At 57.7% G+C, this 192,445-nt stretch carries 197 protein-coding genes; 160 read left to right on the top strand and 37 right to left on the bottom strand.

What is annotated here, in order from left to right; all coding sequences use genetic code 11:
• Nucleotides 1-160 precede the first annotated feature (160 nt).
• Both Q7U39_05115 and Q7U39_05110 read left to right on the top strand, forming a co-directional pair.
• A complete protein-coding gene (locus Q7U39_05115) occupies nucleotides 161-310 on the top strand; it encodes a hypothetical protein (GenBank protein MDO9117318.1) in 150 nt (49 codons plus the stop codon).
• A 57-nt stretch (nucleotides 311-367) separates the two neighbouring features.
• A complete protein-coding gene (locus Q7U39_05110; GenBank protein ID MDO9117317.1) occupies nucleotides 368-760 on the top strand; it encodes a hypothetical protein in 393 nt (130 codons plus the stop codon).
• A gap of 63 nt (nucleotides 761-823) precedes the next feature.
• On the opposite strand, the gene Q7U39_05105 is transcribed toward Q7U39_05110, so the two are convergent.
• Nucleotides 824-1,915, bottom strand: coding sequence for a WD40 repeat domain-containing protein (locus Q7U39_05105; protein MDO9117316.1), 1,092 nt, complete (start codon nucleotides 1,913-1,915; stop codon nucleotides 824-826).
• A gap of 213 nt (nucleotides 1,916-2,128) precedes the next feature.
• On the opposite strand from Q7U39_05105, the gene Q7U39_05100 reads away from it, so the two are divergent.
• From Q7U39_05100 to Q7U39_05040, 13 genes are all read left to right on the top strand, one after another.
• A complete protein-coding gene (locus Q7U39_05100) occupies nucleotides 2,129-3,127 on the top strand; it encodes a hypothetical protein (protein ID MDO9117315.1) in 999 nt (332 codons plus the stop codon).
• 193 nt (nucleotides 3,128-3,320) lie between these two features.
• Nucleotides 3,321-3,863 carry a 4Fe-4S dicluster domain-containing protein gene (locus tag Q7U39_05095; GenBank protein ID MDO9117314.1) on the top strand — a complete coding sequence of 181 codons (543 nt, stop codon included), beginning with the start codon at nucleotides 3,321-3,323 and terminating at the stop codon, nucleotides 3,861-3,863.
• A 235-nt stretch (nucleotides 3,864-4,098) separates the two neighbouring features.
• Entirely contained in the window at nucleotides 4,099-5,073 is a 975-nt protein-coding gene (locus tag Q7U39_05090; GenBank protein MDO9117313.1) for a molecular chaperone TorD family protein, read from the top strand.
• 99 nt (nucleotides 5,074-5,172) lie between these two features.
• The gene (locus Q7U39_05085) at nucleotides 5,173-6,126 is read left to right on the top strand and encodes an ethylbenzene dehydrogenase-related protein (GenBank protein MDO9117312.1); all 954 of its coding nucleotides are present in this window, start codon (nucleotides 5,173-5,175) and stop codon (nucleotides 6,124-6,126) included.
• Between the two features lie 269 nt (nucleotides 6,127-6,395).
• Nucleotides 6,396-8,180 (top strand): radical SAM protein, encoded by a 1,785-nt coding sequence (locus Q7U39_05080; protein MDO9117311.1) that lies wholly within the window; start codon nucleotides 6,396-6,398, stop codon nucleotides 8,178-8,180.
• A 105-nt stretch (nucleotides 8,181-8,285) separates the two neighbouring features.
• Entirely contained in the window at nucleotides 8,286-9,389 is a 1,104-nt protein-coding gene (locus Q7U39_05075) for a hypothetical protein (GenBank protein ID MDO9117310.1), read from the top strand.
• A gap of 27 nt (nucleotides 9,390-9,416) precedes the next feature.
• A complete protein-coding gene (locus Q7U39_05070; protein ID MDO9117309.1) occupies nucleotides 9,417-10,229 on the top strand; it encodes a tetratricopeptide repeat protein in 813 nt (270 codons plus the stop codon).
• A 25-nt stretch (nucleotides 10,230-10,254) separates the two neighbouring features.
• Nucleotides 10,255-10,536, top strand: a complete 282-nt coding sequence (gene tatA, locus Q7U39_05065) for a twin-arginine translocase TatA/TatE family subunit (protein MDO9117308.1) — start codon at nucleotides 10,255-10,257, stop codon at nucleotides 10,534-10,536.
• A 39-nt stretch (nucleotides 10,537-10,575) separates the two neighbouring features.
• On the top strand, nucleotides 10,576-11,829 hold the full coding sequence (locus Q7U39_05060) for a hypothetical protein (GenBank protein MDO9117307.1): 1,254 nt from the start codon (nucleotides 10,576-10,578) through the stop codon (nucleotides 11,827-11,829).
• A 16-nt stretch (nucleotides 11,830-11,845) separates the two neighbouring features.
• Entirely contained in the window at nucleotides 11,846-12,757 is a 912-nt protein-coding gene (locus tag Q7U39_05055) for an ethylbenzene dehydrogenase-related protein (GenBank protein ID MDO9117306.1), read from the top strand.
• 31 nt (nucleotides 12,758-12,788) lie between these two features.
• Entirely contained in the window at nucleotides 12,789-13,286 is a 498-nt protein-coding gene (locus tag Q7U39_05050) for a PDZ domain-containing protein (GenBank protein ID MDO9117305.1), read from the top strand.
• 9 nt (nucleotides 13,287-13,295) lie between these two features.
• Nucleotides 13,296-14,591 carry a multiheme c-type cytochrome gene (locus tag Q7U39_05045; GenBank protein MDO9117304.1) on the top strand — a complete coding sequence of 432 codons (1,296 nt, stop codon included), beginning with the start codon at nucleotides 13,296-13,298 and terminating at the stop codon, nucleotides 14,589-14,591.
• A 26-nt stretch (nucleotides 14,592-14,617) separates the two neighbouring features.
• Nucleotides 14,618-15,859: a multiheme c-type cytochrome gene (locus Q7U39_05040; protein MDO9117303.1), complete on the top strand. Its 1,242-nt coding sequence runs from the start codon at nucleotides 14,618-14,620 to the stop codon at nucleotides 15,857-15,859.
• A gap of 96 nt (nucleotides 15,860-15,955) precedes the next feature.
• On the opposite strand, the gene Q7U39_05035 is transcribed toward Q7U39_05040, so the two are convergent.
• On the bottom strand, nucleotides 15,956-16,210 hold the full coding sequence (locus tag Q7U39_05035; GenBank protein MDO9117302.1) for a hypothetical protein: 255 nt from the start codon (nucleotides 16,208-16,210) through the stop codon (nucleotides 15,956-15,958).
• Between the two features lie 277 nt (nucleotides 16,211-16,487).
• On the opposite strand from Q7U39_05035, the gene Q7U39_05030 reads away from it, so the two are divergent.
• From Q7U39_05030 to Q7U39_05015, 4 genes are all read left to right on the top strand, one after another.
• Nucleotides 16,488-18,542, top strand: a complete 2,055-nt coding sequence (locus Q7U39_05030) for a sodium-translocating pyrophosphatase (protein MDO9117301.1) — start codon at nucleotides 16,488-16,490, stop codon at nucleotides 18,540-18,542.
• Nucleotides 18,543-18,716: 174 nt separating this feature from the next.
• Complete coding sequence (locus Q7U39_05025) at nucleotides 18,717-18,914, top strand: ubiquitin-like protein Pup (GenBank protein MDO9117300.1); 198 nt, start codon at nucleotides 18,717-18,719, stop codon at nucleotides 18,912-18,914.
• Nucleotides 18,915-19,115: 201 nt separating this feature from the next.
• On the top strand, nucleotides 19,116-20,813 hold the full coding sequence (recJ, locus tag Q7U39_05020; protein MDO9117299.1) for a single-stranded-DNA-specific exonuclease RecJ: 1,698 nt from the start codon (nucleotides 19,116-19,118) through the stop codon (nucleotides 20,811-20,813).
• Between the two features lie 7 nt (nucleotides 20,814-20,820).
• Complete coding sequence (locus Q7U39_05015; GenBank protein ID MDO9117298.1) at nucleotides 20,821-22,998, top strand: bifunctional (p)ppGpp synthetase/guanosine-3',5'-bis(diphosphate) 3'-pyrophosphohydrolase; 2,178 nt, start codon at nucleotides 20,821-20,823, stop codon at nucleotides 22,996-22,998.
• A 21-nt stretch (nucleotides 22,999-23,019) separates the two neighbouring features.
• Here the strand turns inward: Q7U39_05015 and Q7U39_05010 are convergent, their stop codons facing one another.
• Nucleotides 23,020-23,493, bottom strand: coding sequence for a DUF192 domain-containing protein (locus Q7U39_05010; protein ID MDO9117297.1), 474 nt, complete (start codon nucleotides 23,491-23,493; stop codon nucleotides 23,020-23,022).
• A gap of 156 nt (nucleotides 23,494-23,649) precedes the next feature.
• Here Q7U39_05010 and Q7U39_05005 point away from each other — a divergent pair, with 156 nt between their 5' ends.
• Complete coding sequence (locus tag Q7U39_05005) at nucleotides 23,650-23,835, top strand: hypothetical protein (protein ID MDO9117296.1); 186 nt, start codon at nucleotides 23,650-23,652, stop codon at nucleotides 23,833-23,835.
• Between the two features lie 53 nt (nucleotides 23,836-23,888).
• Nucleotides 23,889-24,518 carry an NAD(P)H-dependent oxidoreductase gene (locus tag Q7U39_05000; protein MDO9117295.1) on the top strand — a complete coding sequence of 210 codons (630 nt, stop codon included), beginning with the start codon at nucleotides 23,889-23,891 and terminating at the stop codon, nucleotides 24,516-24,518.
• A 129-nt stretch (nucleotides 24,519-24,647) separates the two neighbouring features.
• Here Q7U39_05000 and Q7U39_04995 read toward each other — a convergent pair whose 3' ends face one another.
• Both Q7U39_04995 and Q7U39_04990 read right to left on the bottom strand, forming a co-directional pair.
• On the bottom strand, nucleotides 24,648-24,854 hold the full coding sequence (locus tag Q7U39_04995; protein MDO9117294.1) for a (2Fe-2S)-binding protein: 207 nt from the start codon (nucleotides 24,852-24,854) through the stop codon (nucleotides 24,648-24,650).
• A 120-nt stretch (nucleotides 24,855-24,974) separates the two neighbouring features.
• The gene (locus tag Q7U39_04990) at nucleotides 24,975-26,789 is read right to left on the bottom strand and encodes a M3 family oligoendopeptidase (GenBank protein MDO9117293.1); all 1,815 of its coding nucleotides are present in this window, start codon (nucleotides 26,787-26,789) and stop codon (nucleotides 24,975-24,977) included.
• A gap of 152 nt (nucleotides 26,790-26,941) precedes the next feature.
• Between Q7U39_04990 and Q7U39_04985 the strand changes: the two genes are divergently transcribed.
• Together Q7U39_04985 and Q7U39_04980 are read left to right on the top strand one after the other, a co-directional pair.
• Nucleotides 26,942-27,271, top strand: coding sequence for a hypothetical protein (locus Q7U39_04985; GenBank protein ID MDO9117292.1), 330 nt, complete (start codon nucleotides 26,942-26,944; stop codon nucleotides 27,269-27,271).
• Between the two features lie 3 nt (nucleotides 27,272-27,274).
• Complete coding sequence (locus tag Q7U39_04980; GenBank protein ID MDO9117291.1) at nucleotides 27,275-28,120, top strand: hypothetical protein; 846 nt, start codon at nucleotides 27,275-27,277, stop codon at nucleotides 28,118-28,120.
• Between the two features lie 4 nt (nucleotides 28,121-28,124).
• On the opposite strand, the gene Q7U39_04975 is transcribed toward Q7U39_04980, so the two are convergent.
• Nucleotides 28,125-28,442, bottom strand: a complete 318-nt coding sequence (locus Q7U39_04975; GenBank protein MDO9117290.1) for a tetratricopeptide repeat protein — start codon at nucleotides 28,440-28,442, stop codon at nucleotides 28,125-28,127.
• Nucleotides 28,443-28,666: 224 nt separating this feature from the next.
• Here Q7U39_04975 and Q7U39_04970 point away from each other — a divergent pair, with 224 nt between their 5' ends.
• The 7 genes from Q7U39_04970 (at nucleotide 28,667) to Q7U39_04940 (ending at nucleotide 35,122) form a co-directional block, all read left to right on the top strand.
• A complete protein-coding gene (locus tag Q7U39_04970) occupies nucleotides 28,667-29,611 on the top strand; it encodes a histone deacetylase (protein MDO9117289.1) in 945 nt (314 codons plus the stop codon).
• Nucleotides 29,608-30,897 carry a multiheme c-type cytochrome gene (locus Q7U39_04965; GenBank protein ID MDO9117288.1) on the top strand — a complete coding sequence of 430 codons (1,290 nt, stop codon included), beginning with the start codon at nucleotides 29,608-29,610 and terminating at the stop codon, nucleotides 30,895-30,897. The genes Q7U39_04970 and Q7U39_04965 overlap by 4 nt, the downstream gene beginning before the upstream one ends.
• A 23-nt stretch (nucleotides 30,898-30,920) precedes the next feature.
• Nucleotides 30,921-31,799 carry a sulfurtransferase gene (locus Q7U39_04960; protein ID MDO9117287.1) on the top strand — a complete coding sequence of 293 codons (879 nt, stop codon included), beginning with the start codon at nucleotides 30,921-30,923 and terminating at the stop codon, nucleotides 31,797-31,799.
• A gap of 87 nt (nucleotides 31,800-31,886) precedes the next feature.
• Complete coding sequence (gene smbP / locus Q7U39_04955; GenBank protein ID MDO9117286.1) at nucleotides 31,887-32,234, top strand: small metal-binding protein SmbP; 348 nt, start codon at nucleotides 31,887-31,889, stop codon at nucleotides 32,232-32,234.
• A 106-nt stretch (nucleotides 32,235-32,340) separates the two neighbouring features.
• Nucleotides 32,341-33,132 (top strand): nitrilase-related carbon-nitrogen hydrolase, encoded by a 792-nt coding sequence (locus Q7U39_04950; GenBank protein ID MDO9117285.1) that lies wholly within the window; start codon nucleotides 32,341-32,343, stop codon nucleotides 33,130-33,132.
• Nucleotides 33,133-33,219: 87 nt separating this feature from the next.
• Nucleotides 33,220-33,780, top strand: a complete 561-nt coding sequence (locus Q7U39_04945) for a YqgE/AlgH family protein (protein ID MDO9117284.1) — start codon at nucleotides 33,220-33,222, stop codon at nucleotides 33,778-33,780.
• A gap of 151 nt (nucleotides 33,781-33,931) precedes the next feature.
• On the top strand, nucleotides 33,932-35,122 hold the full coding sequence (locus tag Q7U39_04940) for a CsgG/HfaB family protein (protein MDO9117283.1): 1,191 nt from the start codon (nucleotides 33,932-33,934) through the stop codon (nucleotides 35,120-35,122).
• Between the two features lie 5 nt (nucleotides 35,123-35,127).
• Here the strand turns inward: Q7U39_04940 and uvrA are convergent, their stop codons facing one another.
• Nucleotides 35,128-37,926, bottom strand: a complete 2,799-nt coding sequence (uvrA, locus tag Q7U39_04935; GenBank protein MDO9117282.1) for an excinuclease ABC subunit UvrA — start codon at nucleotides 37,924-37,926, stop codon at nucleotides 35,128-35,130.
• A gap of 112 nt (nucleotides 37,927-38,038) precedes the next feature.
• Between uvrA and Q7U39_04930 the strand changes: the two genes are divergently transcribed.
• The 3 genes from Q7U39_04930 to Q7U39_04920 all read left to right on the top strand — a co-directional run bounded on the left by Q7U39_04930 (nucleotide 38,039) and on the right by Q7U39_04920 (nucleotide 39,807).
• Entirely contained in the window at nucleotides 38,039-38,359 is a 321-nt protein-coding gene (locus Q7U39_04930) for a heavy metal-binding domain-containing protein (protein ID MDO9117281.1), read from the top strand.
• Nucleotides 38,360-38,369: 10 nt separating this feature from the next.
• A complete protein-coding gene (locus Q7U39_04925) occupies nucleotides 38,370-38,945 on the top strand; it encodes a hypothetical protein (protein MDO9117280.1) in 576 nt (191 codons plus the stop codon).
• Nucleotides 38,946-39,051: 106 nt separating this feature from the next.
• Entirely contained in the window at nucleotides 39,052-39,807 is a 756-nt protein-coding gene (locus Q7U39_04920; GenBank protein ID MDO9117279.1) for an arylamine N-acetyltransferase, read from the top strand.
• Nucleotides 39,808-39,819: 12 nt separating this feature from the next.
• On the opposite strand, the gene Q7U39_04915 is transcribed toward Q7U39_04920, so the two are convergent.
• The 3 genes from Q7U39_04915 to Q7U39_04905 are packed head-to-tail and all read right to left on the bottom strand — an operon-like array spanning nucleotide 39,820 to nucleotide 42,507.
• Nucleotides 39,820-40,158, bottom strand: coding sequence for a DUF3147 domain-containing protein (locus tag Q7U39_04915; GenBank protein MDO9117278.1), 339 nt, complete (start codon nucleotides 40,156-40,158; stop codon nucleotides 39,820-39,822).
• Nucleotides 40,159-40,215: 57 nt separating this feature from the next.
• Nucleotides 40,216-40,929 carry a CPBP family intramembrane metalloprotease gene (locus tag Q7U39_04910; protein MDO9117277.1) on the bottom strand — a complete coding sequence of 238 codons (714 nt, stop codon included), beginning with the start codon at nucleotides 40,927-40,929 and terminating at the stop codon, nucleotides 40,216-40,218.
• 6 nt (nucleotides 40,930-40,935) lie between these two features.
• Nucleotides 40,936-42,507, bottom strand: a complete 1,572-nt coding sequence (locus Q7U39_04905) for a TolC family protein (GenBank protein MDO9117276.1) — start codon at nucleotides 42,505-42,507, stop codon at nucleotides 40,936-40,938.
• 61 nt (nucleotides 42,508-42,568) lie between these two features.
• On the opposite strand from Q7U39_04905, the gene Q7U39_04900 reads away from it, so the two are divergent.
• Nucleotides 42,569-43,009, top strand: a complete 441-nt coding sequence (locus Q7U39_04900; GenBank protein MDO9117275.1) for a hypothetical protein — start codon at nucleotides 42,569-42,571, stop codon at nucleotides 43,007-43,009.
• A gap of 135 nt (nucleotides 43,010-43,144) precedes the next feature.
• Here Q7U39_04900 and Q7U39_04895 read toward each other — a convergent pair whose 3' ends face one another.
• Nucleotides 43,145-44,680 (bottom strand): M20/M25/M40 family metallo-hydrolase, encoded by a 1,536-nt coding sequence (locus tag Q7U39_04895; protein MDO9117274.1) that lies wholly within the window; start codon nucleotides 44,678-44,680, stop codon nucleotides 43,145-43,147.
• Nucleotides 44,681-44,780: 100 nt separating this feature from the next.
• Here Q7U39_04895 and Q7U39_04890 point away from each other — a divergent pair, with 100 nt between their 5' ends.
• The 5 genes from Q7U39_04890 to uvrB all read left to right on the top strand — a co-directional run bounded on the left by Q7U39_04890 (nucleotide 44,781) and on the right by uvrB (nucleotide 50,644).
• Complete coding sequence (locus Q7U39_04890; protein ID MDO9117273.1) at nucleotides 44,781-46,847, top strand: thioredoxin domain-containing protein; 2,067 nt, start codon at nucleotides 44,781-44,783, stop codon at nucleotides 46,845-46,847.
• 12 nt (nucleotides 46,848-46,859) lie between these two features.
• Nucleotides 46,860-47,123: a hypothetical protein gene (locus tag Q7U39_04885; protein MDO9117272.1), complete on the top strand. Its 264-nt coding sequence runs from the start codon at nucleotides 46,860-46,862 to the stop codon at nucleotides 47,121-47,123.
• Nucleotides 47,124-47,164: 41 nt separating this feature from the next.
• The gene (locus Q7U39_04880; protein ID MDO9117271.1) at nucleotides 47,165-47,941 is read left to right on the top strand and encodes a hypothetical protein; all 777 of its coding nucleotides are present in this window, start codon (nucleotides 47,165-47,167) and stop codon (nucleotides 47,939-47,941) included.
• 261 nt (nucleotides 47,942-48,202) lie between these two features.
• The gene (locus Q7U39_04875; protein ID MDO9117270.1) at nucleotides 48,203-48,520 is read left to right on the top strand and encodes an RNA-binding protein; all 318 of its coding nucleotides are present in this window, start codon (nucleotides 48,203-48,205) and stop codon (nucleotides 48,518-48,520) included.
• Nucleotides 48,521-48,646: 126 nt separating this feature from the next.
• Nucleotides 48,647-50,644: an excinuclease ABC subunit UvrB gene (gene uvrB, locus Q7U39_04870; GenBank protein MDO9117269.1), complete on the top strand. Its 1,998-nt coding sequence runs from the start codon at nucleotides 48,647-48,649 to the stop codon at nucleotides 50,642-50,644.
• Here the strand turns inward: uvrB and Q7U39_04865 are convergent.
• Nucleotides 50,641-50,901 carry a DUF4321 domain-containing protein gene (locus Q7U39_04865; GenBank protein MDO9117268.1) on the bottom strand — a complete coding sequence of 87 codons (261 nt, stop codon included), beginning with the start codon at nucleotides 50,899-50,901 and terminating at the stop codon, nucleotides 50,641-50,643. The genes uvrB and Q7U39_04865 overlap by 4 nt on opposite strands.
• A 212-nt stretch (nucleotides 50,902-51,113) precedes the next feature.
• Here Q7U39_04865 and ffh point away from each other — a divergent pair, with 212 nt between their 5' ends.
• The 11 genes from ffh (at nucleotide 51,114) to Q7U39_04810 (ending at nucleotide 59,836) form a co-directional block, all read left to right on the top strand.
• Nucleotides 51,114-52,460: a signal recognition particle protein gene (gene ffh / locus Q7U39_04860; GenBank protein MDO9117267.1), complete on the top strand. Its 1,347-nt coding sequence runs from the start codon at nucleotides 51,114-51,116 to the stop codon at nucleotides 52,458-52,460.
• Between the two features lie 50 nt (nucleotides 52,461-52,510).
• On the top strand, nucleotides 52,511-52,792 hold the full coding sequence (gene rpsP, locus Q7U39_04855) for a 30S ribosomal protein S16 (protein ID MDO9117266.1): 282 nt from the start codon (nucleotides 52,511-52,513) through the stop codon (nucleotides 52,790-52,792).
• A 5-nt stretch (nucleotides 52,793-52,797) separates the two neighbouring features.
• Complete coding sequence (gene rimM, locus Q7U39_04850) at nucleotides 52,798-53,319, top strand: ribosome maturation factor RimM (protein ID MDO9117265.1); 522 nt, start codon at nucleotides 52,798-52,800, stop codon at nucleotides 53,317-53,319.
• Between the two features lies 1 nt (nucleotide 53,320).
• The gene (gene trmD, locus Q7U39_04845) at nucleotides 53,321-54,088 is read left to right on the top strand and encodes a tRNA (guanosine(37)-N1)-methyltransferase TrmD (protein MDO9117264.1); all 768 of its coding nucleotides are present in this window, start codon (nucleotides 53,321-53,323) and stop codon (nucleotides 54,086-54,088) included.
• Nucleotides 54,089-54,109: 21 nt separating this feature from the next.
• The gene (gene rplS, locus Q7U39_04840; protein ID MDO9117263.1) at nucleotides 54,110-54,505 is read left to right on the top strand and encodes a 50S ribosomal protein L19; all 396 of its coding nucleotides are present in this window, start codon (nucleotides 54,110-54,112) and stop codon (nucleotides 54,503-54,505) included.
• Between the two features lie 75 nt (nucleotides 54,506-54,580).
• On the top strand, nucleotides 54,581-55,216 hold the full coding sequence (locus Q7U39_04835) for a ribonuclease HII (GenBank protein MDO9117262.1): 636 nt from the start codon (nucleotides 54,581-54,583) through the stop codon (nucleotides 55,214-55,216).
• A gap of 11 nt (nucleotides 55,217-55,227) precedes the next feature.
• Entirely contained in the window at nucleotides 55,228-55,611 is a 384-nt protein-coding gene (locus tag Q7U39_04830) for a YraN family protein (protein MDO9117261.1), read from the top strand.
• Between the two features lie 31 nt (nucleotides 55,612-55,642).
• Nucleotides 55,643-56,323 (top strand): cell division ATP-binding protein FtsE, encoded by a 681-nt coding sequence (gene ftsE, locus Q7U39_04825; protein ID MDO9117260.1) that lies wholly within the window; start codon nucleotides 55,643-55,645, stop codon nucleotides 56,321-56,323.
• A complete protein-coding gene (gene ftsX, locus Q7U39_04820) occupies nucleotides 56,320-57,219 on the top strand; it encodes a permease-like cell division protein FtsX (GenBank protein ID MDO9117259.1) in 900 nt (299 codons plus the stop codon). The genes ftsE and ftsX overlap by 4 nt, the downstream gene beginning before the upstream one ends.
• Nucleotides 57,216-58,403: a peptidoglycan DD-metalloendopeptidase family protein gene (locus tag Q7U39_04815; protein MDO9117258.1), complete on the top strand. Its 1,188-nt coding sequence runs from the start codon at nucleotides 57,216-57,218 to the stop codon at nucleotides 58,401-58,403. The genes ftsX and Q7U39_04815 overlap by 4 nt, the downstream gene beginning before the upstream one ends.
• Before the next feature lie 71 nt (nucleotides 58,404-58,474).
• Entirely contained in the window at nucleotides 58,475-59,836 is a 1,362-nt protein-coding gene (locus Q7U39_04810) for a S41 family peptidase (protein ID MDO9117257.1), read from the top strand.
• Here the strand turns inward: Q7U39_04810 and Q7U39_04805 are convergent.
• The gene (locus Q7U39_04805; protein ID MDO9117256.1) at nucleotides 59,833-60,303 is read right to left on the bottom strand and encodes a histidinol-phosphatase; all 471 of its coding nucleotides are present in this window, start codon (nucleotides 60,301-60,303) and stop codon (nucleotides 59,833-59,835) included. The two genes, Q7U39_04810 and Q7U39_04805, sit on opposite strands and share 4 nt — an antisense overlap.
• Before the next feature lie 111 nt (nucleotides 60,304-60,414).
• Here Q7U39_04805 and thiS point away from each other — a divergent pair, with 111 nt between their 5' ends.
• From thiS to Q7U39_04760, 9 genes are all read left to right on the top strand, one after another.
• Entirely contained in the window at nucleotides 60,415-60,663 is a 249-nt protein-coding gene (gene thiS / locus Q7U39_04800; protein ID MDO9117255.1) for a sulfur carrier protein ThiS, read from the top strand.
• The gene (locus Q7U39_04795; protein MDO9117254.1) at nucleotides 60,647-61,423 is read left to right on the top strand and encodes a thiazole synthase; all 777 of its coding nucleotides are present in this window, start codon (nucleotides 60,647-60,649) and stop codon (nucleotides 61,421-61,423) included. Before thiS ends, Q7U39_04795 begins: the two co-directional genes overlap by 17 nt.
• Nucleotides 61,424-61,518: 95 nt before the next feature.
• Nucleotides 61,519-62,184, top strand: coding sequence for a thiamine phosphate synthase (gene thiE, locus Q7U39_04790; protein ID MDO9117253.1), 666 nt, complete (start codon nucleotides 61,519-61,521; stop codon nucleotides 62,182-62,184).
• A gap of 100 nt (nucleotides 62,185-62,284) precedes the next feature.
• The gene (gene arc, locus Q7U39_04785) at nucleotides 62,285-64,054 is read left to right on the top strand and encodes a proteasome ATPase (GenBank protein ID MDO9117252.1); all 1,770 of its coding nucleotides are present in this window, start codon (nucleotides 62,285-62,287) and stop codon (nucleotides 64,052-64,054) included.
• Nucleotides 64,055-64,102: 48 nt separating this feature from the next.
• Nucleotides 64,103-65,569: a depupylase/deamidase Dop gene (gene dop / locus Q7U39_04780; protein ID MDO9117251.1), complete on the top strand. Its 1,467-nt coding sequence runs from the start codon at nucleotides 64,103-64,105 to the stop codon at nucleotides 65,567-65,569.
• A 27-nt stretch (nucleotides 65,570-65,596) separates the two neighbouring features.
• Nucleotides 65,597-66,421, top strand: coding sequence for a proteasome subunit beta (gene prcB / locus Q7U39_04775; GenBank protein ID MDO9117250.1), 825 nt, complete (start codon nucleotides 65,597-65,599; stop codon nucleotides 66,419-66,421).
• A 2-nt stretch (nucleotides 66,422-66,423) separates the two neighbouring features.
• Nucleotides 66,424-67,110 (top strand): proteasome subunit alpha, encoded by a 687-nt coding sequence (prcA, locus tag Q7U39_04770; protein ID MDO9117249.1) that lies wholly within the window; start codon nucleotides 66,424-66,426, stop codon nucleotides 67,108-67,110.
• 83 nt (nucleotides 67,111-67,193) lie between these two features.
• On the top strand, nucleotides 67,194-68,570 hold the full coding sequence (gene pafA / locus Q7U39_04765; GenBank protein ID MDO9117248.1) for a Pup--protein ligase: 1,377 nt from the start codon (nucleotides 67,194-67,196) through the stop codon (nucleotides 68,568-68,570).
• Nucleotides 68,567-69,562 (top strand): M23 family metallopeptidase, encoded by a 996-nt coding sequence (locus Q7U39_04760; protein MDO9117247.1) that lies wholly within the window; start codon nucleotides 68,567-68,569, stop codon nucleotides 69,560-69,562. Before pafA ends, Q7U39_04760 begins: the two co-directional genes overlap by 4 nt.
• A gap of 55 nt (nucleotides 69,563-69,617) precedes the next feature.
• On the opposite strand, the gene Q7U39_04755 is transcribed toward Q7U39_04760, so the two are convergent.
• Nucleotides 69,618-69,983 carry a hypothetical protein gene (locus tag Q7U39_04755; GenBank protein MDO9117246.1) on the bottom strand — a complete coding sequence of 122 codons (366 nt, stop codon included), beginning with the start codon at nucleotides 69,981-69,983 and terminating at the stop codon, nucleotides 69,618-69,620.
• Between the two features lie 251 nt (nucleotides 69,984-70,234).
• On the opposite strand from Q7U39_04755, the gene Q7U39_04750 reads away from it, so the two are divergent.
• Nucleotides 70,235-71,005, top strand: a complete 771-nt coding sequence (locus Q7U39_04750; GenBank protein MDO9117245.1) for a hypothetical protein — start codon at nucleotides 70,235-70,237, stop codon at nucleotides 71,003-71,005.
• 75 nt (nucleotides 71,006-71,080) lie between these two features.
• Here Q7U39_04750 and Q7U39_04745 read toward each other — a convergent pair whose 3' ends face one another.
• The 5 genes from Q7U39_04745 to galU all read right to left on the bottom strand — a co-directional run bounded on the left by Q7U39_04745 (nucleotide 71,081) and on the right by galU (nucleotide 77,548).
• On the bottom strand, nucleotides 71,081-72,502 hold the full coding sequence (locus Q7U39_04745; GenBank protein MDO9117244.1) for an HD domain-containing protein: 1,422 nt from the start codon (nucleotides 72,500-72,502) through the stop codon (nucleotides 71,081-71,083).
• Between the two features lie 14 nt (nucleotides 72,503-72,516).
• Nucleotides 72,517-72,990: a DUF2062 domain-containing protein gene (locus Q7U39_04740; protein MDO9117243.1), complete on the bottom strand. Its 474-nt coding sequence runs from the start codon at nucleotides 72,988-72,990 to the stop codon at nucleotides 72,517-72,519.
• Nucleotides 72,991-73,006: 16 nt separating this feature from the next.
• Entirely contained in the window at nucleotides 73,007-74,053 is a 1,047-nt protein-coding gene (gene thiL / locus Q7U39_04735; GenBank protein ID MDO9117242.1) for a thiamine-phosphate kinase, read from the bottom strand.
• A gap of 11 nt (nucleotides 74,054-74,064) precedes the next feature.
• Nucleotides 74,065-76,572, bottom strand: coding sequence for an endopeptidase La (gene lon / locus Q7U39_04730; protein MDO9117241.1), 2,508 nt, complete (start codon nucleotides 76,570-76,572; stop codon nucleotides 74,065-74,067).
• A gap of 79 nt (nucleotides 76,573-76,651) precedes the next feature.
• A complete protein-coding gene (gene galU / locus Q7U39_04725) occupies nucleotides 76,652-77,548 on the bottom strand; it encodes a UTP--glucose-1-phosphate uridylyltransferase GalU (protein MDO9117240.1) in 897 nt (298 codons plus the stop codon).
• 240 nt (nucleotides 77,549-77,788) lie between these two features.
• Here galU and bamA point away from each other — a divergent pair, with 240 nt between their 5' ends.
• The 69 genes from bamA to cysE all read left to right on the top strand — a co-directional run bounded on the left by bamA (nucleotide 77,789) and on the right by cysE (nucleotide 152,321).
• Nucleotides 77,789-80,200, top strand: coding sequence for an outer membrane protein assembly factor BamA (gene bamA / locus Q7U39_04720; protein ID MDO9117239.1), 2,412 nt, complete (start codon nucleotides 77,789-77,791; stop codon nucleotides 80,198-80,200).
• A 39-nt stretch (nucleotides 80,201-80,239) separates the two neighbouring features.
• The gene (locus Q7U39_04715; GenBank protein MDO9117238.1) at nucleotides 80,240-80,788 is read left to right on the top strand and encodes an OmpH family outer membrane protein; all 549 of its coding nucleotides are present in this window, start codon (nucleotides 80,240-80,242) and stop codon (nucleotides 80,786-80,788) included.
• A gap of 18 nt (nucleotides 80,789-80,806) precedes the next feature.
• On the top strand, nucleotides 80,807-81,349 hold the full coding sequence (locus tag Q7U39_04710; GenBank protein MDO9117237.1) for an OmpH family outer membrane protein: 543 nt from the start codon (nucleotides 80,807-80,809) through the stop codon (nucleotides 81,347-81,349).
• Between the two features lie 51 nt (nucleotides 81,350-81,400).
• Nucleotides 81,401-81,847 (top strand): 3-hydroxyacyl-ACP dehydratase FabZ, encoded by a 447-nt coding sequence (gene fabZ, locus Q7U39_04705; protein MDO9117236.1) that lies wholly within the window; start codon nucleotides 81,401-81,403, stop codon nucleotides 81,845-81,847.
• A gap of 24 nt (nucleotides 81,848-81,871) precedes the next feature.
• Nucleotides 81,872-82,687 (top strand): acyl-ACP--UDP-N-acetylglucosamine O-acyltransferase, encoded by an 816-nt coding sequence (lpxA, locus tag Q7U39_04700; GenBank protein ID MDO9117235.1) that lies wholly within the window; start codon nucleotides 81,872-81,874, stop codon nucleotides 82,685-82,687.
• Nucleotides 82,684-83,532 (top strand): UDP-2,3-diacylglucosamine diphosphatase LpxI, encoded by an 849-nt coding sequence (lpxI, locus tag Q7U39_04695; protein ID MDO9117234.1) that lies wholly within the window; start codon nucleotides 82,684-82,686, stop codon nucleotides 83,530-83,532. Before lpxA ends, lpxI begins: the two co-directional genes overlap by 4 nt.
• Nucleotides 83,529-84,518: a Gfo/Idh/MocA family oxidoreductase gene (locus tag Q7U39_04690; GenBank protein ID MDO9117233.1), complete on the top strand. Its 990-nt coding sequence runs from the start codon at nucleotides 83,529-83,531 to the stop codon at nucleotides 84,516-84,518. The genes lpxI and Q7U39_04690 overlap by 4 nt, the downstream gene beginning before the upstream one ends.
• Nucleotides 84,519-84,597: 79 nt before the next feature.
• Entirely contained in the window at nucleotides 84,598-85,731 is a 1,134-nt protein-coding gene (gene lpxB / locus Q7U39_04685; protein MDO9117232.1) for a lipid-A-disaccharide synthase, read from the top strand.
• A complete protein-coding gene (msbA, locus tag Q7U39_04680) occupies nucleotides 85,719-87,464 on the top strand; it encodes a lipid A export permease/ATP-binding protein MsbA (protein MDO9117231.1) in 1,746 nt (581 codons plus the stop codon). The genes lpxB and msbA overlap by 13 nt, the downstream gene beginning before the upstream one ends.
• A 136-nt stretch (nucleotides 87,465-87,600) precedes the next feature.
• On the top strand, nucleotides 87,601-88,251 hold the full coding sequence (locus Q7U39_04675; protein MDO9117230.1) for a lysophospholipid acyltransferase family protein: 651 nt from the start codon (nucleotides 87,601-87,603) through the stop codon (nucleotides 88,249-88,251).
• A gap of 48 nt (nucleotides 88,252-88,299) precedes the next feature.
• Nucleotides 88,300-89,640 (top strand): 3-deoxy-D-manno-octulosonic acid transferase, encoded by a 1,341-nt coding sequence (locus Q7U39_04670; GenBank protein MDO9117229.1) that lies wholly within the window; start codon nucleotides 88,300-88,302, stop codon nucleotides 89,638-89,640.
• 2 nt (nucleotides 89,641-89,642) lie between these two features.
• Nucleotides 89,643-90,734 carry a tetraacyldisaccharide 4'-kinase gene (lpxK, locus tag Q7U39_04665; GenBank protein MDO9117228.1) on the top strand — a complete coding sequence of 364 codons (1,092 nt, stop codon included), beginning with the start codon at nucleotides 89,643-89,645 and terminating at the stop codon, nucleotides 90,732-90,734.
• Nucleotides 90,727-92,460 (top strand): lipopolysaccharide heptosyltransferase II, encoded by a 1,734-nt coding sequence (gene waaF / locus Q7U39_04660; GenBank protein ID MDO9117227.1) that lies wholly within the window; start codon nucleotides 90,727-90,729, stop codon nucleotides 92,458-92,460. Before lpxK ends, waaF begins: the two co-directional genes overlap by 8 nt.
• Nucleotides 92,461-92,521: 61 nt before the next feature.
• The gene (locus Q7U39_04655; protein MDO9117226.1) at nucleotides 92,522-93,559 is read left to right on the top strand and encodes a glycosyltransferase family 9 protein; all 1,038 of its coding nucleotides are present in this window, start codon (nucleotides 92,522-92,524) and stop codon (nucleotides 93,557-93,559) included.
• On the top strand, nucleotides 93,556-94,575 hold the full coding sequence (locus Q7U39_04650) for a glycosyltransferase family 9 protein (protein MDO9117225.1): 1,020 nt from the start codon (nucleotides 93,556-93,558) through the stop codon (nucleotides 94,573-94,575). Before Q7U39_04655 ends, Q7U39_04650 begins: the two co-directional genes overlap by 4 nt.
• A 127-nt stretch (nucleotides 94,576-94,702) precedes the next feature.
• Entirely contained in the window at nucleotides 94,703-95,290 is a 588-nt protein-coding gene (locus Q7U39_04645; GenBank protein MDO9117224.1) for a winged helix-turn-helix transcriptional regulator, read from the top strand.
• A 56-nt stretch (nucleotides 95,291-95,346) separates the two neighbouring features.
• Nucleotides 95,347-95,853 (top strand): UpxY family transcription antiterminator, encoded by a 507-nt coding sequence (locus Q7U39_04640; protein ID MDO9117223.1) that lies wholly within the window; start codon nucleotides 95,347-95,349, stop codon nucleotides 95,851-95,853.
• Between the two features lie 107 nt (nucleotides 95,854-95,960).
• Nucleotides 95,961-96,887, top strand: a complete 927-nt coding sequence (locus Q7U39_04635) for an SDR family oxidoreductase (protein ID MDO9117222.1) — start codon at nucleotides 95,961-95,963, stop codon at nucleotides 96,885-96,887.
• Between the two features lie 10 nt (nucleotides 96,888-96,897).
• A complete protein-coding gene (gene pseB / locus Q7U39_04630) occupies nucleotides 96,898-97,896 on the top strand; it encodes a UDP-N-acetylglucosamine 4,6-dehydratase (inverting) (protein ID MDO9117221.1) in 999 nt (332 codons plus the stop codon).
• A gap of 2 nt (nucleotides 97,897-97,898) precedes the next feature.
• Nucleotides 97,899-99,077, top strand: a complete 1,179-nt coding sequence (gene pseC / locus Q7U39_04625) for a UDP-4-amino-4,6-dideoxy-N-acetyl-beta-L-altrosamine transaminase (GenBank protein MDO9117220.1) — start codon at nucleotides 97,899-97,901, stop codon at nucleotides 99,075-99,077.
• 202 nt (nucleotides 99,078-99,279) lie between these two features.
• Nucleotides 99,280-100,986, top strand: a complete 1,707-nt coding sequence (locus tag Q7U39_04620; GenBank protein MDO9117219.1) for an ABC transporter ATP-binding protein — start codon at nucleotides 99,280-99,282, stop codon at nucleotides 100,984-100,986.
• A 6-nt stretch (nucleotides 100,987-100,992) separates the two neighbouring features.
• Nucleotides 100,993-102,069 carry a CDP-glycerol glycerophosphotransferase family protein gene (locus Q7U39_04615; GenBank protein ID MDO9117218.1) on the top strand — a complete coding sequence of 359 codons (1,077 nt, stop codon included), beginning with the start codon at nucleotides 100,993-100,995 and terminating at the stop codon, nucleotides 102,067-102,069.
• Between the two features lie 13 nt (nucleotides 102,070-102,082).
• On the top strand, nucleotides 102,083-103,219 hold the full coding sequence (locus Q7U39_04610) for a radical SAM/SPASM domain-containing protein (protein MDO9117217.1): 1,137 nt from the start codon (nucleotides 102,083-102,085) through the stop codon (nucleotides 103,217-103,219).
• A gap of 325 nt (nucleotides 103,220-103,544) precedes the next feature.
• Nucleotides 103,545-104,432 carry an aldo/keto reductase gene (locus Q7U39_04605; GenBank protein ID MDO9117216.1) on the top strand — a complete coding sequence of 296 codons (888 nt, stop codon included), beginning with the start codon at nucleotides 103,545-103,547 and terminating at the stop codon, nucleotides 104,430-104,432.
• Nucleotides 104,433-104,832: 400 nt separating this feature from the next.
• Nucleotides 104,833-106,158 carry a glutamate-1-semialdehyde 2,1-aminomutase gene (locus Q7U39_04600; protein ID MDO9117215.1) on the top strand — a complete coding sequence of 442 codons (1,326 nt, stop codon included), beginning with the start codon at nucleotides 104,833-104,835 and terminating at the stop codon, nucleotides 106,156-106,158.
• Between the two features lie 10 nt (nucleotides 106,159-106,168).
• Complete coding sequence (pseI, locus tag Q7U39_04595; protein ID MDO9117214.1) at nucleotides 106,169-107,218, top strand: pseudaminic acid synthase; 1,050 nt, start codon at nucleotides 106,169-106,171, stop codon at nucleotides 107,216-107,218.
• A gap of 11 nt (nucleotides 107,219-107,229) precedes the next feature.
• Nucleotides 107,230-108,087 carry a hypothetical protein gene (locus tag Q7U39_04590; GenBank protein MDO9117213.1) on the top strand — a complete coding sequence of 286 codons (858 nt, stop codon included), beginning with the start codon at nucleotides 107,230-107,232 and terminating at the stop codon, nucleotides 108,085-108,087.
• Nucleotides 108,084-109,295: an ATP-grasp domain-containing protein gene (locus Q7U39_04585; protein ID MDO9117212.1), complete on the top strand. Its 1,212-nt coding sequence runs from the start codon at nucleotides 108,084-108,086 to the stop codon at nucleotides 109,293-109,295. The genes Q7U39_04590 and Q7U39_04585 overlap by 4 nt, the downstream gene beginning before the upstream one ends.
• A complete protein-coding gene (locus Q7U39_04580; GenBank protein ID MDO9117211.1) occupies nucleotides 109,292-110,062 on the top strand; it encodes an amidohydrolase family protein in 771 nt (256 codons plus the stop codon). Before Q7U39_04585 ends, Q7U39_04580 begins: the two co-directional genes overlap by 4 nt.
• On the top strand, nucleotides 110,059-110,682 hold the full coding sequence (locus Q7U39_04575) for a class I SAM-dependent methyltransferase (protein ID MDO9117210.1): 624 nt from the start codon (nucleotides 110,059-110,061) through the stop codon (nucleotides 110,680-110,682). Before Q7U39_04580 ends, Q7U39_04575 begins: the two co-directional genes overlap by 4 nt.
• A 31-nt stretch (nucleotides 110,683-110,713) precedes the next feature.
• Complete coding sequence (locus tag Q7U39_04570) at nucleotides 110,714-111,448, top strand: RraA family protein (protein ID MDO9117209.1); 735 nt, start codon at nucleotides 110,714-110,716, stop codon at nucleotides 111,446-111,448.
• Nucleotides 111,445-112,302: a phytanoyl-CoA dioxygenase family protein gene (locus Q7U39_04565; GenBank protein MDO9117208.1), complete on the top strand. Its 858-nt coding sequence runs from the start codon at nucleotides 111,445-111,447 to the stop codon at nucleotides 112,300-112,302. Before Q7U39_04570 ends, Q7U39_04565 begins: the two co-directional genes overlap by 4 nt.
• A gap of 48 nt (nucleotides 112,303-112,350) precedes the next feature.
• Nucleotides 112,351-113,268, top strand: a complete 918-nt coding sequence (locus tag Q7U39_04560) for a class I SAM-dependent methyltransferase (GenBank protein MDO9117207.1) — start codon at nucleotides 112,351-112,353, stop codon at nucleotides 113,266-113,268.
• Nucleotides 113,265-113,975 carry a hypothetical protein gene (locus Q7U39_04555; protein ID MDO9117206.1) on the top strand — a complete coding sequence of 237 codons (711 nt, stop codon included), beginning with the start codon at nucleotides 113,265-113,267 and terminating at the stop codon, nucleotides 113,973-113,975. Before Q7U39_04560 ends, Q7U39_04555 begins: the two co-directional genes overlap by 4 nt.
• A 4-nt stretch (nucleotides 113,976-113,979) precedes the next feature.
• Nucleotides 113,980-115,032 (top strand): hypothetical protein, encoded by a 1,053-nt coding sequence (locus tag Q7U39_04550; GenBank protein ID MDO9117205.1) that lies wholly within the window; start codon nucleotides 113,980-113,982, stop codon nucleotides 115,030-115,032.
• The gene (locus tag Q7U39_04545) at nucleotides 115,029-115,991 is read left to right on the top strand and encodes a putative PLP-dependent aminotransferase (protein MDO9117204.1); all 963 of its coding nucleotides are present in this window, start codon (nucleotides 115,029-115,031) and stop codon (nucleotides 115,989-115,991) included. Before Q7U39_04550 ends, Q7U39_04545 begins: the two co-directional genes overlap by 4 nt.
• A gap of 13 nt (nucleotides 115,992-116,004) precedes the next feature.
• Nucleotides 116,005-117,150: a GNAT family N-acetyltransferase gene (locus Q7U39_04540; GenBank protein MDO9117203.1), complete on the top strand. Its 1,146-nt coding sequence runs from the start codon at nucleotides 116,005-116,007 to the stop codon at nucleotides 117,148-117,150.
• Nucleotides 117,151-118,692: a polysaccharide biosynthesis PFTS motif protein gene (locus Q7U39_04535; protein MDO9117202.1), complete on the top strand. Its 1,542-nt coding sequence runs from the start codon at nucleotides 117,151-117,153 to the stop codon at nucleotides 118,690-118,692.
• 1,417 nt (nucleotides 118,693-120,109) lie between these two features.
• A complete protein-coding gene (locus tag Q7U39_04530) occupies nucleotides 120,110-121,075 on the top strand; it encodes a KpsF/GutQ family sugar-phosphate isomerase (GenBank protein ID MDO9117201.1) in 966 nt (321 codons plus the stop codon).
• Entirely contained in the window at nucleotides 121,072-122,913 is a 1,842-nt protein-coding gene (locus Q7U39_04525) for a hypothetical protein (GenBank protein MDO9117200.1), read from the top strand. Before Q7U39_04530 ends, Q7U39_04525 begins: the two co-directional genes overlap by 4 nt.
• Nucleotides 122,914-122,991: 78 nt before the next feature.
• Nucleotides 122,992-124,107, top strand: a complete 1,116-nt coding sequence (locus tag Q7U39_04520; GenBank protein MDO9117199.1) for a glycosyltransferase — start codon at nucleotides 122,992-122,994, stop codon at nucleotides 124,105-124,107.
• 9 nt (nucleotides 124,108-124,116) lie between these two features.
• Complete coding sequence (locus tag Q7U39_04515) at nucleotides 124,117-125,088, top strand: NAD-dependent epimerase/dehydratase family protein (protein ID MDO9117198.1); 972 nt, start codon at nucleotides 124,117-124,119, stop codon at nucleotides 125,086-125,088.
• Between the two features lie 248 nt (nucleotides 125,089-125,336).
• The gene (locus Q7U39_04510; GenBank protein MDO9117197.1) at nucleotides 125,337-125,915 is read left to right on the top strand and encodes a YdcF family protein; all 579 of its coding nucleotides are present in this window, start codon (nucleotides 125,337-125,339) and stop codon (nucleotides 125,913-125,915) included.
• 49 nt (nucleotides 125,916-125,964) lie between these two features.
• Nucleotides 125,965-127,143 carry a glycosyltransferase family 4 protein gene (locus Q7U39_04505; GenBank protein MDO9117196.1) on the top strand — a complete coding sequence of 393 codons (1,179 nt, stop codon included), beginning with the start codon at nucleotides 125,965-125,967 and terminating at the stop codon, nucleotides 127,141-127,143.
• A complete protein-coding gene (locus tag Q7U39_04500; protein ID MDO9117195.1) occupies nucleotides 127,140-127,766 on the top strand; it encodes a sugar transferase in 627 nt (208 codons plus the stop codon). Before Q7U39_04505 ends, Q7U39_04500 begins: the two co-directional genes overlap by 4 nt.
• Nucleotides 127,763-128,422: an acetyltransferase gene (locus tag Q7U39_04495; GenBank protein MDO9117194.1), complete on the top strand. Its 660-nt coding sequence runs from the start codon at nucleotides 127,763-127,765 to the stop codon at nucleotides 128,420-128,422. Before Q7U39_04500 ends, Q7U39_04495 begins: the two co-directional genes overlap by 4 nt.
• Nucleotides 128,412-129,557 carry a DegT/DnrJ/EryC1/StrS family aminotransferase gene (locus Q7U39_04490; protein ID MDO9117193.1) on the top strand — a complete coding sequence of 382 codons (1,146 nt, stop codon included), beginning with the start codon at nucleotides 128,412-128,414 and terminating at the stop codon, nucleotides 129,555-129,557. The genes Q7U39_04495 and Q7U39_04490 overlap by 11 nt, the downstream gene beginning before the upstream one ends.
• Before the next feature lie 101 nt (nucleotides 129,558-129,658).
• Entirely contained in the window at nucleotides 129,659-130,408 is a 750-nt protein-coding gene (locus Q7U39_04485) for a glycosyltransferase family 25 protein (GenBank protein ID MDO9117192.1), read from the top strand.
• Between the two features lie 38 nt (nucleotides 130,409-130,446).
• Nucleotides 130,447-131,685 (top strand): O-antigen ligase family protein, encoded by a 1,239-nt coding sequence (locus Q7U39_04480; GenBank protein MDO9117191.1) that lies wholly within the window; start codon nucleotides 130,447-130,449, stop codon nucleotides 131,683-131,685.
• Nucleotides 131,682-132,482 (top strand): glycosyltransferase family 2 protein, encoded by an 801-nt coding sequence (locus Q7U39_04475; protein ID MDO9117190.1) that lies wholly within the window; start codon nucleotides 131,682-131,684, stop codon nucleotides 132,480-132,482. Before Q7U39_04480 ends, Q7U39_04475 begins: the two co-directional genes overlap by 4 nt.
• The gene (locus Q7U39_04470) at nucleotides 132,479-133,300 is read left to right on the top strand and encodes a glycosyltransferase family 2 protein (GenBank protein ID MDO9117189.1); all 822 of its coding nucleotides are present in this window, start codon (nucleotides 132,479-132,481) and stop codon (nucleotides 133,298-133,300) included. Before Q7U39_04475 ends, Q7U39_04470 begins: the two co-directional genes overlap by 4 nt.
• Complete coding sequence (locus tag Q7U39_04465) at nucleotides 133,297-134,193, top strand: class I SAM-dependent methyltransferase (GenBank protein ID MDO9117188.1); 897 nt, start codon at nucleotides 133,297-133,299, stop codon at nucleotides 134,191-134,193. The genes Q7U39_04470 and Q7U39_04465 overlap by 4 nt, the downstream gene beginning before the upstream one ends.
• Nucleotides 134,194-134,202: 9 nt before the next feature.
• A complete protein-coding gene (locus tag Q7U39_04460) occupies nucleotides 134,203-135,399 on the top strand; it encodes a glycosyltransferase family 4 protein (protein MDO9117187.1) in 1,197 nt (398 codons plus the stop codon).
• Between the two features lie 17 nt (nucleotides 135,400-135,416).
• Complete coding sequence (locus tag Q7U39_04455; protein MDO9117186.1) at nucleotides 135,417-136,559, top strand: glycosyltransferase family 9 protein; 1,143 nt, start codon at nucleotides 135,417-135,419, stop codon at nucleotides 136,557-136,559.
• Nucleotides 136,560-136,580: 21 nt separating this feature from the next.
• A complete protein-coding gene (locus tag Q7U39_04450; protein MDO9117185.1) occupies nucleotides 136,581-138,473 on the top strand; it encodes a nucleoside-diphosphate sugar epimerase/dehydratase in 1,893 nt (630 codons plus the stop codon).
• A 140-nt stretch (nucleotides 138,474-138,613) separates the two neighbouring features.
• Nucleotides 138,614-139,348 (top strand): sugar phosphate nucleotidyltransferase, encoded by a 735-nt coding sequence (locus Q7U39_04445; GenBank protein ID MDO9117184.1) that lies wholly within the window; start codon nucleotides 138,614-138,616, stop codon nucleotides 139,346-139,348.
• Nucleotides 139,349-140,377 (top strand): dTDP-glucose 4,6-dehydratase, encoded by a 1,029-nt coding sequence (gene rfbB / locus Q7U39_04440; GenBank protein ID MDO9117183.1) that lies wholly within the window; start codon nucleotides 139,349-139,351, stop codon nucleotides 140,375-140,377. It abuts the gene before it with no gap.
• Nucleotides 140,365-141,216, top strand: a complete 852-nt coding sequence (gene rfbD / locus Q7U39_04435; protein MDO9117182.1) for a dTDP-4-dehydrorhamnose reductase — start codon at nucleotides 140,365-140,367, stop codon at nucleotides 141,214-141,216. Before rfbB ends, rfbD begins: the two co-directional genes overlap by 13 nt.
• A gap of 144 nt (nucleotides 141,217-141,360) precedes the next feature.
• Nucleotides 141,361-141,870: an HAD hydrolase family protein gene (locus Q7U39_04430; protein MDO9117181.1), complete on the top strand. Its 510-nt coding sequence runs from the start codon at nucleotides 141,361-141,363 to the stop codon at nucleotides 141,868-141,870.
• 31 nt (nucleotides 141,871-141,901) lie between these two features.
• On the top strand, nucleotides 141,902-143,356 hold the full coding sequence (locus Q7U39_04425; GenBank protein MDO9117180.1) for a mannose-1-phosphate guanylyltransferase/mannose-6-phosphate isomerase: 1,455 nt from the start codon (nucleotides 141,902-141,904) through the stop codon (nucleotides 143,354-143,356).
• A gap of 17 nt (nucleotides 143,357-143,373) precedes the next feature.
• Entirely contained in the window at nucleotides 143,374-144,774 is a 1,401-nt protein-coding gene (locus Q7U39_04420) for a phosphomannomutase/phosphoglucomutase (GenBank protein MDO9117179.1), read from the top strand.
• A 74-nt stretch (nucleotides 144,775-144,848) separates the two neighbouring features.
• Nucleotides 144,849-145,595: a DUF3108 domain-containing protein gene (locus tag Q7U39_04415; protein MDO9117178.1), complete on the top strand. Its 747-nt coding sequence runs from the start codon at nucleotides 144,849-144,851 to the stop codon at nucleotides 145,593-145,595.
• A gap of 53 nt (nucleotides 145,596-145,648) precedes the next feature.
• On the top strand, nucleotides 145,649-146,653 hold the full coding sequence (gene fbp / locus Q7U39_04410; GenBank protein MDO9117177.1) for a class 1 fructose-bisphosphatase: 1,005 nt from the start codon (nucleotides 145,649-145,651) through the stop codon (nucleotides 146,651-146,653).
• 38 nt (nucleotides 146,654-146,691) lie between these two features.
• Nucleotides 146,692-147,615, top strand: coding sequence for a class I fructose-bisphosphate aldolase (locus tag Q7U39_04405; protein MDO9117176.1), 924 nt, complete (start codon nucleotides 146,692-146,694; stop codon nucleotides 147,613-147,615).
• A 37-nt stretch (nucleotides 147,616-147,652) separates the two neighbouring features.
• Nucleotides 147,653-149,197 (top strand): DegQ family serine endoprotease, encoded by a 1,545-nt coding sequence (locus Q7U39_04400; protein ID MDO9117175.1) that lies wholly within the window; start codon nucleotides 147,653-147,655, stop codon nucleotides 149,195-149,197.
• 233 nt (nucleotides 149,198-149,430) lie between these two features.
• Entirely contained in the window at nucleotides 149,431-150,456 is a 1,026-nt protein-coding gene (locus Q7U39_04395; protein ID MDO9117174.1) for a TRAM domain-containing protein, read from the top strand.
• Nucleotides 150,449-151,165 carry a 2-C-methyl-D-erythritol 4-phosphate cytidylyltransferase gene (gene ispD, locus Q7U39_04390; GenBank protein ID MDO9117173.1) on the top strand — a complete coding sequence of 239 codons (717 nt, stop codon included), beginning with the start codon at nucleotides 150,449-150,451 and terminating at the stop codon, nucleotides 151,163-151,165. Before Q7U39_04395 ends, ispD begins: the two co-directional genes overlap by 8 nt.
• On the top strand, nucleotides 151,165-151,650 hold the full coding sequence (gene ispF / locus Q7U39_04385; GenBank protein ID MDO9117172.1) for a 2-C-methyl-D-erythritol 2,4-cyclodiphosphate synthase: 486 nt from the start codon (nucleotides 151,165-151,167) through the stop codon (nucleotides 151,648-151,650). Before ispD ends, ispF begins: the two co-directional genes overlap by 1 nt.
• 20 nt (nucleotides 151,651-151,670) lie before the next feature.
• Nucleotides 151,671-152,321 carry a serine O-acetyltransferase gene (cysE, locus tag Q7U39_04380; protein MDO9117171.1) on the top strand — a complete coding sequence of 217 codons (651 nt, stop codon included), beginning with the start codon at nucleotides 151,671-151,673 and terminating at the stop codon, nucleotides 152,319-152,321.
• 364 nt (nucleotides 152,322-152,685) lie between these two features.
• On the opposite strand, the gene Q7U39_04375 is transcribed toward cysE, so the two are convergent.
• From Q7U39_04375 to Q7U39_04365, 3 genes are all read right to left on the bottom strand, one after another.
• Nucleotides 152,686-152,997, bottom strand: a complete 312-nt coding sequence (locus Q7U39_04375; protein ID MDO9117170.1) for a PsiF family protein — start codon at nucleotides 152,995-152,997, stop codon at nucleotides 152,686-152,688.
• A gap of 89 nt (nucleotides 152,998-153,086) precedes the next feature.
• A complete protein-coding gene (truA, locus tag Q7U39_04370) occupies nucleotides 153,087-153,821 on the bottom strand; it encodes a tRNA pseudouridine(38-40) synthase TruA (GenBank protein MDO9117169.1) in 735 nt (244 codons plus the stop codon).
• A 28-nt stretch (nucleotides 153,822-153,849) separates the two neighbouring features.
• Entirely contained in the window at nucleotides 153,850-155,130 is a 1,281-nt protein-coding gene (locus Q7U39_04365; protein ID MDO9117168.1) for an N-acetylmuramoyl-L-alanine amidase, read from the bottom strand.
• 119 nt (nucleotides 155,131-155,249) lie between these two features.
• Between Q7U39_04365 and Q7U39_04360 the strand changes: the two genes are divergently transcribed.
• Nucleotides 155,250-155,765 (top strand): NYN domain-containing protein, encoded by a 516-nt coding sequence (locus tag Q7U39_04360; GenBank protein MDO9117167.1) that lies wholly within the window; start codon nucleotides 155,250-155,252, stop codon nucleotides 155,763-155,765.
• Here Q7U39_04360 and Q7U39_04355 read toward each other — a convergent pair.
• The gene (locus Q7U39_04355) at nucleotides 155,752-156,531 is read right to left on the bottom strand and encodes a TatD family hydrolase (GenBank protein MDO9117166.1); all 780 of its coding nucleotides are present in this window, start codon (nucleotides 156,529-156,531) and stop codon (nucleotides 155,752-155,754) included. The two genes, Q7U39_04360 and Q7U39_04355, sit on opposite strands and share 14 nt — an antisense overlap.
• Nucleotides 156,532-156,653: 122 nt before the next feature.
• On the opposite strand from Q7U39_04355, the gene Q7U39_04350 reads away from it, so the two are divergent.
• The 23 genes from Q7U39_04350 to Q7U39_04240 all read left to right on the top strand — a co-directional run bounded on the left by Q7U39_04350 (nucleotide 156,654) and on the right by Q7U39_04240 (nucleotide 174,016).
• On the top strand, nucleotides 156,654-157,070 hold the full coding sequence (locus Q7U39_04350) for a transcriptional repressor (protein MDO9117165.1): 417 nt from the start codon (nucleotides 156,654-156,656) through the stop codon (nucleotides 157,068-157,070).
• A 41-nt stretch (nucleotides 157,071-157,111) separates the two neighbouring features.
• Entirely contained in the window at nucleotides 157,112-157,366 is a 255-nt protein-coding gene (locus tag Q7U39_04345; GenBank protein MDO9117164.1) for a hypothetical protein, read from the top strand.
• Nucleotides 157,367-157,565: 199 nt separating this feature from the next.
• Nucleotides 157,566-158,537 carry a GTP-binding protein gene (locus Q7U39_04340; protein ID MDO9117163.1) on the top strand — a complete coding sequence of 324 codons (972 nt, stop codon included), beginning with the start codon at nucleotides 157,566-157,568 and terminating at the stop codon, nucleotides 158,535-158,537.
• Nucleotides 158,525-159,586, top strand: a complete 1,062-nt coding sequence (locus tag Q7U39_04335) for a WD40 repeat domain-containing protein (protein ID MDO9117162.1) — start codon at nucleotides 158,525-158,527, stop codon at nucleotides 159,584-159,586. Before Q7U39_04340 ends, Q7U39_04335 begins: the two co-directional genes overlap by 13 nt.
• A gap of 2 nt (nucleotides 159,587-159,588) precedes the next feature.
• On the top strand, nucleotides 159,589-159,867 hold the full coding sequence (locus tag Q7U39_04330; protein ID MDO9117161.1) for a hypothetical protein: 279 nt from the start codon (nucleotides 159,589-159,591) through the stop codon (nucleotides 159,865-159,867).
• On the top strand, nucleotides 159,857-160,882 hold the full coding sequence (locus tag Q7U39_04325; protein MDO9117160.1) for a GTP-binding protein: 1,026 nt from the start codon (nucleotides 159,857-159,859) through the stop codon (nucleotides 160,880-160,882). The genes Q7U39_04330 and Q7U39_04325 overlap by 11 nt, the downstream gene beginning before the upstream one ends.
• 48 nt (nucleotides 160,883-160,930) lie before the next feature.
• Nucleotides 160,931-161,284: a hypothetical protein gene (locus Q7U39_04320; protein MDO9117159.1), complete on the top strand. Its 354-nt coding sequence runs from the start codon at nucleotides 160,931-160,933 to the stop codon at nucleotides 161,282-161,284.
• Complete coding sequence (gene moaB, locus Q7U39_04315; GenBank protein MDO9117158.1) at nucleotides 161,281-161,823, top strand: molybdenum cofactor biosynthesis protein B; 543 nt, start codon at nucleotides 161,281-161,283, stop codon at nucleotides 161,821-161,823. Before Q7U39_04320 ends, moaB begins: the two co-directional genes overlap by 4 nt.
• Nucleotides 161,824-161,880: 57 nt before the next feature.
• Nucleotides 161,881-162,693, top strand: coding sequence for a ZIP family metal transporter (locus tag Q7U39_04310; protein ID MDO9117157.1), 813 nt, complete (start codon nucleotides 161,881-161,883; stop codon nucleotides 162,691-162,693).
• A 20-nt stretch (nucleotides 162,694-162,713) separates the two neighbouring features.
• Nucleotides 162,714-163,274, top strand: coding sequence for a hypothetical protein (locus Q7U39_04305; GenBank protein MDO9117156.1), 561 nt, complete (start codon nucleotides 162,714-162,716; stop codon nucleotides 163,272-163,274).
• Nucleotides 163,274-164,584: a dihydroorotase gene (locus Q7U39_04300; GenBank protein ID MDO9117155.1), complete on the top strand. Its 1,311-nt coding sequence runs from the start codon at nucleotides 163,274-163,276 to the stop codon at nucleotides 164,582-164,584. The genes Q7U39_04305 and Q7U39_04300 overlap by 1 nt, the downstream gene beginning before the upstream one ends.
• Nucleotides 164,574-164,783, top strand: a complete 210-nt coding sequence (locus Q7U39_04295) for a hypothetical protein (GenBank protein MDO9117154.1) — start codon at nucleotides 164,574-164,576, stop codon at nucleotides 164,781-164,783. Before Q7U39_04300 ends, Q7U39_04295 begins: the two co-directional genes overlap by 11 nt.
• A gap of 34 nt (nucleotides 164,784-164,817) precedes the next feature.
• On the top strand, nucleotides 164,818-165,123 hold the full coding sequence (gene rpsN / locus Q7U39_04290) for a 30S ribosomal protein S14 (GenBank protein ID MDO9117153.1): 306 nt from the start codon (nucleotides 164,818-164,820) through the stop codon (nucleotides 165,121-165,123).
• A 12-nt stretch (nucleotides 165,124-165,135) separates the two neighbouring features.
• Nucleotides 165,136-165,351 (top strand): 30S ribosomal protein S18, encoded by a 216-nt coding sequence (gene rpsR, locus Q7U39_04285; protein ID MDO9117152.1) that lies wholly within the window; start codon nucleotides 165,136-165,138, stop codon nucleotides 165,349-165,351.
• Nucleotides 165,352-165,425: 74 nt separating this feature from the next.
• Nucleotides 165,426-166,697 (top strand): GTP-binding protein, encoded by a 1,272-nt coding sequence (locus tag Q7U39_04280; protein ID MDO9117151.1) that lies wholly within the window; start codon nucleotides 165,426-165,428, stop codon nucleotides 166,695-166,697.
• Between the two features lie 16 nt (nucleotides 166,698-166,713).
• Nucleotides 166,714-167,997: a zinc metallochaperone GTPase ZigA gene (zigA, locus tag Q7U39_04275; protein ID MDO9117150.1), complete on the top strand. Its 1,284-nt coding sequence runs from the start codon at nucleotides 166,714-166,716 to the stop codon at nucleotides 167,995-167,997.
• Between the two features lie 42 nt (nucleotides 167,998-168,039).
• Nucleotides 168,040-168,276 carry a 50S ribosomal protein L28 gene (gene rpmB / locus Q7U39_04270; GenBank protein ID MDO9117149.1) on the top strand — a complete coding sequence of 79 codons (237 nt, stop codon included), beginning with the start codon at nucleotides 168,040-168,042 and terminating at the stop codon, nucleotides 168,274-168,276.
• A gap of 21 nt (nucleotides 168,277-168,297) precedes the next feature.
• The gene (gene rpmG, locus Q7U39_04265) at nucleotides 168,298-168,456 is read left to right on the top strand and encodes a 50S ribosomal protein L33 (protein ID MDO9117148.1); all 159 of its coding nucleotides are present in this window, start codon (nucleotides 168,298-168,300) and stop codon (nucleotides 168,454-168,456) included.
• 4 nt (nucleotides 168,457-168,460) lie between these two features.
• Nucleotides 168,461-168,775 (top strand): hypothetical protein, encoded by a 315-nt coding sequence (locus tag Q7U39_04260; GenBank protein ID MDO9117147.1) that lies wholly within the window; start codon nucleotides 168,461-168,463, stop codon nucleotides 168,773-168,775.
• Nucleotides 168,776-168,907: 132 nt separating this feature from the next.
• Nucleotides 168,908-171,139: a TonB-dependent receptor gene (locus tag Q7U39_04255; protein MDO9117146.1), complete on the top strand. Its 2,232-nt coding sequence runs from the start codon at nucleotides 168,908-168,910 to the stop codon at nucleotides 171,137-171,139.
• 3 nt (nucleotides 171,140-171,142) lie between these two features.
• Nucleotides 171,143-172,603 carry a hypothetical protein gene (locus tag Q7U39_04250; protein MDO9117145.1) on the top strand — a complete coding sequence of 487 codons (1,461 nt, stop codon included), beginning with the start codon at nucleotides 171,143-171,145 and terminating at the stop codon, nucleotides 172,601-172,603.
• Nucleotides 172,600-173,646: a TonB family protein gene (locus Q7U39_04245; GenBank protein MDO9117144.1), complete on the top strand. Its 1,047-nt coding sequence runs from the start codon at nucleotides 172,600-172,602 to the stop codon at nucleotides 173,644-173,646. Before Q7U39_04250 ends, Q7U39_04245 begins: the two co-directional genes overlap by 4 nt.
• A 25-nt stretch (nucleotides 173,647-173,671) precedes the next feature.
• Nucleotides 173,672-174,016, top strand: coding sequence for a zinc ribbon domain-containing protein (locus tag Q7U39_04240; protein MDO9117143.1), 345 nt, complete (start codon nucleotides 173,672-173,674; stop codon nucleotides 174,014-174,016).
• Nucleotides 174,017-174,041: 25 nt separating this feature from the next.
• On the opposite strand, the gene Q7U39_04235 is transcribed toward Q7U39_04240, so the two are convergent.
• Entirely contained in the window at nucleotides 174,042-175,100 is a 1,059-nt protein-coding gene (locus Q7U39_04235; GenBank protein ID MDO9117142.1) for a 3-deoxy-7-phosphoheptulonate synthase, read from the bottom strand.
• Between the two features lie 239 nt (nucleotides 175,101-175,339).
• Between Q7U39_04235 and Q7U39_04230 the strand changes: the two genes are divergently transcribed.
• From Q7U39_04230 to Q7U39_04215, 4 genes are all read left to right on the top strand, one after another.
• Nucleotides 175,340-175,672, top strand: coding sequence for a hypothetical protein (locus Q7U39_04230; protein ID MDO9117141.1), 333 nt, complete (start codon nucleotides 175,340-175,342; stop codon nucleotides 175,670-175,672).
• Between the two features lie 90 nt (nucleotides 175,673-175,762).
• A complete protein-coding gene (locus Q7U39_04225; protein MDO9117140.1) occupies nucleotides 175,763-178,174 on the top strand; it encodes a TonB-dependent receptor in 2,412 nt (803 codons plus the stop codon).
• Between the two features lie 330 nt (nucleotides 178,175-178,504).
• Nucleotides 178,505-178,933 carry a hypothetical protein gene (locus Q7U39_04220; protein ID MDO9117139.1) on the top strand — a complete coding sequence of 143 codons (429 nt, stop codon included), beginning with the start codon at nucleotides 178,505-178,507 and terminating at the stop codon, nucleotides 178,931-178,933.
• Nucleotides 178,934-179,102: 169 nt separating this feature from the next.
• Nucleotides 179,103-179,669 (top strand): phosphatase PAP2 family protein, encoded by a 567-nt coding sequence (locus Q7U39_04215; GenBank protein MDO9117138.1) that lies wholly within the window; start codon nucleotides 179,103-179,105, stop codon nucleotides 179,667-179,669.
• Nucleotides 179,670-179,696: 27 nt separating this feature from the next.
• On the opposite strand, the gene Q7U39_04210 is transcribed toward Q7U39_04215, so the two are convergent.
• The 4 genes from Q7U39_04210 to Q7U39_04195 form a co-directional block, all read right to left on the bottom strand.
• Complete coding sequence (locus Q7U39_04210; GenBank protein MDO9117137.1) at nucleotides 179,697-180,644, bottom strand: GTP-binding protein; 948 nt, start codon at nucleotides 180,642-180,644, stop codon at nucleotides 179,697-179,699.
• A gap of 76 nt (nucleotides 180,645-180,720) precedes the next feature.
• Nucleotides 180,721-181,665 (bottom strand): cation diffusion facilitator family transporter, encoded by a 945-nt coding sequence (locus tag Q7U39_04205; GenBank protein MDO9117136.1) that lies wholly within the window; start codon nucleotides 181,663-181,665, stop codon nucleotides 180,721-180,723.
• Nucleotides 181,666-181,738: 73 nt separating this feature from the next.
• Nucleotides 181,739-182,074 carry a DUF2442 domain-containing protein gene (locus Q7U39_04200; protein MDO9117135.1) on the bottom strand — a complete coding sequence of 112 codons (336 nt, stop codon included), beginning with the start codon at nucleotides 182,072-182,074 and terminating at the stop codon, nucleotides 181,739-181,741.
• Nucleotides 182,029-182,289: a DUF4160 domain-containing protein gene (locus tag Q7U39_04195; GenBank protein ID MDO9117134.1), complete on the bottom strand. Its 261-nt coding sequence runs from the start codon at nucleotides 182,287-182,289 to the stop codon at nucleotides 182,029-182,031. The genes Q7U39_04200 and Q7U39_04195 overlap by 46 nt, the downstream gene beginning before the upstream one ends.
• A 387-nt stretch (nucleotides 182,290-182,676) precedes the next feature.
• Between Q7U39_04195 and Q7U39_04190 the strand changes: the two genes are divergently transcribed.
• From Q7U39_04190 to Q7U39_04180, 3 genes are all read left to right on the top strand, one after another.
• A complete protein-coding gene (locus Q7U39_04190) occupies nucleotides 182,677-183,579 on the top strand; it encodes an alkaline phosphatase family protein (GenBank protein ID MDO9117133.1) in 903 nt (300 codons plus the stop codon).
• A gap of 137 nt (nucleotides 183,580-183,716) precedes the next feature.
• Entirely contained in the window at nucleotides 183,717-184,016 is a 300-nt protein-coding gene (locus Q7U39_04185; GenBank protein ID MDO9117132.1) for a BrnT family toxin, read from the top strand.
• Nucleotides 183,964-184,230, top strand: coding sequence for a BrnA antitoxin family protein (locus tag Q7U39_04180; GenBank protein ID MDO9117131.1), 267 nt, complete (start codon nucleotides 183,964-183,966; stop codon nucleotides 184,228-184,230). The genes Q7U39_04185 and Q7U39_04180 overlap by 53 nt, the downstream gene beginning before the upstream one ends.
• Before the next feature lie 83 nt (nucleotides 184,231-184,313).
• On the opposite strand, the gene Q7U39_04175 is transcribed toward Q7U39_04180, so the two are convergent.
• The 9 genes from Q7U39_04175 to tmk all read right to left on the bottom strand — a co-directional run bounded on the left by Q7U39_04175 (nucleotide 184,314) and on the right by tmk (nucleotide 192,228).
• Nucleotides 184,314-184,784, bottom strand: coding sequence for a hypothetical protein (locus Q7U39_04175; GenBank protein MDO9117130.1), 471 nt, complete (start codon nucleotides 184,782-184,784; stop codon nucleotides 184,314-184,316).
• A 70-nt stretch (nucleotides 184,785-184,854) separates the two neighbouring features.
• Complete coding sequence (locus Q7U39_04170) at nucleotides 184,855-185,415, bottom strand: hypothetical protein (protein MDO9117129.1); 561 nt, start codon at nucleotides 185,413-185,415, stop codon at nucleotides 184,855-184,857.
• Nucleotides 185,416-185,509: 94 nt separating this feature from the next.
• Entirely contained in the window at nucleotides 185,510-186,298 is a 789-nt protein-coding gene (locus Q7U39_04165; protein ID MDO9117128.1) for a hypothetical protein, read from the bottom strand.
• A gap of 200 nt (nucleotides 186,299-186,498) precedes the next feature.
• Nucleotides 186,499-187,161 carry a methyltransferase domain-containing protein gene (locus Q7U39_04160; protein MDO9117127.1) on the bottom strand — a complete coding sequence of 221 codons (663 nt, stop codon included), beginning with the start codon at nucleotides 187,159-187,161 and terminating at the stop codon, nucleotides 186,499-186,501.
• A gap of 26 nt (nucleotides 187,162-187,187) precedes the next feature.
• Entirely contained in the window at nucleotides 187,188-187,487 is a 300-nt protein-coding gene (locus Q7U39_04155) for a HigA family addiction module antitoxin (protein ID MDO9117126.1), read from the bottom strand.
• A 74-nt stretch (nucleotides 187,488-187,561) separates the two neighbouring features.
• Nucleotides 187,562-188,425 (bottom strand): hypothetical protein, encoded by an 864-nt coding sequence (locus tag Q7U39_04150; protein MDO9117125.1) that lies wholly within the window; start codon nucleotides 188,423-188,425, stop codon nucleotides 187,562-187,564.
• Nucleotides 188,422-190,485, bottom strand: coding sequence for a methionine--tRNA ligase (gene metG / locus Q7U39_04145; GenBank protein MDO9117124.1), 2,064 nt, complete (start codon nucleotides 190,483-190,485; stop codon nucleotides 188,422-188,424). Before metG ends, Q7U39_04150 begins: the two co-directional genes overlap by 4 nt.
• 37 nt (nucleotides 190,486-190,522) lie before the next feature.
• Nucleotides 190,523-191,551, bottom strand: a complete 1,029-nt coding sequence (gene holB / locus Q7U39_04140; GenBank protein ID MDO9117123.1) for a DNA polymerase III subunit delta' — start codon at nucleotides 191,549-191,551, stop codon at nucleotides 190,523-190,525.
• A 2-nt stretch (nucleotides 191,552-191,553) separates the two neighbouring features.
• Nucleotides 191,554-192,228, bottom strand: coding sequence for a dTMP kinase (gene tmk / locus Q7U39_04135; GenBank protein MDO9117122.1), 675 nt, complete (start codon nucleotides 192,226-192,228; stop codon nucleotides 191,554-191,556).
• Between the last annotated feature and the right edge of the window lie 217 nt (nucleotides 192,229-192,445).

Below are 192,445 nucleotides of genomic sequence, written 5' to 3'. Positions count from 1 at the left end.
GATTGACGCCTACATGACCCACCGCAATACCCAGCCCACCCCCTTTGTGTGGACCAAATCCGCGCAGGAAATCTTAGCGAAAGTGAATCGGGCCAAGAGCGCTCTGGATAAGACAAGAACAGCATGAATCACTACACTAGGTTATTCTGAAAGGACCATTATGAAACCAGGCTATCGCCTCGTCATCGTCGATAAAGCAGGCGTGCTGGTGTCTGAGTTTCAGTTGACGGAGAGCGCCTTGGCGCAGCCGGAGGCCTTTGTCGCCGCGTTGAGACAGGCCGTTGAGGATGTGGAAGAGGAAGAAGCCTGAGGTGGCCGCTGACGGAATGTGCAGAGCTGCCTTTCTTCTGATGTGTGAGAGGGCAACATGATGGTTCGATGGCTGCTCGTCATGATTACGACAGCCCTGTTTTATGGGACGGCCTCGGCGGAGTGGGTGCAGGTAGGCGGGACTCACAAGTACGACGACTACGTGGATATGGCGACAATCGGCCAGACAGACCAGACCGTGACGCTCTGGACATTGAGAGACTTCACTGTGACCAGGCAGGTTGCGCGCGGTTCGTATCGTTCGGTGAAAACGAAGAAGCAGTATGATTGCCGCAATAATCGAAGCCGCCTCTTATTCTCCAAGTATTACGCGGAGCAGATGGGCAAGGGGCGCCTAGTGTATCAGGGCAAAGGGACGAAGCGATGGGCCAAGGTCGCGCCGGGCAGCGATGGCGATGCGGAATGGAGGGTTGCTTGTCGGAAAGTATGAGACGCCGTTGTGAGAGTTTCCGGCAGCCGGCCGTTAATTACCGGCTGCCGAGCGAATGCGGGATTACTCAGTCGGTTCGGCGCCGCCTTCCCAGAGCTTGATTGTGCGATCCCAGGAGGCGCTGGCGAGCCGTTTGCCGTCCGGAGAAAACGTAATCTGGCGGACGCCGGCGGTATGACCCTTTACGGTTTTGAAGTGTCGGCCGGCGGCGATGTCCCAGAACTTGATGGTGTTGTCGTCCCCGGCGCTGGCGAGCACTTTCCCGTCCGGCGAGACGGCCAGGGATCTGACCCAGGCCGTGTGCCCGGTCAGGACCTTCTTCTCAATCAGCTTCGGCATTTCGAAAAACTTGATGGTTTTGTCGCGGCTGCCGGTGATGAGGGTCTTGCCGTCCGGCGTGAAGGTCATGGCGCCGATCCAGTAGTCCATCGGCTTTTGGAAGCCGCCGTCGTCTTCGATGAAGTAGCCGCGGGTCTCAGTGGAGTCGTCGGCATCGCGCTGCCAGTGCCCGTCGTGTAAGACTTTCTCTTCGCCGCTCGGGAGCACTTCCCACAACTTAATTTTTCCGATGTCGGTGCCGCTCGCCAGATGGATGCCGTCCGGGCAGAAGGCGACGCACACGGACCAGTGATGGTCGTATTGATCTTTCCCCAGGAGCGTCATCAGTTCGGTGCCGGTCGTGACTTCCCAGATCTTGATGTCTTTATTGTGGCTCCCGCGCGCGAGCATGAGGCCGTCCGGCGAGAGGGAGAGGCTGCACACATTGTGATCGTACCGGGTGAACAGCAGCTTGGTCGGTTCGCCGGTTTTCGGATTCCACAGGCGGATGGTGCGGTCTTCGCTCGCGGTGGCGAGGGTGAGGCCGTCCGGGGTAAAGACGATGGCGCGGATGTCATTCGTATGGCCGCGGAGCGAGCGCAGGAGCCGGCCGGTTTCAATGTCCCACATGCGGACCAGGCGCTCGGCGCCTCCGCTGGCCAGAGTCAGTCCATCCGGCGAGAAGGCGACCGTCCAGACACCGTGCGAGTGCCCCCGAAACGTCTTGATCTCCCGGCAATCGGTTTTCCAATACTCAAGAAAGTCGATAGGCGGCTGCGGGGCGGCCGCTTCCGGGGTGGCGCTGGGAAGAGGGGGCGTCATCGTGTGTTCAGGCATTGGGTACTCCACTCACCGGGAGGGCTCGGGTCCTCCCTTGATTGCAAATCGGCTTTTGGGGCCAGTATACTTCTCTCGTCAACGCTGGGAGATCGTAAGAGATGCTCGGCGTTCAAGTCAAGGTGGCGCGGGGCGCCGCATCCCCCCGCGCAGGCGATTCCGGTGGTGTCAACGCACTGAGTGCCCGTCACATCCATTCTTTCGAGGCTTCCAATGGAAATCAGATTTCAGCCCGCATTGCTGCAAGAGGTCATCGACTCTTTCGTGGAGAAGACGGAGCGTGAAGGCGATCCGACCTACTACAAGGAGTTCCATGAGCATGCCGATCCGATCTACGAGAAGTTCATGCTTGAGGATCGGGAAGGGGAGTTTAAGAAGCTGTACCAGTATTTGTTCGGTACGTGGGGATTCTCGGACATTATTCGGGATTCGTTCAACGAATATCCGCTCTTAAAGGATAAGGTCGGGATTGTGCTGGTGAAGGGCGTCTTGAAAGAAGATCAGGAAGGCGTCGACATTCTCCGCAAGTGGGGATCGGTCGAGCAGGATTTGGCCAAGGATTTTGAGGCCAAGGGAATGAAAGGTGTGGGTATTAAGCTGATCCCGCGACGGTTTTACGATCCTGCTCTGACCCGCTATTGCCGCCATGAGCTGATGCACATCTCGGACATGCTCGACCCGGTTTTCGGCTATGACCCTGATACGAAGGTCGGACAGAATTCCGGAGAAGAAACGCTGATCCTGCAGCGCTACCGCGTGCTATGGAGTGTGAGCGTCGATAGCCGGTTGAGTGCGGCGGGCCGGGAGCCGATGCTGAGCAAAGAGGATCGGTTCAAGGAGTTCCGCTCGTGGTACCGGAAGATCCCGCCGCCCCAATTGAAATCAGTGTTTGAAGGGCTTTGGCAGATCTCGTATTTCACCCATTCCGAGTTGATCGAAATGTCGACCGATACCTTGCGCGTGATGGATCGCGCGGTCGATGTGGAAGGGGGCGAGGTTCCCGAGACGGAAAATAAGGTGATGCTGATGCCGGGCTTCCCCTGCCCGCTCTGTCGCTTCCCGACCTATTCGTGGGTGGAAGATATGGGCACCAAGTTGGAACCGTATGTCTTGGACTTCATTCGGGAGAACCATCCTGGGTGGGATATTGAGTACGGCGGCTGCGACCGGTGCGTGGAAGTGTATAAGCTGCGGGCCGACGGCGTGATGTAGGTGTCGGCGGTGAAGACGTTTGCTATCTTCGTTCCCGCATCGTTCAAGGCCTTCACGTACCGCAGTGGGTACGTGAAGGCTGTTTACTCGCTGCGGCCTCGTTGAACAGACGTTTTGACCAACTGCTGGATCAACGAATACCATGGCATCTAACCCTTCATATGGCCGGCGGGACTTCCTAAAAGATTCCGTGATGTCTGTCGCCAAGGCGGCGCAGGAGTTTTCTAGGCACGTTGATGCTGCGCCTGAAGCGCCGGCTCCGGTCTTGCGGACGGATTGGCTTCGGCCGCCGGGGGCTGTGGAAGAAGTCTTGTTTTTGGAGCGCTGCACGAAATGCGGCGATTGTATCAAGGCCTGCGATCCTGGGGCGATTGTCTGCCATGGCGGGGATGGGACCCCGGTGATTTTTGCCGACCAGTCGCCCTGTCTCTTGTGTGACGATCTTCCCTGCATTGCCGCCTGTGCGACTGACGCGTTGCGGCCGGTCGATCGGATGCCTGATATTCGACTGGGTGTGGCGGTGGTATCTCAGCGGCTGTGCACGGCCGGGCAGGGGTGTCATGCCTGCGTTTCGAAGTGTCCTGTGGATGCCTTATCAATGGATTTTTCGGCCATGCGGCTTGAGGTATCCGCAGAGAGTTGCGTGGGTTGTGGTATGTGCGAACATATCTGTAATACCGTCAATGATCATGTGGCGATCCGTGTGACGCCTGTGCGGCAACTCGCCGGGTTCTGAGCGTGGATGGAAGCGGAAAATCACTGTACTGAAGCGGGGAATTGAAATGTCTAGTCAAAATAAATAAAAAAATAAACCGGCTGAAATCCATGGTTTGAGGTCCGAGTTCTTGCTTGACATCCATTTGACCTTTACCTATCATACGCAGGCCCGTGATAGGTCGAAGTAGTGCTGGTTCAGAAGTTGTGTGAGTTGTGAGGCCTGGGTTGAGTCCCACATCCAGGAGACAATTGTCATGACGAGTAAACAATCGGTGCAGACTGCAACATCTACCGCTGCTACCGTTATCCCTACCATCCCGACGATCAAAGACTCTCCCGCCGTTGAGCGAGCGCTCAATCGCAGCAAGCTCTATCTCCTTGTTTCCTGGAGCCTTTTGTATCCGGAAGACGAGGAGTTTCTTGATTACTTGCAGTGCGGGGAGTTTGTGGAAGACGGTCGCGCGGCATTAGATGCCCTCCAGGCGGCCTTGGATGCCAATCAGGGCGGAGATCGCGCGAAGCTGAAGCTGGCTGCGTTGAAAAAGCAGTTGGATAATGTCGAAAAGCTGGTGGCGTCAGAATGCGTGAACTGGCAGTTGAGCGATCTGCAGTCGGAGCATCGGCGTGTGTTCAGCAATGTGATCACGCTGGATTGTCCGCCGTACGAAACCCTCTTCGGCAACGATCACGTGTTTGCGCAGTCCCATACCATGGGCGACATCGCCGGCTTCTATAAGGCGTTTGGCGTCGAGTTGTCGAAGGATATTCATGAGCGGCTCGACCACCTCAGCGTCGAGTTCGAGTTCATGCACTTCTTGGCCTACAAAGAATCGTATTCCCGCTGCCATGACGGTGCCGACAAGACGCAGATCGTTGTGGATGCGCAGAAAAAGTTTGTTAAAAATCACATCGGGCGATGGGTTCCTCTGTTTTGCCGGATGTTGACGAAAAAGTCCGATTCCGGTCTGTTCAAGATCGTCGCGGATATGACCTCTGATTGGATTGAGTTCGAAACCGCGTTCCTCGGAGTCACCCCGCAGCCTTACACAGAAACAGATTATCGTCCGGCGACCTTTAATTCGCCTGAAGGTCAGACGTACGAGTGCGGAGCGCAGGACCAGGGGAATGAGTTGAGCGTGTTGTTGAATGAAGTCGGCGCGCAGTCCTTCCTGGATGTGAAGGACAAGGATAAGGACAAGGAGGAGGGCGGACCAGTCGGAACCGCGTAGGTTTCGAGCAATTATTTCTCGTTTTCTGGACGGTAGTTATACGGTAGTTTTTTTGGGCGATGTTATTTAATCATTAATTTGAGAGGAGGGATTAGCTGTATGAGAGTTGTGCAGACGACCAACAAGAAATTGGTGTTTAGCATTCTGCTCTCTGCCCTCGTCGTCGGCGTCATGCTGACGATCGGGCAAGTGCCCTTGGCCGTAAGCCAGCCGGTCACGATTCCGGCGAAGGCAGTCAAGGGACCGATTCCCATGGATGGCGCCAACCCCGTGTGGGAAAGCGTTCCTGGTGTAATCGTTCCGTTGAGCGGTCAGCTGATCACCACCCCGATGCACCCGAACATCTCGGTGAAGTCGATGTTCGTGAAGGCGATGAGCAACGGTAAGGAGCTCGGCCTGCGCGTGGAGTGGAGCGATCAGACGAAGAATGACACAGCGATTGGTCCGCAGGACTTCCGCGACCAGGCTGCGATCATGTTCCCGGTGACCACGTCCGGTGCGCCACCTTTCCAGTGTATGGGTCAATCCGGCGGAACCACCAACATCTGGCGGTGGAACGCGGAATGGCAGAAAGACCTTGGTAAGGACAGCGCGGGCATGTGGGACGTGGACGATCAGTACCCAGGCATTTTCTGGGACTACTATTTCGAAGAGCCGGCCGGTGGCGTGACCTATCCTGATCGGATCGGTCGGAGCCTTGGGCCATTCAACTCAGGTATCTGGTCCGGTAACATCATGTCCGATCCGACGCTCCGTGTGAGCTCGGTTGAAGACCTGAATGCCAACGGATTCAGCACCCTCACCACCCAATCCCATCAGGACGTGTTCGGGAACGGTGTGTGGGAGCCGTCAGGCTCCGTCAAGGGTGGCGGTTACACTGGTCCGACCTGGCGCGTGGTCATCAAGCGCAGCCTGGAGACCAGCGATGCGAACGATACGCAGTTCAAGGCGGGAATGTCTGTGCCCATCGCGTTTGCAGTGTGGGATGGGAACAACATTGAGCGCAACGGTATGAAGGCGCTCTCCACCTGGTTCACGCTCAAGCTTCCGTGAGCGAAGCGGTCTCGCGAGAGACCACCGCTCATCGCTGAACGCGTTGAGGTGACGTGAGAAAATGGCCCCGGGTCTGCGCTATGTAAATGGCGAAGTGACCCGGGGCTTTTTCTTTTTGGCATGGTGATGGCATAGCTGGGGGAGAGGCTATGCGTTCTCTCAACGTGCGATGCAGCAGGGTTGCAAATGAAGAAGGCGGGAGTGTATAAACGATCAGTGAAATCATTCGAAACTATCTGATTTTCCGAAGATATTAGAAAGTGGTTTCCATGAAAGTATCGTTGTTGTTTCCGCCTACCTGGCATCCCTCTCAACCGTATCTCAGTCTCCCCTCTCTCACCGGATTCCTGCACCAGGGTGGCGTCAAAGACGTCTCTCAGCGGGATCTTGGAATCGAGTTGCTCGACCAACTTCTGACCCGCTCATTTGGGGCTGAGGTTCATGAACAGTTGCTCGCAAAGCAGCGGGAGCTGGAAAAGAGTACGTCTGGAGAGACTGGTCCGGGAAGCCGTGAGCACGCGGCCAAAATTGCGGAGTCGCTTGATCGGTTCCCCTATTTGATCGATCGGGTAGAGCTGGCAAAAGAGACGCTGCGTAGCGAGGCGTTTTACGATCTCGATGCCTATCGCGGCAGTCTCTTCATGATCGATAAATGGCTGGAGTTGGTGTCGTCGGTGTATTTCCCGACAAGATTGACGGTCGTCGATAATCAGTTCAGCAACTATTCGATCTATTCCTCGAAAGACCTCATGAAGGTCATTCGAGATGAAGTGCAGAATCCCTACATCAGCCTGTTCCGCGATAAATTTATTCCATCGATTGTGAACGATCGCCCGGATCTTATCGGGGTGTCGATCACGGCCACGTCGCAGATTATTCCCGGACTGACGCTGTGCCGATTGATCAAAGAAGCGGCTCCCGATCTGCATATTACGATCGGAGGCAGTATATTCACCCGCCTGGTCGATAATATCCGCCGCTGTCCGAGTTTGTTTGATATTACCGATGACATCGTCGTGTTTGAAGGAGAGACGGCGTTGCTGGAGTTGGTCAATCAGATGGCCGGGAAGAAAGATTTCAGCAAGGTGCCGAATCTGATCTATCGCCAAAACGGGAAGATTACGGTCAATCAGCCGTTCTATTCAGAGAATGTGAACCAGTTGCCTGCGCCGAACTACGACGGGTTTCCGCTGGATAAGTATCTCTCTCCTGAACCGGTGTTGCCGGTCCAATTCTCGCGCGGGTGCTACTACAAAGATTGCGCCTTCTGCGCCCTCACGCTCGATCACCAGAATTTCAGGCAGAAGGAGCCGGGCCGGACGATCGAAGAGCTGAAATGGCTCAAGGAGCGGTACGGGGCGCAGAACTTCTTTTTTACCGACGAGTGTTTTGCCCTCGCGCCCACCAAGCGGCTCTGTCAGCAGATGACCGAGCAGAAGCTGGATATCAAATGGACCTGCGAAATGCGGTTCGAAAAGAATCTTTCACGTGAACTTCTGACGTCCATGCGTGACGCCGGCTGTCTCAAGATTGTGTTCGGATTGGAGTCCTTCAATCAGCGCATCATGGATTTCATGAAGAAGGGTATCAAGCAGGAGTGGGTCCGGAGGATCGCCGACGACTGTGTGGATCTTGGGATCGCGGTGCACTGTTACATCATCGTCGGATTTCCTACGGAGAAGGAAGAAGAAGCGCTGGAAACCATGAACTTCATCGTGGAGAACAAAAAGTTGCACGAGTCGTTCGGGTTCTCCTGCCAGCCCTGCCTGTTCGACCTTGAGAAGGAAGCCCCGATCATGAGCGATCCTGGAGGATATGGGATACGCAGAATCATGCGGCCCTCTGCAGAGGATCTGAGTCTGGGGTTCTTTTATGAGGTGCAGGAGGGGATGACGCCGGACGAGTCGGAAAAGCTCTATCAGCATGTTTATGAACGGGTCAGTGAAGTGGTTTGCGAATTGCCCTTCAATTATTCGATGGCGGACGGATTGCTCTACATTGCGCATGAAAAGGCGCAGGCTGTCCAGGCGCCGCAGCCGATCAGCGCGTCCTAGCTTCCTCGGACGGTGGCTGCGACTCGGCATTGACCCTGTTTTTTTGTGACAGCTATAATCAGGTCCTTGCTGGCGGGAGTGTACGAGGGTATGAAGAGCGTAACGATGAGTGATCGGATTTCAGGCCGGATCAGCGATTACGGTCCGATGTTCGAGTATACGATCAAGCTCGTTCTGCTGACCTCATTTCTTGAGTTGGTGCTCTATCGCCTGGTCTCGAGATTGGGGATGCATCTGAGCAAGATGGCTGTGGCGCATCCGTGGATCACCCCGACCTTCAGCACCCTCACAGAGATCGGCACCTGGCTCCTCAACATCGTGGCGATTCTCTTGTTCCTCGCGCTGGGTGTGACGATGGTCAATCGCAGCGCCGGCCAGGAGGTGAACCGGATGACCAAGGTAGCGATGAGCTGTGTGGTGTTGCTACTGCTCCTCACCGCGGCCTTTTTGGTGGTACCTTCCGGGATGGTCGGGTCATTGATCTATAACGTCATCGCCTTTCTGGCTTTGGCGTTGTTCATGTTCGAGTATGTCTCCACGCAACCGCAACGGTCGCACCAGGTGCTGGGAGTCACATTTTTTTTCGGTATTTCCGGATGGCTCTATTACCAAATTCTGTCGACCGCCTACAGTGTGGCCAACACCGTCGCGGCGCCGCCATTTGTCTATGAGGCCCATCGAATCGGCGAAGCCTTGATGGTACTGGCGAGTTTTCTGACTTTTGTGGCCTACGGCCAGGGGCTGTCGCTCAGGACGAAGAACCGCGTGCAGCGCAATCGGGCGATCTGGTTCTGGGCGACGACCGGGACGATCTTCACGACCCTCATTTTTACCGATTATCTGCTCGGTTTGTATGACCCAGGCTTGGCGTCCGGGGTTCGGCAAGCTTCCCAGGGGATCGGGTGGATTTTCCAGTTCGGCATGGGCTATACCTTCTATCTGCCGTTCGCCATTTATATGGGGGGGCTGCTCTGTTGGTCCTATACCGTCATCAAGCTGCTCAATATGGGGCGGCTGGCGGGGTATGGGATTGGACTGATGTTTATCGCGGGGTATGCGTTACTTTTTTCCAATCTCACGCTGATGGTGATTCTGGGAGTGATGCTGCTCGCGATGGATCGGGTCAGACCGGTGGCCTCGGAGTCTCCGTCGACGGCCGCGAATACACTCATGGGCTCTTCGGATGCCCTGGTAACCGAACAGGTATAATCACCGCAACTGAACACAGGGGCATGTATGGACACAACGAACCCAAGCAATGAACCCACGCAGACGGCGACCGCGCTGGATCCCGGAGATCAGCCGCTCTCGCCCGACGAGGAAATCCTGGCGATCGAGAAGCTGCTGGCGGAGGAGCCAGACGATTTTCAGGCCCGCTGCCGGTTGGGCGAATTGTACTTCAGTAAAGGCCGGATGGACGACGCCTTGATCGAGGTCAAGAAATCGATTGAGATGGCGGAGGGCTTGCGCGCCGAGATGAATCGGTCGCTGGCCATGTATTATTCGAACCTCGGGACCATCTACGCCACGAAGAACATGGCCGACGAAGCCGAGGCCGAATTCAAGCATGCGCTCGATGTGTTCCCGCATGACATCCTGGCGCTGTTTAATCTGGGCCGGGTCTATGCGGACAAGAAGAAATTCATGGAAGCCAAGGATTACTACGAGCGCCTTGTCGAGATGACGCCGGAAGATCCCATCGCCTGGTACAATCTCGCCAGCGTGTATGTGGAGCTGGATAACCCGCTGGTGTCCGACTACAACACGATCGATATGGGCATTCAGTGCTATATGCGCACGCTCGAACTTGAGCCCACGCATCTGGAAGCCAGCTTCAAATTGATGGAGATCGCACTGAATCACAAGAAGTCCGATCTGGCGATCAAGGTGATGGAGAGCGCCGTCGAGAACAATCCCGACGAGCCCCTGGCGTACTACAATCTCATCAGTGTGTACGACAAGTGCAAAATGTTCGAGCAGGCTGAAGAAGCTCGGAAGCGATTAAAAGAACGGTTTGCCAAGAAAGCCAAAGAGAGTTCCGCATCCTGATTTACCCCTTAGGAAGGAGTCCATCATGTTTGGGAGTCTTGGATTCACAGAGCTGATTCTGATCCTCGTGATCGTGTTGATCATTTTCGGCGCCGGTAAACTGCCGCAGCTGGGCGAAGGATTGGGCAAAGCCATCAAGGGCTTCAAGAAGTCCGTGCATGAGGCCGACGCCATCGAGGCCGAGGCCCAGGCGCTCGCCGCGCAGCAGCAAGCCGCGGCCGCGGCTCCGGCCATTACCGCCGCTCCGGTTCAATCGATGACCGTCGATCAACCGGCTGCTGTCGCGCAACCGGCCTCGCGCGCGTAAGTTTTCTTTCCGATGTGAAGTGGAGACGCACAGACGTCTATGGATACAGAACTGCAGTTAGCCGGCGGCTACATCGAGACCTTTGCGGGAAACGGGAAAGCCCGGAGTACCGGTGACGGGAAGCGGGCGGTGAAGGCGGGGATTCCGCTCCCTCACCATGTCGCGCTCGACAAGGAAGAGAAGTGGCTCTACTTTGCCGAGTCCGGTTCGGACCGTATCCGGCGGGTCAACATCCTCGAAGGCACGCTCCACAATTTTGCCGGGATCGGGGAAACCTGCTATAGCGGCGATGAGGGGCTTTGCGGAGAAGCCGGTCTGTATCTGCCGCTGGATGTCGCATTCGACTCACAGAACAACCTCTTCATCTGCGATTCCGGCAGCAACCGCATTCGCCGGGTCGATCGGGAAACCGGTATCATCACGACGGTTGTCGGGACCGGCCAGCATGGGTTCAATGGCGATGGCCCGGCGCTCGAAGTGAATCTGACCTGGCCTGCCGCGATTGCGTTCGATCGGGACGATGTCATGTACATTGCCGATACGCAGGCGCACAAGGTGCGGCGGTATGACCCCCGTACCGGGATGGTGACCACGGTTGCCGGTGCCTGGACGGCGGAAGACGAATCGCGGGAGCAGCCGTTGGTGGCGCGCAGTCTTGTGGTGCTTTCCGGGGATGCCATCGGCATCGACTTCAGCGATGACCAGGGTTGGTTGATGCCGGTCTGCTCGGACGGTCTGGATTTGTCGATGTATCTGGATGACGGGAAGCCTGCAATGGAAGCCCGCCTCTACGATCTCGTGGGAATGGCCATCGATAGCAAGGGCAACATCGTCGTCGTGGATAAGGGCAGCAATCGTGTCAGGAAGATCGACATGCAGACCGGTATTATTTCGACGGTGGCGGGGATCTGTCGCTACGGCTACGATGGCGACGACAAGCCGGCCGTGAAGTCGATGTTGCATGCGCCCGAGGGCGTTGTGTTCGATGCCGAAGACAATCTCTATGTTGCCGATACCATGAATCATCGCGTGCGGAGGATCGATGCGGTGACCGGCATGATCACCACCGTGGCGGGCAACGGCGACAGCGGGTATGAAGACAAGAACATGGGCGGGTGCGGCGCCGCGCGGTTTGTCGCCAAAGAATCGGCCGGCACGGTCAAGCACGGCGATGGACTGTTGGGCATCGAAGCCGTGGTGAACTCACCGGTCGGGTTGACGCTCGACTCACAGGGGCATCTCTATATTTGCGAGCGCGGCGAGAACAAAATTCGCCGGGTGAAACTGTCCTAGGGCCCCGTTTCTGAGCGTGAGCCAGGTCTCTTGGCTGGCGCTATGGTATTCTGCAGTGATCCAGACGGCGACCGTCGAATTTCGAATCATCTGCATGGTGCGAATGACGAATCTCAGCCAGTCCCGTCCTTTTCTGCTGGTGTTTTTTGCCGGCCTTCTTGTTATCGCTAGTGTTCTAGCCGGATGGGGAATTCCGCTGGTCAGCTCAGCGGGCATGACTATCCGGTCCCATTTCGCCGAGGGTGAACTGCCGTCGGCTCCGGACGATGCGGCATGGGCCACAGTCTCTTCCTTAACGGTGCCGCTCAGCGGACAGGTCATTACGCGCCCGGTCTGGCCTGAGCCGACAGCGCGGGCACTCGTCGTACGCTCTCTCCATAACGGCACCGAGATCGCCTTCCTTCTGGAGTGGCAGGATAACACCAAGAATGATCGCCTGACCCCTGGCACCTTTCGAGACGGCGTCGCCATCGGGTTGCCGCTCGGCGACGCGCCGGCATTCTTCTGCATGGGCCAGCTTGATCACTACATCAATATCTGGCATTGGAAAGCGGACTGGCAGAGTGATATCGACCGTCGCGCCTCTCGCCAAACTGAAAAGAAGGAAGGCGGCGTGCGCACGTTCGAAGTCATTCCCCGGCGAGTCTCGTCTGTGGAAGACTTGATCGGCGGAGGATTCAGCACGCTGACCACGAAGGAAAAGCAGGGACGGATTCAAGGGAAGGCGCAATGGAAAGACGGGGTGTGGCGTGTGGTGATGCGCCGCCCGCTGGTGAGCGAAGAGCCGGAGAATGAGGCGAAGCTCATTCCTGGCCGCGTCCAGACCGTCTCTTTCGCCGTGTGGAACGGGGAGAATAAAGAGCGCAACGGACAGAAGTCCGTCGCCCCCTGGTTCCAGCTGGCCATTGATCCGATTGCCAAGCTCTAAATTTCCTGGTGTAATGAATCGTCGATCGCCTGTGCCGATGACCCGTGAAAGGATCGCTATTCGAAGCCATCGATTCGTGAACATCGCGCTCCGGTGCGGTCGAAGTTGCACCCTGGCCCTCAGTCTCGTCGGCTTCACGGGAGCGAGCGGCTCTCTCCCGATAGCGGTAGCGGCTGACGCCGTGGCTATGACCGAGGACGAGGCGGTCAGGTTGGGTGAGGAATTCGGTGTGATGGTCGGATCCGTGGACGAGGATATCCGGAAAGAGCTGAAGCTGCAGGAGGCGAAGGGCGTCGCCGTATTCGAGGTGATCGGAAACTCCCGCGCAGACTATGCCGGTATCAAAGTGCGATCGGTCATCAAGGAAATCGACAAGACGGAAATTCGCAACATGACGGATTTCGGGATCGCGATCAAAAAAGCGATGAAGGAATGCAATTTTACCCTCGGGACCTATGAACCAGCCGATCCCGGCGATCCGGTCGGATGGGGTGTGAATTTTCATTTTGTCGGCTGCAAACGGGATTAAAGGTCACAGATGCCGTTGACACGACGCCTGGCTATTGGATGTTTCCTTCTGCTCGCTATCGGGCTGAATGCGCTCTCGCACGAGCGGGCTATCGCGCAAAAATCGGATGGAGCGGCGCCGCCCGACTGGGTGGCCGAGATCGAGAATGTGTTTATCCGCTCTGAAGATTGTAAGCAATGTCATGACCGCCACTATGAAGAGTGGAAAGGCATGCGGGAGCAAACCCCGGATCTAAAAACCTTCGGACGCGTCGATGCCGCGCTCTTGCATGGGACGTCGCTGGAGTCGCCGGTTTTTCGAACGGTGTTGGGCGTGTGGATGCAGACGAATCCGACTTCCGATGAACGGCAGCGCTGTCTCTCCTGTCACGTGCCATCCACGACAGTGTTCCCCCAGCATGCAGAAAAGATTGTCGCGCAGGTCTTAGCCGGAAAGCCGCAGGTCGAGGGGATCGGCTGTGCGACCTGCCATATGATCGGTTCCGTCGACACGACGCCCGGTCCGCCGCCGACCTTCAAGCTGACACCGGGCAAAACCCTCTATGGCCCCTTCGCGAATCCTGAAGAAAACCTCGTACACATCGGGGCGCAGTCGGATCTGTTCCGAGGGGCCAATTACTGTACCTCCTGCCATTTCGATAAAGTGAAAGATGTCACGAAGCGGGAGCTGCCCGGTGAAATTCTCCAGGGAACGATCTGCCAGGACTGCCACATGGAGCCTTCGACCGGCAGTTCGACATCCAAGCGCGGATCGATGACGCGGGCCATCGGCCGGCACTGGTTTCGGGGCGTCGTCATTCCCGGCACGTTGTTAAAGAACCGGAATCTCCAGGCCGAGTGGATGCCGCGTGTTGATATCGAGATGGCGAAGTCGAGCGGCACGGTGGAGGGGACGACGCTGGTTAAGGTGGGGAGTCTCCCCCACAGCTTCCCCGACGGGGATCCGGTGCTCAAGCAGGTGATCCTCACGATGACCGTCAAGGACGCGGCGGGCAAGGTCTTAGCGGAAGAGACGAAGCGGTTCGGCTTGCCCTACGACAAGATCCTGCGCGGCCCGATTCCCGATCCCTTTATTAAAGGCGGCAATACGAGAAAAGTACCGTTTGCCTATTCGATACCTGCAGGTTCGCTCCCGGCCTCGGTTGAAGCCGTATTGAGCTATGCATTGATTCCGACGCCGGAACCGGCGTTGCGGGAAAAGTATCTCGCGACGTTAAAAACCGATAAGGAACGGGACGAGGCGAAGCATGTGCTCGATGAGTACCAGCAGCCGCGTCTCCTCACCTATCGCGTGAAAACATTGTAGGGTAGCCATTGAAGAAGGATTGTGGCGTGGGTTTATACAAGCGCATCAAGCAGGGAGTCGTGGGTCTCGCGGTGCTTATCGGCGCGTTGGTTATCTGGAGCGGCGGGGAGCCCGGCTTATATGCGCAGGATGCCAAGTCACAGGCGGTAATCGAAAAGGCCTTTCCCAACTCCAGTAAGTGCAAGCGATGTCATGAGCGTGTGTTCGAAGAGTGGGAAACCTCTCCGCTCTCCAAGTCGATCCATTCGCCGGCCTTCCGTGCTTCGCTGGATGCGTATCTGAATTCCTCCGCAGGTAAAGATAAGGCGATGTGCTTCCGCTGTCATGCGCCCCATGTGCGTGAGTTTCCTGATCAAGCTCAGCTCTTCGTGGATCAGGCCAAGGCGGGAGATCCTTCATTGGATGGCGTGGCCTGCGCACAATGCCATTTGATTAAGCAGGTCGATCGGGCCAAGCAACCGCCGGAACCGAAATACGAACTGGGCAGCAAGACGCTCTATGGCCCCTACAAAGATTTTGTCCAGAATCTCGCGCATCAATCGATGGAACTGGGTCTGTTTCAAAAGTCCGATCTCTGCCTGAACTGCCACCAGTCCGTCCCCTCGGCGGCGAATCTGGGCAAGGCCAATGATTTGCTGGGGAGCTATGAGCAGAGTCAGGCCGTGAAGTCCGGCAAAGAGTGTCAGAGCTGCCATATGCCGGAGCAGGTCGGAGAATCGGCCAACGGAGAGAAGAAACGCAAAGTCGCCAACCATACGTTCCCCGGGCGCATCGGCAAGCTGCGGCAGGAAGCGGCGAAGCTGGATGTGCAGACCAAGATCGACGGGGATAAGACCACCGTCATTGTGAAAGTGCAAAGCCTCGTACCGCATAACCTGCCCACAACCCATCCGGCCTGGGCGTCGGTGGTGTTGGATCTCGATATCAAAGGCAAGAATCTGAAAACGGTCTTTGCCGATAGGCGGGTCTATGGCCGGACCTATGCCGATGCCAAGGGCCAAAAGACCGTCTTTGATTTTGAGGCGGTGAAAGTGCTCGAAGACACGGTGTTAAAGCCCGACGAAACGCGGGTCGAAACCTTTACCTTCCCCACGCCGAAAGATACGAAGACGTTCGACGTTGACGTGACCTTGAACTATGCGCCGATCAGTGGCCCTGCGCCGTTCCTCCAGCGTGTCGAAGCCGAAGCCTCCAAGGGATCGCAAGATCCGGTCTTTCAGGCGATCGACATCGTGAAACGCACCGAGAACATTCCCGTCAATAAGTAGCCGTATCTCGTCGCTCGTGAAGCCCATCTCGTGGCGGAGGCCGAACGGTCTCCGCACGTGCGAGAGGCGAATGACGTTTCCGAGATACGAAGGATGCTACTCGAAGATGACCTTGGAACTCGGCGACTTCATCTTAAAAATTTGCAGGGAGTTGTAGATGCCCTTGGCGGGGTGGTTGAGGACCAGGCGTGAATTCGTCACGTGGGTATCGAGCAGTTCGTATTGCCCGCCGCTGTAGTACAGATCGCAATCGTCGATCTGGCAGTTCTTGTAGACATGGTTGTCCAACGCCAGCTTGACCTTGCTGAACGTCTGTCCATCGATCACGATATAGTTCGGCTCAAATCCCATACAGCCCTCCACTTGCGCGGACTATAGCAAGTCTGATTCTTCCCCGCAAACAACAGTGTAATCCCTCAGGAAGATTTTCGCCTCTCCATTGTCCCCATCTTTCACCTTGATCCCTTTCAACCATCTGTATAGACTAACCAAGTTTTTCGGCTAGTTAGCACCATAGCGGCACCTGCACCACCCTGCGGACTTCTTCTCGAAGTGTCCTTCGGATGGGTTGAAGCCACGGGGAATTGAGCGACATTCAATGGTCGTTTAACCACTAGGAGGGTATCCCGTGAGCGACTCAGCCATCGTTACTTTTGCATTGATCGCAGCAGTCACCGGTATTGCCTACGGTCTCTATCTGGCGATGTGGGTGTTCAAGCTCGACGCCGGTAATCCCAAAATGCAGGAAATCGCGAAGGCAATTCAGGAGGGCGCGAGCGCCTATCTGAACCGCCAGTATCGAACCGTCGGCGTCGTTGCCGCGGTGCTGTTCGTCATGCTGTGGGGAGCAGGGGCGTTCTCGGATAAATTCGGACTACTGACCGCGATCGGATTTTTAATCGGCGCCGGCGCGTCATCGCTGGCCGGCTATGTGGGCATGGTGATCGCGGTGCGGGCGAACGTGCGGACGGCTCAGGCGGCCCATAAAGGAATGAATGCGGCGCTGACGGTCGCATTTCGCGGTGGCGCCGTGACCGGGCTGTTGCTGATCGGTTTAGGCCTGCTGGCCATTACTCTTTTCTACACAGTGGCCACGCAGATTGCAGGACAGGAGAAGGCGATTCATGCGTTGCTAAGTCTTGGATTCGGCGGCAGCCTGATTTCGGTCTTTGCCCGTGTCGGCGGCGGTATCTATACCAAAGCGGCGGACGTGGGCGCGGATCTCGTCGGAAAAGTCGAAGCGGGCATTCCGGAAGACGATCCCCGTAATCCGGCGGTCATTGCGGATAACGTGGGTGACAATGTCGGTGATTGCGCGGGTATGGCCGCGGACCTCTTCGAAACCTACGCGGTGACGACGGTGGCGGCGATGGTCTTGGCCTTCACCTTATTCAATGGGAACAGCGCGCCGATTCTCTACCCGCTCGCCCTCGGCGGCGTGACGATCTTTGCGACGATCATCGGGATTCTCTTCGTGAAGGTGAGCCCCGGCGGCGAGATCATGCCGGCGCTCTATAAGGGCCTGTTCGTGGCGGGTGGCATTGCTGCGGTCGCATTCTACCCTGTGACGAACACGATCATGGCCGGCGTGGGTGGCGTGAGTGGAATGAGTTACTACCTGGCGGCGTTGATCGGCTTGGCGGTGACGCTGGCGCTGGTCTTCATTACGGACTATTACACGTCTAAGAGCTATGCGCCGGTGAAGGCCATTGCCAAGGCCAGTGAAACAGGCCATGCGACGAACATCATTGCAGGGCTTGCAGTTGGGATGGAGGCAACGGCCTTACCAGTGGTGGTGATCGGGGGCGCGATTCTGACGAGCTACTCGATCTGCGGCGGCGCGGCATCGGGTGGATTGTATGGCGTGGCCGTGGCGGCGGTGTCGATGTTGTCGATGGCGGGGATTGTGGTGGCGATCGATGCGTTCGGTCCGATTACAGATAACGCGGGCGGGATTGCGGAGATGGCTCACCTCGGCAAAGAGGTGCGGGATATTACCGATCCATTGGATGCGGTCGGGAATACGACCAAAGCAGTCACCAAGGGCTACGCGATCGGGTCGGCTGGCCTCGCGGCGGTCGTGTTGTTCGCCGAATATGCGCGTGAGGTTGCAAAGGGGGCCGGAGCGAGCACGTTCGATCTTTCCAATCCCTCTGTTCTGGTGGGATTATTCCTGGGTGGGATGTTGCCGTTTATTTTTGGCGCCCTCTGTATGAAAGCGGTGGGAGAGGCGGCCGGTCTCGTAGTGGAAGAAGTGCGCAGGCAGTTCCGGACTATCAAGGGCATCATGGAGGGAACCGGCAAGCCGGAATACGGAACCTGCGTGGATATCGTGACGCAGGCGGCGATCAAAAAGATGATGGTGCCGGGCTTAATCCCGGTGATCTCCCCGATTCTGGTCGGTGTGATTCTTGGTCCGCAAGCGTTGGGCGGCATGCTCGTCGGTAGCATTGTCACCGGTTTGTTCGTGGCGATCTCGATGACGAGCGGCGGCGGTGCCTGGGACAATGCCAAGAAGTACATTGAAGAGCAGGGCAAGAAGGGGACCGATACGCACAAGGCGGCGGTTACCGGCGATACGGTCGGCGATCCCTATAAGGATACGGCCGGTCCGGCGATCAATCCGATGATCAAAGTCATCAATATTGTGGCGCTGTTGATTGTATCCTTGATTGTGAAATAGGGTTTCGATCTTCGTGGCTCACGATCAGACGGTCGTGAGCCACGAAAGCGAAGAATCGCCACACGATTCTCTGCTTGGCTTGACGGCTGAAATAACCCTAAGGTAAGGTGATCGCAAGGGATCACGCGCCGCGCTGGTCCACGAGAGTTTCCCAGAACTACGGGAGGTGCTCGGATGGAAAAACAGGAGCGCAAGCAGGAGCCGAAACGCGAGCCTCAATCGAAGGACGAGGTCAAGGCGAATCCGAAGGTCGTTGAGACCGGGAAGAAGCTCACGGAAGATATCGACAAGCTCGTCGATGAGATCGACGAGGTCCTCGAAAAGAACGCTGAAGAGTTCGTCAAGAACTACGTGCAAAAGGGGGGGGAATAGCGAACGACTGGTTCGCGTTCCCCTTCTTCATTTCCCTCCCTCCGCTGGCTCCATTGTCCTCTCCGTCCGGTATATGATCCGCCTCCGATCTTCTCTGTAGCGACCGTTTTCGCATGGTTTGACAAAGGGATGGTGAGCATTTACCATCCGCGGTATCCGACCTGTTGACCCTATTCGCCTGTAGCCCGTACCGAGGCATGGATGACGTCTAAGCTCTGGGTGTTTCGTGATATCGATCCCGGCCGGCGGGCGACATTGGCCCAGGCCTTGTCGATCTCGCCTGCGACGGCAGGCCTACTGTTAGCGCGCGGCGTCACCACGCCTGATGAAGCCACCGCCTGGATGACCCCGCTCCGTGCGCACGATCCCTTTTTGATCCCCGACATCGAAGCCGCCATCGATCGATTGCACTATGCCGTGCAGCATAGTGAGCGGGTCTGTTTCTATGGCGACTACGACGTGGATGGAATGTCGGCTACGAGTATTTATTATTCGTTCTTCCGCGGGCTCGGCGCCAACGCACAAGCCTATGTGCCGCATCGGGTTCGGGAGGGATACGGGTTGAATGAAGGGGCGGTGCGGGCGCTGGCCGCGGAGGGGGTGAAGCTGCTGGTCACCTCGGATTGCGGGACCACCTCACACCATGAAATTGCCGTCGCCAATCAGTTGGGGATGGATGTCATTGTGACCGACCACCATCAGACGGATGAGCAGATGCCGCCGGCGCTGGCGGTTATGAATCCGCACAGGCGGGAGGCGCGCTATCCGTTCCGCGGGCTCTGCTCCGGTGGATTAGCCTACAAGGTGGCCGATGCCTACCGGCAGCGCTACAGTCAGGGGACGGTGTCGCTCGATTCGCTGCTGGATCTGGTGGCCTTGTCGACGATTGCCGATGTGGTGCCATTGCAGGATGAGAACCGGGGATTTGTTCAGGAAGGGTTGCGCCAACTGTCGCGCGGGTCGCGTTGCGGGATTCGTGCGTTGAAACAGGTTGCCGGAGTGACGCGTGAGTGCACTTCGGAGACGGTGGGATTCAAGCTCGGGCCCAGGCTGAACGCAGCAGGGCGGTTGGACCATGCGATCAAAGGCGTGCAGTTGCTGACGACCGAGTCCGAATCGGAGGCGATGCAGCTCGCACAGGAGCTTGAACAGCTCAATCGTCGCCGGCAGGAGCTTGAAGCAGACATCATGCGGGAAGCCGTCGCGATGCTTGAGGGTGGCGAGGTGCCGCCGGCGATTGTGTTGGCCTCCCGCGGCTGGCATCTCGGCGTGGTGGGTATTGTAGCCGCGCGGTTAATGGAGCGCTATCATCGCCCGGCGATTGTGATGGCCATCAATGAACAGGGGATCGGCAAAGGATCGGCTAGGACCATCCCAGGATTTGATCTCTACCAAGCCTTGGCCTCGTGCAAGGATCTGCTCGTGGCATTCGGCGGGCACCCTAGCGCAGCGGGGATGACGATTCACGAATCTCAATTGCCGGAATTTCAGGCACGGTTTGCGGCGGTGGCAGGAGCCTGGTCCTCGACGGGAAAAGTGGTCCCTACGCTGCACCTCGACTCTGAAGTGTCGCTAACGGAAGTCAATATGCGCCTCCTCCAGGAAATCGGATCGCTGCATCCATTCGGGGCGGGGAACCCTGAGCCGATGTTTGCCGTGAAGGGATTGGCGATCATGGAGGCGCGCGTCGTCGGCGAGAAACATTTGAAAATGACGGTCCGGCAGGGGCGGTCGCTGCCGTTCGACAGTATCGGGTTCGGCATGAAGTCGCTTTCGGAGCAGGGATTGACGCTCAACCAGCCGGTTGATCTGGCCTTCACGCCCGAGATTAATCACTGGAACGGGCACGACCGCATTCAATTGCGCATTCGGGATATGCGCGCGACGGCGAGGGAGTAACGCGTCGATGGTCTACGAAACCGTCACAGATATCGATCAGCTCCTCGACCGTGTGCGGAGCTATCAGCCGGAGGCCGATCTCAGTCTGGTGCGCAAGGCCTATGACTTCTCTGCCAGAGTGCATGAAGGGCAAACGCGCCGTTCCGGCGAGCCCTACGTGCAGCATCCGGTCGCCGTCGCCGGCGTGCTGACCTTGCTCAAAACTGATGTGGCGGCGGTGGTGGCGGGACTGCTGCACGACACCTTGGAAGACACGGTAGCGACGCCGGCCGAACTGGAGCGCGAGTTCGGGAAAGAAGTGGTCCATCTGGTCGACGGGGTAACCAAGATCGGGAAGATCACGTTCCGGAGCTATGAAGAAAAGCAGGCGGAGAATTTCCGCAAAATGGTCCTGTCGATGGCGGACGATATCCGCGTCGTCATCATCAAGCTGGCCGATCGCCTCCATAATATGCGGACACTGGAGCACTTGGGCGAGGCGAAGCGCCTGGAAATTGCCCAGGAGACCCTGGAGATTTACGCTCCGCTCGCCAACCGGATCGGGATCGGCTGGGTGAAGAATGAACTGGAAGACTTGTGTCTCAAGCACCTCAAGCCCGATGTGTACGAAATGCTGCGGGTGCGTGTCGCAAAGCGCGATGAAGACCGGGAACAATACATTCAGGAAGTGCGCGATCTGGTCGAAAAGGCGCTGACCGACGTCGGGTTGCAGGGGACGGTGTACGGGCGCCCGAAGCACTTGTATGGCATTTACCAGAAGATGAACAAGCAGGATATTTCCTTTGAGGAAGTCTACGACCTCACGGCCTTGCGGATCATCACCGATACGAAGATGAACTGTTATGCCTTGCTCGGGGTGATCCATTCGCTCTGGCGCCCGCTGCCAGGCCGGTTTAAGGACTACATCGCGATCCCCAAATCCAACCTCTATCAATCGCTGCACACGACGGTGGTCGGACCGAAGGGCGAGCACGTCGAATTCCAGATTCGAACCGACGAAATGCATCGCGTGGCAGAATACGGGATTGCGGCGCATTGGAAATATAAAGAGCAGGGCAAGGTTGCAGAGAAAGATAACAAGGCGTTCGGCTGGTTACACCAGTTTGTCGAGTGGCACACCGATCTGCCGGACAATCGCCAGTTCATGGACTCCGTCAAGCTTGAGCTCTTTCACGACGTGGTCTATGTGTTTACGCCCAAGGGGATCGTGAAGGAACTGCCGAAGGGATCCACCCCGGTCGACTTTGCCTATGCCATCCACACGGAAGTCGGTGACCATTGTGTCGGGGCCAAGATCAATGGCAAGATTGTGCCGTTGAAGCATCAGGTGACGAGCGGGGATACGGTTGAAATTCTCACGTCGCCGAACCAGACGCCGCATAAGGACTGGCTCAAGTTTGTCCGGACCTCGCGCGCCAAGACAAAAATCAAACATTGGGTCAAAGCCGAAGAGCAAACGCGCAGCATCGACATCGGGCGGCGTCTCTTGGAGTCGGAGTTGCGGCGCCACTCGTTTGCGCCGGCGCAGATGCTGCGGTCGGAGCAACTATTGGAGGTGGCGCGGCAGCTCGGGCATGACACGCTCGACGAACTGATGGCGGCGGTAGGATTCGGCCATCTTGCGACGGCAGAGGTAATCGCGAAGCTGGTGACGCCATCGCCGGGAACTGCAGTGCCGGTCGCGGAGCCGGTTTCGACACCGAAGACCCCGGTCGGCAAATCCGACGACAAAGGCGTACGCGTCAAAGGCGCGCGCGATCTCTTGATGCAGCTCTCTCGTTGCTGTAATCCGGTGCCGGGGGATCGGATTCTCGGCTACATTACCCGCGGGCGCGGATTGACCATCCACTCGGTGGATTGCCCCAATCTGGAAGCGCTGGATTACGATCGGGAACGGCTGGTCGAGGTGGAATGGGATACGGCGACGCCGGGGTTGCACCCGGTGAAAGTGTCGGTGATGGCAGTCGACAAGACCGGGGTGTTGGCGAATGTATCATCCGCAATTGCGGAATGTCAGGCGAACATCAGCCGGGCGGAAATCGCGACGCGTGAAGACCGGAAGGCGGTGTTGGATTTTGTCGTCGAAGTCAATGATACGAAGCACATCAATCATGTGCTGAAGGCGATTGAACGGGTCGAGGGGGTGATCTCGGCGCGGCGTATTCGGGCGTGGCAGGAAAAATAATGGCCGGCTGGCCCGCAGGTCTTACGGATTCGCAAACTGCAGTTTTGTGCCCTTCTCGATCTTCAATCCATCCACGGTTCCGGCGGCAATCTCCAGTACGTACATCGCCCCGTCGTTCGGGCGGTACTGGGGGCAGGAATCATCCGTTCTCGTGCAAATCGGCACGTTCCGTTCGATGTGGATGACGCGTTTTTTATCATCCATCCAAATCAGATCAAGCGCGATCAGGGTGTTCTTCATCCAGAAGGTCCACTCCTGGGCCTGGTCGAAGAAGAACATCATGCCGTGGTCTTTTTTGAGGTGATCGCGGTACATCAACCCGGCGGCGCGCTTCTGAGGAGTGTCGGCGATTTCGGCTTGCACGACGGTCCCGGAAGGGGTTTTCACAGGGATCAGCCGCGCAGCGGGACTGCCGGCCGGCGGCGTGGCGTCTCCGTTTGATGGACCAGCCAGGCTAAGCACCACGAACGCAATCAGGATCACTCGAATGAACATAGAGGCATGGTACTGGCCGGCATGGTGGCAGTCAAGGTATGGGTATGGCCGCCGCATGATGGCGTGGAACAATATAGGAAACGCGGGCGGGGTTGGCCGTCTTGCAATCCCGAGGAGACCTGTGCCATCCTCGGCCATCTCAGCCTGGAGGCCCGCATGAAGGAAGTTCGCAAGGTTCATTACGTCAAAGGGGTGTTTGTGTGTCCGAGCTGCCGCCAGTCGTACGTCCAGGAAAAATGGATTGAAGCTTGGCGCGTGCGCTGTCATCGTTGCGAGTATCGCGGAGCCCTCACGGATGTCTCCGTCGAAGAGCGGATGGAAGAGGAAACGTTTCGTCGGTGATCCGGTTTGTATCTCTGGCTGGGCATAAGGGCCATGGTCATGCCACTGGTCCTGTGCCCACCGCAGCCCCCAGTCCTTTCTTGCCTAACGCCTTAGCCGTCTGTCTACTTATTGGTTCCGCCTTTTTTGGAGTCAGTGCGGTCTCTGCGGACGAGTCTATTCCCACACCCATCAGGATCCTCGTCGCGTATCATTCCCTCTCTGGCAATACCGAACGAATGGCCGAAGCAGTGGTCGAAGGCGCGAAGGGCGTTCCGGGAGCCGTGATTGTGATGAAGCGTGTCGGGCAGGTCACGGCGGATGATTTGTTTTCATCCGATGCGGTCATCGTCGGCTCGCCGGTCTACTGGTCCAATATGTCGGGCGAGGTGAAGACCTTCTTCGACAATTGGCAGTTTAAGTTCGGGGTCTTTCCGGACTTCAAGATGAAAAATAAGGTCGGGGCGGCCTTCGCCACGGGTGGGCAGATCTCGAGCGGCAAAGAAGTAACGATGCTGACTATTCTGGCGGCGATGCTCGGGAATCACATGATCGTGGTCAGTGGCGGCGGTGCCTTTGGCGCCTCTGCAACCACGGAAGGCGACAGCCCCGGCATCGACAACAAAGAATTGGCTGAGGCTCGCGCCTTAGGCCAACGGGTCGCCGAAGTCGCGCGACTCATCCACTCGGCGCCTTCCCGCTAAGTCATTTCCGACAATCTGAAGTTTCCTGAATGGCCGGACAGTCAGCGAGTGACCAAAAAGCGGTCTTGATCGCCTGTCGCGTTTTCGAGCGGGAGCGTGGTTCGCTGTGAGGTGAAGTCGGAAAGAGAGTTATCGGTCGGTTGTGCGGGGGCAGGAGGTCGCTGATCCTTGAGCCGCAATCTCGACGAACTCGCAAATATTCTTCGCGCAACGTCCGCAACAGCCGTTTCCCTTGAGCTTGAACTTGGCTTTGAGGGCGCAGGGAGTCACATGGCCGGCCCGGCCGGCTTCCCGCACATCCGATTCAGTAATTCCGTTGCAGAGACACACGTACATGGCAACCTCCATGAACGATTATGATAACCATTCTCAGTATGCCAGCATGTGGGGATTCTGTCAAGCCTCTTTCGATAAGCCAGGAGTAGGGCATTTCGCTGTTCTGAGATGGTCGCTCTATCAGGAAAGGGTCGCTTCCAATTGGACGACCATTTCGCGAATCGTGTCGAATCCTGACTGCCAGAAGGCTTCAGCCGTCATATCGACGCCCACTTTGGCCAGAATGTCGCGGGGAGCTTCAGATCCGCCGGTCTCCAGGAGTTCCAGGTATTTGGGAACAAAGGCGGCGCCTTGTTCCTTGTACATGCGGTACAAGGCCAGCACGAGCAGATTGCCGAAGCTGTAGGCATAGCAATAGAACGGGCTGGCGAAGATATGGGGAATACTCAGCCATTCCCACTGAAATTCCTTTGGGACTTTGACGGCCTTGCCGAACTGTTGGCGGAGTTCGCCCAGGTAGGCTTTTGCCAGCTGGTCACCCGTCGCGCCTTCCCCCACCATCTGGTGCGCCAGCTTTTCAAAGCGGACGAAATAGGCCTGGCGTAACACCGTCGCATAGATATCATCGAGCTGGCCGATCAGCAGTCCCTGGCGAACGGCCTTGTTGCGCTCTTGAGACATCAACGCATCGGAGAGAATCCGTTCGCCGAAGACCGAGGCGGTTTCCGCGAGTGGAAGCGTCGAGTGGAAGGTAAAGACGGAGTGATCCTTGGCCATCATGCCATGGACGGCATGTCCCAGCTCATGAGCCATGGTGGCGATGTCGCGGGCTTCGCCGGTGTAGTTCAGCATTACATAGGGCGTCATGCCGGGGACGACGCTGTAGCAGTAGGCGCCGCCGAGCTTCCCTGAACGGGTCGGGCCGTCGATGTGCCGGTCTGTGAAGACCTGCTCTGCCAGATCGGCCAGGCGGGGAGAGAATCCGCGATAGGCCTCCAGCACCATTTTTGCCGCGTCTGCATACTTATACTTCTTGGCCTCTGTGCGGTGGGGCGCATAGAGGTGATAGCGGCTCATCGGCGTGATCTTGCAAATCTTCGCTTTGAGTTTGAAATAGGTTTGAAAGATGTCGGCGTTCTTGGCGCAGGCTGAGAGCAGCACGTCGACGGCCCGGTCGGGGACATCGTTGCCGAGGTTGCGCGTCGCAATCGGAGAGCCAAAGTGGCGGAGCCCGAGGTTTTCCGACTTCCAGTCGTTCACGAGCGTCTTGTAGATTTCGCCGAGCAGGTCGCGCTGGCCTGAAAACACCCGGTAGAGTTCTTGATACGCCGCCTGCCGCACGGAGGCCTTCTGGCTGCGGACATAGGCCATCAATTCCTCGCGGCTCATCGTCTTCTTCTTCCCGCCGACCGTCAGCGTGAAGGTGAATCCATTGGTCACGATGTCGTAGAGCGTATGGATCGCGCTGCGTCCCGTCACATTCTTCAGGTTGACGATTTTCTCTTCCGGTTCGGACAACGTGTGCGGCTTGAACCGCCGGATGGTTTCCAGGTGATATCGCAGGTCGCCGGCATCGGCCATCAGACGGGCGGCATTGGTGTCGTCGACGCTTTGCCACCAGAGTTCAAAGAACAGCAGACGGTTACTGAGGGCGGTCAGTCGTTCCTCGACCTGCGTCTTGAACGAGCGGGCCGCGTCGTCCTTGGTGTTTTCTGAAAACCAGAGATAGGCAAAAGCGCCCAATCTGGATGAACCTTGCGCGATGGCCTCGCTGCACCGCAATAAGGCGAGAAGATCCTGGTTGGGCATCGCCGGAGAAAGGCCGGGCCGGGCGGATTCGATCTGCACTACCTTCGCTTCCAACTCGGCCAGGAGCGCATCGAGTTGGCGTGTCGGATTCTTGACGAGATGGGTCAGGTCCCATTTGTCTGAGAAAGACTGAGTTTTGGATTGGCGTGATGTCGAAGCGGTTCGCGTAGAGGATCTGCCGGCCATCGTCGTCTCCTTCGTGACACAGGGGTGAATGAGCCGAGATCATACCATTGGAGGCCGGTCAAGCGCGGAGAAAAAACGAGAGATGCTATGGCCACCGCTGCGTTGACAGCGGTCCGACAGGATGTGAAAATCCGGCTGGAAAGGAATCGAGCATGACCGATCAAGAACTCAATCGAGCGATCCAATACGTGACGGCCAGCACCTCGTATGCGCGGGAGATTGTGGCGGACATCATCAACACGGGTCTGGGCGAATTGTCGGCCATTGCCTCGCAGTCGTCGCGGCAATTTGAACGGGCGACATTGCTGGAATATGTGACTCAATGGGCCATCAAGCGCACCGGGCAACCTGAGCCGTTGGTTCGCGAAGTCCTCGGCTGTGCCAGCCGGTGGTTGGATGAAGTGTATGAAGAAGTGTCGAAGCGCCAGCCGGAAGCGTTGGGGTTGGCTTCCGGTGATGACGAGGGAACAGAAGCGGTGTGAGCCATGGCACGGTTCCGACCTCGAAACACGTTCAAATTGGTCACCCATCTTCGGGACGGCCATCAGTCTCCGCTGCCCGCCTGGAAGCGGGAAGAGCAAGGGCTGTCCCGCGATCTTGAAGAACGCTGCTCGACGGTTCAGCAGCATTGCGGCGATGCAGCCAGTCATCTTCGATTAGGTCGCCTCGTCCCCCGCCTGACCCACTATAATTACGGTGTCAGAGAGTCCGCGCTGGCTGAATTGGAGTTGGCCACCCAGTTGATCCGTGTCGGTGCCCGGGTGAACTTTCTGCCGGAGTCGCAGGCGCGGACGGCCGATTTAGAATGTTATCTGGGCCGGGAACGATTTTTCGTCGAAGCGACCGCGATGGTGGGCTCCGCAGAACGTCGGCAGTTGCCGGTTCGGGGACTGGCGGAGGTCGATGTGCAAGGCGATGAAGAGGATCGGGGCGTCATCCTGATCCATCGCATCCTCGCCCGCATCCGGCAGAAGGCGAAGCAGTTGGCCGACTACTGCGATCCGGTGGTGCTCTGTATCTCCGTCCCGCGTGCAGATCTGTTAGGGGACAAGACGAGCCGGCATGAAGAAATCTGGCTGGATCTGAAAGCGCTGGCCGGTTCGGTGACGGTGCTTCTCACGACATTGCGGCAGCTCAGTGCCGTGATGATTGCCCTGTGGGATGTGGAGCCATTGCCGTCGAAGGCAGGGACGAGACTGGCCAACGTCGACCTCGTCGAACGGCCGAAGCGGCAGCGAGGCTATCCCCGTGTCCGGATGCTGGTGCAGAATCCCGGTGTCCTGTCACCGCTGACAGAGTTACAGGAAGAGACCTTTCGGCAGGTGCTCTAAGCGGTCAGGCGGGAAGCGAGCTCTTCAGCATTTCCAGATTCTTCGTCACCATCGCATCGCCGTTCTTCGTCGAGACGTCAATGCCGGTGACCGCCACCGCACGACATTCGTCGATCCGGCCGAGTTTGTGCAGGGATTGCGCGAGCGCGTAGTAGGCCGCTGAATAGGTCGGCTTCACTGTGACGCATTGCTGCAAGGCCTTGGCCGCTTCGTCGAAGTTGCCGTCTTCCATATAGGCTTTCCCGAGACCGAACCATGCGACGTCGTCCGTCGGTTCAATCGCGAGCACTCTCTTTAGCGGTTCGATACGGGGATTGGGCATGGGGCTCCTCCAGTTCCTTCGACGATAGCAGCGGCGGGCGCTCGTTGTCTATGCCGATTCCTGCGTGCTACGATTCGATAGGACGCTGAAAATGTCTGCCAGCTTCGTTCTCGCGTCGCTCAACGCCTTAACGTACTGAGAAGTACGCCATGGCATCTCTCTCGCTGCGGCCTTGCCGGGGAGCCATTTTGAGCGTCCTGTTTAGCCTGTAAAATGGAGCAGTTGTGGGTAAGACGGGTCTTGTCTATCATCCGGCCTATCTCGAACACGACATGGGGATGGGCCATCCCGAGTCGCCGAACCGGCTGCGCGCGATCATGCAGCAGCTGGAACAGAGCGGCACGATGGCGCAATTGACCAGGATCGAGCCGCGGATGGCCGAGGATGAATGGATCACGAAAGTACACACGGCAGCCTACCTTGCGTCGCTGAAGCAGCACGCCCCTACGAACGGGCGCGTGCCGCTCGATCCCGATACGTCCATGTCTCCTGGTTCGCTGACCGCCGCCTATCTGGCGGCCGGAGGCGCGCTGGCCGCGGTCGATGCGATGATGGCGAAGCAGGTTGAGCATGTCTTTTGCGCGGTGCGGCCTCCGGGACACCATGCCGAAGCCAATCGCGCGATGGGGTTTTGTCTGTTGAACAATGTGGCCATTGCCGCGCGCTATGTCCAGAAGAAGCATGGCCTCTCCCGAGTGCTGATCGTCGATTGGGACGTGCATCACGGCAATGGCACGCAACACAGTTTTGAAGACGATCCCTCGGTCCTGTTTTTCAGCACCCATCAATTTCCGCACTACCCCGGTACGGGTCGCGAATCGGAGCGAGGCCGGGGCGCAGGGGAAGGCTACACGATCAACGTGCCGATGGAAGCGGGAGAGGGGGACGACGAATATCGCGCCGTCTTCCACAAGGTGCTGGTGCCGGCGGCGGAACGGTTCAAGCCTGAGCTGGTGATCATCTCAGCCGGATTCGATGCGCATAAAGACGATCCGCTTGCCAGTATGGGATTGACCGAGGCGGGTTATGCGGAGTTGACCGGCATCGTGGCCGGTATTGCCAGGACGTACGCGCAGGGGCGCATTCTTTCGTCTCTCGAAGGGGGATACAATCTCACGGCTCTGGCGGCCTCGGTGGACGCCCACGTGTGCGGGTTGTTGGCATCATGACGCGGCTGGTGAAAATCGGGTTGGGCGTCGTCGGTCTGGCCGCTGCGATCTACGTCTACTACACCGAGATCAAGCCCGTCGTGATATTCGGTTTGCGCGATGAGTATGCGCATGCGATTCCGTTTCAGAAAGTGCCCGAGGGTTTGACGAGTCTAAGCGCCGAATCGTGCGGATCGTGCCATCGCGAGATTTATGACGAGTGGAAGACCAGCATCCATGCCAAGGCGTATGAAGATCCATTTTTTCAGGCTTACTGGAAGAAAGACAAGAACATCTGGGTTTGTCTGAACTGCCACACGCCGCTGGAAAATCAGCAGCCGACCTTGGTGAAGGATATCCCGCGCGGTCGTGTGGAAAAGGCGGTGCAGGAGCCGAACCCGCACTATGATCCCGCCTATCAAAAGGAGTCGGTCACCTGCGCCGCCTGCCATGTGCGCGACGGGGTGATCTATGGTCCCTTCGAAGATTCTGCCGCGCCGCATCCCACGAAGTTCGATCCGAACTTCAGAACTACGCAGGTCTGTCAGCGCTGTCACAATGTCGTCTCAGGTCCCGCCCAGTTTTACAATGTAGGCCCTTGCGGGACCTATGCCGAGTACGAAGGCAAGTTCTTCATGCAGGAACGGGGCTTCATTTGCCAGAGTTGCCACATGCCCGAGGTGACTCGCCCGGTGGCGCCGGATAGCCCCATTCGCCATGGCCGCCGACATCTGTGGCGAGGCGGGCATGATCCGGACATGATTCAACGGGCGGTGGCGATCGAGGTCAAGACGGACACCCCGCAACCCAAACCAGGGGACGAAATCGCCGTTACGCTGAACCTGATCAATGCCGGCGCGGGCCACAAGATCCCGACCGGCGATCCCGACCGGCACTTTACTATCGAGTTTTCCGTCGAGGACGCGCAGAAGAACGTGTTGGACCAACAGAAATCGACCATAGGGCGCTGGATTCTCTGGCAGCCGGCCATTCTCGAACTGTACGACAACCGGCTCCTGCCTCTGGCGAGCCGGGAGTACAGTTTTGCCTATCGTATCCCCCCTAAATCAGAGGGCTTGATTCTCAAGGCGCGGGTGCAGTACCACATTCTGACGGACGGGCAGCATGAGATGCTCCGGACCAAGTATGGACTGACGGGGAACGATCCCTATCGGTTCGTGATTTACGAACGGGAGTTTCCTCTTTCTGAGAAACTGGCAGCAGCCTTGGATCGGGAGAATCGTCAGCAGACCGCATTGAGTCGTCCAGTGGAAGAAACGAGTTGCAAGGTGAAGGCTGCAAGCTGATCCTGTACGAACAAAGGAACCACATGACACACCCTTTATTGATGGATACGGAAACCTTGCAACAGCGTCTCGGGCAGCCGGGATTGGTGATTGTCGATGTCCGGGGAAAGTCGGCCTATGAGTTCGGCGGCCACATTCCCGGCGCCGTGCATTCGACCTGGCACGAATACAGCGATCCGAATGCGATTCCGAAAGGGCTCCTGAATCCCGATCTCGCGCAGGTCGAGCGGCAGCTCTCGGCATTGGGGATCAGCAACGACAGCGAAGTGGTCATCTACTCCAATCCCTTCGACAATTGGGGCGATGAAGGGCGCATGTTCTGGATGCTGGAATATCTCGGCCATCAGAACTTGAAGGTGCTCGACGGCGGCTGGGTCAAGTGGACGGCGGAGAAGCGCCCCTTCGGTCATGGCCGTGAAACGCCGAAGCCGGGCACGTTCAAAGCCAAGCCGGTGAAGAGTGTTGCGATGACCAAGGATGAGTTAAAGCTCATCGTCCGTCAGGCGCATCCGCAGACGGCTGTCCTGGATGCGCGCAGCCTGGAGGAGTATCTCGGCAAGGAAGTGTCGGGGATTCCGCGTCCCGGGCATATCCCTTCGGCCATCCATGTCGCGTGGAACACGTTTCTCAACAAGGACGCGACGATCAAGGATTTCGTCGCCATCAAGGATTCCCTGCAGGACAAGGGGATACAGGATTCGCAGGAGATCATCTGCTATTGCACCGGCGGTGTCCGATCGGCCTGGCTCTATTTCATTCTGAAGCTCGTGGGCTATCAGAATGTCCGCAACTATCCGGGATCCTGGTGGGAGTGGAGCCGGGATTTCGCCTGTCCGGTTGAAAAAGACATACAAGGGCTACAGAAAATTCTGGGGTTCAACGAGTCGGCGCGGCCTTCTTGACAGTCAAAAACGCGCTGTGTAAGGTGAATCCACGAGGAATGCTTATCCGTACCTTTCATAAGATGATTAACCTGTAAGGAGGCCATTATGACAATCTCTATTCGTCGCAGCCTGGTGATGTTGGCGGCAGTGAGTGCGTTCGTTGCCGGTCCGGTGATGACCGGTCTGGCGTTGGCCGATAATAAGCATGTGGCTGAGGCCGTCGAGCATGCGAAAGAAGCTGCGGCCCATGGCAAGCAAGGCCATGCCGATGCCCTGGTGCAGCATGCTGAGGGCGCTCTCAAACATGCCGAGGCGGCCGGTGTGAAGAATCCGCACTTGGACGAAGGCGTCAAGCATCTGAAGGAAGCTATCGAACACGGCAAAGCCGGTCATGCCGATGTGGCCACGCAGCACGCCGAAGGTGCCGTCACGCATTTGTCGGAAGTGAAGTAACGCATCGACAGCACAGATTTTCCGGCTGGCAGTTGACAGCCGGGGTATTCGGAACGGGCAGGGGGCAACAACCCTGCCCGTTCTTGCTTGAGCGGGAGAGAGCGCAGTGCGCGTCGGGTATTACCAATATGAGCCGGAATTCGGCAAGGTCGCGAAGAACCTGGAGGTGATTCGTGCCAAGCTGGAACAGACCGAGGCCGACCTCATGGTCCTGCCGGAGCTCTGTGCATCGGGGTATCAGTTTGTGTCGGTCGAGGAAGCACTGGCGCTATCCGAACCGGTGCCGGATGGACCGACGACGAAGATGCTCGTGGAAGTGGCCAAGCGCCGGCGCATGCATATTGTAGCCGGCTTGCCGGAGCGGGCAGGGGCGCACTGTTATAATTCGGCGGTGGTCGTCGGGCCGTCAGGATTGCTCGGCTGCTATCGAAAGAGCCATCTGTTTTTTGAAGAGACGCTCTGCTTCGCTCCTGGAGATACCGGCTTTCAGGTTTGGGATATCGGATCCGCCAAGATCGGGGTCATGATCTGCTTCGATTGGTACTTCCCAGAATCTGCGCGGACTCTGGCCCTCATGGGAGCCGACATCATCTGCCATCCCTCCAATTTGGTCTTGCCGAATTGTCCGGACTCCATGCCGGTGCGTTGCTTGGAGAATCGCATCTTCGCCGTCACGTGCAATCGCATCGGAACCGAAGCGCGCGGCGGGAAAGATGCCCTCACATTTATCGGCAATAGCGAGGTTGTCAGTTCCCGTGGCGTCATCCTGCAGCGCGCGTCGCGCGACCGTGAAGAACTGGCCGTGGTGGACATCGATCCGACCGAGGCGCGGAACAAGGCGCTCACCCGCTACAACGATCTGCTCGGCGATCGCCGTTCCGCGCTCTATCACAAGTAGGAATCCCTCGTAGAACGCGGGCCGTCGCTGAGCGGCCGTTCTCAACGTAGGCTTGCGCCATGGACGCGAGCACGGTAGGATCTTCTTATGGATATGGAACTCGGTAAGGGCATTTTCCTCGTGGCGACGCCCCAACTGCGCGATCCCAATTTCCGCCAGACCGTGGTCTTACTCTGTGAACATGGGGATGAAGGCGCGCTCGGTGTCGTGGTCAATCGGCCGACCGCCATGTCTATCTCGGAAGCGCTCCCGCAGGTGCCCATCATCGAAGGGGCGAGTCATGTGCTCTATGCCGGGGGGCCCGTGCAGACGAATCACGTCATGCTGCTATACCGGGTCGACCAGCTGCCGGAAAATTCCCACCATGTGTTTGACGGGGTGTGCCTCGGCGGAGATATGGGCGTGGTCGAACGGATCCTCACCGGCCCGACGACCAAAGATTCCTTTCGCGCCTATCTCGGGTACTCGGGCTGGGGCCCTGGCCAGTTGGAGTCGGAGATGAAGACCGGTTCCTGGATTACTTTGCCCGCCGATTCCAAGATCGTGTTTGAGAAAGATCCCGCGCAGGTGTGGCAGGAGATTCTGCTGAGCCTGGGGGATGCATACAAACACTACGCAGACATGCCGTTTGATCCATCTTGTAATTGAACGGCCCATTCAAGTCGCGACCATTTTCTCTGCAGCGATTGCCCGGCGACTCCATTGAAGCCTGTCGGCGGCAGTGTTAGGCTGCCGCATGGGATGCCTTCCCCGTTCTCCTGTTGCAGTTGGTCGGTTCATAAGACTGATCAGTCTCTTCGTGGCAGCACTCCTCTCTTCCCACTGCGGAGTCGGGTACACCATTTATAAATCCGAGTCGAAGCTGGATCGGCTGGCCGTGCCGATGACCAAAGCGCAAGTGCTCGGTGAGATCGGCCGTCCCGATCGCGTCTTGCGGGACGATGGCCGGATGCTCGTCTGGGAGTATTCACTGACAACCCGCAATCAATGGCTCTATGAGCTGGGCCTCTGTCCGATCTCCGTCTGGATCGGCGGCTGTGTGATTTATCCCTTTACCAATATCGCCCTGGAACGTCAGCGCGAGTATCCCCAGCATGTCGTGCTGGTGAATGAAGAGCTGTGCACATGGGGCCCCCCGGTTGCCATCTTGCAGCGGCGAAAGTCGTGTGAGGTGGCCGGCGTGCCGCACGGTCGCGCAGATGGCCGTACAGGCCGGCCTGAGCCGGTCGTGACCGGGCTGGGGCCGATCAATCGGGAGACCATCGACCGCTACCGTACCATGGCGGTCATGTTGTTCGAAGACGGGCCGAATGCGCCGGGCTCCGGCTCGCGCGTGGCGGGGATTGTGACCACGTTGTTATTGGATCTCGATATGAACATGGTCGAGCGTGCCAAGCTCGACGAAGTGTTGAAGGAACAGGTGATTCAGCTCACCCATGCCGACGATGCCAACGTCTTGAAGGTCGGGAAGCTCGTCGGAGCCCACGCGATCATCGTCGGCGGCGTGCAGCAATGGGAGCAGCACTCCGAAGCACGGACGAACAGCGTGTCTCTCTCTCTGCGGATAATCGATGTGGAAACCGGCCAGCTTCTCTTCAATGGCGAAGGCCATTTGACCGATCGGACCACCGACGATCCGGAGAGTTCAGCCCGGATCATCGTCCATCGCATTCTGGCGCGTTTTGGTTCGCAGACCGGCTTGCTCGGCTCCGGACGTATCGGCGTGAATTGGGAGCTGCTCGAATCGGGCGGCGCGCACTACTACGTCGTGCGGGAATTGCGTAGCGGCCTCCCGGCGGAGAAAGCCGGACTGCATGTCGGAGATGAAGTCGTCGGCTGTAACGGGTCTTCACTGGCAGGAGTGAAATCAGAACGCGAAGCCAAGCGGCTCTGCCAGATCGAAGCAGGCCAATCTCTCAAGCTCGATATTCGCCGCGGCGGTTTCCCGCTGGAACTCGGCATCGTGGCCGAACCAAGACCGGGGCTGTGATGTTATTAGAGCAGTGCTGAGAGAAATATTCCCGTATGTGACGCAGCCACTTTTGCCACCTGTTCCGGTCTTCCTTCCGCGATGATTTGTCCGCCTGCTGCTCCGCCTTCGGGTCCTAAATCGATGACCCAGTCGGCTGATTTGATCACATCCAGATTGTGCTCCACGACGACCAGGGTGTTGCCTGCGTTGACCAGCTTGTGTAGGACGGCGAGGAGTTTCTTTACATCTTCGAAATGCAGGCCGGTCGTCGGCTCGTCCATGATGTAGAGGAGATCTTTTGCCGACCCATCTTTCAGCTCCGCGGCGATTTTGAGCCGCTGGGCTTCGCCGCCGGAGAGCGTCGTGGCGGACTGTCCGAGGCGCAGATAGCCGAGGCCGATGGAGGAGAGCAGGTGCAGCCGCTCTTGCAGCTTCGGCGATCCGTTGAAGAATTGCACCGCGTCATCCACCGTCATCGCCAGGACCTCTGAAATGGTTTTTCCGCGAAAGCGGATGGCCAGGACCTCCGGCTTAAACCGCTTTCCGTCGCACCCCTCGCAGGGCACGTATAGGTCCTCGAAAAAGTACATCTCCAGCTTTTCCACGCCGGCACCTTCACAGCGCTCGCATCGGCCGCCGGTAGTGTTGAAGGAAAAGTGTCCCGGCGTCAGTCCCTGCCGGAGCGAATCTCGTTCAGAGGCAAAGAGTTGGCGGATTTCGTCGAAGGCTTTCAGATAGGTGATGGGATTGGAGCGGGGCGTGCGGCCGATCGGTTGTTGATCGATGAGGCGCACGCCCTTGAGGTGCTCGATGCCTTTGATGGCTTTGAAGCGTCCCATCGGGAGCGCATCCACACGAAAGGCGCGGGCCAGGGCGCGGTACAACGTGTCTTCGACCAAGGTACTTTTCCCGGATCCGGATACGCCGGTGACACAGATAAACATGCCGAGCGGCAGGCGAACGACGAGATCTTTCAGATTGTGTTCGTTGGCTCCCGCGATGACGAGCACCTTGCCGTTACCGGACCGGCGGGATTTCGGGAGCGGGATGTGCTCCTCTCCACGGAGGTAGCGGGCCGTGAGGGCGCGCTTGTCTTGGATAAAGTCCTTGGCCGGGGCCGCGCAGATGATCTCGCCGCCCCGTTCGCCGGAATGCGGGCCGAGTTCAACGAGATAGTCGGCCGATTCGATCATATGGCGATCGTGCTCCACGACGACGACGGTGTTGCCGACGGCGGCGAGGTCTTTGAGGATGCCGGCGAGTAGATCGGTGTCGCGGGCATGGAGACCGATGGTCGGTTCGTCCAGCACATAGAGAGTGCCGACCAGCCGGGCGCCGAGTTGATTGGCGAGGGAGACGCGCTGGGCTTCCCCGCCGGAGAGCGTCTTCGTTTGCCGCGCCAGCGTGAGATAGCCGAGACCGACCCGCAGCAGGAACCCCAGTTTGGCTTTCAACTGGCGGAGAATATCGGCGGCAATCTCCTGTTCGAACGGCCGCAACGTCAGTGTCTCCATCCAGTCGAGCAGGCCTGCAATTGTCTGGTCAGTGATCTCGTGAATGTCGGTGCCGGCGATCTTCACGAAGCGGGCATCCGGCTTCAATCGGCTGCCGTGACAGGCGGGACATGCCACCGGCGTGCGGTAGCGACTCAAGAGCACGCGCACATGCAGCTTGTAGCGTTTCCCTTCCATGTACTCAAAGAAGTTGTTGATGCCGTCAAAGGAATCGTCACCTTCCCACAGCAGCGTCTGGGTCGCTTTCGGGAGGCTGCGGAACGGGGCCGTCACGTCGATGCCCTTCCGTTTCATCGCCAGGAGCATCTGTTTTTCCCACCAGTCCGTTCCCGGTTTGCTCCAGGGCTCGATGACGCCTTCGGCGAGCGATTTGCCGTGGTCTGGAATGACGAGGTCCGGATCGTAACGGAGGACGTTGCCGAAGCCTTTGCATTCGGGACAGGCGCCGAGAGGATGGTTGAAGGAAAAGAGGATCGGCCTGAGCAGTTCAAAGGTTCGGCCGCATTGCTGGCAGAGAAAGTTGGTGCTGAAAGAGTGAACGCCGTGACCGATCACCTCGACCGCACAGCGGCCTTCCCCCTCGCGGAAGGCGGTCTCGATCGCTTCGACGAGGCGGGTTCGATTGTCCGCCCGGATCACAAGCCGGTCGAGCACGACATGCAGTGATGTTTCTGTGTGGAGCGGCGGATGGGTGGCCTCAAGCAGATCAAGGATCTCATTCCCGGCTTTGAGGCGGGTAAATCCACGAGTCAGGAGGGATTGAAGGAATGCGGATTCCAACTTGGCGGTGGGGGAGGCCACGGCGAAGAGGATCATCGCGCGTGAGTCTGAAAAACGTTCGAGCAACTCGGTGGCCACCGTATCGGGATGGAATGAGCGGGCTTCCTGGTGACAGTCAGGACAGACGGGCTTGCCAATCTTGGCGAAGAGCAGCCGGAGCAGGTCCGCTATTTCCGTGGTGGTGCCGACGGTCGAACGGGCGGTGCGCACCTGGTTTTTCTGTTCGATGGCGATCGCCGGTCGCACGTTGAGGATGCGGTCCACGTCGGGACGCGCCACCTTGTCGATGAACATGCGGGCGTAAGTCGAGAGGGATTCCACATAGCGCCATTGGCCTTCGGCGAAGAGCGTGTCGAAGGCCAGGGACGATTTGCCTGAACCGGACAGACCGGTGATGGCTGTGACCTGATTATGTGGGATACGGAGTGAGATATTCTTGAGATTATTCTGCCGCGCACCCTCGACGATGAGATCGGTAGATGGAGGTTTGGGCAGAGGGGTGATGTCCACGACGCGCGCTCCAGTCATGGTAAAGGGAAGATCCTAGCAGTCGGTCCTCTCTGCTTCAACAGGGAACGGGGAAAGGCTTGGCGATCACGTTCAATAGTGAGAGGATGGGGGCATCCACCGGGAGGGACGCATGACTCTGACGACGACACCGAGCATTGAAGGTAAGCGCGCGGTCAAATATCTGGGGCTCGTCAGCGGGGACGCCATTCTTGGCGCGAACATCTTCCGCGATTTCTTTGCATCGATTCGCGATATTGTCGGCGGCCGGTCGGCCTCCTACGAAGCTGAGTTGCGAAAGGCCAAGGATATTGCCATTGGCGAAATGCGCGACCAGGCTAGGAACCTCGGTGCCAATGCCATTGTCGGGATCGATATCGACTACGAAACGATCGGCGCCAGCAGCAGTATGCTCATGGTGAGTGCGAGTGGGACGGCGGTAGTCGTCGAATAGCAGGCAGCCCATGGCACTACTGTCGAATACAGAATATCTTGGCTTGGGCCGTCAGATCGCGCGGCTGCTGGGCTCCAGTCTCGAAGGGGCTTCTGCGGACGCTCTTCGCGAACTCGCGCTGGCCTACGATCCCTCCGCCAATGATGCCCGGATCAGCGCCGAGGTCTTTCTCTTCCACAAGTTCCTGCTCATGCAAGCCTGTGTCGGCGTCTTTCCTGAGTCCCATGTCGAGCATGTGGTCGGCGGGTTCTTCGCTGCGTTGAACGAAAAGATGAACGGCTTGGAGCTCGGCTCGGATCGGCAGCAGGCCATGGAGCAGATGTGGCAACTCCGCGCCGGGCAATTCGAGCAGCCGTTCTCAAACGATCGCGCCGAGTTTCTCGATGCCAGCCCGGATGCTTCCCACTGGAAACAGACCATCTCGCGTTTTTGTCAGAACGTGAAAGAGATCGCCAACCCGCCCGATATCTGGACCGGCAGCAACAGTCCCTCCCAGGAAGCCAGCCGCACCGTTACCCACGCCCTCAATCAGATGATCTCGACCCTCAACGAAATGAACCGGCTGCATTTCCCTGCTTCTGTCTAACGCCGGTACTTCACCCTTTCCGCATGTTGTCTGCCGAGCTGTGATAGATCTGTCGTCAGTTCCTGCCTATAATCGTTTCAGCTCGCTTCATGTGGCATAGGTGACTATGGATCTCTCTGCGTATCTTGATCGCATTGACTATCGGGGCGACTCTGCAGCATCACACGACACGTTGTGTACGCTTCATCTTGCGCATGTATTCGCGGTGCCGTTTGAGAATCTGGACGGCTATCGGGGCGTGCCGGTGTCCCTGGAGCCTGCCGATCTGTTCGCCAAGATCGTGACCGCGCGTCGCGGCGGGTACTGTTTTGAGTTGAATGGTCTCTTCAGTCTGCTCCTGGAGGCCATGGGGTTTGAGGTTACGAGGCTGATCGCGCGGGTGCGGTATGGGGCGAAGCCGCCTTATCCGCGCAGCCATCAGGTCCTACTAGTCAGAGTCGGCGGGGAGCCCTGGTTGGTCGATGTCGGTTTTGGTGGAAACGGATTGCTTGAGCCAATCCCGCTGGCCGTGGGGCATGAAGCCGGGCAGTTGGAGGAACGGTTTCGTCTCCTCTCAGGAGAATCGGGAGAGTATCTGTTGCAGGCATGGATTCATGGTGAGTGGGATAGTCTCTATTCTTTCTCGACTCAGCCGTGTCAGCCGGTCGATTATCAATACGCGAACTATTTCCATTCCCATTCCAGGGACTCGCTGTTCATGCAGCGGCGGGTCTGTACGATTCCGACGAGAGAGGGACGTACAACCTTGGTCGATCAGAGTTTAAGTATCCGGCGAAACGGAAAGAACGAGAAATCAGTGGTCGAGAGTGATGCCGCATACGCCCATGTGCTTCACGAGCACTTTGGCATCGTCCTGCCGTAAGCCCTCCGGATCCTACCGGATGATCAATCGCACCAAGCCTACGCAACTCATATAGAGCGTGAGGGAGCCGACCATCGCCGGCCAGAAGCCGAAGCGCGGGACGCCGACGATCATGGACACGACATAGACCGTCCAGGGCGGCACGAACCACAGCAGATTCTTTGCGTAGCTGACGATGGCGTCGTTGCCGCCGTTCAGATAGATCAGGATGAACGTGGCGCCGGTGATGGCGGGGAAGGTGCTGGCGAAGGCTGCGAGAAATGATCGGCCCTGCGCACCAAGGTACGTCGACACACTGACGATGGTGCCGCCTAAGAGAAAATAGAGTACATACCTGCCCCAGTCGTTCACGGATCGTTCCTCCTGCGATAGCTTGCTCTCGATTGCCTCGCACCCTGTGCAGCGATTCTACCCAAGTGCCATTCGCACCGTACTATACATCACCATAACTTCGACGGCATGCGCGATGATGGAGATATAGAGGTTGTTGGTTTTGAGCCGCACGGCCCCCCACAGGAGACCATCCCAGATCGCGATCCAGTGCAAGTGTTGGAAGGTCGTGACCATGAAGGGGTCGAAGGAAAATGCGACGGCGCTGGTGATGAGGGCCAGAGGCGAGAGGCGCCGGGTAAGGGGGGATTGCCACAGCGGAGATTCGAGCACGGCGAGGCGTCCGAGGAGAAAACCCCGGAAGTTGATTTCGACAAAGACGGCAATACAGAGGATGAGCCAGGGCAGCATGAGAGCGAGAGGGATGCGGGCATGGGGGGTGTCCTTAAGAAACATGATGTCGAAGCCCATGGCGGGAACGGCCTTGAGAATCATGACGGTGTTAAGGCAACCGAGGCCGAGGCCGATCACGAGACCCCACGAGAGGCCGGACCTCAATCCTTGCGGGTGCAGACCGAGAAGCGGAAGCACTGGGCGGTTGTGTGTCGTCCATAAGACGAGCGCGAGATAGGCCAGGACCTGCGGCGAGAATTGGACGAGCGTCCGGTCCTGTAGTGACGGGGGGAGGAGATAATAGACGATGGTCGCGGCGATCGGGAGCAGCGCCAGGGCTGCTCCTCGTTCGTTGGCCTGAACCGTGGTCGCTTGTTCGCTCGGTTCAGGCGTCGGCATACGGAACTATTGGAGTTGCAGATTATACCGATCCAGCGTGGTGGCCTTGTGCCGCGCCAGATTGGAAAGCGACTTGTTGTAATCGACGACCGACCGGAGTTCATTACCTTGGGCGGTGGCGAGGTCGCGCTGGAAGTCGAGGACGAAGCGGGTGGTGCTCAAGCCGACCTTTAGCCGCTCCTGCTCGGCCTGCAACTGCTTTTCCGCCATGATGCGGGCGGAGCGGGTGGTCTCGATTCGCTTGAAATCGGTCTGCACGCGGCGGACGGCTTCCCGCACACCCACGATGATTTGCTGGCGCACGCTTACCAGGGAGGCTTCGGCATTTTTGAATTCGAGCTGGCGCTTGTTATAGGTGCTGACCGCCGAGCGATTCCCGAGCGGATAGCTCAAGACGAGCCCTGCGCCAAAATTGTAAAAGTCGCCGCTGAGATTTTTGCTGACGGAATCGCCGTAGTCTTTGCCCAGTCCGGCCATACCCATCGTGCCTTGAAATGACAGGGTGGGTAGCAACTGATTGCGGGCAAACTGTTTATTGAGTTCACCTGACTCGAGATTTTTCTTGGCCTGGACGATTTCCGGACGCTGTTCGATGGCGGTATCGATGGCTTCCTGCAAGCTGAGGGGTTCGAGCACCACAACCGGCGCATCGGTCGGTGTCAGGCGCACGTCCTGCCGCAGCTCATCTTCGCCGGGATTGAGCAGCCGGCGCAATTGATCTTCCTGGTCGCGGATGGATTTTTCCGCCACCAGCACCTGTTCTACTCGTGACGCGACGGCGGCTTCGGCCTGCAGGACATCGACGATCGACATGACGCCGGCTTTCGTTTTGGCGCGGTTAGTCGCCAGCAATTCTTCCGCGGCCTTGAGGGCCGCCTGGGCGACCTTCATGTTTTCGTTCGCAAAGACCAGTTCCCAGTAGGTTTGTTCGACGGTGGCGAGGACGGTCAGGACGCGATCCCGGAAGACATGCTGTTCGACGTCGGCGTTATTCTGCGCGACTTTGATGAAGGTCTTGGTCACGTCGATGCCCGCGTTGCGCAGCAAGGGCTGGGTCAACGTGAGGGCGAGGCCGCCGGTGTAGGCCGGATTGAACAGGAATCCGGTGGCCAGGTTTTGGTTCACGTTGGTACGAGCAGGGCTGTAGTTCAAATCGACGTTACCGCCGGTAATGAGATTCTGCGTGGCATCGACGGTGACGGAACTGTTGCGTTGATCGAAAGTCTGAATGTCTGTCAGGGCGCCGCCGGTGCCGCCGAAGACCGGCCGGTTGAGCGGAGAGACCTGGCGGTTGTATTGACCGTTCACGCTGAAGGTCGGATCGAACTTGGCCTGCTCGACGGTAATATCGAAGATCCGGCTCTCTTTCGTTTGGCGGCTGATGGAGATATCCAGGTTACTTTGTAATGCCCGTACGGCGGCGTCGGGCAGGGAAATAGTGTCGCGCCGTTCCGCCGGGGTTGTTGTCTTGGCGGGACCTTGGCTCCAGCAGGGGCTGGTTATCAGAAATATGAGCATGATGGCGATACCGCTGCTCCATCTGGGCATGCCGGAAACGAGACGAGTGTCGGGCCTCATGAATCCTCCTTGATCGACAGACTGAACGGGCTCATATTATACTGATGGCCTGGAGATTGTCATGGCTCAACATATTCGACCGGTCAGGATTATGATGCAACGGTTGCTCACGGGTGCACTTGTCGCGGCAGCTCTGAGCGGAGGGGCTATGCTCATCGACTGCGCACCGGCTTCGGCGCAGACGGTCTCCGGCGTGCGGTCGTTCGATGGCGGGGTGGGGCCGCTCTTCAATCTCACCGGGCCCGGGAATCTCTATCTCGACGGGCAGGGAACTCAAGGTTATTTGTACCAGCCAGGTGGCAATATGCAGACGTATAGTTTTCGGAACCCGACGACGGGTCAGGCCTGGAGCGGTGCGGTGATGACCTTCGGTCCGCAACTGTCGATCGGCCTGATTCAGGGCGCCAACCAGAGCGGATCCCCGCTGGTCTTGCCCGGCCCTCCCAGACAAACAGGTCCGCTGCCTTCGATTTCTTCGACGTTGCTCGACGAAATTCCGTAACAGGATCCTGAGAAAGCCCGTCAGCGTCGTTCCCGCGGCGCTCAGAGGCTTAACGTACAGAACTTAGTACGATTCGCCGCTTCGCTTGCTTCGGCCTTGCTGAACAGTCTTTTTGAGCATCCCGCAATTTCATCTTCACGGTTCGTTCGCCAGTTGCCACGCCAACGACAGGACGTAGCGCGCGGTTGTCATGAGCACGTCGGGATCGATAGTGTCGGTTGTATCGGTCGGCTGATGATAGTGGGGATGGACCCCGCCGCTGACGACGGTAATGGTTGGTACGCCGGCTTCTTTAAACGGGACGTGGTCGCCGCCGGGGAAGAATCCAAATACATCAAGCTTGGATGCGAGACCAACTGGCTCCCCCGCCTGCTGCGCCACAACTTTCTCGAGCCCTGTCACGCCGACCGTCAATCGTCCGTTGCCGATCCCGGCATGGTCGATATTGATCATGGCCTTGGTTGAGGCGAGGGGGACGATTGGGCGGGTGACGTAGAGGCGCGAGCCGAGCAGGTCGCGCTCTTCGCCGCTGAAGGAGACAAAGAGGATCGTGCGCTGCGGGCGCATGCCTGATTTTGTTAGGGCGCGGGCCACTTCCAACATCACGGCGGTGCCTGACGCGTTGTCGTCGGCACCGGGGAAGAGCAATCCGGCCGGCCGGCCGAAGTGATCGCGATGGGCGCCGATGATGATCGCGTCCGGTCCGGTGCCGGAGAGCAGGCCGATCACGTTCGTCAGGAGCCCTTCCTGGGTCACGGCGTTCCAGCGGAGCGCGGCGTAGTGATCTGTTTGCACTGCGCGGGCCGAAGCATCCTTATTGAGCTGTTCCTGAAGATGTCGAAGGCGGTTTGCGTCGCTCGGCGTGGCAAGGACCTGCTCTGCGAGTGCCGTGCTGATCCATGTGCCGGGGATGGCGTGATCGGGAGGGAGTTGCCCGTAGAACGCGCTGGGTCTTCCCGTCACACCGCGTCGAGTGTCATAGGAATTGAGAATCGGTCCTGTCGCGGTCAGGTAGGCGAGGGCACCGCGGTCTCGTGCGAATCGAACCTTGTCGGCATGGCTGACGGGTTTCGGGTAGTGATCCGGTTTGCCGCGCAGGAAGAGGACGATGCGATTGGCGACATCCACGCCGGCATAGTCATCGATGCCGCGCGCGGGATCGACGATCCCATAGCCCACGAACACGATTTGGCCTTGGACATTAGCCGAGGGGGAATCGAAGACGGGAAGATAGTCGGCGCCGATTTGCGTCGTCACTAGTTGATCGGCTGTGCCAAGGTGGACTGTCGGGTCTGTTTCGATGTGTGGCGCGGGAATGATGGCGGCCATGACGCCAAGGGCGCTTCCTTCTTTGCCGCTGGCCATCGGAATCATCAGCTGACCGTTGAAGAGGCTGGGGAAACGCATGCCGGCTACGCGAAGGGCTTCCCACACCCAGAGTCCTGATTGCAGATCATCCGGTGTGGCGGCTTGCCGTCCGTTGAATGCGGGCGCGCTCAATGCTTGAATGTCGGCCAGCATCCGTTCGGTTGAGAGGGTGTTCAGGGAAGTTTGAAGCCCTGTGTCGGATGGCTGCGCCGGCACTGGTTCGGCATGGATCAGGCCCAAGATCATGACGCACAGGGCCATGCGGCAGGTGGCAAGAAATGCTATGGTCAGGCTGCTTGTCATCTCGGTGCCCCGTTCTGTCGTGCTTCCGACGAAGATGATAGCACAGGGGGCCAAGCGGGTTGCACCGTGGGGGCGAGCCAGGTACTATTCGTCACGGAGAATGTTGATACGCACCATGACGCAGGCCGATTCGTTTCCCAACCGTCTCATCACTGAATCCAGCCCCTATCTCAGGCAGCATGCGCTGAATCCTGTCGACTGGTATGCCTGGGGACCGGAGGCATTGGCGAAGGCCAAGGCTGAAGATAAGCCGATCCTCCTGTCGATCGGCTACTCGGCCTGCCACTGGTGCCATGTCATGTCTCACGAGTGTTTCGAGAATCGTGAGATTGCGGCCGTGCTCAATGAATACTTTGTGAGCGTGAAGGTGGATCGGGAAGAGCGCCCTGATCTCGATGATATTTATCAGAAGGCCGCGCAGGTATTTCTTGGGCGGGGAGGCGGCTGGCCGCTGACGATGTTCCTCACGCCGGATCAGGAGCCGTTTTACGGCGGGACCTACTTCCCTCCGGTGTCGCGACATAATTTGCCGGGGTTCCCGCAAGTCTTGCAGGGTGTGCTGGACGCCTATCGGAATCATCGGGATGACGTGGAGAAAAATGTCGAGCGGGTCAAGGCCGGTTTGGCTCGGGTGAGTTTACATCAGCCGTCTCAGGAGCCGCTGACGGACGCGTTGCTGGTCGACGGGGTCAAGGATCTTGGGCTGTTTTTCGATCCGGTCAACGGCGGATTCGGAGAAGGGCCGAAATTCCCCACGGTGCCCCCGCTCAGCCTGTTGTTGCGCCACACCTATCGCTCGAAGGACGTGACGGCTCAAGAGAAGGTCTTGCTGCAGTTGCGAAAGATGGCGGCCGGCGGGATCTACGATCATCTCGGCGGCGGGTTCCACCGGTATTCAGTCGATGGGCAGTGGCTCATCCCGCATTTCGAAAAGATGCTCTATGACAATGCACAATTGGTTCGCATCTATCTCGATGGCTGGCGGCTGACGAAAGAGGCGCGGTTCCGCCAGGTGGTCGAAGAGACGCTCGAATGGACGCGTCGGGAACTGGCGCATGCGGACGGAGCCTTTTTCGCTGCGCAGGACGCCGATAGTGAAGGTGAGGAAGGCCGGTTCTTTGTCTGGGACCAGGCGGAAATTCTGGCCGTGCTTGGACAGGAGTTGGGCGAGATGTTCTGCCGCGCTTATGGCGTAACGGACGGCGGCAATTTCGAAGGGAAGACGGTCTTGAATCGGCTGGGAGATGCGGGATTGTCCGCTGAGGCTCAGGAGCAGCTCGAAGCGACCCTGCGCCCGGCCAGGAAGAAACTGTTGGCTGCCCGCGAGCAGCGAGTGAAGCCCCAACGGGATGAGAATATTCTCACGAGCTGGAATGCTCTCGCGGTCTCGGCCTTTCTTGATGCGTATCAGACCTTCGGGACTCCGTGGTACTTGTCGGCAGCCGAGCAGGCCCTGACGTTCCTGATCGACTACGCGATTGCCGAGGGTCGCGTGTCCCGCACGGTCGCGGGCGGAAGCGGCCGGATTGCCGGCTATCTTGATGACTATACCTATCTGGCGGCGGCGTTACTCGATGCCTTCGAGACGACGTCACATAGCTGGTATTTGGAACAGGCTCAGGTCGTGGCGGATGGTATGCTGACGCACTTCTGGGACGAAGGCCTTGGCGGGTTCTTTTTCACGGCCAAGGACCACGAGGTTCTCATCCATCGGATGAAGTCCGGCACGGATAGCGCGATGCCGTCCGGCAATGCGGTGGCGGTGCAGGTGCTGATTCGCCTCTTTTCTTTGACGGGGGAACGGACGTATTATGATCGCGCCGAACTAACCCTCCGGGTGTTTTCCCAGTTGATGGATCAGAATGCCTATGGGGCGTCCGGGCTTCTCTGCGGGTTGGATTTGTCCTTATCCAAGCCGAAAGAAGTGGTAATCGTCGGGGCGCGGGGCAATCCGCAGACGGAATCGCTCTTGGCCACTTTGCATCAGCGGTATGTGCCGAACAAGATTCTCCTGGTCATTGACGAGGCACGACGGGGAAAAGAGGGCGAGCTACCTTTGGCGGCGGGGAAGGTGAGCGTGAACGGGCAGGCGACCGCGTATGTCTGCCAGCAGTTCACCTGCTCGGCGCCGGTGACGGAGAGCGCTCAATTGGAATCGCTTTTGTAGAAAGGAGTGCCTGTGGCTGGCGGCGAATCTGGACAGGGCCTGTACGAGCACCTCTATAAGCGATTTTTCGAAAACCGCGGCGATCATCAGGGGTATGATTTTCAGCATGCTCCAGGCGGTAGCTCGGCCCCTCCGTCCGTGACGTTTGCCCAGAAGCTTCGATGGTGGACGTGGGATCGTTGGCAGCGGCGGAAGCGGATTTTGGCCGAGCGGGATCGGTTGCAGCGAGATATTGTAAGCATGCGGCGGAACTCTGAGACGGGTTCGAAGCCATAGCTGGTGGCTCAGAAATGATCAAGCGGGAGGTTCTCAGGACCATGCGTGTGATAGCTCAGAACATTCGAGCAACGCTGTCGCTCAGTCTCTGTGTGGCGGTGGTTCTCTTGGTGGGGGTTGCGCCGGTGTCGGCGGTCCCTCGTGAGAACCATGAGGAGAAGGAAGCGAATCTGAAGCAGCAGGCGACCGGCGGCCTCTTCCATAAGTGGACATTCGACAAGGATGCAACCAAAAGCATCCCTGGAGGTTTTGTTCCGCTGTCCTCTGGGGCTGGGGTCTCGGCGAGCTGGTCGGTAGAAACCGATGACACAGCCCCGTCCGCTCCGAATGTGGTGATGGGGACGTCTGCCTGCGAGGATAGCACCTGCTTCCGGCTGCTGATCGCGCAGGGACTTGAATATGAGTATCCGGATCTCACGATGCGTATTCGGTCAGCCGATGGAGTGGACGGTGTGGGCGGATTTGTGTTTGCCTTGCGGGATGCACAAAACTTTTATGCGGCTCTCGTCGAGTTTGGAGCAAAGCGCGCACAGGTCATCCGTGTGATTGAGGGAGTGGTCACGATATTGGGTCAGACAGCCGTGACGCTGAAACCCATCGATTGGCACAGTCTTCGGGTTCAGCGGAACACGATTGTCAGCAAAGATTTTATCGAGGCATTTGTCGACGGAGTATTGGTGCTCTCGGTAGAGGATCAGATGCTGGGGACCGGTCAAGTCGGCGTGGTGATGCAAGGGAAAACATCCTGGTTTTTCGACACGTTGCATGCAGTGCCCCTGTTCTCTCATCGGCCACTTTCTTCACCGGCCGCCTATTAAACGGGATATCGCTATGAGCCAATTGATTCTCTGCTTGCCTTTTCTCAGTTTGCTGGAGTAGCATCGCCTTGCTTGATTGCGAGAGGCCTGGCAATCAAGCATTGAATGTGACAAGGCCTGAATCGATGTTGTTATGGTTGTGCCCGGGAATTTGATCGGAAGCCAGAGCTAAGCCGCCGCTGTGTTGACGTCTTCGGCCCATTCCTTCCTTCCTCCGTTCTCGAGTCCAACACAACACCATTTTCTCAAAGGAGGAACCCCATGGGTTCGAAGATTTACGTCGGTGGATTGCCCTACTCAACAACCGAGCAACAGCTGAGCGATTTGTTCGCTGTGCACGGAGCCGTGACGTCGTCACGCATCATCACGGACAAGTTCACGGGCCAGTCCCGTGGATTCGGTTTCGTGGAGATGTCGGGGGATAGCGAAGCGCAGGCGGCGATTACCGCGTTGAACGGCACCCAGCTCGGCGGCCGGACATTGACTGTGAATGAAGCCCGGCCTCAAGAGCCCCGTTCCGGTGGCGGCGGCGGTGGTGGGCGTGGCGGATTTGGTGGTGGTGGCGGCGGTCGGTACTAAACCGGTCACGACCTCTTAGTACATGAAAGGGCTGCCGGAAATTCCGGCAGCCCTTTTTTATTCCTCGCTCCCTGCGCCGGTCGTGCAGATACGGTGTCTTTGATAAGATGACCGCCGGAGGTCCCTGTGCCGCAGTTCAAGCTCGAAGCCCCGTTTCATCCCTGTGGTCATCAGCCCGAGGCGATTGCCAAGCTGACAACCGGCGTTCGTGCCGGCATAAAGCATCAAGCCCTTCTCGGAGTGACCGGATCGGGTAAGACTTTTACGATGGCGAACCTGATCGAGCAGGTTCAGAAGCCGACGCTCGTGCTTGTGCATAACAAGACCTTGGCCGGGCAGTTGTACCAGGAGTTCAAACAGTTTTTCCCGCAGAACGCCGTCGAGTACTTCATCAGTTACTACGACTACTACCAGCCGGAAGCCTATCTTCCCCAGACGGATACCTACATTGCCAAGGATGCGTCGATCAACGACGCGATCGATCAGATGCGCCACTCGGCGACCCGGTCCTTGTTAGAGCGGAACGACGTCATCATCGTCTCGTCGGTCTCGTGCATTTACGGCCTGGGTTCGCCGGAGATCTACCATGGCATGCTGTTGTATCTCGAAGTGGGGATGGAAATTCGGCGCGAGAAGATTCTGGCGAAGCTTGTCGAAATTCAATATGCGCGGAATGATGTCGATTTTCATCGCGGGACGTTCCGTGCGCGCGGGGATGTCATTGAAATATTCCCGGCTGCCAGCGATGCAGTTTCGGTTCGAATCGAACTGTTCGGCGACGTGATCGATGCGATCCACGAGATCGATCCGCTGACCGGGAAATCGCTGGGCAAATTACCCAAAGTGCCGATCTATCCCAATACCCACTATTTGATTGCGCCGGATCGGTACGAGCGAGCGATCACCGGGATTGAGGAAGAGCTCGATGAGCGCGTCCTCTATTTTCAGAAGCACAAGCAGCTGGTCGAGGCGCAGCGCATCGCGCAGCGGACGAAGTTCGACCTCGAAATGATCCGCGCCATGGGGTACTGCCACGGCATCGAAAACTATTCGCGCCATCTGAGCGGCCGGGCGCCTGGTGAGGCTCCTCCGACGCTCATCGACTACTTCCCCAAAGACTTTCTCATGATCATCGATGAGTCGCATGCCACGGTTTCACAGGTGGGCGGGATGTATGCGGGAGACTATTCACGGAAGCGGACGCTGGTGGACTACGGGTTTCGCCTGCCCTCCGCCATCGATAACCGGCCGCTCAAGTTCGAGGAGTTCGAACGGATCCTGAACCAGGTGGTCTATGTGTCGGCGACGCTGGGGAACTACGAGCTGGAGCATGCGGCGGGTGCGGTGGTCGAACAGATTATTCGGCCGACCGGGTTGATGGATCCCAGCATTGAGGTGCAACCGGCAAAGGGACAAGTGGATCATCTCCTAGGAGAGGTGAGAAAAGAAGTAGCCAAAGGCGGTCGCGTATTAGTGACGACTCTCACAAAGCGGATGGCGGAAGATCTCAGCGAGTATTATCACGAGTTGGGGTTGAAGGTGCGGTACCTTCACTCCGATATCAAAACGCTTGAGCGGGCTGAGATCATCCGCGACTTGCGCCGCGGGGTGTTCGACGTGCTGGTGGGGATCAATCTCCTGCGGGAAGGGCTGGATCTACCCGAGGTGACGCTGGTGGCTATTCTTGATGCAGACAAGGAGGGCTATCTGCGATCCTATCGGTCTCTGATCCAAACGGCCGGGCGTGCGGCAAGAAATGTTGAAGGGCGCGTGGTGTTTTATGGTGATATCATCACAGCGTCGATGAAAGTCGCCATGGCAGAGACGACTCGCCGGCGTCTGATCCAGGCTGAGTATAACTCGGCCCATGGGATTACCCCGGCTAGTATTAAGAAAGAGATTCCTGCGTTGGAGTATGCGGTAGCCGAGCTGGATTATGTCCAGCTGGATTTGGCGGCCGAGACCATGGAGCCCTACGGCAAGGACGAAACCGTGGGGCAGGTGATTCTTCGGTTGGAAGGCGAGATGAAGGCGGCAGCCAAGGAGCTGGCGTTTGAGCGTGCAGCAGAATTGCGCAATCAGATCAGGGCATTGAGGCTGAAGGATTTGGATCTGAAGGCTTAAACGTGCTTGTACAGGTAGACTCCGATAAACATGCCAAGGATGCTCAGTAAGTTCACCTTGATACTGAATCCGATCGTGAACTTGATGAGCACCAGGTCGATCGTGAGGGGAGGACTGATTCCGGGGGTGAAATGCGTGGAGAAGATGCTCTGAATGTTACCCTGCGGGGCCATCACATGCAGAATTTCTCCAAGAATTCCGCCGAGTAGCCCGCCTATGAGTACGAAAATGAGAAGAACCCAGGGTGACTTTCTCACGCGCTGTGTACGCTCCCTGATGTAGATCCAATCGAAGTCGACTGAGGGCACCATATCGGATGGTGTCGGGTCTGTCAACAAATCCGATGGCTTCGGATATCTTGACTTCGCCGGACCGGTTTCTATACACTCCCCGATGCTCTTTCTTTAGGTTTTACGAGGCAATCGGAGAACTTGATTGAGACTTCGGTTGCCTTTTTCTTTGGGGCCCCATGCTGGATGCGCTGAGCGATAAGTTCGAGAAAATCCTGAAGAAGCTTCGTGGGCAAGGCGTGCTTACGGAGCAGAATATCGGCGAAGCCTTGAAGGAAGTCCGGCTGGCGTTGCTCGAAGCCGATGTGAACTTCAAGATCGTCAAGGATTTCATCGAACGGGTTCGCGTCAAAGCGGTCGGGCAGGAAGTGCTGCAAAGCCTGACGCCTGGTCATCAGGTCGTTAAGGTGGTGTGGGATGAGCTTTGTGACATGATGGGCCGTGAGAAGGCGGGTTTGGCCCTCCATTCTCAACCGCCCACCGTGGTGATGATGGTCGGGTTGCAAGGCGCTGGAAAAACGACGACCTGCGGGAAGCTGGCCCGGCTTTTCAAGGGCCAGGGGAAGCGGGTGCTCTTAGTCGCTGCGGACCCGCGTCGACCCGCGGCGGGCGATCAGCTCAGCAGTCTTGGCCGTGATCTTGGAATTGATGTTCATCGCGTCGACCATGCGCAGGCCACTCAGTCGGACGTCGTGCGGATCTGCCAGGCCGGGGTCGAGCGTGGACGCGAGCAGGGATTTGACCTGGTCGTCCTTGATACCGGCGGTCGCCTGCACATTGATGACGGGTTGATGGGAGAGCTGGTTGCCGTGAAGACGGCGGTGACGCCGCATGAAATCCTGCTGGTGGCCGATGCGATGACGGGGCAGGATGCCGTTACGATGGCCACCCAGTTCGATCAGAAGGTGGGTCTCACCGGGGTGATCCTCACGAAGGTCGAAGGTGATGCTCGTGGTGGAGCGGTCTTATCCATCCGTGCAGTCACCGGTAAGCCGATTAAGTTTCTCGGTGTGGGCGAAAAACTGGATGCCCTGGAAGTCTTTCATCCCGATCGGATGGCTTCCCGAATCCTCGGGATGGGCGACGTCCTTTCGCTGATCGAAAAGGCGCAAGCCACGTTTACGCAAGAACAGGCCGAAGAGGCGCAGCAGCGCCTGACCAGTAATAGCTTTACGCTTGAGGATTTTCGCAAGCAGATGGCTCAGATGAACAAGCTGGGCTCGCTGGAGCAGATTCTCGGCATGTTGCCGGGCGGACAGAAGTTGAAGAGTGTGATCGAGGGGGATAAGCCGGAGCGCGAGATGAAGCGGGTCACGGCGATGATCGACTCGATGACGACCCGTGAGCGGCGTGACCATACCATCATCAACGGCAGCCGGAAGAAGCGGATTGCTCGCGGTAGCGGCGCGAGTGTGCAGGACGTGAATCGCCTGATCAAGCAATTCTTGTCGGCGAAGAAATTGGCAAAGGCCATGACGGGGACAGGGGGGCGGCGCCAATTGGCCCAACTCATGCGCTCCATGTAGCGAGATTTATTCATTCACCGTGTTGGACGGTTTTTCAAAGGAGGGCAGTCGTGGCAGTTCATCTCAGATTGGCTCGGACAGGCAGACATAAGCGGCCGATGTATCGTTTGGTAGCGGCGGATTCCCGGAAGGCCCGCGACGGGCGGTTCCTGGAAATTCTCGGCATTTTCGATCCGCTCAAGGAACAGGGTCTTCCGGATGTGAAGCAGGACCGGGTGTTGACCTGGTTGCATCATGGAGCCCAGCCTTCGGTGACCGTGCGGACCTTGTTGCGCCGGTCCGGTCTCTGGAAGCAGTTTGAAGCAGAGAAAGCGGCGAAGAAGAAGGCCTAGCGACCATGGTGGCCGAACCGGTCGAGCTGGTAACAGTAGGACGGATCGAACGATCGTTCGGCGTCAGAGGCGAGGTGAAAGTTCGTTCGCTCAGCGACGTGCCCGGTCGATTGGAGTCATTGGGAGCGGTGAGTCTCCTGGCGACTAGTGGCAAGACTTGGGACACGCGGGTGACGCAGGTTCGTCCTGCGGGGCAGGGGTATATCCTTGCATTTGAAGGATTGACATCTCCCGAGGAGGCCGGGCAATGGCGTGGCGGGTTGATTCAAATCCCGAAAGGGAGTGCGCCCCCGTTGCCGCAGGGACAGTATTATGAATGCGATCTCATCGGTTTGCGCGTGCAGGATGAACAGGGGAACGGTATTGGGACGTTGACCGACATCTGGGAATTAACCGGCAATCATGTGTTTGTGGTGCAGGACGGGAGCAAGGAAACGCTCATCCCCGCAGCGCGAGATTTGGTTGTGGCCGTTGATTTACAGCAGCGGGTGATGACCGTACACATGATCGAAGGGTTGGGAGCGTGACGTGTTGCGCATCGACGTTCTGACATTGTTCCCCGAAATGATTCTGCAGGCGGTGGGGCATAGCATGCTCAAACGCGCGCAAGAGAAGGGATTGCTGGCCATCCAGGCGCATAATCTTCGTGACTACACGCTGGATCGCCACAAGGTTGCAGACGATGTTCCCTATGGCGGCGGTGCGGGGATGGTTATGAAGGCGGAGCCGATCCTGCGCGCGGTGGATGCGTTGCGTGCCAGCGCCCAATCCACCGGTGAAGAGATTCGGTTGATGTTTCCTTCGCCCCAGGGGCGAATCTTCACGCAGGACTATGCGAAAGACCTGGCCGCCGAGCCTTGCCGGATCGTCATTCTCTGCGGGCACTATGAAGGAGTTGATGAGCGGGTTCGCGAGGCGCTCCAGCCGGAAGAGGTTTCGGTCGGCGACTATATTTTGACCGGAGGCGAATTGCCGGCTTTGGTTTTGATTGACGCCGCCACTCGATTGGTGCCGGGCGTGCTGGGTGACCCGGAGTCCGTGGTCGAAGAGTCTTTTTCGGATTCACTCCTGGAATACCCGCACTACACCAGGCCTGCCGACGTGCGAGGCATGGGGGTTCCCGAGGTGCTGCTCTCTGGGCATCATGAAGCCATTCGTCTCTGGCGCAGGAAGCAGGCCTTGCGCAGCACCTATGCGCGGCGTCCGGACCTCATCCGGGATCGCAGTTTGAGTCGTGAAGATCAACGGTTATTGAGTGAGATTATTAGCGAGGGCGTTGTCTCGACGCCCGTTTGATGGAAGGAAAGGGAGAGCATCATGAATCGGTTAGAACGTCTTCAGCAGTCATTCACCAAAGCCACGCCGCCTAAGTTTGAAGTGGGCGATACCGTGCGGGTCCATGTGAAAGTCGTGGAGGGTGAAAAGGAACGCATTCAGGTCTACGAGGGAGCGGTGATCGCTCGTAAAGGAGCCTTGAATACGGAAACATTTACCGTCCGCAAGGTCTCCTACGGCGTCGGGGTCGAGCGAATTTTCCCGGTGCACTCGCCGATCGTGACCAAGGTGGATGTGGTGCGTCAGGGCCGTGTGCGTCGCGCCAAGCTCTACTATCTTCGGTCCAAGAAGGGCAAGTTCGCCAAGGTTGAAGAACGCGAGTTTGTGGGTGAGGGGAAAGCGGCGGCAGCGGCAAAAGCGGCGGCAGCCAAGGCCTAAGGGCCTGATCGGGTGGCCGTCATTCAGCCGCACCCGTACCTCTGAGTCGGTCTCGCAAGTCGGAGGACATGCCGGTTGGGACCTACCGAGGAATTTGAGCAAGAGGCCCGGCGGTGCGGGTATCGCCGCATCGCCGGCGTCGACGAAGCCGGTCGAGGTCCCCTGGCTGGCCCGGTCGTCGCCGCGGCCGTGATTCTTCCCGTTCGTTGTCGCCTGATCGGGGCGGACGACTCCAAGCAACTATCCGTATCAGAGCGCGATCGGCTGTATGCCGAGATTATGGATCGGGCCGTCTCGGTCGGCGTCGGGTCATCGACGGCGGAAGAGATCGACCGGATCAATATCCTCGAAGCGACTAAGCTGGCGATGCGTCGGGCGCTTGCCGAAATCTCGCCCGCTCCTGATTACGTGTTGATCGATGCCGTGTCCCTTGCAGGGATGGCGATGCCCATTCGTCCGATCATCAAGGGCGACGCCCTGTCGTTGTCCATCGCGGCTGCGTCGATTGTGGCCAAAGTCACGCGGGATCGGTTGATGATTCAGTTCCATGAGGCCTACCCGCAGTATAATTTCCTGTCTCATAAAGGGTACGGCACAGAGGAACATTTGGCTCGTCTGGCTGAGTACGGCCCATCCCCGATCCATCGACGAACCTTTGCGCCTGTGTCGGCGGTGTTGAATGCGCCTGCCTGTGGGGCATTGCAACCATGAGGGCGGAGACGATGCGTGATCCTCGCCACCAATTCGGTCAGGACAGTGAAGCAAGCGCCGAGCAGTTTTTACGCCGGAAGGGCTATGCGATTCTGGAACGGAATCTTCGGACCACAATCGGCGAGCTTGATCTGGTCGCCGATGATCACGGTGTGTTGGTGTTTGTTGAAGTCAAAGCACGAACCACCGGAGCGTTTGGCGGTGCGCTCCTGGCGGTAGATCGGCGGAAACAAGCCAAGTTGATCCGGTTGGCAGGACAGTATCTGGCCCAGCGCCATTTGAGCGATCGAGTTTGTCGATTCGATGTCATCTTAGTGCAGGGGGATGCGGAGTCCTCCTTTCAGATCGAGCATATCGAGCATGCGTTTGAGGTATCGGATCAAGCGGGCTGGTAGCAGTATTCTGTAGATAAGTATGATGGATGCGATGATTCAACTGATTCACGTCTCGAAAACATATGATCGCCGCCCGGCGCTCTCCGATCTCACGCTCGATATCGAGAAAGGGGAGTTTGTCTTATTGATGGGGCCGAGCGGGGCCGGGAAGTCGACCTTGTTGCGCATGTTGATTGCGGCCGAGAATCCTGACGAAGGGCAAATCTTTGTTCAGGGAAAGAATGTCACGAAGTTGAAAAAATCGGAGATTCCCTTCCTTCGCCGAAAGGTTGGGACGGTGTTTCAGGATTTTCGTCTGTTGTCGAAGAAGTCGGTCTTTGAAAATGTCGCCTTGCCGTTGATTGTGCAGGGGGCGTCGTCGGTCGATATTCGTCGAAAGGTGACGGAGGCATTGCGGGCGGTCGGAGTCGACCACAAGAAGGATCAGTTTCCAACCAGCCTGTCCGCCGGTGAGCAACAGCGCGTCTGCATTGCCCGGGCGATTGTGAATGGGCCGATCGTGCTGCTTGCCGATGAGCCGACGGGCAATCTGGATCCCGAGCGGACGGCAGAAATTATTGAGCTGTTTAAGCTCATCAATGCGCGAGGCACGACCGTCATTGTTGCGACCCATGACCCTCAAGTTATGGCGCAGATCAACCGTCGTGTGATTGTCCTTCAGGAAGGCGTCATGGTTCCGGCTCCCGCTCATGCCGTACAGGTGGGCGTATGAGACGATTGTTCTATCTGCTCCGTGAAGCCTGGGCCAATATGCGAGCGAACCGCACAACGACCGTCGTGGCGATTTTGACGACGGCCTTTACGCTGTCCTGTGTCGGGATCTTTCTGCTGCTTTACGTGAATCTGCGGAGCGCCGCAGGCTGGCTCCAAGAAGACATCAAAATCATGGTCTATCTGGATGACCAGCTTACCCGGGAAGCCGTAATTGAGCTGGAAGGTCGATTGAAGGCGGATCGGATGGTGGCGGCCGCGGTATTTATTTCAAAGGAACAGGCCTTGGGTGAGTTTCGCGCCCAGTTTCCAGCCGATTCCCATCTGCTGGAAGGATTGGGACAAAACCCGCTCCCGGCTTCGTTCGTGGTGACGCTGGCTTCGCAATTTCGATCCCCCGATGCGGTGAAGCGGTGGACGGAGCGGGTCCGCACGATAGGGGGGGTGGCGAAGGTCGATTACAATCAAGAATGGATTGATGCGTTGGCAGGGCTCATTCGGTATATCGAGCTGATCGCCATCGGTGTCGGGGTAATTCTCTCGACCGCCGCAGTGACGATTATCGGCAATACCATCAGGCTGACACTGTTTTCACGGCGGGAGGAAGTGGAGATCTTACGGCTGATCGGCGCCACCCGGTGGTTCATCCGCATTCCGTATCTGCTCGAAGGCGCGGTGCTGGGCGCCTGCGGAAGTGCGTTGTCACTACTGATTCTAAAAGGTGGATTCGAGCTGTTTCGTCAACAGATCAGTTCAACCGGCCGATTGAGCGGCATCGAAAACATGATTACCTTTTTCCCTCTCTCCGTCTGTCTGGCGCTGGTTTTGGTCGGGATCGGTCTTGGGTTTGCCGGCAGTTTCGTGTCGCTCCGGCGGTTTGGAGACGGGCGGGCATGAGGGGCGCACACATACTTACATTGGCCGGTTGTCTGGTCCTGTGTGTCGGTGCGACGAGTTCTGCCAGGGCGGCGGGCGATCCGATTTCTGAAAAAATTGAGCGTGAACGGAAGACGCTGGAACAGCTGAAAGATAAAATCGAGGAGAAACGAAAACGGGCGGACGAAGCGGAGAAAAAACGGGAGTCCGTGCTCCAGGGGATTCAAACGCTTGATGAGCGATTGGTGCGGACCCGCCAGGAACATCAGGAGATCAACAAGAAGCTTCGGAAAAAGGATCGTGAGATCGACTCGATCACCGAACAGCTCGGGGCGATACGTGGCAGCATCCAGGAGCGTCGCGAGGCCATTCTGGCTCGGCTCCGAGTGCAATATATGGAGGGGCGGGCCGGCTATGTGAAGACATTGTTATCGGCGGACTCCTATGGTGATTTTCAACGGCGATTGCAATATCTCTCGGCGGTGTCTCAAAAAGATTTTGAGTTGATGGGGACGTTTCGAGCCGATGTCGGACGGATGGAGCAGGCGGAGCGGCAACGGGCGGAAGCTCGCGCTGGAATGTTGGCGTACAAGGAGGCGACAGAGAAAAAGCTTTCCGACATCCGCTCGCTGCAGAAGGAGAAGAAGGTCTATTTCACCAAGATCACGCAGGAGAAAGATTCGTTCAGCCGGGCGGCCGAAGAGCTTGAACGGTCTGCCTCTCGGGTTGATAGCCTCCTGCATGAATTGGAGACGCGCCGGAAGGCCATGGCAATGCGGCCGCCGACCGCGCCGGCGGTTCCGCGCGGAGCCAAGGGCGCGTTGCCCTGGCCGGCAGATGGGCAGGTCGTGTCGTTCTTCGGCCGGCAAAAACATCCGACGTTCAATACCTATGTGCAACGGAAGGGTATCGAAATCAGAACGGTGGAGGGCAGTTTTATCCATTCCGTCATGCCGGGCACCGTGGTCTATGCCGACTGGTTGAAAGGGTATGGACTGGTTATAATCATGGATCATACGAACGGATTTTTCTCGCTCTATGCCCACGCCTCGAGGATTTTGGCAAAAGTCGGGGAACGTGTCACGGAAGGGCAGGCGATCGGAGAAACCGGAGATACGGGCATGATCGGCGAAAATACATTATACTTTGAATTACGTGAAGGGTCCGATGCCGTGGACCCGATGCTGTGGTTGGCCAAGCGATAGAAAATATGGTCTGGAAACAGACTTGATTGGTGACAGGGTTCGGGCATTTGGACGGAAAGGATAGACGCTTTATGGAACAGCAGCCGCGAGCGAAGTCTTGGGTCATCGGGCCAATGATGGTTGTGGCCATCGTGTGCGGGGTTCTGATCGGCAAGGGCTGGGAGCGAACCGGCCATGCGACGGAAACGTACGAGGAGCTCAAGACATTTTCGGAGGTGCTCAATCAGGTGCAGCGGCATTACGTCGATGAAACGAAAACGAAGGAATTGGTGCAAGGGGCCATCCGCGGCATGCTGTCGACGCTTGACCCCCACTCCGCCTATATGACGCCCGAGATGTACAAAGAGATGCAGGTGGAAACCAAGGGCGAGTTCGGCGGCGTTGGCATTCAGATAGGAGTGAAAGAGAATCGGTTGGCTGTGATCGCACCGATCGAAGGGACTCCGGCCCAGCGGGCAGGGATTAAGGCCGGAGACTTCATCGTGAAGGTCAACGATGAGACGACGAAGGATCTTACGTTGATGGATGCGGTCCAGAAGATGCGCGGCCCGAAGGGGACCAAGGTCAACCTGACCATTCAGCGCGAGGGGACGCCGGATCCGCTGCAGTTTACGCTGATGCGGGATACCATCAAGATCGAAAGCGTGAAGTCGAAGGTCATCGACAACCTGGGCTATGTTCGGCTGACACAGTTTCAGGAAGCGACGGGACGGGATCTCGCGAAAGCCATCAAGCAATTCCGCGAACAGAAAGTCCAGGGGGCCATTCTGGATCTCCGGAACAATCCCGGCGGATTGCTGACGGCGGCGGTCGATGTGTCCGAACAGTTTCTCCCCAACGGGAAGCTCGTCGTGTTCACCAAGAATCGCGAAGGTAAGAAGGATGAATGGTTGGCGAAGTCGAAAGATCAAATGGATGAACTTCCGATGATCATTCTCGTGAATGAAGGGTCGGCGAGCGCGTCGGAGATCGTTGCCGGAGCGCTGCAAGACTGGGGGCGTGCGGTGATTGTCGGCACCACCTCGTTCGGGAAGGGATCGGTCCAGACCATCCTTCCGCTCGGCGACGGCTCAGGACTTCGACTCACCACGGCGAAGTACTATACGCCCAAGGGGCGATCGATCCAGTCCACAGGCATTACTCCGGATATTGTTGTGAAGCTTCCGACTCCAGCCCCGGCAAAGGACGGGAAGCCCGTCGATCCGTCACCTGACGCCAAGGCTGTGAAGCCGGCTCCGGGGAAAGAGAAGGAGGCGGCGCCGCATTCCAACGGGAAGGCACCGGAGGACACGGCAACCAAGGGTGGCGCGGCACCTCAAACACCTGCAGTTGATTCGGCCGGTGATCCGGCCCTTGAGCAGGATGCGCAATTGCAGAAAGCGGTGGAGTTGCTGAAGACCTGGAAGATTTTTAAGGAGATGAAAGTCTCCTAACCCGGAGGGGACGCGTTCTGCTGTCGAATGGCCTGGAGCAATTCATCCTCCGATCCGGTAAATCCTGGAACGGTGCGGAGAAGGTGGGATGAGACCAGTTGCTCCAGGTCGTCCAGCGTTCGGATACCCAGCCTGGCATAGAGATAGCTCACCAGTGAATCGTGGAGGCCCGGCAGCCGCGCCCAGCTCTTTACCTCGGGTGGCAATGGTGTCTTCAATTCTTCATACGTGCGAATCGTCCCGGTTTCCAGAAACTCCCTGATCTTTCCCCCCAAATCTTTCCCGATCCCGTCGATGTCTTCAAGTTCGTGACGCTGTGCCACAAGCGCGACATCCTCTTCCAGTGCCAGAATCGAATCCGCAGCCCGGCGATAGGCTCTGATGCGGTAGGGGTTGGCCCGCTGGGAGGCGAGCAGTGTGGCAATGGATTGAAAGATCTGGGCGACTCGTTCATTTTGCGTAGGCATGTCAGGTCACTCCGGCTATCGACGGATCTGCATTGTGCGGGGGATGCCCCTCTCGAGACAAGGGGGAGGGCTAATTGACAACCAGAATTGTGCTCCCATAGGATGATCGCCATGGCGAACGAGATTCAAATCCATGTGAATGGCGAGCCGCGAGGGTGGCGGGACGGCGACTCCGTTGCCGATCTGCTGAAGGATCTGGCGATTGCGACGGAGCGTGTGGCCGTCGAATTGAATCTTGAAATTCTCGACCGGAAGGATTTTGGACAGCGATGTCTTCGCGAGGGAGATCGGGTCGAGATTCTTGGATTTATCGGCGGCGGATGCGGGACTAAAGGAGAATCGGATGGACGCGAACGATAGGTTGACGATTGCCGGTCATGAATTCCGCTCACGACTGTGGGTGGGGACAGGAAAGTATAAAGATTTCGCCGAGACGAAAAAGGCGATCGAGGCATCCGGGGCCGATGTGGTGACGGTGGCGGTCCGGCGCGTGAATATCACAGACCGGTCGAAAGAGAATCTCCTCGACTACATCGATCCGAAGAAGTACACGATTCTTCCGAACACGGCCGGTTGTTACACGGTCGAGGACGCGGTGCGATATGCACGGCTCGCGCGGGCAGCTGGCATCTCCGATCTCGTGAAGTTGGAAGTACTCGGCGATGAGCGAACGCTGTTCCCAGATACCGCGGGGCTCATTGAAGCCGCCAAGATTCTCATCAAGGAAGGGTTCATCGTGTTGCCCTACACGAACGATGATCCCATTGTCGCGAAGAAGCTGGTCGACATCGGTTGTCCGGCAGTGATGCCTCTGGCGGCGCCCATCGGGTCTGGACTGGGGATCCGCAATCCGTACAATCTCAAGATCATCATGGAAACGGTGAAGGTCCCCATCATTGTCGATGCGGGAGTGGGGACGGCCTCTGATGCCGCGCTAGCCATGGAGTACGGTGCCGATGCGGTGTTAATGAACACGGCGATCGCAGGGGCGCAGCATCCGATCGCCATGGCGGAAGCCATGAAATATGCGGTCTATGCCGGTCGGTTGGCCTACAAGGCGGGGCGTATTCCAAGAAAGTTGTACGCGACCGCGAGTAGTCCTATCGAGGGCATGCTCTAATTACGTGTGTCGAGTAGCGATGGCGGAACGGTTTCTCGATAGTTGCGTCCGCCATCGCGTCAATTTGTCCGATCAGGTGTTCTGCCGCTGGCCCCATGCTGCCTGTTAATTTCCGTCTACTCTTGGTCACGGATCGGTCGCTGGTTCACGGACGCTCGTTTGAGAGCGCCCTCCGGGAAGCGGTGGATGCCGGTGTGCCGGCAATCCAGTTGCGTGAGCGTGATCTTCCGACCCGAGAACTCCTGTCATTGACGCAGCAGATTGGCGCGATGACGCGAGATCGTGCCGTTCCGTTGATCATCAATGATCGTATTGATATGGCGGTGGCATTGGATCTCGACGGGGTCCACCTTCGCGCCAGCAGTCTGCCGGTTTCGGTCGCGCGCCGAGTCGTGGGCCGGCATCGGCTCATCGGCGTGTCGGTGCATTCAGTCACAGAAGTGCAACAGGCCGGCGGTGACGGCGCCGACTACGTGCTCCTCGGCCCGATTTTTGAGACCCCATCGAAGCGGGAATTCGGCGCGCCCTTGGGATTAGCCGTGCTGGCTGCCGCCTGCCGCCAATCACCCGTGCCGGTATTTGCCATCGGTGGCATTACGCGCGAACGAATCGAATCAGTGAGGGGCGCGGGGGCGTTCGGCGTAGCGATGATCGGTGGAATTCTCGGCCAAGCGAATGTCGGGAGAGCAACCATCGATATGCAGGCGGCTGTTCGTGCCGCGTGGCCATCTCATTTGCCCGATGGCTCGCAGGCACGTTGACCTCGTGCAGTTGACCACCCCCAGGTCGGGTGTTAGAATCCGTTCACTGGCTTGAAGATGCGATGGCGCGCGGTGTCCTAGCGTTACGGCGAGTAGGCACATGGCAGAGAAGAAGAGCGGTTCGAGCCGAATCCGGTCCCTCCGAGATTCCGTGAAGCAAATCACGAAGCGGTTGTCAGAGGGGAAAGCGGACGTGATTTCAAAAAACGACGACCAGGCCCGCGAAGTCGACAAGCTTCGCGTTCAAATTCAGTCGATGGAAGAAGAAATCCGTCGGCTGTATCAATCCCGTTACCAACTCGACCACGCCACCAAACAGAACGACAAGCTTGTCGCCACGCTGCAGGAAGCTAAGGCTCAGATCGAAGCGCTCCGCGCAGAGATCGAGAAGCTGACTGCGCCGCCCTCTTCCTACGCGATCTATTCCTCCATGAACGCCGATGGCACCGCGAATGTGTTTGTGTCCGGCCGCAAAATGAAGGTCAGTCTGCTTCCCGCGATCAACGGCAAGGAGCTGCGACGCGGGCAGGAAGTGGTGTTGAATGAAGCGTTGAACGTCATTGAGGCGAAGGGCTTCGACGTGCAAGGCGAGGTCGTGCGGTTAAAAGATGTTTTAGAGGGAGGCCGCGCGCTCGTCACCCTGCACTTTGATGAGGAAAAAGTCGCGGAACTCGCTGATCCCCTGTTGGCCGAGCGGCTCAGCGTTGGCGATCATCTGCTGTACGATGCTCGCTCCGGGTATGTCATCGAAAAACTGCCAAAGTCTGAAGCCGAAGATTTGGTGCTCGAAGAAGTGCCGGACGTCGACTACGAGCATATCGGGGGGCTTCAGAAGGAGCTGGAACATGTCCGCGATGCCGTGGAATTGCCGTTCCTCCATGCCGAGCTGTTTGCGGATTTTAAGCTAAGCGCTCCCAAAGGGGTGTTGCTCTATGGCCCTCCCGGGTGCGGAAAGACCTTGATTGCCAAGGCGGTGGCCAACTCAATCGCCAAGAAATTGGGTCATCTCACGGGAAAGCAAATCCGGAGCTACTTTCTGCACGTGAAGGGCCCGGAGTTGCTCAATAAATATGTCGGTGAGTCGGAACGGCAGGTGCGTGAAGTATTCAAGAAGGCGAAGGAACAAGCGGCGGAGGGCAATCCGGTCATTGTGTTCTTCGATGAAATGGACGCCCTTTTCAGGACGCGCGGCACGGGGATTTCTTCCGATATCGAGTCGACCATTGTGCCGCAGTTTCTCTCAGAGATTGATGGAATGGAACGTTTGCGGAACGTCATCGTGATCGGGGCCAGCAATCGACAGGATCTCATCGATCCGGCGGTGTTGCGGGCGGGGCGGCTGGATGTCAAAGTCAAAGTCGGCCGTCCGGATGCTACGGCGGCCCGGGATATCTTTTCAAAGTATGTCTCCACCGAATTGCCTTTTGCGCCGGAGGAGTTGGCGCAACATGGCGGCGATCGGAAAGCGCTGGTTGAAAAACTGACGACGCTCACCGTTGATGCGATGTACGCGGCGTCCGAGGAGAATAAGTTCATCGAAGTCACGTACGCCAACGGCGAGAAGGAAGTCCTCTACTTCAAGGATTTCGCCAGCGGTGCGCTGATTGAGGGGATTGTCTCCCGCGCCAAGAAATATGCGGTGAAGCGGGCTATTGCGAAAGAAGGGGTTGGGCTTCGTTCGGAGGATCTGATCCGGGCCATTCGTGAAGAGTTCAAGGAGCATGAGGACCTGCCGAACACCACCAATCCGGACGACTGGGCCAAAGTGGCCGGCAAAAAGGGCGAAAAAATCGTGCACCTGCGGACGATCAGCGGCGGGCCGGCGGAGTCTCGCCAGATCGAAACCGTGACCACGGGCCATTATCTCTAGTCGTCTCATCATCCTATGCAAGACCAGCCGTCGACGAACTTCTCCCGCGTGATCGGCACAGAAACCGAGTTCGGTATTGCAGCCAAGGAGGCGGCATTATCGGATCCTGTGGCCGCATCAATCGCCGTGATCGGCCACTACCCGGGCTTGCCGGCTCCCAATGCCATTTGGGACTATGAAAACGAAAATCCCCTTTTGGATGCGCGCGGTTTCGAGGTGGAGGGAGAGCGAGAGCGCCCCAACCCTGAGTACAATCGCCAGCTCAATAAGGTGTTGGCGAACGGCGGCCGGCTTTATGTCGATGGGGCGCATCCTGAATATTCCATTCCGGAATGCTCGAACCCCAGGGAAGTGGTGGCTTTTGAACGCATCGGGGAACGGATTCTCGCCAGGAGTCTGACTGAGTTGACCCGCGCGCGCGGCTGCGAGCAATGCGTTGTCTACAAGAATAATTCTGACGGCAAAGGAAATAGCTACGGATATCACGAGAACTATCTCGTTGCTCGATCCGTTCCGTTCGATGACATACTCCGCGTGCTGGCGCCGTTTTTTGTCACGCGTTTGATCGTGGCCGGAGCCGGGAAGGTCGGCGCCGAGAATCAGACGAGCCCCGCCGAGTACCAGATTTCCCAACGCGCCGATTTTTTTGAATGCCTGGCCGACCTCAATACGATGGTCAAGCGGCCCATCATCAATACGCGGGATGAACCGCATGCTGAGTACAGCAAGTATCGGCGACTGCACGTGATTGTGGGTGACGCCAACATGGCCGAGCTCTCCACCTATCTGAAGGTGGGAACATTAAGCATGGTGTTGGAACTGTTGGAAGCGGGTGCGGATCTCCCGCAGATTGAGTTGGACGAACCGGTTCGAGCGATCAAGCAAGTCTCGCGCGATTTGGATATGAAGCAGTCGTTGAAACTCTCAAGCGGACGGCCGACGACCGCGTTGGCCATTCAACGAGCCTATTGGAGTGCCGCAAAGGCCTTTTACGCGAGTCATCCAACCACGGAGATCATGCAGGACGTCTTGGCTCGCTGGGAGCATGTCTTGGATGGCTTGGAGAAAGATCCACGGTTGTTGGTGGACGAGCTGGATTGGGTGGCCAAGCGTCATATGATCGAGTCGTATTTAGACCGGAAGGGGTGTGGGTGGACGGATCCGCGGGTCAAGCTCATGGATTTGCAGTATCATGATGTGCGGCCTGAGAGAGGGCTCTTCTATACTCTCGAGCGGGGGAATCGGATGAAGCGCATCGTCAGTGAAGCTGAAATCGTGCGTGCGGAAACCATGCCGCCTCCAGGGACACGCGCCTATTTCCGCGGGCGTTGCGCGGCCAAGTTTGCCGCCTCACTGTATGGGGTCAGCTGGACCTCGGTGCTATTCGACTTCGGGAACCCCACCATTACCAGGATTCCGCTGATGGATCCAGGCCGAGGCACCGAAGCCATGACGGGCGCGCTGCTAGAGAGTTGCGCGACGGCCGAAGCCCTATTAGCCAAGTTGAAAGCCTAACCCGAGGAGCCGCGTTACGCGTCAATCATGAATCTTCCTTTTTTGCCGAATTACGATGAGCCGAGTTTCTTCGATTTCATTTCGAAGCAACACCCTGGATTGACGCTGGGAGGCAATGGTGGTGGTGGCTTTCCCGGAACTCAGGATTCATCCCGAGGGGGAGGGGCCTTGACGGTTCCGCAGGCTACGACGGTGCTGGCCATCAAATATCAGCAGGGCGTGGTGATTGCCGGGGATCGCCGGGCAACCGAGGGATTTCAAATCGCCGACCGTCGAATCGAGAAGGTGTTCAAAATCGATGAGCATTCGGCCATGGCCATTGCCGGTGCGGCCGGGCCCTGCATTGAGATGGCGAAACTGTTTCAGACCGAATTGGAGCATTACGAAAAGCTGGAGGGAATGTCGCTGTCGTGCGAAGGGAAGGCCAATAAGCTCGGGCAGATGGTGAAGGCGAATTTGCCTATGGTGTTTCAAGGACTCGTCGTGATGCCGCTGTACGTGGGGTATGATCTCAAGCGAGGCGAGGGGCGTATTTTCAAGTACGACATCACGGGCGGGCGGTATGAAGAGTCCGACTATCATGCGATCGGATCAGGCGGCAAGGACGCGCGAAATACCATGCGCGAACATTTTCAGCGCCAACTTCCGGAGGCCGAGGCGCTCAGGCTTGCCCTGATGTCGCTCTACAATGCCGCCGATGACGATGTGGGAACCGGAGGCCCTGACCTGGTGCGGGGGATTTATCCCACCGCCAAGCTGGTGAACGCGCAGGGGATTACGGATGTGTCGAACGACAGCATTCGCGCAGTCTATGACGTGCTGATGGCCGCCCGTCGCTCGAAGGAGACCTAACGATGCCGATGCCGTACTACGTGTCTCCCGAGCAGATGATGCAGGACAAGGCGGAGTATGCCAAGAAAGGCATCGCGAAGGGCCGCTCAAGTATCGCCATGGAATATGCGGACGGAGTGTTGTTCACCGCGGATAACCCCAGTGCGTCGCTCCATAAAATCTCCGAGGTGTATGACTGTATCGCGTTTGCCGGGGCCGGGAAGTACAGCGAGTTTGAGAATCTCCGAAAGGCCGGCATTCGTCATGCGGATCTGAAGGGGTTCATGTACAGCCGGGAGGATGTCACGGCGCGCTCGCTGGCCAACGGCTATTCGCAAAGCCTTGGCACCATCTTCAGCCAGGAAATGAAGCCGCTTGAGGTGGAGATTCTCGTGGTCCAGGTAGGGTTGAACAGCCAGGCGAATGAAATTTACCGCATTTCCTTCGACGGCAGCATCATCGATGAGAAGGCCGTTGCCGTCATCGGTGGACGATCGGAGGCGGTGTTGGCGGCGATGAAGGACAAGGTGACCGGTCCTCCTCCGGCTCTCAAAGCCGCGCTCGGCTTCTGCGTCTCTGCGCTGGAGCAGACGGCCAATCAGAAGCTCAACCCAGAGGGATTGGAAGTCGCCGTGCTCGAACGGGCGCGCACCGGCCGCAAATTTAGGCGGCTCACGCCGGGTGAAGTTCAGCAACTCCTGACAGTCTGAAGCGTTCGTGCTGGATGTGGAAGTTGAAGATCCATCATTGGCCGTGTATTGTGTTGTAACCCTCCATGATATCCCCCGGTTCTATGAAGCAGCGGATCTTCGGCCTGGAAAACGAGTACGGCCTGATCTTCTCGCCGAACGGACGGATCTATCTGCCGATGGAGAAAGTCCTCGGCTACATTTTTGAAGGTCTGATTCCCAACAGCTGGCCCTCCAACGCATTCCTCGTCAATGGCGCCCGGTTCTACCAGGACACCGGTTGTCACCCCGAATACTCCACGCCCGAGTGCGACAATATTCTCGATCTCGTCATTCACGATAAAGCCGGGGAGCGGTTGCTGGAAGCCTGTCTTCCCGCGGCAGAAGAACGATTGCGTGAAGAAGGACTGTCCGGCGAGATCTACATCTTTAAGAACAACACGGATTCCCTCGGGAATACGTACGGGTGTCATGAAAACTTTCTGATGCGGCGCGACGTGGACTTCTGGAAGGTCACGGAGCAACTGATTCCCTTCTTCGTGACCCGACAGATTTATGGTGGAGCGGGAAAGGTACTGAAGGTGTCCGGTAAGCCCCAGTACTTCATCTCTCAGCGCGCCCAGCATATTCACGAGAAAACGTCCTCTTCCACCACCTCGTCTCGCAGCATCATCAATACCCGGGATGAACCGCATGCCGATGCGGAGCGCTACCGTCGGCTGCATATTATCGTCGGGGACTCCAACATGTCGGAGTTTGTCACCTATGTGAAGGTGGGGACGGCGGCATTGGTGCTGTCGATGATCGAAGACGGATACGCCGTGCAGGGGATGGAGTTGGAAGATCCGGTCAAAGCAATTCGGGAGATTTCACGAGACCCGACCTTGAAGAAGAAGGTGAAGCTGGACGATGGACGCCAAATGACCGCCATTGAAATACAGCGGGTCTATCTTGAGCGCGCGGAGCAGTATTTGGCGCAGCGCGAGCATGATCCCGTCCACGACGATGTGTTTCATAAATGGGCGACGTTGCTGGATCGGTTGGAAGATGATCCGATGCAACTGGTCCATCAGGTGGACTGGGTGACCAAGAAGCACCTCATTCAGTCGTATGTCGATAAAAAAGGCTGCGGGTGGGACGATCCCCGTGTGTATCTGCTGGATTTACAATTCCATGATGTGAAACGAACGCGGGGATTATATTATCTGATGGAGTCCAAGGGGCTCATCGAGCGGGTCGTGGAGGAAGAGGCGGTGCAACGGGCGATGTCGACGCCGCCGCAAACCACGCGAGCCAAGGTGCGGGGCGACTTTATTCGATTTGCCAGGGCCAAGAACCGGTCGTATACCGTGGACTGGACCTATCTCAAATTAAACGGGTACTGGGAAGAGACGATTCTCTGCATGGATCCGTTTAGCGCCACGAATCGTCGGGTCGAAGAACTAGTCTCACAAGTGTCAGGAACGAGGTTTTCTCGATGAATACCATGATCCAAGCCGTCCAGCAGCGCGCCTCGCAATTCGATCGCATGATTCTCACGGCGATTGTCCTCGTTGCGAGCATTTTCCCCATTGAACTGGTTCCAGGGTCGATGCCAGCACCGAAGGGGGCGGACGGACAATACAGCGGGAAGCAAGGACAGATCGTGCTGGTGAAAGTGCCTGGCGACGATCCCCAGGCTGAAGTCCGGGGAACGTTCATGGGCCGGACGATCTCGCTTTTTCCGGACCCACGAAGCGGCGAAGCTCCGGGGTACGTTGGATTGCTGGGCCTCGACATGCAGGATGAGCCAGGGACGCATGAATTGGCTGTGGACATCAAGATTGGCGATCAGACGAAGCATGTCAGCATGAACGTGCTGGTGGTCAAAGAAAAGTTTCGTGTCGAGCATTTGAAGTTACCGAAAGAGAAAGTGGATCTGGACGAGAAAGCGCTGGCCCGATGGAAAGCCGAGCAAGAGCAGGTGAAGGCAGCGTTGGCCGAGGATTCGCGATTGAAGCTCTGGCAGAGTGGCTTCTTAGAACCGGTCGGGGGAAAACGGACGGGGATTTTCGGTAGTGTGAGAATCATGAACGGCCAGGCCAGGAATCCCCACAATGGGGAAGACATCGGCGCACCCATGGGGACGGACGTACTTGCGACGAACGATGGGGTGGTGCGGTTGACCGTCGATCACATCTTCTCAGGCAAAGGCGTCTATGTGGATCACGGTCTTGGGTTCTACTCCATGTATTTCCATCTCTCAGAGGTGTCGGTCAAAGAAGGCGATCTGGTAAAAGCCGGGCAGGCTGTAGGCAAAGTCGGTGCGACCGGCCGGGCAACCGGTCCGCATTTGCACTGGGGCGTAAAGCTCAACGGGGCTCGCGTGAATCCCTATGCGTTGCTGGAGCTTCCGTTTAAGGGCATGGTGCAGTCGGCAGTACCCGTGCCGGTGACTGATCCGACGTCCGGGGTGGGCGCACCGGCTCCCTAGCAGTTTTGTGAATGAGGGATTATGGCTGCCGCGGTTTGGCTCAGTCTCTTGCAGATTAGTTCGGCGAGATTCCTAATCCCCCAAGCAGCGGCATGAGCGCCGCTTCACCCGGGCCTTGGCCGTTCTTCATGGCATCGCTGATTTCATCAAGGAGTTGGCCTGCCTGTGGATTCAGGTTCTTGAGCTTTTCCCCCAGATGCCCGGACATCATGCCTTGTTGAACCTCTGCCTCTGAAAGTTTGCCTTCTTTGATGCCTTGTTGAAGGTATTGGGCGAGAGCTTGCACCTTTGCCAAAAGGTCGGAAGGCATGCTGTTCAAAATTTTAGCGGCTTCTCCCGTTCCCATTTGAGCGGTACAGGGGAATGCCAACAGTCCAATCAATCCACAGGTCATCAAGGCGGTTCTGTAGTCGAATCGCATGGGGATTCCTCCAATCATTCAGCGCCAATCAAGTCATAAGCCTCTCCATATTATCTTCTCCCTTCGACTAGGGGAGTAGAAAATTCATGAATCCATAAGGAATGCTTGGACGGCTGTTCAGGGGCTAGATGGAGGGGAGAGCCCCGCAATAGGACAATGTCCGGACTGCTTGGAAAAGAGAATCCCCTAGGTGCTGAGGGGGACCAGTGCTATCGTGAGCCCACTATAGTGTTGTTGCATGAGGAGGCACGATGTTGGCAGGGATCGAAATACCCGATGTTACGCTCTACTTGGTGGCTGTCCTGGCGCTCTTGGTCATCTGGCAGTACTACAAGATGCAGATCATGGCCGGCCGAATTCTGGCGGTTGATATCTTCGACCGGTCAGGAATTCGCATGTATTTCTATGTGACGGCCGATGATGATCATATCTGCGACGTTTGTTCAGATGCGAACGGGCGCGTGTTTTCATCGTCTCAAGTCGCGAAGCGGTCATTCTCTCCACTGGACGGAAAATGTAAACGGGCGATGCCTTGTGCCAGCGTCCTCGTAGGTTTGTACGGAGGATGGCTTGAGGCCAGGGGCGTGTTAGAGCGATTGCGGGCGAATCTCAGAAGCGGGAAAAGCATCCAACTATCCCCTGAAGAAATGCGCGCCATGGTGAATGGACAGTGGGAACGCAGCATCAGCGCGGATACGGACCGTCTGGGGATCCACATCATTGAGGCCATGTGCTATGAAAAGGTGAATCCAGATGTGGCGGTCTCGGGGTATCGTTTTGTCGTCGATCAGGCCAAAGAAATTCGTCACCTCATGCTATTGGTGCCGGCCTATCTTCGGCTCACTCAGTTGTTGATCAGAGCCGGAGAAGCGGCCGAGGCTCTTGAGCTGGTCGAGCGGTTCGAAACGCGCTTCCCGACCAATAGACGAGGACCGCATTTCCCCTCCGATGAGCAGCGCGAGATGATGCGGACCAAGAAGACGCATCTGCTGAAGGGCCTGCCGCTGAAGATTCCGGCCTAAACATTTTGTCTGTGTGCGCTCGATCGAGCGGTCGATAACGAAAGCGTGTCCGGCAGTCGATCGGCGAGAATCCCACTAATAATTTGATTCAAGGCTGGAGGGAGTCTTGTTGAGGACAGTGGCTGTGGCGCGCGATAAGGCTGCGTCATGGCGGTGATCCAGCCCGTAGACTCTGAACTGAATCAGGCGGGTCGGAAGCAAATCGAGAAATTCTTCCAGCGGGTCGGCTGAAACCTGTCTGGTCCCGGGGTCATAGACATAGAGCGGATTCCCTCGGCGATCTTTCGGATCCGGCCGTGGGTCGAGCGGGGCCATATCGACCCGAAACTCCACCTTCCTCAGTTCTTTGGGCAGCTCCTTCGCAATTTGCAACGCGAATTGCTCGTGACTCGGGAATGCCATGCCCCGTTCCTGCCCCTTCTCCTTCAATGCCGTGCTATAGGCCATCTTCCACTTCACATCGCGATCCAGGATGCGCGCCCATTCCTGACCGAGCTGACGGCGCGCCTTCTGGCGGGATTTGGTCCATTGGCGTACTTCCTCCAACAGCGACCAGTCGGTGAGTCTCAGATAGTCTTCCATCTTTTTGCGCGGATCGTTCGGGAACAGGAGTTTCATCGTGTCCCCGAAAATGTCCCGCAGGTGGATGTCGATGGCTCTCGTCGTGCGGTGAAAATACACGTTGGAATAGAGGTACATCCTGGTGTTTAGGAACATTTGCAAGGCCGGAAGTCCGGTCTTGTGGATAGTGAATCCTTTGTCGGTGATGATGGTGTAGTGAATCAGACGCGTCAGATCGACAGGACCCACGGCTACGCCGCACATGTACGAGTCGCGGAGCACATAGTCCAGATTATCGCCGGTATAGCTGCCTGAGATGACCGGTTGCAGCATGTCGAGCCAGCGCGGGATCTTGGAATTGTCCTTCCCCTTTTCCTTCAGGATCAGATGGGCGATCTGATCGGGGTTCAGTTCTTCCCCTTTGTCAAAAGGCCCTGACGGGCTGCGCCGGATTCTCCGAATAGTGGAGCCGAGATGTTCGCGGACAATGATCTGTCCGAGCTTTTCGTGGGTGAGATGAAATCCGTGGAGATAGTTGTCGTCGAAGAAGTGGCAAAAGGGACCGTGGCCGATGTCATGGACTAGTGCGGTCACTCGCAGCAGTTCCTCGACATAGTTGGCCGAAGGGACGTCCTTCACGACTTTCTTGAGATAGGGGTACAGATGCCGGGCGAACCTTCCGGCCACGTGCATGGTGCCGAGAGAATGGACGAACCGCGTATGTTCTGCCGAGGGATAGACCCAGCGCGCACTCTGGAGCTGATAAATATAGCGGAGCCGTTGGACCCAGGGTGAATCGATCAGATCCTTTTCTGTGCGCTCCTGTGGATCAGGGATCGCATAGGGAACTGTGAACGACACATACTTGTGGATCGGATCGGCGATGAGGGCGGAGCCGTCATAGGGGGCGTTGATGGGTTCGTCAACCTGTTGCATACGTGATCTGCATCTTAGCCTAGCGGATCCCGGGGCGGCAATGGCGCAGGGGGAGGCGCAGGTTGACGATGTTTACTAATGAGGTATAGAGCGACGGGATAGGCAAGAGCTGTAGCGGCTACGCTCAATACGGTTCCCCCAAGTAGAAAGGGGATGGCGTAGGGCAAGACTTGATCGTAGATTCCCGAGAAGCTCAGATCATGCCAATCGAAGGAAGGCGTTTCTGCTCGCCCGAGCAGGCGAGCACCCGTCCAATACGTAGCCCCTAGAATTGGAATAAGCGTCCACGGGTTGTTGATAAAGTTCCCGGCCATAACCGCGATAAAGTTCAAGCGGAAGGCCCAGGTGCATCCGATTGCGAGAAGCGTATGAAATCCATAGAACGGACAGAACGCGATGGCTGTGCCGATTGCAAAGGCTGTCGCGGTCCTTCGGGGGGACTCCTGCAGGTGTAACACCTGTCTAAGATGCGCTCGAAATGATGCCATAGGGATTGACGGTTCCTCAGTTCGGGGTCCGAAAATGCTCGTAACTCAAAACGGGTAGTGGGTCCCTTCGGCCGTCTTTCAATCGTCGATGAATGCCCAACGACGCAGCGCAAATGTGCCCAATCCTGGTGACCGGAAAATTACGCTGGCTCGCGGCGCGTTCGAGCTTAGTCCGATGAGCTTCAGGAATAGTGAACAGGAGTTCATAATCCTCGCCGCCGGCCAGGGCAAGTACGATAGGATCTTGCTTAGTTGAGGCTGCATAGGCTTGGCAGGCTGGAGAAAGCGGAAGGCGCGAAAGGTCAACTTCTGCCCCTACATGACTAGCATTGCAGATATGCCGTAAGTCGCCGGATAAGCCATCGGAGACATCAAGCGCCGAGGTGACGATGCCTGTCTGATTGAGCCACTGCCCTTCCCGCACGCGAGCAGTCGGACACCGGTGCCGGTTGATCAAGAACGTCCGGTCTGCAGAGCGGAGGCGAGGGGCCCCCATCTCTTGTGCCTGTGAGTTCGAGAGCAGTTGAAGTCCGGCGAGGGAGTCTCCGAGAGTCCCGGTGACGTAGAGGCTATCCCCGATTCGTGCTCCTTTCCGCAGCAAGACTTTCTTTTTCTCCGTTGTCCCAAGGAGCGTGATGCTGAGGAAGAGTCCATGTTGCGATGCTGAGGTATCGCCTCCAACCAACCGGACTTTGTATGGCCGACAGGCCTTCATGAGTCCTTCGTAAAGGGCAAGGACGTCGGTTGTTCTGAGAGAGCTTGGAATCGCAACGGAGACCAAGAGAAACCGCGGAGAGGCGCCCATGGCGGCGACATCACTCAGATTGGCCATGGCGGCTTTATAGCCGACTGCGCCGAGGGAGGCCGTGGCTAAGTCGAAATGGATTCCTTCCGCCAATAGGTCAGTCGTGAGGATTACCCAATCGGTCGTGGCGATCGAAACGACAGCCGCATCGTCTCCAATACCTGTGATTACGGACGGACTTTTCCGTTCAAACCGGCGTTGGAGTTGCCGGATGAGCGGAAATTCCTGGATGGGCTGTGTGGCCTTGCGGCGGGCCATAGGTGCCAACGTTATGGCCGGAGGTGAGCGGGCAAGGCCATGATGGTGGCCCGTGTGGCTCCCCCTCCGGCGGTTCTTCGGCTCTTCTGTGTCCGCGAGGGTTTACTCCGTGCGGCCGCCGACGGGGTGGAATTCTTCTTGGGCGCTGCCGTGGCCTTCGGCTTTCGGCGCAGGGCTACCTTCATGACATCGTCCATGGTGTCGGCAAAGTGCAGCTGGATGCCCTTTAGGATGTGTTTGGGGATTTCTTCCAAGTCTTTCTTATTCCGGCGCGGGAGGATCACGGTCGTGAGCATGGCCCGCTTGGCCGCGAGAATCTTCTCTTTGAGTCCCCCGATGGCCATGACGCGGCCACGCAAGGTAATTTCACCGGTCATGGCCAGATCTCGCCGGACAGGAATGCCCGACAGCGCCGAGGCAATCGCGGTGGCCATGGTAATGCCGGCGGAGGGTCCGTCTTTGGGGATGGCTCCGGCCGGGACATGGATGTGGAGATCCTGCTTGCTGAACATGTCCGGATTGAGATTGAGGGTTTTTTCACGTGACCGCACATAGCTGAGGGCGGCCTGGGCAGATTCCTTCATCACGTCGCCGAGATGTCCGGTGAGTGTCAGATGGCCCTTCCCCTTCATCGCCGTGGCTTCGATATAGAGGACATCGCCGCCCGACTCGGTCCAGGCCAATCCGGTGGCGACACCGATTTCATCTTTTTCGAGTTCGGCTTCCGGGACATATTTGGGGACGCCCAAGTATTTGTGCAGGTTTGCCGGGTTGACGGGGAATCCCTGGCCTTTCCCTTCGGCGACTTTCTTGGCGACCTTTCGCATCACGTTGGCGATTTCGCGTTCCAGATTTCGGACACCGGCCTCACGCGTATAGTTGGTGATGATCTGCCGAAGCGCGGGGTCGCTCACCTTCACATGCTTGGTGGTGATGCCGTGTTCAGTCAGCTGCCGGGGAATCAAGTAGGTTTGCGCGATGCCCAGCTTTTCTTCTTCGGTGTACCCGGGAATTTCAATGATCTCCATCCGGTCGCGCAGGGCCGGAAGAATCGGATCGATCAGATTCGCCGTGGTAATGAACATGACCTCAGTCAGGTCAAATGGCACGGCGAGATAGTGGTCGGTAAATGCGTTGTTCTGCTCGGGGTCCAACACTTCGAGCAGCGCGGCTGAAGGATCTCCTCGAAAGTCCATGCCGACTTTGTCGACTTCGTCGAGCATGAAGACGGGGTTAGCTGTTCCGGCCTGCTTCATCCCTTGAATCAGGCGGCCGGGCAGCGCGCCGACATAGGTGCGGCGATGGCCGCGGATTTCGGCTTCGTCGCGCACGCCGCCGAGGCTGATGCGGACGAATTCCCGTCCCAAGGCTTTGGCGATGGATTTTCCCAGCGATGTTTTTCCGACACCCGGAGGGCCGACGAAGCAGAGAATCGGCCCTTTCATTTTCTCTTTGAGTTTCCGGACGGCCAGGTATTCGAGTATGCGCTCTTTCACTTTTTCGAGATCGTAGTGATCCTCATTGAGCACCCGGGCGGCGGCTTTGAGGTCGAGGTTGTCTTTGGACCGTTTCGACCAGGGGAGCTCGACCATCCATTCGAGATACGTGCGGACCGTGGCGGACTCGGCGGTATCCGGATGCATCTTTTCCAGCCGCTTCAGCTGCTTCTCCGCTTCTTTCAAGACCTTTTCCGGCATCTTGGCCTCGGCGATCCGTTTCCGGAACTCCGTCACTTCTTCCGCCCGCTCGTCGAGTTCCCCCAGTTCTTTTTGGATCGCTTTGAGCTGTTCGCGCAGGAAGTATTCCCGCTGGGTTTTGTCCATCTCGCCCTTGGCCTGGGCCTGAATCTTTTGCTGCATCGAGAGGACTTCGATTTCTTTGCCGAGAATGTCGCTGACCCGTCGGAGCCGTTGGATGGGGTCCGGAAGCTCCAGGACGCTTTGCGTGACATCGACTTTGAGGCCGAGGTTTGACGCCACCATGTCGGCCAGGCGTCCGGGCTCTTCCAGATTTTCGATGACGACCATGACGTCGGGAATCAGGACTTTGCCCAGGCTGACGATCCGTTCGATCTGCTCCTTGACCGTTCGCATGACGGCCTCGGATTCCAACGTCGTGGCCGTGATCTTGGTGTCGGGCATCTTGTCGATGCGCACGGAGTAGTAGGGGTCGGATTGAATGTAATTCGTGACCTTGGCTTTGGCGATGCCTTGCACGAGAATCTTGATCCGTTCATCGGGCAGCTTGAGCATGCGCATGATGATGCCGACGGTACCGATAGCATGAATGTCTTCGGGCTTTGGATTCTCGACGTCGAGCGCCTTCTGGGTGGCCAGGAAGATCATGCGATTGCCGGCCAGGGCTGCTTCGATGGCCTTGATGGACATCTCGCGTCCGACAAACAGCGGTAACACCATATACGGGAAGACGACAATGTCGCGAACGGGCAAGAGCGGCAGCTGGTCCGGGACTTCTACGTTCTGCGGGGGCTGAAGATCTTGTTCAATCGAGTCAGTCATGGAGCATCTGCCCTTTTCTGCGTTGGTGTTCCAAGCGAGCGGTGATCCACCCGGCGTTGCGGCGGTTGTGGTCCTGCGATCAGGTACGACGAGTGCCTGTGGCCGGACGCATTCTGTTTGAGAGGTATTCGTGAAAGTCAGGCCCGAGGGAGGGGTTCTTGAGCGCAAACTCTACCGTTGCAATTAAGAATCCCAACTTGTCTCCCGCATCGTGGCGGTGTCCCACCACTTCATGGGCATACATGGGCATTTTTTTTGCCAGTTCTTTCAAGGCATCGGTCAATTGGATCTCTCCGTTTTTCCCCGGGCGTGTCTTTCGTAGGATCGGGAAAATCTCCGGCGGAAGGATATAGCGGCCAATGACCGCGAGATTGGACGGCGCCTCGGCCGGTGACGGTTTCTCGACCAGGTCGTCCACGCGATGCAGGCCTTTCCCAAGCTTCGTCGGCGTGACAATCCCGTAGCGGCCCACATCTTGTTTCGGGACTTCTTGTACGCCCAGGACGGCCCCATGGCGTTTCTTGTATATGTGGATGAGTTGGGCGAGTGCCGGGACCTGGGCGTCGATGATTTCATCCCCGAGGATGACCGCGAAGGGTTCGTCGCCGATCAGATGCTGCGCGCAGAGAACGGCATGCCCCAATCCCAACGCTTCCGACTGACGGACATAGCAAAAATTCGCGAGGTTCGAAATCTGGCGGATCTGGTTAAGCATCTGGGACTTGCCGGTCCCTTTAAGATTTTCTTCCAGTTCGACGGAGCGGTCGAAGTGATCTTCGATGGCGCGTTTGCCCCGGCCCGTGATGACGATGATATCTTCGATGCCGGAGGCGACGGCTTCTTCAACCGTGTATTGGATCAACGGTTTGTCGACCAGCGGCAACATCTCTTTCGGGGAAGCTTTTGTGGCGGGAAGGAAACGAGTGCCGAGGCCTGCCGCAGGGATAATGGCTTTTCTGACGGTGTGCGATGACATCGGAGGGATAGTATGTGATGGGTGAAGTGAAGTCAAGAAATGGGCAATCTTTCTCGGCCGATTTACGCGGCGGTTGCGGTGGCTCCATACTCCTTTACATCATGGAAAGGGCTCAATATAATCCGAGAGTTTTGCGCCACGGGTCGCATCTGCTTTCACTGCACAGCGAGTGAGGGGCGTTCTCTTAACCGAGAGGAGCGCCGCGACGGTGCTTCCTCAGAATAGGATCGGCCGAGTGACATGACTTCGGCTCAGGCCTTGCGGGTGTTTCGGGTGGGGTCGCAGGACATCGTGGCCGTCTACACTATTATGGTAGGGGGATCTGGGTTTGTGTTGTTGAGCGGGTATGGCAAGCTCCAATGGTGTGTCGTGATGCTGGTGCTCATCCTTTCTTGCCTGGTGGTGGGGGATGTGGTCGCTCAGATTGCCGGCATTAAGGTCAAGACCATCGAGATCCGTGGAAATAAGCGGATCGAGCTGCCGGCGATCGCCGGGCGCCTGACCCTCAAGGTCGGTGATCCGTACCAGCCGGAAACGGTCCGTGGACAAGTCAAAATTCTGTACGATACGGGGTTTTTTGAGGATGTGCAGGTCGAGACGGAAGCGGGTGAAGGAGGCACGGCGGTCGTCTTTGTCGTGCGGGAGAAGCCCTTCATTACCGAGATCGTGTACGACGGTAATGAAAATTTGAGCGACGATAAGCTCAAAGAGAAGACCACGATCAAGAGCCAGTCTTTTCTGGATCAGCAGCAGGCCAAAGAAAGCGCTGAGAAAATCCGCCTGGCCTACCAGGAAGACGGCTATTACAACGCGCAGGTGATCCCGGTCGTGCAAACCTTGGACGAAGACCGCAAGCGTCTGACTTTCTTTGTGAAGGAAGGGGACAAGGCGCGGGTGAAGGCTGTCGTCTTTGAAGGCATGCGCGCGGCGACGAAAGAGGAAGCCTTCAAGGTCACGGCCACGCGCGAGTGGATTCCCTGGTACGGGCTCTTCACGCAATTGAAGTTGCCCTCGTTCCTATCGGATGCCGGTATTCTGAAACATGATGAGCTGGCGAACGACGTCGAACGGGTGAAGGAAATCCTGCTGAATAAGGGGTATCTGAATGTGCAGGTCGGATTGCCCACGGTGGAGCTGACGGAAGACAAGAAGTGGTTCATCATCACTTACAACGTATCGGAGGGAGAACCCTTTACGGTCGCGGAGGTCGGCTTTCGGGGGTACACCGTTTTCGAGGAAGCGGAGCTTCGCGACAAACTGAAAATCAAGGACGGCGAGATCTTTCAGCGGGCCAAAATTCGCGACGAAATCACCCGCCTCACGGACATGTACGGCAGCAAGGGCTATGCGTTTGCCGATGTCGTGCCGAATGTGAATCCGAACAATGAAGAGCGCACCGCCAGCATCATTCTCAGCATCAAGGAAGGCGAGATGATGCGAATCCGGCAGATCAATATCAACGGGAACGACAAGACCCGCGACAACGTGATTCGACGGGAAATCCGCGTCGACGAGCAGGATGTCATCGACACGCCCTCGCTGAAGCGGAGCTTCCAGCGCCTGAATAACCTGAACTTTTTCGAGACGGTTGAAATTCTTCCGGCGCAAGTCGAGGCCGACAAGGTCGATCTGAATGTGCGGGTCAAGGAGAAGCCCACCGGCCAGTTCAGTATCGGCGGCGGATTCAGCACGCTGGACAAGCTCGTGGCCATTGCGGATATCACCGAAGGGAATCTCGGCGGCAACGGCTATATGGGCCGCATCCGTGGCCAGCTCGGACAGCAACGGACCCTCGGCCTCATCACCTTCCGCAATCCCTATTTGAATGACAGTCTGACATCGGTCCAGCTCGATATTTATCGCAGCATGACGAACTATATTTCCTATTTCGAAGAGAAGTCAGGCGCCAGCGTCACGTTCGGGCGGTGGCTGTCCGAGTATGTGACCGGAAGCATCAGTCTTGTGGCTGAACAGTTGAACTTTTCCGATCCTCAGGAAGGGCTCTGTCCGGATCTCTTGCCGCTCATTTGCCGGCAGCTCGGCAACCAGACGACGACGGGATTCCGGACGACGATGTTCCGGGATACCCGGGACTATTACCTCGATCCCCGGACCGGCTGGCGGGTCGGCGGCGGCGTCGACTACGGCACGCCGATGCTGGGTGGCTCCAATAATTTTGTGAAGTACACGCTCGATGTGAGCAAGTACACCCCGCTGCCGTTCGATACGCGATTCTCAGTCCGGGCGCGTGTCGGAGCAATTGAAGGTATTGGGGGGAAGCCGATTCCGCTGACCGAGCGGTTTTTCGTCGGCGGTATCAATACCATGCGCGGATTTGTGTTCGGACGAGCCGGCCCCGTGGTCCCGAATATCTATTCGATCATCGGAGCGTCAAAGGAGTTGATATTCAACTTTGACTATATCTTTACGATTTCAGCCGATGCGAAACTCAACGGCGTGATCTTCTTCGATTATGGGAAGGGTTTCGATGACAATGAGAAATTCTCGCTGAACCTGCGGAAGGCTGCCGGCATTGAAGGCCGCTGGATCTCTCCGTTTGGACCGTTGCGTGTCGCCTACGGACTCAATCTCGCTCCGCAGCCAGGAGAGCGGACCGGGGTGTTTGAATTTACGATCGGGTCACTATTCTAAGTGGGTGATGGAAGGGACTGTGTGACAAGAATGATCGCGATGAGGAATCAGTGGGGGAATATCTGTGCGGCGTTTCTCACCGTCGTATTCCTTGCCGTGAGTGGATGTGCGGGAGCGGGTGCTGGCGCGAAAGTCGAGGGGAAGATCGGGGTATTGGATCCGGCCCGAATTCTGTCCGATACCAACGCGGGGAAAAAGGCCAAGGACAACCTCACGGCCTTTTCCAAGAATCGACAGACCCTGATCGAGCTCGATGAAAAGGAATTGCGTCGGCTGGAAGAGGATTTCGTGAAGCAGGCCAGCGTCCTGAGTCCCGCGGCCAAACGTGATCGGGAAGAAGCGTTTCGTCGGCGCATGCAGGAGTATCAGCAAAAGGTCACGGAGCTGAATCGGGAAGTGCAGGAGAAGCAAAAAGATGTGATGGACGGATTTCGCGACAAGATCGAGACGGTGGTCGGCAAGGTTGCAAAGCGGCTGGGCTTGCAGATTGTCGTGGACAGCAGCAAGGGCGGAGTGACGCTCTATCGCGAGGACACGCTCGATATTTCGAATCAGGTGATTGAAGAGTTCAATCGGGACTATCCCTAGCAGGAGGAGATGGATTATATGAAACGACAGCGCGTGATCGGGATGTTCGGAGTGCTGGCGGCGAGCCTGTGGTTCGCCCATGCGGCCGTCGCGGCGGAGACGTTTAAGGTCGGGGTGATGGATCAGCAGGCGGTGATGGAACAATCCAAAGCCGGCAAGCGGGCGCTGGAGGAAATGAAGAGCTATTCGCTGACCCGGCAGAAAATCGTGAATGCGGACGACCAGGAATTGAAGGATATGGAGCAGTCCCTCCAGGATCCCAACAGCAAGTTGAGCGAGCAGGCAAAGCAGGAAAAACAGGAACAATTCCGGACGAAGCTGGAGGCCTATCAGCGCCGTCTGGCTGACTTTAATCGGGAAGTGCAGCAGAAACAACGCGAGATGGTGACGGAGTATGCCAAGAAGATTGCGGCGGCCGCACAAGCGGTGGCGCAAAAAGACGGCTATCAGGCTATTCTCGACAAGGGGAGCGATGCGATGGTGCGGATTGTGTTGTACTATCAGCCCGCGCTGGACGTGACGGATCGTGTCGTGAAGGAGTTCGATAGCCAGAATAAGTAGCGGCGGTAGGGTGACGTGACGGGGAACAGAGGAGGCAACGGCATGGCAGTGATGGAACAGGCAGAGATTCAAGCATTACTCCCGCACCGGTATCCGTTCCTGTTGGTTGATCGGGTGCTGGAGTTGGATCCCGACCGTCGAATTGTGGCGATTAAGAATGTGACGATCAACGAGCCATTTTTTCAGGGCCATTTCCCCGGGCGGCCGGTGATGCCGGGCGTGCTCATACTGGAAGCGATGGCGCAGGTCGGCGGCGTGCTGGCCTTTAAGTCCGTGCAGGTCACCGGTCGGCCGGTCGTGTACCTGACCGGCATCGATAGCGCAAAGTTCCGGAAACCGGTGGTGCCCGGCGATCGCCTGCGGTTTGAGGTCGATGTCGTCAAGAAGCGGGCGCCTTTCTGGAAGATGCAGGCCAAGGCCTATGTCGAAGATGATGTGGTGTGTGAAGCGGAAGTGACGGCCATGGTGACAGAAGACAAGACAGAGTCGCGACCATAACGGGGCCATTTGCGGAGGTCTGGCGTGCAGATTCATGCGACAGCAATAGTTCATCCGGGTGCGAAATTGGCGGACGATGTCGTTGTCGGACCGTTCTGTCTGATCGGCGAGCATGTCTCGATCGGGAAGGGCACCAAGCTGCTCTCCCACGTGACGGTCGACGGGTGGACCGAGATCGGCGAGCGGAACGAAGTGCATCCCTTCTCGTCCATCGGCGGCCCGCCCCAGCACTTGGGCTACAAAGGTGAACCGACGAAGGTGGTCATCGGCGACGACAATATTCTGCGGGAATATGTCACGGTCAATCGGGCCACGGTGCAAGGCGGAGGGCTCACCTCCGTCGGCAGTAAAAATTTCCTGATGGCCTATGTGCATGTCGCCCACGATTGCCGGTTGGGGAATCACCTGATTCTGGCGAATGCCGCCAGCCTGGCGGGACATATCACCATCGGCGATCATGCCATCATCGGCGGGTTGACGGGCGTGCATCAGTTCGTGCGCATCGGAGCCTATGCCATGGTGGGAGGCTGTTGCGGCGTCGTCCAGGATGTGCCGCCGTTTACGCGGGCCGCCGGCGGGTATCGATCCAAACTCTACGGATTGAACTCGATCGGGTTGCGCCGTCACGGATTTTCCGGCGAGCGGATCTCAGTGTTGAAGAAGGCCTACGACCTCCTGTTCCGCGAGGGCCATCGATCCGCCGAAGCGATCAAGCTGGCTAGGGCGGAGTTCAAGGATCAGGCGGATGTCGCCCAGATCCTGACCTTCATGGAAGCCACCAAGCGTGGAATTTCCCGTTCGATCGGGAAGGACCAGGGCGATGAGGATGAATCCGCGTGACCACCTCAATGCCCGCCGAAGACAAACGGATCGGACTGATCGCCGGGAACGGGCGATTTCCGATTATCTTTGCCGACAATGCCAAGAAATTGGGGTACTTTGTGTCGGCCGTCGCCCATGTGGGAGAGGCGGAGCCTGAACTTGAGCAGCATGTCGATAGCATCCACTGGGTGAAGATCGGGCAGCTGAACAAGCTGATCAATGCCTTCAAGAGCGATAACGTGAAGCGCGTGGTCATGTTGGGCGGCGTCAAAAAGACGCATGTGTTTACCACGGTGCGGCCGGATCTGCGGGCGCTGGCCTTGTTCGCGCGGGTCGCGCTCTGGCGGGACGACGACATTCTCAGGGAAATTGCGGCGGAGATCGAGCGGGAAGGGATTACGATTTGCGAGTCCACCTTCGGTCTTGAAGGCATCCTCGTCGAAGAAGGAACGCTTGCCTCTCGCGAGCCGTCCAAAAAAGAGTGGGAGAATATTCGATACGGCTGGGAAATGGCCTATGAAATGGGGCGTCTCGATATCGGACAATGTGTCGTGATCAAAGACAAAGTCGTGGTGGCCGTCGAAGCGGTCGAAGGGACCGATGGCGCGATCAAGCGGGGCGGGGAATTGGCGAAAGAGGGCGCGGTTGTCGTAAAACGGTGCAAGCCGCAACAGGATCTCCGATTCGATTTGCCGGCTATCGGGCCGCGAACGATCGAGGTGATGGCCTCGGTGAATGCCACGGTCTTAGCCGTGGAAGCCGGGCGAACCGTGATGCTCGATCGGGACCTGCTCTTGGAGAAGGCGCGTCAGGCCGGCATTGCAGTGGTCGGGATCAAGCATCTTGAACCGATCAAAACATAAGTGAACGAGAGGATACTCGCTCAGTGAAGGATTTGCGGGCAGGCGTTATCGGGGTCGGACATTTGGGGCAGCATCATGCGCGCCTCTATGCATCCATCCCCGGCGTGACACTCGTCGGCGTCACGGATCAGAGTCCTGAGCGCGGGCAAGAAATCGCCGGACGGCATGCCGCCCAGTTCTACCGCAGCCCCGAAGAACTATTGAAAGCGGTCGATCTGGTCAGCGTGGCCGTGCCCACGTCCTCTCACTATGCCGTGGCCAAGCGGTGTCTCGAAGCCGGCAAACACGTGTTGGTCGAGAAGCCGATTGCCGTGCAGCCGGCCGAGGCGCATGAACTGGTGGCGCTCGCCAAGGCGAAGGGTTGCCGGTTGCAAGTCGGTCATAGTGAACGCTTCAATCCCATCATGCGGACCATGCGGACGTACATTAAGCGCCCGGTCTTTATCGAGGGCCATCGACAGAGTAGTTACAGCCCGCGCGGGACGGATGTCGACGTGGTGTTGGATCTGATGATTCATGACCTGGATCTCGTGCTCTCGTTCAATCCCGGTCCGGTCGAAGAGGTGCGTGCGTCCGGCGTCGCGGTGCTCTCTCCGACGATCGATATTGCCCAGGCCCGCATTCAGTTCCGTGGCGGCTGTGTGGCGAATCTCACCGCGAGTCGGGTGTCGACGAACAAGATGCGCCGGTTGCGGCTGTTTCAGCGGGAACAGTATCTCTCGATCGATTTTCAAACCCGGCAGGCGGTGATCTCACGGCGTCGCATCGTGCCCGGTGCACCGCCTGAACTCGATACCGAAACATTTCAGGGGAACGCTGACGAGCCGCTCAAGCTTCAGCTGGAGTCCTTTGTGCAGGCCATCCACACCGGAACGCGGCCCGAGGTCTCCGGTGAGGACGGGGCCGCGGCACTGGATGTGGCGCATCTGGTTCTCGCTGCGATTGCTGAGTATACGGGGCGTGTGCAATCCCAGCCCGAACGGTGACGGCCAGCGTCGTCGGTCCAATGGTCCTTCCGGCGCGGACAGTTCAGCGTAACCTGACCTTCAACCTGAGAGACTGTCGATGTCGCGGATTTTGATCGTAGCCGGAGAGGCTTCCGGTGATCTGCATGGCGCCAACCTGGCCCGGGCGCTTCAGGAACTCGATCCCACTGTCCGATTAGTGGGCGTCGGCGGGGCGGCCATGAAGTCCGCCGGCGTGCAGCTGGTGGAAGGGTTCGGGCATCTCGATGTGATGGGGATCGTCGGGTTCTCGGCCCTGCGCGCGATCATCCGACGATTTGCCGCCATGCGCCGGCTGCTCCGGTCCGAGCGGTGGGATGCCGTGGTCTTCATCGACAATCCCGGGCTCAATCTGCGCTACGCCTGGTTTGCCAAATCGGCCGGGCTGCGGGTGATCTATTATATCGCGCCGCAGATCTGGGCCTGGCGGCCGGGCCGGATGAAATATATTCAACAGCGTGTCGATCAGGTGATGGTGATTCTTCCGTTCGAACCGGAGCTGTATCGGAAGGTCGGCTTGCCCTGTACCTTTGTCGGCCATCCGCTTCTGGATGCCGTGGCTCCGCACTATGATCAGGCGAAGCTGCGCGAACACTTCGGGTTGCAGCGGAGCGGCCGGGTCATCGCGCTCTTGCCGGGAAGCCGGTCGGCTGAGGTGCGCCTGCATCTCCCGATTCTTTTGGAAGCGGCGGAGCGTTTGCTGCGCGACGACCCGACGACGCAATTTCTCATGGCGCAGGCCTCGACGATTGCCGATGATCTCATTCAGCCGTTGCTGCAGAAAAGCTCGGCCCCGGTGAAGGTGGTCGCGGAACAGGCGAGCGAGGTCATGGCGGCCGCGGATCTGCTCTTCGTGGCGTCGGGGACTGCGACGCTGCAGGCCGCGGTCGTCGGAACGCCGATGGTGCTGCTCTATCAGGCGCATTCCTGGTTGACCTATCGTTTGGCCCGGTTGCTGATTCGAGTGAAGTGGATCGGTCTGGTCAATCTGGTCGCCGGGCGGACGGTGGTGACGGAGTTGATTCAACATGAAGCCACGGGCGCAAGGGTGTATCATGAAGCCCGGCGGTTGCTGGATGACCCTGCCGCGTATGATGAGATGAAGCGAAGTCTACAGGCGGTGAAAGCGAGCCTCGGGGAGCCCGGCGCTTCCCGTAGAGCAGCCCAGGTGGTGTTGAACGCATGTCGAGCGTAGACCGATTTCTTCGGTTATTGAAATATGTCCGGCCCTATCGGGGCCGGTTTGTCGCGGCGATTGTCTGTTCCGGCATGGTGGCGGCGTTGTCCGGCGTCTATGCCTGGTTGGTCAAGCCGGTGCTGGACGGGATTTTCATCGAGAAGAACGAGTCGCTCTTAGTGGTGCTCCCGCTTGCGCTCCTGGCGGTGTCGATCGTCAAAGCCTTCTTCAGCTACGGACAGACCTATCTCATGAACTACGTCGGCAATCGGGTGATCGCCGACATTCGCCAGGCGCTGTTTCTCCATCTGATGCGGTTGCCGGTCGGCTATCATGACGCCAATACGTCGGGCCGCTTGGTCTCCCGTGTGGTCAACGATGTGGGCCTGATGGCGAATGCCGTCTCCAATGTCCTGAAAGATATTTTTCAGCACGCCTTGACGTTTATCGTGATGCTCGGCGTCATCGTCTATCAAAACTGGCAGCTGGCGGGATTGTCGATCATTGTCATTCCGCTCGCCGTTCTCACGATGTCCCGGATGGGTCGGCGCCTGCGGGCATTGGCGACCAGCGGGCAGGAGCGGATGGGGGACATGTCCTCGACGGTGCAGGAAACCCTCTCCGGGATCCGGATGGTCAAGGCCTTCCGTCGCGAAGAGGCGGAGGCCGCCCGATTCGAGCTGAGCAATCGGGCCTTCTTGAGTACGACGCTGAAGGCCAATCAAGTGTGGTCGATCGGGTCGTCCCATATGGAAGTGATCGGCGTGGTCGGCGTGGCCGTGATTATCTGGTACGGCGGCTATCTGGTGCTTCATGGCAGTATGACGCCGGGCGCCTTCTTTTCGTTTCTGACGGCGATGTTCATGGCCTACACGCCGATTCGAAAATTGGCCGGGGCGAACAATTTGATTCAGCAAGCCTTGTCCGCCTCGGAGCGGGTCTTCGAAGTACTCGACCTGGAGACAGAGCAGGCGCAGGACCGAGGCACGCTCGTTTGTCAGGGGGTCTCGGACCAGATCGAGTTGCGCGGGGTGTCGCTCAGCTACAACGGGCAGACGACGCCGGCCTTGACGGGAGTTGATCTGGCCATCCATGCCGGCGAAATGGTGGCGTTGGTCGGAAGCAGCGGCAGCGGAAAGTCCACGCTGGTGAGTCTGTTGCCGAGATTTTATCAGCCGACGAGCGGACAGATTCTCCTCGATGGCGCTCCGTTAGAGTCTTATACCCTCGCGTCGTTGCGCACGCAGATCGGCATCGTTTCGCAGGATGTGGTGCTGTTCGACGACACAGTCGCCAGCAATATCGCCTTCGGGCGTCCGGGCGCGAGCCCGATGGACATCGAGCAGGCTGCCAAGCAGGCCTACGCGCATGACTTTATCTCCCGGCTGCCTGAGGGCTATCAGACGACGATCGGCGAACGGGGTGTCAAGTTGTCGGGTGGAGAGCGTCAGCGCGTGGCCATTGCCCGGGCGATTTTGCGCGATCCTCCGCTGCTGATTCTGGATGAGGCGACGTCCGCGCTCGACACGGAGTCCGAGCGCATCGTGCAGCTGGCGTTGGCGAACTTGATGAAGAACCGCACGACGGTGGTGATTGCTCATCGGCTCTCGACCGTGCAGAATGCCACCAGGATAGTGGTATTGGATCGCGGCCGGGTTGCTGAGATCGGCACGCACGAAGAGCTCTTGCGGCACAACGGCCTCTATCAGCGATTGCATGCGATGCAGTTCCAGGATGTGACCAATGTGTAACAGGATGCTGAAAATGTCCGTCAGTGGCGTTCTCGCATCGTTCAGACCCTCAACGTACCTCGAGGGTGCGCCTCGGTCCTTCACTCGCTGCGGCCTTGCTGAACAGCCATTTTGAGCATTCTGTCGGGGATCGACGATGAATAGTAACGACGTCACAAAAGTTCCGATAAAAAAGCAGATCGAAAAGTGGGTCAAGTTTTCTCTGCTGCCTCCGCTCGGAGCTCTGGTCATCCGTGGAATCAAGGGAAGTATGCGGCTTGAGCAGCGCGGCTATGAGCCGGTGGATGCGTTGTATCGAGAGAAGCGGTCCATCATTCTGGCCTTCTGGCATGCCCAACAGCTGATGATTCCCTTCGGGTATCGCGGGCCTGGATCGCATGTGCTGATCAGTCAGCATGGCGACGGAGAAATCATCGCCCGCATCATCGCCCGGTTCGGTCATGAGGCCGTGCGCGGGTCGAGTACCCGCGGCGGCGCCGGGGCGCTGCGCTCGCTCATTAAGCTGGGGCGGTCGGGCAAAGATGTCGTCGTGACGCCGGATGGTCCCAAGGGCCCGCGGCAGGTGGCCAAGTTAGGCGTCATTCAATTGGCGAAAGCCACGGGGCTCCCGATTGTCCCTCTCGGCTTCGCCTGCTCAAAAAAAAACTCTTCTCGAGCTGGGATCGCTTCATGGTCCCGTATCCGTTTTCACGCGGTGCCTTTCTCTGGGGAACCCCGATCTGGGTGTCGCGTGAGGCAGATGACGCCGCGCTTGAGGCCGCTCGTGTCGAATTGGAATCGACCTTAAACCGGCTGACGGCTGAGGCTGAAGCGGAGGTCGCATCCTAGCCAACCCATGTGGCGACTGCTCTACAACATTCTTCTTATACTGGCTACGCCGATCATCCTTTGCATTCTGCTCGCCAAAAAGCGGTGCCGGAGGGGTTTGCTCGACCGGTTCGGGTTGCGCATCAGGCCGGTTCTGGAGCCATCCGGTGAGCGGCGCCCCCTGATCTGGATTCATGCCGTCTCGCTGGGTGAAGTGGTGGCGGTCACGCCATTGGTGAAAGAACTGCATCGCAACCATCCCGATCACCGGCTGATCGTCTCGACGGTAACGGAAACGGGGCGCGAGGCTGTTGAACAACGATTGGCCGGGATTGCCGAACATCGCTACGCCCCGCTCGACGTTCCCTGGGCCGTGTCCCGTGCGATCGTACAGTGGCAGCCGGTACTCTATGCGTTTGTCGAGACCGAACTCTGGCCGAATCTCTTATGGACCTTGCGGGACCGGCAGGTGCCGACTGTCATGGTGAATGGACGGTTGTCGTCGCGGTCGTTTGCCCGGCAGCATATCGCCGGGCTCATTTCATTCTATCGCTCGGTGCTGCGGTCGCTCACGCTCTGTCTCATGCAGTCGGAGCGTGATGTGCAGCGGATCGTGGCCCTGGGGGCCGACGCCGAACGGGTCCATAGGACCGGCAACATCAAGTTCGATCAGCCTCTACCGATGATGGCGGCCGATACGTCGTTGCGTACTGAGTTGGGCCTGCGGGAAGGCGAGTCACTCGTTCTCGCCGGGAGCACGCATGCGGGCGAGGAGGAGGCGCTGGTTGCGGCCTATCGGCAGATCGTCGTCACCCATCCTCATACCGTTCTCATGCTTGCCCCGCGCCATATCGAGCGGGCCGCCGATGTCGTGACGATGGTTCAGGGGGCGGGTTTGCCGGTGCAGCGCAAGAGCCGGCTTGAATCAGTTGGATCCGGGGCGCGAGTCATCATTCTCGATACGCGCGGTGAATTGGCCCGGGCCTATCATGAGGCGACAGTGGCCTTTGTCGGCGGCACCCTGATTCCCGTGGGCGGGCATAATTTGCTGGAGCCGGCCGTCTGGGGAAAGCCGGTCCTCTTTGGTCCCTATACGGACCACTGTGCGGAAATCGCGACGCTCCTTTTGGAATCCGGCGGTGCCGTTCGAGTATCCGGTGCGGACGATCTTGCGCGCACGGTTTGCGCGTGGCTGGAGGATTCGTCGGCCCGTCGCCAGGTCGGGGCGGCCGCACGCCGGACCGTGTCGGATAATCAGGGGGCGTTGCGGCGGAGTGTGGAGTTGATCGAAGCCTGTATCTCTCAGGCGCAGTCTTCTTCTTTCCGGTCTGTCGGTTCTGGACCGCAGCCGGTGATTGCGAGGCCGTGAACGTGGCATTCCTGCGTCCCGGCGATCCGATTCGTTCCTGGCTGGGCGGCCCAGCCTTTCTGTACGGACTGGCGGTTCGCGCCAGGATGTGGGCGTATGATCAAGGATGGCAGAAGCCGGCACGATTGCCCTGCCGAGTGATGAGTGTCGGAAACCTGACGGTCGGCGGAACGGGGAAAACCCCGATGGTGATTCTGTTGACGGAGTGGCTGCAGGCGCAGGGGCACCGGGTCGCGGTGCTGAGTCGAGGCTACAAGCGGACGTCGACGGCGGCGCAGGTATTGGTGTCGGACGGGGAGCGAGTCTTGGTCGGTCCGGCAGAGGCCGGCGATGAGCCCTATCTCATTGCAAACCGCTGTCCCAAGGCCATTGTCGCAGTCGGGGCGGATCGCGCAACGGTCGGACGATGGCTGCTCGACCGATGGCCGGTGGACTGGATCGTGCTCGACGATGCCTTTCAGCATCGCGCCCTGTACCGTGACCTTGATGTGGTATTGATTGATGCGATGGATGCGACAGGATTGGATGGCTTATTGCCGGCCGGGCGCCTCCGTGAGCCGTTGGCCGGACTCGGACGTGCGGACGCGGTCGTCATCACCCGGGCCGACTCCGAGCGGGATGTGGCCGCCGTGCACGCCCGATTGCAGGCGGCCATGACAGGACACCCGGTCCAGGCAGAGGTGATCTTCAGGCCGGACGAAGTGGTGTCGGTCACGACCGGCGTGCGGCATGCGGCAGACTGGTGTGTGGGAAAGAAGGCCTGGCTGGTCAGCGGGATCGGCAACAGCGAGTCCTTCCGCCGGTTGGCGATGGAGAATGGGCTACAGGTATGTGGCGAGACCGCGTTCGCAGACCATTACGTGTATCGGAGCGAAGACGTTGATCGTCTGCGTCTTCAGGCAACACGATCTAACGTCGAGATGGTGCTCACGACCGAAAAGGATGCCGGGAAACTCGCGCCACTGTTGAGGCCTGAGGATTCCTGGTGGGCCGTGCGGCTGCGGGCCGATGTCAGGCGCGGGCAGGATGCGCTCCATCGCTTGTTGTCCGATGTCTCGGATGCGTCAAAGTCCCAGGGAGACGTGCGTGCGTAACGAATCGCCCTCGCGAATTCTGGTGCGGGCGCCGAATTGGATCGGCGATGCGGTGATGTGCGAGCCGGCTTTGCGCGGGCTGCGCGCGCGCTTTCCCAGCGCGGAGGTCACGTTGCTGGCGAAGCCGGCCATTGCCGAGCTGTTCATTGCCTATCCGGGCATCGATCGCCGGTTGGTCTACGATGATCGAGGGATTCATGCGGGGCTGTCAGGGAAATGGGCGCTGGCGGGTCTGCTGCGCCGGCATCAGTTTGATCTGGCGGTGTTGTTCCAGAATGCCTTTGAAGCGGCGCTGATCACGTGGCTTGCCGGTATCCGCCGCCGTTACGGGTATGTCACCGACGGCCGCGCGTTTTTGCTGACCGATCCCGTCGCGCGGCCAGACCGCGCCACGCTCGTGCATCAAGTCCACTACTATTGGGACCTGTTGAAACCGCTCGGTGTGAACGGTTTGCCGTCTGTCCCAGCGTTGGCGGTCTCGGAGAACGAAACGCGTGCGATGGATGAACGGTTGAGGGATCTTGGCATAGGGCCGGACGATCTGGTTGTCGGCGTGAATCCTGGTTCAACCTACGGCGGCGCGAAGCGATGGCTACCGGAACGATATGCGGAGGCTGCGCTGCGGGTCTGTCGCCAGATCGAACAGCAACGGGGGCGGCCGGTCTCCGTGGTGATTCTCGGGGCGAAGGGCGAAGAGGTGTTGGGCCATTCGGTGGCAGATCGCCTCACGGTACGGTCAGCCGTGCTGTCGGGGCGGACGAATATTCGGGAACTGATGGCGGCGACCAAACGCTGCAGTATTTTACTGACCAACGATACCGGGCCGATGCACCTGGCGGCGGCGTTTGCGGTGCCGGTGGTGGCCGTGTTCGGTCCCACCGATTGGAAAACCACGGCGCCATACAGGCAGGAGGCGTCGATTGTCCGGCAGCCGGTCGATTGCGCGCCCTGTCTGTTGCGGGAGTGCCCCATTGATCATCGCTGTATGACCGGGGTGACGGTGGAGATGGTCACGCAGGCAGCAGTGAAACAATTACAAGCTGACAAGCAGACGAGGTCCAATCTGACAAATGATTCGTCTGATGGCCAGGCTTCGGACGTCTGTCAGCCTGCAGCCCTGGCAGTCTGTCTTGCTGGTGTTACCGTCTTCTTGGATCGTGACGGGACGCTGAATCCGGATCCCGGGTACATCGGGTCCCCTGACCAGTTCGAATTGTTTCCCGGTGTTGCCGCGGCGCTCGCCAGACTGACGCGCGCGGGCGCTCGACTGGTGGTGGTGACGAATCAATCGGGAGTCGGCCGCGGGTTATTTTCTTCCGCTAGCCTTGATGCAATTCATGCGAAGCTTCGTCGATTGTTGCATGACGCCGGGGCATCATTGGATGCGATCTATGTGTGTCCGCATCATCCGGACGATCGTTGTCGCTGCCGGAAGCCTGAGACGGGGATGGTTGACCAGGCGGTGCGTGAACTGGGGATCGATCTGTCCCGATCCTATCTCATCGGGGACCATGCCAAAGATATGGAGTTGGCCAAACGGGTGGGTGTGAAGCGCGTGTGGGTGACAACCAGCGAGCATGGAGCAGGGGCCCCGTCCGAGTCCGGCAATGATGCGGCAGTGGTCGCATCGTCGCTGGATGAGGCTGTGACGTGGATTTTGGCCGATGCAGCGAAGAGCGGGAAAGGGCAAGACGAGCTGGAAACGCGAGAGGGGCAACACTCGTGAGATTTATGGATTGTGCGCGGCACGCCGGTCTCGCATGTCCCGCTAGCCACGCGGTGCGTCGATGACGGCTGAGCCTCAACGGATTCTTCTGATCAAGCCGAGCTCGCTGGGCGATATCGTCCATGCGATGCCGGTGGTGGCCGCGTTCAAACAGCGCTGGCCGTCAGCGCATCTGACCTGGTTGGTGAAGCGCCAATGGGCTGAGATCGTGCAGCGAATCGAAGGCGTCGATGCCGTGTGGGCGGTCGATCCCAGTCTGGGGTCGTGGGTTGGTCAAGCCATGGCACTACGGGCCCAGCGGTTTGATCTGGTTGTCGATCTGCAAGGACTCTTGCGCAGTGCGCTCGTGGGCCGGATGACCGGATGCGCTCAACGAGTGGGATTTGCTCACGGGCGCGAAGGGAGTCCGTGGCTGTATTCGCACCGTGTGGCTGTGCCGACGCCTGAGATGCACGCGGTGGATCGGTATCTGCTGATTGCGGCGGCTGTCGGTGCGCCTGTGGAGAACGAGCCGCAATTTCGGTTTCGATTGCTGTCTCAAGATGTGACGGCGCTGCGGGAGCTGTTCAGGCGTAAGGGAATCGATCTGGATGCGCCGTGGGTGGCCATGAATGTTTCAGCGCGCTGGCAGACGAAACGCTGGCCGGCCGCCTCGTTTGCCGCCGTGGCGACTCAATTGGCGGCGCGCGGCATCGGACCGCTGGTGGTGATCGGCGGGCCCGACGAACGGGAGGCAAGCGGTCTCATGCGGAGTCTGACGGCCTGTCCGGTGGTCGATCTGACCGGCGAGACCCCGATTGGATTGTTGCCTGCTTTGTTGTCGAAAGCCTGCATATTGATCACGAACGATTCAGGGCCGATGCATGTGGCCGCGGCAGTGGGGAGGCCGGTGGTGTCGATCTTCGGGCCAACCAGTGCGGTGCGTACCGGTCCTTACGGAGCAGGGCATACCGTCTTGACTCATGATCTGCCTTGTCGTCCCTGCTTCAGTCGCGTCTGCCGCAATGCGGTGCCGATGGAATGTCTCGAATCAATCACTCCTGAACAGGTCGTGGCGGCTGTTGTGTCTCAACAGTCCTGCCGTGCGGTGTCACGATGAATGTACTGATCGTGCGTCCCGACGGGATCGGGGATTTGGTGCTCTCGCTTCCTGTTGCGACGCAATTGCGACAATTGATACCCGGAGTTCGCATCGGGGTGCTGGCGAATCCCGTGGCGGCGCCGATCTTGGAGCACCATTCCGATATCGATTATGTGCGAACGGTTTCCTTGCAGGCGTCGATACCCGACATGATGCAAGCTTTTTCCGGCGGGATCGATGCGGTCATTTTTCTCAAGCCGTTTCGGCGCTTGATGTGGGCGGCGTGGCGGGCCGGCATTCCGCTTCGCGTGGCCACTGGCTTTCGATGGCAGAGCGTGTTGGCGAATCGCTGGATCTATGAACACCGAAGCAGTTTTCAGAAGCATGAGTCGGACTGCAATGTGGAGATGCTCAAGGGGCTGCGGCTGACGCCGTTACCGGTGGCGGCGCCTGCGCTTCAACTCACCGAGGTGGAGCGAGCCGATGGGGGTCGACGATGGGGCGGCGCTGCATTGCCGCGAGTCGTCATCCATCCCGGTGGTGTGTCGGCCAGGCATTGGCGACCAGCGCATTATCGGGATCTTGCCAAAACGTTGGCGCAGCAAGGGTATGCGGTGGTGTTGACTGGCAGCCAGGTCGAACGCGATCAATTCCAGAGCGAGGCGTTGGACGATATCGTCCTCCACCCCGAGATCAACAATCTCATGGGGCAACTCGCCATTCGGGAGTTAATGGCGGTGATCGGGGCTGCTCATGTAGTGGTATCTGGCGCAACCGGCCCAGCCCATCTCGCTGCCGCGTTGCATGTACCCACGGTGAGTCTGTTTGATCCGCGCCAAAACAATTCACCGACGCGTTGGAAGCCTTTGGGTCGGGGCGTGCTGCTTCGTCCGGATGTGCCGACCTGTGAAAAATGTATCGGCGAGGCCTGCGCGTATTGGGATTGTCTCGATCGATTTTCCGTTGAGGATATCGCCGCTCGACTCGGTGCCGTGGTTCGATCCGCCCAGCCGTTAACGATTCACCATATCTAGTCGCCGCCGACTTGGCCAATCTTCCCCTAGATCGTTGATATCCCTACCTATTGTGGAATTCTTTCTTGACTCCCTCTCCTAATTGTGTTCATATCCTGAACGTTTTTTAGTGGAGCCTCTAAATGAGATGAATCTTCAGGGACAACGAGACCTCATTTTGCTCACGGAGTTAGAGCGGGACGGTGCGATTACGCAACGGTCCCTCGCTATTAAATTAGGTGTGGCACTTGGTCTCACGAATCTGTATCTCAAGCGGCTTGCGAGAAAGGGATACGTCAAAGTCACGACCATCCCATCTCACCGGATTCGTTATCTGCTGACGCCTCAAGGATTTGCCGAGAAGTCCCGGCTTACCTACCTCTACATGCAGTACTCCCTGTCGCACTATCGGGATATGCGCGCCCGGCTGCGCGATGTTCTGTCGCGGGTCACTGTGGTGGGAGGTCGGCGGATTGTGATCTTTGGGACCAGCGAATTTGCCGAAATGGCCTACCTCTCGTTGCGGGAGATGGACATGGAGTTAGTAGGGTTTGTCAGCGACGAGACAGCTGGGACGTTTCTCTCGTATCCCGTCTCGCATCCGAGTGTCTTGAAAGAGTGGGAGTTTGATGCCGTGGTGCTCGCCGATCTCGATCGGTCGCATGAACACGGAGAAATGCTGGTGCAGTACCAGGTTCCGAATGGCAAGGTGCTCGCGCTCGGCCCCACGGCCTGAGTAGACCGTACCCTCAGGTAGTTTTTTGTGTTCACTGTAAGTGAGAGGGCGAAGCTGTGTCTGAGTCGGCGCCGAAATCCCAGTGGTACGCACTTCGTACCAGGTCGCGCCATGAAAAGCTGGTGCGAGATCAGTTGGAGAAACAAGGGATTGAGCCGTTGCTACCGACAGTGAAACGACTTAGTCAGTGGAAGGATCGCAAGAAGGAGATCGAAGTTCCGCTGTTTTCAGGCTATTGCTTCGTGCGGTTTTCGCAGCACAATAAGCTTCCTGTGCAAAAGGTTGCGGGCGTGGTCGAAGTTGTGGGAAGCGGAAACCGTCCCGAGCCGATTCCAGATGAAGAGATTGAAGCATTGAAGACTCTCATGACCAGTGTCCTGCCATATGATCCCCATCCATATCTCCATGAAGGCATGATGGTGGAGGTGGTGCGAGGGCCACTCAAGGGTGTGCATGGAATGTTGCTCAGGAAAGAGAAGCGGCATCGGTTGGTGATTGGTGTTCGCTTGATTCAGCAGGCGGTAGGGGTGGAGATCGATGTGCAAGACGTGGTGCCGGCGTAAGAAATCAGGAATGCCATGAAGAATCATTTGAGGCTCAGGTCGGCTGAATCGAACATGCCTCGGCGCCATTTGCATGCAAGTATGGTGTGGCCGCGCTTGACTAGAATATGAAGAAGCCAAGATTATTGTTGACAGGAGGTAGTGGTCTGCTTGCGCTCAACTGGGCTTGTGCGATGCGCAATCGATGGGAAGTGGTCCTCGGGATGCATCAGCATACCGTTCAGCTCGCAGGAACGAACGCTTGTAGCCTCAACCTTCAGGATCCTACGCAGCTAGGGCGCCAACTTGATTCCCTTTCTCCGGATCTTGTGGTGCACACTGCCGGGTTGACGAGTGTTGATCGCTGTGAAGAGAGCCGTGATTTGGCCAGGCAGGCGAATGCCGTTATCGCACGCAATATTGGCGAGGCAACCGAAAAGAAGAGCCTAGCGTTGGTTCATATTTCCACAGATCACTTGTTCGCCGGGGAGAGATCCTGCTACTCCGAGCAAGAACCAGTGCAGCCGATCAACGAATATGGCCGATCAAAGGCGCTGGCAGAGGAGTGGGTCCAAGCCGCATATCCGAAGAGTCTGATCTTGCGAACTAACTTTTTTGGCTGGGGGCATCGGTATCGGCAGTCGTTCAGCGATTGGTTGATTTATAACCTTCGCGCCGGCAAACCGCTCACTCTCTTTGATGATGTCTATTTCACCCCTATTTTGGCTGATCGATTGGCATTGGCCGCGCATGAGTTAGTCGAGAAGGGCGCCTCGGGCATCTTCAATGTGGTCGGAGCAACTCGGCTTTCGAAGTACGAGTTTGGACTGAGGGTGTCGGATCATTTCAGCCTGCCGACCAATTTGATCGATCGCGGACAACTTTCCCTCGCTACGTTGTTGGCCCCGCGTCCTCGGGATATGTCTCTGGATAGCAGTAAGTTGCAACAGGTGCTCGGACATGGGCTAGGGACGATTCACGAGTATCTACGGGAGCTGCAGGCACAGGAAGAAGAGGGGCGTCGCTCGGAGATCCTTGAATCAATTGACGGATAGAGGAACGTCTATGTTAACAGGGGCATCTATTCTCATTACCGGTGGCACAGGATCATTCGGCCATACCTTCGTTCCCATGACTTTGGCCAAGTTTAACCCTTCCCGTCTTGTGATCTTGTCCCGCGACGAGATGAAGCAATGGGAAATGGCCAAGTTGTTTCAGCATGATCGAAGAGTGCGCTTCTTTATCGGTGACGTTCGAGACAAAGATCGCCTGCATCGTGCCTTCAGCGGGGTCGACTACGTTGTGCACGCCGCTGCGACGAAAATTGTTCCGACGGCCGAGTACAATCCGTTTGAATGCATCAAGACCAACATCGATGGCGCAATGAATGTGATCGATGCTTGCATCAATCAGAAAGTCAAAGGCGTCATTGCGCTTTCCACCGACAAGGCCAGCAGCCCGGCGAATTTGTACGGAGCGTCCAAGCTGGCATCGGATAAATTATTCGTTGCCAGCAATGCCTATTCTGGTATGCAGAGCACACGCTTTGCCGTGGTCAGGTATGGAAACGTGATGGGCTCGCGCGGATCGGTCATCCCGTTTTTCATGTCGCTCGCTGAAACTGGGAGGTTGCCGATCACCGATGTTCGGATGACGCGGTTCATGATCTCACTCGAGCAGGCCGTCGAGTTGGTTTGGCATGCGTTCGAGGATATGGTGGGAGGGGAAATTTATGTCAGGAAAATCCCTTCCATGACGATTACGGACATTGCAAAGGCAGTTGCACCGGAGGCGAAGTTCGACATCATCGGTATCCGCCCTGGAGAGAAGCTGCACGAGCAGATGATCAGTTCTGAGGATTCATTTTCCACATATGAATACTCGAGCTATTACAAAATCTTGCCTGCGCTGAATGCCTGGTGCGATGATCCCAGGCGCATCAAAGATGGTCGAAAGGTGCCGGAAGGGTTCATGTACACCTCCGACACAAATCCAGAATGGATGCCCGTCTCCTCCCTGCAGGCCTGGATTAGGGAATATCAACAGAAGCCGGGGTTGCCCTAGCGATGGACATGATCTCGTACGGCCGGCAACACATTGATGACGCCGATATTCAGGCGGTGGTGGAATGTCTTCGGAGTGGGGCCCTCACTCAAGGGCCTAAAGTCGCTGAGTTTGAACAGGCCATCGCTACATATGTAGGAGTTCGCTATGCCGTTGCGGTTTCCAACGGCACGGCTGCGCTGCATCTTGCGGCGATCGCGGCTGATGTCGGTTCTTCTTCTGCGGTGGTCACCTCTCCCATTACTTTTGTGGCGAGTGCCAATGCTGCGTTGTATGTCGGTGCGCGGCCGGTATTCTCCGATGTGGATCCTGAAACAATCAATCTCTCCCCATCTGGATTGGTGCATACGCTCAATCAGAATCCTGATGCGAAGGTCATCATTCCCGTGCATTTCGCAGGGCTCCCTTGTGACATGGCTGCAATAGGCGCGGCCGCAGTCAAGGCAGGGGCGGTAATCATTGAGGATGCAGCTCATGCTCTTGGTTCGCGCTACTCAGATGGGAGAATGGTTGGGTCCTGCGCGTACTCGCTTATGACTACGTTCTCCTTCCATCCTGTGAAATCGATCACCACCGGTGAAGGCGGAATGGTCACGACGAATGATGAGCAGGTGTACAGGAGGCTGTTACGTCTTCGCAGTCACGGCATCAATAAGGGCTCGGATGAGTTCTTGGACCGGGACGCGGCGTTCACAGATGGACGGCCCAACCCTTGGTACTATGAGATGCAGGAGTTGAGCTTTAATTATCGGATCACAGATATTCAATGCGCGTTGGGGACTACACAATTAGCTAAACTTGATAAGTTTGTTGCTCGGCGTCGGCAGCTAGTGGATCGCTACGACGAAGCTTTCGCAGGCTCTAAACGGATTCAACCGATCCAGCTCGGCCAACGGGACCGGAGCGCCCACCATTTGTATGCGGTGCGGATTGATTTTGCCGCCGCAGGGATAAGCCGGGCCGAATTCATGACGCGGCTTCGAGAGAGAGGGGTCGTCTGTCAGGTGCATTACATGCCGGTCCCGGCACACCCGTATTATCGCCGTCTAGGTTTCTGCCCGGATCGCTATCCGAATGCCCAGTCCTACTACCACCAGGCCTTGAGCCTTCCGTTGTTCTATGACCTTACAGAAAGACAGCAGGATACGGTGGTCTCCCTTTTGAACGAGTTGCTATACTGAACTCAGTTCTTGGTATCGTTCAATCCGTGCCTCCTTCTCAAGTCCACTCCTGCGCTGGTACGGATCCCGCCGAATCTGTTCTGATATGTCTTGCCCTTTGGAGTGTCTGGGGGCTGGGCGAAATGGGTGAATGATGTCAGTAGCGATACGGTTTTTTCTCAAGCGACACCAAGGGGTCTACGCGTGGTTGGTCTGTGCCCTTGTGGCTTCGGCATTGCTTGAGGCTTTGAGCGTCGGAGCGCTGTTCCCTCTCGTTGCGGAGGTGCTTGGTTCCAAGCCAACTGACTCAGGTGGACGGGTGCTTTCGGCGCTGCACGCTGCTTTGACAGTCTCCCCAGTGTCCGACCCTGTTTTAGGGGCGGTGTTTTTACTAGTTGCATTGGTAACCCTCAAGGCTGTGACAACGCTTTGTCGTGATTATCTTACTGCTGCTGGAAGCGCACAGGTTGTGTGTGAGGTGAAGCAAGATTTATTTCTTCGTTTGCTCAGGGCGCCGTATCAGTATTTTTTCGATCATCGTCACGAGGAGTTGAGTTATCGGCTAACCTCGGCGCCCCAAAGTCTTGGGCTCACACTCCTGCTCCTTTCATCACTCGTGTCACAGGGCGTCATAATCCTGGCCATATGCGCACTCCTGGTTACTATCAGCTGGCAATTAACGGGGGGGCTGATGGTGATCGGAGGGCTTCTCTATCTGGCTCTCCGGCATATGGCAAAGCGTGTCTCTCATGTAGTCGGCCGTCAGCGCACAAGTGCGTTAACAAGAGAGATCGGCGTGGTATCGGAGTATCTTGCCGGGATCAAGGAAATCATGACCGGGGGAAACGGGAGCCGATGGCTGGATTCCTACAGGAAAGAGGGAGACTTCTTACGGATCCTATATGTAAGGGATGGACTCTGGCAATCGGTGCCTGGCGTGGCGATCGAATGGGTTTTCTTCCTTCTTATTGGGGTTTTGGCCGGCGTTCAACATGGGATGGGGCAGTCCGGAAGCACCGCCGCCTTTCCCGTCATGGCGGTATATTCATATGCGGTCTATCGTATGATACGTGCCCTGAGCCTCATGAGCGCTTACAAGCTGCGCCTTGCGAGCCAGTCTTCCGATGTTGAATTGCTCTATCGTGCACTCCAAGAGGAGTTCCCGGAACAGAACACGTCTGGTAGAAAGCCGGTGTGTTTTGCCGACAGCCTCGCGTTTGACAACGTTTCGTTCCGTTATCCCAACCGGTCGGACTATGCGCTTCGGCAAGTCACGTTGGCCATTCAGCGAGGCACAACCACCGCCATTGTAGGGCAGTCTGGATCAGGCAAGACGACTCTCATGAACCTGTTGTTGTGTCTTTATGCCCCGACAGAAGGGCGACTCTTTCTTGATGGGGAAGAGTTTTCTACCTATGACTCCAAAGAGTGGTTGATGACGGTGGGATATGTAAGCCAAGAGGCATTTCTTATAAATGACACGATAGCTGAGAATATTAGATTTGGTCATGCCGGCTGCTCAGATGCCGATGTCGAGGCGGCCGGTCGTGCAGCTCACGTAGACGAGTTCATCCGAGATTTACCGCAGGGATATGAAACCGTGGTGGGTGCAAGAGGGATGGCCTTGTCGGGAGGACAGCGCCAGCGTATTGCGATCGCACGAGCGTTGGTTCGCCGTCCTCAGATCTTGATCTTTGATGAGGCGACCAGCGCACTGGATGAAGTCTCTGAAGCAATGATCCAACGGGCAATGGACGAGCTTAAGAATGGCTATACCATGATTGTTATCGCACATCGTGTTTCAACGGTCCGAAACGCAGACCGCATCATCGTTATGGAGGGTGGTCGTATTATCGAAATTGGAACCCATGATGAGTTGATGTCAAGTAGGGGGCGCTATAGCCTTTTAATGGCATCATCTCTCGCCTAGAAGTCGATGAAGCCTGGTTTGTTATTTGCGGCAGTCCATTTAGGGCCCTATCTTTCGCTTGCGCCGCTTGAGCGCGAGCTTGATTCGATGCAATGCTTTTTTTTAGCAGAGGGCCCCTCTCTCCGATCACGTCAACAGGAGGAGCTCTCCTATTGGACGCATGATGGTGTGGTGTGTGCGCACGGTGATCTACAAGGGTTCATGCGCGATAAGGATGTGCGGGCGATTCTGTGCGGAACGTCGGATGGGCTTTCTGACGGGAATCTTGAGGACTTAGTGAAAGAGGCTGCCACAGAGTGCGGGGTCCCGGTGTTTGTCGTAGAAGACTTTCCCGGCAACTACAGTGCTCGTACTCGCACGCGACTGGATGGGCTGTTCGTCGAACGCAACAGTTTGGAGCAGGTATATGAGTCTCGTGGTGTAGAGGTCGACAGAATTCACCGCTTGGGTAATCCCCGGTACGATCATCTGCGTTTGGTCGAACGAGATCACCTCCGCGAAACGACACGCGCGAGCCTCGATCTCGGAGATGGTTCAGTAATACTTTGGGCAGGACAGCCAGACGGTGAAAATTCCTTTCTGACCTTGGAACGGATGCTTTCGAGTCTCAAAGCCCTTGAAGTCAAATTTATATTCAAGGCCCATCCACGAGATGAGCTGTATAGTGCTGGAGCCTACACGCCGTTGCTTTCTCAATTAAGATCGTGGCGTGATGTGACTTCATGGATAGAAACGAGGGGCTTGTGTTGTGCCGCTGATCTTGTCCTTACCCAATTCTCTTCAGTGGGAGTCGAGGCAAGCTATCTGGGGACCCCAGCCCTGTTTGTATTGTTCGACGATCTCGGGATGACTTATCTACGGAGCCATAAGGGATACGACATAGTGCCATGGGCGAGTGAAAACTGTGCGTTCTTGCTTCGTTCGTCCGACTCGATTTATGAGAGGCTGGAAGCCGCGTTGTTTGATGACGTTGGGCGTTCTGAAATTCGGCGACGATTTGACGATCGCTACGGTTTGAAGCCGCCGAGTGCTCCTGCAATCGCATCGATAATAAATCGGTGTGTGTCAGCATCACATCAATAGGGAGGATAATCCGATGGCCGGTAACGGCTCAGATAAATTGAGGATGTTCGGGCAAGGCGATCTTCTAGAGGATGGAAGTGTCGCATGGAGCGGATATGACCGAAGGGTTTTAGAAAAAGAGGCTAAGGAGGACCAGCCGTTCACGGCGTTGCGACACCAAGAGGTGCGCTATGAAGTGACCGACCATTGCAATGCGATCTGCATCATGTGTCCTCGAGAGCAGCATGAGGATGCCCGTCCTCACGGTATTATGGACTTGGGGAAGTATAAGCGCAGCATTGATGAAGTTGTTTCGCTTGGAGCAAAAAAGATTGTATTGACCGGTTTTGGAGAACCCTTAATTGACAAGACGCTTGAACAGAAAATTTCATACGCGAAAGCAAAGAATCTCAATACCTACATCATTACGAATGGGTCGCTGATTACACCCGCCCGGGCCAAGAGCTTGATCGAATCGGGCTTGGATGAAATGCGTGTCAGTTTTTACGGTATGAGTCCAGAGACATACAACGTCGTAATGGAGAGACTTGACTTTCATGTCGCAACGAACAATTTGTTGGGATTCTTGGAGGAACGATCTCAGAGAGGTTTAAAGAAACCAAAGTTAGAGCTCTCCTATCTAGTGATGAAGGAGAACGAGTCTGATGTCGATGCGTTTCGTGCTTACTGGGAACCGCGTGCCGATGCCATCGAAATGTGGAAGCCCCATAACTTCGGTGACGGTCGATCCTATCGTGAGCGACATCAAGCTGTTGAGCTGAAGGCGACATGTGGCCGGCCAGAAAACGGTCCCCTTCAAATCCAATGGGACGGGGAAGTGATTCCCTGTTGCTATGACTATAACAATCAGATTGTGCTCGGGAATGCGTTCGAACAGCCGGTTCTTGACATTCTTAATGGTGAAAAGTATCGGTTTCTCCGGTGGGCTCACCGCACGAACAATTTCCGGCTATTCCCATACTGCGATCAGTGCGATCAGTTGCTTCCACATGCTGATGCCCTCGTCTATACCAACAGGCATAACTTGCCTCCTGAAGTTGCCGTGCGACTTTCGAATACGGATCTATACGATCTTGTGGGCGACAAGGAAATTGATCCGGAGAATATCAACGCGAAGTATAAGCAGGGGTTAATTGGTGAAGGGGCATGATTTACGTTCATCGATGGGAGTTAAGCAGGGGGTAGGTCGCTATTTGTAAGTGGCATTTAGCTCTTCAGGGATCTCCCTTGATAGACATTTAAGATTATCCTTCCGGCTTCCCATCCATAGCACTGTTGGCGTTGCCATGAAACGGCACAGCTCCTCCCACATGTATTTTTGATCAGAGTAATTTGGCTAACGATCCATCGGAAGGCAAGAGTGCGACCATTGGAATGTGGCGGATTTTGAAGGATGTTCAACCGAGAATTATTCGGTCTTCCCAGGCTTTTGATTTTACTCAACATCATCATTTGCAGACAATTTGAATGGATTGATGCATAGCGAATCGGTGGTTTCAAGGCTGGCTTTGGGTACGGTCCAATTCGGACTGCCCTATGGGGTTGCTAATCGGACCGGGCAAGTTGCCCGGCCCGAGGCAAAAGCTATGCTGCAATTGGCTGCGGCCAATGGGATTGATACGCTTGATACCGCAATTGCCTATGGCGAGAGTGAAGCCTGTTTGGGGGAAGTGGGAACTCAAGCGTTTAAGTTAGTCACAAAACTACCTGCAGTCCCCGATGGTTGTAGGGATATTTCTGTATGGGTTAGGCAGCAGGTACACGCATCCCTTTCCCGTTTACACGCCAGCCGTTTGTACGGCTTGCTGTTGCATTGCCCTGAGCAGCTGTTGGGCAAATTAGGGCAAGCGCTTTACTATGCGCTGGGCGATCTTAAATCGCAAGGTTTGGTGGAGAAGATAGGGATTTCGATCTACGCGCCGGATGAGCTGGAGTCGCTATGCGATGGCTATACATTTGACCTAGTTCAGACGCCCTTCAATGTGCTGGATCGTCGGATAGTTGATACAGGGTGGCTGGCGCGTCTGTATGGGCAGGGGGTTGAAGTTCATGTGCGCTCCATTTTTTTGCAAGGCCTGCTGTTAATGCCAGCCGCTCAGCGGCCAACGTTTTTTACCCGTTGGCAGAAACTGTTGGAGACTTGGGACCACTGGCTGGTTGATCATCAGCTTACGCCCGTGCAGGGTTGTCTGCGGCACATTCTATCGTTTTCTGAGATTGCGAAGGTGGTGGTTGGTGCTGACAGTAAGGCTCAGCTTCAGGAAATCATTTTGTGTGCTGAGGGAACATTGCCGCCATTGCCGTCGAGTTTGCATGTGAGCGACTCGGATCTACTGAATCCTGCCCGTTGGGAACGACGGTGAGAGCTACGCTATCGATGCTTAAGTATTTAGATGTGAGCTCAGGTTGGTATATAGGGGGCTACAATTTACCTTAGTCTCTTTATGTGGATCCGTTTGCAGGAGATGCGTTGGTTGTTCCAAGTGAATGGTTCCAATCGTGATTTGTTTTCGATGTAGCCTCCATTGGTCTTTTCTGCTTTCGGGGTTAGCAATGTCTTGCGAATTTTGTGTCGTTTCTCTTTGTGCCTGGGATGAGCTTAAGCGCGCAGTTGTTTCTGTGAGTGTGATTGCCCAATCGATGGTTATGGTTGTGGCGTGCTCTGAAGTTGTGGTATCGCGTAAGCGTATTTCTGTTTGTGTCTGAAAACATCTTGGAAGGGCAGCTGTCGTTCGGCAATTCTCCTGAAGCGGATATTGAGCTATGAAAAAGAAGACTTTGAAGTATGAGCGGACGAAGATTTGTGCTGATAGAGCACGTCTTCTGATACCAGGAGGGGCGCATACATATAGTAAAGGCGATGATCAGTTCCCGGAAAATGCCCCCAGGATCATTGATCGGGGATTGGGTTGTGCTCTATGGGATGTTGATGGGAACGAATTCGTCGATTTGGCTATGTCACTTGGCACAGTTATTCTTGGTCACGCGTACGAGCCCGTTCTTGATGCAGTCCGTAAAGAGCTCACACGGGGAGTGAATTTCTGTCGTCCGTCAGTGATTGAAGGGGAGCTCGCAGAGCTTCTTGTCGAAATTATCCCATCCGCTGAGATGGTCAAGTTTGGGAAAAATGGGTCTGATGCAGTGACTGCCGCGGTCAAACTTGCTCGTGCCTACACGGAGCGGAAATATATTGCACGGTGTTCATCCGACGCATTTAACGCAATCCACGATTGGTTCATCGGTTCAACGGTGATCCCTCGGGGTATTCCGGTGGAGATACAGGCACTCACACTTAAATTTAATTACAACGATCTTGGGAGCTGTCAAAAGCTTTTTGATGAGTACCCTGGGCAGATCGCCTGTTTTATTCTCGAGCCCGTCTCTCTGGAGGCGCCTAAAGAAGGGTTTCTTGAAAACCTCAAGGCGCTTTGTGAGAAGAACGGTGCGCTCTTGATTTTTGATGAAATAGTTTCCGGCTTTCGGTTTGCTCTGGGTGGAGCCCAGGAAATGGTGGGAGTGACGCCTCATCTGAGTGCTTTTGGCAAGGGAATGGCGAATGGCTTCTCGGTAAGTGCGCTTGTGGGGCAGCGCGAATTTATGCGCATCGGTGGAATTGATCATGACCAAGAACGAGTATTTTTACTCTCTACGACTCACGGTGGGGAGACGCACTGTCTTGCGGCGGCCATCGCCTGTATCAACGAGATCCGTCGGCACAATATCGTAGCGCATTTTTGGGAAACGGGTAAGGCGCTGATGGATGGTGTGCGTGCCGCGGCAAAAGATGTCGGCGCTGAGCGATATATCGACATTGTTGGATATAGTGTAAAGCCGGGGTTCGCGTTTAGGGATGAAACCGGGCAGGTTTCGATGCTGGCGCGCACACTGTTTTTGCAGGAAACGATCGCGCGTGGCCTATTGATGCCCTACGTGGTTCCTTCCTATGCGCATAGGAGAGAAACCATCGAATTTGCCGTAGAGTGCGTCCGCGATGCTCTCGACGTCATGAAGAAATCAGCCGAGGGGGCGGGGATGAGGGCTGCGCTCAAAGGCAAAGTTGTCAAGCCAGTCTTTCGCAAACTCAACTAGAATATTAGGCATGCAAATACGCATTGGTAAGCACACTCTGGGCCCCGGGCATCCGACTTTTATTGTCGCCGAAATGTCCGGTAATCATGGCGGAAGTCTTGAGCGTGGCATTGCCATTGTCCATGCGGCCAAACGTGCTGGTGCGGACGCGATCAAGCTGCAGACCTATACCGCAGACACCATTACACTCAAGTGTGACCGTGACGACTTTTCTATTCCGGCAGAGAACCCTTGGGCTAACCATTCAACCCTATGGGACCTGTACGATAAGGCTCACACTCCCTGGGGGTGGCATGAGGCGATTTTTCGTGAGGCTAGAGGGATAGGTTTGGAGGTGTTTTCGAGCCCGTTTGATGAGTCAGCAATCGACCTACTAGAGCAGCTGCAGGCTCCAGCCTATAAGATCGCATCTCCTGAAATCACCCACCTCCCCCTCCTTGAGAAAGTTGCTCGGACCGGGAAGCCGGTCATCATCTCCACAGGCATCGCGACACTAGCTGATATCGAACTTGCCTTGGCAACTCTTCGTGCGGCTGGTGCCCATGAGATTGTCGTGCTGAAATGCACGACGGCTTATCCCGCCCCTCCAGAGGAGTCTAATTTGCGGACGATTTCGGATATGGCGACTCGCTTTGGTGTGGTTCCCGGGCTATCGGATCACACCGTGGGTATTGCCGCAGCGGTGGCATCGGTCGCTCTTGGAGCCCACTTTATCGAAAAGCATTTCACCCTTGATGACGGAATAGAGACGGTCGATTCGTTTTTTTCTTCTGGGGAAGGCGAGTTCTCGCGTTTGGTCAGAGAGGTTCGCCTCGTCGAGAAGGCACTTGGGCGCGTTAGTTATGAGATCGCGCCGTCTGCCTTGCAAAGTCTTCGTGGCCGGCGTTCTCTCTATGTCTCGGCAGCCATTAGGGCAGGAGAACGCCTTACGCAGTCTAATATCAAGTCAGTGCGACCATCCTTCGGCTTGCATCCGAAGCACTACAAAGATCTCCTGGGTCGTAGGGTCCTGCGCGATCTGCAGCTAGGCGATCGTCTCAGCTGGGATGTGGTGGAATGACCCAATGCCCCGTGGCAGAGATTTTCTGTGATGGCAATGAAAAGGTCGGCTGGGGGCACATACGGCGGTCCTCTGCGCTGGCAGCTCGCTTGGAAAAAGAGGGAATTGGTGTTCGTGTTTCCGGGCTTTCCGAGTCCGCGAGCCGGATGTTACCAACGCCGAAGTATTTGGGAGTTCCTGCAAGGGTGGTGGTATTTGACTCTCATGTGGGAATAGATGACCAAATTCGTACAGCGCATGAAGGTGGACAGACAACTGTGGCGCTTGATTGGTTTGGTGAAACGATTCCGAATATTAATATTGCGGTTTATCCTCACGGAGAGGTACGCGCCACCCGGCAAGCGTATGTCGGATTTCAATATATCCTCGTGCGTGAGGAAATAGCTGCACTCCATCGTACTCCGCCTACCGGACGGGCCAGGCGTGTGCTCGTTGTCATTGGTGGAGGCGACCTTCTTGGGCAAGGACCAGAAGCTGCGCGGCGACTCAGGGATGAAGGCCTCGACGTCACCCTCGTTCAGGGACCTTTGGCGAAAGCCATTGTGGCGGATGCCGGGTATCGCGTTCTCGTCAATCCGCCTGAGCTTCCACAACTTCTGGCTTCTTGTGATTGGGCGGTCACAAACGGGGGCGGCTGTTTGTTTGAGGCGCTTTGCGTGGGGAAGGCGGCGTTCGTATTGCCGCAGACGAGTGAGGAGTTGAAGATCGCTCGTTTTGCCGAAACGCATGGGGCTGTTCTCGGGATCGGGCTTGAACAGCTTCGCGGTTTCGCTCCAGAAGAAGTTAGGGTGGTCTCAGAATGTGGTCTGGAATTAGTTGATGGCCGGGGCGTGGAGAGAGTGTCGTCGATCATTCGAGGTTTGCTGTGAACAATCACGAGAGCTGGCTCATCGCAGTGACCGCAGGCAAGTGGCAGAAGCATGGGATTCAGGAGGCTCGTGCAGCCGGTTTGAAAGTGCTTGCGCTTGATGCCGATCCGAATGCGGAAGGGTTTAAGGAGGCGGATCAGATTTTAAATATGGATCTAAGCGACCATGAGGCCATCATTCAGAGAGTAAAAGGTCTCGGCAAAAATATTCGAGGGGCGGTGAGCATTGTCTCGGAGGCTGGGATGATGCTTGCGGCTCGATTACGCGAGGAGTTGAGTCTTCCTGGGCCTCGTACAGATCTCGTGCTCCGTCTTCTTGATAAAGCAGTTCAAAGGCAAATCTGGACTGAAAAGGGAGTGCCTGGACCAAGATGGCGGCTCTTTAGGCGGGCCGAGGATGTTTTGGCTGCTATCCCAGTATTCGGCTTCCCGTTGATTCTTAAGCCAGCGGACTCTTCTGGAAGTCGAGGGGTGACAAAACTGGAGTCTTCAGCGGACGACCTATCTGATGCTGTGAGCAGGGCGTTTCAGTACTCGAAATCCGGGAAGGTCCTGATGGAGTCCTATATGGATGGGACTGAGTTTACTGTGGAAGTCTTTGCTGAAAATGGCAACATCCATGTCTTGGCTGTAACAGAAAAGAAGAAAGTTGAGGGCACCCGAGGAACGGTTGCACGCGAACTTGCTACACCTGATCGCCCGGCCGGTGTCGTCGCGCGTATCGCAGAAACGGTTGTGGCAGCATACCGGGCTCTTGGCTATCTGGATGGACCAGGTCACGCGGAGGCAATCTTAATGAAAGATGGTAGCGTCGGGATAGTTGAAGTCGCCGGTCGTGGTGGAGGATTCATGGTTTTCGACGGACTCGTACCTGCGGTGAGCGGTGTGAATATCGCGCGGTTAACGGCTTTGCAGGCGGTAGGAGAAGAAGTCAGCGCCATAGCCAAGTGCAAGAAGGCGGCTGTCTTGCGATTCTTTCCTTCCCAGCCCGGTGTGCTGCGAAAAATTACAGGATTCGAATCCGCCAATATGCTGGAGGGGGTTGAAGCAGACGCATTTGCCAAGGTTGGTGATCGATTTCATCACGCTACGGTAGATGGCGATCGTCTGGGCTACATTCTCAGTCATGCATCAACGCCTCAGTTAGCCAGGGAGCTTGCGGATAATGCAGAATCTCTTATCCATTTTGATATAGAGGTCGTCTCATGATTATCGATGCGCATCTTCATCTTGACGAGAAGGTTGACGGCACGGCGATAGGTGCCGTTAGAGAATTGAATCGTCAACTTGAAGAGGCAGCCGTAGATCGCGCTCTCGTGTTGCATCTCGAGATTCAGCCTTGGTCTGCAGCCGAGGTAGCGGAGGCAATTTCGAAGTTCCCGAGAATTCGAGCGTTCATTAACGTTCATCCTCATGGGGCCGACCCAGAGCGGTCTCTGCGTGAGGGAATAGAGGGGTTGGGGTACATTGGGTTAAAGCTCCACCCGCGCCTTCAACGATTTGGCGTCGATGACGACCAAACGGTGCGACTTGTAAAGGCTGCTGGTGAGATGAACGTACCTGTCCTTATCGATGCCTTCCCGGATGGCACGCACCTGATGCAGGGATTTTCTCCGCTAAGATATGCGTCTCTGGCAAAGCAGTGCCCAGGGACTCGCATCATCTGGGCGCACATGGGAGGACATCATGTGATGGATTTCATGATGTTGGCCAAGCGTCTGCCGAATGTATATTTCGATATCTCCTACTCGCTGCTGTATTACCAGATGAGTTCCATCCCTGGTGACATGATTTATGCGATGCGAAGCATGAAGTTCGACCGAATATTCTATGGCTCTGACTATCCAGATAGATCCGTCGCTGTTACGCTGGAGTTGTCCCGTCAGTTCATGCAGAGCCAAGGGTTGTCCGAAGAAGTCATGACGAAGATCTTGGGCCTCAACGCACGAGATTTTTTTGGATGGGATGATTTGTGAAGGATTCTGAGCAGAGTCTCGATCTTTCGAAAGTGGCTAGTCTGTACAATGCCCGTTTCGACGAATATGGGAGCAATGTTAAGACGGTTGGTTGGGGAAATGAGAGTTCGCAATATCTGCGATTCGATGTTTTGTTTAGGGGGCTTGATCCAAAGGGGAGAACGATTCTTGACGTCGGCTGCGGGCTAGGTGGGTTGATCCCCTACTTGGAGCGGCATACAGGAGGTGACTTTCGATATATCGGGGTGGATATTGCTGAGAAACTGATTGGAGAAGCAGCTGCAAAGTATGGTGGAACCGGAAGGGACTTCTATGTAGGCGACATTCATTCAGTCACGCTCCCTCCTGTTGACATCGCGGTGTTGTCCGGAGCGTTATCCTTCAAGGCTGTCGGAGTCGAGGAGTATGCCTACGGCACAATGGAGCGCATGTACGCCTTGTCGCGAAAGGCTGCCTCTCTAAACTTCCTGACAAAGTATGTTGATTATGAACTCGATAAGAATCAACACTATCAGCCGGAGATGATTTTTTCCAAGGCGAGGCAGATTACTCGCTATGTAAATCTCATCCACGATTATCCCCTCTATGAGTTTACGGTGCAGCTCCTAAAGTCAGTGTGATTCTCCTGCCGGGAAATAAAACGGGGGTTTCATGACATACCGAGATCAGATACAAGAGTTTTGTCTTGCCAATCGTGTATCGACAACCGAGGTTGCCGATGCCCTTGGGAAAGCAGGTGTGCTTCCGAAGGTCCTCCCGATCAACTTGAATCAGTTTCGTGTGGGGCCAGTGCGGACTGTCTTCACGGCTAATAACTCAAACTTTTCGGTTCACGATCAGATACGGCTGGTGGAAAAGGGTGAAGTCGTTATCATTTTTGCGCATAACTGCGAGGGCCGGGCAATTATCGGTGATCTGGTTTGCAAATATTTGCTCTTATACAAAGGTGCGGCGGCTGTTGTTGTAAAAGGGTTGGTCCGCGATACTGCACGTCTTCGGCGCGAGGGGTATGCTGTGTGGGCGGAAGGGGTTAGCCCTTTGGGTTGTTATAACACGCTGGCTGCTCCGTATCCGGTAGAGCTCGAGGGGCAACTCCGGCAATCTTACGAAGGTGGGCTTGCCGTCTGTGACGACGGGGGAGTCACGGTCATCGGCCGGAGCTTGCTGACAGAAGAGATGCTCAATCGCCTGCGGCGGATTGAGATGCAAGAGGACATCTGGTTGTTTTGTCTTGATACGCTCAAGTGGGATACGAAAAAGATTGTCTGTGACAGGGCCTATCTCACGGAGCAAGGGCTTCTCTCGAGCGTTCATGTTGAGCAGCTGAAAGAGCTCGAAAAGTCGCTTGACGGCAGAGAGGGGAAAGAAGGGGAGATAGAGAAATGATCACTCCTGAAACTTTGTCGAGAGAGGTAAGTCTTGCAGAGCATGATCAGGCACTGAAGGAATTGGAGTGCTACGGTTACTGCTGTGTTAGAAACTTCCTGAACCAAGGAACAATCAACACGTTGCTGGCGAAGACGAATCAGTACTATGCGGCAGCAAACCTAAAAGCGAAAGTTGAGTATACGGGGACGCCTGCTCGCGACAAGGACGACAAGATTTTATATAGTTTGCACAATCTCGACCGCCTATTCCTGGATATCTTAGTGACTCCACTGATACGCGCTATTGCGTTAGAGAAGTTGAATGATCCGTATTATCGCTTTCTGCCACCCGAAGTCCCCAATTATGTGTTGCTGTATTACAACGCCAGATCGAGCGGAGGCAAGCTTGATCTGCACATTGACTCCCATATTCCGTTTGTTGGGAGTCGCACAATCATGATGCAGTTTGTAGTCTTATTGGAGGACTCTGATGAGGGTAATGGTTGTACGGTCGTAGTGCCGGGATCACACAAGTCTGGTTCGTATACGGACAGGGACCTTCAAAAGATCTATCCGCTGGTGGGGAAGGCTGGAGACCTGATTTGCTGGGATAGCCGCCTTTGGCATGGGACTCTTGAGAATGTCTCAAGGCGATCTCGATGGGCGCTGGTGGCCACATTGGGTATGTGGTGGATAAAGCCTTCGATGGATATAGTTCGAGGAATGAACGACAGTATTTATCAGGCGTGCTCCAATGAACAGAAGCAGTTGCTGGGGTTCTGTTCCATACCGCCTATTAGTCCCCTTGAGCGTGTTAATACCAAATGTGGATATGATGTTCTCAAGTCTTCAATAAAGGATTACGGGTTTTAGGCTTACTGCGCAGTGACCCTACTAAGCTAAAGTATGAAGGGACGGGCTGTGGATCAAAGACTGACTAAAACGCGCTACGGGTTTTGGGAGATAGGCGACAAGCCAACTCCCCAGGAGTTGCAGCAGTATTATTCGAAAAAGTATTACCAGGAGGGTAAAGGCGGGGCACTGGAGTACAGCAAGGATGAAATGCTGCATATTCAAGGCAAGCTAGAAGAGTATTGGCATGTCCTTCAAAAGTGTCTTCTCCCATCAGCGGGCACAAGATCTTTGCTTGATGTGGGTTGCGGGGAAGGCCATGCGTTGTCTTTTTTCCGTTCTCGGGGTTGGTCGGTCAAGGGGTTGGACTTTAGTATCGCCGGTGTTCAATCTAAGCATCCAGAATGTCTTGATCATCTCGTTGTGGGCGATATCTATGAGTCCTTAAGGGAGGAACTGGCGGCGGGGAAAGTCTACGATGTCGTGTGGTTGGAGAATGTTCTTGAGCATGTTCTCGATCCCATTGATCTTCTGCAGGCCTTGCACAGACTGGTTGCAGTGAATGGTATGGCTGTAGTGTCGGTGCCGAATGACTGTTCCATCACGCAGCTCGCTGCGATGACACATGGGCATATCGATAATGCTTTCTGGGTCTCTCCGCCTGACCACTTAAACTATTTCGACCATGATAGCTTGGTAAACACCGCGCAGATCACTGGCTGGGGATGCGAGGAGATATTGGCGAATTTTCCAATCGACTGGTTCTTATTCCACCATGGATCAAATTATGTTCGGGACAAATCGGTGGGAAAGGCAGCACACAAGGCCCGGATTCAAATTGAGAATCTGATTCACGAGAGACCAGTAGAAGACGGGGTTCGGTTCTGGTCGGCGCTTGCCAGGCTAGGGTTTGGGCGAAACCTTGCTGCATTTCTCCGACCATCTGATGAAAATAGGGTAGGCCCAATCCCCAGGTTGGAAAAATGATTAGGCGTCTTGCTATCGTCCCTGCACGAGGGGGGTCGAAGCGCCTACCGAACAAGAATGTGCGCGAGTTTTGTGGCAAGCCGATAATTGCATATATCTTAAATGCGGCCCGTGCCAGCGGCCTATTTGATGTCATCCATGTCTCTACCGACAGTCAGGTAATCAGAGATGTGATTGCTGGGCTTGGGTTTGAGCCCGATTTTCCCCGACCAAAGGAGCTAGCGGATGATCACACGCCGATCATGCCGGTGCTGAAATATGTCGCCGGAGAGTATGCACGGCGTGGTCGAACATTTAGCCAGGTCTGGCTGTTGATGGCCTGTTCGCCGCTGGTCGACAGCAAGGACTTGGTCGAGGCGGAGAAGCTGTTCATTCAGGCGGGCGGACGCGAGCCGTTGTTAGCGATCAGCGAATATCAGGCACCAATCGAATGGGCATTCCGCCGGCAAGAGGACGGTCGATTGAAGCCGGTACAGCCGGGAATGTTCATGGTGCGTTCCCAGGACTTAGAGAAGAAGTACTTCGATGCGGGAACATTTGTCGCCTATCCTGCTGATCTTGTTCTCGGTGCAGAAGGTGCTGGCAGTGATGTAGGCTTTATCGGGCAGATCTTGCCGAAGTACAAGGCGATTGACATCGATACGCAAGAAGATTGGACATTGGCCGAGGCTGTCTATCGCGGGATACGACAGTCAAAAGAAACCTAGCGCCATGGATGTTCTTCGGGCTGGTGATCCTCGTTTTCTCCCATGTTGGCACTCCCTCGCATCCGCATGCTCCCAACAGCGTCTTGCCCTCTATGGCGAGGCCAATTTGGCATACTATCGGGAGTATGTCGGCCACGATGCGCAGGTCGACCACTCTTTTATGGTCTTAGAGGGGGGGAAACCTGTGGCTGGCATGCGAATGTTCTTGCGTAAGACCGAAGGTGGAGACAGCGAGCTTTCGTGCTGCGGTCTTCCTGTGTGCTACCTTGAAAGTGCTGAGAATGTGTCGGCGTTTCGTGCAGGGGCTCATAAATTAGTAAAAGGAGAATTGCTTCGTCTCCTGGATTCTCCCGAATGTCCAGATCTCGTGTCGTATCGAGACCTGCTCGACCAAGGGGAGCTGTCATATCCGAGTCGCGTCCTGCTTGATCTGGGCGCGCAGGTTATCCCTGGATTCACCCAAGTCATAGATTTGAGCTGGTCAGATGACGAGCTTCATCGGTCTATGACGAAGGCGTTCAAGTGGGGAGTCAACTGGGGCGTGAAGAATCTTGAGTTAACCATAATGGGCAGTGACAACATTTCTGTTGAGCATGTAGAGGCATTCAGGTTGCTCCATCTGGATGCGGCGGGACGAGAAACGCGCTCTCGCCGAAGTTGGGAGATGCAGCATGCCATGATTGTTGCCAATGAGGCCTTTTGCGGGCTTGGATGGCTTGAAGGGCGACTCGTAACTGCCGCGCTGTTCCCCCACTCAGCGGCCCATTGCTTTTACGGAGTCAGCGCTTCCCGTCGAGAGTTATTTGATAAGCCTTTGTCACATGCCGTGATATGGACTGCAATGCTGCACGCAAAGAAGATTGGAATCAAATGTTTCGAGATGGGTGAGCAGATGTTTCCGTCGACCGGCAGCCGGCAACCGACCGCAAAAGAGTTGAGTATCAGTTTCTTTAAGCGGGCATTCGGGGGAGCAACAAAGGCATATTTGGATATTCGTTTGTCGAAGCGTGAAGTTGGGCGGTCCGTTTCTACTTCGGCGGGGTCCTGCGCATCTTGAGCGAGAGCCATTTTCTTTGGCCGCAGGGCAGTGCCGTCCGTGCTATCACCCGCTCATTCCGACTGGATTCAGCTACATCGGTTGAAGCTAGGCTCGCCTCCATGTTCTATGGCGGGCATCCTGTCCTGTGTTCTTCCGGTCGGTCGGCAATAGTGCTTGCCCTCATAGGCAGCGGGTTGGGCCGTGCCGACAGCGTACATGTGTTTCCATATGCGAGTCACTGCGTGCTGGACGCCGTTTCTCGGATTGCCACACCATCGACAGGCAGTGTGACCGCAAAGGCTCGAGTAAGGATTTGTTTTCACCAGTGGGGGTATGTGCAGAGCCATGAGCTTCAGGCCGATGACATTGAGGACTGTGCTGACACTCTTGTCGTTCCCGGGTGTAAGCTATTCCCCCGAGGGGGAGCTTTCGAGATTTGGTCACTTCCAAAAATACTGGGAACGATGGGTGGGGGGGTCCTGTGGTGCAAAAGCCCTGAGGTTGCCGATCGATTGAGGTATGTGCGGGATGCTCGTCGAGGAGCTACGATGCAGTGGGTTCTTCGCCTTCTTGGCAGCAAGTCGCCGATTCTTCACGCATGGTGGCAAGGTGGTGAAGGAGTCTGTGGGAGGGGCAGCCGCCTACAGATGGGAGAAGTTATAGCAGCCTTGGGCGAATGGCCGGCCATCGTGGCTGATAGACAACAGAAGATTGAGCTGGCCTGGTCGGTGGCGCCATCCTGGTTATCACGTTCTGCGGAGCGATTGCCTTGTGCCGTGCCTGCTCTGGTTGATGTAGGACCTGAGCTTGTGGATGAACTCGGTCTGACTGCGGGAATGCGCACGATGGAAAAGGTGGAGGAAAATGGGAAGCACACCTTAGTGAAGGTGTTGCCGATCCCGATTCATCAGGATGTATCACTTGCCTGGTTGCGCCGAGTACTAGCCAGGATAGCCAAGCACATGGCTCGTAGTTAGGAGTTGTCCAGACATGCTATATGCAGGACCGGCGCGTGACCAAGAGGAGTTGAATCTTGCTATCGCATTGGCCGGAAGAGCGTTTGCCTCTCTAGCTGATGGCACTGGTCAAAATCTCGAGCGAAAGCGCGCCCACATTCTTGAGCATCCCGGCGCAGGGAAGGATCCGGCGATTGTCGTATCCCTTGGTAGGCAAGGTGTCATTGGTGCGGCTTTCTTAATTGACCGGATGTTCCCTCGCGGCCCGGCATCTATTCGAGGGACATTTCTTTCTTCAGTCTGTATAGACGAAAGTCTGCGCGGTCAAGGCTACTCCAGGATCTTGATTGGAGCGGCTCTTCAGGCATGCAGTAAGAGAGGTGCTGCCATCGCGTTGGTCATTGCCCGGCGAGCCGTCGACCGCTTCTACAATAAGTTCGGCTTCTGGGGCCTCTCCCAATACAACAAGCTTACAGTGGAGTCAGCAGTGTTTGCCGATGTAAACACTGCAGGTCTTCGCTTGCGGCGAGTTTCTATTGATGACATTCGTGTGTGCAGCGCCTTATATGATCTGGCCTACGAAGATTCTTTCGGGCATTGTTCGCGCGATTGGCAGACATGGAAATATGTCATGGAAGAATCGGAGTATCTTCGCGTCACCGTGAGCGTCATCGAAAACGATAGAGCTATCATTGCATATGCAATTCATGACGAGAGCGGGAATATTCACGAAATAAGTAGTGATGGCATCTCGAGCGCTCGAATGGCGTTGGCCCTGCTGGCAAGGTCGGCGGCAGGGAAATTGCTGACTGTGTATATTTCGCCGACGCATCCTGCGGTTCGCGCGCTGGAAGGATTTGATGTGACGTTGACCACGCGGGAGTGTCCCTTCGGGGGGCACATGGTAAAAGTAGTCGATCCGGTGCAATTGGTAGACGCAGCGGTATGTCGCATTGAACAGCTTGCGCGCTCAAAAAACATTGCTCCAGGAACGGAAGATGTCGATGGCGTTCGTCTGATGTGGGATGGAGAGAAGGCGAGTGTCCATCCGCAATGTTCTATCGAGAGCTTTGCCTCGGTAGCACGCCTACTCGGTGTGGCGCATATTTCTTCTGCAGGCAGGCCTCTAATTTTCGATCCCTCCGTATCCTTTAATATTCCCTTGGTTGATCAGATCTGAATGGCTAGTACCGCATACAGCTATGCCGCACTTTCAAGGCGGCTGGATGGCATTGCTCCGCTGGCAGAATCTTGGGTGTTCGGTTTCTGCGGGTATTCAAAAAAAGACGTGGCGTGGCGATTTCTTCAGCGCTGCACTGAGCTCGGCGTGTTTCGGTATACGAAAATTAGCGCGGAAGAGTTTCAGGCAACGGGTTCATTCCCGAGCGATGACAGCACGATTGACTGTGGTGGGCTGAGGTTTATATCTAACCGACAAATTCGAGTTTCGCCGAGTTTGTTCGTTCGCGCTCTGCTCGAATATATTGTGCATTGGACGCATGCGCTTGTAGCGGTGTTGCTTTCGTTGCGATTTCATCAGAGCCATTCCAGATTCACTTTGCTTTATGGTGTGGGGATGGCTGATTTGACGGTCGAGGGTAGCGATCACCGGTTCCTTGATTTCTGTTGTAACGGGAACGTCGAGCCGCTGACGAACTATGACAAAATGGCTGTACAGGCGACTCAGCCAATCAGAGGGACTTGCCCAAGTCGAGTACGGTATGGCCGGTTTCCGCTTTTTCTCGCGCTAGGCTGGCGGGGGCTTCCAGTGCGAGAGTGGGTGCGTGCGCTTCGGAATCACCTTGTCGCTATGTGGTCATTTGTGAGCGCAGTCATCTGCTCCCCTGGGTTGATTCTGTTGGGTAGGGATGCGGCCTACCATGCCATTGCGGAGTCGCTTAGCCGTGTCGGAGCCTTACAGAACATTGTGCTTACAAACTCAAACTACTTCTCGCAGGCATTGTGGATGTGGGCATTGCCGCATCGAAAGCATCGTCTGCATCTAGTTTGGTATTCCCAGAATAACTATCCGGTTGTATATGCGGACGACCCGGTAATTGCCCCAATCCCTAATCTTCGTTTCGTCAAAGCCGACACGCAATGGGTCTGGACATGTGCATTCAAGCGATTTCTTGTTGGCCTTGGTTCGGAATCAGAATTTAAGGTGATCGGTCCGATATTGTGGCATTTGCCGAGCTCTTCTATGCAGAGAAGTCAGCGTTTATTTAAAGTAGCGGTATTTGACGTCACTCCTATAGATAGGGCTACGGAGCGTCTCCTGGGACTAGTCCGCAGTTACTATACGAATCAGACGATGACCAAATTCATCAGCGATGTCGTCGAAATTTCGCGGAGGCTTGAGAGTGAGTTGGGACGGAAGATTGAAATCGTTCTGAAGCATAAGCGTATTCATGGGGCAATCCATGCGGAGAGTTACTTGAGTGTTGTGAGGGAATTGGCGAAGACGAACCAAATCAGCATTCTCCCGCCAACGACCAATTTGTATGATCTCATTGATAGCTGCGATGCGGTAATCGCTGCCCCTTTTTCCTCGCCGGCGTACGTAGGGATTGCCAGGGGGCGTCCAACTGCATGGTACGATTCGACCGGTTCTCTTTGTCCTATAGAGGATGATGAGGGTATATGCCACGTTTCTGGAGGTGATGCCTTGGGAGAATTTATTCGCAGAGCTTGTAAGGAAAAATGTGTGCGCGATGGATAAAGGGCTAGACTGCTCTGATGGGTGATTTCAGTGAAGATGAATCAAAGGCAGACGGTGTCTGTCAACACTGAGGCTAAGCACCTCTTATTTTGCAAGTAAGTAGAAAGCCGAGGTAGTCTGATCGAGTGCCGTGGGAATATGCAAAGCAATGTTCGAGGATGTTGATCCAGACTATCGCTTACGTTGTTCGGTAATTGATTCTCCGCTTTCCCTCTTTTTGTGCTTGAGCAGTTTGATGAAACCTTGGTGTAGTCGGAGGTATAGAGGGAAAGCGCGGCGTGTCAGTTGGTTTTATTCCTGAGGAGGCTCATAGCTTTGCAGTCAAAGATACAAGGTGCCTTCAAGTCTCTCCAGGAAAGAGGGCTCGGTGTTGTCGATGTCGGTTCAAGGGGTGGAATACATCCCATGTTTGATGAGATAGCTTCTCTCGTCGAAGCAGTCGGGTTCGAACCCGATCCCGAAGAGTGTGAACGACTTAATCAGCGGTTTCGGTCAGGCGTCGGATATCGCTCGCTTAAGTGTTTCCCCTTCGGTCTTGGACGCAAAGAGGGAAACCAAGAGCTACACCTTTGCAGGTCAGGGGGTGTTAGTTCCGTGTATCGTCCCAATCGGCCCTTGCTCGATCGATTTCCTGATGCCACGCGTTTTGATGTGCGGGATACAATACACATCCCTGTGAGAGATTTTGATGGACTCTTGAAGGAGTCCCGTGAATGTTTGCCGAACAATATCGACTTCATCAAAATTGATACGCAGGGCTCTGAGTTGGCTATTCTTGAGGGAGCAAGAGAGACGCTGCTACGTCATGTGGTAGCAGTTGAGGTAGAGGTGGAGTTTGCGAAATTGTACGAATCGCAGCCACTATTTCGAGATGTGGACTTGTTTCTATCTAACTGCGGCTTTACCCTCTTCAAGCTCAGGCGTGCTGAATGGGTAAGGCGAGACTACGAACTTCGTCCGTGCGTCAGTGCTGGGCAGCTAATATTCGGTGATGCTCTATATCTGAGAGACCCACTAGACCCTCAAACGTCGTGGATCCCGAGAGACGCGCGTCAAGCAGAGGCCCTTATACTCATTAGCATCTTGTACGATCTGCACGACTTTGCTCTGGAAATCAGCTCAAGCCCACAAATCTCATCCATGGTGGACTCTGAGAGGATACTCCAGTACGTGCATGATCGGAGTGCCATTTTGAGCAGGCCGTGGGGGCATATTCATTCAACTAGAGACTTTTTCAGATGGTGTAAAGATGCGATAGGCATGTTGTGGCGATACAAATCGCATTGGAGTCGTGGTGATGGAAATTTCTACTCAAAATATTGACTGAACGGTTCCGGATAGATTCCGACAGGCAGCATGCCTATCAGCGTGGCGTAGGCCCTACAGGTTATCACAGGTATCAAAGGGGAGTCGAAGGATGGACATTCTGAAAGAGATCAGCAGAGTTATTGAGCTCGAAGGCCTTACCGTGGATCGGCTGCGAAAGTCTGTCGGGGATGGATATGAGAAAGCGGTTCATTTGATATTTGAATCCCATGGGAAAGTCGTTCTCACGGGCATCGGAAAATCAGGCCTTATTGCGCAAAAGATTGCGTCGACGATGGTATCTACAGGGACACCGGCCACCTTTCTCCATCCGGCCGAAGGAATGCATGGTGATATCGGAATTGTCCACAAGGACGATATTGTGATCGCTATTAGTAAGTCAGGAGAGAGTGATGAGCTGATCGCTTTGTTGCCAAGCATACGGAAAATTGGGGCGAGGTTGATCGCCATTACGGCAAAGCAGGGGTCGATGGTTGCAAAGAATGCCGAAATTGTTCTCATTACTCCGATTGATGAAGAGGCTTGCCCGCTCAATATGGCGCCGACGTGCAGTACTACCGCGGCGCTTGTCGTAGGAGACGCGCTAGCGATCACCTTGATGAAGTTGCGAAATTTTCAGCCGGAGAATTTTGCGCTTTATCATCCCGGCGGTCAACTTGGGAAAAGGCTGTTGCTCGATGTGAAAGATGTGATGCGTGCGGGGGACGCCAATCCCGTTATTGAGTCGACGGTGAGCGTCAAAGAGATGTTGTTTGAAATCACTAACAAACGGGCAGGTGCTGTATCTGTGGTCGGTGCAGACCGGCGGCTGCTGGGCCTTGTAACCGATTATGATATCCGCAGAGCCCTCGAGAAATGGGGCAATGTTTTTGCGATGTCTATTTCAGATCTGATGAACAAGACGCCGACCTTTGTCTATGAGGATGAGAAGGCTATACGGGCGCTTGAGATCATGGAGAATAGGGATAAGCCGTTTCTTGTCCTGCCGGTGCTGAATCGCCAAGAGGAGGTCATCGGCATGATCCATTTGCATGATCTTGTCGCCAAGGGGTTATGAAATTTGTCTTGTTGTGTTCCGATCTCGCCTCGCTGAATGCGTCCCTGCCGGCCGAGAGACCCTCCCTACAGTTTCTTATTCTGCATGAGAGCAAGCAGTCTCGTGCTATCCGAGCCGCACTCAAGCACGGCAGCTATGCGAAGGAACTGTCCAGGATGGAGCTGTTTCGTGAGCGGTCCGCCGCCTTTCGATCGGCTTACGTGGAAGCGCTTGGAGGTCTCAATGCGCAAGGCGGATCGGCTAAGTGGTGGGCGATGCCGTTTACTACGAAGAATCCGATTTCAACGAGTCTTTGTCGCGATGCGTTTGAGTTTCTCCTGATTGCCGAGTTGGCGAGTACTGCAACTGCCGGCCTTATTGTGGTCACAGAGAATGTCTGTGTAGCCGGCGAGGTGTCCCGCTGGGGAGCGGCCCAGCAGATTCCCGTCATTAATAAGGTCAAGTCGTTTCAGGGTTTGCAGAAACGCTTCATGGGAATAGGGCCGGTTGCAATCGTGCTGCTGACGATGCGTGCCCTGTGGTTCAGACTGACTGTACGCGGCCTCGATCCTTCCGCTCTGCTTCATCGTGCCGATCTAGTCGTCATGGTTACGCTCGTGCATCCGCATTCTTTTTCCCCGGAAGGTGAATTTCGGGACAGCTATTTTGGTCGCCTCGCCGAGCAGCTCTGCGCGTGGAATGTTCCAGTCGTGGTGGTGGGGCAGATTCAAGGGCTCTCGCGCCGATTGACTGAGCTGTTCAGGAGGAAGGCCTGTTTCAAGACAATCGCCTGTGAAGCGCTGCTTAGCGTGGGACAAATCCTGCGTTGCGGGTGGGACGCCTTGGGGCAATGGTGGCAAAGCGATCGCGAATGGGAAAAAGGGCGGCTCATGCTGCAAGGGGTCACTCTCACAGGATTGCTTCGGTCGGCCATTCAGCAAGCCCATTCGAGCGGGGATGTGTTCAGAAGTCTGTTGGCGTTCAAGAGTGCAGAAAGGTGGGCGTGCCTCTTACGGCCTGTCAGATGTTTCTACCCGTATGAAAACCGTGCCTGGGAAAAAATGCTTCTTCTGGGAGCGCGTCGAGGGTCTCCTCTCACCCAAATGATTGGCTACAATCATGCGTCTATTACGGGAAGCCATTTGAATTTCATGCTGAACAATGACGAGCGGGAGAAAATGCCGCTACCGGACAGGGTCATTACGATGGGTGCGGTAACGATGAGCTGGTTGGAGCAGCAAGGGGGGCACCCTCCCCAGCTGTTAAAGCTCGGGTGTGCCCTCCGCCAGTCGTCGCCTGCTTGTGCTCGTCCTTTGAAGGCTCGTCGTAAGGAGTGTGTTTGCCGGCTGCTGATTGCGCTGGCTACAAGCCAATTGGAATACATTAATACGTTACTGTATTTGCAAGAGGCGTTGGAGCCCAAGCTGAATGAAGGTCTAGGCGGAATCACCGTAAGAATTCGGCCACATCCGACTTTGCGTCTGGAGCAGGCGCTTGAAGTGCTTGATAGCGCGGTCACTTTCCCTTTTGAAGTATCGGCCGGCTCTGTCGAGCAAGATCTAGAGTGGGCAGATGTCGTACTGTATGCGTCTTCCACTATTGGGATCGAGACGGTAAGAGCCGGCATCCCAGCGGTTTATATGGATCTTGGGGACATTCTCAATTCTGATCCTATGGAAGGCTGGATGGAATTCAAATGGATCGCCAAGCGTCCGTCGGATTTGTTGCCCGTACTATCCGATATCCAGATGCTCGGAGAGGCGGAATTTACTTCGCGGCAGCATCGTGGGCGTGAGTATGCTGAAGCCTATTTGGCAGCGGTCACGGACGAACGGTTACAAGTCTTTCAAGAGATCTGAACAGTGTTGCAGAAACGCTCAATTGTTTGTCTTGCCGGATGTGAGTGGGATTTTACCTGGCAGCCTACGCAGGAAATCATGCTTCGGTTGGCCAAGGCCGGCAATCGAGTGCTGTATGTGCAGCCGACCGGGACTCGCACAATGCGAGTGTCGGACTGGCGGCGAATCTGGGAGCGGGTGAGGGGGAAAGTTGCCGGCGTGCAGCGGTCCTCTGCATTACCTCCTGAACTCACGATTTACTCCCCGCTGGTGCTTCCGTTCCCCTACTCCCGCGTTGCCCGTTCTATCAATCGCTGGATCTTATTCCGGAAAATAACTGGATGGCTGGGGAAGCGGATTGACCTGGATGTCATCTTCTGGTTCTACTTTCCATCTCCTCTCAATGCCGATGTGATGCGCCGCGCGAAAGAGAGCCTCACGATTTATCAGATCATGTCTTCAGCCGAAGCTGTCCGTCCGCATCCGGCCTTCATCGAAGCGAACGATGCCATGTTGAAAGGATGCGACTTGGTTTTGGCCAATAGCGGGCGATTGCGGGTGCAGGCCAGTCGGCACAATTCGTCTGCGTATTTGTTTCGGGCGGGCGTCAGCCTTGAGCTATTTGAGGCCGCACGAAGGTCTGAAAAGCCTGACGATCTTCAGGGTATCAACGGACCTATCATCGGGTATGTCGGCGCGCTTCACGAGTGGGTTGATCTGGAACTGATTCGGGCCGTAGCCGCATCGCTGCCCGATTTCCAATTTGTACTCGTGGGGCCGATTGTGCGGGATGTCGAGGTTCTTCGGGGCCTTCCCAACGTGCGATTCCTGGGACAGAAGCCCCATGGGGAAGTACCCCGATACGTTCAATATTTCGATGTGTGTATCATCCCCTATGTCCGTGACGCCTATACGGAAACTACCTATCCGGCCAAGCTCAACGAATATCTGGCACTGGGCAAGCCCGTTGTGGCCACTCCGCTCCCCGAGTTAGTGGATTACAATCAAGAGTTTGACGGAGTCTTGCGCCTGGCAGGGGATGCCCCAACATTTGCCCTGGCATTGCGGGAGGCTGTCGAAGGCAATGCTCCGGAAAGGCAAGCACATTACCGCTGTGTGGCGGGGAAGAACGCATGGACGACAATTATGGAAACCATGTCCGGACTCATTGAAGAAAAACTTCGGACTCGCCGCAATGCAGGAAAACATGCCTGAGATTCGGCCATGGTCGTCTTAGTAACGGGTGCCTCAGGTTTTATCGGGCGTCATCTCATACCGAAACTCCTTGAGCGGCACGTATCGATCAGGGTGGTGACGCGTGACCCGAGCCGGCTGCCGGTAGAGTGGCGAGGTCTGGTCGAGGTAGTGGTCGGCAGTCTGACAGAGCTGAGGGTTCAGGCCGCCGCGACTAAGGGCGTCGGCCTCATTTATAACCTGGCAGCTGAGCTTCGTGACTTCTCCTTGATGAGAGCCATCAACGCCGAGGCTGTGCGAGGCTTGATGGAGCAGGCCGCACATACGGGTGTGAGGCGCGTTGTTCATTTAAGCAGTGTCGGAGTCATCGGAGCAAGGGGAGCAGGGGTTGTGACCGAAGGCACCCCCTGTCAACCCGAGTCGCTCTATGAACAAACCAAGCTTGAAGGTGAGCGAATCGTTCAAGAGTATGCACGATCGGGGCAGATCGAGGGAGTGATACTCCGCCCTACCATTGTCTTTGGGGATCGGAAAGAGGGGGAAGGAGACAGTCTGTTAGGTTGGTTGCGAGTCGTACGTCGGGGAAGGTTTGTGTTCTTCGGGAAGAACGGTGCGGCAAATTATATTTATGTCGGAGATGTAGTGGAATCGTTATTGAGGCTCTCAGAAATTCCAGTCAGCGGGCCTGCGGTCTATATTGCGGCGGATCCCGTCCCGATGTCTGAATTCGTAAGAGCAATGGCCCATGTCCTGGGTGTACCGACTCCCAGGCGTCGGCTCCCGCTATGGGTGGCCTATGGTCTTGGAGCGCTCGGCGAGATCCTCAATCGCATCGTTGGAGTATCGGTGCCGTTGACGTTGTCTCGTGTTCGCGCTCTCTCCAGCGAAACCATCTTCAGTGGAGAGAGGCTCCTTACTGAGCTTGGGGTGCCATTCCCATATGGGTATGAGAGGGGGCTAGATCTGACGGTGCAATGGTATCGATCGGTGGGTCGGCTATAATCGGGAGCCCTTCTATTCGCGGCTTGTATGTCTGCACGATCCCATTTAGAGGCTTGAGTGTTGGGCCTCCAGTCGTAGGTGCTTCTCTTGCTCCAACTGTACGATCTCATTCCTCAGGTTTGCGCTAACGGGGGGTGAACCAGGGATGCAGGTGCGTGTGTTAGGAAACGTGTAATCACGCCGACCTATTTGTGCGGACCCAAAGAAAGCTCAGTCTCATTGTTTCGGCAGTTTGCCTAGCGGGCGTTGTGCTTGCGACGTTCTGCTTCGTCTATGCCGCATCCCTCCTGGTGGTCGAGACTCCGCCCAAACAGGCGGATGTCGGGATCGTTCTGGCCGGTGATTTCAGCCGCGCATTCTATGCATCCGACTTGTACCATCAAGGATTCGTGCCAAGGGTCTGGCTTTCCCGCCCGGAGCGGGAGCGGTCTCTGCGGCAGTTGGATGCACTCGATGTGCCCTATCCCCGCCAAGAAGAGGTGAGTCGTGCAGTGCTTCTCCGAAAAGAAGTGCCTGTCGATTGTATCGAGCTATTCGGTAACGGGGTTGTGAGCACGATTGAAGAGGCGCGGGCTATGGCCGAATTTCTAGTTCAACACCCGGACATCCATTCTCTCTTGTTGATTACGAGCCGGTTTCATGTGCGTCGGGCCGAGGCGATCTTTCGCACGATCCTCAAAGATCATCCGTATCTTGAGATCCATGCGGTCGGGTCGCCGTACGACGGATTTGTGGTCGACCAGTGGTGGAAGGATCGAGATTCCGCCAGGCAGGTGGTCCTTGAGACGGCTAAGTGGCTGCTCTTTTGGGTCTACACGGAGTTTTGATGGCCCCGTATTGGTATTCGAACGGCGATCGACGAGGGGCGGAATCCTGATGGGGGGGAATCGACCGATTCGTGTTCTGCACGTGTGTACGATCTTCCTGACGGCACAGACGTTCATTGCGCCGGTCCTACGGTACTTATCTAGACGTGGCTACGAGGCGGCTGTCGCATGCTCTCAGGAGTCGGCGGCGGATGGTCCGGTCTCCTCGGGCATTCGGGACATCGAAGGGTGCCAGGTATTTTCAGTGTCGATCCCACGAACGATTCGGCCGTTCCAAGACCTTCTGGCGGTTCGGCGACTGCGCCAGGTGATCCGCGAATTCAAGCCGGATGTCATTCATACGCAGACATCTAAGGCCGGCATTGTTGGACGGCTGGCCGCTCGGCTGGCGGGTGTCCCCGTTATCATCCATACGGCCCATGCATTTCCCTTTCACGCCTATCTGCCGCGGCCGGTCAAGTGGGCATATATCTGGATCGAACGATGGGTGGCCGGCTGGACGGATCTCTTAATGGTGGACACCGAAAGTGTGAGAATGGATGGGGTGCGACAGCGGATCGTTCAGGACGCGAGCCGAATCGTGACGGTGCCGATGGGCGTGGACCTGACGCGATTCTCGCCTTCTCTTGGCGGACCTGGTACTCTCCGTGACACGCTTGGTTTGGGAAGACAGGCTCTGGTGGTCGGGACGGTGGCGCGGTTAGTTCCCGACAAGGGGCTGGAATGTTTTCTTCGGATGGCCGCCATCATTCGTGCTGAACGTGCGGATGTGAAATTCCTGATCGTCGGGGAGGGGCCGCTCCGCCACGGTCTTGAGCAGATGGCCAAGTCGATTGGACTCGGACCGGACCTGGTCTTTGCCGGTCATCGAACAGATATTCCTGAGTTAATGGAGGCCATGGATCTGTTTGTGTTGCCGACGAGACGCGAGGGATTCGGCGTGGTGTTTGCCGAAGCGATGGCCATGGGGAAGGCCACAGTCGGAAGCGATATCGGGCCCATCGCCGAAGTTTTGGAGGATGGTGTGACCGGCTATCTGGCTCCAGCCGATGACCCCCAGGTGTTCGCGGCTCGTGCCCTGGAGTTGCTGCGCGATGAATCCAAACGGCGCACATTCGGGGCCGCCGGCCGCCGCCGCGTCGAGCAACTGTTTAGTCAGTCACGGATGTGTGAGTTGATCGAAGGGCACTATCGGCGTCTGCTGGCGCAAAAAGGATTGGTCCTGTGAGTCGGGACGCGCAGCTGATTCTGAAGCACGGATGCGATCGTGCGGCGGCGACTGTGCTGCTCCTCCTGCTTTCTCCATTCTTCATCGGGCTGTCACTCCTCATTCTCGTCAGCAACGGGTGGCCGGCGTTGTTTATCCAGGATCGAGTCGGGAAGGACGGGAAAGTCTTTCGGCTGTATAAATTCCGCACGATGGTGCGCGATGCGGTTCGCCTCGGGCTTGGTACGACTGTCGGGAAGTCGGATGATCGGATCACCTGGGTGGGCGGATGGCTGAGAAATTGGAGCCTGGACGAGTTGCCGCAAGTGTTGAATGTGCTGAAAGGCGACATGAGTCTCGTCGGGCCGAGGCCGACGTTGGACTATCAGGTCGCGCAGTACACCCCGTTTCAGCGGCGGCGGTTGGAGATGAAACCAGGGATAACCGGTTGGGCCCAAGTGAACGGCCGGAACGCTCTGCCGTGGCCTCAACGCATCGAGCTGGATGTCTGGTATGTAGATCACTTCTCGCTCTGGCTTGATCTCCGGATCTTGTGGCGTACTATCGGGGTGTTTCTCCGTCGCGAGGGGTTGTACGGCGCCGGGGGCGTCAATGATGATTTCGGTTCTCCGAGGCAGCCGTGAATAAGAAACGGGTCATCGTATTCGGGGCAGGCGGACACGCGAAAGTTGTGCTGGATGTCCTGGAGCAGATGGGGATCTATCAGATCGTGGGACTTGTCGATGATAGCGTGGAACTGAAAGGAGCGGTCCGAGGCGGCTACTCTGTACTCGGAAACAAAGATGACCTGGCCGGAATGAGCGGAGCGGGCATCGAGGGTGTTATCGTGGCCTTAGGCGATAATTATCGTCGGAAGCTTGTGTATGAAGAGGTCGAGCGGATGGGGTTTAGGCATATTTCGGCGATTCATCCCTCAGCCGTCATTGGCAGCCGAGTCAAGATTGGAGCGGGAACCTTGGTGGTGGCCGGTGTTGTCGTCAATGTGGATGCTGAAATCGCCGAGAACGTGATTGTGAATACCGGAGCCACTATCGATCACGATTGTCGGATCGCGGCCCATGTGCATCTGTCCCCGGGCGTCCACCTGGCCGGTCGTGTGTCTATTGGAGAGGCGTCCCATCTGGGCATTGGCGCGGTGGTGCTGCCCAATATCTCCGTGGGGAAACATTGTGTCGTTGGGGCAGGAGCGGTGGTGCGGGAGAATTTGCCTGACAAGATCGTGGCCGTCGGCAATCCTGCCAGAATCATCAAACAGAATGAGGTGGCCCTTGGGTTCTGATGGAATGAAAATCCCGCTCTCTCAGCCCGATCTGACGTGGGTTGAACGGAAAGCCGTGCTGGATGTCATGGAATCGACGTTTCTGAGTTTAGGGCCGAAGCTGCCGGAATTCGAGCGCGCGATGGCGCAGTATGTCGGCGTGAAGCACGCGATTGCCGTGAACAGCGGAACGAGCGCCTTGCACTTGATCATCCGCGCGCTCGGCATCGGCCAGGGTGATGAGGTGATCACCACGCCGTTTAGTTTTATCGCCTCGGCCAACTGCATCCTGATGGAAGGGGCTCGGCCGGTGTTTGTCGATATCGACCCGGAGAGCTACAACATTGACCCTGCGAAGATTGAGGCGGCGATCACGCCGCGGACCAAGGCCATTCTGGGCGTCGATGTCTTCGGCCGTTGTGCGGAATGGGATCGTATTGAAGCCATTGCGAAACGCAAAGGCCTGCTGGTGATCGAAGATTCTTGTGAGGCGATCGGGGCTGAGGCGTTCGGCAGAAGGGCAGGAACATTCGGCGAGGCGGGTTGCTTTGCCTTCTATCCGAACAAGCAGATGACCACCGGCGAGGGCGGGATGATTTTGACCAATCGCGATGACCTCGCAGCCCTCTGCAAGAGCATGCGCAACCAGGGCCGAGACGAAGGGCAGGCCTGGCTGGAACATGCCAGATTGGGATTCAATTATCGGCTCAGCGATATTCAGTGCGCGCTCGGCATTGCCCAGCTGTCCCGGTTGGAGGAACTCTTGTCCAAACGAGCGGCAGTCGCCGAACTGTACGGCAACAGGTTGGAAAAGTTAGAGGGGCTCATCATGCCGCAAGGGCCGGCACAAGGCCGGATGAGTTGGTTTGTCTACGTGGTCCGGTTGGCCGATCGGTTTTCACGGGAGGATCGAGATTCCATCCTACGCGGGCTGAAGGACCAGGGAATCGGATGCAATAACTATTTTGCCCCGATCCACTTACAGCAGCACTATCGGAATACGTTCGGGTTTAAGGCCGGTGATTTTCCCATCACCGAACATACGAGCGATCGAACCATCGCTTTGCCGTTTCATTCCGCGATCACCGTGGAACAGGTCGAGCAGGTGGCGGTTTGCCTCACTGAGCAGATCCGGCTGGCACGGGAGCGTAAGTAGGTCTGCGCGTCCTTGGGGCAGAGTAGCGAGACGTTCGGTGATGCCGGCCTGGAGAGGGAGTGTCTCGCGGGTCATTCGAGTTGACGTGGGCAGGATGGAGGATGGTCTCCGGAACCTTGATGGATTCTCTAGATCGTGATGAGCCAGCATCGTTGCCGATTGACGGCATTCTCGTCATCAATCCGAGGGATTTCGTCGATCGCCGGACGAGCATCGAACGGCAACTGCAGCCGCTCGGGTTGGCCTACGAGTTCATCCATTCCTATGATGTTGCCGATTTGGACGCCGCGATTACCGCGCGATACTTTAAGGACGAACTGCTCAGTCCCGGGCAGCGGTCCTGTGCGCTCAAGCATCTCCAGGCGTTGCGCCTCGTTGTCGAACGCCAATGGCAGCGTGCGCTGATCCTGGAGGATGATGCGCTCCTCGCTACGCAATTTGTTCCTCGGCTCCAGGCGGCGCTCCAAGAATCTTCGTCCATCGCTTCTCCGCATGTGCTGTTCATCGGCAGCGGAGGGAATCTCTATACGCCTCGGCGCCTGAAGGTCCCGGGCCGGCATTTGTACAAGTCCACTCGCGGGCGATTGGGAGAGGCCTATGTGCTCGGGAGCCACGAAGCTCGCCAGCGCATCGAGTGGATCGAAGCCCATGGAATCCCCTTGCCGATCGATAATTTGTTTGAGCAGATTGACCGGGAATGCGGCATCGATCTTTATTGGCTCGAGCCTCCGATTGTCGAACAGGGGAGTAAGAACGGGCGGTTTCAATCGGTGCTGGAGCCTGCGCCTCCCAAAATCGTTCGGCGGATTACGGCGGCGCTCCAGAAAATTCGGAGAAAGTATCTCTATTAATCGGCCGCCTCGTTCACGTGTCTGTAGGTATGCAGGGTATGTTTAAAATCGAGTCCGATCGTCTCATCGATTTTGCGCGGATCGCAGTGATTGTCGCCTGCGTCGGCCTCTTGTACTCGCCGTCAGTCGGGACGGTGGGGTTGGTTGGTGCGGTCGTAGCCTTCCTTGCCAGCGGGCAGGCGGTGGTTCGTCTAAAGGGGGTGCTCCCGAAGCCGTCGGTTACGTGGGCCATGCTATTTCTGGGGATTGTCCTGATCGGAACGACCTATGCCTCGGTGCCATGGGCTGTTCGATGGATGGACCTGTTCAAGTGGCGCACCATTCTCTGGTTTGTGCTGGTTCTGGCGATTTTTGATGAACGGCGCTGGAGAGAGCGGCTGCTGATCATGTTTATTGGGGGGACGGCCGTGGGGGCCATCGTCTCGTCCGCCGCTGCAGCCGGGTGGATCCCTCTGTGGCGCGCGCCTGAGCATCTGCTCAGGATTTCCGGTACCCAAGGGATGGCCTTTGCCTGCGCCGCGTTGATCTGTGTCTGGGCCATCTTGGAAAAAGAATCGATGGGACAGGTTCCTTGGATTTGGCCACTGCTTGGAGTGGTGTATGTGACCAATATTGTCTTTGTGACCGACTCCCGAAGCGGGTATGCCATCCTGGGCCTGGGCCTGGGCGTTCTGCTGTCATGGAAGGCGTCCTGGAGAGGCCGGACATTGATCGTCGCGGGTTTGTTGTTGGCATTGGGGCTTGCGTTGGTTGTCTCGCCGCGGATGTACGCCAAGGTGCAGCTTGCCGTCACAGAGTGGACGCATGAATCGGAGCTTGAGGGTTTGACCAGCTTCGGCATTCGTCGCGTGTGGTATCTCAATTCGGTCGAAGTCATTGGGGAGCATTGGCTGGTGGGGGTCGGCACCGGTGGATTTCCAGACGCCTACCGGGAGCACATCGCCGGAAAGTATCCTTCAGATGATTGGCGGTCCCTGGCGACGACCGATCCGCACAATCAATATCTTGGAGTCCTCGCGCAGCAGGGGATCGTTGGACTGGCCGTCTTTTTCGCCTGGTTGGTGGCGGTCGGCCGCGATCGGTCCGGTCCTCTGGTCTATCGAAACCTGGCGGTGGCTATCCTGTGCGGGTGGTGTGTGACCAGTCTGTTCAGTTCACACTTCAGGACTTTTGTCGAAGGCCATCTGCTGGCGACGTTTCTGGGGGTGTTCTTAGCCGCTGAGAGCCATCCGCAGCCTCCCGTTGAGCCGATTATTACTGAAGGAGCAACAGGGTGAAGGTCTCGGTCTACATCATTGCCTATAACGAGGCGGGTAAAATTGCGGATACCATCAAGAGCGTGCTGTGGGCGGACGAGATCGTCTTGGCGGATTCCGCCAGCACAGACGGAACGGATCGGATCGCGGCGGAGATGGGGGCGCGGGTCGTTCAGATTCCGTTTGAAGGATTCGGCCATCTGCGCAACCGCGCCATCGCTGCGTGCACGCACGAGTGGATTCTGAGCATCGACACCGATGAGCAGTGCACGCCGGAAGTCCGCGATGAAATTCTCTCCTTGCTGGCCGAATCCCCTGCGCATGATGCGTACCTCGTGCCCCGGCGGAATTATTTCATGGGGCAATGGGTGGCGCATTCCGGCTGGTATCCGAATTTCAGGCAACCCCAGTTCTTCCGCAAAGGCGCGATGACCTATGTGGAGTCCCCCGTTCATGAAGGCTATGAATTGTTGACTCCCAAGCCCGTGGGGCGGTTGAAGCATGCCATCTGGCAGGTTCCGTTCAGAAACTTCGAAGAAGTACTCAAGAAGGCGAACCGCTATTCCACCCTCGGGGTGTTGAAGATTGCAGACAAGCGCGTGTCGATGGGGCAGGCTCTGGCGCATGGTGTCTGGTCGTTCATCAAGCATTATGTGTTCAAGAAGGGATTCCTGGACGGCTGGCCTGGATTCGTGATTGCGTTCGGGAATTTCGAGGGTACGTTTTATCGGTATGCCAAGCGATATGAAGCGCAAGAACATTGGCCGCTTCCTACGCAGGCTCCGCTGCGCCGGCCTGGCGGATCGCCATCGGCATGAAGACCGCCGTCATTGTCACGACCTATAATCGCCCCGATGCCCTGGGCGCCGTCTTGGCGGGATTTGAGGCGCAGACCGATCAGGACTTTGAGCTGGTGGTGGCCGATGACGGGTCGACGTCCGAGACCGCTGCGGTCATTCAAGGTTTTCAGCGTCGGAGTAAGGGCTCTGTTCGGCATGTGTGGCAGGAGGATCGAGGCTTTCGTGCCGCCGCCATTCGGAATCGAGCGGTCGCCGCCACGACAGCGGACTATATTATCTTTACCGACGGGGATTGCATTCCGTCCCGGCTGTTTGTAGGGGCGCACAAGCGCCTGGCGGAGCCGGGATATTTTCTCGGCGCGAATCGAGTGCTGTTGTCTGCCGGGTGTACGCAGCGCGTCTTGCGCGAGCATCTTCCGGCTCATCAGTGGTCATGGGTGCAGTGGGCCTGCTCCTGGGCCCGCCGCGATATCAACCGCCTCTTGCCGCTCCTGGTATTGCCGGACGGCGTGTTGCGTAAGTGGGCCCCAAACCGATGGGAAGGGATGAAGACCTGCAATCTGTCAGCCTGGCGGAACGATCTTTTACGCGTGAACGGTTTGGATGAGGCGTATGAAGGCTGGGGATTGGAGGATTCTGACATGGTCATTCGACTGTTGCGGAGCGGTGTCAAGCACAAGTCAGCGCGCTATGCCGCGCCGGTGTTTCATTTGTGGCATCAAGAGCAGGCGAGAAGTCGGCTGGAGGAGAACCGGACGCGACTGGATCAGGTCCTGCGAACCAAGGACACGGAAGCGGTTGTCGGGGTCAACCGATATCTGATGGGGGCAAGATGAGCGGTAGCGATGGCAGAAACGCCGGTCTGATTGACAGCGGGCGGTTGATCGAGTGTTGCCCGGTCGGGTGCTCGGACACGTTGGCCGAAACAACGATTGTGTTGCCGGAAGGGCCGTTGCGGCGCTGTCAGTCGTGCGGCCAGCTCGTCAGTCAGATTACAGCAACAGCCTATGCCAGCTCGATGAAAGAGTTCGATACGCCGAGAGGGACGCTCCCGACACTGCGCACACAGCGCCGGCACGATGCTCGGGCTGCCAAGTTGTTTGGGACGGTGCGAGCCCTCATTCGTTCTGAGTCGGGGAGGGGTGCCAGGCTGCTCGATATCGGCTGTTCCAGCGGGGCGTTGCTTCAAAGCGCGGTGACGCAGGGGTTCGATGCCGAAGGGGTCGAGCCTGCGGCGCAAGCGGCGGATTTTGCCAAGAGCACCGGATTGAAAGTCTTTCACGGGTATCTCGAGGATGCACACTTTCCCGCATCGAGTTTCGATGCGGTGACCCTGATGGAGGTCATTGAACATCTTCCGGATCCCAGTGCGCTGTTGAGAGAGGTGTGGCGGATACTCAAGCCGAATGGAGTGCTCGTGGTGGGAACGGGCAATGGCGCGAGTTGGACGGTCCGGTTGGTTGGCGCCCGCTGGGGATATTTTCAGGTGGCGGAGCACGGTGGCCATATCAGCTTTTTTAATCCGAACTCGCTGGCCATACTGGCGCGGCGGTGCGGATTTGATGTCGAGCGGAGCGAAACCCGGCGGGTCTCTCTGGCGGAGCGGAAGGAGGCCGGTTATGTATCGTATCGTCTGCTCAGAATCGCAACAGAAATTCTGGCGATGCCGGCTCGCCTGTTCGGCAAAGGGCATGACATGCTGGTGTTCCTTCGGAAGTGTTCAAGGTAGGCGTTGCCATTGATCGATCCTCTTCCCAGGCTCAGAGTCGCGGTGCTGATCAAGCGATTTCTGCGCACCGGGGGCGCGGAAAAGTATGCCATGGAGGTCGTGCGGCGCCTGGCGTCAGATCACGAGATGCATGTGTTTGCGCAGGAGTGGTCGTTTGCCGGGCCTGAATCTATTACGTTCCACAAGATCCCCAGAGTGTGTCGCAAGCCGGCCTGGTTGAATCAGCTGTTGTTCTCCTATTGTTGTCGCAGGGCGGTCGTGCAGGGCTTTGACGTGGTGCATTCGTTTGAAAAGGTGTCGGCCTTCGATGTGATGACGGTGCAATCGCCGTGTTTCAAGTCTTCCGGCATCGCAGCAGAGAGACCGTGGAAACGGATGCTGGGTTGGATGAGGATGGCGGTGAGTCCCCGGAAACTTGCTTGGATGTGGCTGGAGCGGGAACAGTTTGCTGACGATCCGGCGCGTGTCGTGATTGCGGTGTCGGATCAGGTCAAGCGAAATGTTCAATCGCAGTATCCCCTTCCTGATGAGCGGTTCAGACTGGCCTATACCGGAGTCGAGGTGCCGCCGGAAACCCTGGCTGCTTCGAAGCAGGATCGGGACGAACTTCGAGCTCGATGGGATATCGGGATCCATGACCTGGTTGTTTTGTTTGTCGGGACGGAGTTCAAAAGGAAGGGATTGGATGCGCTCCTGCAAGGTTTTGCCAAAGTGCCGCGCGCGCAATTCAAGTTGCTCATTGCTGGTGGCGGAGGGGAGCGAATCGAGTCCTACAAGAAGCTGGTCGATAGCTTGCAGCTGGGTTCCGAAGTTCGGTTTTTGGGATTGGTCGACAGTATTGATCGGATCTATCCCATCGCTGATATGTATGTTCTTCCGACCCTGGCTGACCCCTGTCCGCTTGCCCCGCTTGAAGCCATGGCGGCTGGGGTTGCCACGGTCATGAGTTCATCGACGTATAATGGAACTGCCGAATTGATTCGACATGGAGAAGCGGTGATTCTCTCGAACCCTCAGGACCCGGAGGAGATCGCGGCGGCCCTGCTCAAACTCATGGACCCTCATGTCCGACAGCAGATGGCGGAGAAGGGACAGCAATTGGTACGTCAACTCACCTGGGACAAGACCGCTGCGGTGACAGTAGCAGCCTATCAAGACGTCATTTGCGCGAGGTCTTTGGGTAGGCAGATCGTCCAAGGAGCTTGAGGGGGCTTACGGCCCGTGTGGCAGCGATTCGATGGAAGGTGGCGGTGAACAAGGCGTATGAAAGCGTGCTGGTGGTCTGCACCAGACGAATCGGCGACGTGTTACTGGCCACGCCGGTTATCCGCTCGCTGAAGGCCGCTGCGCCTCATACTGCGATCGACATGCTGGTGTTCAGCGGGACGGAGGACGTTGTCGCCGCCAACCCAGATATCCGCCGAGTGTGGACCATACCCACGAGAGCTTCTGTCCGGGAGTCGTTGACGCTGCTGTCGAAGATTTGGCGCCGTTACGATCTTGCTTTGTCGGTTTTGCCTGGTGACCGACCGGTGTTCTATGTCTGGGCGGCCGGCCGGCGTTCTGTGGCGACCGTCACTCCTGAGCGGAAGTCCTGGTGGAAGCGGTTGTTGCTTGATGCCCAGGAATCATTCGACAGTTACGATACGCATACGGTGTCCATGAATCTGCGTTTACTCAAGTTGCTCGGAGTGCCCGCGATTGCGACCCCGGTTGTGACCTGGGCAGCTGTAGATGAGGTGGCTGCGCGAGCGGTGTTTCCGGGTATGGAGGGAAGCGAGCGCTACGCCGTTCTTCATGTGACGCCCAAGTTTGTCTATAAGGCTTGGACTGTGTCTGGCTGGGCCATGCTGGGTCGATGGATCAGGGACTGTGGTCTAAAAGTCGTGGTGGTGGGAGGGACTTCCGCAGATGAGCGTGTTACAGTCGCCCGGATATTGGAAGGGCTCCCTTCCGACGTCATTAATCTGACTGGCCTGGTCACGTTGCGCGCGCTTGGGTCCATACTGAGCCGGGCGGCGCTCTATGTTGGGACGGATACCGCCGTGACACATATGGCTGCGGCGCTTGGCGTGCCGACCATTGCACTGTTCGGTCCCTCGAATCCGGTTAAGTGGGGGCCGTGGCCGAACGATTGGCCTGCCGATTCCCCAAGCCCTTGGAAGAAGGCAGGGTCCCAACGACAAGGCAATGTCTACGTGCTGCAGGGAGAAGGCGATTGCGTGCCATGCCTTCACGAAGGCTGCGGGCGTCACGTAAGTAGTGTGAGCGACTGTCTGCAGCAGCTTCCGGTGAGGCGGGTTATCGAAGTGGCAGAGCAGATGCTTCCGCGGCAACACCGGCATCCAGCCATCGTGGAGGCCTGACGAGAATATGAGGGGAAGTTTGTGAGGCGTCTGGCAATTACGCTGTTTCAATGGGCCGTACAGAGGTATGGCCAGCTTGTGCTGCGATCTCGCTCGCTCCTCGTCTTAGCCACTCATCTGGGACTAATTGTGGGCGCGCATTTGAGCGCGTTCGCCCTTCGATTTGAAGGGGACGTTCCGCCACCTTTTGATCGAATGATGTGGCGGTATCTGCCTCTTGTGCTGTTGATCTATTGGGGCGGGTTGTGGCTATTCGGCATCCAAAGCGGATTATGGCGTTATGTCGGGCTGCATGATCTGCGTCGAATCTTTTTGGCCTCTCTTGCGAGTTCTGGAGCGTTTTGGCTTTTCACCCACCTGGCCCTTGGACAGACCCAATATCCCCGGTCTGTTATTGTCCTGACGGGCCTCCTGAGCGGGGTCTACATTGCCGGCATCAGGCTGGTGGTTCGCTGGTTTCGGGAATGGCTTCAGATTGTTGGCCCCACGGCTCGGCGGGTCCTTATTGTGGGAGCTGGGCATGCCGGAGAACTATTGGTCAGAGACATGTTGTCAGACCCCAGCTTCAACAGCCGTCCGGTGGGATTCATCGACGATGATCCCGTGAAGCGAAAGATGAAGATTCACGGGGTGCCCGTGGTCGGGACGATCGCTGACATCAAGCGGGCTGCGGATCGGCTGGAAGTCCACGAGATCATTGTGGCCCTGCCGTCTGCCGGGACCGGCACCAAGCAGAAGATTCTCGCTGCATCTGAAGGCTGTACGGCGCCGATCAAGATCCTGCCGAATATGAAGCAGCTCTTGGGCGATCCGGTATCGCTCCAGCAAGTGCGACCGATGAGTCTGGAAGATCTGCTCCAGCGCGAACCGATTCAGACCGACCGGCAGGAATTGCATCCGCTGATCGCGGGTAAGACGGTGTTAGTAACAGGGGCGGGAGGATCGATCGGATCCGAGTTGTGCCGCCAGATCGCTTCGTATCGACCGGAATCCTTGGTGCTGTTCGAACGTTATGAAAACTCCCTTCATGCGTTGCTGTTAGAGCTGCGTGCGACATTTCCTGCGGTCGGTGTTCTTCCTATCATCGGCGATGTCACGGTTCCTGAACGGGTGGCCGAAGTGTTTCGTCAGACGGGTCCTGACCTCGTTTTTCATGCGGCGGCCCACAAACATGTGCCGTTGATGGAGCTGAATCCGAAGGAGGCAGTTCGGAACAATGTGCTGGGCACCCGTATCGTCGCTGAAGCGGCGTTGGCGGCGGGGGTCGATCGGTTTGTGTTGATTTCAACGGACAAAGCCGTCAATCCCACGAGTGTGATGGGTGTGACCAAGCGCATAGCGGAGCAGGTCATTCAGGGGTTTAATCACCGCGGTCGGACCAAATATACCGTGGTCCGCTTCGGGAATGTCTTGGGGAGTAACGGCAGTGTCGTGCCTTTGTTTACGGAGCAGATTCGCAAAGGCGGCCCGATTACGGTGACGGATCCGGAGATCAAACGATTCTTCATGACGATTCCTGAAGCCGTTCAGCTGGTGCTGCAAGCGAGTGTGATCGGGCAAGGCGGGGATGTGTTTGTGCTTGATATGGGTGAGCAGATCAAGATTGTGGATTTGGCCCGGAACATGATCGTGCTTTCCGGCTTGGTGCCGGGTAAGGACATCGAAATCCAGTTCACCGGGTTGCGTCCGGGGGAGAAGCTGTACGAGGAGCTGTTTGATGAAAGTGAACAGACCGAATCAACGGCCCATGAAAAGATCAATCGTGCGGTCAGCCCGCTCCCGCAGGCCGATCTCGACCGCTGGCTGGATCAGCTTGGAACGAATCTCCTACAGTGGAATGAAGACGACCTCCTGCTGCAACTCCGGCAACGGATTCCGAGTTTCACGCCGTCGGTTCCTCAACGGGTGTCCTGACCATGTGCCTTCCCCGCCTCCATCGTTGACTGCAGATCTGGTAGGAAAAACAGCCTCTTCCCTCTATAGTTCTAACGGGCATCAACCGATATAAACGAGGCAGGGGCGGTGCAGATGGCTCAGATGGGGAGGGACTGATTGTGAAAGGTGTTGTGCTGGCAGGCGGGCTGGGAACCCGGCTCATGCCCCTCACGAAAGTTACGAATAAGCATCTTCTGCCGATTTATAACCGGCCAATGATCTATTACCCGATACAGGCGTTGGTCAATGCTGGGATTCGAGACATCATGCTCGTCACCGGTGGAAACAATGCCGGCGATTTTCTCAGGCTGCTGGGGAACGGCAAGGAATTCGGGTTGAGACACCTGAACTATACCTATCAGGAAGGGGAGGGCGGGATTGCCGATGCGCTTCGGCTGGCGGAACATTTCGCGGATGGCGAGGCGATCTGTGTAATCTTGGGCGACAATATTATTGAACGCAATATCGCTCATGCCGCCGAGGCCTTTCGGCAGCAGAAGATCGGGGCGAAGATTCTCCTGAAGGATGTGAAAGACCCGCAGCGGTTCGGCGTGCCGGTGTTGGAAGGCGAGCGTGTGCTGAAGATCGAAGAAAAGCCGGCCCATCCCAGATCGGCCTATGCGGTGACAGGGTTGTATTTCTATGATGCACAGGTATTCGACATTATCAAAACGCTGAAACCGTCTGGGCGAGGCGAATTGGAAATTACCGACGTCAACAATGCCTACATCAACGCAGGTACGCTGACGTGGGATCTGCTTGAGGGCTGGTGGACCGATGCCGGCACCATCGAGTCTCTTCATCTCGCCAATCAATTGGTTAGTCAAACCGGGGCGAATAAGCTCGAGGGCTGAATGAAGATCCTCCTCACCGGCGGTGCCGGATTTATCGGATCCCACCTCGTTCGCCGATTGCTGGCCAGGCCTGAGCATCAGGTCATCAATCTCGATGCCCTGCGGTATTCCGGCAATCTGGCCAACCTCGAATCTGTGCAGCAGCATCCCCGCTACCGGTTTGTCCAGGGGGATATCTGCGATCAGCCGCTGGTGGAATCGGTGATCCGGGAGCATCAGATCGACGGGGTGATCAATTGTGCTGCGGAGACGCACGTCGATCGATCTATTCTTGATCCGGGCAGCTTTGCACGGACCGATGTCGTGGGGACGGGCGTGTTACTGGAAGCGGCCCGCCTGGCAGGAGTTCGCCGATTTCTCCAAGTCAGTACCGATGAAGTGTATGGCAGTGTGGAAACCGGGACATCGCGTGAAACCGATCGACTGGCGCCTCGCAGCCCCTACTCCGCGAGCAAGGCGGGCGGGGAGTTGCTGGCGCTCAGCTATTGGACAACGTACCAGTTCCCCGTGGTCGTGACCAGGGGAAGCAATACTTATGGCTCTCACCAGTACCCCGAGAAATTCATTCCTCTGTTTGTCACCAATGCGATCGATGCACAGCTCCTTCCGCTCTATGGCGATGGCCGTCAGTGCCGCGACTGGCTTGCTGTCGAAGACCACTGTGCGGGGATCGAGCACGCATTCCTCCATGGAGAGCCTGGGACTGCCTACAACATCGGCGGGGGGAATGAGCGCGAGAATCTCACGGTGGCTGAGATGATTCTCGACTCTCTGGGGAAACCGAAGACCCTCCTGCGATATGTCAGTGATCGCCCCGGCCATGATCGCCGGTATGCGGTCGATTGCAGCCGTTTGCGGGAACTTGGCTGGAAGCCGGGCGTGTCGTTTGCTGATGGGCTCCGTGAAACGGTCCGGTGGTATCAAGAGCATGAATCCTGGTGGCGGCCGATTAAGTCGGGCGAGTTCAAACGCTATTACGAAGAGCAGTATCGTCGTCGATTGGAAGAAGGGACGGCATGCGGATCCTAATTACCGGCGCCAACGGACAATTGGGATGCGAATTACGTCGGGTGTTCGCCTCCGAGACGCTCATCTTGAAGGACCTTCCTGATTTCGACCTGACAGGATCACAGGTAGTAGAAGATATCGCAGGGGCGAGGCCGGATCTTATCATTCACGCCGGAGCCTATACCGATGTCGATGGGGCCGAGCGCGAGCCTGATCGGGCGATGGCGATCAATGCGTTCGGAACTGCGCAGATGGCGCGGGCGGCAGCGCAAGTCGGCGCCCGGTTGCTGTACATCTCGACGGACTATGTCTTTTCCGGCACTCAGCGACACCCCTACAGCGAAGACGATGTGCCGGCTCCCGTCAATGCCTACGGGCTGTCGAAATGGCGAGGCGAGCAAGCGGTGGCGGAGTCCGGGGCGGATGCCCTGATCATTCGCACGGCCTGGTTATACGGGTCGATGGGGAAAAATTTCGTCAAGTCGATCATGCGTGCGGCTCAGACGCAATCCTCCCTCCTGGTGGTCGACGATCAACGAGGATCCCCCACTTCAGTCGAAGATCTGGCTGCAGTCATCAAGGCCACGGCTGCAGGATCGGTACGAGGTATTCTGCATGTGACCAACCGGGGAGATTGTACCTGGTACGAATTTGCCCGGGCGATTGTGGAGGAAATGAACCTCGAAATTTCAGTTCTTCCCATCTCGACGGCGGAAGCAGGACGACTGGCTCCGCGCCCGCCCTATTCGGTGCTTGGACAGCAACGGTTAGCGCAGCTGGGTCTGGCGCCTCGGGACTGGCGTGCGGCCCTGAACCAGTTCGTCAAGGCTGAGCAAGCGTTGGTTTCGGTCCATCCGTAGGGTTATTGGCTATCGTCACTTTCTTTGCCCAATTCAATTTTCCTTTGTAACGAGCAGGTGAATCGGTAAGATGGTGCAGAAGGCTCCTGCCATCCGTAGCTTTTGCTAGGTGAGATGACGTCCATGTCTGGAAACGAGAACACGATGAAAGAGAAGGCCTTTGAGCGGAGCCGGCTAGGCGAAGTTCGCCTGTTTGCTACGGATGTCGACGGAGTGTTGACAGATGCGGGGATGTACTATTCCGAATCTGGCGACGAGTGGAAAAAGTTCAACACCCGCGACGGGATGGGGATCAAGCTGCTCCAAAAAGCCGGGTTTGTGACGGCGATCGTCACGCAGGAACGAACGAAGATTGTAGCGCGGCGCGCTGAAAAGCTCGCGATTCCAGAGCTCCACCAGGGGGTGATGGATAAGCTCACGGTGATTCGCGAGATGGCCGGTCGCCATGGGTTGTCATTGAGCCAGGTCGCCTATATAGGTGACGATGTGAATGATCTTGAGGCGCTGCGCGCGGTCGGCTTCTCGGCCGCTCCAGCTGACGGTATGCCCATTGTGTGCGACGCCGTGCACTATGTGTGTCGGAAAAAAGGTGGGGAAGGGGCGGTGCGCGAAATTGCAGAGATGCTGCTCAGTGCACGTGTGGATGTAGCGTGACTACGGTGTGTTGAGAAGAAGGGGATCGCTTATGAAGGCGCGAAAGCACAATCTGTATCCGGTGATCATGGCCGGGGGAAGCGGTACCAGGTTTTGGCCGCTGAGCCGGCAATTGTTTCCTAAACAATTGCTGAAAATCGGTGGAGATCAGACGCTGATTCAACAGACCATGCAGCGGGTGCTGGGGTGTGCTCCGTCGACTCAGGTGCTCATTTCGACCAATGCGGCTCAGGCGGAATTGATTCGTGGACAACTGGGCGACTGGAAGGATGATCTGAAAGACGGATTCGTTCTGGAGCCTGAAGGGCGGAACACCGCACCGGCGATTGCGCTGGCGGCGCTCGAAGTCGTGCGGCGCGATCCGGACGGACTGATGCTGGTGGTGCCGGCCGATCATGTGGTGTCCGGGCAAAGAGAATTTGCAGCCGCCGTGGGGTTGGCTTCGCAACTGGCGGATGCGGGCTATCTCGTGACATTCGGGATCAAACCGATCAGGCCGGAAACCGGCTATGGCTATATCAAGCCGAATGGACGAAAGCTTTTAGGTACGCGGGGAACGCTCAAAGGATATCGCGTCGATAAATTCGTGGAGAAGCCGAACGCCGCCAAGGCCGCACAGTATCTCAAGGCAGGACAGTACTATTGGAACAGCGGGATGTTTGTGTGGCGCGCCGCGACGATCCTCGAAGAAATTCGGACGCATCAGCCTGCGCTCGGCAAAGTCGTGGATCGCATCGCCCAACTGCAGGCCTCAGGCGCTCCCAAACAAACGATCGACGAAGTCTACCGATGGGCGACGTCCGTCTCCATCGATAACGGCGTCATGGAGCTCTCGTCCAAGGCGGCAGTCGTGCCAGTGAAATTCCGATGGTCTGATGTGGGGAGTTGGGGAAGTCTGGATGAAGTGGCCGAGAAGGACAAGGCTGGAAATGTGCTGGTCGGACGGGTCGTCGACTTCGAAAGCTCACGCTCGATTGTGTATGCCGATCGCCGGGTCGTGGCCACGATTGGCCTTGAGGACATGGTTGTAGTGGATACGCCCGATGCCACGCTGGTCTGTCCGAAGTCTCGCGCGCAGGATGTCAAAAAAGTGGTGGAGATTCTCAAGCAGCAGAAGGCGCCGGAACATCTGGAGCATCTGACGGTCCATCGTCCGTGGGGATCCTACACGATTCTCGAAGAGGGAGCCGGCTTCAAGGTGAAGCGAGTGACGGTGAATCCTGGCGGACGCCTCTCGCTGCAGTTGCATCATAAGCGGAGCGAGCATTGGGTCGTAATTGCGGGAACCGCACGGGTCACGAGAGGTGAAGAGGTGTTTGACCTCCAGGTCGGACAGAGCACCGCGATTCCAGTCGAAACCAAGCATCGGTTGGAGAATCCCGGCAAAGAGACTGTCCATATTATCGAAGTTCAGAATGGTCCGTATCTTGGGGAAGACGACATCGTGCGATTTAAAGATGATTATGGACGAACCGCAAATGCGTAGGAAATAGAGGAGCGGCTATGGGATTGTTTCGCGAATACGACTTGCGCGGCATCGTCGGGAAAGAACTGACCGTCGACATTGCCGAGTTGGTGGGGCGTGCGTATTGTACGCATGTGCGAGGGCGCGGTGCGAAGACCGTCACCGTGGGGCGTGATGGCCGGCTGAGTTCTCCGGAGTTGTATCACGCGTTGGTCAAGGGGTTGCTTGCCGGCGGCCTCAATGTGATCGATATCGGGATCTGTCCTTCTCCGCTGGTCTACTTCTCATTGCACACCTTGCCGGTTGACGGCGGTATCATGATTACCGGGAGCCATAACGCTGCCGAGTACAACGGGTTCAAGATTTGCGTCGGGAAAGAAGCGATTCACGGCGACGAGATTCAGGCGCTGCGGCGAGTGATGGAGCAGGGGCAATTTGTCTCTGGTCAGGGAACGTTGACAGAGCACCCCATCATTCCCGACTACCTGGCCTATATTAAGAAGAGCTTTGCAGGGGTCGACGCAAAGCGATTGCACGTGGTCATTGATTGCGGCAGCGGGGTGGCAGCGCTTATTGCGAAGGATGCCCTGGAGCTACTGGGTTGTAAGGTGACGGGACTGTATTGCGAGTTGGATGGGCGATTTCCGCATCATCATCCGGATCCCACGGTGTTGGAAAATCTTGCGGACCTTATGCAAGCGGTCAAGGAGCACAAGGCGGATGTGGGTATCGGTTACGACGGCGATGCGGATCGGATCGGGGCCGTGGATGAGCATGGGCAGGTGTTGTGGGGCGATCGATTGCTGGTGATCTATTCTCGCGATATTTTGGCGGTCAAACCGGGCAGCACCATCATCTCCGAAGTGAAAGCGTCACAGAGCCTCTACGACGATATTGCCCAGCATGGCGGCCGCCCGGTGATGTGGAAGACGGGCCATTCTCTGATCAAGGCGAAGATGAAAGAAGAGAAGGCCGTCTTGGCGGGCGAGATGTCCGGGCACATGTTCTTTGCCGATCGCTATTTTGGTTATGACGATGCGGTGTACGCCTCTTGCCGTCTCGTGGAGATTCTTGCCAAAAGCGTGAAGCCGCTTTCCGCGCTAGTCGCCGATCTTCCGGATACGACCGTGACGCCGGAAATTCGTGTGGATCTTTCCGATGCAATCAAATTCGATGTCGTTAAGCGGGTGCGTGATCGGTTCGAAACGTATGCCAAGACCAAGCAGGGGCTTGGCCCGGAACAGCGCCGGGTGCGTGAGTTGGTGACAATCGACGGCGTACGCGCGGTTTTCGAAGATGGCTGGGGGTTGATTCGGGCGTCGAATACGCAGCCCGCATTGGTGCTCAGATTCGAAGCCACCACGCCTGCGAAACTGGACGCGATTCGTGCGATTGTGGAAGGCGAGTTGGCCGAAGCCCGTCGGGAACTCGAACGCTAGTGCCGGGGTTAGGGTCTTTGCTCCGACGGATCCTCGGTTCCAATACAACGTGCGTGCTAGCCTGGGTACTCTGCGTGCTTTCAGCCGGGGCCCCCAGTGTAGTCTATGCTGATGAGAGCGCCCTTTCTCCAGCCCGACCGTTCAGGGTGGGGGAGCGGCTGACCTACGATATTACCTTTCTGAATATCAGCGCAGGAACGGCCGTGATGGAGGTCGGTTCAGGCGATGCTGCCGGTGATCATCCGTCGGGGAATTTCATCACGACGGCTGTGTCGAGCCCCAAGGTCACCAGGTTTTTCCCCGTCGACAATCGTGTCGAATCCCTGACGGATCTGACGACGCTGTTGCCGGAACACATGACCTTCCGGAGGCGGGAGGGGAAAAAGAAGGAAGATATCGAGTACGTCTTTCATCGGAAAGACAACACCGTCTCAGCCACGCGAGGCGGGATCACGGAAGTCCTCCCGATTCCAGCCGATACCCAGGATCTGATTTCCTGCCTCTATTATGTTCGAAGCCTGTTGCCGCTGAAGCAGGGGGCATCTCAGGCCTTGACGGTCTACCACGATAAGAAGATCCGCCAGGTTGAAGTGCGGGTTGAGAAGATTGAGATGTTGGAAGGGCCTTGGGGCAATCTTGAAACAGCGCAAGTCCTTGTGATCATGCCGTTTCAAGGGATTTTTCTGAATCAGGGGAATATTCGCGTGTGGTTTACGACCGACGAGCGACGGATTCCGTTGCGCATGAAGGCCAAAGTGGTGATCGGATCGATTGTGGCCGACTTGGTGAACGGAATTCCGGAGGTCACTCACTCGAAGTAAGAGAGCGAACTTTCGTTGCCGGGATCAGGTAAACCCGCTATACTGCCTGCACCATGGGCGAATTTCCCCTTACATTAAGCCGCTTTATCATTCGCACTCAGGCTGAGCACCCGGGAGCGACCGGTGAATTTTCCAGCCTGCTGAGTCAGATCGGACTCGTCGGAAAAGTCATCGCTCATGATCTGCGCCGAGCCGGCCTGATCAACATCCTTGGTACGACCGGTGAAACCAATGTGCAAGGCGAAACCGTCAAGAAGCTGGACGAGATCGCCAATGATACCTTCCTTCGCGCGTTCCAGGGCGACGGTCTGGTCTGTGCGTTAGGCTCTGAGGAAATGGAACAGATGGTCTCTCTGCCTGAGAATTGGCCTCAGGGGAAGTACATGCTGCTCTTCGACCCTCTTGATGGGTCGACCAATACCGATTGCAATATGCCTTTGGGCTCGATTTTCTCGGTGCTGAAGTATACGCGGACCGATCGTCCGCCGACGGAGAGTGATCTGCTGAAAAAAGGCGTTGAGCAGGTCGCAGCCGGGTACCTGTTGTTCGGGTCCAGTACAATGCTGGTGTATACCGCCGGACGTGGCGTGCATGGGTTTACCCTGGATCCCAGCATCGGAGAGTATTTGCTCTCGCATGAACGCATCCAGATTCCCGAGCGAGGGAAAGTCTATGCGGTGAATGAGGGCAACCGCCACAAGTGGACTTCCGGCATGCAGAAGTATATCGAGTTTCTTAAGGCCCCGGACAAAGCCACCGGTCGGCCATACAGCGGTCGATATTCGGGGTGTCTGGTCGCAGACGTGCATCGTATCCTGCTCGGCGGAGGAGTGTACCTCTATCCGGGCGAAGTGGATAAGCCGGAAGGAAAACTGCGGCTCCTCTATGAAGCCAATCCGTTGGGCCTGGTGGTGGAGCAGGCTGGGGGGCGAGCCTCTACCGGTACGACGCGCATTCTTGATATCGAGCCGAAAAAACTTCACCAGCGGGTTCCTTTGATGATCGGCAGTCGGGGCGATGTCGAGACCGTCGAAGCCTTTACTCAGGGCCGGGCGTAACGCGCATTCTTCACGTCATTTTCTCCGGGAGGATTGTCATGGCAGATCGGGTACGGGAAATTCTCAGTTGGTATGAAAGTGATAATGCAGGCACGAAGGCGAATCTGGCGCGGATGCTGCGCCATGGCAAGCTGGCAGGAACCGGCAAGCTTGTGATCCTGCCGGTCGATCAGGGATTCGAGCATGGGCCGGCCCGTAGCTTCGCCCCCAACCCGGCAGGCTATAATCCCCACTATCATTTTCAGCTCGGCATCGACGCGGGATGTAATGCCTATGCCGCGCCGTTGGGATTTCTGGAAGCAGGCGCCAGCCACTTTGCGGGCCAGATTCCATTGATCCTCAAGTTGAACAACCACGATGTGTTGCACGATGAGAAAGATCCGTTGCCGTCCGTGACGAGCAGCGTCAGGGATGCTTTGCGGTTAGGCTGTGCGGCCGTGGGATTTACGATTTATCCGGGATCGGCCCATTGCAATACCATGTACGAGCAATTGCGAGCCATAACGGAAGAAGCCAAGGCCTCCGGTCTGGCGGTCGTCGTCTGGTCCTATCCTCGAGGCTCCTCGCTCAGCAAAGAGGGGGAAACGGCGATGGATGTGGGAGCCTATGCGGCGCAGATCGCCGCGCAACTCGGTGCCCACATCATCAAGGTCAAGTTGCCGACCGCCCATCTCGAGCAGGCGGCTGCCAAGAAGGTCTACGAATCGACCCAAATCCCGCTCAAGACTCTGGCAGAGCGTGTCAAGCATGTGGTGCAGAGTTCGTTCGATGGCCGCCGCATTGTGATTTTCTCCGGCGGCGCCAAGAGCGAGGACAAGAACGTGTTCGATGAAGCACGGGCCATCCGGGACGGCGGCGGGTTCGGCAGTATCATCGGGCGTAACTCTTTTCAGCGTCCGAAGGCGGAGGCGGTAAAGTTCCTCCACACGATCATGGGGATCTATTCCGGAGAAGTTCAATGACTGCTTTGTCGACGATTCATTGGACGAAGGTAGAAGCATGATGGAAACACCCAATCAGAGGCCTGAGTCAAGCCGCAGCTGGATGGTCGCCGCGGTGCTGCTCACGGCGGGGATGATCATCGGATTTGTGGTGGCTTCCGATCTGGGATGGCTCTCGAACGGTCATGCCGTTCCGGATAGCGGGGTTGCCCCGCTGGTCAGGCCGGTTGCCACGGCGCCGCAGCCGGTGTTGCCTGGGATGGGAAACCTGACGTTTGTCGAGATTGCCAAGGCGGTCAAGCCGGCGGTCGTCAACATCTATGCGACCAAGACTGGTAAGGGAGAAGGCGGGGCTCATGCGACGCCGTTTGAGGATCCGTTTTTTCGCAAGTTTTTTGGGGATGAATTTTTCCGCCGGTTTGAGCAGCAACAGCCGAAAGAAAAGAAGGAACGCGGTTTAGGGTCAGGCGTCATCGTTGAGTCGAACGGCTTGATCATCACGAACAACCATGTGGTCGGCAAGGCCGATGAAATTCGTGTGACGCTTTCGGATAAACGCGAGTTCAAAGCCAAGTTGATCGGGACCGATCCCAAGACCGACATTGCGGTTGTGAAAATCGATGCGACGGGCCTTCCAACGGTGGCGTGGGCCGACTCGGATTTGCTGGAAGTCGGCGAGTTTGTCTTAGCCGTCGGCAACCCATTCGGACTCACGCAGACGGTCACGTTAGGCATTGTCAGCGCCCTAGGTCGGGCGGCGGGGATTGCGGAGTACGAAGACTTTATTCAAACCGATGCCGCAATCAATCCAGGGAACTCCGGCGGTGCCCTGGTGAATGTGCGCGGCGAGTTGGCGGGCATCAACACCGCCATTTTCAGTCAGAGCGGCGGCAACATGGGAATCGGATTTTCAGTCCCGAGCAATATGGCCCGCTCCATCATGGATCAGCTGGTCAAGACTGGTAAGGTCGTCCGTGGCTGGCTGGGTGTGTCGATTCAAGAGTTGACGCCGGAATTGGCGAAGCAGTTCGGCGTCACCGACACCAAAGGTGTGCTGGTCAGCGATGTAATGGACGGCAGTCCGGCAAAGAAAGCCGGGGTAGAGCGCGCCGATGTGATCGTAGAGTATGACGGGAAGCCGATGGATTCTCCCACGCATCTGCGGAATGCGGTGGCGCAGACGCCGGTGGGAAAGAAAGTATCCGTCAAGCTAATCCGTGACAAGAAGCCGAAAACGATCGACCTGGCCATCGTCGAGCAGCCGAAATCCATGACGCAAGCGGGGGAGGAGGAGTCGGCTGAAGCGGCGGCGCCAACCGGCATTCTGTCCGATCTGGACGTGCGGGAGCTGACCGATGAAGTGGCCGGCCGGTACGGAATGAAGTCCGGCGAGCGCGGAGTCGTGGTGGTGCGGGTGAAGCCCGGCAGCACGGCCGAGGAAACCGGCGTCCGGGAAGGCGACCTGATTATCGAGATCAATCGGCAGCCGGTGACATCGCTGAAGACCTACGAGCGCATCGCGGCTAAGTTGCCTAAGGACGAGGCCGTGCTCATGCTGTTGAAGCGGCAGGGACGGACGATCTATCTGACGCTCCGCCCATGAAGCGCCAGAGGCGGACCCTGCTTCGCCGATGTCATGAAGAAAATGGGTGGGGATAAGGGCGGACGATGCATCGCATATCCCCGCCCATGAAGCGCCAGAGGTGGACCCTGCTTTGCCGATGTCATGAAGAAAATGAGTGAGGGGACAGGGGCGGACGATCTATCGCATAATCCCGCCCATGACATAGTGAGAGGGTGCCCGGATGGGTGCCATGAGGGAGAGGGGGTTCCGGTATGATATCGCGAGCCATATTTATCCTTCTCAGTGCGCTGGCCGGCATGGTTTTGTTTTTGCGTGCCGAAGGCGCCAGTGGTGCGTTCTGGTTGTATGGGTTTGGGATCGGGGCGGTGACCGGTGGTCTCATCGTCGTCGGTGAATACGCGTTACGGACGTTGTCATTCGGTATCATTGTCGGTGCGACGGCGGGTCTGGCAGTCGGGCTTCTGATGACCGGGCTGGTTGAGTGGGTTGGCGGTGAAATCTTCGATGTGCAGACGTTCCTGTTTCACATCGGCGGACTGGTGTTTCTCCTCGGGTTTCCCTATCTGGGTTTGGTGCTAGGGGCGCGATTCGGGCAGGAACAGTTTCCCGTGTCTCAGCCACGGGCAACCGATCTCTCCGGCAGTTCGAATAGTCTCAAGGTGCTCGATACGAGCGTCATCATCGATGGTCGTGTCGCCGATCTGTGTGAGACGGGCTTTCTGGAAGGCACGTTTTTCGTTCCGCAGTTTATTCTGCACGAATTGCAGCATATCGCGGATTCGTCGGACTCGCTGAAGCGCGCCCGCGGCCGCCGTGGACTTGATATTCTCAATAAGATTCAGAAAATGGCGGATATCGATGTGCAGGTTGTGGAAGAAGACTTCCCGAATGTGAAGGAAGTGGATGCGAAGCTGGTCGTCTTTGCCAAGAAGAAGGGCGCGCGCATCATGACGAATGATTTGAACTTGAATAAGGTCGCCGAGTTGCAGGGTGTTCGGGTGCTCAATATCAATGAGCTCTGCAATGCGCTTCGGCCGGTCGTCTTGCCGGGAGAGACCATTCGGGTGTTCGTCTTGAAGGAAGGCAAAGAAGCCGGTCAGGGCGTGGCCTATCTCGACGACGGCACGATGATCGTCGTCGACAATGCCCGACGGTGTATCGGCCGCAATGTCGATGTCGTGGTGACCAGTGTGTTGCAGACGACCGCCGGGCGTATGATTTTTACCCGCTTGAAGGAAGATGCCGAGCGAGAGGAGCTGCAAGTCGCTCGTGGATAGACGTGTGGTCGCGGTCGTCCCCGCAGCCGGCAAAGGGCTGCGGATGGGCGGCTCAGTTCCGAAGCAGTTCCTCGCGTTAGGCGGTGAGCCGCTTGTCGTTCATTCTCTGCGCGTGCTGCAGTCTTCCCCGTGTATTGATCAGATCATCCTCGCCGTTCCGCAAGCCGATCTCGACTATTGTCTGAACGATTTGGCCGTGCGGTACGGATTTTCGAAAATCACTAAAGTGGTTCCGGGCGGACGGGAGCGGCAGGACTCCGTTCGCCATGCCCTCGAACATGTCCCGGATGAAACGGAAATCGTCGTCGTGCACGATGCGGTTCGTCCGTTTCTGACGGAGCAGATGGTCGCGGAGGTGGTGGCGGCAGCACGCCGGCATGGCGGTGCCATCATCGCGCTCCCCATGCGTGACACGGTGAAACAGGTCGGGGCTGAACATCGCATTGAGCGCACAGTCGATCGCCAGCCGCTATGGCTGGCGCAGACGCCGCAGGCATTCCGGTGTGACTGGCTGCAGGCGGCACATCGCAAGGCGCATGCGGAATCGGTGCATGCAACGGACGATGCGTTTCTGTTTGAATGGGTCGGCCATCCCGTGATGGTCGTGGAAGGCAGCGGAGAAAACATCAAGGTAACGCGACCGGAAGATATGGTGATTGGGGAAGCGATCTTGGGCTCCCGCACTGCCGCGCGTTCGGGAGGATCGTAATGGCGACGAAGATTCGCGTGGGCTGCGGGTATGACGTGCATCCCCTTGGGGCCGGGCGAAAACTGATTCTTGGCGGGATCGAGGTGCCGCACTCGAAAGGGCTGCTGGGCCATTCGGACTCCGATGTCCTGGTCCATGCCGTGTGCGATGCCTTGCTGGGAGCGATGGGCGAAGGGGATTTAGGCCGTCATTATCCCAGCTCCGATCAGAGGTACAAAGGGATCTCCAGCCTCAAGCTCCTCGAAGATGTGATGGGGAAGCTGACGAAGAAGGGCTACCGGGTCGTCAATGTCGATACCATCATTGTGGCCCAAGCTCCGCGCTTGAGTACCTTTCTTGCTGCCATGCAGAAACAGATGGCGCAGGGCATGGGGATCGACGCCGATCAAGTGAACGTGAAAGTGAAGAGCGGCGAAGGCCTTGATGCGGTAGGACGGGAAGAGGGCATGCAGGCCCATGCCGTCTGTTTGATTGAAGCGGTGTGACTGCCGTAGGATAGTGCATCATGCTGAAAGCCATTCGACAGGATCTCCAGGCCGTCTTCGATCGGGATCCGGCGGCCACCAGCCGACTGGAGGTCATTCTGACCTATGCCGGGTTTCATGCGCTGCTCATCTACCGAGTCGCTCATTGGTTGAAGTCCTACGGTGTGCCGTTTGTGCCGCGAGCGCTGTCTCAACTCGCCCGCTGGCTGACCGGTATTGAAATTCATCCCTCTGCCACCATTGGGACCGGATTTTTTATCGATCATGGCATGGGTGTCGTGATCGGTGAAACGGCTGAAGTCGGTGATTATGTCACGCTCTTTCAAGGCGTCACGCTTGGCGGCACCGGCAAAGAGCGCGGGAAGCGACATCCGACGCTGGGTAATCACGTGGTCGTCGGCGCCGGGGCCAAGATTCTCGGCGGCATCAAAATCGGCGACAACGTCAAGATCGGTGCAAATTCCGTCGTCATCAAAAACGTCCCGCCCAATTCCACCGTCATCGGCGTCCCGGCCCGCGTCATCAAGACGCAGGGCGAACGGTTGCCCGATGTCACGATGGATCAAACCAACCTGCCCGATCCTATCAGCGACCGGTTTACCGCGCTTGAACAGGAGTTGATCGAACTCCGCAAAAAGCTCGAAGAGCGCGACTCCCAGCTGCCGTTTTAGCAGGATGCTGAAAAAGGCCGCCAGCGTTGTTCTCGGCTCATCAAAATCCTCAACGTACCCCTGAGGGTACGCCTCCGGTTTTGATTCGCCTGCGGCCTTGCTGGACAGCCTTTTTGAGCATCCTGTGGTAATTCTGGTTTCAATGCGCAGGGAGTACTCAGGCCACATTGTCGCGCGCACCGAGTGTTTCAGAAGCCTGCTAGCTCTTCCGTTGCAGTGTCATTTTCAATTCAGGTATGCAGCACTTTGCGCGCTGATTGCATGGCAGTAGAGGACTCGTTGCAGACGAATTGGCAGGGGTAAATAAGAAAGGATGGAATCCGGCGCGGCGGGAGCCGCGCCGGGGTATCGCTGCTGGTTCGGACTAGTTTGATAGACAGGTGCTCATGAACTTCTTCCGCTCGTCGCCCTTCAAGGTCTTCTCGCCCGCCTCTTTATTGCACGCCTTCATCTTCTCCTGCTGAGCCGTTTTCGCGCTTTTCGCCGGTTTCGCGGAGAGGCACTCCTTCATAAACGCCTTCCGTTCGTCACCCTTCCCTTCTCCCAGCCCCTTCTCGTTCGCTTCCTTATTACACGTTGCCATCTTGTTTGGTTGGCCGGCAGCTTCGCTGGACACCGGGGGCAGCACAAGCACGGCCAAAAAGAGTGAGAGGACGACCAGGCTGGCAATCTTCATGGTGATGCTCCTTGTGTGAGAGGGTGAAGGATCGACGGGGCACTATACCAAAATGCTTAGTGGTTGTCTGTAAGGAGCAGCCCTAGCCCTCAATAGTCGACCCGCATGAGGCAGAGCCCTTGGGGAGGCGCAGTCTTCCCTGCTTTCCGGCGATCTCGTGCGGCGAGAACAGCAGCAAAACTTTCCGGCGCACGCTTCCCCTGGCCGACTTCGACCAACGTGCCTACGATGCTGCGGACCATCTGTTTCAAAAACCTGTCGGCATAGGCTTCAATACGGAGTTCGTGCCCATCGCGAATAACGACGAGGCGTTGGAGATGGCAGATGGGATCTTCGTTTTCGGTCGGTTGCGTTTCGAAGGAGGAGAAGTCGTGCGCACCGATGAGGTGCAGGGCTGCCTGGTTCATCGCCGCATCGTCCAACGGTTTGTAGACGTGCCAGACCAATTGTCGACCCAACGCAGGACGCGGAGACCGGTTGAGGATCCGATATTGGTAGAGTTTGCCTGTGGCTTTGTAGCGGGCATGGAACTCAGGAGGAGGAAAGTCGACGGCGCGGACTGAAATATCGGGAGGGAGATGGGCGTTCAACGCCATCGTCCAGTCATAGGCCGTCATGTCCCGGTCGATGCGAAAGCTGACGACCTGTCCCAGCGCGTGCACACCGGCGTCGGTGCGTCCGGCGGCGACGACGGAGATCGTCTGTTGCGTCACGTTTCTGATCGCGGTTTCGACCGCTTCTTGAATGGTTGGTTGATTGAGTTGACGCTGCCAGCCGGCGTAGTGCGTGCCGTCGTATTCCAGTGTCAGCTTGATTGTTGGCATGCCATGGCCTGAAGGTGCGGCGAGCGGGTTACCGTGCGGTCGGCTTGCCGGTGGCCAGGAATGATTTCACGCCGTTCAGCAGCGAGTCGGCCACATCGCGGATGAACGTATTCTTGCGCAGCAAGTCTTCTTCCGATGGATTGGAGATAAACGCGATTTCAGCCAGGATGCTGGGCATGCTGGTATGGCGAAGCACATAGAATGGCGCAGTTTTTACCCCGTGGTCGGTGACGGTGTAGTGACCGTTCATATGCGTCACGAGAGATTCCTTGGCGGTCCAGGCGAGTTCGAGCGACTCCTCGATCTTTTTCGCCGTGAGCAAATCAGCGACCAGGTATTCCCAGCCCACTCCGGTACTACTCAAAGGCGTGCCGTTTTCGCGGGCGGCGACCTCCAGGGCCCGCTGATCTTTCGCTTCTCCAAAATGGTAAATCTCGATGCCCTTGACCGACCGGGAGGGATGGGAATTCACGTGGATGGAGACGAAAAGATCGGCGTCATGGCTGTTGGCGAACTTGGCCCGTTCTTCCAATTCGACGAAAACATCCTGGTCGCGTGTCATCAAGACACGCACACCGGGCTGCTTGCTGAGCCGATCACGCAGTTGCAACGCCACTTTCAGCGTAATGTCTTTTTCCTCCGTGCCGCGACGGCCGCGCGCACCGGGATCTTTCCCGCCGTGACCGGGATCGAGCACGATGGTCTTGAACGACTTGGCCTGGGGAATCGTCGGCTGCGGCGGCGGCTCGAACGTGCTCGGAGCCGGTGGGGCGGGTGGAGCCGGATTCGATGCGGGGGCGTCCGGAACGGCGATGCCCGGGATCACGTCCACTACCAGCCGCGCAGGGTTCTCGAGAGAGAATTGTTTGTAACGGCGGATAGCGCGCGTCGGCACTGCCACAGTGACGGCCCCGGCGGTGGTCTGCGAAATCTGAAACGGGGCCGGAATGACTCCGCGATCGAGTCTGTGCCTGGCGGCCTGGCTCATCGTGGCATGGGGAAGGAAAAATACCACGTCATCCGAGTCCGCCGATTTGAGTTCGGTCACCTTCGTGTGGCGATCCAGATCGAGCACGAGCCTGGTTCGCTCAGGGGTGGAGAACACGCGAAAGTTTTGCACGGTGGCCGGCATCATTGAGGCCGGGGTGCCTTTGGTTTTACTTTTGTGGGGGCGATGAGAACGGGCGTCGGAAGCGGCCGCAAACGCCTGGTCGAATCCTCCGGTCAGGAGGCCCAGCGTGAGGGCGAGCAGGCACAGGGATGCGAGAGAGATGCGGAACGGGAAAGCCTGCCGAGATCGTAGTCGCATGTGCCTATATTAATTGTAGGGGATAAAAACTTTTCTCAGATGTTTCATCACTTGTCAAGCCGTTGCACCAGTTCCTTCCTGGCATTGACAGAGGGGAACCCGCCCGGTAGCGTGAGCCTATGGCGACTCATCTTATCATTGATGGCTATAACCTGCTCGGGGCCCAGTCTGCCGCGAAGTCTGAGATGGCCAGGGAGTCGCTGTTGCACGACCTGGCCGCCTATCGGCATCGCAAGGGGCATCCGTTGACCGTCGTGTTCGACGGCTGGCAACAGGGGTATCCCGTCGAACATCGCGAGCATCGCGCAGGGGTTCAGGTGATCTACTCACGCCGGGGCGAGAAGGCCGATCAGGTTATTCAGCGGCTTGCGCGCGAGTATGGATCGGCTTGTGCTGTGGTGAGCTCGGATCATGAGATCGTGGCCACGGCCAAGGCGCATGGCGCGACGGTGATGACTGCGCAGTTGTTTATGAGCAAATTGGCAGGGAGCGGACTGTCGTCAGGGAGGATCCAGGGGAAAGAGCTGGATTCGGGAGAGGACGAACGACCCCGCCGGGGACCGGAGAAGAAAGGTAACCCGAGGAAGCTGCCGAAGGCGGTCCGTGAACGGAACCGTCAGCTCAAGCGATTTTGAACAGGCGCTTGGCGTTGCGGGTGGTGGCGAGGGCGATCTTCTCGGGCGACATGGCGACTTCATCGGCCCGAACGGTGGCCAGCTGTTGCGCGACATGCGCGACATAGGCCGGTTCATTGCGCTTCCCGCGAAAAGGGACCGGCGTGAGATAGGGGCAGTCAGTTTCGATCAAGAGTCGATCCAGCGGAACGGTCTTCGCAATGTCACGCAGTGCCGTGGCGCTCGGGAACGTCAGAATGCCGGAGAACGACAGATAAAATCCCAGATCGAGCGCCTCCTTCGCCAGTGCCGCATTCCCTGAAAAGCAGTGAAACACCCCGCCGACTTCAGACGCCTTCTCTTCCCGTAAGATTGTGACCGTATCCGCGTCGGCCTCCCTGGTGTGAATGATCACCGGGAGCCGGAGTTCGTGCGCGAGCTGAATCTGTTCGCGAAACCGGTCGCGCTGCTCTTTCGGCGACGAGTGATTGTAGTGGTAGTCCAACCCGATTTCGCCGTAGGCCACGACTTTCCGATTCCTGGCCAGCCGGCGGAATTCGTCGTACCAGGTGTCTTGAATGTGCTTCACCTCATGCGGGTGCACGCCGATCGAGGCATAGACGAAATCGTGCTGATCGGCCAACGCAACCGCAGACTGGCTTGTGGCAAGGTCGCAACCGATGGTGATGAAATTGTCCACGCCGGCCTCGCGCGCCCGCGCGATCATCGCGTCGCGGTCATCGTTGTAGCGGGCGTCGTCGAGATGGGTGTGCGTGTCGATAAGCATCGTGGTGGCATCCTAGCATGCTGATCGGGGTGATGACGAGATCGGCTGACCTCGATAAAGGGCACTTGACAGCAATGGAGGCAGGATGGTAAATGCAACTCACTTGCAATTAGGAATTGCCGATGGCCGAATCCATTCTCGATAGTTTGCGCGCCGGCGGGAAAAAGCTGACGAAGCCCAGGAAGGCCATTCTCGCCATTCTGGAGCAGAGCACGCTGCCCATTACGGTGGCCGAGATCGCTGATCGGCTGAAGAGGGCGAAGGCGGCGGTGGATTTGGTCACGGTCTATAGAAATGTCGCCATGCTGCAGGAACTCGGGCTGGTGAATCCGGTCGGGCTCCATGAAGGGCAGATGCGGTACGAGGTCCGTCATGGCCGCGAGCATCACCACCATATCCAATGTCGCGGGTGCGGCCGGATCGTCGATCTGATGCTCTGTCCGCTCAAGAAACTGACGGAATTGGTCGAGCGGCAAACCAAGTTTGCGATCGAAGGGCACGCGTTGGAGTTTTTTGGATGGTGCCCGCAATGTCAGTAAGCGCCTCATCATCAGTCCTGATTCGTCTAGGATTGGCAGCAGTGTACCTTGCGCTCGCGCTGGCGCTGAATCCACTCCTGATCGAGCACGACCTCGCCCTCCCGACTGATTCGCACCATAGTGAATCGGATCTCTGTGCCTGGCTCGACCATGTGGCCGGGACTTCGTTGCAGTCCGCCCATCTCACGGTCACGGTTGCGGTGTTGCGTGCCACCGTCGATCTTCTGTTTGAATCCCCGCTCCGATCGGTGTCCCTCTTCGTCGATCCCTCTCGCGGTCCCCCTGTTCTGATCTAGCCCTTTTAGAATCATCGTTTACCGTTTCTCTGCCTCCTGTGCAGGAGAGGATCGGGCGTCTGCCCGTTCGTCCTCCTGTCGAGCGGGCGCTCAAGGGGTTGGGCTGTTCTCCATCTGTATGGCGGACGGTGTTCGATCCTTTCCTGCAGAAGATGCATGGAAGGCGGAGTCAGTACCATTACGAGTGGAGGAGGAATATATGCCGACGTCTGAACCGGATCTGGTGCCTGTGACCGTTCTGACCGGGTTTCTCGGGGCAGGAAAAACGACGCTGTTGAACCGGATCTTGACCACCGAGCACGGCAAGCGTGTCGCCGTGATCGTCAACGAATTCGGCGAGGTCGGGATCGACAACCAACTGGTGATCGGCGCGGATGAAGAGATCTTCGAGATGAACAACGGGTGCATCTGTTGCACCGTGCGCGGCGATTTGCTCCGCATTATCGGCAATTTGCTCAAGCGGAAAGACCGTTTCGACTATATGGTCATCGAGACGACCGGCTTGGCCGATCCGGCGCCGGTCGCGCAGACCTTTTTTGTCGACGACGAGATGAAGCGGCGGTTGTTGCTCGACGGGATCGTCACCGTCGTCGATTCGAAACATATCTGGGAGCATCTCGATACGAGTCCGGAGGCCAAGGAGCAGATCGCATTCGCCGACGTGATCCTCCTGAACAAGATCGATCTGGTTCCTGCCGGCGAAGTTGATCGGTTGGAGGCCAGGATCCGGGCCATCAACGTCATGGCGAAGATCCATCGGACGAAGGATGCGCAGATCGAGATCAACCGGCTGTTGAACATCGGGGCGTTCGATTTGAGCCGCAAGCTGGACATCGATCCCAACTTTTTGGGCGAAGACGCGCATCAACACGATCCCAGCGTCTTCTCTGTGGCGCTGGTCGAGGATGGCGTAGTCGACGAAGGCAGGGTCAACGACTGGTTCCGCGAAGTGCTCTCGACGATGGGGACGAAGATCTACCGGATGAAGGGCATCCTGAATGTCGAGGGCCGCGATCATCGGTTCGTCTTTCAAGGCGTTCATATGCTCTTCGACGGCAAAGCCGATCGGGCATGGAAAGCCGGCGAGCTGCGCAACAATCAACTGGTCTTCATCGGGAAGGATCTTGATCGGGATGCGCTCACGAAAGGGTTCCGGTCATGCCTCGTCTAGCGAAGTCTAAGCCCACGGTCACGGTGAGGCCGGTCGGCTATGCCCGCCTGGATGACTATATCCATCGCGTGGCGTTTTCCGCCGATGGGACCAGGCTCGCCGCTTGCGCCGCTTCCGGGCAGGTGGCGATATGGGACGTGGCGTCGTTTACGCCGGCGTGTCAGATCGCGGGGCATCGGCAGTCGGTGCAGGCGCTCGCCTGGCATCCCATGCGGTTGGAGCTGGCGACCGGCGGGCAGGATGGAGTCGTTGCAGTCTGGGACCCGAGTACCGGCGGCGCTCTGGCCACCGTGGAGGTCGGCGGGCAGGGAAGTTGGGTCGAGCATCTCGCCTGGTCGCCGGATGGCAAGCGTCTCGCGGTGTCCGCAGGGAAGCGGTTGCGACTCTGGGATTGGGCCGCTATGGAGGGGCTGCAACTCGCGGGAGAAGTCCCGGCGCATAAGACGACCATCTCCGCCCTGGCCTGGATGCCGCGCGGCGGCGGAGTCCTGTCGGCCTGCTACGGCGGGGCCTGGTTGTGGAAGCTGGGCAGCGACAAGCCGGTGCGCCCCTTTCCCTATGATGGGGCGCTGTTGTCGATCGCGGTGAACCCAAACGGCGAGTATCTCGCTTCGGGAAACCTTGACGGATCGGTTCATCTCTTTCGCACGGACAGCGAGCAGAATTGGCATATGTCCGGGTATCCGATGAAGGTGACCTCGGTGCGGTTCGACCACGATGGGAAAAATCTGTTTACGGTCTCCGGCCCCGCCCTCGTCGCGTGGAGCATGAAAAAATTCGAGGGGACCGGCGGCCGGTTGTTCAAGGGGCATCTGGGATGGATTCAGGAGATCGCCTGTCATCCCTCTCGCTCGATTGTGGCGACGGCCGGTGAAGACGGCCTCTTGTGTTTGTGGGAACCGCAGACGACGAAGCCGATTCTCAGCCAGGAAGTGAACAAGTCGGGTGGCCTTTCCTCGGTCGCCTGGAGCCCGAACGGTACATGGCTGGCCACCGGCACCAATGACGGGGTCGTGTCGTTGTACTCGGTGGAAGGGATCGGAGGCTGAAGATGAACCTGTTCGGAGGACGCCGCACGATCGATTCGGAACAAGCGGCGCGCATTAAAAGCTGGGTGCGCACGACCTGGGCGTTGTCCGACGACACGACTGTGATGGTGACGGAATTGGAGTGCCGTGAACCTGGTTGCCCGCCGATCGAAACCGTCGTCGCGGTGCTCGAAGGCCCGGGGAAGACCACCCAGCACAAGCTCCACAAAACGGCCGCTGAGGTGACTCAATCGGATGTCGAGGCACTGGCATCAGGAGGGGATCCGCATCATGTCCAGTAAGGCCGCGCGAGTCAGAGCGACCGGCTCCCCGATCTATGTGATCGCCGGCTTTCTGGGCAGCGGGAAAACGACGCTGCTGAAACGGGCGCTGACTCATGAATTGGATCGCGGCGTGAAGCCGGCCGTGCTCATGAATGAATTCGGCGAAGTCGATGTGGATGGAGCCGTCCTGCATGAACATCCCCGGTCCAAAGACATTGAACTGCAGTCGCTGCTGAGCGGGTGTATCTGCTGCGATCTCTCCGGTGAATTCAGCGACAAAGTCGGGCATCTCGTGCGGCATTCCGGCGGAGCGCCGGTGTTTATCGAGACGACCGGACTGGCCGACACCGGTCAGGTGGTCGCCGGCGTCGAACGGGCGTTGTCCTCTGACGCGCAGATCGGCGAGGCCGCGCACTTGGCCTCCGTCATCGTGCTGGTCGATGCGCCCAGATTTCTGAAGCTCGGCGTCTACTGGCCCGCCGCAGATCGTCATCTTTGTCAGGCCGACACGATCATTCTGAACAAGCTGGACCAGATCGCGCCCGACCAGGCGCCGGTCGTTGAGCAACGGATCCGGGCCGCGAATCCCACGGCCCGGGTGCTGCGGGCCGTCCACGCCGATGTGAAAGTGCCGCAGTTGCTCAATGCGGCGCCCGCGCGCCGGGCCCCTGTCGTGACCGACGGCGTCATCAAGGATTCAGCGGTCGGCTATCAAAGCGGCAGTTTCCGGCTCACCTTGCCGGTCGATCCTGCCCGCATGGAAGCCTGGTTGAAGCGGTACGCGCGATCGGTCGTGCGGCTCAAGGGATTTATTCGAGTGGCGGGGAAGACGGGGTTTCACGAGGTGCAGTGGATCTTGGGTTCGTTCTCGGTCACGCCCTACATCGGGCGCAGACAGTCCCACGCCAAGATCGTGGTGATCGGCCGGCGGGTAGCCTGGCAACGGTTTCTGGAGGGACTTGAGCATTGTCTGATGCGGCCGAAGCGTCGAACGACACGTCGGCGCCTGGCCGGGAAGAAGGTCTCGAGATGAGGGAGGAGCGATCATGACATCAATGGCCGATCGGGCGCAGGTGCTGCCGTGAGCGATGACCCAGGCGAGTCCCGGAGGTTCGTCCAAGCCGGTCATGATCGGGGGGCGGGGGAAGGGGCGGCGGAGAGCGCTCCCCGTATGGACGCCCGGTCCACTTCGATCGTCCCGCTGATCGTTCTGTTTCAGCGGGCTTGGGAGCTGGCGCACAGCACAGAGATGTCGTTGGCCCGCCTGGAGCATGCCGCAGAAGCCGGCGCGTTGGCGGAGGCCATGCTGCATCTGCTGGCGGAGGCGGGAGACGAGGAAGGCCAAGCGCGTTGGGCCGTGCGGCTTTCAGAGGTCAGACATTGGTGTGCCGTGGTTCACGATGCGCTGTCAGCGCAAGAGGAGAAGGAATCATGACAACGGTTGTATCCGCAGGAGCTTCGGTGGCCGTCGCCGTGTTGACGGTGTCCGATTCACGGACGCCGGAGACCGATACGAGCGGTAAGACGATTGTGGACCGGTTGACGCAAGCGGGGCATCGGATCGCCGACCGCAAGATGTGCAAAGACGATTTTCAGACGATCCGCAAGACGATTGCCGCCTGGGTCGCCGATCCCACAGTGGAGTTCGTCATTGTGACGGGCGGAACCGGCGTGACGCAACGGGATGTGACGCCTGATGCCGTGCGGTCCCTGTTCACGAAACCGATTCCGGGATTCGGCGAACTGTTCCGCTGGCTCAGCTACGCGGAGATCGGCACCTCGACGATTCAGTCGCGGGCCGATGCCGGGGTGTGCGGCGACACCATCGTGTTCCTGCTCCCCGGCAGCACCGGCGCCTGCCGGCTGGGGATGGAAAAGATCATCCTCCCGCAGCTCGATCTTAATCACAGACCCTGCAACCTGGCTGAATTATTGCCTCGTGTGAAGCAGGAACTTCCGCCGCATGCGGACTAGGAGCGTGATGATGATAGGTCCGATAGACGAGGGGCGGTATGGCCGGCGTGACGAACAGTGAGTCTGCCCGGCGAGTCAACCTGGTGGTTTGCCATCTGGATGGGGCTGCTCGGCAGCCTCGGCGCCTTGGTGCCAGCCTGTCTGGTGCTCTTCATTCCTGACGGATGGCGGCATCGCGCCATGCCGTATTTATTGAGTTACGCCACCGGCACGATGCTGGCGACGGCGGTGATCGGCCTTATCCCTGAGGCCCTGGAGCATATTTCAATTTATGAAGTGGGGATCTCGCTGTTGGCCGGGCTCGTGTTGTTCTTTGTATTGGAATGGACGGTCATATGGAGGCATGCACACGGGGAGGAACCTGTCGAGGAGCAACCTGGCCATGAGCACCACCATGGAGAGGTCCATAAAAAAGGCATGCAGGAAAAAACCGGGATGCTGGTCCTGATCGGTGATGCCGTTCACAACATGGCGGACGGCATTGCCATCGGTGCCGCCTGTGTGGCTTCGCCGGGACTTGGGTTGGTGACAACACTGGCGGTCCTGGGACATGAGGTGCCGCAGGAGCTCAGTGATTTCACGATTCTGCTTTCCAGCGGGTTCTCCCGCTGGAGGGCCTTCTTCTGGAATACGCTGTCCGGGCTTGGGACATTGGTAGGCGTTGTCGTCGCCTATGGAGGGCTTGGGCATGCCGAAGCGATCGTGCCCTACGCGCTGAGTGTGGCAGCCGCCAGTTTCCTCTATATCGGCCTGGCAGATCTCGTGCCGGGGCTGCACGGACGAATGGGCGCGGCCAAGGGAATCTGGCAGTTCGCCATGATGATCGCCGGAATGGTGACGATCGCTGCGCTGACGATGATTCCCCATTGATGAGAGCTTCAGAGGACAGCATGAGAACGGCGCAACTCGGGACCAGCCATATTGAATTGCAGGGGGAGTTACCCCTGCCGGGTGAGCGGTTGGAGGCCGACTTCACGATTCCGGTCGCACGAGCGGCCAGCCGGCCGCTTGTGCCCTCCGATCTGCAGGAGGGACTGGTCGTGGTGTCGACCCTGCCGAACATTGAAAAGCATGCTTGTCTGGCCCAGATCGTTGAACTTGAGGAGCGGAGCCACGAGACGATTCCGCATCTGCGTATCGTCCATGTGTCGGCGGATCACGAAACCCATTGGCGGGAAGTGGACCGGTTCCATCCGAATATCCAGGCCGCCGGCTATTCGCTCTGTTGCGCCGACCCGGCCAGCCGGGAGGCTTTTGTCGAGGCCTTCGGGGTCGGCGTCGAGGGGCACCATCGGATCGCCCACGGATTGTTCGCCTTGCTGGACGGCGTATTCCTGGCAGCGGAAATTCCGGCGGATCAAATGAAGCCGGCGGAAGTCCGGACCTTTCTCCACCGGGTGGCGGCGCTCGTCCGGCACGGTAGGCCGGTTGCGGACGAGCCGGCGCCGTGATGGTGATTCGCGGCGGACAGGTGATCGATCCAGGGCATTGGGTCGGCATGGCGGATCTGTTGATTGATCAGGGGCTGATTGTGGCAGTGGGACCGGGGCTCACAGCATTGGGGCGAGGCCGGGCTCATGAGTCATTTGATGCGCGTGGTCTGTGGATTCTTCCGGGGCTGGTCGACTTACATGCGCACCTGCGCGAGCCCGGCTTCGAATACAAGGAAACGATCGCGACCGGTACGGCCGCAGCTGTGGCGGGCGGGTTTACGACGGTCTGTTGCATGCCGAACACCAACCCCGTGAATGATTCGGCCGAGGTGACCGGCTGGATCGTCAGGCGCGCAACCGCCACGGGCCAGGCGAGGGTCTATCCCATCGGTGCGATCACAAAGGCCTCCCAGGGGCGGGAGCTGAATGATTTTGGCGCCATGAAGCGGGCCGGCTGCGTGGCGGTGTCGGACGACGGCAAACCGGTCATGGATGACGATGTCATGCGACGGGCGATGGAGCTGGCTGCGGCAGTCAATCTGCCGGTGATCGATCATTGCGAGGATCTCAATCTGTCCGGCTGCGGGTGCATGAACGAAGGTCCGGTCTCGCGCGCGCTGGGATGGCCGGCCATTCCTTCCCGGTCTGAAACCAGGATGGTCGAACGGGATATTCAGTTGGCAAGGGAAACCGGAGCCAGGTTGCACGTGGCGCACGTGAGCTCGGCAGGCACGATCGACGCGATTCGCCGTGCAAAGGCTCAGGGATGGCCGGTGACAGCGGAGGCCTGTCCGCATCATTTCATGCTGACCGACGACGCGGTGCGCCGGTCGGGCCCCAACGCCAAGATGAATCCGCCGTTGCGGGGCGAGCAGGATCGCGTTGCGGTGATCGAGGGATTGGCCGACGGCACGATCGACGCCATTGCCACAGACCATGCCCCGCACGCGGAATATGAAAAACAGTGGGGCATGGATCGGGCTCCGTTCGGCATCGTGGGATTGGAAACGGCGTTGGCGCTGACGCTGCGTCTGGTGCAGGAAGGCGGGATCTCGATGGAGCGGGCGGTGGCCTGTCTGACGAGTGTTCCCGCCGGACTCCTGCGTCTGCCGAAAGGCACGTTGAAGCCCGGGGCGCAGGCTGATGTGACCGTGGTTGATCCCGAAGCCGATTGGACGGTCGACCCCGAGGAATTTCACTCGAAGGGGCGGAACACCCCGTTTGCCGGATGGCGATTGAAAGGCCGGGTGGTGCGGACGCTGGTTGGAGGGCGTGTGGTGTTCGCTTCCGATGCATCCAGGCCACAAGGAGGACTGTATGAACGATGAGACCACGCCGTTGTCGGGATTTACGTCCTTTCTCCCTCCGGAGTATCGCGGCGAGTTTTCGTATGAATGGCTGATGGGGCTGTCGCCATTTTCGGACAACACCTGTGGGAGCTGCTATTCGGTACAGCAGGGGCAGTGGGTGAGTTTCGGCGAGCGCGCGGCTGACGAACGGTCGTTGAAGTGCGAACGGGCCGCGTAGGGCGTGGACAAGCAACTTGGGAAAGGAGAAACGCATGGCGAAGATCAGCAGTCGGTTGCGGAATGAAAAGCGAAAGCAGTTGGTAGAGAGGTATGCCGGTCAACGCGCCGCGCTCAAGGCGGTGATCAAAAGCAAGACCAGCAGCGACGAGGACAAACGGACCGCGCAAAGCGCTTTGAACGACTTGCCGAAAAACTCCAGCCCGGTGCGCGTGCGAAACCGGTGCGAGATTTCCGGGCGTGTGCGGGGGTATCTGCGGCGGTTCGCGATGTCGCGCATCGATTTCCGGTTATTGGCGCTGAAGGGAGACATTCCCGGCGTGCGTAAATCCAGTTGGTAGGGAGGTGGAGGTATGTTCGGGGAACGACGACGACGCATCATCGACGACACCACGCCGATCGATTTTAAGAACGTCGAATTTCTGCGGCGGTTTCTGACGGAAACCGGCCGGATTGTGCCGCGGCGGATTTCGGGAAACAGCATGCAACGGCAGCGCGAATTGACGCGGGCGATCAAGCGGGCCCGCCAGATTGCGTTGCTGCCATTTGCCGGGCCGGACGGGTACTGAGGCGGAACGTTCCAGGAGCCGGACAGAGATGATCAACGGAGGGGAGTGCGCCAGTGGCGCGGTGGGAGGCAGTCATGTCGGAGCAGTCAGATAGTGCATCTCCGCCGGAGACGCCGACAGCGGCGCCTTTGCGGGTGACGGTCTTGTGCGGTTTCGTCGGCGCGGGCAAGAGCCGGGTGTTACACGACGTGCTGGCGCAGCGACCCGCCGGCCCGTTGGCGGTGCTCATCCATGATCGGGGCGCGGCGCCCGGTCAGCCGCTTGTCGGATTGGGTGACGGGATCGAAGTAATTCGACTGGGCGAAGTCCTGGCCGAACTGATGCAGGAGTGCGTGAGCTGTTCGTTAGGCGACAGCCTGACGGAGGCGATCATGGCCATCGCGCGCATGCGCCGATTCTCCCGCCTGTTCATCGAGTGTTCGGGGTTGGTGGAACCGATGATGGTGGCGGAAGTATTCAACGAGGCCTGGACCGAGGAGTCGCCGATGGCCTCCCTAGCGCGGCTCGATCAGATCGTGACGGTTGTCGACGCCGAGCGGTTCTGGGACGACGCGCACAGTGCGGACGCTTTACAGGAGCGCGGCCTGAGCTGTGGGGCCGATGACGGCCGCACCTTGTCCCAGCTGCTGGTTGAGCAGGTGGAATACTGCACTATGGTTGTCGTGAACAGGAGCGAGCGAATCGATTCTGAGGCGCGGCAACGTCTGCACGCCCTGTTGAAGTATCTGAACCCGGAGGCCGATCTGCTGCAGGCTTCCGATGGGCCGGAGTTGGCCGACCGTCTGCTGAGTTGTCGTCCGTCTGCCGGCGAGCCGGTCGGTTTTCAGCCCGGATGGGCCAAGTTGATCGAAGGGGCGCCGATGCCCGCGATTCACTCGTCGAATTGGACAGCCGGGGTGTTTCGCGCCACCAGGCCGTTCCATCCTGAACGGCTCTGGGCGTTGATCGAAGAAGAGTGGCCCGGGGTGGAGCGGTGCAAAGGATTTTTCTGGCTGGCATCCCAACCGGACCGGTGTTTTTCCTGGGAGCAGACGGCCGGGGTGCGGCATTTCGAATGTATCGGCGACTGGTGGGTGGCGACTCCGCGGGAAGAGTGGCCGACTGGGAAGGAGTTTCAGCAACGGCTCCACAAGTATTGGACGATCGAGTTTGGCGACCGGCGTCAGGAGCTGGCGTGCATCGGATACGGACTGGATCAGCCGCGCCTGTTTCGACGGCTGCGCGCCTGCTTGCTGACCCCGGCGGAAGTGCTGTCGGGGGAAGAGATGTGGCGATGCTTTGACGATCCCTTTGCCCGTGCGACGCAGGAAGCCGCATCACGCGACGAAGAGTCCGATGCGAATTGAGAAGGGAGAAGCAGCCATGACCACAGTCTTGGAACAAACAGTCAGGAGCTCGCGCCGCAGCCCCGACGACCGCCTGCCGGTGACGGTGCTGTCGGGATTTCTCGGAGCGGGCAAGACGACCGTCTTGAATCATGTCTTGCACAATCGGGAGGGCCTGCGCGTCGCGGTGATCGTCAACGACATGAGCGAGGTCAATATCGATGCCCAGCTGGTCGAACAGGGCGGCGCCGCGCTCAGCCGGACCGACGAGCAACTGGTGGAGATGAGCAACGGCTGCATCTGCTGCACGCTGCGGGAGGATCTGCTGAAGGAAGTGGCGCGGCTGGCGGAAGAGCGGCGGTTCGACTATCTGCTGATCGAATCGACGGGGATCTCGGAACCGATGCCGGTCGCTGAAACCTTTCAGTTCGAAAACGAGCAGGGGCGCAGTCTTTCCGCCGTCGCCCGGCTGGATACGATGGTGACGGTCGTCGATGCCGTCAACTTTCTGAAAGACTATCACGAAGCCGAAGACCTGCGGGTCCGGGGGTTGGGCCTCGGCGAAGAGGATGAGCGGACGATCACGGATCTCCTCATCGATCAGATCGAGTTTGCCAACGTGCTGGTCATCAATAAGGCGGACCTGGTGTCGGAACGCGAGATGGCCGAGCTGTCGGCCATTCTGGCGCGGCTCAATCCCGAGGCGGTCTGTCTGCCCGTGTCCCACGGCCGGGTTGATCTCCGCGCCATTCTGGATACGGGGCGATTCGACTTTGAGCAGGCGAGCCAGGCGGCGGGGTGGATGAAGACCTTGCGCGGTGACGCGCGGTCCGAGGCCGATGAATACGGTATCGCCAGTTGGATGTTTCGGGCCCGGCGCCCCTTTCATCCGGAGCGGGTGTGGCACTTCTTTCAAGAGCCCTGGCCGGGCGTGCTTCGGTCGAAGGGCCTGTTCTGGATTGCCTCGCGCCCGGATCTGATCGCCCTCTGGTCGCAGGCGGGCGGGACCGGCGCCGTCCGCTGGGTGGGGCGGTGGTATGCCGCATTGCCCAAGGCGCAGTGGCCGGAGGATGAAGAAGAATATCAGCGCGTGCAGGGCGTGTGGGATCCGGAGTTTGGCGACCGCAGCCAGGAATTGGTGCTGATCGGCCGCAAGATGGATCAGGCGGCTCTCAGGGCCCGGCTGGAAGCCTGTCTGTTGACGGAGGAAGAGTTGGAGCCGGGGCTGGCGTCCTGGCGCGCCGCCACCGATCCGTTTCCCCTCATGGCGGAACATCCGCCGGAGGATCAGGAGGCCGATGACGATCTGTTGAGGGTGTAAGGGGGCGTGTGGCGACAAGGTGATGTGAACAAGGAGGAGTGGATGGGCCAGCAATGTCAGGTGACGGGGAAGAAGCCTGTGTCGGGCAACAACGTGAGTCATGCCAACAACCGGACGAGACGGCGGTTCCTGCCGAACATCCAGCGAAAGCGGTATTTTCTGCCGGATGAAAACCGCTGGATCACCCTGTCGGTCTCGGCGCACGGGATGAAGATCATCGACAAGAAGGGGTTGGTCCGTGTCGTGGCGGAAATGCGAGCGGCGGGAGAAAAGATTTAACCAGGACCAGGGAGTCTGATCATGCGTGAAGTGATTACCATCGCCTGTATCGGCTGTGAGTCGCCGGGGAAGTCGGTCTATTCGACGACGAAGAACAAGAAGAACGATCCGGACCGGATCGAGCTGAAGAAGTATTGCTCATTCTGTCGGAAACACGCGGTGCATAAGGAAAAGCGGTAAGACGATGGTGCGTTGTTCCTATCTTCATCGCGTCGTGCTGGCCGGAGCGTTGCTCGCCTATCTGGCGTTGGCGCTGCCGTTGCCGTTCGTCCTGCTCGATCATGAGCTGGGACTGCTGACCGGCAACCCCGCGCACACGATGCTGGACGATCACGCGTGGCTCGACCATGCGGCCGAGTCTGGACTCGCTTCAGGCGATGCTGGCATCGCGGTGATCGATCTGATCGCGTGGCTCAGTCCGCTGGTCTACGCGTCCCGTGATTCATCACCCCTTTCGTCTCCGTCCGTTCGCGGCCCGCCTCCGGCCATTCTTTCCTAATCAACACACCGTGTAGAGGGTGCCCATCGGACCATTGCGGCCTTGCCGCATCCGTTCCGGTCTCGGCAAAGCAGGGAAAGAACTGTCATCTGATGTGCGGACGTCCGTGAGTTCGCCTCAAGGAGGAATGCTGTGAGTGAGTTTCGTTACATGATCGTGGGTCTATTGGCCGTCAGTGTCGTGACCGGGAGCGCTGTCCTCTGGCCAGGGTCGATTCGCGCAGCGGAAGGCAATCCTGAGGGGCCACAGGAGGTCGAGGTGCCTCCGCTGGAGATTCGCAGTCAGGCAATTCCATCAGCGGGAACCGGGTCGCTGCATCTGGAGGAACAAAGCCCTTCCGCCAGCCGGTTGGGTGTGTCGATTCGCGAGATCCCGGCGAGCGTCGAAGTCGTCGATCAGACACTCATGCAGGAGCGCGGGTTACGGACGATTTCAGAAGCGGTGCAGGGCGCGACGGGCCTGTCGGTGGGCGATTCGCCCGGCAATCCGGCCAATTTTTCGATGCGCGGCTTCACCAACAATCAGCTGCGGTTGCTCTACGACGGATTGATGATCGGGCCGGCGTCCATGACGTCGCGGCCGCGCGATACCTGGAATCTCGACCGGATCGAAATTCTCAAGGGGCCGGCCTCGGTTCTCTACGGGGAAGGGGCGTTGGGCGGGGCGATCAATTTTGTGACGAAGCGTCCGCTGCGGGAGGACCACGTCACAACCGATGCGCTCCTGTCCATCGGATCGTATAACACGCTCCGGACGGCGGTGGGGAGCGGCGGGCCCCTCGGATCCGACAAGCTGCATTATCGCGTGGATCTCAGTTATCAGAACTCCGACAACTATGCCGGAGTGCAGCGCGCGCCCTATACCTACTGGAATTGGACGAGCGCGCTGCTCTATGACGCCGCACCCAACCTCAACTTCGAACTGTCGTTCGATGTGACGCACGATCGCAGTGTGCCCTATTGGGGGACGCCCCTGATGCCCGGCAGCTTTGCCGGCTCGGCGGCGGTCGGCGGCGTCGTCACGACGAACGATGGGCGGACGATCGACGGGCGCATCCTCCGGCAGAACTTCAACGTCGTGGACGCCGATATGAGCGCCACGACGTATTGGACCAAGTTCAAGACGAACTGGCAGCCGACCAGCACGATCGAGATCCGCAATCAGGCCTACTACTATTGGGCGGAGCGGAACTGGCAGAATGGCGAGACCTACCAATTCAACACCGGCACTCAGCTGATCGATCGGGACCGCTTCTTCGTCCAGCATGATCAGTATGTGGCGGGCGACCGGTTGGAAGCCCAGATCAACGAGCGGCTGTTCGAGCACAAGAACCGGTTTGTCATCGGGGTGGATTTCAGCCATCTCCATCTGAACCGGCCCAGCTTCTTCAGCGGGGGCGACAGCATCAACCCGCTGGCGATTCCGAGCGGCTCGTTCGGCTCGATCACTTCGGCCGCGCAGCGGACGACGATTACGACGGCCGCGCTCTTCATCGAAGAGCAATTCAATCTGACGGATGCGCTCAAGCTGGTCGGCGGCCTGCGGCACGACCATATCGATCTGGATCGGAAGCTCTTCAATGCCGCCGGCGTGTTCAATACGACCGCCAGCTTTGAACGGAACTTTAATCCGACGACCTGGCGCGCGGGACTCGTCTACGACTTGCTGCCGAATCTGACGCTGTATGGTCAGTATGCGACGGCGGCCGATCCGGTCGGCACGAATGTCTTCATCGTTCGGGCGGGGGAGAATTTCAATCTGGCGACCGGGGCGCAGTGGGAAATCGGACTCAAACAGGGGCTCTGGAACAACCGGGCGGAATGGACGCTGGCCTACTTCGACATCTTCCGGAAGAATATCCTGACCCAGACCTCGCTGACCACGGCCCAGAATGTGGGACGGCAGACCTCCAAGGGAGTGGAACTCAGCGGCGCCATCCGTCCGACCGACGCCTGGCGGTTGCAGGGCAATCTCACCTTCCTGTCCGCGCGGTTTGCCGATTTTTCGGAAACCGATGGAGGCAATGTGGTCTCCCGCGGCGGCAATCGCCCGCCGAACGTTCCCGAAACGATGGCCAACATTTGGAGCGTCTACCGGGTGCCGTTTGTCGTGCCGTTCGATCTCGGCGCGGCGTTCCGCTACGTCGGCCACCGCTACGCGGATAACGCGAACGCTGTCCGGCTCAATGCCTACATGACCACGGACGCCTGGGTCTCGGTTCCGTACAAGAACATGACCTTCATGCTGCGCGGCCGCAATTTGCTCGATAAGACCTATGCGATCTGGGCGGACCCGTTCTACCCCAGTCAGGTTCTGATCGGGGCGCCGCGAACGGTGGAATTGCTGATGATGGCCCGGTTTTAGTCGATGGGGAGGGGCGGTTCCGTCATTGGGTGGCATCGCTGGCTGGCGCTCGGCGTCGGGCCGGCGGTGGTGCTGTGGTGTCTCTCCGGCCTGGTCATGCTGTGGGTGCCGTATCCGAGTGTGACGGAAAGCGAGTGGTTCTCCATGGCCGGGGTGATCGATCCGGCCCTCTGCTGTGGGGAGCTCGAGGGGATCGTTCATGAGTTCGACCGTCCCGAAGGGATCGAGCAGCTGCGGGTCATCGCCGTCGGGGAGGTCCCCGTCGTGGCGGTACAGTATCTCGACGGTTCGCTGATGGCGCGGCAGGTGAATGCCGAGAACCGGGGAGGACTGCTCGTCGCCGTTGAGGCGCAGCGCGCGGCGGAACGCATGGCGCTGGAAGGCGCGATCGTCTCGATTGGCGCGATCGAACACGATGTCTGGACCGTGCATCAGCGGTTCGATCCGCACCGGCCGTTGTGGAAAGCGGAACTGGCGGGACCGTCGGCGCCGGTGCTGTATCTCTCCGGGACGACCGGCGAAGTCGTCCAGGCTACGACGGTAGCGGAGCGGCGTTGGAATCTGGCCGGTGCGGTGGTGCATTGGTGGTATCTGCCCTGGTTGCGTCGACAGTGGGCGCTCTGGGACAGGACGCTCTGGTGGGTTGGGGCGCTGTCAACGGTGATGGCGCTGGCCGGTGCCTGGCTGAGCCTCAGGGGTCTGACGCGCGATGGATGGAAGGGGTTCTCCGGAGGATCTCGGGGTGTGCATCGCGTGCTCGGAGCGATTGGCGGCGTGGCGGTCGTGTGCTGGATTGCCAGCGGGTGGCTGTCGATGGATCACGGGCGATGGTTTTCAGACGGAAAAGCTTCGGCGGCGGAGCGGGAACGGGCGATGGGCGGGCGCGTGACGGCGCGCGACCTTGCAGGATCGGCGGGAGCGTGGTCCCGCATGGCGGCAGGGGGAAGAGTGAAGGAGATACGGGTGACGAAAGTGGCGGGAACGCTGTATGCGATCGGCCGCGAATCGGCGTCGCATCAGTCCATCGTGGCGCTGACCTATCCGGAGGCGGCGGCGCGGGAAGAGTTTTCTGAGCCGACGGTGCAGTCGTCCGTCAGCGCCCTCCTCGGGGGCGCGCCGGCGCTGACCATCCGGCGCAGAAGCGGGGAGGAGCGGCGGCGCGATTCGGCGATCGCGCGGGAGGCGCTGCCTCCCGTTTTTCGTGTGCAGCGCGAGGACCCGTCGCCTCTCTGGGTCGATGTCGATGCGCGGACGGGTGAGATTCTTGAGATGCTCGATCCCTCCCGCAGGACCTACCACCGTCTGTTTGAGTTGCTGCATCGGTGGGATGCGCCCTGGTTCTTCGGGCATGAGGACATCCGACGGATCGGAATGGCGGGCTGGTGCGGACTAGGCGCAGGGCTCGCCCTGTCGGGATTGTGGATCTGGGCGACTCGCCCATCCGTTTCGAAGGGGGCACGATGAACCGCGGCATAGGGCGCATACCGATCCGTCCCGATCTCAGGAACTGGGGATGCTCGTTGTTGCTGCATGTTCTGTTCTGGGGCGGCGCGGGGTGGGTCTGGTCGCAGGAATCCGTGCCGCCGCAGCGCGAGGTGTTTCAGTGGGACGTCGCGCTAGTCCAGAGTCTTTCCAGCCAAGCGGAGAGACCCGTCTCGGCACTGGCATCGCGGGTGGTGCGGCAGGTATCAAGGCCCCTGTCCACGCCTGCCGCAGACTCGGCCGCCGCCGCTCACGAGCGTACGGTGGAAGCGAGCCGCGCGAGTGCTGAGCCGGTGACGGCCACGCCTGTCATCGACGCTCATCCGGCAACGGTGTCGGGAGCGTCGCGGGCGTTCCCGTCCGATCGAGCGATCGAAGCGAACCCAATGCCATCAGCCGCCGAGGACGTGTTGAGTCATGGCACCAATGACCGACCTTCTCCGCCGGAGGAATCGGCTGTGGCTGTCTCGTCGGCGAACCCTGCGCCGGTCCCTCCGACGGACGAGGCGCCAGCTCAGCTTGCCGTGGAGGCCTCACGGGAGACTGGACTCTCCACTCCGGTCTTTCGCGGGGAGCCACAGGAGGTGCGCGCGGAAGCCGCAGCAGCGGCTCCCGCGCCAGCTCCGGCGGCGGCCGTGTCTTCGGAGTCCATGAATGACAGGCCTCTGCCGCCTGCTCCGGTCCTGGGCGAGTCTGCCACGGCGGCGACCGGGCCGGCGCCGGTTCACGCCAAACCGGATTTCGGATGGTTGATGCAGACGCTCTGGAGCCGGGTGGCGGAGTTGAAGCGATATCCTCATGAAGCCCGGCTGAATCACTGGCAGGGAAATGTGGTCGTGCGGGCGGTCATCGATGAGCACGGCCACTTGCTGGAAGTGACCATTGCGACGAGTTCCGGGCATGAGGCGCTCGATCGTGCCGCGATCGAGGTCATCAAGCGCTCCTGCCCGCTCGCATTACCGCAACCCCTGGGCCGGAGCCAGGTCGTGTTACGCGTGCAGATTCAGTATCGCCTGGATTCGTGATGGGGTCGAAGAGGACGGAGTCAGCATGCCGCTCTATGAATACGCCGCGGCCTATTGTCTGGAGTCGTTGTTCTGCCCGAAACGGTTCTGTTATCGGCAGGAGGTCGGCGATGCGCCGAGAGCGGCGTGTGAACGGTGCGGGGCGCCGCTGGAGCGGGTCCTGTCCACGTTTTCGGCCGGGGTCGATATGGTGGCGAAATCGGAGGCTTGGACCAAGACCGATACCGGATCGGACGCGCCGCCGGCGACCCTCAAAAACCTCTTCGGTGGAGGCCTCGGCGATCTCGGGTGCGGCCATCATCATCCCGACGGCGCATCGGATTCGGGCGGCTGCGGCCGCGGCTGCGGAACGGAGGGGGAGGGGCCTTGAGCAGGCACAGTAAGGTCGCGAAGTCTTACACCGGCTTTGAGACAACCTCTGAGGCCAGCTCGTTCAGCAATGCGGCTGTTTCATCCCAACCGAGGCAGGCGTCGGTGATGGAGACGCCGTGCGCGAGCGTCACGCCCTGCTTCCAGGCCTGCTTGCCGGGGTTGAGATTGCTTTCGAGCATCAAGCCCATGATGGAGTGGCGGCCCTCGCGGAACTGGCGGAGCACGTCGCGGGCCACGAGGCTCTGGCGTTTATGGTCCTTGTTGGAGTTGTCGTGCGAGCAGTCGATCATGATCGGACGCGCGATTCCTTCACCGGCGACCGCCGCTTCGGCTTTGGCGACATGCTCCGCTTCATAGTTGGTTTTACCGCCGCCGCCACGGAGGACGATGTGCCGGTCCGGGTTGCCGGCGGTCCGGATGATCGAGGTTTGCCCTTCGGCGTTGATGCCGACGAAATGATGCGGTGCGCGGGCCGAGGTCATGGCGTTCACGGCGACTTGGAGACTGCCTTCGGTGCCGTTCTTGAATCCGACCGGCATCGAGACGCCGCTGGCCAGTTCGCGATGGGTTTGGCTTTCGGTAGTGCGGGCGCCGATGGCGCTCCAGCTGATCAGATCGGCGATATATTGCGGGCTGATCGGATCGAGCAGCTCGGTGGCGCAGGGCATGCCGGACTGATTGATCTTCAAGAGAATTGTGCGAGCCAGTTCCATGCCGGTGGCGATATCGCAGGTGCCGTCCAGATGGGGATCATTGATGAGGCCCTTCCAGCCGACGGTCGTGCGGGGTTTTTCAAAGTAGGTGCGCATGACGATCAACAGGCGGTCGCGCAGGGCTTCTGCCACCGGCTTGAGCTTGGCGGCATATTCGTAGGCGGCTTCGGGGTCATGAATGGAACAGGGACCGACGATGACGAGCAGCCTGTCGCGGTCCTGGCCATGGAGAATCCGACGGATGGCATCACGCGTTTCGACGACGAGAGCCGCGGCTTCATCCGTGATGGGAAGCTTCGTCTTGATGGCGCGCGGCGAGGGGAGCGCGTTGATTTCTAAGACATGTTGGTTGTCGATGGGTCGGTTCATGTAGGTCATCGCCTTTTTCTGCCGAGGAGATCTTGCAGGAACAGAGGCGGCAGATTCGCGCCACTATAGACAAATTGTAGCACCAAAGTCCACAGGCGGGCATTGAGAGCAGAGGGATATCCGGTGTAGGAGTGAGTGGCTCGCGGGCGACTCCGATTGACATCGTTGTAACGGCCATGATACGTAGCCTTCCCCAAATCAATGGTTCAAAATACTGGATGAATGTCTATTTCTTATCAATGAGCCGTTTCGCGGCTCGTGCCGGTCTTTCGCGGGCCTGCTCCCTGGGCCTGAGTGCTGTGCTCGTGCTGTTGCTCCTGGCAATCGCGCCGTTCGCGGTCGCGCAGGATGTGCATCATGAGCTGGCGGCCGCCGATCACGACGGCCACGAACACTCCGATACCGACCTCTGCCAGTGGGTTCAGCACAATACGGCCGGGTCGTTGGGTGATGGCGCGCCGATTCTGGTCGCCGGTGAGCTGGTCCGATTCGCCGAGCATCCGGTTGAATCCATTCTGCTGTCTGTTGAGCCTTCGTCGTTCGATCCCTCCCGCGCTCCTCCACGCCGCTAAGTTCCCTTCAACGAGTCGTGCCGGGTTCGGCGCAGTCTGTGCCGGGCGCCGGGCTCTATTCTATTTCGATGTTGAACGTGGAGGATCTGTATGCGACGCGCGTGGTTTCATATCTGTGTCGGTCTGATTGTTGGGAGCCTGGTCGGGAATGGTGGGGGGCTGTCACCGGCTCATGCAGCGGAGGAAGCCGTCAGTACGATTCGCGGCTCGGTTCAGAATCAGGACCTTCGCCGGGTCGGGCAGGCGGTGGTGGAGGTGAAGGATCAGGACGGCAATGTGGTGGCGACGGCGGTGTCGAACGATGCCGGCGAGTTCATCGCCTCCGTACCCGCGGCGGGAACCTACTCGGTCAGCGCCGTACAGGATACCTATCGGAGCGAATACGTCGTGTTGCAGATCAGGACGGATGAGCCGAAGCCCATTACGCTGACGTTGTCGAAGACGAAAGAGGTCGCGTTGGAAGTGGTCTCGCCGCTGCCGCCGATTCAGTACAAGGCATCGAGCGAAACCTACTCGGTGAGCCGGAAAGACATCGAAGCGTTGCCGCGCGGCAACAATAACGAATTGCACGATGTGTTGCTGACGATCCCCAGCGCCGCGTACGGCTCGCTGAAACAGGTCCACATCCGGCAGGACCATGCCAACCTCCAATTGCGCATCGACGGCGTGCCGATTCCCGACACCGTCTCGTCCACCTTTTCAGATGTCATCTCTCCCCGCACATGGGAACGGGCCGACATCGTCCTGGGCGGCATGGAGGCCAACGTCGGCAACAAGACGGCGGCGTTGATCGACATCACGACCAAGAGCGGGACGAAGCCCGGCTTTGGATCGTTGCAGATGTTCGGCGGGTCTAATCGCACGGTCAATCCCTCGTTCGAATACGGCGGGACCGTCGGCGAGAAGTTCCGCTACTACATCATGAACAGCCACACATCGACGAACCGCGGCATCGAGCCGCCGACGCTCGGCCACTCGATTTTTCACGGCCAGAGCGAGCGGAACCAGACGATGTTCCGCGGCGACTACCAGCACGACAATACGAATAACTTCACGCTGCTCTTCTTGAACTCCGTGGCGAAGTATCAGGTTCCCACGCTGCCGGGCCAAACGCAGAACGGCACGATCGGCGGGCTTCTGCCGGCTGGTTTTTCGGCGGTGCCATCCGAGCGGGTCGACGAACGGCAGTATGAGCAGAACCAGTACTCGCACTTGGTATGGCGGCATGATGTGACGTCGAATCAGTTCTTCAGTCTGGCGGGCTATTTCCGGCATACCCGCGCGACCTTTAAGACCGATCCGTTCAATGTGTTGGCGTATGTGCCGGATGAAGCGGAGCCGTTTTCAGCGGGCAGCCAGGATCGCACGGCCTTCTCGGGCGGGCTTCGCCTGGATTACACCTACGTGCACAGCAAAGAGCATCTCATCAAGACGGGTTTCCAGTTCGACCGGACACAAGTGGTCAACAAGACCCGGCTCTCGACCTTCCTCGATGACGGCGCGGGAAATCCGACGGGCGATGTCATCGGCCTCAACGCCGACAATCGCTTGGTCGGCTACCGGCAGGAATTCTGGATTCAGGATCAATGGACGCCCAATGACCAGTGGACATTCAATCTCGGGTTGCGCGGCGACGTGGTGCAATATCAACGGGACGAGGCGCAGCTGAGTCCGCGTATCGGCGTGACCTACAAGGCGAACCAGTCGAATGTGTTTCACGTGTTCTACGGCCGGATGTTCACGCCGCCTAACCTGGAAGCGATTTCCTTTGCGAAGCTGAACACGGCCGGCACGAAAGCGGCACCGGAAGATACGACGAATGTGACGCCCCGGGCCGAACGGGCGCATTACTTCGAAATGGGCAGCTACCATGCGCTCTCTAGTTGGGCGACGTTTGAATTGACGGGGTACTACAAGCTGGCCCGCAATCTGTCCGACGCCGGACAGTTCGGCACGACGCCGTTGTTGAACTACTTTGCCTTCAACTATGGCTGGCAGCGCGGCATCGACGGGGCCTTGAAGTTCCAGGTGATGGACAATCTCACGGCCCGGCTGAATGCGGCCTGGGGCCAGTGCAAAGGCTATGGCCTCCAATCGGGACATTTTCTGCTGCACGGCGAGGAAATCGGTGATATCAATTCGCCCGGCGGAGTGTTCTGCGACCACCAGCAGACGATCACCAGCTCGGCGCTCGTCAGCTACCGGCTGATGGAGCGGACGACGTTCAGCGGGCAGATGCTGTTCGGATCAGGCTTGCGGACGGCGGATGAAGGTGCGAAGACGAATTCGACGCATAGCCCGTCCTATACCGTCTTCAATACGTCGATTACCCATGTGATTCCGCTTCCCTGGGAAGGACAGAAGTTTCTGATTGGGTTCGATGTGGTCAATTTGTTCGATCAGAAGTATTTTATCAACCGTGGCGAGGGGAGCATCGGACTCGGTGTCTCGCATGCGGGGATGCCGAGGTCGTTCTTTTTCCGCGGCCAGTGGTTCTTCTAGCCCGCGCGACTCATGGACGCTTCTGCTGCAATCGCGGATTCGTGGCTGCGACAAGCCTGGCTGCTCATCGAGCAGCCAGGCGAGCAGACTCGCTGGTCGGTCAGTCAACGTACCGCAAGGGTACGCCTCCATCCCGCCCAGCTCCGTGTGCTCGTCTCGCACACGACTCCACGATTTCGCGACGAACCGCCACGAATCGCGAGGGCTAAAAGGGACAACGTGTAAGAAGGGGGCTGCAGGTTCCTCTGTGAAGACCACATCAGGAACGGAGGTGTGAGAATAGCGGTCTGTTTGAGCAACTGTGTGTGATGAGGTAGGATGCAAAATACTATGAAACAGATTCTGACGCTTTCGCTAATGGGTTTGTTGTGTTTTCCGGCTGCCGCGTGGGCGGTGGCCGGTGACGAGGCCACGCATGCCGATGACCATCACGAAGATGTGCTGGAGCTGCCGGAGGTGCATGTCCACGGCCTGTCGCTGAACAAAGATCAGCAGCAGGGGCCGGTGGCAAAGTCGACCCCGTGGCCGGGCATTCCCTCATCCCTCGACGGCAAGGAACTCGATGACTGGATGAAGGCCCGCATGCTGGTGTCGAAAGACGCCAAGGTGACGGTGGTGGTGTTGGAGCCGGCCAAGCATCGGGAGCTGACGGCCGCCGGTATCGCAGCTCTCAGTAAGTGGACGTTCGATCCGCAGATGAAGGGCGACGAGATGGTCGATGGCGAGCTGACGGTCCGCATCCACTTCAGAACTCGCTGAGGAGGTTGAAACAGCTCGCTGGCGTCGTTCTCGCGTCGCTCGGAGCTTCAACGTATCGACTCATACGCTTCAGCTCCTTACTTGCTGCGGCCTTGCCATCAAGTCGTTTGAACCTCCTCAGAGTCCTCTACTAGTCGCTGTCCAATTGGCTTCATGCTAGGATGCCCTTGTGAGAATCGACGAATCACTGTTCCTCGCCATCAATGGCCTTGCCGGCCGCTCGGAATTCTTCGATCATCTGTTTCTCAGATTGAGCGCGACCAGCACGCTCTATCTGCCGGTGGCTTGTGCCGCGGGCTATTGGATCATGCGCCGGCGGTGGGAAGCGTTGCTCGGGAGCCCGTTTCTGGCCGGAGCCGTCGGGCTGTCGGATTTTCTCGGCGGGCAGCTGAAGTGGGTGTTTGCGCGAGTGCGGCCGTGCCATGCGATTCATGAGGCCATCGTCGTCGGGGGCGGCGCCTGCGGACGCTTATTCAGTTTTCCCTCCAACCATGCGATGAACACGGCGGCGGCGGCCGCCTTCCTGCAAGTACTGTATCCCAAGACCGGCTGGATCAGCTGGCCGATCGTCGCACTCGTGGGACTCTCGCGGGTCTATATCGGGGCGCACTATGTCACAGATGTATTCGGTGGCTGGGTCTTAGGCGGCCTGATCGGCGGCGGCATCGCCTGGGCGCTGCTGCAGTGGCCGAGGTTTCGCACACCCGCGCAGTCTTCTGTTTCTCTCTCGCGGTAGGGCCGGTCTCTCCTGCCGGTTCGGTTTCTACGCTTCCATGCAAGCCAGCAGTGCGGTTCGCAATGTCTCCACGTCATAGCCTCGCCCGATGAGGACGATGGCGGGGCTGGGTTCGTCGAGGAGCATGATGGGGGCGATGGTGGGAGCTCCGGGCGGGGCGTATTGAAATTCCTGCAGCTCCGGCTCACCCGCGAAGCGAAAGAAGCCTTTGGCCCGTTCGAGTTCCTTAGGCAGCGATTTCGTCCAAGTCTCGAAACGCTTGCGATTCAGCGGTGAGGGAAGTTTCACGGTCGTGGCGATGGGATGATAGTCCGCCCGTTTATGGGAACTTGCAGGGCGGGGTTCGCCGAAGACGACATTCGTGTGTTTGGCCGGTCGCGCCTGGTGCACCGGTGCCAGGAGCGCCGCTGCGTCGATGCGCGCATGCGTGGTTTCCCAGATGCGGGCATAGGGATTCTGTTTCACAATCCCGCTTTTGAATCCCTCCCAATGGCCCGGCACATAGAGATCCTGCTTATTGAGGATCAGTTCGTCCGCGCAGCGAATCGCTTGAGCGGTGACATATTGGCTGGAGTGGCTGGTGTCGCTGGCGATGGGATGGAGCAGGGCAATGACTCGTTCCAGCGTGGCGAGGCGGGCGGTGTAGAGGTCCGTCACGGCGTCGATCACTTCAGCCGGATCGGCCAGCCCCGAGCACTCGATGATGACGACATCGGAGGCGGCGTCGTTCACGAGCTGCGCGATGCCCCAGGAGAGATCTTCCTTCGTATCGCAGCAGACGCAGCCGCCTGCCAGATTCATCACCTGTTCAGCGATGGTGCCCGCGCGCGGGCCGTCGATGCTCACGTCGCCCGCTTCGTTCATCAGCACGCCGGCCCTGAGGCCCTGACTCTTCCAATATTCCAGCAGGCGCATCAAGAGTGTGGTCTTGCCGGCGCCGAGAGAACCGCAAAGGAGATAAAAGGGGACTGGCATATTCATTCCTGGTTATCGAAAAGCTGCACGAAGATAGTGCTCCGTATTCTACCGATCGAAATGGACGCTGAACAACTCAATGGTGATGGGTGAGGGCTTCGAGTTCAGGATGCTGGGCGGCGAGCTTGGTCAGGTCGCAATGGACATCGTCGGGATCGCTGCAATGAGTCTCTAGTTGAACTGTCATGTGCTTGATGCCGAAGTCGGCGGTGATCCGTTCATGGATCGAGCGGAGCAGCGCGTTGGTGAGGACTGCGTCGTCTCCATCCACCAGCACATGGGCGGTGAGCATGATGAGCCGGGGCTCCACGGCCCAGATGTGGAGATCGTGCACGTTCTTCACGCCGGGCAGGGATTCGATGGTTGAGGCGACCTGTGACGCGCTGATCGTGGGCGGGGTGGATTCCAGCAGCACATCGAGGGATTCTCTGAACAGCGGCCAGGCTCCATGGAGAATGGCCGCGACCACGAGGAGACTGATGAGCGGATCGAGCACCGTCCAGCCGGTCAACATGATCGCGCCGCCGCTCAGCACGACACCGAGCGAGACCCAGGCATCGCCCAGCATATGCCAAAAGGCGCTGCGGATGTTTAGATCGTCTTTCGCGCCATGCTGGAGCAGTAAGGCGATGCTGAGATTGGCCGCAAAGCTTATGGCGGCAATGCCCATGATCCACCCGCCGTCGACAGGAACCGGATGCAGCAGCCGCTTGAGGCCCACGAGGGTAATGCCGATCGCCGTCAGCACCAGGATGAACGAGTTGAGAAACGCGGCAATGACGCCGGCGCGATGGTAACCGAACGTGCGGGTTTCGCTGGCCGGCTGCCTGGTGAGGATGTGCGCATAGAGCGCCAGAAAGAGCGAGCCCTGATCGACGAGATTGTGTCCGGCGTCGCTCATGAGGCCGACGCTGTCGAGGAGAAATCCGCCGATGAATTCAGCGGTGATGACCAGGGCATTCAGCCCGAGCGAGAGGTAGAGACGGGAACGCAAATGCTCAAATGAAGCGAGGCCAGTCATAGGCGTAGTGTCGCACGGTTGTCGGGGAAGCTTTTAAGAAAAACCAGGACGTCAGAGAGAATCCGACGCGCCATCATTCAACAATCCAACAGCCGTGCAGTTTGATCGCATCGTACATCGCATCGGGCGCGAGATCGGCGCCATTGGGCCATTGCACGACTCCCATGGCGACGCGCATTTGGGCGAACACTGCCGGGTCGCGCAACGGCTCGAATACCGTGCCCTGGATCTGAGGGGCATTCAGAAAATTCCGCAGATCGACCGTACCTGTTGTGCCATCGACAAACGTGACCCGTAACTGCCGCTCAGGCTCAGCATGCACGGAAGCAACCCGCCAAGGCGCGGTCGGTTGAATCGCCGGCTCTACAGCAGCGGCTCGATTGGATTGGGAGACTTGAGTTGGCTGCATAGATTCCAGTCCTCCATGAGAGCATCTCGATGATCGGTGGCCCACTCAAGAACAAGTGCCATTGCGTGACGGGGGAGCGCCCCGCGCAGCACCGTCAGATTACGCAGATCAAAGATGGCTTCATGTTCTCCGTAGAGCGCATGGAAGTGCGGCGGATTATGATCCCGCCAGAACATTTGAATCACGATACCATAGAAGATGCTGATCGTCGGCATAACCGCTGTTTACTGCACGGCTAGAAAAGAGACGCTGCTCGATCACCCGATGCTGGGCCTATCTTACACAGGTTGAGTGGGTGAAGGAATAGTAGGTCTAGGGTGCAAATGAGGCGTAGCAGGCTGCGAAAAAACTCGGTGTATATGAAAATACGGTTGGAATATTCCGTATGATGTTGGGGCCAGAATAACCTCAGGATGCTCAAAAGGCTGTCCGGCAAGGCCGCAGCGAGCGAAGAGGCGAGGCGTACGCTTCGGTACGTTGAGCCTGTTTGTGAAGCGAGAACGCCGCTGGCGGACTTTTTCAGCATCCTGCTAGAGCGCCGCAGGCATGACAAGCGTGATCTACTTGATGCAAATCAGCAGTGGGTGGTGGTACAAAACCGCATGCGCTGGAAACTCATACTCGGAGCGATGGTGTTGCCGCTGGCGATAGGCGCGTGCGCGTTGGCTGCGTCTTCACCTAGAGGCGACAGCCCGACTCATGCCTCGTTGCCCAGACCCGATCATATCGTGATCGTGATCGAAGAGAACCATTCCTATAGCCAGATCATCGATTCTTCCCATGCGCCTTACATCAATGAATTGGCCGCCAAGGGTGCGTTGTTCACACAGTCGTTCGGGATCACCCACCCGAGCCAGCCGAATTACCTCGCGTTGTTTTCCGGATCGATGCAGGGCATCACCGACAATTCATGCCCTCATACGTTGACCACGCCGAATCTTGGGCATGCATTGCTGGCAGCCGGGCTGACGTTCGCCGGTTATTCAGAAGACCTGCCTTCGGCGGGCTCGGTGATCTGCAAAGAGGGGAGCTATGCCCGCAAACATAATCCCTGGGTCAATTGGCAGAACAGCCCGACCAATGGCCTCCCGGCAGAGATCAATCTGCCCCTGACGAGTTTCCCAGCCGACTATCGTACGCTCCCCACGGTCAGCATCGTCGTGCCGAACCAGGTGAACGACATGCACCACGGCAAGGATCCGGAGGCCATTCAAACGGGGGATCGCTGGCTACGGGACCACATGGAGGCCTATGTTCAGTGGGCGCAGCAGCACAACAGCCTGCTGATTGTGACGTGGGATGAAGATAATGATCACGCGAAGGAGAATAACCGAATCGTGACGCTCTTCATCGGCCCCATGGTGAAAGCAGGGCGTTACGACCAGCGGATCACCCACTACAACGTCCTGCGCACCATCGAAGATCTCTACGGACTTCCCCACTCCGGCGCAAGCGCCGATGCCGAGCCGATCACTCAGATCTGGAAAGTCCCGACCAACCCGTAATACTGCTGCCACGGCACGTCTGAAATTCACTCTCTCAAGTGACGAGGGAATATTCCGTCTCGTTCAGTGGATATCTGATGAAGCCCATCTCGTTATGAGCACCTGTCGTTGACGTACATACATGTTGTATGTACACTATGCCTGTGCGATTCGAATGGGACGAAGCCAAACGACAAGCGAATCTTGCCAAGCACGGCATCGACTTTCTGGATGTCCAGGAGATGTTTCGCAGCCTCATGCTCGTTGGGGTTGACGAGAGAAAAGACTATGGCGAAACCAGGCAGATCGGATTCGGATTCATTCGAGGACGGCTCATGGTCGTCGCGTTTGCAGAACGGAAGCCGGGTCTGATTCGGATTATCTCAGCGCGAAAGGCGAATAAGCGTGAAGAAAAACACTACCAAGAAGCGGTCGCGAACGAACTGGGCAAAAATTGATGCGTTGAAGGGTAAGGCCATCGATACCTCCGATATCCCGGAGCAGGGGAAAGCCTTTTTCAAGCGTGCGGTGCTCAGACTCCCTGAGCCGAAGACGGCGGTCACCATCCGGCTCGATCAACAGGTATTGAAGTGGTTTAAGGCCAAAGGTCCCGGCTATCAGACGCGCATCAATGCCCTCCTCAGGGCCTACATGGAAGCGCACAAGTCCTGAGGCAGAGGGCAGAGTTGAAAGGGACTCCGGATACTTTTCCTTCTCCTGGCAAGTGCGAGCGCACGGTTGGCTTGACTTGGCTGCTAGGGGGCACCACTTAGCACCCCATGAAGCTGGTTTATGAAAACTAACGCTTGATCCGCTGACTTCTGTGCGAGCCGAAATGTAGCTGCCTCCAATTCCGCAGGCAGGACCGCCTTTTCATGAACAAGGTCCTTCCGTATTTCTCTGAGCGCTTGCGCACCATCCAACAGAGATTGGTCAGTTATTCCAAGCTTCGGCAGCCGCTGCTCATAGGGTAGGCGATCAATCTTTCCGGCCTTACCTTTGGTTACTTTCTTTAGAGCGACCAAATACACTGCGGCCTCAAAGTAAATGCCAGCGAACGCAATAGCGATCATGGCCTGTTTCAAAGAACGGCGTTCTGGGTCATAGGTGACAATATGTCCTGGGCTGCCGTCCTGTTTCGGCCTTCGCGACTCGCCGTCCAGTCTTTTCATCTCGGCATGTGCTTCCCGAGCAATGGCCAAGTATGTTTCAACATTTGAGATCATGGGACGCGATCGTGTCCGCTAACGTCGTGGTGAACGGGGAGCCGGGTTTGCGCGTCCGTTCCATCTGGAGTTAGGCAGTTTGCTGTGCATTCCAAGTACCATTGCGGAGACGCTGCTGAATGAACCGCTTTGCCTTGTTCTCCACCGCGGCAAACGATTCAGGGAATTCCGCCAGATCGCGACTGCAACTATCACACCGGAACGCGATATGGTCGATGGCACGGAATGAGCTCACGTCCTGGGGGAATACCTGAAAATCGCAGTGTGGGCAAAAGGTGTGTGCATCATAGATGTCGCCGTCGCTGGAATACCTCCAGCGCCAACGGAGGCCAAAGTAGATGTCTGTCGTGTAGTCGCGCCACGAGGGTGCCTGGGCCTTAGCCGGAAAGACGCTGGTCCACGCGATCGCGCCTGCGAGAAAGAGAGTCGGAAGTGCGAGGAGACCTAAGAGGATAAGAAGCCAATGCGGTGTGGACGTGCTCGCTAGGGCGAACGCAAAACCCTGACTTCCCCAACGACCGAAAGTAGGCCACCAGTCGAGGAAGTAAGTGACGATTGTTGCGCCCAAAGCCAAGATGAGGCCAGCAAATACCTTGCTCCATACCGGATCGTTCCAAAGTTTTGACCACATCGCTCTAGCTACCTACCGCCTTGGTGAACGGCGGGCCGCAGCGGGTGCTTTCGTATTGGCACTGCTGCTCGCGGCCCGTCCGTTCCACCTGTAGTTAAATATGGCTTGCCAGTTCGCTTGGGTTCACGAACCGCACGCCGTATTGGGAAGTTAACCACGCTCGGTTGCTTGCCGAAAATACTGAGTTTGAGCCCGCCGCGGTAGCCGTGTCGCGAGTACACATGAAGTCATTGCTATACGCGATGTGCGCAGAAATGCAGTCGCCGTCGGCCCACTCGGCCACTGCTCGCGCGATTGCGGCGTCTTCGGAGGCTGGTGCTACAGCAAGACCTTCAAACCAGGGCTGCGTTGGCGAGGCATAGCGATTGCCGATCGCCTTGATATGGGCAATACCTGCGCCCGTAGCTTCAATCTTTCTACCCACCTCGCCAAATTTTTTTGCCGTGTCTACCGAAGAAGAGCTATGCGAAGAAAACCATTCGTTACGAAGGTCGGGATTCTGGACCCCTGCCACGCGATGACAACGCATGAGCTTAAAGCCAACGCCAAGCGCATCGTTTAGGTGCGACGCAAGATAGGGATTGTTTCCTGGATGCGCGTTTGGATCTGGCCCCATCTTTATGCCAAGACGTATGGATCCGTCTGGTTGCTCCTCTTCTGAAATCTTGCTCTGCGTCCGGTACTGCGTAAAGAAGGCCTTCCGATCGACTTTCTTTATGCCCTCCAGGGTGAAGACCGTTTCTGCGAGTAAGCCTTCGAACTGACCACTGCGAATTGCATTGTGGATGCGCTGTATAGCCGTGTGCATGGGATCGTTAGGGAAACGGTTCGGGTCGGCAACAGCCCGCCAAACGTTGGAATCAAATGTCACCTTCATCGCCATGTTCTAGCCATCTATAACTCCGCTTAGGTCGATCCGTATAAGAGCCGGACTTACCAGTTCCTGTCCGTGTAGCACGCCGCTACTGTTCGCGAACCATACGCCTTGCCCGTTGTTGTTTCAATGAGTTGCGACTGCGGAAACATCTATCCCAGGTTCTTGGGTAGATTGGCGTAAGAGCCCTCCTTTGGGTCGCATCCCATCTACTGCGCGACAAACTCTAGAAAGTATTGTTTCGGTAGAAAACTGTGCTCGCGGGCGAGCTGGTATCCGGCTGCGGTCATTTCCTGGACGATGGTGTCTCGCGCGACGAGATGGTGTTTCGGGAAGCCGAGGTCGCCGGATCGTTCGTCGGGGTAGAAGTCTACGATGGCAATGCGCGCTCCGGGTTTGAGGGATGACTTGAGATCGCTAAAATATTTTGGCCGGTCCTCAAGATGATGGATGGTGTTGCAGACGAAGAGAAGATCGACGGATGCGAACGGCAGTTTGGGATTATCCGGCTGCGCGAGGATGAACTCGGCTGTGTAGGCGGTGTGCATGTGGATGACGCTCTCTTTGGCATAGGCGAGCATTTCCGGCTCGACATCCACGGCATAGACCATTCCGGTCTCGGTGACGGCCTCGATGAAGCGGCGCGTGAAGTAGCCTGACCCGGAGCCGAGATCTGCGATGGCCATGCCCGGCTTCAATTTGAGCGCGTCGATCACCTCGGCGGGCTTCTGATAGCGATCCCGCTCTGTACTGTTGAGATGCTCCAGATATTGTTTGATGTCGTCCGGACGCCGATGCTGGTGCTGGTCTTCAGCGAGCGCGGAGCCGGCGAGTGTCGCGCACAAGACTGCGAGCAGGACAATCGTTTTCATGGCGAGGACCTTTTGGGGCTGTGACCTCAGGTTGATATCAATGTGTCTTTGACACGCCGGACCTTAATCTTTCCTGCGCGTTTTTCCACCTGGGCCAGGTCGAAGGCAGCCTGCATTCGCAACCAAGTCTCGGCACTGCCTCCAAACGCTTTTTCCAGGCGGATCGCCATCTCGGCTGAAATGCCGGCTTTTCCGCTGACCAGATTATTCATGGCCTGCCGCGTGACACCCAGCGCCTTTGCCCCCTCTGACACGGAGAGACCTAATGGTTCGAGGCAGTCATGCCGCACTGCCAGTCCTGGATGAGGAGGGTTCTTCATTCGCATGGTTAGGCTCCCTGGAGGGTAGTCAATCACATCTGCACGCGCGATGGAAGATGCTCTGAGAGCGGGCAGTGTTACTACCTCGGCAACTTGGGCGGTAATCGTTCGCTCAGCACCGGATACTTGGCTTCGGCTACGCCGAAGTTGCCGCTCGACGGATCAGCCGCGACGACGCGGAGGGTGATGCCGTCGGGCGCATCTTTAGGGAGCGGGACGAAGAAGGGCGCTTCGAAGGCGGCTCTATCGCCGCTGTAGAACAGCTGCAAGCGCTCCATCACCTTCGTGCCGATGAGCAGCTCGCCGTAGATGTGGACTTTACGCGAGTCCCAATCGCCATGGGGACGGACGAGTGCACCGGAGAGGGTGCGGACGGAGGCGCGTAGGACCACGTCGTCTTTCGCGATAAGCCCGCCGCCGACGGATTTCGGATGTTCGATCTGGATGATGTAGCCGTAGAGCGTCAGGACGATGCCGTCGCTGGTCAGGTCATGGCCGGGAATTAGCCAGGCGCGAGTGGAGACGCGTTGAGATGCGGCTGGAAACGCGAGCGGTCCTTCGGCTGCAATATCGACGAGGGTCGGTGTAACCAGGTCGAGCGTGGCGGTGAACACCGCAGCGGGACGGCTGCTGTAGTGGGCCTCTTCCATCAGGCGCGGGGTGCGCATGATCTGATTCTGATCGCCGGCATCGCCTTGCTGGATGCCGGTGGCGAGGATCTGGCCGCTGGCCACATCGGTGATCGTCACGCGCGCGCCGCCGACCTCCTTGCCCAGCACCATGGAGCCATGGGCAACGACGCGCACGAGGATGGTTGTGGGTTTCGGATCGTTCAGGTGCAGGTCGGGCGGGGCGTCTTCCTGCGCGGGGAGGGCGAGACAGGGCAGAGGCATCAGGAGGAGTGCGAGGACGAGAATGCGGAGCCTGATACCCGCTCGGTTCATTTGACCTTGGTGCCCGGTTCCACTTCTTCCAGGATGGTGGCGAGGCCGCGCACTTCGCTGTCCCCGGCGGCCAGGACCATGCCCTGCGACTCGATGCCCATGAGCTTCGCCGGTTTCAGATTCGCGACGATCACGATCATCTTGCCGACGAGTGCCTCCGGCTCATACTTCTTGCCGATGCCTGCCACGATCTGCCGTTGCTCCGTGCCGAGTGAGACTTGGAGCTTCAACAGCTTCTCCGACTTCGGTACGCGTTCGGCGCTGATGACTTTCGCCGTTTTCAGCTGAATCTTCATGAAGTCGTCGATGCTGATCTGTGGTGGCGCGGCCGGTGCGGGCGCTGCTGCCGGTGCCGCCGGAGTTGTTGTTGCGGCCGGGGTCGTGGTGGCTGCGGCGGGAACCGGTTGCGGGGTCGCGGGTGTGTCGCTCACTGGTTTGGCTCCTTTTTTCGATGAATCTTTCTGTGCTTTGGGCGCGTCTTTTGCGGTGGCCGTCTTCGTGTCCGCGGCGATTTCGATCCGGGGGAACAACGGCGCTCCCTTGGCGATCGGGAGATCGGCTACGGGGCTGTCCCACTGGTAGGCAGAGGCCGGGACGGCCTTGGTAAAGTCGAAGTGGTAGCCGAGCTGCCGGGCCAGTTGTTCCGTGGTTTGCGGCATGAACGGATGGAGCGAGACGGCCAGCAGGCGCAAGGCGCGGGCGGCGGTATTCAGGACGGTTTTCAGTTTCGGCGCGTCGTCGGGATTCTTCGCCAGCTTCCAGGGCGCGGCTTTGTCGATGTATTCATCGCAGAGGCTGGCCAGTTCGCCGATTGTTTGGAGATTGTCGCGGAAGGTGAGCGCGCTGAAGCCTCGTTCCAACGTGGCCGGCAATTGCGTGGCGGCCTGGGCGATCTTCTCTTCGAGTTCCGGGAGCGCGGGCGGGCCGCTTGCCGGAATCTTCCCGTCCGCGAAACGCTCGATCATCGTGAGGGTACGGCTGAGTAGATTGCCGATGCCGTTGGCCAAGTCGCTGTTGATGCTAGTGATCATCGCCGTCTGTGAGAAATCTCCGTCTTGCCCGAACGGCACTTCGCGCAGGAGGAAGTAACGGAAGGCATCGATGCCGTAGGTCTCGACCATCTTGTTGGGATCGACGACGTTGCCGCGGCTCTTCGACATCTTTTCGCCGTCGACGGTCCACCAGCCATGCGCGAAGATGGTTTCCGGCAGCGGCAGGTTCAGCGCCATCAACATCGTCGACCAATAGACGGCGTGAGTCGTGAGGATGTCTTTCCCGACGAGATGGACCGACGCCGGCCAGTAGCGATCAACCGAGGGTGTCGTCAGTTTGTATTCCAAGGCGGAGATGTAATTGACCAGGGCGTCGAACCAGACGTAGGTCACGTAGTCGTGATCGAACGGCAATTCGATGCCCCATGAGAGGCGCGACTTGGGTCTGGAAATAGACAGGTCGCCGAGCTTCTGGGTCGTCAGAAACCCCAGGACTTCGTTGCGGCGGGACTCGGGCCGGATGAAGTGCGGGTGCTGCTTGATGTGGTCGATGAGCTGTTCCTGATACTGTCCCATCTTGAAGAAATAGTTATGCTCGCTGAGCTGTTCGATGGGGCGGTTGCAGTCCGGGCAGATCCCTCCTACAACGTCTTTTTCAGTCCAGAACCGTTCGTCGTACGTGCAATACCAACCGGTATACGAGTCCTTATAAATCAGCTGTTTATCGTAGAGCTCTTGAAGATATCGTTGAACGACTTTCTTGTGCGGCGCATCGGTGGTGCGGATGAAGGCATTATTCGAAATGTTCAACCGTTTCCAGAGGTCTTGGAACTGCGGCGCCAGCTTGTCGCAATGGGCCTGCGGATCGATGCCGGCCTTTGCGGCTGCCTGCTGCACTTTCTGGCCGTGCTCGTCGAGGCCGGTCAGGAACATGACGTCGCGACCTCGCAGACGCCAGTAGCGCGCGAGCACATCGGCGGCGACGGTAGTGTAGGCGTGGCCGATGTGCGGCACATCGTTCACGTAGTAAATCGGCGTCGTAATGTAGAACGTGTTTTGATCTCGCATGACGAAGGGGAAGATACCAGGTTGGGAATAAGGATTTCTAGGCAGGCATTCCGGCGGGGGCGAGGCCGAGGGCATCACGGAGTTTGAGCAGGCAGGATTCCAGGGCCATGTGGAGATTCAGATTGCGGGTGGCATTCTGCTGTGTGCGTTCGATCTCCTTGATCAGGTCGAGGAGCAGGGTGAGATCGGTAGTGCGGGAATATTCCTGCAACTGGTCCATCTGTTCGAGGTGGAGAATTTGATCGCGGTCGCCGCCGACATGGACGAGCATGAGATCCCGGATCCAGCGACTAAGCCAGGTCAGCGTCTCGATGCCACGGTCGGATTTGGCGAGGCTCTCGGCCAGTGTCAGGATCGCGCTGATCGATCTGAGCGTCGCGGGGGCTACGATGGCCAAACAGTCGCGTTGCCATTCACGCAGGGCGGCGACATCCAGCGTGAGCGCCTCGCCGATGCGGCCTTCCGTGACGAGCGCCAGGAGTCGCGCATCCACCGGCGGCAGTTCGCGCTTGAGGATCACGGCTGCTTCGACCTGCGTGCGCGCCGGTGTGGTGAAGCGAAGTTGCTGGCAACGCGAACGGATGGTGATCGGGAGCGCGTTGGGCCTGCTGGTAATCAAGAGGAAGAGCGCGTGACCCGGCGGTTCCTCCAGCGTTTTGAGCAGTGCATTGGCGGCGCCGATGGTCATGCGGTCGGCTTCGTCGATCAGGCAGATCTTTCTCTCGCCCATCAATGGGCGATAGACGAACTGCTGTTCGATTTCTCTGACCTGTTCGATCTTGATGGCGGGATTGGCCAATTCACGGTCGGGGTCGATCGCGATGAAGTCCGGGTGGGTTCGCGCGGCGATTTGCAGGCAGGCGCGGCAGGCGCCGCAGCTGTCCAGTACATCCGGTGACGGCGGCTGCTCGCAGTTCAAGGCCTGGGCGAGGTGGATGGCCGTCAGGCGTTTCCCGATCGCGTCTTCGCCATGGAAGAGATACGCATGTCCCAATCGGTCGTGGGAGACGGCGGCCCGCAGGACCGCGATCGGATGTTCATGTCCGGTGATCTCGCGAAAGGGCATGGTTACCTTGTTCGTCCCGTTTGGGGTCGGCGCGTTTCCAGCCAGTCGAACACGAGTGTGCGCACGTCGTCTGCAATCCTGTCGGGGGTTCGCGCCGCGTTGACCGGCTTGATGCGCCGGGGTTCTTTGCGCGCGAGTTGTAAAAACCCGGCGCGCACGTTTTCGTGAAAGCGTCTTGTCTCCCGGTCCAGCCGGTTCTGCCCCGCGGCATCGCGCTGCCGCCGGCGCAGGCCGGTGGCCACGGGAAGATCGAAGAGGAGAGTGAGGTCAGGCGCAAGGCCCCCGGTGGCCCAGCGGTTCATCGTGCGCAGCGTCTTCAGGTCCAGCCCTCGCGCATAGCCTTGATAGGCCAAGGTGGAATCGATGAACCGGTCGCAGATCACAATTGCGCCCTGCTGCAGCGCCGGTGCGATCACGTGATCCACATGTTGGCGGCGGGCTGCGAGAATGACGAAGGCTTCCGTTTCTGCCGCCAGCGACTCCGAATTATTCTTAAGCAGCACCGCGCGGAGCTGCTCGGCTGCCGGCGTGCCGCCCGGTTCCCGTGTGAGGAGCACGGCATGGCCTTCGGCGCGAAGGGCCTGGGCCAGGCGAGCGGCTTGGGTCGATTTTCCGCTCCCTTCGGTGCCTTCCAGCGTGATGAAGATGCCGGCTGTATGACTGCGTCGTTTCGCCACGAGTGGTTCCTGTCACGGGTTCAGAGTTCGTCGCGATCGTAATGCCCTGCCCCCTGAATAGCAAGAACGGCCGGGCCTAGTGTGGTGTCTCAATCATGGCTTTACAATGCTTGATCTTCTTCAGAATGTCGTCGACGGTTTTGGTCCACACGAACGGCTTGGGGTTCTTGTTATTGAGCCGAATGAACTCGTCGATCGCCGCAACCAACTCCGGCAC

Source organism: Nitrospira sp. (assembly GCA_030653545.1).
GTDB lineage: Bacteria > Nitrospirota > Nitrospiria > Nitrospirales > Nitrospiraceae > Nitrospira_D.
The sequence above is the reverse complement of the archived record's forward strand: the minus strand, read 5'-3'. Positions and strand labels throughout refer to the sequence as shown.

Bases quoted from the DNA above. Each gene is read 5' to 3' on its own strand.
- Q7U39_05095 (MDO9117314.1), top strand. From the start codon at position 3,321: ATGTCTGTCGCCAAGGCGGCGCAGGAGTTTTCTAGGCACGTTGATGCT.
- Q7U39_04400 (MDO9117175.1), top strand. From the start codon at position 147,653: ATGATGGAAACACCCAATCAGAGGCCTGAGTCAAGCCGCAGCTGGATG.
- smbP (MDO9117286.1), top strand. From the start codon at position 31,887: ATGACAATCTCTATTCGTCGCAGCCTGGTGATGTTGGCGGCAGTGAGT.
- Q7U39_04375 (MDO9117170.1), bottom strand. From the start codon at position 152,997: ATGAAGATTGCCAGCCTGGTCGTCCTCTCACTCTTTTTGGCCGTGCTT.
- ispF (MDO9117172.1), top strand. From the start codon at position 151,165: ATGGCGACGAAGATTCGCGTGGGCTGCGGGTATGACGTGCATCCCCTT.
- Q7U39_04175 (MDO9117130.1), bottom strand. From the start codon at position 184,784: ATGATCTCAAATGTTGAAACATACTTGGCCATTGCTCGGGAAGCACAT.
- Q7U39_04485 (MDO9117192.1), top strand. From the start codon at position 129,659: ATGGTCTCCGGAACCTTGATGGATTCTCTAGATCGTGATGAGCCAGCA.
- Q7U39_04230 (MDO9117141.1), top strand. From the start codon at position 175,340: ATGAGCCGTTTCGCGGCTCGTGCCGGTCTTTCGCGGGCCTGCTCCCTG.
- Q7U39_04990 (MDO9117293.1), bottom strand. From the start codon at position 26,789: ATGGCCGGCAGATCCTCTACGCGAACCGCTTCGACATCACGCCAATCC.
- Q7U39_04895 (MDO9117274.1), bottom strand. From the start codon at position 44,680: ATGACAAGCAGCCTGACCATAGCATTTCTTGCCACCTGCCGCATGGCC.
- Q7U39_04675 (MDO9117230.1), top strand. From the start codon at position 87,601: ATGAATAGTAACGACGTCACAAAAGTTCCGATAAAAAAGCAGATCGAA.
- Q7U39_04520 (MDO9117199.1), top strand. From the start codon at position 122,992: ATGCTTCGGTTGGCCAAGGCCGGCAATCGAGTGCTGTATGTGCAGCCG.
- pseI (MDO9117214.1), top strand. From the start codon at position 106,169: ATGCAAATACGCATTGGTAAGCACACTCTGGGCCCCGGGCATCCGACT.
- Q7U39_04555 (MDO9117206.1), top strand. From the start codon at position 113,265: ATGATTAGGCGTCTTGCTATCGTCCCTGCACGAGGGGGGTCGAAGCGC.
- Q7U39_04330 (MDO9117161.1), top strand. From the start codon at position 159,589: ATGAACCTGTTCGGAGGACGCCGCACGATCGATTCGGAACAAGCGGCG.
- Q7U39_04550 (MDO9117205.1), top strand. From the start codon at position 113,980: ATGGATGTTCTTCGGGCTGGTGATCCTCGTTTTCTCCCATGTTGGCAC.
- Q7U39_04650 (MDO9117225.1), top strand. From the start codon at position 93,556: ATGAATGTACTGATCGTGCGTCCCGACGGGATCGGGGATTTGGTGCTC.
- Q7U39_05075 (MDO9117310.1), top strand. From the start codon at position 8,286: ATGAGTGATCGGATTTCAGGCCGGATCAGCGATTACGGTCCGATGTTC.
- Q7U39_04960 (MDO9117287.1), top strand. From the start codon at position 30,921: ATGACACACCCTTTATTGATGGATACGGAAACCTTGCAACAGCGTCTC.
- Q7U39_04420 (MDO9117179.1), top strand. From the start codon at position 143,374: ATGGGATTGTTTCGCGAATACGACTTGCGCGGCATCGTCGGGAAAGAA.
- Q7U39_04295 (MDO9117154.1), top strand. From the start codon at position 164,574: ATGAACGATGAGACCACGCCGTTGTCGGGATTTACGTCCTTTCTCCCT.
- Q7U39_04360 (MDO9117167.1), top strand. From the start codon at position 155,250: ATGGCGACTCATCTTATCATTGATGGCTATAACCTGCTCGGGGCCCAG.
- Q7U39_04925 (MDO9117280.1), top strand. From the start codon at position 38,370: ATGGCACTACTGTCGAATACAGAATATCTTGGCTTGGGCCGTCAGATC.
- Q7U39_04805 (MDO9117256.1), bottom strand. From the start codon at position 60,303: ATGCCTACGCAAAATGAACGAGTCGCCCAGATCTTTCAATCCATTGCC.
- Q7U39_04570 (MDO9117209.1), top strand. From the start codon at position 110,714: ATGACATACCGAGATCAGATACAAGAGTTTTGTCTTGCCAATCGTGTA.
- Q7U39_04340 (MDO9117163.1), top strand. From the start codon at position 157,566: ATGCCGACGTCTGAACCGGATCTGGTGCCTGTGACCGTTCTGACCGGG.
- Q7U39_04905 (MDO9117276.1), bottom strand. From the start codon at position 42,507: ATGAGGCCCGACACTCGTCTCGTTTCCGGCATGCCCAGATGGAGCAGC.
- Q7U39_04980 (MDO9117291.1), top strand. From the start codon at position 27,275: ATGGCACGGTTCCGACCTCGAAACACGTTCAAATTGGTCACCCATCTT.
- thiS (MDO9117255.1), top strand. From the start codon at position 60,415: ATGGCGAACGAGATTCAAATCCATGTGAATGGCGAGCCGCGAGGGTGG.
- Q7U39_05115 (MDO9117318.1), top strand. From the start codon at position 161: ATGAAACCAGGCTATCGCCTCGTCATCGTCGATAAAGCAGGCGTGCTG.
- rpmG (MDO9117148.1), top strand. From the start codon at position 168,298: ATGCGTGAAGTGATTACCATCGCCTGTATCGGCTGTGAGTCGCCGGGG.
- rfbB (MDO9117183.1), top strand. From the start codon at position 139,349: ATGAAGATCCTCCTCACCGGCGGTGCCGGATTTATCGGATCCCACCTC.
- recJ (MDO9117299.1), top strand. From the start codon at position 19,116: ATGACGTCTAAGCTCTGGGTGTTTCGTGATATCGATCCCGGCCGGCGG.
- Q7U39_04985 (MDO9117292.1), top strand. From the start codon at position 26,942: ATGACCGATCAAGAACTCAATCGAGCGATCCAATACGTGACGGCCAGC.
- lon (MDO9117241.1), bottom strand. From the start codon at position 76,572: ATGACTGACTCGATTGAACAAGATCTTCAGCCCCCGCAGAACGTAGAA.
- Q7U39_05010 (MDO9117297.1), bottom strand. From the start codon at position 23,493: ATGTTCATTCGAGTGATCCTGATTGCGTTCGTGGTGCTTAGCCTGGCT.
- galU (MDO9117240.1), bottom strand. From the start codon at position 77,548: ATGTCATCGCACACCGTCAGAAAAGCCATTATCCCTGCGGCAGGCCTC.
- Q7U39_04335 (MDO9117162.1), top strand. From the start codon at position 158,525: ATGCCTCGTCTAGCGAAGTCTAAGCCCACGGTCACGGTGAGGCCGGTC.
- Q7U39_04480 (MDO9117191.1), top strand. From the start codon at position 130,447: ATGTTTAAAATCGAGTCCGATCGTCTCATCGATTTTGCGCGGATCGCA.
- Q7U39_04995 (MDO9117294.1), bottom strand. From the start codon at position 24,854: ATGTACGTGTGTCTCTGCAACGGAATTACTGAATCGGATGTGCGGGAA.
- Q7U39_04615 (MDO9117218.1), top strand. From the start codon at position 100,993: ATGAAGCCTGGTTTGTTATTTGCGGCAGTCCATTTAGGGCCCTATCTT.
- Q7U39_04875 (MDO9117270.1), top strand. From the start codon at position 48,203: ATGGGTTCGAAGATTTACGTCGGTGGATTGCCCTACTCAACAACCGAG.
- Q7U39_05005 (MDO9117296.1), top strand. From the start codon at position 23,650: ATGAAGGAAGTTCGCAAGGTTCATTACGTCAAAGGGGTGTTTGTGTGT.
- Q7U39_04170 (MDO9117129.1), bottom strand. From the start codon at position 185,415: ATGTGGTCAAAACTTTGGAACGATCCGGTATGGAGCAAGGTATTTGCT.
- Q7U39_04225 (MDO9117140.1), top strand. From the start codon at position 175,763: ATGCGACGCGCGTGGTTTCATATCTGTGTCGGTCTGATTGTTGGGAGC.
- Q7U39_05100 (MDO9117315.1), top strand. From the start codon at position 2,129: ATGGAAATCAGATTTCAGCCCGCATTGCTGCAAGAGGTCATCGACTCT.
- Q7U39_04305 (MDO9117156.1), top strand. From the start codon at position 162,714: ATGAGAACGGCGCAACTCGGGACCAGCCATATTGAATTGCAGGGGGAG.
- arc (MDO9117252.1), top strand. From the start codon at position 62,285: ATGGCAGAGAAGAAGAGCGGTTCGAGCCGAATCCGGTCCCTCCGAGAT.
- prcA (MDO9117249.1), top strand. From the start codon at position 66,424: ATGCCGATGCCGTACTACGTGTCTCCCGAGCAGATGATGCAGGACAAG.
- rimM (MDO9117265.1), top strand. From the start codon at position 52,798: ATGGTGGCCGAACCGGTCGAGCTGGTAACAGTAGGACGGATCGAACGA.
- pseB (MDO9117221.1), top strand. From the start codon at position 96,898: ATGTTAACAGGGGCATCTATTCTCATTACCGGTGGCACAGGATCATTC.
- Q7U39_04920 (MDO9117279.1), top strand. From the start codon at position 39,052: ATGGATCTCTCTGCGTATCTTGATCGCATTGACTATCGGGGCGACTCT.
- Q7U39_04565 (MDO9117208.1), top strand. From the start codon at position 111,445: ATGATCACTCCTGAAACTTTGTCGAGAGAGGTAAGTCTTGCAGAGCAT.
- Q7U39_04645 (MDO9117224.1), top strand. From the start codon at position 94,703: ATGAATCTTCAGGGACAACGAGACCTCATTTTGCTCACGGAGTTAGAG.
- Q7U39_04535 (MDO9117202.1), top strand. From the start codon at position 117,151: ATGGCTAGTACCGCATACAGCTATGCCGCACTTTCAAGGCGGCTGGAT.
- Q7U39_04250 (MDO9117145.1), top strand. From the start codon at position 171,143: ATGGGGAGGGGCGGTTCCGTCATTGGGTGGCATCGCTGGCTGGCGCTC.
- Q7U39_04670 (MDO9117229.1), top strand. From the start codon at position 88,300: ATGTGGCGACTGCTCTACAACATTCTTCTTATACTGGCTACGCCGATC.
- Q7U39_04465 (MDO9117188.1), top strand. From the start codon at position 133,297: ATGAGCGGTAGCGATGGCAGAAACGCCGGTCTGATTGACAGCGGGCGG.
- Q7U39_04880 (MDO9117271.1), top strand. From the start codon at position 47,165: ATGCGTGTGATAGCTCAGAACATTCGAGCAACGCTGTCGCTCAGTCTC.
- Q7U39_04200 (MDO9117135.1), bottom strand. From the start codon at position 182,074: ATGCAGCCAACTCAAGTCTCCCAATCCAATCGAGCCGCTGCTGTAGAG.
- Q7U39_04750 (MDO9117245.1), top strand. From the start codon at position 70,235: ATGTTGGCAGGGATCGAAATACCCGATGTTACGCTCTACTTGGTGGCT.
- ftsX (MDO9117259.1), top strand. From the start codon at position 56,320: ATGAGACGATTGTTCTATCTGCTCCGTGAAGCCTGGGCCAATATGCGA.
- Q7U39_04745 (MDO9117244.1), bottom strand. From the start codon at position 72,502: ATGCAACAGGTTGACGAACCCATCAACGCCCCCTATGACGGCTCCGCC.
- rfbD (MDO9117182.1), top strand. From the start codon at position 140,365: ATGCGGATCCTAATTACCGGCGCCAACGGACAATTGGGATGCGAATTA.
- zigA (MDO9117150.1), top strand. From the start codon at position 166,714: ATGACCACAGTCTTGGAACAAACAGTCAGGAGCTCGCGCCGCAGCCCC.
- Q7U39_04430 (MDO9117181.1), top strand. From the start codon at position 141,361: ATGAAAGAGAAGGCCTTTGAGCGGAGCCGGCTAGGCGAAGTTCGCCTG.
- holB (MDO9117123.1), bottom strand. From the start codon at position 191,551: ATGCCCTTTCGCGAGATCACCGGACATGAACATCCGATCGCGGTCCTG.
- Q7U39_04710 (MDO9117237.1), top strand. From the start codon at position 80,807: ATGAAACGACAGCGCGTGATCGGGATGTTCGGAGTGCTGGCGGCGAGC.
- pseC (MDO9117220.1), top strand. From the start codon at position 97,899: ATGGACATGATCTCGTACGGCCGGCAACACATTGATGACGCCGATATT.
- Q7U39_04740 (MDO9117243.1), bottom strand. From the start codon at position 72,990: ATGGCATCATTTCGAGCGCATCTTAGACAGGTGTTACACCTGCAGGAG.
- thiE (MDO9117253.1), top strand. From the start codon at position 61,519: ATGCTGCCTGTTAATTTCCGTCTACTCTTGGTCACGGATCGGTCGCTG.
- Q7U39_04830 (MDO9117261.1), top strand. From the start codon at position 55,228: ATGCGTGATCCTCGCCACCAATTCGGTCAGGACAGTGAAGCAAGCGCC.
- Q7U39_04930 (MDO9117281.1), top strand. From the start codon at position 38,039: ATGACTCTGACGACGACACCGAGCATTGAAGGTAAGCGCGCGGTCAAA.
- thiL (MDO9117242.1), bottom strand. From the start codon at position 74,053: ATGGCCCGCCGCAAGGCCACACAGCCCATCCAGGAATTTCCGCTCATC.
- Q7U39_04405 (MDO9117176.1), top strand. From the start codon at position 146,692: ATGGCAGATCGGGTACGGGAAATTCTCAGTTGGTATGAAAGTGATAAT.
- pafA (MDO9117248.1), top strand. From the start codon at position 67,194: ATGAAGCAGCGGATCTTCGGCCTGGAAAACGAGTACGGCCTGATCTTC.
- Q7U39_05090 (MDO9117313.1), top strand. From the start codon at position 4,099: ATGACGAGTAAACAATCGGTGCAGACTGCAACATCTACCGCTGCTACC.
- Q7U39_04900 (MDO9117275.1), top strand. From the start codon at position 42,569: ATGGCTCAACATATTCGACCGGTCAGGATTATGATGCAACGGTTGCTC.
- Q7U39_04365 (MDO9117168.1), bottom strand. From the start codon at position 155,130: ATGCGACTACGATCTCGGCAGGCTTTCCCGTTCCGCATCTCTCTCGCA.
- Q7U39_04195 (MDO9117134.1), bottom strand. From the start codon at position 182,289: ATGCCGACGATCAGCATCTTCTATGGTATCGTGATTCAAATGTTCTGG.
- Q7U39_04425 (MDO9117180.1), top strand. From the start codon at position 141,902: ATGAAGGCGCGAAAGCACAATCTGTATCCGGTGATCATGGCCGGGGGA.
- Q7U39_04300 (MDO9117155.1), top strand. From the start codon at position 163,274: ATGGTGATTCGCGGCGGACAGGTGATCGATCCAGGGCATTGGGTCGGC.
- Q7U39_04605 (MDO9117216.1), top strand. From the start codon at position 103,545: ATGCATAGCGAATCGGTGGTTTCAAGGCTGGCTTTGGGTACGGTCCAA.
- uvrA (MDO9117282.1), bottom strand. From the start codon at position 37,926: ATGACTGGAGCGCGCGTCGTGGACATCACCCCTCTGCCCAAACCTCCA.
- Q7U39_04185 (MDO9117132.1), top strand. From the start codon at position 183,717: ATGCCTGTGCGATTCGAATGGGACGAAGCCAAACGACAAGCGAATCTT.
- prcB (MDO9117250.1), top strand. From the start codon at position 65,597: ATGAATCTTCCTTTTTTGCCGAATTACGATGAGCCGAGTTTCTTCGAT.
- Q7U39_05045 (MDO9117304.1), top strand. From the start codon at position 13,296: ATGCCGTTGACACGACGCCTGGCTATTGGATGTTTCCTTCTGCTCGCT.
- Q7U39_04975 (MDO9117290.1), bottom strand. From the start codon at position 28,442: ATGCCCAATCCCCGTATCGAACCGCTAAAGAGAGTGCTCGCGATTGAA.
- Q7U39_04280 (MDO9117151.1), top strand. From the start codon at position 165,426: ATGTCGGAGCAGTCAGATAGTGCATCTCCGCCGGAGACGCCGACAGCG.
- Q7U39_04350 (MDO9117165.1), top strand. From the start codon at position 156,654: ATGGCCGAATCCATTCTCGATAGTTTGCGCGCCGGCGGGAAAAAGCTG.
- Q7U39_04635 (MDO9117222.1), top strand. From the start codon at position 95,961: ATGAAGAAGCCAAGATTATTGTTGACAGGAGGTAGTGGTCTGCTTGCG.
- Q7U39_04165 (MDO9117128.1), bottom strand. From the start codon at position 186,298: ATGGCGATGAAGGTGACATTTGATTCCAACGTTTGGCGGGCTGTTGCC.
- Q7U39_04945 (MDO9117284.1), top strand. From the start codon at position 33,220: ATGGATATGGAACTCGGTAAGGGCATTTTCCTCGTGGCGACGCCCCAA.
- Q7U39_05035 (MDO9117302.1), bottom strand. From the start codon at position 16,210: ATGGGATTTGAGCCGAACTATATCGTGATCGATGGACAGACGTTCAGC.
- bamA (MDO9117239.1), top strand. From the start codon at position 77,789: ATGACTTCGGCTCAGGCCTTGCGGGTGTTTCGGGTGGGGTCGCAGGAC.
- tatA (MDO9117308.1), top strand. From the start codon at position 10,255: ATGTTTGGGAGTCTTGGATTCACAGAGCTGATTCTGATCCTCGTGATC.
- Q7U39_04910 (MDO9117277.1), bottom strand. From the start codon at position 40,929: ATGCCGACGCCTGAACCGAGCGAACAAGCGACCACGGTTCAGGCCAAC.
- Q7U39_05015 (MDO9117298.1), top strand. From the start codon at position 20,821: ATGGTCTACGAAACCGTCACAGATATCGATCAGCTCCTCGACCGTGTG.
- truA (MDO9117169.1), bottom strand. From the start codon at position 153,821: ATGCCAACAATCAAGCTGACACTGGAATACGACGGCACGCACTACGCC.
- Q7U39_05025 (MDO9117300.1), top strand. From the start codon at position 18,717: ATGGAAAAACAGGAGCGCAAGCAGGAGCCGAAACGCGAGCCTCAATCG.
- Q7U39_04325 (MDO9117160.1), top strand. From the start codon at position 159,857: ATGTCCAGTAAGGCCGCGCGAGTCAGAGCGACCGGCTCCCCGATCTAT.
- metG (MDO9117124.1), bottom strand. From the start codon at position 190,485: ATGCGAGATCAAAACACGTTCTACATTACGACGCCGATTTACTACGTG.
- Q7U39_04755 (MDO9117246.1), bottom strand. From the start codon at position 69,983: ATGCGATTCGACTACAGAACCGCCTTGATGACCTGTGGATTGATTGGA.
- Q7U39_04810 (MDO9117257.1), top strand. From the start codon at position 58,475: ATGGAACAGCAGCCGCGAGCGAAGTCTTGGGTCATCGGGCCAATGATG.
- Q7U39_04965 (MDO9117288.1), top strand. From the start codon at position 29,608: ATGACGCGGCTGGTGAAAATCGGGTTGGGCGTCGTCGGTCTGGCCGCT.
- Q7U39_04245 (MDO9117144.1), top strand. From the start codon at position 172,600: ATGAACCGCGGCATAGGGCGCATACCGATCCGTCCCGATCTCAGGAAC.
- fabZ (MDO9117236.1), top strand. From the start codon at position 81,401: ATGGAACAGGCAGAGATTCAAGCATTACTCCCGCACCGGTATCCGTTC.
- ftsE (MDO9117260.1), top strand. From the start codon at position 55,643: ATGATTCAACTGATTCACGTCTCGAAAACATATGATCGCCGCCCGGCG.
- Q7U39_05105 (MDO9117316.1), bottom strand. From the start codon at position 1,915: ATGCCTGAACACACGATGACGCCCCCTCTTCCCAGCGCCACCCCGGAA.
- msbA (MDO9117231.1), top strand. From the start codon at position 85,719: ATGTCGAGCGTAGACCGATTTCTTCGGTTATTGAAATATGTCCGGCCC.
- Q7U39_04470 (MDO9117189.1), top strand. From the start codon at position 132,479: ATGAAGACCGCCGTCATTGTCACGACCTATAATCGCCCCGATGCCCTG.
- lpxB (MDO9117232.1), top strand. From the start codon at position 84,598: ATGTCGCGGATTTTGATCGTAGCCGGAGAGGCTTCCGGTGATCTGCAT.
- Q7U39_04760 (MDO9117247.1), top strand. From the start codon at position 68,567: ATGAATACCATGATCCAAGCCGTCCAGCAGCGCGCCTCGCAATTCGAT.
- rplS (MDO9117263.1), top strand. From the start codon at position 54,110: ATGAATCGGTTAGAACGTCTTCAGCAGTCATTCACCAAAGCCACGCCG.
- Q7U39_04260 (MDO9117147.1), top strand. From the start codon at position 168,461: ATGGTGCGTTGTTCCTATCTTCATCGCGTCGTGCTGGCCGGAGCGTTG.
- Q7U39_05070 (MDO9117309.1), top strand. From the start codon at position 9,417: ATGGACACAACGAACCCAAGCAATGAACCCACGCAGACGGCGACCGCG.
- Q7U39_04220 (MDO9117139.1), top strand. From the start codon at position 178,505: ATGAAACAGATTCTGACGCTTTCGCTAATGGGTTTGTTGTGTTTTCCG.
- Q7U39_04150 (MDO9117125.1), bottom strand. From the start codon at position 188,425: ATGAACCGAGCGGGTATCAGGCTCCGCATTCTCGTCCTCGCACTCCTC.
- Q7U39_04580 (MDO9117211.1), top strand. From the start codon at position 109,292: ATGATTATCGATGCGCATCTTCATCTTGACGAGAAGGTTGACGGCACG.
- Q7U39_04540 (MDO9117203.1), top strand. From the start codon at position 116,005: ATGCTATATGCAGGACCGGCGCGTGACCAAGAGGAGTTGAATCTTGCT.
- Q7U39_04525 (MDO9117200.1), top strand. From the start codon at position 121,072: ATGAAATTTGTCTTGTTGTGTTCCGATCTCGCCTCGCTGAATGCGTCC.
- Q7U39_04715 (MDO9117238.1), top strand. From the start codon at position 80,240: ATGAGGAATCAGTGGGGGAATATCTGTGCGGCGTTTCTCACCGTCGTA.
- Q7U39_04240 (MDO9117143.1), top strand. From the start codon at position 173,672: ATGCCGCTCTATGAATACGCCGCGGCCTATTGTCTGGAGTCGTTGTTC.
- rpsN (MDO9117153.1), top strand. From the start codon at position 164,818: ATGGCGAAGATCAGCAGTCGGTTGCGGAATGAAAAGCGAAAGCAGTTG.
- Q7U39_04355 (MDO9117166.1), bottom strand. From the start codon at position 156,531: ATGCTTATCGACACGCACACCCATCTCGACGACGCCCGCTACAACGAT.
- Q7U39_04815 (MDO9117258.1), top strand. From the start codon at position 57,216: ATGAGGGGCGCACACATACTTACATTGGCCGGTTGTCTGGTCCTGTGT.
- Q7U39_04515 (MDO9117198.1), top strand. From the start codon at position 124,117: ATGGTCGTCTTAGTAACGGGTGCCTCAGGTTTTATCGGGCGTCATCTC.
- Q7U39_04610 (MDO9117217.1), top strand. From the start codon at position 102,083: ATGGCCGGTAACGGCTCAGATAAATTGAGGATGTTCGGGCAAGGCGAT.
- rpmB (MDO9117149.1), top strand. From the start codon at position 168,040: ATGGGCCAGCAATGTCAGGTGACGGGGAAGAAGCCTGTGTCGGGCAAC.
- moaB (MDO9117158.1), top strand. From the start codon at position 161,281: ATGACAACGGTTGTATCCGCAGGAGCTTCGGTGGCCGTCGCCGTGTTG.
- rpsR (MDO9117152.1), top strand. From the start codon at position 165,136: ATGTTCGGGGAACGACGACGACGCATCATCGACGACACCACGCCGATC.
- Q7U39_04190 (MDO9117133.1), top strand. From the start codon at position 182,677: ATGCGCTGGAAACTCATACTCGGAGCGATGGTGTTGCCGCTGGCGATA.
- Q7U39_04890 (MDO9117273.1), top strand. From the start codon at position 44,781: ATGTTGATACGCACCATGACGCAGGCCGATTCGTTTCCCAACCGTCTC.
- Q7U39_05085 (MDO9117312.1), top strand. From the start codon at position 5,173: ATGAGAGTTGTGCAGACGACCAACAAGAAATTGGTGTTTAGCATTCTG.
- Q7U39_04795 (MDO9117254.1), top strand. From the start codon at position 60,647: ATGGACGCGAACGATAGGTTGACGATTGCCGGTCATGAATTCCGCTCA.
- Q7U39_04235 (MDO9117142.1), bottom strand. From the start codon at position 175,100: ATGAACCGACCCATCGACAACCAACATGTCTTAGAAATCAACGCGCTC.
- cysE (MDO9117171.1), top strand. From the start codon at position 151,671: ATGCTGAAAGCCATTCGACAGGATCTCCAGGCCGTCTTCGATCGGGAT.
- Q7U39_04600 (MDO9117215.1), top strand. From the start codon at position 104,833: ATGAAAAAGAAGACTTTGAAGTATGAGCGGACGAAGATTTGTGCTGAT.
- Q7U39_05080 (MDO9117311.1), top strand. From the start codon at position 6,396: ATGAAAGTATCGTTGTTGTTTCCGCCTACCTGGCATCCCTCTCAACCG.
- Q7U39_04530 (MDO9117201.1), top strand. From the start codon at position 120,110: ATGGACATTCTGAAAGAGATCAGCAGAGTTATTGAGCTCGAAGGCCTT.
- ffh (MDO9117267.1), top strand. From the start codon at position 51,114: ATGCTGGATGCGCTGAGCGATAAGTTCGAGAAAATCCTGAAGAAGCTT.
- Q7U39_04155 (MDO9117126.1), bottom strand. From the start codon at position 187,487: ATGCGAATGAAGAACCCTCCTCATCCAGGACTGGCAGTGCGGCATGAC.
- Q7U39_04205 (MDO9117136.1), bottom strand. From the start codon at position 181,665: ATGACTGGCCTCGCTTCATTTGAGCATTTGCGTTCCCGTCTCTACCTC.
- Q7U39_05060 (MDO9117307.1), top strand. From the start codon at position 10,576: ATGGATACAGAACTGCAGTTAGCCGGCGGCTACATCGAGACCTTTGCG.
- Q7U39_04395 (MDO9117174.1), top strand. From the start codon at position 149,431: ATGATATCGCGAGCCATATTTATCCTTCTCAGTGCGCTGGCCGGCATG.
- Q7U39_04210 (MDO9117137.1), bottom strand. From the start codon at position 180,644: ATGCCAGTCCCCTTTTATCTCCTTTGCGGTTCTCTCGGCGCCGGCAAG.
- fbp (MDO9117177.1), top strand. From the start codon at position 145,649: ATGGGCGAATTTCCCCTTACATTAAGCCGCTTTATCATTCGCACTCAG.
- Q7U39_04160 (MDO9117127.1), bottom strand. From the start codon at position 187,161: ATGAAAACGATTGTCCTGCTCGCAGTCTTGTGCGCGACACTCGCCGGC.
- Q7U39_04505 (MDO9117196.1), top strand. From the start codon at position 125,965: ATGGGGGGGAATCGACCGATTCGTGTTCTGCACGTGTGTACGATCTTC.
- Q7U39_05110 (MDO9117317.1), top strand. From the start codon at position 368: ATGATGGTTCGATGGCTGCTCGTCATGATTACGACAGCCCTGTTTTAT.
- Q7U39_04655 (MDO9117226.1), top strand. From the start codon at position 92,522: ATGACGGCTGAGCCTCAACGGATTCTTCTGATCAAGCCGAGCTCGCTG.